This is a genomic window from uncultured Sulfitobacter sp., assembly GCF_947499945.1.
In the GTDB taxonomy this organism is placed as follows: Bacteria; Pseudomonadota; Alphaproteobacteria; order Rhodobacterales; family Rhodobacteraceae; genus Sulfitobacter.
Genome location: NZ_CANMQD010000001.1, coordinates 1,704,649 through 1,930,467 on the forward strand (window position 1 = coordinate 1,704,649; position 225,819 = coordinate 1,930,467).

The following is a 225,819-nucleotide window of genomic DNA, read 5'->3' on the forward strand; positions in this document are numbered from 1 at the left end:
CGACTATGCCGCTGCTTTTGAAAATCCCGAGTTGATCGGTATGCTTGTCCAAGCTGGAGCGAAACAGTGAAAGCGGCTGCTAATCTCAGCCATCTGTGGCCGGAATTACCCTACCTTGACCGCTTTGATGCGGCATCGGAGGCTGGCTTTACCGGTGTCGAAGTATTGTTCCCCTATGATGTTCCCGCGAAAGAGACGCAACGTGCTCTGATGCGCGGTGGGTTGCAGTTGGTTTTGATAAATGCACCGCCGCCCAACTATACGGGCGGTGAACGCGGATTCGCTGCGGTGGTCGGGCGCGAAGATCGCTTTGCCCACGACATGCGGCGTGCAGGGCGCTATGCCCAAGCGTTGAGTGTGCCAATGCTCCATGTGATGTCTGGCGAGGGCTCTGGACTTGCGGCAAAGGCCACGATGATTTCCAACCTCAAAGCAGCGACACGATCTGCACACAACGGCTTAATGCTCACGTTAGAGCCGCTTTGCCCGCAGGCCCAGCCCGATTATTATCTTAATGATTATGCTTTGGCCGCCGAGATTATCGCGGCAGTGGACGCCCCGAACCTACGACTGCAATTTGACAGCTACCACGCGCAGATGATCCATGGCGACGCGGTAGAGGTGTTCCGGAAGTACCGTGATCTGATTGCCCATGTGCAGATTGGGGATACGCCGACACGTGGTGCGCCGGGAAGTGGTGATGTCGATTTTCCCGCCCTATTCGCAGAAATGCGAGATTTTGGATACGATGGCTGGGTAAGCGGCGAGTATACGCCCGGCCCTTCGACAAAGGACACATTTGGCTGGATGAAGATGCTCTAAGTCTAGTTCAGTCGCCGTCTTGGGGAAAGAGGAAGGGCGCGTCACCCACATGCCACTGTGGAAATTTCTGCATGGACATAGCGAATTCCGGTGCAGTCAAACACTGGTCCAACCATCGGTGTAGGTCTGGCCATGGCTGGGTATCAAACCATGCTTTGTCGATGAATGCGAACTGGCGCACAAAGGGTGCGATTGCGAAATCTGCCAGTGTGGGGTGGTCAAACATCCATAGCCCGAGTTGCGCATCAAGATCGGCGAGAAAGGCACATGCGTCCAAGCAGTGCGCGCTTGCATCCTCATCGGGATAGCGGCTGGCGTATTTTGTGCGGTCCAGCGCATGTTTAAAGGGGCCATCGTTACGGACGATCCACTCAAATCCGTGCTTAGGCATGTTGAGCCATCCAAGTGGGTCATTCTGCGCCAGCGCCCATTGCATAATGTCGAGGCTCTCGTCGATCACTCCGCTTGCGTGGACGAGGCAGGGTACAGTTGCCGAAGGTGACACATCCAGAAACGCTTGAGGCTTGTCGCGCAAGACTACCTCGCGCAGCTCGACGCAAATTTGTGCCGATTGAATCGCAAGGCGTGCGCGCATCGCATAAGGACAGCGGCGGAAGGAATACAAGATTGGTGTCATGCGTCCAGCCGATGCCATCGTAACGGTTGTGGCAGGGGTGCATTGACATAATCCACACGCAACACCCGCCGCGACGTCGCCTGTGTCGCATCCGAGGACCGGTGCAACGTGAGCATTTTGAGGACAAGGATATCGCCGCGTTTGCCGATACATGTCTCGACCTCATGAGCGCTGGCGCGGGTTTGTGCATCCTCGGACCGAACCAAGCCGCAGCGATGCGACCCTAGAGCGATCTGCATCGGGCCACTTTCCATACTGTCATCGTCCAAATGCAAACGCACGAAAAGCATATGATCAAGGATCATCTGCGGGGGCTCACAATGGTGCAATCCAGCCTTGTTCGACCAATTAGTGTAGCCTTCCATATCGACCTTTTCCTCCACGGCTATTGTGCGGTCCTGATGCCAAGGCACGCCCCAATTTGCCGTAGGGGATTTGTCAAAGGCCACAACGCGCGTCGGAAAACAATCGACAAGCATAGGAGAGAGCGCCGAAGCAATAGCCCCACTTTGACCAAGAAGCGATGCAAGGCCAGCGGTATTACCCAGGCGAACACCTGCGCCTCCTGCGCTGCGCATGTGGTCCAACTGGTCCAGCGTGGCGCCGTCAATCACACCGCGCAGCCAGACCCTGACTGTCGTCTCAAAATCGCTCAATGTGCTTCGGCCCAGTTCGCCCCCGTGCCAGCATCAACGCTGAGTTTCACATCCAGCTTCACCACAGGATCGGAGGCGTTCTCCATAATATCACGGGCTACCTTGATCAGATCATCTTCCGCACCTTTTTCGACTTCGAACAAGAGTTCGTCGTGCACTTGGAGCAGCATCTTTGCGGGCATGCCTTCGATCGCGGCAGGCATGCGGATCATCGCGCGGCGGATCACATCGGCGGCGGTGCCTTGGATCGGCGCGTTGATCGCGGCGCGTGCGGCAAATCCTGCGCGTGGCCCCTTGGAGGTAATCTCGGGCGTGTTGATCTTGCGCCCAAACAAAGTCTGGACATAACCGTGCTCTTTCGCAAACGCCTTGGTGTCGTCCATATACTTGCGAATACCGGGGAAGCGCTCAAAGTAGCGATCGATGAACCCCTGTGCTTCGGCGCGAGGAATGCGCAAGTTACGCGCAAGACCGAAGCCGGAGATGCCATAGATGACACCAAAATTGATCGCTTTGGCCTGACGGCGAATGTCGGGGGTCATCTCTTCCATCGGCACATTGAACATCTCTGAGGCGGTCATGGCGTGAATATCCAACCCGTCAGAAAATGCTTGTTTCAGCGCGGGCAGGTCGGCGATATGTGCCAGCAGGCGCAATTCAATCTGGGAGTAGTCCAGAGCGACCAGCGCCTTACCCTCTCCAGCCACAAAAGCCTCGCGGATGCGCCGACCTTCCTCGGTCCGGATAGGGATGTTTTGAAGGTTGGGATCGGTTGAGGACAGACGCCCTGTTGAGGCACCGGTGATTGAATAGGAGGTGTGCACACGCCCTGTGTCGGGATTGATGTGGGTTTGTAATGCATCTGTATAGGTTGACTTGAGCTTGCTGATTTGACGCCAGTCAAGCACGCGGGCAGGCAGTTCATGCTCTGTCGCGAGGTCCTCGAGCACGTCTACGCCAGTGGCATAGGCGCCCGTCTTACCCTTCTTGCCGCCTTCTAACGCCATTTCATCGAACAGGATTTCACCAAGCTGTTTGGGAGAGCCCACATTGAACTTACGCCCGGCAAGCGCATAGATTTCATCTTCCAGTCCTGCCATTTTTTGAGAGAAGGCATTTGACATGCGGCTCAGTGTATCGCGATCCACTTTGACTCCATGCCGCTCCATCTGGGCCAGCACAGGCACCAATGGGCGCTCAAGTGTCTCGTAGACGCGTGTGGTTTGAGCGCGGTGCAACATGGGCTTGAACATTTGCCACAAGCGCAGAGTGATGTCGGCATCTTCGGCAGCATACGGCACAGCATCTTCCAACGGCACTTTGTCGAATGTGACGGCGGACTTTCCTGATCCTAGCAAGGGTTTGATGGGCAGGGGTGTGTGGCCCAGATAGCGTTCTGACAGTGTGTCCATGCCGTGGCCGTGTAGGCCTGCATTCATCGCGTAAGACATCAGCATCGTGTCGTCAAAAGGCGCGACGGTAATGCCAAGTTGAGCAAAAATCTTGGCGTCATATTTCATGTTTTGCCCGATCTTGAGGATTGCAGGATCCTCCAGCATGGGTGTCAGCATTTGTAGCACTTCTTCGGTCTTCATCTGACCCTCGGCCAGATCATCAGAACCAAACAGATCATCAGCGCGGTTGGCTTTATGGATAAGCGGAACGTAACATGCCTCACCCGCGTCCACACAAAGCGATATCCCAACCAGATCGGCAACCATTTCATCAAGACCCGTCGTCTCGGTATCCACAGCAACATAGCCGCGGGCATAGATACGGTCGATCCACTTTTGCAGGGTTTCGGCATCGCCTACCTGCGTATAGGTGGCTTTTTCAAAGGGGATAACTTCGATTTCGGGCGCGTCCGCGCTGGGCGGTGGTGTCGGGATCGCAGGCGCTTCAACCTTGAGCGCATCTGCGATCCGCTTAGTCAATGTGCGGAATTCCATTTCTGTCAGGAACTTGAGCAGCTTGTCAGGGTCCGGGTCACGGACTTCGAGATCATCGAGGGTGAAATCCAACTCCATCTTTTCGTCCAGCTGTACCAGCCGTCGCGACAGTCGGATTTGATCTGCGTTGTCGATGAGCGTCTGGCGGCGCTTGGGCTGTTTGATCTCGGAGGCACGCTCGAGCAGGGCGTCCAGATCGCCGTATTCGTTGATCAGGAGGGCGGCTGTTTTGATGCCGATTCCCGGCGCACCGGGGACATTGTCGACGCTGTCGCCTGCTAATGCCTGAACATCTACTACCCGTTCGGGATAGACACCGAACTTGGCATGCACACCCTCGCGATCGATGGTGTTGTTCTTCATAGCGTCAAACATCTCGACGCCGCCGCCGACCAGCTGCATCATGTCTTTGTCAGAGCTGATGATGGTACAGCGCCCGCCCGCCTCACGGGCCTGAACGGCGAGAGTCGCGATAATGTCGTCGGCCTCATAGCCTTCTTTCTCTTCACAGGCGATGTTGAAGGCAATTGTTGCTTCGCGGGTAAGAGGGATCTGCGGGCGAAGCTCTTCTGGCATGGCCTCGCGGTTGGCCTTGTATTGGTCGTACATGTCGTTGCGGAACGTATGGCTGCCTTTGTCAAAGATCACAGCAACGTGGGTCACGTCCCCGCCCGCGTTCCCCTCGACATAGCGTTGCAGCATGTTGCAAAAGCCTGACACCGCCCCGATGGGCAGCCCGTCAGATTTTCGCGTGAGTGGGGGCAGCGCGTGATAGGCGCGAAAGATAAACGCGGAACCGTCGATCAGATGAAGGTGGTGACCTTTGCCAAATGCCATGTGCCGTGCTCCCTAAATATGGTGAGCATCCTTTTGCCACGGCAACGGCGTGCTCACCAGAGGGGAAGCACGGATTGCGACAAGTGGTTCAGACTTTGTCCTCGAAACCCTTGAGAATATATTTGCAATCGCAGTAGCCGCACTCGACAAAGCCCTTATCGGCAGGGATTTGCAGCCAGACGCGGGGGTGCCCACCTGCACCGCCATCGCATGCGATGCGGTTTGTCGTAACGATGCGGGTCTCTGGTGCGTTTGCTGTCATGTCATGGCCTTCGAGCATGTGGGAATTTGTTTGACCTGTTATGGCTAATGCAAGCGGTGCGGGCAAGGGGGCGGGACGCACAGAGCACCTGTCGGCATAACCTGACCGATATCAGAGAGCCAAGTGATAAAGTGGTTCACGTACCGACTTGGGATGGCTACAAGGCGGCAATACTTCCTTTTGTCCCGACCGGAGCACGTAGTCCACATGTCAGTACCCAAACCTGTCGTCTTATGCATTCTTGATGGCTGGGGCATTGGCACGGGTCCGGAAGGTAACGCACCGTATTTGGCGAAAACGCCCAACATGGACCGCATATTGGATAGCTGCCCTTCGGCCACGCTCACAACATTCGGGCCTGACGTGGGGTTGCCGAAAGGGCAAATGGGTAATTCCGAAGTGGGCCATACTAACATTGGTGCAGGCCGTGTGGTTGCGATGGATTTGGGTCAGATTGATTTGGCGATTGAGCAGGGCAGCTTTGCCACACATGGACCGATGCGTGACTTCATTGCCGCGATCAAGGCAACGGGTGGCGTTGCGCACCTCATGGGGTTGGTCTCTGACGGGGGAGTGCATGGACACGTCTCGCATATGATTGCGGCAGTTCGGGCGATCACCGATGCGGGTGTTCCGGTTGTGATCCATGCCCTCACTGATGGGCGCGATGTCGCACCGCAGTCGGCGCTGGCTGATCTTGCGCATCTGGAAGCATCACTGCCCGAAACTGCGAAAATTGCGACCTTGACAGGTCGGTATTTTGCTATGGACCGCGACAATCGTTGGAACCGCGTGGCGCTGGCGCATGGTGCGATTGCAAAGGGTGAGGGCGTGAAAGTCACAAGTGCGAAAGAAGCCGTAGAAGGCGCATATGCGGATGGCATAACAGACGAGTTTATCAAGCCTTGTGTGATTGGCGAATATTCGGGCGCACAGGATGGTGACGGACTGTTTTGTCTGAACTTTCGCGCTGACCGCGCACGCGAAATCATGTCTGCACTTAGTGCGCCAGAATTTGACAGCTTTGACCGCGGGCCGCGAACCGACTGGGCCGCCGTTATGGGCATGGCTGAGTACTCCAGTGCGCACAGCATCTATATGACAACGATGTATCCGAAGCCTGAGATCATCAACACGTTGGGCGCATGGGTCGCGGCCAAAGGGCTGCGCCAGTTCCGGCTGGCCGAGACAGAGAAATATCCTCATGTGACCTTCTTCCTCAATGGTGGAGCGGAGGAGCCCGAGAAAGGGGAGGACAGGTTCATGCCGCTGTCGCCCAACGTCGCAACTTATGATTTGCAGCCTGAAATGTCCTCTGCCCAAGTGACGGAGCAGTTCGTGAAAGCCATCGAAGCGCAGTACGATCTGATCGTCGTGAATTATGCCAATCCCGATATGGTTGGGCACACAGGTGATCTCGACGCTGCAATTGCTGCCTGCGAGGCGGTTGATGCGGGCCTTGGCCGCGCCCTCGATGCGCTTGAAAAAGTAGGCGGTGCGATGATCGTGACTGCGGATCACGGGAATTGCGAAATGATGATCGATCCCGAAACGGGTGGTCCGCATACTGCTCATACGCTCAATCCTGTGCCTGTCGTAGTTGTTGGTGCCCCTGAGGGCGCTGGCTTGCGTACTGGCCGTCTGGCCGATTTGGCGCCGACAGTTCTGGCGCTCATGGGGCTGGACCAACCGGCTGAGATGACAGGGGAGAGTTTGCTCACATGATACTTCGCGCAGCGCTTTTTGTTCTGGCCTTAGTTGGCCCTGCTGCGGCTCAGGGGGATGCCGCAGCACAGGCGCGCGCTGCTGTTACCATGCTTGAGGAGGCCGCTGTCCAACTTGAGGAGGCAGGTGGCGCGCGTGATCGTGTGCAGGCTCTCACGCAGACTATCCAGGCCTTTGAGACAGGCCTTGCCGCTATGCGCACAGGCCTCAGACAGGCCGCGATCCGTGAGGCTCAGCTTTCTGCGCGGCTGGATGCGCGAGATGGTGAGGTGGGGCAGCTACTTGCAGTATTGCAAAGCATCGGTACCGACAGCCCCACCGCATTCTTACATCCTGATGGGCCAACGGGCACAGCGCGAGCGGGCCTTTTACTGGCCGAGTTGACGCCCGCCCTCAACCAGCGGGCGGAGCAGTTGCGCCGCGATCTGGAAGATGTGCAAACGCTGCGGAGCCTTCAAACAAACGCTGAAGCGCGTCTGCGTTCCAGCCTCACAGCAGTCCAGAATGCCCGTACTACACTCAATCAGGCGATGGCAGAGCGGACCGATTTGCCAAAACGGTTCACCGAGGATCCTGTTTCAACTGCGATTCTCATCGCTTCGACCGAGACGCTGGGCGGGTTCGCTTCTGGTCTGTCGCAGATCGTGACGGGGGAAGACCTGAGCGTTGAGGTGCCTGTAAGTATTGAAGGGCAGATCGGTGCGCTACCCCTTCCAGTTCAAAGTATTGTGCTGCGCAGTATGAATGAGGCGGACGCCGCAGGAGTGCGACGCCCTGGTGTCTTACTTGCCACGCGACCGCGTGCCATTGTCACATCGCCAACAGCCGCTACCATACGGTACCAAGGGCCCCTCATGGATTTCGGGAATGTGATGATCCTTGAGCCACGTGCAGACACTTTGTTTGTGCTTGCGGGGTTGGAAACGGTATATGGTGAAATAGGACAGGTTATTGCCGCTGGTACGCCAATCGGGCTTATGGGTGGAGCCGAAGCAGGCGGTGAATTATCAACTGATGGTGATGAGACTGGTGCTGCGCGCTCAGAAACGCTCTATGTAGAAGTAAGACAGGATAATGTTCCCCAAGATCCCGCATCTTGGTTCAGGACTGACAAGGATGGATAGTAGATGAAAAAGTTTTTGATGGCCGCCGCAGGTGGTACGGTCCTTGGTGTTATTGCCACGACCCAGATCGCAGCACCTCTGCTGGCGCAAGAAGCAGCCAAGACAGAGAATGTCTATGAGCAGCTTGATCTCTTTGGTGATATCTTTGAGCGGATCAGAGCACAATATGTCGAGGAAGTTGATTCGGGTGAACTGATCGAAGCAGCGATTGACGGGATGCTCACGTCCCTTGATCCGCACTCCAGCTATTTATCGCCAAAAGATGCCATAAAAATGCGTGAGCAGACGCGCGGAGAGTTTGGCGGTCTTGGTATCGAAGTCACACAAGAAGACGGCTTTGTAAAAGTTGTCTCGCCCATCGACGGCACTCCTGCGGATGAGGCGGGCATTGAGGCTGGCGATTTTATTACCCATGTGGATGGTGAAAGCCTGTTGGGTCTGGTGCTGGACGAAGCTGTTGATTTGATGCGCGGACCAGTTGGGTCCGACATTGTGATCACGGTTGTACGTGAAGGTGAAGGTGAGCCATTTGACGTTACTATCACCCGCGACACGATCGAGCTGACTGTTGTTCGCTCCCGCACCGAAGGCGACAGCGTTGTGCTGCGCCTAAGCACATTTAACGATCAGACCTACCCCAAAATGGCAGAGCAACTCGCTGAGAAAGTCGAGGCCGCTGGCGGCATCGACAACATCAACGGCTTTGTGATCGATCTGCGCAACAACCCTGGTGGTCTGCTGACCCAAGCGATCAAAGTTTCCGATGCTTTCCTCAACGAAGGTGAAATCGTGAGCACGCGTGGGCGCGAAGCCTCTGACGGTGATCGTTTTAACGCCAAGATGGGCGATTTGGCCGAGGGTAAACCGATTGTTGTTCTTATTAACGGCGGCTCTGCTTCCGCTTCCGAAATTGTTGCGGGTGCATTGCAGGATCACCGCCGTGCGATTGTTATCGGGACCAAGAGCTTTGGCAAAGGATCGGTTCAGACGGTTATGCCGCTGCGCTCCGAGGGCGCGATGCGCCTGACAACGGCGCGGTATTATACGCCATCGGGCCGTTCGATCCAGTCACTGGGCGTGTCGCCTGACATCATCGTGGCACAGCCACCCCGCGCAACAGAGAGCGAAGAGGAAGAGACAACAGTCCGCCGCTCGCGCTCCGAAGCTGACTTGCGCGGCAGCCTGAACAACGACAGCCTGAGCGAAGACGAGATTAAGCAGATCGAGGCCGACCGCGAAAAGGCCGAGAAAGCAGCAGACTTGCGCATCGAGGATTACCAGCTGGCCTATGCCATCGACATCCTCAAAGGGTTGTCTGCACTGGGTCCAAAGGACTGACCCAAGTTATATGAGAAAGATTGGGGACGCCCTTATCAGGGCGTCCCTTTTTTGTCGTTTCCAATTATAACCGGAAGGGACTGAGGTCTGCGCGGTGTAGGCCTCTTAGGTCGTCTCAAGGCAGTGTCTGCGGAATGCACGCTTGAGCATATCCAGTTCAGCACGCAGCAGGTCTACTTCAACCCGCATGTCGTCACCCAAGGCTTCGCCTGCCATCAACGTGATTGTCGCAAGCTGTTCATCCGATTTCGTGTCAGATACGACAATCGTCTGCATACCGTCTGCAATGGCATCTTGAGGGATGGGCACGCGTACGGCAAATCCGCTTTTGTCTTCCAGGGCTGTCACGGTGACGTCTGGCACTTGGTTGCCTTGATGCACAACATCAAGCTCGGGTGATGTGTCTTGTACCGAACCGGTAAGCAATCCTTCCCAAACGCCCTGTCGCAATTTGGTTTTGGTGAGAATGAGGCTGGTCATAGCGTCCCTCCATCGCCCTTAGGGGCGGGAAAAGTTTGGGTTAAATTTGGGCGCGGGGGCGGCGTGAGAATGTGAGATCACGCAAAACAACCTGATTCATCTCAGGCCCCTCAAAGATCAGGTCAAGCCATGCACCTTCTACCCGCCGCTCGTTCAGGTTTGAGTAGGCCAGATCGAATTCAACCACGGTTTGGTCCTGCGTCAGATCTAACTCACGCACGATCTGTTCGGTGTTGGGGCCGTTTTTAATATTGAGGCGGGCAAAAATCTCGATCGGCTTTTCCAGTTCGACGATGACGTCCATACGGATCAAGTGGGTTCGCTTGAGGCCTTCTACGCCCCCTTCCGGCAGATCGAGAACCAGCGACAGGAACGACCCGTCAAAACGAAACACATCCATGCGCAGACCGTAGGGGGCGAGGTCTTCTTCGCGTAAGTTGCGCAGCTGGCGCAGGGTGAGTTCTGAATACTCGCAATCGTGGAAAAGCGTAATTTCATTGCCCAGCATGGAGCGGGTTTGCACAGCGGACATACCCGGTTTTGGCAAGGGGCCGCGCCAAAGTTCAGGGCGCCATGCCCAGTCAGCATTATGTGGCTTGGGAAAGCTGGTGGACCCTTCGAGGGGAAGGGCCAGACGTTCGTCTGCGACATGGATCAGCTGGTCCAAATGCGCCTTGAGCTGTCGTGCGCGCATTCGTTGACGGCGCAAAGAGATCAGGTCTGCGGCCCGCGCCATACGCGCATTGCGCGCCCACTTTGCGAGTGTTCGGCTAAAGACTGCCTTATCAATGAGGTGTTCGCCAAGTTTGGCCATATCGTCTGCCTTGCTGCTCTCGGTGTCTTTTTATGTCGCAGAACTGTCGAGATGTCCGCAGCCTGCATATTATCACCAGTTTGCCATGCAAGCCTAGTGCCACGCAAGCATCGTGATTTTTTAACCTGCGTTCGTTTTATTTGTGGTGCGTTTGATCATCTCTTCGAGAACGGCGGCCCCTTCGGATGAAACGGCCCGACGGCCCGCAGGGCCAAACAATGCGGCCCCCATCGTATATTTGCCAACCTTGGCGATAGACCGCCAATGTGTGGGCGAAAGATCGGGTGACGGAGCGATCCCTTTAGTGCGGAAAACGATGCTGTCGTCGTTGCTCCGCGCGTCCTCGGGTGCACCCACGCCCGCGGCCGTTGCCACTTCTTGTGCAGTTGGCAGAATCGGGTTCAGGACATTGCGCGTAAGGCTGACGGTGAGGACACCCGTTGGCGCACCCTCCCCACCAGTCGCTGCTCCCAAGTTGTCACAGCGTGCCATAAGCGCAAAACTCTGGCTCAGGCTTTCGGGGTCTATGCAATACCCTGATGGTGGCACCAAGGTGACATTGCCACGCATCATTAACGCTTGTGTCAATGGTACTGCGGGAAGGGCGGCATCTTCTGGCGGCGCGAGACCCGCCAGAAGTGTATTGCCCTTATCCATCGCTTCACACGCGCCCAGCGTTGAGATAAAGCCGAGCGCGATAAGGGGTTTAGAGATCCATATAGTCATGACGCTCTTTCTTGGCGCCAGGATGCGTTACCGCTCCTAGATAGGTTGGGCCGACCAGTTGAGCGTATTTCCAAAGCGCGCCTGACTCGTAGAGTGTCTCGCGTGGACCTGTCCACGCCGCTTTGCGCTCAGCAAACTCTTCATCTGTTAGATCAACAGAGATGGAGCCTGTGATCGCGTTTAGCGTGATCATGTCGCCATTTTTCAAAAGGCCGATAGGACCGCCAAGTGCTGCTTCTGGCCCAACGTGGCCAACACAGAAACCACGTGTGGCACCAGAGAAACGCCCATCCGTGATGAGAGCCACTTTCTTGCCCATACCCTGACCCGATAGCGCTGCCGTGGTGGCCAGCATTTCGCGCATGCCCGGGCCGCCACGCGGACCTTCGTTGCGGATAACAAACACATCGCCCTCGGAATAGGTGCGGTTTTGGACGGCTTCAAACGCGTCCTGTTCACATTCAAACACCAATGCGGGACCCGTAAACACGATGTCCTCGTCGCTCATGCCTGCGATCTTGACGATTGCTCCTTCGGGGGCAAGGTTGCCTTTTAGGCCCACAACACCGCCCGTTTTGCTGATGGGATCGCTGATGGCATGGATGACTTTGCCGTCTGCCTCGCGCTCAACTTTGTCCAGCTCTTCGCCCATGGAATAGCCCGTCACCGTCATACAATCTTCGTGGATCAGGCCCGCTTTGCGCAGCTCGCGCATGACAACAGGCACACCGCCCGCTTCATAGAGGTCTTTGGCCACGTACGCGCCGCCCGGCTTCATATCGACAAAGTGTGGCGTGTCGCGGAAGATTTCACAGACGTCTTCGAGGAAGAAATCGATGCCAGCCTCATGCGCCATCGCAGGCAAGTGCAGACCCGCGTTGGTAGAGCCGCCTGTGCAGGCCACAATACGTGCTGCGTTCTCAAACGCTTGGCGTGTGCAGATGTCGCGGGCGCGGATGTTCTTCTCAATGAGGTTCATCACTGCTTTGCCGGAAGCAATCGCGTATTCATCGCGGCTTTTGTACGGGGCAGGTGCACCGGACGAGTTTGGCAGTGCAAGGCCGATCGCTTCGGACACACATGCCATGGTGTTGGCCGTGAACTGGCCGCCACATGCACCCGCAGAGGGGCATGCTACGCGCTCAAGCACATCAAGCGCTTCTTCGGAGAGCGTACCGCCTTGCCAGTTGCCTACAGCCTCGAACATGTCCTGAACGGTCAGGTCGCGGTTTGCGAACTGCTCTGGCACGTTCGCGCCTTCGGCGGTACGGCCCGGCAGAATAGAGCCACCGTACATGAATACGGATGGCACATTGAGGCGGATCATCGCCATCATCATACCGGGCAGGGATTTGTCACAACCGGCCAGACCCACGAGCGCGTCATAGCAGTGACCGCGCATCGTCAATTCAACGGTGTCGGCAATCGCCTCACGTGAAGCGAGAGATGAGCGCATGCCTTCATGGCCCATCGCGATGCCGTCGGTAACGGTGATGGTCGTAAATTCGCGCGGCGTCCCTTGTTCAGCCTTGACGCCGACTTTAACCGACTGCGCCTGACGGTTGAGCGCGATGTTACATGGTGCCGCCTCGTTCCAGCATGTCGCAACACCAACCAGCGGCTGGTGAATCTCCTCCTCCGTCATGCCCATTGCGTAGTAGTAGGACCGATGCGGTGCGCGTGCCGGCCCCTCGGTTACATGGCGGCTGGGCAGTTTGGATTTATCGAAACGTGGGTTGCTGGACATGTAAGGGCACTCCTGAGAAGAATTCTTTGACAACGGCATAATGGCGCTGACCGCTTGCTGCAAGCGTTTGCAGTGTGCGGTGGCTGGCATTGTAGGGTGTAACCTCCTAAGTATGACACTCAAATTCCCGCAGAAAGCCATAGTATGGACCGCAGCCTGTTCGCCTTTATCTGGAAGCACTCCAAGCGTGAGCAGATTGTTCTGTTAGCGGTTACGCTGATGACCTTCCCACTGCTGTACACGACTTTGGTCCTGCCAAAGCAGATCATTAACGACGCGATCGGTGCTGAAGATCCGATGGTCAGCGTTGTTGGCGTTGAGCTTAGCCAAATCCAGTTTTTGACCGCGCTTTGTTTCGCTTATTTAGCTGCCGTGTTGGTGCACGGTCTGCTCAAAATGCGCCTGAATACCATGAAGGGTGTCACGGCCGAGCGTTTGCTGCGCCGTTTCCGGTACACGCTGATTTCGCGCACGATGCGCTTCCCAACACGGTATTTTCAGGACACATCACAGGGGGAACTGGTCAGTATGATCACCTCCGAGGCAGAGCCGATGGGTGGCCTGATGGGCGATTTTATTGCGCAGCCTGTGTTTCAAGCGGGGCAGATGATCACCATTGTTTTCTTCTTGTTCCTACAATCCTTCTGGTTCGGCCTCGCTGGTATCGCGCTTATCCCATTGCAGGCCTATGTCATTCCCATCCTGCAACGCCAGATCAACCTGTTGAACAAGGAGCGGATTACCGAAGTGCGCCTCCTCTCTGCCGAGATCGGTGAAACAGCTGCTGGCATTGCCGATCTGCGCAACAACGGCGGTTGGCGCTTCCGGCTGGCGCAATTTACCGACCGTTTGGGCCGGTTGTTCGAGATCCGCTTCAAAATCTACCAAAAGAAATTCTTCATGAAGTTTCTCAACAACTTTATCACACAGCTGACGCCGTTTTTCTTTTACCTCGTGGGCGGTATTCTCGCCATTCAGGGCGAGATCACAGTGGGTGCACTGGTCGCGGCCCTCGCAGCTTACAAAGACCTGAGTAACCCGTGGAAAGAGTTGCTGGCCTATTACAACCAAACCCAAGATATGGCGCTGCGATGGGAGATCGTGACCGAACGGTTTGCGCCTGCTGGCATGATTGATGAAGCCCTGTTCGAGGGCACACCAGAAAGCGTACCTCACCTAAAAGGTACCATCGCACTGCAGAATGTGTTTGTGCGCGGCACTGACGGCAGTGCAGTTTTGGAAGATATCACGTTGGATATTCCCAAAGGCTCACAAGTCGCGATCAAGACATCCTCGACGTCCGAGAGGCGTGCGATTGCTGAACTGCTGACCCGTGAGATCATACCAACGCGCGGCAGTGTTGTCATGGGCGACATCGATATTTCGACGCTGCATCAGGCGGTGATTGCGGCGCGGATCGGTTATGTGCGTGCGCAACCGTATTTATTTCACGGTACCATCGGCGACAACCTTTTGATGTCATTGCGGACATCGCCCAAGACGGTGTTGTGGGACCCCAATCACAAAGATAGTCTCGGGATCGAGGCACGCCGCGCAGGCAATAGCCTTGATAGCTTGCGTGCCGAGTGGATTGATCCTGCATTAGCTGGCTTGGATACCATGGACGACGTCTATGATTGGTGGTTTGAGTTGAGCCGCGTGCTCAATACTGACGAGGCCATCATCCGAGGCATGTTGGGGGCTAAAATTGACGTGACCGAACATGCGGCGCTGGCCCGTTCGATCATTGGCCTTCGAGAGCAGGTCTATGAGACGCTTAAAGAGCGCAACCTTGATGGGGCGATTCACCGCTTTGATCCGGAAAAGTTCAATCCTGCGATCCCGCTTGGCGGTAACCTGATGTTTGCTGCGCCGCGTCGTGATATCAGCCAGCGTGGCCTTGCCGCAGAAAAAGTGTTTATCGGAATGATCGCTGAAAAAGGTCTGGCAGAGCAGGGTATCGGGATTTCCCAAACGCTGGTTGAGACATTGCACCAAACCTTTGGCATGGACGGCACAAACCATCCGCTGTTCACCTCTTTGAACATCGACGAAGACCTCTATGAGCAGCTTGTTGATATTGCCACCCGCCGCCGCACCAAAGGCGATGGCGCATTGAGCCAAGATGAATTCGCACTGCTTCTGACCGTTCCCTTCGCCCTGACAGCAGAGCAGATCGGCCCCGCTTTTCCCGAAGCTTTCAAGGACGAAATCTTAAAAATCCGGCGCAGTCGGGGCGCGAAACTGCGGGAGTTGGCCAAGGATCTTTTTGTGCCCGTTGCACCTGATAACTTCCTGCCACGGATGACCCTGCTTGAGAACCTCATTTACGGGCGTATTTCAGCGATGGCAGGGGTGCAGGCCGATCTGGTTGTGGATGCTGTATCCGACGTGCTGCGAGAGCATGATTTGCGCGCCCAAGTGGCCCGTATTGCCTTTGACATACCTACCGCAATTGGCGGCACCAATCTGCCTCAAACGATACATGAGCGTGCTGCATTCACCCGCGCTGCGATCAAACGACCTGATGTGATCATATTTGATCAAGCTCTTGCCGGAAGTGACCTGACCCGAACGCGTGAGCGGTTGCGTGACTTGTTGCCTGATACGACGCAGATATTCCTCGATGATGCATTTGATGCGCCTGACAGCTATGATATGTTCGTGGAAATTAACCATGGCCGGATTGACGGGGTCGACAGCACCGAGCGGTTCGACAGCTCTGACAACATTTCCGACGACTTGCGGCGCAAGCTGAAACTGATTCAACGCAGCAGCTTGTTCGGTGCGCTCGTGCCGCGGGCCCAGAGGCTTTTGGCCTTTGCGGCGCAATGGTATGATGCGCCCTCTGGGACGACCATATTCAGTATGGGGCAAAAGGCTGACGCGGTTTATCTGTGCCTCTCTGGCAAAGCCGAGGTGAGGTTGCTTGATAAGGACGGCATAGAGCATCACATCTCAACTGTTGAGCCGGGTCGTGTCATTGGCGATCTGGCTGTTATCATCCATGAGCCGCGCAAAGCGAGTCTGAAAGCGCTTGAAGATACACGTTTCCTCAGGATTGGTGCCGAAGAATTCCGATCAGTCATTGAGAGTGATACAACCGTTTTGATGAGCTTGCTAAAAACCGTAGCAGGGCATTTGAGCGGTGCAGCGGAAGTGATACGCGATGCGCAAATCGAAATTCCCCGTGATACGTTCAAGGATGAACCGTGATGCGCCTGATACCAGACTACTCCGCCCACGTGCTGCACACGACAGCGGCAGTAAAACGCACAGAGCTGTGGCGGACATTGCTTGGTATCGTTGCGATGGTCGCGGTGTATATTCCGTTGGCGTTACTCTTTAATCAGGCTGTGTCAGGACTGACCCGTTGTCGCCCTACCTTTCAGGATGAGCTTATGGCGAGTGATACGCCGCTGGCCATGTATGTCCTGTTGGCAAGTTTTGCGCTCATTAGTATCAGCGTTTTTGCCGTAGTGAAGTTTGTGCACAAGCGGGACGCATTGACGGTCTTTGGCCCTATTACCCTTGCGGTTCCGCAGTTTCTCCGCGTGACAGGCATTTTGATCCTGCTTGGAGCGGTACTAATGATCCTGCCTCCTTATGGAATCGGAGGCGACTTGGTGCCGAATATGGCCTTCGGTCTTTGGGCGCTGCTCCTCCCGCTTTCGATGTTCGCTGTGTTTGTACAAATCAGCGCTGAGGAAATTTTCTTTCGCGGGTATCTGCAACAGCAACTCGGGGCGCGCTTTTCCTCACCGTTGGTTTGGATGGTGCTGCCGTCCATTTTGTTCGGGATACTCCACTATCAACCTGCAGAGGCAGGTGAGAATGCTGTGATGATTGTCGTTTGGGCATGCCTGTTTGGGGTGCTGATGGCTGATTTGACAGCGAGAGCAGGCAGTATCGGGCCCGCGCTAGCTGTGCATTTTGTGAACAATGTCACGGCTCTTCTGATCACCTCGTTGCCCGATGCTCTTGGAGGTTTGTCGCTTTGGCATACGCCCTTCGGGATGGAGGATGAGGCACAGCTACGCGCATGGATGCCCGTCGATTTCGCCATGATGATTGTAAGCTGGCTGGCAGCACGACTGGCCTTGCGCCGCTGATTGCAATTCCCGCGCGACCCCCTTATTTGAGGGGCATGCGTAATGGTACGAGGCCCGCGATATGAACTGGATCAACAACTATGTCCGCCCGCGGATCAACTCGATCTTTTCGCGCCGCGAGACACCCGAAAACCTTTGGACGAAATGCGATGAATGCGGCACGATGCTGTTTCACCGTGAGGTCAGCGACAATCTGAACGTCTGCACCAACTGTGGCCACCACATGCACATCACTGCGCGTGAGCGTTTTGCAGCCCTGTTTGACGGCGGTGTGTTCAATGAGGTCAAGGTGCCTGCGCCCACCGTGGACCCACTCCAGTTCCGCGATCAAAAGAAATATCCTGACCGCCTGCGCGCCGCGCAAAAACAGACCGAAGAGAACGAGGCGATGCTCGTCGCCGCAGGCGAGATTGGCCGCACGCCGATTGTGGCTTGTGCGCAGGACTTCAGCTTTATGGCTGGCTCCATGGGCATGTATGTGGGCAACGCGATTATTGCCGCAGCCGAAGAAGCAGTAAAGCTCAAGCGTCCGCTGATCCTCTTCTCCGCCGCAGGTGGTGCGCGCATGCAAGAGGGCATTCTGAGCCTGATGCAGATGCCGCGTACCACGGTTGCTGTTCAGATGCTCAAAGAGGCTGATCTGCCCTATATCGTCGTGCTGACCCACCCGACCACGGGCGGCGTCACCGCCAGCTATGCAATGTTAGGTGATGTGCATATCGCGGAGCCAAACGCGCTTATTTGTTTTGCTGGCCCCCGTGTGATCGAACAGACGATCCGCGAAAAACTGCCCGAAGGGTTTCAACGTGCAGAATATCTGCTGGAGCATGGGATGCTGGACCGTGTCACCTCGCGTACGGAAATGCGCGATGAGTTGATCACGATTACACGCATGTTAATGGGTTTGCCGCCTGCTGTGCGTGGTGACTTACCAGCCCCTTCTGACGTTTCTGATGAAGTGCCGCAAAAAGCGGATGTCGCGCCACAGTCTGATCCGAAAAAGTGACCCTGAAGGCGTTGCCGCGATTGGTTTCGAGCGACGCCAATGCTGCATATTGTGGATTTGTACTCGCGCATTTTAGAAGAGATTTTTCTATATGACGGCCGAAACATCCGACCTCATCCTTGAGCGCATGATGGCGCTGCATCCCAAGATTATCGACCTGACGCTGGACAGAATGCTCAAGCTGCTTGATGCGCTGGGCAATCCCCAAAACGCGCTTCCTCCCGTGATCCACATCGCAGGCACCAACGGTAAAGGTTCTACCCAAGCGATGATCCGCGCGGGTTTAGAGACTGCTGGCAAGAAGGTTCACGCCTATACCTCTCCCCATCTTGCACGGTTTCACGAGCGTATCCGGCTTGCTGGAGAGCTGATTACCGAAGAGCACCTGACACAAGTTCTGGACGAGTGTTATGCCGCCAATAATGGCGAGAACATTACTTACTTCGAGATCACAACCTGTGCGGCCCTGCTCGCCTTCTCGCGCACACCAGCGGATTACACGCTGCTTGAAGTCGGCCTTGGCGGGCGTTTGGATGCGACCAATGTCATCGACACGCCAGCGGCCACAGTCATCACACCAGTGGACCTCGACCATCAGCAGTTCCTAGGTGAGACATTGCCCGAGATTGCAGGCGAGAAGGCCGGCATTATCAAGCGTCGCGTGCCCTGTATTGTGGGCCCGCAGCAGGAGTCAGGCCTAGAGGTGATCGAAGCGGTTGCCGCCCGAAATATTGCCCCGCTGAGTATTTACGGCCAGCATTGGCATGCATACCGCGAAGCAGGACGGATGGTGTATCAAGACGAGCAAGGATTGCTTGATCTACCGCTCCCCAAATTGCCGGGGTTACATCAGGTGCAAAACGCAGGAGGGGCCATCGCAACGCTTCGTGCGCTGGGTTTTGATAACGCAGCCTGCGAAGGGGCGGTCACAAACGCTCAGTGGCCTGCACGGATGCAGCGGCTCAAATATGGTCCGTTGATTGATGCCGCAGGTGCGGCCGAGCTTTGGCTGGACGGGGGGCACAATCCAGCGGCAGGCGTGGCACTCGCCACTGTGCTGGATGAGTTGCCAATTGTGCCGACCTATATGATTTGCGGGATGCTCAGCACCAAAGACATCTCGGGCTATTTGCGCCCCCTTGCGCCTCATGTGACAGCGCTGCATGCCGTCTCAATTCCTGGTGAAGCGGCAACGCTGCCAGCGGCTACGACAGCGCAAGCGGCCCAGAGTGTTGGCATGGTCGCAACAGAGGCGGAAGATGTCGAAACCGCAGTGGGTAAAATCGTCGATGTCGACCCTCATGCACGCATTTTGATCTGTGGTTCGCTGTATCTTGCAGGCAACATATTGCGGTCAAACGGTTAAACAGCCACCAAATGCAGCTTGGAGCGATTGACCTAAGGTAATAGCGCGCATTAGGAAACTCGCAATAACAGACCATGTAGAGCATTGCATGAGTACTGATAATTCCGAGGATCGCGCATGCCTGTAGAGCCAACAAAAACCGACACCACAATTGACTCTAAAACGGCCATTCTGCGTCAGGTAATCGCGTGTAGTGTTGCTTTGGGTATCATGGGGCTCGGCGCGTGGAGCCTTTTGGGGCAAAAGGCACCCTACCATCCCGAGGCATTTAACGATGCGGTGACGCGGGGGCCGTCAGACCTTACGGGAATAGCAGAGAGTAATTAAGCTGCGGCCCAATCCTCGCTTTGCATTTCGCGCAGGCGCGAAGCGGTGCGTTCAAATTCAAACGTGCCTTCCCCTTCAAGATAGAGCATTTCTGGCTGCGCCGCCGCAGAACAGATCAGCCGGACGCGTGCCTCATAGAGCGCATCAATCAACGTCACAAAGCGCTTTGCCTCATTGAAATTGGTACGCCCTAATGTGGGGATATCATCTAGCATCAGCACTTTGACAGCTTCTGCAATAGCGAGGTAATCGGCAGCGCCTAAGGGCTGTCCGCACAATGCATGAAAACGTGCACGGCCTACCCCGTTGCGAAACGCGGGCAGGACAACATCGCGCCCCTTTACGCGCAGAGTCAGTGGGCCTGCCTCTCCGCCAGTTAGATCGTGCCAGACCGCCTCCATTGCTGCGCGGCTCTCTGCGTTTACGGGGGTAAAATAGACGGGGCTGCCCGACAGGCGGTCCTGACGATAATCGGTCGGGCTAGCCAATTCATGCACAACCATTTTTTCCTTGATCAGTTCGATAAATGGCACAAATAAATTACGGTTAAGTCCATGTTTATAGAGGTCATCGGGGATACGGTTCGACGTAGTAATGACGACGACACCATCTGCAAACAGAGCCTCGAACAAGCGGCCAACAATCATTGCATCGGTAATGTCGGTGATCTGCATCTCGTCAAAGGCCAGCAACCGAACAGAGCTGCTAACTGCTTCTGCAACAGGGGCAATGGCATCGTCCACGCCCGTTTTGCGGGCCTCGTGCATGGCGCTGTGAATTTCCTGCATAAAGGCGTGAAAATGAACCCGTCGCGCAGGAATGCCCTCCAGATTGCTCACGAACATATCCATCAACATGGACTTTCCGCGACCTACACCGCCCCAAAGATACAGCCCCTTGGGTGGTTCGGGCGATTTGCGAAAAAACCCCGTTTTCACAGGATTCAACAGCGCATCGCGGATGCGGTCAAACTCTGGCATCAAGGCTTCTTGCGCCGGGTCAGGGTGCAAAGTGCCATCAGCGATCATTCGGTCATATTGAGTGCGCAGGTTCGTCATGAGCATTTCCCTAACGCCAAGTAGTGTCGTTGGAAAGTGTGTGCATACAATCATCTGATTGACGATGCGTGAGAGCAAGCGCAGTTTGGTGCAGCATTTGCTGGAGCTGTCCCATGGAAAAATCACCTCTCTTCTCGCCTGTCCTGATTGTGGGCTGCGTGATTATTATGGTTAGCTTTGCCATCCGCGCCTCTTTTGGCGTTTTCCAGATTCCCATTGCAGAAGAGTTCGGCTGGCTTCGGGCCGAATTTTCGCTGGCGATTGCGATCCAGAACCTCGCATGGGGGATCGGGCAGCCGCTGTTCGGGGCGATGGCGGAAAAGATCGGGGACCGCAAAGCGATTGTGCTGGGTGCGGTGATTTATGCGCTGGGCCTTATCCTGTCGGCGGGGGCTGACACGCCGATTGCCCATCAAACCTATGCTTGGCTGGTGGGCTTTGGCATTGCAGGCACAGGCTTTGGTGTGATCCTTGCTGTTGTGGGGCGTGCTGCATCTGACGACAACCGCTCTATGGCGCTGGCGGTTGTCACGGCAGCGGGCAGTGCGGGCCAGATATTTGGCGCACCATTGGCCGAATGGCTGCTGGGTATAATGAGCTGGCAAATGGTGTTTGTCGTCTTTGCCGCTGCAATTCTGTCGATGATCCTCACGCTGCCCTTCATGCGGGCACCTGTTCAGGTCAACCGTGCGGAGCTGGAAGAGGCGATGGGAACGATCCTGCTGCGCGCTTTCAAGGATCCCAGCTATACGCTCATCTTCCTCGGTTTCTTCTCTTGCGGATATCAATTGGCATTCATCACGGCGCATTTCCCTGCATTTGTGACTGAGATGTGCGGCCCCATCCTCGCAGGAAGTGCGCTGCACAACATGGGCATCACTACCACATCGGCCCTCGGTGCTGTCGCTATTTCGCTGATCGGCGCTGCGAATGTGGGGGGTACACTGCTCGCTGGTTGGGCGGGCAAGCGGTACTCGAAGAAGTACCTGCTCGCTGGCATATACACGGGCCGCACAATCATCGCTGCGATTTTTATTTTAATGCCAATCACGCCGCTGAGTGTGATCCTTTTCTCTGTTGCGATGGGGTCGCTCTGGCTTGCCACTGTGCCGCTCACGTCGGGATTGATCGCCCATATCTATGGCTTGCGGTATATGGGCACGCTCTACGGGATCATCTTTTTCAGCCATCAATTGGGCAGCTTTGTTGGCGTTTGGCTGGGCGGACGCATGTATGATGCCTATGGCACCTATACCACCGTCTGGTGGATCGGCGTGGCCGTGGGGGCGTTCAGCGCAATTGTCCATCTGCCCGTTCGGGAAAAGCCTGTGCGCCTTGCAACTGCTTGACAGTTTCACAGTGAAACGTGATTGATAGTGGTATGAGATACATAGTAATTTTTCTAATGATGCTAGGTTTAGCCGCTTGTAACAGTGCGCAGCCTGACGACTCAGGAAGCAACGGCGCGCAGCAGAAAAAGGCTGTTGCGATGATCAGCTTTGTCCGGTCAGATCCGTTGTTAAGTACCTATCCACAGTCATGCCCTGCAAATGTCTATAAAACGGGGGCAGCTGTCGCAGGAGAAGTTGCGGATTGCGCTAAAAATCCGCGTCAGTGTATCAGCCAATGCAAAAGCGGTAACGGAAAAGCATGCTTCGACTCCGCTCAAATTGTTGAGGCGGGAAACTCGCCAGACGACAATCTGGCGACCTACCCTTTGTACATGCGGGCATGTGCGTTGGGCGATGGAAATGCCTGTGTGAATGCAGGTGCCGCGATCAAAAATACTGTTTGGAGCGGGGGCAAGCCCGCCGAAGCGTCTACTCCCAAATGCCAGTTTCAAACCTTTTCTAAGATGTGCAAAGCAGGGCATGCATGGGGGTGTTACATGACAGCACAAGAGTACAAGCGCGGTGGTTTTGACGGACGAAGCGAGGCGAAATACGAAAAATATATGCGCAGTGCCTGCAAGATCAGCAAAACGTCAGGTGCCTGTTACCCCGCCTTTCGCTAAGTGTCGTGACCCCAATCATCACCTTCGGGCGCGGGTAGGAAAGCGGCGATATGGGCAAGGACTTCGTCAGTGTGCGTATAAGGCATGCCATGTCCCGCATCCTCGATCACCTCTTGCGTGACATCACGGTTCCACGCGGCAAGCCGGCCCATTGCGCTGGCAGGAATTACGTCATCCTCCGCACCCCAAAGTGCGAGGACAGGTAAACCAGCACGGCGCAACGCCATGTGCTCCCCCTCCATCGGTCTAGATAGAATACCCCGCAGGCTGGCCAATACCGCAGGAACAAACCCTTGGAAGGAAAGCTGCGCCTCTTGGCCTTCGGAAATGTCTGAGCTGACAATTCCCAGTTCCCGTTCAGCTCGGATACCACGGCGGAGCAGGTTTGGATAAGCGGCCAGCATTAGCCAATGACCAGCAATGCCACGGTCACGAATAAACCTGCGCAGGGGGGCATCTCCCAGTGTCATTCCGGCTGATGCAAGAAGGATGAGCCGCCGCACGCGTTGGGGGTGGGTCGCTGTGAACCCAGTCGCAATTGCGCCGCCCATCGAGTAGCCGATCAGGTAAAAAGGATCATCAATATCGAGGTACGCCAACAGATCATCAAGCTGTTGGTTAAAGAATACCTTATCCTGGGGGTCGCTTGGACGGTCCGAAAATCCACGACCATAGAGATCATAGACCAGAACTCGAAAACCCATCGATACAAGGCCTTTTGTAAGTGGCCGCCAAACAAAACTCGGGGTTGTTAATCCATGGATGCAGACGATCAGGGGACCTTCCGTTGGGCCAATTATGTGAAAATGCGTCACCCCTTGGGATAGCTCCACAAACCGCCCCGGTGCAGAGCCGCGGCGCCCATCGCTCATCACTGGGCGATAATGCTCAATAACGAAAGGGGTCGCGACAAGCGCGGCAAGAAGGAGGATGAGCCAAATCACGAGGCAGCGTTATGCCATTGGTCGAGGATATACCGGCTGGTCATCAGGTCCAGATGTGCACCGCCGCCATTCTTGCAAATAGTAATTTCACTGTCGGAAGTCCGCTTGAAAGCGTCCAGATCATAGTAGTCTGCAATAATATGCTCGCGTGTGATGGCACCACTCTCCAACGGTATTTTAATCTCACCGATATGATCCAAAGTGGTGTCAAAACTGTCAACGAACAGCCGCGCACGTCGCAGTGCCTCGTCATCTACTTCGCGCATGTCGGGTCGGTATGCGCCGATGAGGTCAATATGTTGACCCTCCTGAAGCCATGCCCCTTTTATAACAGGCTCGGTCGTCATTGTGGCACTGCCGATGATCTCGGCCCCGCCCACTGCCGTTTCCAAATCAGCGGCAACTGCAACATTGGGCATTTTTTCAGCGAAAACATCCGCACTGGCCTGTGTGCGGCTCCAGACGGTGAAGGAAGCATTTGGAAAAGCTGCGGAATAGGCAGCATGAAGAGACTGTGCAACTGTGCCTGCTCCAACCAGCAGAATGCGCGTGGCATCGGGCCGAGCAAGCCGTCGCGCTGATAATAGGCTGTCTCCTGCAGTTTTCCACTTTGTTACAAGATGGAAATCAATAATGGCTTCCAATGTGCCGTCGGTGTCGGAGTAAAGGTTCACCCCGCCGTTGATATTTGGCCTGCCGCTATCGACATTCCGGGGAAAAATCGTTGCGGATTTTACGGCTATTCCCATCCCGTCAATCCATGCTGCACGGCTCAGCAACGTATCGGGATCGCGGTAGAGGAAGGTATCGCCGATTTGGGCCTTTGGTCGGGTGTGCCCCTGCGCCAAAGCGTCAGTGAGATTGATCCAGTCGAGCAATTTTTCGCCAGCATCGAAAGAGATGAAAGGTATAGACGTCATCGTGCTTCGTTCTCCATGAGCAGCCCTGCGGTTACCAAACAGTCGGCCCAGCCTTGGGGTTCTTCAAACAGGTGTGTTTGCCACCCTCGTAGGGAGGCGGCTTTGATATTTTCTACGCGGTCGTCCGTAAACAAGAGGTCTTTCCCCGATAGGCCAGATCCGAACTCCAGCATTTGATAAATTTGCGGGTCGGGTTTGATCACGCCCATATGACCTGAGATGAAATCGCGGTCAAAGCCGCGCAAGAAGAAGTATTTGGTCGCAGCCAGCGCGTATGTCTCAATCCCAAAGTTGGTGAGCGAAAACACGGGCACACCCTTTTCCTGCAAGGCTTCCATTAGGCGGACAGAATGGTCAATCGCAGGAGAGGCCAGATCGAGCCAGTTCTCGTGCCAATGCCAGATTTCGGCGTGCCATTGTGGAAACGCATCGGATGTCTCGGTAATGACGCGGGTAAAGCTCTCACCTTTGTCGACACGATCATTCATGGCGTGCAGGTCGACTTCGGCAAACATTTTGCGTCGCCGCTCCTCACCGAGCCAGCCGTCGAAATAACGCTCGGGCTGCCATTCAATGAGCACGTTCCCGATGTCAAAGATCACAGCCTTAGGGGTCATATTCTGCCTTTCACTCGGATTGAAACTTCTCCAAAACGATTACACCAGTCTGCTCGCGGCCCTGATTTCACGCTCAAGAGCCTCTAGAAACCGCGAGCGGTCCGCCTTGGTGAAGCCTTTGCCACCGCCTTGTCGAAACGGATCGGCAGCGCGCAGGTCTGTCATCAGATCGCGTGTTGCCAGCACATTGCCGATGTTGGCTTCGGTGAGCGCTTCACCGTTATGTTTGATCACCCGCGCCCCCGCCTCAACGCATTTAGCTGCCAGCGGAATATCGCCCGTGACCACCACATCTCCACGTCCCGCGCGATCTGCGATCCACATGTCGGCCACGTCCGGCCCGTCTGGCACGATGATATTCTCGACATAAGGATTGCGCGAGGGACGAAGACCGCCATTACAGACCATGTACATCTTGATCTTGTGCCGCGTAATCACGCGCTCTGCCTCATCCTTTACGGGGCAGGCATCTGCATCAATATAGACAGCAGTCATGCAGACCACAGCGCGTCAGCATGGAAAGTCACATGATCTTCCATAAAGGTCGCGATGAAGAAATAGCTGTGATCATATCCTGGCTGCATGCGGAAAATGCCGTTCTGGCGGCGTTTTGCCATAGCAGCGCTCAGCGCTTCGGGTTGGAGTAAATCAAGAAATTGGTCATCGGTCCCCTGATCAATCAACACGGGCCCGTCAAACCCTTTTTCCTGCATGAGCAAGGTCGCATCATGCGCAGACCATGTGCTTTCATCAGCGCCCAGATAGGCGGTAAGCTGTTTGCGGCCCCAGTCGCTTGCCGTAGGATGTGCGATGGGCGCAAAGGCGGAGACTGAGGCAAAGCGATCGGGATAAGACATCGCGAGTGTGAGTGCGCCATGCCCGCCCATAGAGTGTCCTGTTATGGATTGGCGTTCCATATCCAATGGAAAATGCTCGGCCAGAAGGGTAGGCAACTCGTCAGCGATATAGGTCCACATCTGGAAGTGCGGTTTCCACGGGTCTTGGCTCGCGTTCACATAGAAACCTGCGCCTTGGCCCAAATCATATGCTTCGTCATTGGCTACTCCTTCACCGCGCGGTGAGGTGTCGGGGAACACAAGCGCGATCCCTTGCTCTGCGGCCCATGACTGAGCACCCGCTTTGACCATCGCATTCTCGTGGGTGCAGGTCAGGCCCGACAAAAACCACAAAACTGGAACAGGGCCGTCTTGTGCCTCTGCTGGAAGGAAGAGTGCGAAGGTCATATCGCAAGCGCAACTGCTGGAGGCGTGCTTGATGACATGTTGCATGCCGCCAAAGCAGGCGTTTGACGAGAGAGTTTCCATGGTGGCTCCTATTGCGAGATCACCCATGGCTACCGAGCGTGGCGCGGCGGGGCAAGTGTTAGCTGCCTGTGAGCCATGCAATCCATAGGCTGACGGTCACGATGCTCAGCGCTGTGGAGACTAAAATCGTAGCAGAGACCCGCTGGGGTGCTACGCCGTAATGCTGTGCAAGGATATAAACGTTTCCCGCCACAGGCAGTGCAGCGGCTGAAATGACCACGGTTGCCTGATAAGGGTCCACCTTGAACAAGACAAAGCAGGCGAAGGCCACCAAGAGCGGGTGCAGCACCAATTTGCAGAAACTTAGCCAACCCGCGACCGAGATACGTTCAGCTGATTTCGAGGCCAGCGACGCACCGATTGCAAATAACGCGCCGGGCGTTGCTGCGGCACCGAGCAGGGTGAGAAACTCGTTCATTGGCGCAGGAATCGGGATTTCTAATGCGGACCATAAAAGTCCGAGCGTGATCGCAACGATCATCGGGTTGCGAAGCAGGCCAAGGCCTACTGTGCGCAAAATTGCTAGACTCATCCTGCCATCGCGTGATCCAGTGATCAGGATGGTGATGAGCGAAGAAAACACGATCAAATCAACCGCTAATGCCAACATCACAGGACCGATCGCATCTGGCCCCAACAAGAGGACAAGCATCGGTACACCAAGGAAACCCACGTTTCCAATCGCCGCGCATTGGGCCTCTATCGCTGTGGTTTCGACATCCAGACCCCGCAAATAACTCACCAGCATTGCGATGCCGTATACAAATGCGGTGCCCCAAAGATAGGCGGCAACCAGTCGGCCATTCCAGACCTCGGCCAGTGAAAGGTTTGCGGAAAAGCGAAACAGCATCGCCGACAGGGCAAAGTAGAATACAAATTTAGTCAGATAGGCAGTCGCCTCAGCGGTAAAGAACCGCGTTCGACCGGCCCAGTACCCCAGACCGATGAGTGCAAAAAAGGGTAGAGTTTTGAGGAAGATCGCCAGCATGTTCGACAGATAGCTTGGCGATGGTTCTTCCGCTAGTGGAAATTAGCATGTTATGTCACCTGCGCAGATAGGATGTTTGCGGATCGTTTCAAGCAGCACTGGCGAACATGGCCCAGTTAGGCGATAACGTTGCACAGAGAATTTTATTAGGGCTTAGCAGATGAAATATGCACTTTTGGCAGGGTTATTCGTGGCAGGTTGTGGCGCACTTCCTGTTACAACACCGCGCACAGGCGCCGCTCCGGCAGGTGGGCCAGACAACTGCAACGCAGCAGCCCATCAGGGTTTGATCGGAATGGACGCGGCCTCATCTTTGGCTTTGCCAGAGCCAAAGCGCCTTGTTGGTCCAAACGATGCAGTGACCACTGACTTCAATGCGGGTCGCCTGAATATTCAGCTGAATGAGACTGACAATATCATTGCCATCACCTGCGGCTAGGATTTTGGACGATTGTCCACGATGCGAACGGCTTTTCCTTCTGAGCGTGGGACAGAGCCGCTTGTACCGACTTCGACTTTGACGCTGATGCCGACCGCCTGTTTTACCGCCGCCGAGAGCATGGCTGTCGCTTTGGCGCGGGTGGCATCATTGGCCCTTGGGTCCGAGATTTCAGTGAGAATACGCATCTGATCCATGCGGTCAGGCCGCGCTAGCTCAATCTGGAAGTGCGGTGCAAGAGCGGGCTGCTGCATGATCAGCTCTTCGATTTGGGTGGGGAATACGTTGACACCGCGCAGGATGATCATGTCGTCGCTGCGCCCTGTGACCTTCTCCATCCGCCGCATGCTGCGCGCCGTCCCCGCCAAGAGCCGCGTTAGATCGCGGGTGCGGTAGCGGATGATGGGAAATGCTTCTTTAGTGAGGGAGGTGAACACCAATTCCCCCTGCTCCCCCTCGGCCATGACTTCGCCCGTTTCTGGATTGATGATCTCGGGATAGAAGTGGTCCTCCCAGATGTGCAGGCCATCCTTGCTCTCGACACATTCCATCGAGACACCTGGCCCCATCACTTCGGACAAACCATAGATATCAACCGCATGCATGTCGAACGCCTGCTCAATCTCGAGGCGCATAGCGTTTGTCCACGGCTCCGCGCCAAAGATGCCCACCTGGAGTGAGCAATCGCGCGGATCCAGCCCTTGGGCGTTAAACTCATCCAGAATGGAAAGGGCATAAGAGGGGGTGACAGTTATACCTTTAGGTTTGAAATCTTCAATCAGGCGGACCTGACGCGGTGTCATCCCGCCCGAAATCGGAATCGTCGACAGGCCCAGTGCGTCGGCTCCCAGATGGATGCCCATCCCGCCTGTGAACAGGCCGTAGCCATATGCATTGTGCAGCATATCACCCGGACACATCCCGGCCGCCCGCAATGATCGCGCAACGACGTTGCCCCAATTTTTGAGATCATTCTCTGTATAACCCACAACAGTCGGCTGCCCGGTAGTGCCAGAGGAGGCGTGGATGCGCTTTACCTGATCCTGCGGTACGGCAAACATGCCAAAGGGATAGTTATCACGCAAATCAGTTTTGACGGTGAAGGGGAACTTTGCTAAATCGCTTAAGTCTTTGATATCGTCTGGATGTACCCCTGCTTTGTCAAAGCTGTTCTTGTAGAAGGGCACATTGTCATAGGCGTGGCGCACGGACCATTGTAACCGCTCCAGCTGGAGCGCGCTGATCTCGTCGCGGCTGGCAATCTCGATCGGATCAAGGGTGCTGTGATTTGGTGTAAGGTCTTTCATGCGTTTTCTCCATCTTCGGGAAATAGGTGTCCCTTTATTGTACGCGACAGGCCGCGCATGGTGGCAACGGTGCGCCCGTCTTCCCCCGTGACCAAAACGTCGTACACACCTGACCGCCCGCTCAATGCAGTCTCGGATGCCGTGGCGGTGAGCAATTCGCCCGCCTTTCCCGGCACAATGTAAGTGATCTGGTTTTGTTGAGCGACTGTGAGTTTGTTGTAACTGTTACACGCAAAGGCAAAAGCGCTGTCTGCGAGAGTGAAGATGTAACCACCGTGGCAAATGCTGTGGCCGTTCAGCATCTCGTCGCGCACCCGCATGGTGAGTGTCGCCGCCCCCGGTGCAATGGCTGTGATTTCCATACCCAAGCTCTTGGTCGCATTATCGGTCGAAAGCATAGCGTTTGCTGCTTTTTCGGCGCGCATTTGTGGGGTCATGGCTTAGCCTCAATACGTTTCACAATTTTCGAACCATATCTCTATTTGTAACACAATCAAGCATTTTGATGCTAAAGGGCTTGATTTGCGCGGCATGCGGGGCAACTCTGATGGTATGAATGTACCCAGACTTCCAGTTGGCTCGATTGCCCCTCAGAAACCTGTAGAGCAGGTCGCATTTCATCGAACCGAGCTTTCGGTGATCTTGTCGCTATACGGCAGAATGGTCGCGGCGGGTGAATGGCGTGACTATGGTATTTCGTGCTTGCGAGAAGTGGCAGTGTTTTCGGTCTTTCGTCGTACCGCCGAGATGCCACTCTACCGGATAGAGAAACGGCCTAAACTACGCCTGAAACAAGGTGAATACGCTGTGATTGGCTTAAACGGTCAGGTTCTGAAAAGGGGCCATGATCTCAAGGGTGTTTTACGCGTGCTGGAGCGGAAGTTGATCCGGGCGATTGATTGATGGAGAAGCAATTTGGATGATTTTGCTGCCGCTGGACAAGTAGAGCAAAGCGCCATTCCCGTCATTGACGTGGGGCCAGCACTGAACGGCTCTGATGTTGAGGGGGTTGCAGACCAAATACACCGTGCAGCCACTGAGATTGGGTTTTTTTACATCAACGGTCACGGGATTTTGCCTGATATGATGGACGCCGCCTTTGCCGTGGCGCAGGATTTTTTTGCCCAACGAGCGAGCATCAAAGAAACCGTCGCCGTCAACACGAACCAGCGTGGGTGGATGGCCACGGGGATGTCGACCCTCCAAGGGGCCAAGACCCACGATTTGAAGGAAGTGTTCTTCTGGGGGCCGCAAACAGCAGCGAACGATGTAGATATTCTTGCGGGCAAACCGTTGGTGGCGATCAATCAATGGCCCGATAAAGCTTATCCCCGTTTGCGCAAAGATCTGACGCCATATTACAACGCGGTCTGCGCCGTGGCGCGGCATGTGATGTCTGCACTTGCGCTCAGCCTTGATCGCCCGGCTGATTTCTTCGCCAAAGCCTATGAAAAACCATTGGCGCGAGGGCAGTTGGTTTATTACCCGCCTTCAACAGCGACGGATGACGCGGAAGAGCGGTTTGGTGTGGCGGCGCACACGGATTTTGGCGTTTTGACATTCTTATTGCAAGACATGAACGGTGGTTTGCAGGTCAAACTCAAGTCAGGCGAATGGATCGAGGCCCCGCCTATTGCGGGTACATTGGTCTGCAATATCGGTGATCTTCTGGCGCGGTGGAGCAATGACCGCTTCGCCTCAACCCTACACCGCGTGATCAATAGATCCGGCCGCGCCCGCTATTCCATTCCTGTGTTCTTTGACCCTCACACGGATACTATTGTGGACCCCCGTGATCTGGGCATACCAGATTCCGCGTGCCTCTACCCGCCCGTTAAAGCTGGGGAGCATATCGCTGGACGCAACAAAAAGAGCTTTGCGCAGTTCAAGAAGGAATAACCAGCCTGCGATGTGCAGTGATGGCTCCGTCGGTTTGCGCGATACGGTCAATGGCGTCTTGGATCGGCTCGAAGACCACCGCCATTGCATGTGCATTGGCGTGAATGAGTGTCTCTTCATCCCATACGAGAGCCACATGCCCTTTCCAGAAAAGCAGGTCATTCCGCTCTGGTACGGCCGTATCGTCAAGCAGGGTACCCAGCTCGGCTTCTTGCATATCGCTGTCACCGGGGCAGGATATGTTACAGGCAGCACAGGCTGCTTGCACCAGACCAGAGCAATCAATGCCCCAGCGGCTATTACCGCCCCACAGGTAGGGCGTGCCTGCATAAAGGGAGGCGATATCGGCAGGATCATCTGCAAAATCATCAATTGCAGTGATGTGCTGTACCGGCACGAAGCCGTGCGAAGTCTGGATGAAACCGTCTTGCTCGCCCGAGGAAGCGAGTAAGCTGCCGTGGCTCATGGCACTCCGGTCAATCGATTTGAATGCCGCGTTTTGATATCCGTGGCTGCCAGGTGCGCTGACTTTATGGGTCAAAACCTGTGGCTTGGTCAGCGAGGCAACGCCTACAAACCCGCAATAGTCATCTGCATTTGCTTGGACATAGGCCCAGCCCTCATGCCGCCATAGAACTTTGACCTCCGCACCCAGCAAAAGCTGGCGATCTCGCGCACCGTTGGGTTTGCGCAGAAGGTTCACCACCCCGCGCCCGATTTGCGCGTCTTCATTCAGGCCGGAAAATTCGGGATCGGGGGTCAGTCGGGCGTGGGTCATTTGGTCAATATCCTGTCGAGAGCGTCTAGCAATGCGCGGGTGCCTTGCCCCACGCCCCCCTTGGCGCGCGCGGGTGCGGCGACGGGTTGCCAGCCGTATATGTCGAAGTGCGCATAGTTGCTAGCAGTCACGAACCGCCTCAGAAAAAGGGCTGCGGTGATGCACCCTGCAAACCCGCCAGAGGGTGCATTATCGAGGTCGGCAACCACAGGCTCTATCATATTTTCATAGGGATCATGGAAGGGCAGGCGCCAGACAGGGTCCGCAACAGATGCAGCAGATGCCTCAAGAGCGGCAACAAACTTGGTATCATCGCTGAAATAGGGTGCGAGGTCGGGGCCAACTGCGACGCGTGCAGCGCCCGTCAGGGTTGCCATCGAGATGATTTGATCGGGTTTCTCTTCATCTGCCAAAGCTAATGCATCGGCCAGCACCAAACGACCCTCGGCATCGGTATTGTTGATCTCAACGGTTAGACCCTTGCGAGAAATCAGGATGTCCTGCGGGCGAAATGCGTTGCTAGAAACCGAGTTTTCAACGGCGGGGATTAGCACGCGAAGTTGCACCTGCACGCCTGTGGCCATGATCATATGCGCAAGGCCCAATACTGCGGCAGCACCGCCCATATCTTTTTTCATCAATCCCATTGAGGCACTGGGTTTCAGGTTCAAACCACCCGTGTCAAAACAAACACCCTTACCGACCAATGTGAGCTTGGGACCTGCATCGCCCCAACGCATGTCAATCAAGCGTGGCGCACGATCAGCGGCCCTGCCCACTGTGTGGATCATTGGCAGATTCGCCTTCAGTAGGTCCTCCCCCACAGTGACTTCAATCTTTGCGCCGTGCATATCGGCAAGATCGCGAGAGGCTTGCTCCAGATCGGGCGGCCCCATGTCGGAGGCAGGTGTATTGATCAGTGTGCGGGTGAGCGCTTCGCCATTTGCAATCGCTTCGACACGGGTGACGTCAACACCTGCGGGTGCGACCAGATAAGCAGTCATCGGAGGAATGGTTTTATAACGATCAAAGCGATAACTGCTCAGCAGCCAGCCAAGTGCTTCGATCTCTAACTGGTCCTTTGGCACGCCACTTGCGATACGGTACGTACCCGCAGGCAGTTTCACCGCCGCGGCCGCAAGATGGAACCTCCCCCGTTTCCGTGTTGTGTCGCTGCCGTACCCTACCACGGCAAGGGCGGGGTATTTGTCAGTGGCAGGCAGCGTGAGTGCCTGACCAATTGCACCGGTAAATCCGCTGGCCCGTGCCCATTCAGCAGTCGCCGCAGGCAACGTCGCTAGCCACGCATTCGCCTCATCCTGAGGTACGACATAAAGATTAATCACATCAGATGTGGTGGTGGCGAAACTTAATGTCATGGGCGTGCAGACCTTTCAGATGAAATACGTTCGCCAGCCTAGACAATCCTGCCCCCGCTGCAAGCGGCCTCAGATGCTCAGGTCTTCCATAGACCATATCGCTGATAGCGACCGCTCTCCAATCCGCAGCATCCTTGATAATGTGGCGGCAACAGCGACGTCATCGTCGGCATCAAGGCAAACGGTCACATCAGCGGCGACCTGCGCAAGGCGGTGCATTCCGATCTGGTCTGCAATCGCAATCAGTGACCGCGCATGTTTGCGTAGCTGCACAGGATTTTTGGAACGCCACAGCGCATCACACTGTGCTAAACGCACGGCCAACTCCTCCATCGCGCGGGAAATGACATTCCCCGCACCTGCTTCTCCCAACTGCGCATAGAGTGTTCCCAGCCTGACCTGATCCAGCTGGATTTGTTCGGCAACACGGATATTTACAATGTGGTTCATCTCTCACCCCTAAATTATGCCCCCACGGCTGACGTCCTTATGAGGGGCAGGAGTTTTTAAATGGTTGCCGCCAAGCGGTGTTTTCGCTCGAATTCGGTGATAATTCAGTCTAACTGTGTGCGAACAATTATCAGGAGGCCCGCTTTCCATGAACGAGGCAAAGCCCTTACCAAGCTACTTATTGCAGCGCTATCACGGTTGGAAAGCCACCACTTACGCGGAGAATAGCGCGTGGTACCGCAAGCTCGCGACAGGGGGGCAGCATCCCCGCGCGATGGTTATTTCGTGCTGTGACAGCCGAGTGCATGTGACATCGATTTTTGGCGCGGATCAGGGAGAGTTCTTTATCCACCGTAATATCGCCAACCTTGTACCGGCTTATAAACCGGATGGGGCGCAGCACGGAACCTCGGCCGCAGTGGAATACGCAGTGCGTGTGCTGAAAGTTGCGCATCTTATTGTGTTGGGTCACTCGAATTGTGGTGGCGTGCAGGGGTGTCTGGACATGTGCACAGGCCATGCGCCTGACCTCGACGAAAAAGAGAGTTTTGTCGGGCGATGGATGGACATCTTGCGACCCAAGTACGAGTTGGTCAAGGATATCGCTGATCCCGCAGAGCAGGTTCGCCAGCTCGAAAAGCACTCGATTATGATCTCGCTCGAAAACTTAATGACGTTTCCATGGCTTGCGGAGAAGGTCACATCAGGTGATTTGACGATACATGGAATGTGGACCGATATCGCCGAAGGCGGTCTGGAGTACTATAGCCCCGAGACGCAGTTGTTCGAGCCAGTCTAAGCCCAGGTGTGTTTGGTGTTTCTAAACAAGGTATTTGAATGTCTGAGTTTCTGAGTCTTGCTGGGCAGAACTTGCTCTCACCGATCATCCTCAGCTTTGTGCTTGGTCTTTTGGCAGCGCTTGCCCAGTCTGATTTGAACATTCCCGAGGCTGTTGCAAAGGGCATGTCGATCTATTTGCTGTTCGCCATCGGCTTCAAGGGCGGGGCCAGTGTTGCTTCCTACGGACTTGATGCGCGGCTGGGCTTTTCCTTGCTTGCGGGAATAGTTTTGTCTGCTCTGCTGCCTATCATTGCTTTTGGATTGCTGAAGGTGATGACGGGGATGAGTCGTCTGGACGCTGCGGCAGTTGCTGCGCATTATGGCTCGATCTCGATCGTGACCTTTGTTGCGGCGACTTCGGTGTTGGAAGGGCGAGGCATCCCGTCCGAAGGATACATGGTAGCAGTCGCCGCAGCCATGGAGGCGCCTGCGATCCTGTCCGCGCTTTGGCTCATTTCACGTGGCGGTGGTGCTGACTCCAAAGGGATGGACAGTGCGTTGCTGCGGGAGATCATGCTCAACGGCTCCATCGTTTTGCTGGTTGGCGCTTTTGCAATAGGCTGGGTTACTGGAGAGCAGGGCCTCAAGGAAATCGAGAGCTTTATCGTTAACCCGTTCAAAGGGGTGCTGTGCCTCTTCCTGCTGGATATGGGGTTAGTCGCCGGACGCGGTTTGCGCGGTGGTGGCGGTGTGTTGACTCGCGGTGTGCTGGCGTTTGGCGTCGTAATGCCCTTGGTAGGGGCTATGTTCGGCCTAGGGGCTGGCATGTTGCTGGGGCTGAGCTCTGGTGGTGTGGCGCTGATGATGGTGCTGTCTGCTTCGGCCTCCTACATCGCCGTCCCAGCCGCGATGCGCGTCGCCTTGCCCGAGGCGAACCCGTCGCTCTATCTCACTCTGTCGCTGGGTGTGACTTTTCCTTTTAACCTGACCATCGGTATCCCGCTCTATGTCGGAATTGCCATGGCCGTTAGCGGAGGCTGAATTATGGAAACTCACAAAGCGAAGCGGGTCGAAATCACCATCGAAAACGTGATGGAATCGCGCCTGACCGATGCGCTGCGCAAGGCGGGGGTGACGGGATATTCCATTCTGCCCGTTCTGGGCGGATCAGGCCGTTCGGGTCCATGGACACGTGCAGGTCAGGTAAGCCGTGCGCAGGGCATGGTGCAGGTGGTCTGCATTATTAAACCCGAGCGCCTTGATGCGCTACTTGATGCCGCCTTTGCCGTGGTAGAGCGGCACATCGGTGTGGTGAGCATCGTCGATTGTGACGTCCTGCGGGCCGAACGGTTTTAACGCACCGTTAACCGTACCTGACGCAGGCTTGGGTATGGAATTGGAATCAGTCACTCTCAAACTCCCCCGCGAACTTCTGTCTGGCGCACAACGTGTCGCGACAGCACGCGATGTCAGCATCGGCCATATGGTGCGCCAACTGCTCAAGCGGGAGGTGGACCGTCAACTTGGTACATCACGTGAAGGTGGTCCCGACAAGCGGCTTCTGACTGCGCTCAAAGCGCTGCTTGCGCGTGATATGGAAGAGGCGAGTGACTGGAGCGATCTGGCTGATCGGTTGCGCCTGCACGGCTATGAATTGCGTGAAGTGCGTGGCGGAATTATCCTGCGCAAATCCAGTTGCGGTACTCATGTTTGCAAGGCGGCCGAGATAGGCTTCTCCGAAGCAATACTGGCCAAACGTTTTGGCGCTCCGATGCCCCGTCCTGCACACATCAATACGCATCTGGGTGTAATGCCCGCAGGGGATATTGATGCAACGCGCCACGCGATGCTGTCAGAAAATTTTGCACAGGCCAAAGGCTGGCCTGACCTGATAAACCGACTTGCTTGTGTAGGGATGGAGCTGCGGCCTGTCGGCGCTGACCTTGGCGTGTACGTCGCAGCGACAAGCAGGCATCTATGCAACGCAGGTTCGATTGGTGCGCCGCTCGGCACGCTTGTCCATCGCTTTGGTGGTCCTTTACCGGGTCACTCTTAACCTGCGGTGATGGGCAAAGCCTAGACAAACTGCCGCGGTAAAATCAAAATGCGGAAATGAACTCGCAGCGTTAGGTCAGTGCAGCACCTTTCCATCGGGCCAGCGCACAACCTGCTCGATTGTAATTTGCTGGTTGGCTTCAGCGGCCAGTGAAAAGCTCCACTGCACAAGGCCGCGCCGCTCGTCCACGTCGGTCACGCTCGCCTTGGGCTGGGCATTCCATTCAATTATCAGATCATCCTGTTCGCTATAGGGACGCGCCTCAAGCAGCTCTACATCCCAGGCTTCACGACCAAGGTTTTCGATGTTCATGCGCACTTCCTGCGTTTGGGCATTGCTCCGGCTGATAAGACCGCGATCGCCTTCGCTTTGGTCGATGATCTTGTGACTTAGGCGAAGATCTTCGATTGGACCAAATGCTTGGGTGAGTGTCCCGCCTGCTGGCACTGCGGCAAAACTGCTGCGCCCCACCAGCGATCCATCAATAAACACCTGTGCGCTATCTGCGGCGAGCAAAGGTTCGAGGCCTTCGTTTTTTGCCTCTGCCATCAAGAAGGCAGTGCTGTCACGAGAAGGAACTGCCCGCGCAAATACGCGGGCGTTGAATTCGAGCGCGTCCAGTTCAACCCGCGCCCCTTCGGCACTTTGCGCGATGGTGAGCGGGGAGGGCAGTGTGTATGTCACACCAGGTCCGTCAAAGTTGGGCTGCGGCACCGGCGCTGCTTCCATCGCAACCATTGGTGCGCCGGCCACATCAGCACTCAAGCTGGACCGTTGGAGTTCTTTGCGCCGCTCAGGATCTTCAAAGCGGAGCAATGGGGGATACAGCTCGGAGGGTACAACCTGACCGCTTGGCGCAAGCGTAGAGAGCGTGAGAGCCACGTCTTCCCAATTCTCCCCGCTGTTTTGGTAGATCAGCGCGGCGCGGCGCAATGATATGCGACTATCATCACCTCGCGAAAGCACCACATCATATGTCGGCTGCCAAGAAGCGCGGGCGGGATAGCTTACTGAGGCAATAACGGTGCCAGTTTCCTGTGCCGCAATGGAAAGAGCCAGAAGCGCTTTTGGCTCTGCTGGTGGTGTGAGTGCGGCGAGGGCTGCACGGGCATCTGCAAGATTACGCTCAAGTGCTTCGCGCCCTTCTGCGATGTCCCTAACATCCCGAACGGCCTGTGCCTGCGCAAGTAGGGCATTCAAAATCTCGGCATCAATCATCTGCCCAAGCTCGGCCAATGCCTGTGGAGCGGAGGGCAAGGTATCGCTGGATGCGAGGCTCTCTAGAAATTTGACCCGTGCATCTGCTGCATTCGCACCAAATCCGGCATCTTGTGCGGCATCGTTTAACTCAAGCAGCGCGCGTTCTGCTGTCTTAATCTGTTCCTTCGCAGCAACCACCGCTTCGCTGTCATTGTTTGGCTGCGGCGGAAGTGCATCAGTGCGCAACCGCGTGCCGCTGAGGTTCGCACCGCTGACCGAGACACGCAAACTGCCCGCATCGATCCATTGCGGCAGATCGGGAAGCACAACTTCATGCACGCCAGCGTTCACATCAACGCTAATCTCGCGGGTAACCATAGCAAAACCGCTATAGACGGTCGCCGCCGTCGGAGCCGAGGTGACTGTATAAGTGTCGGCCAAAGCAGGAAGCGGGAGAGCGGCAAGGGCGAGAGGGAGCAAGCGCATATTTATGTGGTCCTTATGTTCAGCACCAACATGCATCGCGGCAGGCCAAAGAAAAAGGGGCGCCCGCGCAGGCACCCCTCAACCATATCCATATGGGCGGAAATCAGCCTTTCTTGAGGCACTCACGGCCGAGCAGTTCAGCGATCTGGACAGCGTTCAATGCAGCCCCTTTGCGCAGGTTATCGGAAACGCACCAAAGGTTAATGCCATTGTCGATTGTGCTGTCCTGACGGATGCGGCTGATGAAAGTTGCATAGTCGCCCACACATTCAATAGGGGAGACATAGCCGCCATCTTCACGCTTATCGATCACCATGATCCCAGGTGCTTCGCGCAGGATGTCACGCGCTTCGTTCTCGTCGAGGTGGTCTTCAAACTCGATGTTGATCGATTCGGAGTGACCTACAAACACAGGAACGCGCACACATGTCGCGGTGACTTTGATTTTGGGGTCGACGATCTTTTTCGTCTCGACCATCATCTTCCACTCTTCCTTTGTATCGCCGGAATCCATGAACACGTCGATTTGCGGGATTACGTTGAAGGCGATCTGTTTTTGGAACTTCTTTGGCGGCACATCGGTGACAGGATTATAGATGCTCTTGGTTTGATCCCAAAGCTCGTCTGCCCCTTCCTTACCAGAACCGGAGACGGACTGGTACGTGCTCACCACAACGCGCTTGATCGTGGCACGATCATGCAGCGGCTTGAGCGCCACAACCATCTGCGCAGTAGAACAGTTCGGGTTAGCGATGATGTTCTTGTTTTTATAGTCGTGGATCGCTTGCGGGTTCACTTCTGGCACGATCAGCGGGATCGCCGGATCATAGCGGTAGAGCGAGGAATTATCGATCACAACGCAGCCTTGCTTGGCCGCGATGGGCGCGTATTTCGCAGTGGCCTCGGAACCGACAGCAAACAGCGCCATATCCCAGCCCGTGAAGTCAAACGTATCAAGGTCTTTCGTCTTAAGCGTTCTGTCGCCAAAGCTGACGTCCGTGCCCAAGGAACGGCGGCTGGCCAATACGGCCATTTCGTCCACAGGGAACTGGCGCTCGGCCAGAATGTTCAGCATTTCGCGGCCCACATTTCCAGTGGCCCCCACGACGACTACGCGATAACCCATCTCGTTTTCTCCAATATTGATGGTTGATGGTCAGCGCCTGTTATACCGCTTTAGGCCTTATTGAAAGAGGTTGGGCGATCAGCGTTCGGTATCGCGGGAAAACAGATAGATGATGAGGCCAATGCTCAACAGTATGGCGAAAAAACCAAGGATTAGGCTGTAGGGAAGGGACGCCGACAAACTGCCTGAGTACTCCGCGTGAATCCGCCCAGTGGCGAACTGTGCGATGCCCACGCCGCCGATGCTGCAGAGGTTGAGCATCGTCACTCCGCGCCCCACAAGATGCGGCGGCAAGAAGCTGCGGCCATGCGCCATGATCGCTGGATAGGTTGAGCCAAATAAACCGATGGCGCACATCAGGATGATGATCCAGATGACACTGTGATCGACGAGCATAATCATCCCGAAAGTGGACAAGAGCATGCCAGCACTGCCGATAAAAATAACCCATTTTAACGTGCGAAATATATTGTCGAGCTTGCTATAGATGAACGGCCCAACCACCATCGCGATCCCCATGGCAAGGGTTGCTTGCCCGATCACGCGAGGGGGGGAATTGAATACTTCGGTAAGGTAGGGTCCGATCCACAAGCCGCGCAGTGCGCCAACTTCGGCGTAGCTTACCAGCATGAGCGGGAAGATGAACCATAGCGCACGGATGCGCAGGACTTCGGCAAAGCTGCCCTTTTGCTCGGATGCCTCTTTGATCGGATCACGTACAGCGAGCCAGATGCCTGCCGCCGTCGCGCTGCTCAGGGCGCATAATGTCCATAGGGCGGCGCGCCACCCCATAGTTTCTGCCGCGAGAGTGGTGGGATAGGACGCAACGATATTGCCGAGCATGCCAACCCCGACCATCATCGATGCAAGAAAAGCAAAGCGTACAGGCGGATGATCCAATGCAAAGATATAGTAGGACGCCATCAAAACAGGTGCGCACCCAACTCCAATCAGCGCCATAGCAATCGAGACATGAAGCGGGGAGGTCGCAAGGGCGAAAACCGCAGCACCGCCACCGCCTCCTAGAAGCAGGAGCGTGGCTGCCGTGCGCCGTGGCCCAATGGTATCAAGTGCCCAACCGATCGGCGGTTGCATCGCAGCAAAAGTGATGAACCACAAGCCGGAGGCAAAAGCGAGGTCCTCAGGCGTGGCCGCGATGTCTGTCGCCAGAAACGGGCTGAGCACTGCGAGGAAGGCGCGAAAAAACTGGCTCAGCACATAGGCAAAGGCGAGCAGCGCAATACCAGCATTCATCCTTTGGTCGCCTGCCATTTTTTAGCCAAGGCGCGTGCCGCCTGACCTAGCAGCAGTACATCAGCACCTACTGCCACAAACTGTGCTCCCGCAGCGATGGCATCATTCGTCATCTCGTCACGCGTGGACAGGATGCCGGGCGCTTTGCCTGCCGCTCTTATCCGCTTGAGGGCATCCATGATCGTCGCCTGTACATCCGGATGGGCGGCGTTGCCCATGTGGCCCATATCAGCAGCCAGATCGGCAGGGCCGATAAACACACCGTCCACACCCTCAAGGGCAAGGATATCATCCAACGCCGTAAGTCCGCGCAAGTTTTCCACCTGTAGAAGCAAGCAAATTTGCGCATCAGCAGTGGTTCCATAATCTGCTATTGTACTAAAACGTGACGCCCGTGCCAGTGCATAGCCGACCCCACGGTCACCATGCGGAGGATAGTTTACATCGCGTACCAGTTGGCGTGCCTGCTCAACCGTCTCGACCATCGGGATAAGAAGGGTTTGCGCCCCTGCATCGAGCGTCTGCTTGACCATATACGTCTCGCCCACGGGAAGGCGGACAACGGCATGGGTGTTTGTACCTGCCAAAACCTGCAGCTGCGCGAGGATGGAGCGCAGGTCATTTGGCCCATGTTCTCCATCGACCACCAGCCAGTCAAAGCCAGCTTGTCCCATCATCTCGGCTGAAAAGGTATCGGCCAGACCCAACCAGCAGCCGAATTGCATTTCACCCTGTTTGAGGGCTCTCTTGAACGGATTGATCGGTGCGGGCATCGGGGCAGTCCTTTTCTTGGGTGTCATCGCACCCTACCGCTGGACTCTCCTGATTGACCAGAGATTGATCATCACCTCGAATATGGTCCCATATGGCCTTGATCTCACGCGGGATCGTTTTCGGCAGGCGCATGGTTTGACTTGCGGTTGGTATCGGATGTGCTGCCCGTGCAATCCCCGCAGCAGAGGATGCGCGCAGCACGCCATCCCTGACCAATGTTTGAAACAGCGTTTGCGCCACATCAGGCGCTAATTTGAGATGCCGCGCCAACATCGCGGGATCCGCTTTTGCCTGTGCCCGCACAATAACCTTTGCCCATGCATATGTCGCCGAAGACACGGGAGGCAGCGCAGAGGCTGTTGAGGTGAGAGTCGACGCAGGCAGGGCAGCGGCACCGGAGAGAGCACCAAGTGAAGCGGTAAATTGTCTTCTGTTCATACGCCCAAGATAGTAACGACAGCCTCGGATTGCGAGTTATTCGAAAATTGAGCGAGTCAAAGGACCTTGATCACGTCTTTATCAATCGCCAGCATATAGCCGCGGCGTGCGATGTTTTTTACCAGTAACTCGCTTACCATCTGGTTGCCCAATGTATCGCGCAACCGCTTGATCCGCGTGGCGCCAGCCGCCTCGTCACAGTCGGCTGACGCGCGACCAGAAATCACACCCTCAATTTCGGAGCCGGTGAGGATGTCGTCGTCCATCCGCGCCTCGGCCAGCACGGCCAATGTCTCCATCGCCGCATCGGTAAGTTTGAATCCGAGATTATTGAGATAGACTTTGTTTTCCTCGCGACTGATTAGAAGGGAGGAAACTTGAATTCCCGTTCTCTCAATCTGGGCCATACGGCGGTTGAATGTGATAAGTAGTGTGAGAAATACGACTGCTGCCACCAACATCGCAGCAGCAAAGATGAGCAGGACACCAATCAGCACACGGTAGTTGCGTAAAGTGTCTGAAAAGGCAGTGCCAGATTGTGCCAGAATCTCCAGAAGCTTGATCTCGGAGGCGGACGTCAGATTGTCATTCTCGATAAAGATACGCTCAACCCGTGAGTTAAACGCATTGGCATCGGGCAGCGCCCAAAACATCACAACCGCCCCGATCACGAGCAATCCAGCCACGGCACAAATGCCAATGACAACAAACCGGCCACCGTCGCGGCGCATGTCAGAAGCGGAGGAAGTTTGATCCGGCACTGTTTTTCCTTTGCGCAAGTCCTTCAGGCCCGAAGACTGATACGACATTAAGCAGTTTCCAGTTCTGCGCACGCAACCGTTGGTCAAGTTGCGCACGTGCCGATGCTTTGGTGCACGGGCCTGTCACCTTCGCAACACCGTAATGCAGCCGAAGGGGGTTGTCCTGCTTGGCCTTGTAGTCGGCATAGCAATCCGCTGCGAAGGCAGGGGTACTGAGGATGAGCAACAAGGTGGCAAGAAAGGGGAGGTAAATATGTTTCATGAGGCCAAAGATGCGTTTTCTCGACCTGATATACAATAACAGGCTGCCTTCGCACTGGATGTTATCCAATAGCAGGGCGCTGTTATTGCCTGTCTGAAGCGGGTAACGCCAAATTGATCCCATACCGCAGCACGTCGTCGGCGTGCAGCCTCTTCACTCTAAAAGGATCACTCTCATGAACCTCACTTTCCCCACCCGCCTCATTGGAACTTTCACTGCTGTCGCGATTGCAGTGACGACATTTACCGCAGCACCAGCCTATGCTGACAATGACCGCGCGGCGCGTACCATCGCTACGCTCCTTGGCCTCGCTGTCGTGGGCAAGATAATTCATGACAATAACAAGGATCGCTCGGATGGGCATGTTACCGTCAATCGCCGAAGCCACGAGGTAGGCCGCGGCACAGTCAAGCCACGCCCCCTGCCACGGCGTGTAGGCCGCGCTGCGTTGCCGTCGCAATGTTTTCGCAGTTTTCAGACCCGGCGCGGACAGGTGAATATGTTTGTCAGACGCTGTCTTGAGAGAAATTACCGTGCTGTGCACCGGTTGCCGCAAAACTGCGCCCAGCGTGTCCGTACAGACCGTGGGATACGAGCGGGCTTTGACGCACGATGCTTGCGCCGCAACGGATACCGCGTTGCGCGTCGTTAACATGGAATTCAACGCGGATGTCGTTTGAGGCAGTGCGTTGAGATCACGCTGCAGTTAAGATAGCGTGATGTGGGGAGGGGAGGATGTTCGGGCATCTCTCCCCTTTTTCTCTTGCACCTTTTCTCGTCATGAGATTTTCGTGACGATATGGAACCTGACTATTCATTCGAGATTGCCGCCCAAGCTCACGGCTATGTTCGCATTGCTGGTGTTGATGAAGTTGGCCGTGGTCCATTAGCCGGGCCTGTCACAGCAGCAGCAGTTGTGCTGGACCCGACCTGCATCCCCGAAGGACTGAACGATAGTAAAAAGCTAACCCATAAGAAACGTGAAGCGCTGTATGCGCAGATTATGGAGGTGGCGGATGTTTCAATCGCTCATGCGAGTGTTGAAGAAATCGACGAACACAACATTCTCCGCGCAAGCCACATTGCCATGGTTCGCGCATTGGAGGGTCTCTCGACACCGCCAGACTATTGCCTGATTGACGGGAACATGGTGCCGCGCGGATTGTTGTTGCCCTCCGAGACAATCATCAAGGGTGATGCCCGTTCTGTTTCGATTTCAGCGGCCTCAATTATGGCCAAAATATGTCGAGATTATGTCATGTTGTCCTTGGCGCAACAGCACCCCGGATATGGCTGGGAGACGAACATGGGATATGGATCAAAAAGACACATGTCTGCACTTCAAGAATTGGGCGTAACCCCACACCATAGACGTTCGTTCAAGCCGGTACACAACATCTTGTGGCAAGAATAATTCCTAATACTTTGATTCAATAAACAAATTGACCACGAATCATGCAGCAGTCATGTTAGGTCTCAAGCAACGAGTGCAAAAAATGCACCGGGCAATGAGGCAGAGCAATGACAGTAAAAAAGAAGGAAGCGCATGCGCTTCCGCTGAACACGATCCTTGATGGCGACTGTATCGAGGTGATGAATTCACTCCCCGAAGCAAGTATCGATCTCATTTTTGCAGACCCCCCGTATAACCTCCAGTTGCGTGGCGATCTGCACCGTCCTGACAACTCCAAAGTGGATGCTGTCGATAATGACTGGGATCAGTTTGACAGCTTTGCCGTCTATGACAAGTTTACTAAAGCATGGTTAAAAGCGGCGCGGCGCCTGCTCAAGCCGAATGGCGCGATTTGGGTCATCGGCAGCTATCACAACATCTTCCGTGTTGGCGCTGCGTTGCAGGATCAGGGCTACTGGATCCTAAATGATGTGGTTTGGCGGAAGTCGAACCCGATGCCGAACTTCCGCGGTAAACGTTTTACCAATGCCCATGAAACGATGATCTGGGCGGGTAAGGACGAGGCAAGCAAATACACCTTTAACTACGAGGCGCTCAAGGCGTTGAACGAAGGCATCCAGATGCGCAGCGATTGGGTTCTTCCGATTTGTAATGGCCACGAGCGTCTGAAAAATGAGGACGGTGACAAAGCGCACCCCACTCAAAAGCCCGAAAGCCTGCTGCACCGTGTGCTGGTCGGTTCCACCAACCCTGGCGACGTGATCCTGGACCCGTTCTTTGGCACAGGCACCACCGGCGCAGTGGCTAAGATGCTGGGCCGTGATTTCATCGGAATCGAGCGTGAGGAAGAATACCGCAAGGTGGCCACCAAACGCATCGCAAGTGTGCGTAAATTCGACAATGAAGCACTCCAGACCACCACTTCCAAGCGCGCTGAACCACGTGTCCCCTTTGGCCAGCTGGTCGAGCGGGGCATGCTGCGCCCGGGCGAGAACCTCTATTCCATGAACAACCGTCACAAAGCCAAAGTGCGTGCAGATGGCACGTTGATTGGCGCTGATGTCAAAGGCTCCATCCATCAAGTAGGTGCTGCCCTCGAAGGAGCCCCCAGCTGTAACGGATGGACATACTGGTGCTATAAAAAAGAAGGAAAAACCGTCTCAATCGACGTTTTGCGCCAGCAAATCAGGGCAGAAATGCAAGCCTGATTCACCACCTTATTTCGAACACCGCCAGTGTCACCGCACCCTCCATATGAGGCATGCGCCGATGACACTCACCTTGGCCCCGCCGTTATGGCGGGGCTTTTTTTGTTGAACACTATACCGACAAGAGACGAATTAAACTGCGCGGGTAGGTATAACAATTTGTAACGCCTCTCAGATCGCGGCCCACATGTTCCCTTGCTTAATTCACACGCGCACGCTTGCGCACGCCGCTGCGCATTGCCTGCTCGACATAGCGTACGCCAAACTCCGACTTGTTCACGACGTAGAGAACGCCAGCAGAGGCCGCTTTTTCCCACATAAAAGGAGTGGGCCAATCACTGACCATAATTACAGGAATTGTGGAGAGTTTCGGGTTAGAGGCCAGCTCGATTGCAAATTCTGCCCCCAAACCGTCCGGCATGTTGTTGTCCAACAAAATGAGCGAGATCTTACCAGATACCAGTGCCTCACGCGCAGATTGAAGCGTCGCTGCGACTTGAACCTGCATCTTGCCTTGCGATCGTCCCACCACGCGGGTCATCATCTGTTGGTCGAACTGGCTGTCTTCGACAATCAAACATGTCGCATTTTTTTGCGGAATTGCGGTGGCGTGCTGCTGCATAAGAATCCCCTGACAACTGTGTTACGTCGAAGGTATCGCAGCGGGGGATTAAGATGACCTTAGCGCGGCTGCGGGGTTTCAGCCTTGTTGTAAGCCTGCCAATCTAGGATTTCGGGATAGTACTGCTCGCGCCAGCGACGCACGCGCGGATTCATAAAGCGCCGCCAGAGCGGTGGCATCATCGCCATCACAGTCATCACTGGATAGCCGTAGGGCAGTTGAGGCGCTTCTTCAGGGCCATAGTTTTGCAACACGGCAAAGCGGCGGTCGGGCTTATAGTGGTGGTCTGAATGGCGTTGTAGATTGATGAGCAACCAGTTGGATGCCTTATGTGCCGCATTCCAGCTGTGGTGCGGTTGGACGTGCTCATATTTGCCGTCCCCCAGATGTTTGCGGGTCAGGCCGTAGTGCTCGATGTAATTGACCAGTTCCAGCTGCCAGATCGCAACGCCAGCCTGCACCACAAACAGCCCCACACCCGACCAGCCACCAAGGGCAAAGGCCATGACAAACAACCCCAGCTGCAAACCCCAATAGCGCCAGAATGGATTGCTCAGGTCGGTCCATGGCAGGTCCTTACGTGCCAGCATCGCCTTTTCCGCACCAAATGCGCTGTGCCAACATTCACGCAGCACGCGCGGGTAATAGCGGTGGAAACCCTCGTTATAGCGCGCTGTCACGGGATCGCGCGGGGTCGCCACATAGCGATGATGCACCAGAAGATGCTCAGAGCGGAAATGGGAGTAGAGAACCATCGCCAAAAGGGCATCCGCCATCCAGCGCTCCATCTTGCTCTTTTGATGCATCAGTTCGTGGGAATAGTTAATCCCCACAGTCCCCGTAATCACGCCAAGACCAAAGAATACGCCAACGCGTTCAAGTGCGCTCAGATGCTCTGCCTGAGGGACATACCAGAGCAGGCTGATCAACAAAATAAACTGCACAGGGGCCCAAACGATCGTGATCATCTTGTACCAGAAAAGGTCGTCTTCGGTTGCACTAAGGTCTGCGTTTTCCCTATTCAGCCCGAGGGCCGCATCAAGAAGAGAAAACATATACCAAGTGACCAGCGGTACGATCAGTAGTGTCCAACCCCCAAACAGCGCCCCAACCCACACCAACGGGATCAGCCCGAAGGATATCCAGAATGGCAAGGCGCGGCTGAGTTTTGACATCTCGGAAGGCGGAATCGTTACATCTGTCATGGGTTTGGCCTCAAACTGTTGGACAGACTATATCAAAGGTCCGTGTGTTGTCATATGTGGCGTTACGTCATCGCGGAGCAGGTTAAACGCCTTGCGCATCACGGTTGGCAGGTCCGAGGGCCGAAAATCTGTGTGTGGCTTGAACGTGCCCACATGCGGCGCCTCATTCTGCGACAGCTCTGCCGTCATTACGCGCAGGATGAGATGAAAATGCGTAAAGGTGTGGCGCACCTCTCCTTCGACTTCTTCCCAATCTCCTTGTGCGGGTGGGGCGCTCTCTGGATGGGGTAGACTGATCTCGACCCATTCCGACCCGGGCCAGCCGAGCATACCGCCAAGCAACCCTTTTTCGGGGCGTGTTTCCAACAGCCACGCACCATCGCTCCGGCGACCGAGATAGACGGTGCCATGACGGACCGGTTTTGCTTTTTTCGGAAGCTTTTTGGGCAATGCTGCCATCGTTCCCGCACGACGTGCTGCGCAGGGCTCATGAACTGGACAAATACCACAAGCAGGTGATTTTGGCGTACAGATGGTGGCACCCAAATCCATAACGGCCTGAGCATAATCGCCAGCCCGCACATCAGGGGTGTGGGTTTGCGCATGCATCATCAGCTGCGGTTTCGCGTCGGGAAGGGGGGTATGCTCATCGTATAGCCGTGCCATAACCCGTTCTACGTTACCATCCAGAACGGCGTGGGGCAGATCAAACGCGATCGAGGAGACGGCTGCGGCTGTATACGGCCCGACACCGGGCAATTTCAGAAGTTCCGCATGATCAGCGGGGAAAGTCCCGTCATACTCCTCAACAACAGCACGTGCGCATTTCAGCAGATTGCGTGCGCGGGCATAATACCCAAGGCCCGCCCATTCTGCCATGACATCAGCATCCTCAGCAGCCGCCAGATCGCGCACTGTGGGCCACCGGGCGATAAATTTTCTGAAATAGTCCTTCACCGTGGCAACAGTTGTCTGTTGTAACATGATCTCGCTCATCCAGATGGCGTAGGGATCGGGAATTTGCCCTGCGGCACGGTCCTGCGGCGACACGCGCCAAGGCATCTCACGGGCATGGACATCATACCAATCCAACAACATTACAGAGATGTTATTCTTATCACGCACTGTTTATGAACCAATCCTGAATTGCTATAGTGGCACGGCCTGCGCGTTGCGCTATGATACCAGTCGAGAACATAGCGCGGCACCCCATTGGGTGCCAGCATCCACAGCAGAAAGCATGCAATGCCACCCCGCCGCACCACCACCAAAGGATTCGCTCGCACGGCAAGCTTGCTGACGAGCAAAATTCGCAAGGCCTCGGAAAGTCGCGGGTTTGCGCAGTCGCGACTGCTCACCAACTGGGCTGAAGTTGCGGGCGAAGATGCTGCCGCCATCTCAAGACCTGTTGAAGTTTCATATGGTCGCGGCGGTATGGGCGCCACGCTGACATTGCTCACCACAGGGGCTAATGCCCCCATCCTTGAAATGCAAAAAGAGCAACTGCGCGCACGAGTAAACGCGGTTTACGGCTATAACGCCATTGCGCGTGTCCGTGTTACCCAAACCGCCGCGACAGGGTTTTCTGAAGGGCAGGTCATGTTTGAGCATGCGCCGCAGAAAAAGATCGCAGTGCCTGACCCTGCGATCAAAGCAAAAGCCACACAAACCGCTGCCCCCATTGGTGACGAAAGCCTGCGCGATGCCCTTGCGCGGCTGGGCGAGAACATATTGAACAAACAAAACCGCTGAGCGCACGCCAGCCTGACATGACACCGAATAAAGGATGCACCATATGAACCGCAGAAACCTTCTCCTTGGCTCCGTTGCCGTACTTGGCCTTGGTGGCTGGTATATGACCAGCAACCGCAGCACGACGACTGTTGCCTTTCCTGACGCGCCACTGCCCGGTGCTGCGAATGCCCAAACAACCACTGGTGATGTCGATACTTCGTCTATTCCCGACATGATTTCGGGCAATCCTGATGCGACAGTTGAAGTGATTGAATATGCATCCTTTACGTGTCCGCATTGTGCGACCTTCCACACGGGCGCATTCAAAAAGCTGAAGTCCGAATACATCGACACAGGTAAGATCAAGTTCATTTACCGCGAAGTGTACTTTGATCGCTTCGGTCTTTGGGCATCCTTGATCGCGCGATGTGGTGGCGAAGAGAAATTCTTTGGTATCGCTGATCTGATCTATGCAGACCAGGACGGCTGGAGCCGTGCAGGTGATCCTGCCGCAATTGTCGAAGAGCTGCGTAAGATTGGCCGTTTGGCTGGTTTGGATAATGAGACGCTTGAGGCATGTTTGCAGGATGGCGACCGCGCCCAAAACCTTGTGGCATGGTATCAGGAGAACGCAAAAGCTGACGGTATCGACAGTACGCCGAGCTTTGTGATTAACGGTAAAAAGCACGCCAACATGTCCTATGAGGATATGAAGGCGATCATTGACGAAGCATTGGCAAACTGATGGCGGCGCCGCTCACAGGACTCAAGGTGATTGAGCTGGCGCGTGTGCTGGCGGGCCCATGGGCTGGTCAGACCTTTGCTGATCTGGGTGCGGAAGTGATAAAAGTGGAAAGCCCTACTGGCGACGACACACGCCAGTGGGGACCACCGTTTATCGACCGCGAAAATGATCACTCAGCCTCGTATTTCCACTCGACCAACCGTGGCAAGGCGTCTGTGGTTGTGGATCTGCGTACATCAGAGGGGCAAACAAAGATGCATGCGTTGCTCGAAGATGCTGACATTCTGATCGAGAATTTCAAGACAGACGGCCTTGCCAAATACGGCATGGATTATGACACGTTGAAAGAACGGTTTCCGAAGCTCATTTATTGCTCCATCACCGGCTTTGGCCACACAGGACCTTATGCCCACCGCGCGGGATATGACTTTATTATTCAAGGGATATCGGGCCTTATGTCGATTACAGGAGAGCCGGATCGACAGCCGCAAAAGCATGGCACGGCAATTACAGATGTATTTACAGGGATTTATTCAGTCGCGGCGATCCTCGCAGCCCTGCATCAGCGAAACACTACAGGCGTAGGTCAGCACATCGATATGTCGTTGCTGGATACAGCGGTCGCAATCACTGGCAACCAAGGGATGAACTATCTCACTACGGGCATCTCGCCAAACCGTATGGGGAATGCCCATCCAAATCTAACACCCTATGAGGTGTTTGAAACATCTGACGGGCACCTCATCATTGCGACTGGCAATGACGGCCAATACCAGCGCTTGTGTGATCTCCTTGGACTTGAAGGAATGGGAACTGATCCCGATTACGCCAAAAACGCAGACCGCGTTGCAAACCGTTCGGCAATGAATGCGCGCATTGAAGGCGCTACACGGTTGCGCACCCGTGATGATTTGTTGGCAAGCTGTGAGGCGCATAACGTCCCCGCAGGGCCAATCAACAAAATGGAAGATATGTTTAACGATCCTCAGGTGAAAGCGCGCGGTATGCAGATTGAGCTGGACGGTGTGCCGGGCATAAGATCGCCCTTCAAGTTTTCAGGTGCCGAACTGAATCTGTCGCGCCCTTCGCCCAAATTGGGCGAAGATGACTGAGGCGGGGAGCAATTTTTTCTGAAAAAATTGGTTGAAAATTTTTCTGAAAATTCTGCTCTACTTGGGGGAAGGCATCACTTTTTTTAGAACTTCCCATAGGGGGCTTGGCTCTACAACTTTTAACCGGACTGGCAGCGTTATCACCTTGGAGCGAAACGCAGGGGGCAGACGTACCGCGTCTTTCTCGGTGGTGACCAGCTGAGCTCCTTTTGCGCGAGCATCTGCCTCTAGCCGTCCCAGTAATGCTGCTGTCAACGGCTGGTGATCTTCCAGCGGTTCAGCATGTATCAAGGTAGCGCCCAAGCCCCGCAAAGTGGCAAAGAATTTCTCAGGATGGGCAATGCCCGCAAAAGCGAGCAGGGGCGTGTCGGTCCAATCCATACCAGTTTGCAAGGGGGCCAGTGAGGCGCGCGCCAGTGGTAGTGTTGTCGGTAGAGTTGAAGTGTCAAAGCTGTCCTGAGATGCCATATCACCGATAGACAGGAGCACATCAGCGCGGGCAAGCCCAACCGCGACCGGTTCGCGCAAGGGTCCAGCAGGCAGGCATAATCCGTTTCCGAACCCCTTTTTCGCATCAACAACCACGATGCTCAGATCATAAGCAAGTGCGGGGTTCTGGAACCCATCATCAAGCACAATCACTTGTGCGCCCGCATCTTGTGCTGCTACGGCACCCGCCGCACGGTCGCGCGCAATCCATACTTCAGCAAAGGCGGCCAGCAACAATGGCTCGTCCCCGACTTGTTCAGCGGTATGCTTGGCGGGATCAACGCGTACTGGACCCTCGAGCGTACCGCCATAGCCGCGCGAAACGATATGCGGCTCAAGATACTGATCGCGCAAATACTCGACAACGGCGATCACAGTAGGGGTTTTACCTGTGCCGCCTGCATTGATATTTCCGACGCAAATCACCGGCACCTTCATCTTGAGCCTTGGCCCCTGTGCCAACCTGTGGGCGGTCGCCCGCGCATAAAGCGCACCAAGTGGTTGGAGCAAACGTGCGCGCAGTCCTGCGCGGGGACGATGCCAGAAATCGGGTGCACGCATCAATTCACCCCCTGCTGTGTGTCCAGAGTGTCCTGCACCAGATCGGTAATCCGGTCCGTCAAGGCAGCTCCCTCTGTCACGACATCCCATCCAGCATGCGCCATGATCGCGGCCTGATCTGGTGCCACAAGCCGAGAGACGGCCATACCGAGTGCCGAGCTGTCATTAATGATGCGTGCGGCACCTGCCGTAGCGAGCCGCGAATAACTCTGCAGGTGTTTGCCAACACGCGGGCCATAGAGCACCGCAGACCCCAATGCCGCCGCTTCTAGTGGATCAACCCCGTGCCGCCCCGCGACGAGTGAGCCACCAAGGAACGAGACAGGCGCCACGCGGTAAAACAGACCCGCATCGCGCACATCATCACTTATGAGGACCTGTGTGGTCTCATCGGGATAGTTTCCGTCATCCCAACTCAGCACTCTGAATTCCTGCTTTCGCGCTTCTTCAACGGCGTCTTGAGCGGTGAGGTTTCCGGCAGGACGCAGCACCAGCAACAGGCGGTGCGACAGGCGCAAAGCCTGCCTATGCGCGGCCAGCACGGTCTGCAGCTCTTCTTGCTGCACACCATTGGCAAACCAGATGGCCCGTCCGATACAGGTGGCGGCGAGATCGGCGAGATCCGCCTCGTTACATCCCAAAGCCTGACTGCCTGCTTGTAGGGCAGTAGTTATTTCGATGTCATCCTTGTTCAGGCCCAGCTGCATCAACCGCCGCGCAGTCGCAGGGGTGCGGACCATAACGGCAGCGAACAAGGGCAGCAGGCTACGTGCTACATCGGGCAGCCACCTGTCGCGTCGCCCGTCAAACCCTGATGTGTCGGCATTGACCAGATACAGGGGGCAGTTCCGTTCTGCGGTGGAGAGGATAAGATTGGGACGTAATCCGCCCCAAATCCAGACACAGCAATCAGGTGCCCAATGGTCTAGAAATGCATTCACGCTGCTTGGATGATCATCACAGATCTGGGTCACATGGATGCCGGTGGGGATGCTTGTCGGATCTTCCACAAGGTTGCGGGGAATCTCGATCATTGTGATGAGTACATTCAGCCCAGGCCTGCCGATCATCTGGCGTACTGCAAGGTCTTGGACCGCCAGAAACGCGTCCCCTTCAGCGCAATGTATCCAGAGCAACTCCCCCTCTGGGCGCAGCGTGTCCAAGGCTGGCATCCGTGCCTCACCACGCCGAGCGAGTGCACGGTACGCTGTGAGGCCAAGTGAGCCAGCCATAATGTCTTAGCCCAGCTCTTCGGTGGAGGAGGCGGGCGTTTCTTCGTCCCGCAGGCGGTGTAAATGTGCGATGAAATAGCGCATGTGAGCATTGTCCACGGTACGCTGCGCCTCATTTTTCCATGCATCATACGCGGCGGCATAGTTCGGAAAAATGCCGACGATATGCAGGTCGTCCACATTTTTGAACGTATTCTCGCTGGGGGTTACCAGCTCACCGCCGAAAACAAGGTGCAGGCGTTGGGTCATGGGAATGTATCCTTTGAATTTGCTTGTGATGTGTTTGCACGTGGCAGGGGCATGGCGTCAAGCAGTCGCAGGCTTAAGTTAAGGCATCCATAAGCGCTGCATGAATAGCACCACCGCCAGCAACAACACCGTCCAGCCGCGGATCGGCGCTGTTGAACCGCAACGGTGCGCCGCGCTGGTTGGTGATTGTGCCGCCTGCTTCGGCGATGATCAATGCGCCTGCCGCAATATCCCACTCCCAGCTGGGGCGCAGGGTCAGCATGCCGTCAAACCGTGCCTGAGCGACAAGTCCCAAGCGATATGCCAGCGATGGACGATAAGCACATTTGAACGGAGGACAGGCACCGCTGCGCCACACCGGGCCAGCGAGGGCAGGTTTTGCGGCAAGGATCGTTGACTGGTCAAACTGTGAGATGCCAGAGGCGCGGATTGGAGCGCCATTGAGATAGGCGCCTTGCCCAAGAGCGGCTGTATAAAGAAGGCCGCGCAAGGGCAAGAAGACAACAGCCGATGTAACCTGTCCGTGCTCAGCCACGGCAATCGCATGGGCCCAAGTGTTGGCGCCTTCGGTGAAGCTGCGTGTGCCGTCAATGGGATCAACGATAAACACGCGATCATGAGATAGCCGCTGTGTCCCGTCCTCGGTTTCCTCCGACAGCCAGCCATAGTCTGGACGCGCCAACAGCAATTGCTGTTTGAGCATGTCATTTACGGCCAGATCAGCCTCGGTCACAGGTCCCGCACCATCGCCTTTGTCCCACCGCTTTGCTGTTTTCCCAACAAAGCTGGTGGCCACACGGCCCGCCATCCGCACGGTATCAATGAGAAGGGGGAGGTCAGATGCCGGCAATGGTCATGCCTGGAATAAGGAGAGAGGGGACAACGCGGCTCAGATGTGTTCGCGCATCATTGGCAGGGACTATTGAAAGAAGCATGTCGCGCAGGTTTCCAGCGATAGTACATTCATTAACCGCATAGGTGACTTCGCCATTCTCGATCCAGAGGCCTGCTGCACCGCGTGAATAATCCCCTGTATTCGGATTGATGGTTGAGCCAATCATGGAGGTGACGAGCAGCCCTGTCCCCATATCACGGATCAGATCGTCGCGGCTGGCCTCCCCTCGGGTCAATGCCATGTTCCACGGGCTGGGCGTGGGGCCAGAACTGGTTCCGCGTGCAGCATTACCGGTTGAGGGCAGGCCAAGCTGGCGGCCTGTACCCAGATCGAGCGTCCAGCTTTTCAGCACACCGTCTTCAACCACCTCACGTTTTGAAGTAGCGAGGAATTCACCATCGAAAGGGCGGCTTCCAGTGACGCGCGGACGGTGTGGATCTTCGGTGAGCGATATGCCTTTTGGCAAAACCTGCACCCCCATAGCATCGCGCAAAAAGGATGCACCGCGCGTGATTGCACTACCGTTGATCGCGCTTAACAAATGCCCGATGAGAGAGCTTGAAATGCGCTCGTCAAACAAAACAGGGTAAGTACCTGTTGGCGGCTTGCGCGGGTTGATCCGCGCCAACGTCCGTTCGGCAGCGATACGACCGATTTCGGTGGGACTGCGCATGTCACTTTGGAAAATGCGGCCGTCCCCGTCATAGTCACGCTCCATCCCGCTGCCAGTGCCAGCAATTGCGACACAGCTAAGCCCGCGATCAGAACGGCGGTAGCCGCCCGAAAATCCGTTTGAGCCCGCCAGATTAACTTCCCGGGCACCATATCCTGCACTAGCGGATTGCACTTGGCTGATACCCTGTACGGCGAGAGCGGCAGCCTCGGCCTCGGCCGCATCTTTCTGAAGGGCTGCTGGATCAGGCTCTGGTGTCGGGTCAAATAGCTCAAGCGCCTCGGCATCCCAACTGCTTGTAATCTGGTCAGTGTCGGCAAGACCCGCATAGGGGTTCTCAGGCGCTTCACGGGCCATTGCCACAGCACGCTCCGCCATCTCTGACAGAGTGCGCGAGGAGGTATCGGAGGCAGAGACAATGGCACTGCGCTGGCCCACAAAAACTCTCAGGCCGATGTCGGTGCCTTCTTCGCGTTGGGCTTCTTCCAGCACACCCGCACGCACATCCACAGAGAGGGATGTGCCGCGTACGGCCATTGCATCGGCACTATCCGCGCCCGCTGACTTTGCGACTTCCAACATTTGCGCTGTGAGCGCATCGAGGGCTTGGGTCATCATACTCTCCTGATTAGAGGCTAGAGGTAGCTGTGCGGACCTGCTCCCGCAAGGGCACGTGCCAAAAGAAAAGCGGCCCGCGTTGGGCCGCCTTTGTCGTTCGTACATGAAAAGAGCGTTATTTAATCCGCTGCCCATTGGCGAGGATTTGACCTGCATCGTTGAATTCGATCTTGGAGGTGAGCGTGTCGGGCGCAGCACCGGGGACAGCAAACAAACCCATCATCATGCGCGCACCCATAGCCTGTTCGGCAGGCAACATGCCAATCGCGGTCAATTTATCCATCAGCTCGTTTGCACCTGCGATGTTGATATTGATATCGCCCACAGGCTTGGGAATACCTGCCATCGTGGTTGTGTCGATGTTGTCGAATGTAATGTCACCTGTCGCCTCAACTTTGGCCCCCAATGCGTCGACCAGCAGGCGGTCAATCTTGAGCGCGTTCAGTTCTGCGGGAGCGGCGCCTGTCATAGCGAGCTGTTGTGCGTTTTGCGGGGATAATCCGTCTACCAGAACCTTTGCCTTGCCGCTTAGATCGATTGCCACGGTCGCAGGATCACGGGGAAGTTGAGCAGAGGCATCAAACAGCGCCCAGATTATATCGGACATGGTGAAATCAGTCATGTTGAAGGCAAGTTTAAAGTCTTGCGGATCGTCGGACTTGGCCACAGGGGCACGAAGTTCAAATCCGTATTTGGCCATCTCGACAAACAGTGGGAACGGCAAGCCAGCAAGCTGTCCGCCCATCTGTACCTGATCGGCGCTTACGTCATACCGCACACCTTGGGTATCCATAGCTATACCAAAAGTGGACCGCGCCGTACCTGTCTTGATCTTGGTTGTGCCTTCGTCAGAAGTAACTTCGATTTGGGTTTCCGTACCATTTGCGTTAAACGTCCCGTCTACTGCAAAACCCTGCGCCAGCAGTGCGGCGACATCCTGCGTTTGACTGACATCTCCCATCGGCATATTGCTTATTCCGCGAAAGGAAAGATCGGAAAGCGCGCTGTTTATGCTTATATTCTCGCTTTCGCCTTCTTCTTGCATGAATAAATCATAGGCAATGCTGCCGATCTGCATGGTTTGTGTATAGCTACGCGTATCGCTGACTGTCACATTGGTTTTTGAAGCCAGCGCTGTGCCAGTCAAAGAAAAGCGTACGCTGGAATCATCAAGCGGAGCACCACCTTCGGTTAGCGATGTGAGCGCCAAGCCAAAGGTATCTGCTGTGTAGTCATAGACCAATGCAGAAGCATCACCTCGTACGGTCATAACCTGCCCTGTTTGTGTTAATAGAGCCCCAATCTGTTCAAGTGGCTGCGGGGCAGGGTTTGTCACGTCGATGGTGATGGGCATCTCGCTGGGCATCACTATGGCAACACTGCCATCATTGTTCTCGACAAACTGGAGGTCACCGATGCGTACGGTAATTGCATCAGTGGCCGCACCACCATTACTCGCCACAGAGATTCCAGAAACCAAAAGCGCGCCAGCTTCCGCAGCTTCGGTAGCTGTGACTGTATATCCCATTCCTTCAAGGTATCCGCGCCAGTCCCCCCAGACATCTCCAGCGGTAAGATCCGCACTAGCCGTGGTCGCAAAGAGTGTAAGACCAAGTGCAGTGGTCGCTATATAGGAGCGGGTAAGTGACATGTCTGGAAATCCTCGTGGTTCAATATGTTGTCTAAAAGTCTGGCAAAGAGGTGGCTTGGTCAAGGGGTGGTTCCTTTTGGCGCCGCACGCTAGGTTCCGATCCAACGGATACACTTTAACCTGCTCTAACAGGGAGAATACCAATGGATATGACAGGAAAAACGGTAATGATCACAGGCGCAAGCCGTGGCATCGGTGCCGAAGCTGCGCGGGTTTTCGCCAATGCGGGGGCGAATGTGGCTCTGCTGGCCCGCTCCCAAGACGACATTGCCGCCCTTGCGGGGGAGATTGGCGAACGTGCGATTGCGATTCCGTGTAATGTTGCCCGCTACGGCGAAATATCAGCGGCTGTCGCGACAACGGTGCAAGTCTTTGGTGGGCTTGATGTTTTGATAAATAATGCTGGCGTGGTCGATCCCATCAGCCATTTGGAAGACGCCGATCCCGATGCGTGGGGCCAGCTGATCGACATCAATGTTAAAGGCGTCTTCAATGGCATGCACGCGGCACTACCCGCGATCAAAGCAGGCGGAGGTGGCTCTATCCTCACGATCAGTTCAGGTGCCGCGCATAACGCGATTGAGGCATGGAGCGCCTATTGCGCCTCCAAGGCTGCCGTCAACATGATGGGCCGTTCCTTGCACCTCGAAGAAGCGGCGAATGGCATTCGTGCCATCGGTTTGTCGCCAGGAACGGTAGCAACCGAAATGCAGCGTAAGATCAAGGCATCGGGAATAAATCCAGTGAGCCAGCTGGATTGGGACGTGCACATTCCAGCGGATTGGCCTGCGAGATGCCTCCTGTGGATGTGTAGCGCTGAGGCGGATCAATATTGCGGTGAGGAAATCTCACTGCGCGAAGATACCATTCGCCGTGCGGTAGGCCTCATATGATCGAGCTGTCGCAAGAAGGCGGTATCTGGACTGTAACACTCAACCGTCCAGATAAGGCGAACGCGCTGACCGAAGATATGCTGCGCGAGTTGTGCGAGATTATGGAGCGCGCTGGCGATGCGCGTGCCGTGATCCTGACGGGGCGCGGCAGGATATTCAGCGCAGGTGCCGATCTTGAAGCTGCACGCGCGGGTCTTGCCGTATCGGATCTCTGGGAACGGTTGTCGACTGCGATTGCCGTGCTTCCCGGCCTTACGATTGCGGCACTCAACGGCACACTTGCGGGCGGTGCGATGGGCATGGCGTTGGCCTGCGACATGCGCATCGCGGTGCCAGGGGCCAAGTTCTTTTACCCGGTAATGAAGCTTGGGTTTCTACCGCAACCAAGTGATCCAGCACGCATGACAGCCCTCATTGGACCCTCACGGACCAAGTTGATTCTGATGGGTGGACAGAAGATACTGACAGATGAGGCGCTTGCCTACGGCCTAATTGACCGTGTTGTAGCGCCTGAAGCGCTCCTCGAGTCCGCGCAAATGCTCTGCGTTGATACCATCGCCGCGCCCCAGCATATTGCGCAAGGGATCAAGGCGATGTGCCAGTAACTTAGATCAACGGCACAAACGGCACATCACAGGCGGTCAAAAGCAAAAGGGATGTGAGAATAAGAGCGATACGCATGATGTGTTTCCTGTAACTGCTTGGCCCATTCGGACGTTTTGCGATATGTAGCACAATCTAGCGCCCTGCACATCGGTTTATCATGCTCGGGCGATGTGAGTGGCTGCATTTTGCGCACTGCGAGCGGTTGATCATATCGCTCCACTTGATCCTGCGGTGTCACTGGGTCATGAGGGTAGAACGATCAACCAGATAAGCAAAGGCGCTGGTATGGATTTCGACCTGACGCAATATCCTCCAATCGTGCAGCAAATTGCGGGCTATGCGGTGCAAGGCTACGAGCTGGCAATGGGGTGGCTGCTGAGCCCTGCTGCGTGGTCGCAGTTCGGGATCCTTGTGGGTGCCTATCTTTTGGCGGTGCTCATCACACGCAGATTGCGTCCTGCCTTGCATAAGCTGATAGATCCGGGTGAAACGCAAAACCTGTTCACTTCTGCGCGGCTGTTTATTTTGCAGTTCCTGCCACTGATTCTGCCACTGCTGGCATTTGCGCTGACTGGCATCGGGGAGCAGGTCGTCCGCTCTATCTTCGACAGTGGTGCGGTAATTGCCTTCGGAAAACGCCTGTTCCTCTTCTTGGCGGTGCGCATTTTTGTGCGTGAAATTCTAAAAGACCAGTTCCTCAAGCTGCTGGGCCGGTTCATGCTGTTGCCTATCGCAGCACTCTATACCTTTGGTCTGCTCGATATTGTTAGCCTGCAACTCACGGAGACTGTTGTTGGCGTAGGTAATATTCGCTTCTCGCTTATGTCGATTGTGCGCGGACTCATCGCAGGCTCACTGCTGTTCTGGCTGGGTCAATGGTCCAATAGCCAGACATCTGCGCTTATCGAAAAACAGGAAATGCGCCCGTCCATTCGACAGCTGTTGATCAAAACCGTCGAGTTCATGATCTTTGGCGTTGCCTTCTTGGTGCTGATGAATGTGATGGGGATCAACCTAGGCGCCTTGGCGGTCCTTGGTGGTGCGATCGGTGTTGGTCTTGGTTTTGGCCTTCAGAAAATTGCATCGAACTTTATCTCGGGTGTAATCCTGCTGGTTGAGGGTCAGGCAACGGTCGGGGATTATGTCGAACTGGATGGCGGCGAAAGAGGCAAGATTGTCAAAATGACTGCCCGTGCTGCAATCTTAGAGACCTTTGATGGCCGTTGGATTGTGGTTCCGAACGAAGACTTTATCACAACGCGGGTGGTGAACTATTCCGATTCTGGATCTGCCAACCGGTATGAAGCAGAATTCTCGGTGAGCTATGATACCGATATCAATTTGGTGCCCGACATAATCGAAACTGCCGTATCAAAGCATCCCGAAGTGCTTGATCTGCCCTATCCGCCCGATTGCGAATTGCGAGGATTCGGTGATAGCGGTATCAATTTTGCGGTAGAGTTTTGGGTAAACGGTATCGACGACGGGCCAAACAAATACACATCCGATGTGCTGTTCCTGATCTGGAATGCACTCAAAGATAACGGCATTGAGATCCCCTATCCCCAGCGCGTTGTCGAAATCAAAGGTGGCCTTCCGGCCGCCGTCTCAGGAGTTCCGGAATGAAACATGCCGTTGTAATTGGCAGTGGGCCTGCGGGCCTGATGGCTGCCGAAGTAATGGCACAGGCGGGGATCAAAGTTACGGTTTGTGAGGCAAAGCCATCCGTCGGGCGCAAATTCCTGATGGCGGGAAAGTCTGGTTTGAACCTCACGAAAGAGGAAGCCGCCCCTGCGTTTCACGCATCTTATACCGAGGCTGAGCCATGGCTGATCCCGATACTGGATGCGTTTGGTCCAGAGGCAGTGCGAACATGGGCAGAAGGTCTTGAGCAAGATCTGTTTACAGGCACCACAGGCCGCGTTTTTCCCAAGGCCATGAAAGCGTCGCCGCTGTTGCGCGCGTGGTTGATGCGTCTGAGCGATCTGGGCGTCACGGTAAATACCCGCTGGCGTTGGACGGGATGGCAAAACGGGGCGTTGGCATTCGATACACCCGACGGCGCACAAAGCATCGCGGCAGACGCGACGATTCTCGCGCTGGGCGGCGCCAGCTGGCAGCGGCTTGGCTCAGACGGCGCATGGTATTCGGTGCTGTTGGAAAAGGGTCTGCGGCTCAGCCCGTTTGCGCCTGCAAACGCGGGCCTGTCGGTGACATGGTCGACCTTTATGGAGAAACACCTCGGCACGGCGCTCAAGAGTATAGCGCTGAGGTCGGGATCTTATGCGTCACGTGGTGAGGCGATACTATCGCGCAATGGCATTGAAGGTGGTGGCATCTATTCGGTGTCACGCGGGGTTCGTGAAGGGCAGCCTCTGGTGCTCGATCTTGCGCCTGATCTGACTGTCGCAGCGATCACACAAAAACTTTCGAAGCCACGGGGCAAGGCTACGCTGACGAACCATATCCGCAAATCGCTCAAGCTGGATGCGGTGAAGATCGCGCTCTTGCAGGAAATGGCGATGCCTTTGCCAAATGAACCTGCATCGCTTGCAGCACTCATCAAGGCGCTGCCCATTCGCCATAACGGGTTGCGGCCCATGGATGAGGCGATTTCAACAGCGGGGGGGATCACTCGCGAAGCATTGGATGACGCGCTTATGATAAAAGCGCTACCAAACACCTACGCAGTGGGTGAAATGCTTGATTGGGAAGCGCCCACAGGCGGCTATTTGATCACCGCCTGCCTGGCGACAGGGGCTTGGGCGGGCCACAATGCAGCGGCCCGACTGAACGCTTAAGCTGTATCGCGGGCGCGGGTTGCTTTGAACGCCTCGCGCTTGCGTATGCCACTGGCCCAGTCTGCCAGACGTGGATTCACAGGCTCAAACCCCGCACCGATGGACCAGTTGAGGCAATGCACTGCCAATAGGTCAGGCACGGTGATTTCGTCTCCCATCAGGAACGGTCCCTCCAAACGCTCTGCCAGCGTTTCGGCTGCGCGCGCAAACTCAGCTTTTAGGCTGCCCTTAATTTCCGGGACGCGCATGTCTTTGGGCCAGACAAAGCTGTGTTTGGCGGCGGCCCAAAGGATCGCATCAAACTCGTCAATCAGCCAGAACAGCATTGCATCTTGTCGCGCTCGTGCAATGGTGCCAGCGGGGGCAGTGAGCATCCCGTGCTTGTCCGCCAAATACTGCATTATGGCTACAGAGTCGGTGAGCAGGTCGTCACCGTCCATCAGCGCGGGCACTTTGCCCGTCGGATTAAACGCCTTTGCCTCGTCCGAGCGGGGGGCCGCAGCGATCAACTCATAAGGCTGACCCAATTCCTCCAGCATCCAGATTACGCGGAAGGCACGGGTTTTTACGCTGCCAATAACTTTATACATGGGGTGTCCTTTCTGGGTCACCTGCTGGCACCAAACATAGCCAGGCGGATAAACGTGCGTTCAATAATGGCCATCGCAGGTGCTGTTTGGCCGGCCGAGCGGAGCTGGAGGTCTGTGTCTGTAAGGATGCCGAGGGCCGTTTCCAGCTTGTGTATGCCCCAGTCACGCGATTGGCGCTGCACGCGGTCACGGTCCCGCACGCCGTAAATTGGTGCACCCGGGTTGCAGGCTGTACGGTGCAACGTGCGGAAATGGCGCATCGCCATGATGCTCAAGGTCACCGCATTCACCCCTTGGCTTTGCAGCCTGCGCATCAACGGGCCGATCAGCGCCGATTTTTTCTCAGCCACGATATTGAGGATATCATCCACTGCGGCTTCAACAGATGCGGGCGCACAGGCGGCAATGTCCTCTAGGCTTGCGGATGTGTCAGGCTCGCTCAGTTTATAGAGCGACAGCTTTTCCAACGTTTGGCGAAAGTCACCAGGGTCAAGGCTGCGTGCCAACTCCTCAAGGGCTCCCATCGCAGGGCCGTCTGCGCGCAGCTTTGCCTCGTTTAACAGGCGCTCAATCTCTGCGCGGTCAGGGGGATCGTCGAATATCCCCCAGGCATAGGCATCGCGGTGTCCTTCGAAGGTTTTAAGCAGTTTTGAGGTTTTTTTGAGATCACCCGCTGTTACGATAATTTGCGCGTCTCCCGCCTGCCAATCTTTTAGGGTATCGATGATAATTCCTGCCACCAGCTCGTTTGCACCTTCGACAAACGCAGCACGAGGACCGGGGAAGAATCCGACAGCTTTGATTGCATCCATAAGGAGTGCAGGCTCGCGGCGCAGATCAGCTGCGGGAATACGGGTCAGGCGCATTTCCTCGTCAGCAGCGGATCCGAGCAGCGCTCTGAGGTATTCTTGACGCTTGAGGGCGACGCGCATTGAATCGCTACCATAGAGCAGCAGCCCAAGCTTGTCAGTTGGCGGTTTGGCAACGATGCCCGCCCCGTCACGGCGGCCCAATTTCATTTAGGGAGGTCCGTTGCATAAAGGCGGGTGGTTATCTGATCGCCCAGAATAACCATTAATCGCTCAACTGCGTCCCGCTCCGCCGCGAGGGACGCGACAGTAGTGCCGATGGCAGAATAGGCAGTAAAGTTTTGCACCTTGCCAGAGGTGACGACGGTGCCAGCAGTTGTGTCGCGCAGGGCATAATCAACACGCCCGATCAGGTTAAACCGTGTGATGTCACCTGCCGCGTTAATGGCAAGGCCTTCTTCACTGGTATCAATTGCCAGATCAAGAGCATAGCGAGCCGATGATCCACTGCGCCCCAGCCGCGTTTCGAGATGCCGCGTGAGCAAATAGCCTGCTTGGGTAGATGGTTCTTGCACCAGCACCTGACCGCGCAGTTGCGCTCCCGCACCGTCCGTCCCGTAGACAGGGGTAAAGCCGCAGGCCGCTAGGGCGAGAGGCAAAGCAAGCAGGCTTCGGCGGTTATACAACGACATTCACAATCCGTCCCGGAACGACGATCACCTTCTTTGGTGTCCCACCCTCAAGGATACGCACCACAGCCTCGTGAGCAAGAGCCAGCTTTTCAACTTCGTCCTTTGGCATGTCGGCTGGCACGTCAATCTCACCGCGCCGTTTGCCGTTGACTTGGATCGGCAGGGTGACGGTATCGTCAATAAGCATCGCCTCGTCCGCGACAGGCCAAGACGCAGTCGCGATTAAACTTTCACCGCCCAGTTTTGCCCAGATGTCTTCGGCCAAGTGCGGTGTCATCGGGGACATCAATTGCGCAAGCGTCAGGATGGCTTCACGTTGCACAGCTTGGGAGGCGTCGGATTTGTGGATCGCGGCGGTAAAGCCGTAGAGCTTTGCAATGGCCGCATTGAAGCCGAAACTCTCGATTGCCATGGTCACGTCGTGGATCGCTTTGTGCATCTGTTTGAGCAGATCGTCGTTGCCATCACCTGTCCGCCCCTGATCCATGACGGAAATCCGCTCACAGAGGTTCCACACGCGGTTGAGGTGCTTGTAGGCGGCTTCTGCACCGGAGGCTGTCCATTCCACATCCCGCTCTGGGGGCGAATCGCTCAGAACAAACCAACGCGCTGTGTCTGCCCCGAAATCCGAAATGATGCTGAGTGGGTCGACCACGTTGTTCTTGGATTTCGACATTTTTGCGGACGGGATAACTTCAACCTCTGCACCGCTTTCTTTGAGAAAGGCTTTATCTCCTTTGAGGTCCACTTCTTCGGGATAGTGAAAGATGGGGCGATCATCGGCACCAACTGATTTATAGATCGCGTGGGTCACCATCCCTTGGGTGAACAGCGCATCAAACGGCTCAATCGCTTTTTGTGGCAAATGCCCCGTGATCTGCATCGCGCGGGCAAAGAAGCGGGCATAGAGCAGGTGAAGGATCGCATGCTCCACCCCGCCGATATATTGATCGACGTTCATCCAGTATTCGGCGTCTTCCATGACGGTGGGCGTATCGGCGTGCGGCGCGGTAAAGCGGGCATAATACCACGATGAATCGACAAACGTGTCCATTGTATCCGTCTCGCGGAGCGCGTCCTTGCCGCAGGACGGACACGGCGTGGTCCGCCATTCGGTATGACGGTCAAGCGGATTGCCTGGAATGTCGAAAGTCACATCTTCGGGCAGTTTAACGGGCAGGTTCTCTTTCTTCTCGGGCACCACACCGCAATCGTCGCAATGCACAACCGGGATCGGGCAGCCCCAATAGCGTTGGCGCGACAGGCCCCAATCGCGTAGGCGGAACTTGGTCACACCTTGGCCGACCCCTTGGGATTCGCAGAATGCGATTGCGGCGTCGATGGCCTCAAGGCCCGTCTGCCACTGCTCGCCTGCGAAACCACGGTTGTAGAAGACCTTTTCAGTCTTTTGTGGGACATATGCCTCACTCAACTCATCCGCAGCATCTTCGGAGGGCAGATAGGTCGAGATGATGGGCAGACCGTATTTGGTCGCAAATTCAAAATCGCGCTGGTCATGGGCAGGACAGCCAAAAATTGCGCCAGTGCCGTAGTCCATCAGAATGAAGTTCGCAATATAGACAGGTAACTCTTGGGCTGTATCAAACGGATGACGCACGCGGATGCCCGTATCCATGCCCAACTTCTCGCCAGTTTCGATAGCTTCTTCTGTCGTACCACCCTTGCGACACTCGGCGACAAACGCAGCAACCTCCGCATTGTCCCTCTCCAACAGCTTGGCAATAGGGTGATCCGGCGAGATGCCTACAAAACTGGCCCCGAGTAGCGTATCGGGACGAGTCGTGTAGACCTCGATGCGGTCATGCCCATCCGGTGCATTCACAGTAGAGAAAGCAAACTGAAGCCCGCGCGACTTCCCGATCCAGTTCTCCTGCATCAGGCGCACTTTGGCGGGCCAGTTCTCAAGAGTGTCCAACGCACTCAGCAATTCATCGGAATAGTCAGAGATTTTAAAGAACCACTGCGTCAGTTCGCGACGTTCAACCAGCGCTCCAGAGCGCCAGCCGCGCCCTTGCTCTACCTGCTCATTCGCGAGAACTGTCATATCGACAGGATCCCAGTTCACGATCGCATTTTTGCGATAAATCAGGCCCGCTTCGATCATATCGATGAACATGGCCTGCTGGTGCTGGTAATAGTCAGGGTGACAGGTTGCGATCTCACGCGACCAATCGAGTGAGAAGCCCAGCGGCTTCATCTGCGCCTTCATGTCCGCGATATTCTGATAGGTCCATTCACCCGGATGGATACCCTTTTGCATGGCGGCGTTTTCAGCGGCCAGACCAAACGAATCCCACCCCATCGGGTGAAGAACATTGAAACCCTTTGCCAGCTTGTAACGTGCGATCACATCCCCAAGGGTATAGTTGCGCACATGGCCCATATGGATTCGCCCCGACGGATAGGGGAACATTTCAAGCACATAGTACTTTGGCTTGTCAGCCGAACGGACCGCTTTGAAGATCTCGTGCTTTTCCCAGACAGACTGCCAACGGGCTTCAATCTCGGATGGGGTATAGCGGGACGTGGGAGTCATGGAGTTAGGCCTTTTTACGCAGGAACGCCGGACGTGTGGTGATCACAAGGCCCGGCGTTGCACTATAAAATAACGGATGGAAGGGCAGTCAGAGTTTGTTATCTGCAATGCGGAGTTCGCGTGCGCGCGACAGGATTGCGTCTTCGACCGCGCGGCTTGTTGAGGCAGTTACGGCACCGCCACGCGATTGCAGTGCTACATTGAGCGAACGTGCGTCGAGGGCTGGATCGTCTATCAGGACAGTCGCACGGTACGCGCGGCCCCCACCCGGAGGAGTGCCGTAGCCGGTGACGATCACACCTGTGAAAGGATCAACCGACTGAATTGGCAAAAAGTTAAGCACTTCAAGCGATGCGCTCCACAGGTACTTGTTCACGAGCACGACGCTTTCGGTGTTCTTCTTACCGAAGATCGACCAAATGGTGTTTTCTGGGTTGGTCTCGATAACATTCGGGTTGTTTGCGTTGGTATATTGGTCCGCGAGGGGCTGTGCGGGGGAGCCGATGCTGCCACATGCCGCCAATCCACCAAGCGCAAGCGCCAGTACTGCAAAATTCTGAGCCTTCATGCGCCCCATGTCCGCCACCTTTATACTGTTTTGCTATGCAATACCCAAGCTGACGCATCTGGGCAAGGTCTATGTACTATAGAGGGTTGTATCGGCAGTGCCGTCTGGCGAGACTATATACTCCTGTTGTTATCGGGTCCGTTGCCGAAACTGTGGCAAAGCTGCACCATGACAGGTCACATTGCTTTTGCGGTTATCGGTTTGCTTGCCAAAAGGGGAGGAGCGGCGCAAAAGAGGCTCATACCTAGATCGGAATTCCCCGGTCGGGTCCCATACATTTCCAACCGAGGGAAAACTCATGAAAAAAGTTCTCTTCGCAACAACAGCTCTGGTCGCCACAGCTTCAGTTGCAGCAGCAGACGTTACATTCTCCGGCTACGGCCGTTTTGGTGTAGAATACCGTGACAACGGCGTTACAGACTCCACAGACGTAACAAGCCGTCTTCGCCTGCAGATCGACGTATCCGCAGAGTCCGATGCTGGCGTTACATTCGGTGCACGCACTCGCTTTCAGACTTCTGAAGGTTCCGCACAGACCGGCATGAACGGCGTACGCTTCTTCGCACGTTCCGGTGGTCTTGAAGTCGGTGTTGGTAACATCTTCGGCGCTCTGGAATTCATGCCTGGCATGTACCCAATCGACCTTGGTCTGACCGGTCTCGGCTATGACTACACAGCCTACAACTTCCGTGCAGATGCTTACTCTTCCGCAGGTAACGGCTCGTCCGGTTCCAACGGTGTTGAAGTAATGTACTCCGCAGGCGACTTCTCCGCACACGTATCTGCTTCCGAGACAAACGACCGTATCGCAGCACACGTAGCGTATAAGTGGAATGGCTGGACATTCGCATTGGGTGCACAGGACTCCGACTCCGCAACTGACACAGAATTCGCAGCATCTGTTGGTGGTTCCTTCGGTATCGCAGACGTTACTCTGGCATATGCCGACAACGGCACAGATGGCGATCACATCGTTCTGGCCGGTCGCTTTGACGTAGGCGCAGCAACAAACGTAGAAGTATACGTTGCTGATGCGGATTACTTCGCAGAAACATCCTACGGTATCGACTTCAACCACGACATGGGTGGCGGCACGTCCCTCCGTGGTGGTATCGCGTCCTTGGGCGACGACACCACACGTGTTGACATGGGTGTTCGCTTCAACTTCTAAGTTGAACGAAATTACCTAAATGATTTCGGGCAGACTTCGGTCTGCCCCTTTTCTTTTGCGCATTGCTGTTATCTTTAGTCTTCAAACAGGAGGCCACCATGACACTGCGCGACATCACCGATAGAATTGCCAAAGCCGAGAATAACGCAGGCCGCGCCGCTGGCGCTGTCTCTCTCATCGCGGTGAGTAAAGTGCAGCCCGACGCACGGGTGCAGGCCGTCCTTGATGAAGGCCATCGTATATTCGGCGAAAATAAAGTGCAGGAAGCCGCTGGTAAGTGGCCGGACTTCCGCAGTCAATATGACGGTATTGAATTGCACCTGATCGGTCCGTTGCAAACAAACAAGGCACGCCAAGCGATGGAGCTTGCTGATTACATCCACACGCTGGACCGGCCAAAGCTGGCCAATATCATTGCACGGTTGGCGCAGGAGATTGGCCGCTGCCCCGAATTGTTCATTCAAGTTAATACAGGCGAGGAAGACCAAAAAGCGGGTGTTATGCCCGCCGATGCGGACGGGTTTATTGCTGAATGTCGCGCCCTTGATCTGCCCGTGCGCGGCCTGATGTGCATTCCCCCTGTGGATGAAGAGGCTTCGCTGCACTTTGCGCTGTTAGCAAAAATTGCAGCACGTAACGGGCTGGAGGGGTTGTCGATGGGGATGAGTAGTGATTTCGAGAAGGCAATTGCGCTCGGGGCGACCCATGTTCGCGTAGGGTCTGCAATTTTCGGGGAACGTGTCCCGACTTAAGACACGATAAGCCGTGTTCGGTAGCGGATACGCCGCGCAATCTCGTGCAAGTGAGAGCGCGAAAACGCAACGCACCCCTCTGTTGGATAACCCGCTCTGCGGTATTGGTGGATGAAGATCGCCGATCCGCGCCCCTTCACCGCATAGGGCCAATTCCAATCGGTTAGTATCACCAGATCATAGAGGGGATCTGGGCGTCGCAACCGCTCATGACTGTGCGGATAGGGTGCGCGCACCATCATGTTATAGTCTTCATCGTTGGGGTCATCTGACCACAGGTCTTGCGGTCCGATCGGTTTCGCCCAGTTTGTTGGCTGCGCTATGCGGTCAGGACGGTAAAGCATTCCCACAATACTGTGCACGCCCCTTGGCGTGGCTCCGTCGCCCTCGCGTTTTCGCCCTGATATGCCGCCTCTGCCGATGGTGCAGGGCCAAAGTCGCCCTTGAAATCGCACACCTTGAGGCGTTAGCACCATATCATCAGACGTCACAGCAGATGGCCAGATTTTGCAGCTTTGGTCGCTAGATATGCTGCATTATGGCGGTTCTCACCCACGGCCAGCGGCACGCGCTCGGTTACTGTAACCCCGCAAGTGTTCATCATCTCGACTTTGCGCGGATTGTTGGTCAGCAACCGCACCGCAGAAAAACCCATGGTTTTGAGAATATCCGCCCCAAGGCGAAAATCCCGCTCGTCATCCTCAAATCCAAGGCGATGATTCGCCTCAACCGTATCAAAGCCCTGATCCTGCAAGGAATAGGCCCGCATCTTATTCGCGAGCCCGATCCCGCGCCCTTCCTGATTGAGATATAGAAGAACTCCATGCCCCTCCGAACCCATCTGAGCCAAAGCAGCGCGCAACTGCGGTCCGCAATCGCATTTGAGGCTGCCCAACAAATCACCTGTGAAGCAAGCAGAGTGGAGGCGGCAGAGCACAGGTGCGCTTCGGTCGGGGCGCCCAATCTCGACGGCGTAATGCTCCTCACCGCCGTCCTCAGGCCGGAAGATATGAAGTCGCCCTGCCTCCGACACCTCCATCGGAAGGCGAGCATGGATCACCGAATGAAGCGGGCTGCGCGTCTCCAGATGCAGGGCGGCCGCCACTCCGTCAATAGCAGTAAGGCCGTGCGTTCGGGTGAATGCTGCCGCATCGAACAGCTCAATGATGACAGCAGCGGGCAAAAGTCGCGCCGATTTTACAAGGTTGAGCGCAGTTGAATGAAGGGTCGCGTTCCCGTCACGTACAGCGGCGAGTGGCCCTTTCATGGGCGCACGCAGATCGTCTGCTGGGTCTGCAATGCTTTGCACCCATTTCAACGTCACATCTTTTGGCAGAACAATCCGTGCCAGATCACCGTCATAGGCCCGCGCTTTCAAAGTCTGCGCACGCCTAGCCGTAATTGCCAGCACAGCATCGCCTTGTAGCGTTTGCACATCCGCCAAGCGCTGCGCGGTCAATGTCTCTGCCGCCAGTACCAGCACATCGCCCAGCACTACGGGCACGCCCATGCGCAAATCCGCCCGCGCACGGGCCAGTGTTTCAGTCACGTCAGGGGCAAAGGACATAGGGATTGTTACAACTCATGGGGTCAACTGAGTAATATCTAGGCTATGATCGGGTGAATTGAAACATTTGACCGCAATGCGACACGTCGCTGTGACAAACGGCGCTGCCCCCTTGTTGATTGTCGCCGGGTCCATATCTTTGAATCAACATATTGGAGGTCAAATAATGGCACAGCTGAAAAAAATCTTGCTGGTTGATGACGATGACGATCTGCGTGAAGCGCTGAGCGAGCAGTTGCTCATGACCGAGGATTTTGACGTATTTGAGGCCGCCAACGGTGCCGAAGCGTTGAGCCGCGCCAACGAGATGATTTATGACCTGCTCATTCTCGATGTTGGCTTGCCTGATACGGATGGCCGTGAGCTGTGCCGCCTGCTGCGCAAGCAGGGGATCAAAAGCCCGATCATGATGCTTACCGGGCACGATGGCGACGCTGACACGATCCTCGGTCTCGACGCAGGTGCCAATGATTATGTCTCTAAACCTTTCAAATTTCCTGTATTGCTCGCCCGTATCCGCAGCCAGTTGCGCACGCACCAACAATCCGAAGACGCGATTTTCCAGCTTGGGCCATATACGTTCAAGCCGTCGATGAAGATGCTCATCACCGAGGACGACAAGAAAATTCGATTGACGGAAAAGGAAACGAATATTCTCAAGTTTCTGCACCGCTCTGCCGAAGGTGTCGTCCCGCGTGATGTGCTGCTGCACGAAGTTTGGGGCTATAACGCGGGTGTGACGACTCACACGCTTGAGACGCACATCTATCGCTTGCGTCAAAAAATTGAGCCTGATCCCTCAAATGCGCGGCTCTTGGTGACTGAATCCGGCGGCTATCGGCTTATGATCTAAACTGTAGGAACTTTTTAATTCCTGCGAAGTTACACTATCAGCAGACGGGCTTTTTTCATGAGTTTCCTGTCGGTTGGAACCCTACGATGAGTGGCGGGATCATTGCCACTCTACCTCCCTGTTGGACTTCGCCGGGCCTTTGTGCCCGGCATTTTTTTGCGTTATTTGTGGTGGTTGCTGTCCGTGCCTCGCGTTAGAGTGAGCAAAACCGAAGCAGGAGCGCACCCATGTCCTTTACCCTTGCCACTTGGAACATAAACTCTGTCCGCCTGCGCGAACCGATTGTTTGCAAGCTCTTGGCCGAAGAAGGGCCGGATGTTTTGTGCCTGCAAGAGTGCAAAAGCCCCGTTGATAAAATCCCGATGGAGCAGTTTGCAGCCCTTGGATACCGTTACATGGTTGCCGAAGGGCAGAAGGGCTATAACGGCGTTGCGATCCTGTCAAAACTACCACTGGAGGCTGCTGGTGCACATGATTTTGCCCAGCTCGGTCATGCGAGGCATGTTGCGGCAAAGTTGCCTAATGGCGTGACGGTGCATAATTTTTACGTTCCCGCAGGTGGTGATGTGGCCGATCGGGAAGTGAATGAAAAATTTGGACAAAAGATGGACTATCTCGCGCAGATGCGGGACTTCTTTCATGCCGAGGGGCCAAAGAAATCTATCCTTGTGGGTGATCTGAACATTGCCCCGCGCGAAGATGATGTCTGGGATCACAAGAAAATGCTCAAAGTGGTCAGCCACACGCCCGTCGAAGTCGAAGCGCTGGCCCAGACTCAAGACGCAGGCAACTGGATCGACGTGACGCGGCAGGATATTCCTGAGGGTCTGCTCTATAGCTGGTGGAGCTACCGCGCCAAGGATTGGGGTGTGGCCGACAAAGGTCGCAGACTTGACCACGTTTGGGCCACATCTGATATTTCGTCAGCAGCGCATGGCAGTCGCGTTTTACGGGCCGCGCGTGGATGGGAAAAACCGTCCGACCACGCACCTGTTTTTGCAACTTTCGATCTTTGAGCGTAAGCCCCTTACAAACTGCACGCAGGGGCCACATATGAATCCCAACCGTTAAGCACAGCACATTAGGACCGATATTATGATGGATCTGAACCTTTCCGCCGCCGCCCCCGATGCCGACCTGATCAAGGATACATCCGAGGCCAACTTTATGGCCGATGTCATTGAAGCATCGCAAACTACCCCGATCATTGTTGATTTCTGGGCGCCGTGGTGTGGCCCGTGCAAAACCCTCGGTCCGCAGCTTGAAGCAGCTGTTGTCGCGGCGAAAGGCGCCGTGAAGATGGTAAAGCTCAACGTGGATGAGGCCCAAGGCATTTCCGGCCAGCTGCAAATTCAGTCGCTGCCAACGGTTTATGCTTTCTGGAAAGGTCAACCTGTTGATGGTTTCCAAGGAGCGGTGCCACAGTCCGAGATTGCTGATTTTATTGGCCGTGTCATTAAAGCGGCAGGGGGCGAGGCACCTGCAGACACGCTCAACGATGCTGTTGAAGCCGCCGAAGAAATGTTGGGCATGGGTGAGGCCGAGGATGCGGCACAGACCTTCGCCGCAATCCTGGGTGAAGACCCCCTGCATGCGGGTGCTTATGGCGGCATGGTCCGTGCGCACATTGCGTTGGGCGATCTGGATCAGGCCGAGGGCCTGCTCAACGGCGCGCCCATTGAGATTTCAAAAGCTGCTGAATTAGAAGCCGCTCATGCGCAGTTAGAACTGGCACGTCAAGCGGCAGATGCCGGTCCAGTAGCAGATTTGACCGCTGCGGTAGAGGCGGATGAGAACGATCATCAGGCACGGTTTGATTTGGCCCAAGCACTTTATGCCAATGGTGATGCCGAGGGCGCAGTGGAGCAGTTGTTAGAATTGTTCAAACGGGACCGCGAATGGAATGAAGCAGCTGCAAAAACCCAGCTTTTCACCATATTCGATGCGCTAAAAGCGAATGATCCCGTCGTATTGAATGGCCGTAGAAAATTGAGCTCGATGATATTTGCCTGAGGCAACATACGCGCTACTTAAGGTTCATGATAAAAAAAGCAGACTTGCCCGACACGATCCCGATCTTCCCGCTGGGTGGAGCGCTGCTGCTGCCGCGCTCACGATTGCCGCTGCATATATTTGAGCCGCGGTATCTCCAGATGATCGAGGATGCGCTGAAAACATCCACCCGAATGATCGGGATGGTGCAACCGAATGTCGTGCCTGGCCGTGAAGGTACGGGCTTACACACGATTGGCTGCGGCGGGCGGATTAGCCAGTTTTCCGAGACTGAGGACGGGCGTTACATGGTAACTCTCGCAGGCATATCGCGTTTTCGCGTTGTCAAAGAGGTAGAGGGTTTCACTCCTTATCGTCGCTGCGATGTATCATGGGAGGGGTTCGACCTCGACCTTGAGCCAGAGGAGACAGATACCGCCTTTAAGCGGAAACCTTTTTTGGATGCTTTGGGTCGATATTTCGACGTGCGCGGCTTATCGGCTGATTGGGAAACGCTCAAAGATGCTGATGACGAGTTGCTGATCAATTCCTTGTCGATGATGCTTGATTTCGACGCTGATGAAAAACAGGCGCTGCTTGAAGCGCCTTCGCTTAGCACACGGCGCGAGACGTTGGTGACATTGATTGAATATGCTCTGCGTGGTGGCAGCGAAGGCGATATGATGCAATGAGCGACACAGTCGTCGAATTCGACCGTCGTATGTTGGAGGCACTGATTTGTCCGCGCAGCCAGCAGACATTGCGTTATGACGCAGAGCGGCAAGAGCTGATATCAAAGTCAGCAGGCCTCGCTTATCCCATCCGCAATGGTATTCCAGTGATGCTTATTGATGAGGCTAGGGTGCTGGACTAAAGCGGTAGGCCCCGCATCAGGCGGGGCAGATCACCATTTAGTCCAGCCGCTTCGCGAATGAAGCCTCGTCGTAATGTCGGTAAGGCGCTGACGATCCCCATACCAATATCACGGGCAATGCGGATCAAAGTGTTATCGTTCGAGAACAGTCGGTTAAAGCTGTCTGTCGCGAGCGCCAGTGCCGCGTTGTCGAACCGCCGCCATTCCTGATACCGCGCCAATGCGGCACCTGCACCAAAATCTTCGCCACGCCTTTGGGCATCTACGATCACTTCACACAAGGCTGCGATGTCGCGGAAACCTGCGTTTAGACCCTGACCTGCGATTGGATGCACACCATGCGCACTATCGCCCACCAACGCCACTCGCTGAGCGATCATTTCATGCGCCAGCGAGAGGCTCAGCGGATAGGTATAGCGGGCACCAGCCAGAGCAATTTCACCCAGAAAATCGCCGAAGCGCGGGCGCAGCACGTCAAGATACTCGGCATCTGACAAGGCGTGAACACGCGCGGCATTCTCGGCAGTCTCCGACCAGACGATCGAGCTTCGGTTGCCTGTCAACGGCAGGATTGCTAGCGGTCCTGGTGGCATGAAAAACTGGTGGGCGATGCCGTCATGTGGCAACTCATGTGCCACGGCACAGACAAGCGCGGTTTGGCCGTAGGCCCACCCTGTGCGTTTGATGCCAGCACGCTGCGCTGTCTCCGAACTGCGACCGTCCGCACCGACGCACAGCCGCGCCCGCAGCGTTTTGCCCGAAGCTAGGGTAAGTGTGATCCCTGTGGCATCCACATCCTGCGCAATCACGCGTTCATCATACATCATCTGTACGGCTTCCGAGGCTGCAACCGCCTCTACCAAAGCACGCCGTAAGTGACGGTCTTGCACCATGTGGCCCATCGGACCTTCCTCAATCTCGGCATGGTCAAAATGCATGAAGAAAGGGGACGGCCCTTCGCCTGCACGCCCGTCTGTCACTTTGATCTCCAGCATGGGCTGCGCATCGTCTGCAATCGCCTCCCATAGGCCGATCCCCTCCAACATCCGCACAGAAGTGAGCGCAAGCGCGTAGGAGCGGCCATCGAACCCGTCCTGTGTACTGGCCCCCGTTGGCAACGCATCGATGACAGTTACCTTCAGCCCGCTGGCTGCGAGGGCGAGGGCAAGGGCAGGGCCGTTTAAGCCGCCGCCGACAATGGCGATATCTGTGTCAAAATTCATGCCCCTAGATATGGCGGCTGGCAGGGGATTGTCCATGCGCCCATGCGCCGCTACCGTCATATCAATCAGATAGGGGAGAGTGACATGCAAGACTGGCTTACGATGACAGCAGCAGACCTTGGCCGTGGAATTGGGGCAGGGGAGATCGATCCAGTAGCTCTTTGCGATGCGTATCTCCATGCCATTGAAGCGCACCCGTTGCGGGACCGCATTTATGCCCGTGTCACAGCGGACCGTGCGCGCAGTGAGGCATCTGCCGCTTCGGCACGTGCGACGTCAGGCCAGCGCTTGTCGCTTCTGGACGGTGTCCCGATCAGCTGGAAAGACCTCTTTGACACCGCTGGTACCGTGACCGAAGCAGGAACAAAACTGCTTGAAGGGCGGGTGCCGGACCGTGATGCAGTGGTACTTGAAAACGCAACTGCCGCTGGACTTGTCTGCCTAGGCAAAGTGCACATGAGCGAATTGGCTTTCTCTGGACTGGGCCACAATCCGTCAACCGCAACACCGCCTTGTGTGAATGATGTCGACGCCGTTCCGGGAGGGTCGTCGTCAGGCTCTGCCGCGTCCGTTGCATATGGTTTGGCGGCGGCCAGCATCGGGTCTGATACAGGCGGTTCTGTCCGCATACCTGCGGCATGGAATGATCTGGTAGGGCTGAAGACCACCCATGGTCGATTGACGCTGGAAGGAGTGGTGCCACTCGCGCTCAAATTCGACACCATTGGTCCGCTCTGTCGTTCTGTCGAGGATGCTGCTTTGCTTACGGCTGCATTGGAGGGCAGCAAAGCACCTGACCTACGCGGCGCATCGCTAAAGGGGCGGCGTTTTGCGATTTTAGAGACTGTTATGATGGACGGCGTGCGGGATGCACCCGAAGCGGCATTTGCTCTGGCAGTGAAGCGGTTGGAAGCTGCGGGCGCAATAATCGAGACAATCGAAGTGCCCGCCGTACAACACGCGCTGGACATATCGGGTCCCTTGATCACATCCGAGGCTTATGGCCTATGGCGTGATGTTATCGAAGCTGCGCCAGAGAAAATGTATGCGGAAATCTTGCGGCGCTTCCGCCTAGGGGCGGAGCATTCAGGCCCTGACTATGTCTCGGCTTGGGCCAAACTTGATGCCGCGCGGGCGGAGTATGACCAAGCCGCTGCTGGCTATGATGCAATCCTCGCGCCCACTGCACCTGTTCTGCCGCCGAACCTTGCACGCCTGATTGCAGAGCCAGAGTATTATGTGACCGAGAACCTGCTGGCGCTGCGCAACACCCGCATCGGCAACCTTTTGGGCCTCTGCGCACTTACTCTGCCGACAGGCACGCCGAGCTGCGGTTTGATGCTTATGGGGCCGCCCGATTTTGACAATGCCATCCTGCGCTTGGGTGCAGCAGCAGAGGCTGCACTCGCCTAAGAGGCCAAAAAGCCACAAGCTGTGCATATACATTGGAATTTTCCTAGACGACGGACGACGATTTAAGCTACCTTAGGCCAAACGGGGCGACAACGATCCCGATCCGAGGCAGTTTTGATGAATTTTCCTGAGCGGTTTTCGAACCTTCCAGCTCATGCGTGGCCCCGTCTGCGTGCACTTCTTGATGTGCACGAGGGAGGCGGTCCGCTGATCCAGATGACCATAGGCGAGCCGAAACATGCGTTTCCGGCTTGGGTCACTGACGTTATTGTTCAGAATGCTGCTGGTTTTAATAGCTATCCGCCCAATGATGGCTCTCCCGCGCTACGTGCCTCTATCGCTGCTTGGGTCAATCGTCGTTACGGTGTGCAAGTGGATGCCGATACCCAAGTTATGGCGCTCAACGGCACGCGCGAAGGGCTGTACAATGCAGTCATCGCCTTGTGCCCTGAAATGAAAAACGGCAAGAAGCCTGCGATCCTGATGCCGAACCCGTTTTATCAGGTCTATATGATTGGCGCGATTTCGGGCGCTTGTGATCCCGTTATGGTGAACGCGACTGAGGCCACAGGTCATTTGCCTGATTTCCACGCTGTTGATGCCGAAACGCTTGACCGTACCGTTGCCGTCTACATCTGCTCGCCTGCGAACCCACAGGGTGCTGTGGCGAGCCGTGACTATTGGGAAGCGCTGATCCGTTTGGCGGAAAAGCATGACTTCTTTATCTTTGCGGACGAATGTTATTCCGAGATTTACCGTGACACACCGCCTGTCGGTGCATTGCAGGTTGCCCACGAGATGGAGAGCGACCTCAACCGTGTTGTGATTTTCCATAGCTTGAGCAAACGCTCGAACCTTCCCGGCCTGCGCTCAGGCTTTTGCGCTTCTGGCCCTGAGACGATGCGCGAGATCAAGCAGCTGCGAAACTATGCAGGCGCACCTTTGCCTTTGCCGTTGCAGCAGGCAGCAGCGGCTGTTTGGGACGACGAGGCCCACGTGATAAAAAGCCGCGCGATGTACGCCGAGAAGTTCGAGATTGCGGATCGTATCTTTGGCAATGTCGCAGGCTACATAAGCCCCGAAGCAGGGTTCTTCCTGTGGCTCCCCGTTGAGGATGACGAAGAAGCCGCAGTGAAGCTGTGGTGCGAAACAGGCGTAAAGGTGCTGCCCGGCGGCTACCTTGCCCAAGATGTTCCGGGCGTCGAGAACCCCGGCAAAAAATATATAAGAGCAGCCCTAGTGGCGCCAAAAGAAGAGACAGAGCGCGGCCTACAGGCCATTCGTGACTGTCTTTATGCGGTTTAAGAGGGACGAGTTAATGGCATATCAAACACGACAGCGCGAGCCTTTGCTCGACAGCAACACAGCAGAAGCGATTGAGAAGCGGGGCAAGGAATTGCTTGGCATCGCTTTGGTCGTGCTTGGTGTAATGGCAGCCATGATGATCGGTAGCTATACCCCCGATGATCCGAACTGGATGCTTGCTACAGATGCGCCTGCGCAAAACTGGCTTGGTCGTATGGGCGCGTCATTGGCCGCACCGCTGTTTATGATTGTGGGCTGGGGCGCGTGGGGCTTGGCTGTTGTGCTCTTGGTCTGGGGGGTGCGTTTTGCACTGCACCGCGGTCAAGACCGCGCCATGGGCCGCCTGATTTTCGCGCCTATTGCTGTGGCCCTTGGCGCAATTTATGCCGCGACTCTGACCCCTGGCACTGAATGGCTACAAACCCACAGCTTTGGCTTGGGTGGGTTGTTCGGTGATACGATCATGGGAGTCATTCTGACAGTTCTGCCGATTGGCTCTACCTTTACAGTCAAACTAATGTCGTTCCTTATGGGAATTGGTATCCTTGCTCTGGGTGCTTTTGTTCTTGGCTTTACCAAGGTTGAACTGACCCGCTTTGCCCGTTTCCTTTTGGTTGGTACGATCATGGTATATGCGACCTTGATGAACATCCTTGGCCGCAGTGCAGGTGGTGCAATTAACGCGGCGCAGGGGTTGCAAGCCAAACAAGCAGAGCGCCGCGAGCAGCGCCGCGCCGAGCAGGCTCAGGCAAATGCCTATGCCGCCGAATATGCACAAGCTGAGGCGCAAGTGGTCCCGGCGACCTCCCGTATGCCGCGCCTGATTGCGAGCCGCGCAGCGCCGAGCCATGCGCCTGAGTATACGACAGAGCCGGAGTATGAAGCAGCGCCAGAGCCTGAAGCAAAGCAAAGCCTTCTGGCACGCATGCCCGGCCTCATCAAACGCCCAGATGCTATGCCCGAACCTGAATTGGTCGAGACGCAGCACCAGCCTGTGCTGGAGCAAGCACCCAGCGAAGAGCGGATCAAAACCAAGATTTCCGACATTATCAAGAATCGTGTGCGCACAACAAACGCCGTCCATACGCCAACAACGGCACCCTTGACGCGTGGGCGGGGCCGTGGGCCTGATCCGCTCCTACTCAACACAACACGGCCAGAGCCGCCGTTGACTGCGCGTGTCACAAATGCAGCTGCACCAGCGGGTGTTGCGCCCGTCGAACCGCCTGTAACAGCGCGTGCAATCCCGACTGCACCTCCCGCACCCGTCTTTGCTGATGCAGCTCCGATGGAGAGCTATGACGCGTTTATGGAACCTCACGCCGATGATGAAGTGAATATTTTTGTCGAGCCGCAGGTCGTTGAAGAGGCCATACCAGAAGAGCCAATGTACACCCCAACACCCGTCGCAGCCGCAGCCCCTAAAATTCCAGTCGCCGAGCCTAAGCGCGTTGTCATGCCGATGACACGCAAGGTGGTGCCGCAAAGCAAGCAAGCTAAAGCCGAAGCGCAACCTGCGCTGTCGTTTGAGGACAGTCATCCTGGTTTTGAGTTGCCACCGCTGAGCCTGTTGGAATCAGCTGAAGATACGCCCCGCCTGCAACTGAGTGACGAAGCGTTGGAAGAAAACGCCCGCATGTTGGAGTCGGTGCTGGATGACTATGGCGTCAAAGGTGAAATTGTAGCGGTTCGACCCGGTCCTGTTGTCACTATGTACGAGCTTGAGCCCGCTCCCGGCCTCAAAGCGTCCCGTGTGATTGGCCTTGCTGATGATATCGCCCGTTCCATGGCGGCCCTGTCGGCACGTGTTTCCACTGTGCCAGGCCGCTCCGTGATCGGAATCGAATTGCCAAATGAGAACCGCGAAAAGGTCGTGTTGCGCGAGATAATCAGCAGTCGCGACTTTGGCGATGGTAACCAGAACCTGCCGCTTGCTCTTGGCAAGGATATCGGTGGTGAACCTGTGGTGGCGAACCTTGCCAAGATGCCTCACCTGCTCATCGCGGGTACGACGGGTTCGGGTAAATCTGTGGCGATTAACACCATGATCCTTTCGCTGCTGTATAAACTCAGCCCCGAAGAATGCCGCATGATCATGATCGACCCCAAGATGCTGGAACTCAGCGTCTATGACGGTATCCCGCATCTGCTTTCGCCCGTTGTGACGGATCCCAAGAAGGCGCTTGTAGCGCTCAAGTGGACTGTGGGCGAGATGGAAGACCGGTATCGTAAGATGTCCAAAATGGGCGTGCGCAACATCGAAGGGTATAACGGCCGAGTGAAAGAAGCGCTGGCTAAAGGTGAGATGTTCTCGCGCACTGTGCAAACCGGCTTTGACGATGATACTGGCGAGCCGATCTTTGAGACAGAAGAAAACACACCCGAAAAGCTGCCCTACATCGTCGTGATCGTAGACGAGATGGCCGACTTGATGATGGTTGCCGGCAAAGAGATCGAAGCCTGCATTCAGCGTCTGGCGCAGATGGCACGCGCCTCTGGTATCCACCTCATCATGGCGACACAGCGTCCTTCCGTGGATGTAATCACCGGCACGATCAAGGCGAACTTCCCCACACGGATTTCATTCCAAGTGACCAGTAAAATCGACAGCCGCACCATTCTGGGTGAGATGGGCGCCGAGCAGTTGTTGGGCATGGGTGACATGCTTTATATGGCGGGAGGATCGAAAGTAGTTCGCTGTCATGGTCCGTTTGTGAGCGACGAGGAGGTTGAAGAGATCGTCAACCATCTCAAGCAATTTGGCGAGCCCGAGTACGTATCTGGCGTAGTCGAAGGGCCGCCTGAGGACAAAGAGAACGATATTGATACAGTGTTAGGCCTCAACACTGGTGGCAATACCGATGGTGAAGATGCGCTCTATGATACTGCCGTGGCGATTGTGACCAAAGACCGTAAATGCTCGACATCATATATCCAACGCAAACTTGCGATTGGTTATAACAAGGCCGCCCGTTTGGTTGAGCAGATGGAGGATCAAGGACTGGTCTCCCCTGCAAACCATGTCGGTAAGCGTGAGATACTCGTACCAGAACAGGGCTAACCTCCCCTAATGGTGCCTTCGTAAAATGGCCCCCTTTCTCAGAAGGGGGCCATTTTTATTGTTTATCGCGCCTTATACAGGAGCGTTTGACCCGATAAACCAAGCATCTTTATCAAGTTGGCGGCTCACTTCGGTGAATAAATCCTCACAATCCGCATCGCCCGCATCGGATGCGTCCTCGATGGCGTTGCGTACCCGCTTGCCTGTGACGAGGAAACGCTCTTTGAGCGCTGCGATATGCTCTTCGATTTTTATCATCTCCACAGGATAAGGATCCAGCATCGTTTTGCCTGCGGCCTCTTCCACCGTCCCTTTCGCGTGGCCACCCAAGATCACGGTACGCTCTGCCATCATATCCGCGCTGTCGCGCAACCGGTCAGCTACATCGTCGAGCAGTTCATGCACGCCGATATAGCCGGGTCCTTTGAGGTTCCAGTGCGCCTGCTTCACCGCAAGGGTTAGCGATACAAGGTCGGCAAGCCGCGCGTTGAGCAGATCAATCATCTTGTGACGGGTTTGATCATCAAGGCCTGATGTGAATGCTTCTGGCATGAAATATCTCCTTTTCGTCTTTGGTTCAGTTAGTATTACAAGTCTCCAAAGTTGCAGATCGTTCCAATATGCGCGATGTCATGCCCAAAAAACGCGCTTGATATCGCATATCAAGGTGCGGTGGCTTATGTGATAGGCATCGCCAATGAAATTATACAGGAACTGACCCATGCGATTTTTAAAAACCATCACGCTTTCCGCTGCTTTGGCAATTGCCGCAACGGGGGCCATGGCGGACAAACTGCCGTTGGGCAGTATCAGCAGCTATTTGAATGCGATGACCACAGCCCAAGGGGACTTCACCCAGATCAATGGGGATGGGACAATCTCAACCGGAACGATTTACATCAAACGGCCCGGTCGTGTGCGGTTTGAATATAATGCGCCCGATACAGGGCTGGTGATCGCAGGGTCCAACACAGTTGTGATTTACGATAAGAAATCAAATCAGGCGCCAGAGACCTATCCTCTGTCACGCACGCCCTTGTCGATTATTCTGGCGCGTAATGTGAACTTGTCGCAGGCCAAGATGGTCACGGGTCATTCCTATGATGGCACTGCGACGACGGTCACAGCGCAAGACCCCGACAACCCGCAATACGGTAACATCCAGATGAAGTTTACAGGCCCTAATCCCGAGTTGCGGCAGTGGATCATCAACGATGGCAACGGCAGCCAGACAACAGTGATTTTGGGAGAGCTGAAGAAGGGTGGAAACCTTGCTAACAAACTGTTCGATGTAGGCAGTCCCGGAACGGTTAACCGCTAAATACAAAGGGGCGCTCCCAAAAAAAAGGAGCGACCCTTTTCCTCTAACGCAGGCGGCACGCCGCAATCTGCTGTTGGTACATATCCGACCGTGTCGCTACTTTTCCTGCGACCTGTACCAGCCATGGCTTGCTGTTGTAGGAGCCACGGCGGTATCCGGTATGCCCTTCGTGATACGCCAGATATTGGTTGCGCGCGTCATCGAGAGCAACGCCGTTACGCTCGCGGGTAATATTCTTATACCACCCCATAAAGTCGGTGGCGTCATTGATATCGTCGCGGCGGGCAAAGCGGCGGTTCTCTGCTTTGACGTATTCGTCCCATGTCGCATCAAGCGCTTGGCCATAGCCAAACGCACTCGATTGGCGACCCATCGGGATCACGCCAAGGACATAACGGAACGGTGTCCGCGCATCGCCGACGAACTTGCTTTCCTGATGGATGGTTGCCATCTGCACGTGAACGGGGACGCCCCATTTACGTTCGGCCGCTTTGAAGGCTTTGTGATAATCGGGGCGCTGTTTGAGAATCGTACAGGCATTGTCCAGATCCCGCGGAGGGGTCGTGGAGGAGCCGCCACAGCTTGCCAGCAGTAGCACGACAATCATGGCGCGGAGAGGTGTTTTCATGTGATCTGCTCAATTTTAGTTTATTTTATTTTCACTGATTATAGCCGAAGACGTTGGGTTTTTACAGTAAAAACCTACAGTAGCGCCGCCAAAAGAAGCGGTAATGCGCCGACAGATATCAGGGTCGACACCACGACCAGACCTGCGACCGACTCAGCATCTGCGCCATATTTTTCGGCTAGCATATAGGAGGTTACGGCGACGGGAGTTGCCACTTGGAGCACCAGCACGCCAAAGGCGACGCGGTCCAAGGCGAAGGCCAAGCCGGCCAGCCATGCGATGCCGACACAAAAGGCCAGTTTGAGCGCCGAGAGCACCACCGCCCGACCGATTCCTTTTGGTGTAAGACGCGCTACTGCAACACCAAGTGTGATGAGCATGAGCGGAATCGCCATTTGCCCGATCAGCTCCAGTGTGTTGGTAAGAAAAAGTGGTGTTTGCCAATCTTGCCACAAAAACAGCCCACCTAAAAGCGTGGCCCAGACCAGCGGTTCGCGGAGCACTTTGCCAAAGCTACCCGCTCCTGCGACCAGCCAGACACCGAAAGTAAACGCCCAAATCGCCATAATCGAAAAGACGATGACAGCATGGCTAAGCCCTTCACCTCCAAAGGCAAATAGCGCCAAAGGTAGGCCCAGATTGCCGGTGTTGCCGAAAATCATCGGCGCGACATAGGTTCGGCGATCATAGCCGGCCACGCGGATCAGACCCCATGCGATCACTGTTACGCCCCCATAGGCGGCGACTGAAGCCAGCGAGAGGGCAGTAAGGGCTGCGGGATCAATGTCTGTCTGCATCAATGCCGTGAAGATCAGGCAGGGCACCGCAAGAGTTGTGGCAAGCTGCGTGACAAAGTTAATTCGGTATTCATATCCGAGTTTCACCCATGTAAATCCTACCGCAGCGAGCAGGAAAACAGGGGCGACGATCTCTAGAACCGTGAGTGTCAAGTTCACAGACTGTTTCCTTTAAGTAAGCGGCAAGTGTTGGACAAAATGTACTTGTTTCAAGTAAGAACCAAGAGTAGGGAGCGCATTGCAATGATTAGAACGCGCGCGAAATATCACCTGGGACAAGTGGTCCGTCATAAAAAACACCCCTTTCGCGGGGTGATTTTTGACGTGGACCCAGAGTTTGCAAATACCGAAGAATGGTATGAGTCGATTCCCGAGGAGAGCCGCCCGATCAAGGGACAGCCGTTTTATCACCTGCTCGCCGAGAACGATCAAAGCTACTATGTGGCCTATGTGTCGGAGCAAAACCTCGTTGCGGATTACAGCGGGGAGCCGGTCGATCATCCTGATATTCCTGACCTGTTCGGCCCGTTCGAGAACGGCACATATCCGCTGCATTTCCAATTGAACTAAGCGGGGGGTGCAATGCGTGCACCCCCCGTGCACCGTGTTGGCGCCCTTAGTATCCTAGCGCGCAGCCATCTTTGCGTGGATCAGACGCGCCTTCCAGAACGCCGCTTTCGTGGATCTTGATCGCCTGTGCACCGCCAATTGCTGTTCTGGGGATCGCGACAGTGTGACCCATCTCTGACAGCTCGGCGCGGATCGCATCCGAATACCCACGCTCGACATTGAGGGTGCCGTTGTCGGTGAAGGCGCGGGGCGCATCGATTGCGGCCTGTGGGTCCATCCCGAAATCGGTTAGGTTGGAGGCGAAGCGCGCGTGGCCGCAACATTGGTACGCACCGCCCATTACACCGAAGGGCATAATCACACGGCCCCCCTGACGGATCATGCCGGGGATGATGGTGTGCATCGGACGCTTGCCGCCTTTAAGCTCGTTCGGGTGGCCTTCTTCCAGCGTGAAACCTGCGCCGCGGTTTTGCATCAGCAGCCCGAATTTATCGGACGCAATGCCAGAGCCGAAGCCGTGGAAGATCGAATAGATCAACGAGACGGACATGCCGTTGCCGTCGACGACGGTGATATAGATCGTGTCTTTGTGGACGGCCTCTGAAATTGCCGCCGTACTTTGCATTGCTTTGCTCGGGTCGATGAGCGCGGCGAGGCTCTTGGCCGTGTCCATCTCAAGCATGTAATCGGCGCGGGTCGCATAATCGATATCGGCGAGGAAACGGTTGCGGGCGTCATAGGCCAGTTTGGTCGCCTCCGCCTCAATGTGGACGCGCTGTGCGCCGAGCGGGTCCATGCCTGCCATGTCGAACTGTGACAGGATGTTGAGCATCAACAGGGCTGTTGCCCCTTGCCCGTTGGGCGGATGCTCAACCACTTCGAGGTCTTTGTAGGTGCCGGAGATGGGTGTGGTGGGGGTGCAAGCAACTGCGGCAAAATCTTCAGCGGTGTGCATGCCGCCCATGGCATTGAGCGCGGCCAACATGTCTTCGGCCACTTCGCCAGTGTAGAAGGCATCGCGGCCATCTTTTGCAACGCGGCGGAGTACTTCGGCCTGTCCGGGCGCACGGAAGATATCGCCCGCTTTGGGAGCTTTGCCGCCCATGAGGTATTTGTCGCGGGCGGACCCTTGGAGGGTATCTGCGTCATTGCCCCAATCGAAAGATACGCGCGGGGCGACGACGACGCCCTCATCCGCATAGCGGATCGCGGGGGCGAGGATCGCATCAAGGCCGAGTTTGCCAACTTTGTCGGAGAGATAGCAAAAGGCATCCATCGCGGCGGGGATGGTGACGGCATGGGCAGAGTGGAGCGGGACAGTTTTTTCGCCCGCATCGCGCAGCAGTGCCGCATCTAGTGCGGCAGGGGCGCGGCCCGAGCCGTTGAGGGCGTGAACTTCGTCGCTGCCGCCCTCGGACCAGAGCACAAAGCAATCGCCGCCGATCCCTGTCATCTGTGGCTCACAAATGCCTAACAGTACAGCACCCGCGATTGCGGCATCCATGGCGTTGCCGCCGCGCTCCAGCACGTCAATGGCGGCTTTTGCGCCCAGAGGGTGTGAGGTGGCGCACATGCCACCCGTTGCCAGAACAGGGGAACGACCAGGAAATTGGAAATCACGCATCAGGGGAGCCTCACTCAATCAAAGAACTGTCGTGAACCTAATGCGGATTGGCGGGGCTGCCAATGCGAATGCCAAAGCGAATTAGGATTGCTGATGAGGGGGAGGTTAGTGCTCCGGCGCCGCGTACTGGGTGGGGGCAATAAAACGCGACGCCGGAGGAAGCTATATGCAGCTACAAGGAATGGTATGACGGTGAAGCGTGGCGGAAATGTGATCAGTGTGGGGCATGTTTGAGGAAATGCGTATTTGATTGCATTTTAGTTTAGACACCAACAGGGAGTTGCAAGCTAAGATGATTGGCGGCACCAACACGGGAGTATTTCACGTCGGTTGCAAGCGTGTGGATCAAGTACCATCCGAATCCGCCCTCGGGCATATCGTGCGTTTCGACATCAAGGTTGGGTGTTTTTGCAAGGGGTGCTGTCCCGTCTGGCATTGGCGCACCACAGTCTATTACCGTGATGTGTAAGCCATCCGCGCCGTGGCTGCCCCGAATCTCAATTGCGGTGAGTTCAGGTGTGCTCGCAAGGGCATGCTCCACCACGTTGTTGAGCGCCTCTGCCAGGACAAGTTCGACAGTGCCAGCGTCGTCCGTGTTGAGATGCAATGGCGCAAGACATGCCATCGCTTGGGCAAGCCCGTCCCGCACGGCATTCTCGGTCCCCTTCAGGGACACGGCAAAGGGGAGAAGTTCAGGCAAAGTGGTGGCTCCTGTCCCGTGTAATCATGCACGCAGCTTTGTCAGGGCGGCCTCAACCGTGGGAAAAACGCCAAATACCGAATCCATCCGTGTGAGGCGAAATACTTTATCCACTGTTGGCGTCAATCCAGCAAGAATCAGTTTGCGATCAGGGGCGAGGTTTTTCATAGCTGCTACAATCGCGCCAAGGCCGCTCGAATCGATGAACTGAACGTGGTTGAGATCAAGAACAACGGTATCAATGCCCCCTTCGGTTGTGTCACGCATGCGGTCCTTGAAGGCCAAAGCCACGGCGGCATCAATGCGCGGTTCCTGTACGGTCACAATCTGGAGGCCGTGTTCTGTTGAGCTGGTAAGTTCCATGATATATTCCTGTAAGGATTACGTGCTCTCCTCTCCTAAAGCCAAATGGCTAAGAAGTTGTAAGCACATCAAATTGGGAGAGCGGAAATGCACAAAGTGGTTATTGTAGGCGCTGCGCGCACGCCGATGGGCGGATTTCAGGGTGCGTTTTCGGAGATGACAGCGGCGGAATTGGGCGGAGCAGCTATCCGTGCAGCACTGAGCGGTGCAGGCCCAGCTGTTGTGGAAGAGGTGCTGATGGGTTGTGTTCTGCCCGCAGGTCAGGGGCAAGCGCCCGCGCGTCAGGCGGGGTTTGCCGCTGGATTGGGTGAGGAAGTACCGGCGACCACGCTCAATAAGATGTGCGGCTCTGGCATGAAAGCGGCGATGATCGGATTTGACCAGATCGCCCTTGGGCATACGGCAGTGATGGTTGCAGGCGGGATGGAAAGCATGACGAACGCGCCCTATGTGCTGCCCAAGATGCGCGGCGGGGCGCGGTTGGGCCATGCGGCTGTGGTCGATCATATGTTCCTCGACGGGTTGGAGGATGCCTATGACAAGGGGCGCTTGATGGGGACATTTGCAGAGGATTGTGCGGAAACGTTTCAGTTCACGCGTCAGGTACAGGACGACTATGCGCTGGCCTCGCTGAGCCGTGCGTTGGAGGCACAGGAGAGCGGTGCTTTTGCCGACGAAATTGCAGCGGTTGACGTGAAATCCCGCAAGGGGAGTGTGATAGTGGATGCCGACGAGCAGCCCAAGAGCGCGCGGCCTGACAAAATCCCACAACTCAAGCCTGCGTTCCGTGAAGGAGGCACTGTGACAGCGGCGAATTCTTCTTCGATCTCCGATGGCGCGGCGGCGCTTATCCTCGCCTCTGAGGAGGCTGCTAGGGCCCAAGGCCTCACCATTCGCGCTCACATAGTGGGCCATGCCAGCCATGCCCAAGCGCCAGGGCTATTCACCACTGCCCCCGTGCCTGCCGCGCAAAAACTGCTCAAGCAGATCGGCTGGAGCAAGGATGACGTGGACCTTTGGGAAGTGAACGAGGCTTTTGCTGTGGTGCCGCTCGCCTTTATGCATGAGATGGGAATCGACCACGAAAAGGTGAACGTAAACGGTGGTGCCTGTGCGTTGGGCCATCCGATTGGCGCATCGGGTGCGCGAATCATGGTGACACTCCTCAACGCATTGGAGAAACGTGGCCTGAAACGCGGTATTGCGGCCATCTGTATCGGTGGCGGCGAAGGCACTGCTATCGCGATTGAGCGCGCCTGATCCTTGTCATTTTGCCATAAACTCAACTCAAACAGAAGCACCCAAGCCCATGCCTATCGACTATGACCACCTCGCCAAAACCATCGCTGCTCTGACTGAGGGTGAAACCGATGCCGTAGCGCTCATGGCGACTGTGGCCTGCGAAGTGTACCACAGCGATGATCGTTTTGACTGGACGGGGTTTTACCGCGTGACGGGGCCACAAATGCTCAAGATCGGGCCGTATCAGGGCGGGCATGGGTGTTTGGTGATCCCGTTCAACCGCGGTGTTTGCGGTGCTGCGGCACGGACGGGTGAAGCTCAGTTGGTGCCGGATGTGGAGGCCTTTGAAGGGCATATCGCTTGTGCCAGCTCTACGCGGTCGGAATTGGTGTTGCCTGTGTTTGGGGGGCAAGGGCAGCTGTTGGGAGTGTTTGATCTGGATAGCGACCAGTTAAACGCCTTTACCCAAGCGGATGCAGACGCGCTGGCAGGTATCCTAAAAACGACATTTGCCGCCGTGAAATAATACTAGATTTTTTCACGGACCTCTGACAGGGTTTTGTCAGGACCCGCGTTTGGGAGTGGAGCGCGGGGTCTGAACAGTCCTTTTTGCTAGAGGTTCCATGCGCCACGATCTGCCTGACACCCATTTGACGCTTGGCGCTGATTTGCGTGCGCTGCGCCGTGCGCGTGGCATTACGCTTGCGCAGATGGCGCAGGCGTTGGGGCGTTCGGTGGGTTGGCTCAGTCAGGTGGAACGGGACAAATCAGAACCGTCAATCACAGACTTGCGGTTGATTGCGGCGCAATTCGATGTGCCTGTGTCGATCCTCTTTCGCCATGCGGCGGCCCCTGCGGATGAGGCGGGATATGTGGTGCGCAGTGGCACGCGGCGGCCGATCGGGTCGAGCGTGGCGGGACTGGTTGAAGAGCTACTCTCCCCCGACCTCACTGATGATTTCGAGATGGTGCATTCCACATTCGCCCCCCACAGCCGCATCAAGCACGCTGTGCAGCGGCCGACGCAAGAGGTCGGCTATGTCATTTCCGGCACGCTCGAGATGGAGATTGCTGGGAAGGTTCATACCCTGAATGCAGGCGATAGTTTTCGTGTGCGGGGGGAGCCGTTTCGCTGGGCCAATCGCACCCCTGATCCCGTGGTGGCGATCTGGGTCATCGCCCCGCCTGTGTATTGAGAGGGTTCGCTGTGTTGAATGGTTCATGTTTATGCGGGGCAGTTACTTTTACGGCCAAGGGTGCTGCGCGTGATCCTGCGGCCTGTCACTGCACGCAATGCCGCAAGCAATCAGGGCATCACTGGGCATCCGTGCAAGTGATGGATGCAGATTTAACGATTACGGGCAACCCGACATGGTTTGCATCCAGTGAAAGTGCGAAGCGCGGGTTTTGCCCGACTTGCGGGTCCTTCCTGTTTTGGAAGGGTGAAGATGATCCTGACACTGGCGTCAGCCTTGGCGCGGTGGACGGGCCAACGGGTCTGCGGCTGGAGCGCCACATTTTTACCGCCGATAAAGGCGATTATTACGACATTGCGGACACCATCCCCCAAGAGGAGCAAGAGACATGAACGATTTTCCAACCACGGCCCGTGTGGTCATCATCGGCGGCGGCGTTGTCGGCACATCTACGCTGTACCATCTGGCCAAGGCGGGTTGGAGTGATTGTGTTCTGGTAGAGAAGAACGAATTGACCGCAGGGTCGACGTGGCATGCGGCGGGGAACTGTCCGAACTTCTCTAGCTCGTGGGCTGTGATGAACATGCAGCGATATGGATTGGAGATGTACCGCACTTTGGGTGAGGATGTTGATTATCCGATGAACTACCACGTTACGGGTTCCTTACGTCTGGCGCATAGCAAAGAGCGGATGATGGAGTTTGAACGGGTAGCCTCTATGGGTGCGTATCAGGGTCTTGAAATGGGGATGCTGACGCCTGCCGAGTTGAAAGAGTACAATCCGTTCATGGAGGTGCACGACCTTGAGGGGGGTATGTGGGACCCGTTGGACGGTGACATTGATCCCGCACAGCTGACGCAAGCTTTGGCCAAGGGTGCGCGGGAGGCAGGCGGACGGATTGAGCGGTTTGCGCCTGTTGTGGGGATTGAGCGTGACGGCGATGAGTGGATCGTAAAGACCGAGAAAGGCGATATCCGCTGTGAGAAAGTCGTCAACTGCGCGGGTTATTACGCGCAGCGAGTGGGTGAGATGTTCAAGCCGTTTGGCGGACGCACGGTGCCGATGGTGACCATGTCACACCAGTATTTCCTGACCGAGCCGATTGCAGAGCTGGAGGCGTGGACGAAGGAGAAGGGGCATAAGATGCCGATGATCCGCGACGTCGATATCTCCTACTATCTGCGGCAGGATAAGAACGGCCTGAACCTTGGACCGTATGAGCGGAATTGTCAGGCGGCGTGGGTCACGCCCGAGGACCCGATGCCGGAGGATTTCTCCTTTCAGCTTTATCCCGACGATCTGGACCGTTTGGAGTTTTATATCGAGGATGCCATGGCGCGTGTGCCGATCCTTGGGACGGCTGGCGTGGGGCGCAATATCAACGGGCCTATTCCATACGCGCCTGATGGGCTGCCGATGATTGGCCCGATGCCGGGGGTTCCGAACGCCTATGAGGGGCACTCGTTCACCTTTGGCATCGCGCAAGGGGGCGGTGCGGGTAAGGTGCTGTCGGAATGGATCATGCACGGCGAGACGGAGCTGGACATGTGGGCCACTGATCCGCGCCGCTATACCGATTATACCGATCACGATCATTGTCTGGCCAAGGCGCTTGAGACTTATGGCCATGAATACGCGATGCATTTCCCGCATCATGAGTGGCCAGCAGGGCGCGATAAGAAGCTGTCGCCTGTGCATGATGAAGTGTTGGCGGCAGGCGGCCAGATGGGCGCTTACAACGGTTGGGAGCGCGCCAACTGGTTTGCGCAGCCAAGCGATGATGTGTCCGAGGAGAGCACCCAGACGTGGGACCGTGCGGGGCCTTGGGCCGTGCGTATTAAAGAAGAAGTCGAGGCGGTGCGTGACAATGTGGGCGTCTTGGACCTGCCCGGTTTCTCGCGGTTTAACCTGTCGGGCGCAGGTGCGGCGGAGTATTTGCGCGGGCGGATCACGGGCGGGTTGCCCAAGGTTGGCCGCATGAACCTTGCTTATTTCGCGGACAGTCGCGGACGGATTTTGACAGAGATGTCTATCATGCGGCACGCTGAGGATCAGTTCACGTTGATCACGGCGGCAACGGCACAATGGCATGACTTTGACGTGCTGAACAACGGGCTGCCTGAGGGGCTGAGCCTGACCGACCATACCACCGAATATTCGACGCTGATTGTGAGTGGTCCGAAATCACGGGAGCTGTTTGAGGCGATTGGGACGGAGGCTGATCTTGCGGCGTCGTGGCTGTCGATTCAGCCCGCAAAAGTCGCTGGCATCGACTGCGCTTTGGCACGTGTTTCCTTTGCTGGAGAGTTGGGTTGGGAAATCCATGCGGCGATGGCGGATATGCCTGTACTATACGCTGCCGTATTGTCTGCTGGTGCTAAGCCATTTGGTATGTATGCGCTGAACTCGATGCGGATCGAGAAGGGGTACCGCGCGTGGAAGGGTGATTTGTCGACTGATTACACTTTGTTGGAAGCGGGACTGGAGCGTTGGGTCAAGCTCGATAAATCGCAAGATTACACGGGTAAGGCGGCGCTGATTGCGCAGAAAGCCGAGGGCGTAAAGAAGCGGTTTGTGACCATGATTGTCGAGGCGGGGGATCAGGACGCGCCCTATATGTCGACGGTCTATCATGATGGAAAAGTTGTGGGTGAGACGACCAGCGGCGACTGGGGCTACCGCGTAGACGCAAGCATCGCGCTGGGCACGATCCGCGCTGATCTTGCGGTGGAAGGAACCGAGTTGGAAGTCAACATTTTCGGGCGTATGTGCAAGGCAATTGTACAAGCGGACCGCCCACTCTGGGATCCCGAAAATGAAAGATTACGCGCATGACAAACATCACCCTTCTGGACGGCTCTATCGGGCAAGAACTGGTGAAACGGGACAATGGCCCGCCGACCAACCTGTGGTCGACCAGTGTGATGATGGAAAAGCCTGAATTGGTGCGCGGCGTGCATGACGATTATTTTGCCGCGGGGGCGTCGGTGGCGACCTCCAATACCTATGCTGTTCACCTGAACCGTTTGGAGCGGGCGGGGATTGCGAACAAGCAGGGCGAACTGATGGATATTGGCGTGACACAGGCCGTGGCTGCGCGTGATGCGCATGGCGCTGGGCGTGTGGCGGGGGCGATGGGGCCGCTGCTCGCGACGTATCGCCCTGATCTGCAACCTGATGTGGGGGTGGCGAAGGATCAGTTTGCCCAGCACATCCTCCTGTTGGGGGACCGCATTGATTTTCTGCTGGCGGAAACTGTCTGCTCGCTTCAGGAGGCGGAGGGGATTTTTCAGGGGTATGAGGCGTCTGGCACGGATAAGCCACTCTGGATGGCGTTTTCTGTCGATGATCAGGACGGCACGAAACTGCGCTCAGGCGAGCCGTTGTTTGTAGTGACGGAGATGCTCAACCACTACAAACCCGCTGCCGTATTGCTGAACTGTTCTATGCCAGAGGCGATCACGCAGGGCCTGCCGATGCTGACCGATTGCGGGCTGCCGTTTGGCGGCTATGCCAACGGGTTCACGATGATTACCGACGACTTCAAGAAAGACGCGCCAACGGTCGATGCGCTGAGTGCGCGAACCGATCTGACGCCTGACACATATGCGGACCATGTCATGAATTGGGTCGGTGCGGGGGCCACGATTGTGGGTGGCTGCTGTGAAGTTGGTCCAGATCATATTGCTGAAATTGCCCGTCGCTTGCGCGATGCGGGCCACACCATCGTTTAAGAAGGGTCTTCCATGGCTGACGTTCCTGCACATGCACGCGTTGTTATTATCGGGGGCGGTGTTATTGGCTGCTCGGTCGCATATCACCTTACGAAATTGGGGTGGAAAGACGTGGTGCTGTTGGAGCGTAAGCAGCTCACCTCGGGGACAACTTGGCATGCAGCAGGCCTGATTGCGCAGCTACGCGCGACGGCGAATATGACGAAGCTGGCGAAGTATTCCCAAGAGCTTTACGGCAACCTTGAGGCCGAGACGGGTGTTGCGACAGGCTTCAAACGCTGTGGGTCGATCACTGTGGCGCTGACCGAGGAACGCCGCGAGGAGATTTTCCGTCAGGCGGCCATGGCGCGGGCGTTCGGTGTGGATGTGGAAGAGATTTCGCCTGCCGAGGTCAAGGAGCGCTATTCGCATCTGAACATCGAGGGTGTGACGGGCGGCGTGTATCTGGACAAGGACGGACAGGGTGATCCTGCGAACATCGCACTGGCGCTGGCGAAAGGTGCGCGGCAGCGCGGTGCACGCGTGATCGAGCGGACGGCGGTGACGGGTGTTAAGCGCGAGGGGCGTCGAATTACTGGCGTTGACTGGCAGCAGGGCGAAGAGACGGGGCATATCGCGGCGGATATGGTCGTGAACTGTGCGGGCATGTGGGGCCATGCGGTGGGCAAGATGACCGGGACAAACGTGCCGCTACATGCGTGCGAGCATTTCTATATCGTGTCCGAGCCGATTGCGGGGCTGACCCAAATGCCCGTGCTGCGGGTGCCAGATGAGTGTGCGTATTACAAAGAAGATGCGGGCAAAATGCTGCTGGGCGCGTTCGAGCCGAATGCAAAGCCTTGGGCGATGGATGGCATCCCAGCGGATTTCGAGTTTGATCAGTTGCCAGAGGATTTCGACCACTTTGAGCCGATTTTGGAACATGCGGTGAACCGTATGCCGATGCTGGCGGAGGCGGGTATCCATACGTTCTTTAACGGGCCTGAAAGCTTTACGCCTGACGATGCTTACCATCTTGGGCTTGCGCCCGAGATGGACAATGTCTGGGTCGCGGCGGGCTTCAACTCTATTGGTATCCAGTCTGCGGGCGGTGCGGGTATGGCGCTGGCGCAATGGATGGACGAGGGGCAAAAGCCGTTCGACCTTGGCGATGTGGATATTAGCCGCATGCAGCCGTTTCAGGGCAACAAGACCTATCTGTTTGAGCGGTCTAAGGAGACGCTGGGACTGCTTTACGCGGATCACTTCCCCTTCCGCCAAAAGGCCACGGCACGCGGTGTGCGGCGCACGCCATTCCACCAGCATCTGCTGGGACGCGGTGCGGTCATGGGCGAGATCGCAGGCTGGGAGCGCGCCAACTGGTTCGCGAACGAAGGACAGGAACGGGAATATAGATACTCGTGGCAGCGGCAGAATTTTTTCGAAAACGTCGCCGCCGAGCATAAGGCCGTGCGCGAGAATGTCGGCATGTATGACATGTCGTCCTTCGGCAAAATCCGTGTCGAGGGGCGCGATGCCGAGGCATTTATGAACTATGTTGGTGGTGGTGATTATTCCGTCCCGAACGGCAAGATTGTCTATACCCAATTCCTCAACCAGCGTGGTGGGATTGAGGCGGATGTGACTGTTACGCGGATGTCTGAGACGGCGTATCTGGTGGTGACACCTGCGGCGACGCGTCTGGCGGATGAGACGTGGCTGCGGCGCAATCAAGGTGATTTCAACGTGGTTATTACCGATGTGACCGCAGGCGAAGGGGTGCTAGCCGTGATGGGGCCGCAAGCGCGTGCGTTGTTGCAAGCCGTAAGCCCCAATGATTTCAGCAATGATGTGAACCCTTTTGGCACGGCGCAGGAGATCGAGATCGGGATGGGTTTGGCCCGTGTGCACCGCGTGACATACGTGGGCGAGCTGGGTTGGGAGGTTTATGTGAGTGCGGATCAGTCCGCCCATGTATTCGAGACGCTGGCGCAAGCGGGGCAGGATTTTGACCTTAAGTTGTGCGGGATGCATATGATGGACAGTTGCCGGATCGAGAAGGGCTTCCGCCACTTTGGCCATGACATCACAAGCGAGGATCACGTGCTTGAGGCGGGGCTTGGCTTTGCGGTGAAGACCACCAAACCTGATTTTATTGGGCGTGAGGCTGTGCTGGAGAAGAAGGAAGCGGGGCTGGACATGCGGATGGTGCAGTTCAAGCTGACGGACCCCGAGCCGCTCTTGTATCACAATGAGCCTGTGCTGCGGGACGGCGAGATTGTGGGATACCTCAGCTCTGGCTCTTACGGGCATCATCTGGGCGGCGCGATGGGCCTTGGCTATGTGCCGTGTAAGGGCGAAAAGCCGGCCGATGTGCTGGCCTCGACTTATGAGATTGACGTGATGGGGACGCGGGTGCGCGCCGAGGCTTCGCTCAAGCCGATGTATGATCCCACCTCTGCGCGTGTGAAAGTGTAGCGGTACAATTGAGGGCTTTCCCTTGCCCCCTTCCTTGCCCTAACGCTGTGGGGCAAGGAGACTGATATGGCCACGCCCAACACGGATCAAGACACGCCTCAAGGCCTGCTGTTTGCGGGCGGTGCCTATGTACTGTGGGGGTTTTTGCCGCTTTATATGAAGCTGCTGAGCCATATTCCTGTGGCCGAAGTGATTGCGCATCGCATCATATGGTCGGTGCCGATTGCGGCGGTGGTGTTGATCCTGCTGGGACGCACGGCGACCCTGCGTGAGGCGTTTCGCAATCCGCGCATGTTGGCCATGGGTTGTGTCACGGCGGCGCTGATCTCGCTCAACTGGGGGATCTATGTCTATGCGATTGTGACGGACCGCGCGTTGGACGCGGCGATTGGATATTATATCAACCCGCTGTTCAGCGTGTTTTTGGCGGCGGTCCTGTTGGGGGAGCGATTGGCGCGGATGCAGTGGATCGCGGTGGCGATTGTAAGTGTGGCGGTATTGGTGTTGATCGTGGACGCCGAGGAGACGCCATGGCTGGCATTTGGCATGATGCTCACATGGGGGTTCTATGCGCTGGCGAAAAAGAGCCTGCCGATCGGGCCGAACCAAGGGTTTCTGATGGAAGTGCTACTGCTGCTGCCGCCTGCGTTGGCTTATGCGGTTTATATGGGCAGTACGGGCGGGGCGAAGTTTCTGGGCGATGCCAGCGATACATGGCTGCTGCTGGGTTGCGGGGTTGTAACCGCCGTGCCGCTGCTGTGCTATGCCAACGGTGCCAAGTTGCTGCGGCTGTCGACTATTGGCATCCTGCAATATATCGCGCCCACGATGATCATGCTCAATGCAGTGTTCATCTTTGGGGAGCCGTTTGGCCGTGCCCGCGCGATTGCACTGCCGCTGATCTGGATTGCGCTGATCATCTATACTGTTTCGATGGTGCAGCAAATGCAGGCAAAGCGCAGCTTAAGTTAAGGCCGACTTATGCTTCATGAACGAGGGGTCTTTTGCGACGCGCTCGTTCATGGCGGCCCTGAGTGCGCCGATGGTTTTATACGGGCGCATGACGACTTCAAAAGTCTGCATTAAGCCGTCATCGTTAAGGGTGATCAGGTCAACACCGACACAGTCCAGCCCCTCGACCTTACATTGGAACTCAAGCGCCCAATCATTGCCCGCCCCCATGACGCGACGGTATTCAAAATCGGTGAAGACTTCGTTCACATGCCCAAGTACGGCTGCCACTGCATCGCGACCGTTCCATGTTGCCCAATAGGTTGGTGGCTGGAACTTTACGTCATCGGCCATGAGCGCGGGCACGCCGCTGTGGTCATGCGCAAGGACGAGGTCATGAAACTTCTGGATGGTTGGATGCATGCTTGTTCTCCTGTTTCCAAACAGCGTGCCACGGGACGGGTTGAAAACAAAGCCTGCACATGGGACTGAGGCGGCATGGACGCAACGTACACCCCTCCGATGGATCCGCTTGAGGTCCTGCACCTCGATCACGAAGTTATTCTGGTCGACAAGCCTGCTGGCTTGCTCTCGGTGCCTGGTAAGGGGCCTGAACTCGCTGATTGCCTGCTGACGCGTTTGCAAGTGGCATTTCCTGATGCGTTGCTGGTTCACCGTTTGGACCGTGATACATCGGGTGTGATGATCTTTGCCCTGACACGTCATGCGCAGCGGCATCTAAATCTGCAGTTTGAAAAACGGATGACAAAGAAAACCTACATTGCGCGTATCTGGGGCGTTCCTGCGGAAAAGAAAGGGACTATTGACCTGCCGCTAATTGTAGATTGGCCCAACCGTCCGCGCCAAATGGTTTGCCTTGAAACGGGTAAACCGGCGCAAACCGACTGGCGCATGGTGAAAGACGAAGGCGATACAGCTCGTGTGCGATTGTCACCCCATACAGGACGTAGTCACCAACTCCGCGTGCATATGCTCAGCCTCGGGCACCCGATACTGGGTGATCCTTTTTATGCGGAGGGGGCGGCAAAAGACTTCCCGCGTATGATGCTACATTCGGAAGAACTGCGGTTCAAACACCCCGATGGTGGGCAATCGACCCGCGTGCGCAGCAAGGCGCCCTTTTAAACTCACTTCCGACATTCCACCTAGCGTATTGTTTAAAAATAAGAGAGAGCTACCCGAAAGTAGCCCTCTCCTAGTCGGTGCCGTTTAGTGGAGGTTACTCTGCAGCCCAACCAGAGACGGCTTTGACTTCGAGGAATTCCTCAAGGCCAAATACGCCGCCTTCGCGGCCGTTACCGGACTGCTTGTATCCGCCAAAGGGCGAGCCCTGAGCGAAGCCTTGGCCGTTGGTTTCAACCATGCCCGAGCGCAAGCGGCGGGCAACGCGGCGGCGCTTTTCCGTGTCTGCAGTCTGGACGTAGTTGGTCAGGCCGTAGGGTGTGTCGTTGGCGATCGCGATGGCTTCTTCTTCGGTCTCAAAGGGGATGATCGACAAGACGGGACCAAAAACTTCTTCGCGGGCGATGGTCATATCATTGGTGACATCTGCGAAAACCGTGGGCCTGACGTAGTAGCCGCGGTTCAGGCCATCGGGGCGGCCTAGGCCACCTGCGGTGAGGCGCGCCTCGGACATGCCTTTTTCGATGAGGCCTTGGATTTTGTTAAATTGGGCTTCGGAGACGACGGGGCCGATATGTTTGCCTTCTTCGGACGCGGGGCCAACGTGAGTGTTGGTTGCGACTTCGGAGGCAGATGCCACAGCTTCGTCATAGCGGGATTTGTGGACCAGCATGCGGGTTGGTGCGTTGCAGGACTGGCCCGAGTTGCGGAAGCAACGGATAGCACCCTGTTTGGCGGCTGACGGATCTGCGTCTTCAAAGATAATATTGGCACCTTTGCCGCCCAGTTCCAAGCTGACGCGCTTGAGCGTGTCTGCCGCAGCTTTGGAAATCGCGATGCCTGCGCGGGTGGAGCCTGTAAAGCTGACCATGTCGACTTCGGGGTGGGATGACAGCTGGCTGCCAACACCGGGGCCGTCGCCGTTGACGAGGTTGAACACGCCTGCGGGGAAACCTGCTTCGTGTACGAATTCGGCGAATAGCAGCCCCGACAGGGGTGCGATCTCGGAGGGTTTCAAGACGACCGTGTTGCCTGTGGCGAGCGCTGGGATCACCTTAAGGATGATCTGGTTCATGGGCCAGTTCCATGGGGTGATCAGCGCACAGACGCCAATCGGCTCGAGCAGGGTTTTCTCAGTGGCGGTGAAATCACGCTCGAAGGAGAAATCCTTGAATGCTTTGAGGAAGCCGCCGATGTGCCAGCTGCCCGCGCCCACTTGTTGTTGGCGGGCCAGCAGAATCGGTGCGCCCATTTCCATGGACATGGCTTGGGCCATTTCTTCCTGACGAGTGTCATAGATTTCGGCCAGTTTTTCGATCAGAGCGGTGCGCTCTTCCTTCGAAGTCTGGGACCAGCTGTCGAAGGCGGCACGCGCTGCGTTTACGGCAGCATCTGTGTCGGACTGGTCGCCGAGCGAAATGATGGCGCATTGTTCTTCGGTGGAAGGGTCAATTACGGCGAAGTCGTTTGCGGCGGCGGGGGCAACCCACGCGCCGTTGATGTAAAAATCGCGTTTCTCCAGCATGGTGATGCTCCTTGTTTGAGATTTGAAGGCACTGTGGCACTGCGGTTAAGCCACTGCAAGGCAGGGCTGCGAACTTGGGGGATGAAACTCCATCGGGCAATGACTACGTAAGAGTAATAACAATTTTAGAGGAGGACGCAGCGATGAGTTTGCGCATTAACGACACGATCCCTGATCTAACGGTTGAAACGGATCAAGGGACGATCAGCTTGCATGATTTTGTGGGCGATAGCTGGGCGATCTTATTCTCTCACCCCAAGGATTTCACACCTGTCTGCACGACCGAGTTTGGTGCAGTGGCGCAGTTGGCGGATGAGTGGGAGAAGCGCGGGACCAAAGTCTTGGGTGTGTCTGTGGACGGTGTCGAGGACCACAAAAAGTGGAAAGCGGATATCGAAACTGTTGGCGGGGCCAAGGCAGGTTTCCCGATTGTTGCGGACACGGATCTTACGCTGTCTAAGGCGTTTGATATGCTGCCTGCGGAAGCCTACCTACCTGACGGGCGCACGCCTGCGGACAGTGCAACGGTGCGGTCAGTGTTCATCATCGGGCCTGACAAACAGCTGAAGCTGTCGATGACCTATCCGATGACTGTTGGTCGCAACTTTGCCGAAGTGTTGCGTGCACTTGACGGGTTGCAGACCTCTGCGGGTCAAGGTGTTGCCACTCCTGCAAATTGGAATGTGGGCGATGATGTGATTATTCCGACTTCTGTGTCGGATGCCGATGCAACTGCCAAATTCGGAACATTCAATAAGGTGTTACCCTATTTGCGTATGGCGAAGCTGCCGGAGTGATTAAGAAGCATTAAAACGAAAAAGCCCCGCTATCTAGCGGGGCTTTCTGCATCTTAGGGACAGATTTCTTAGTGGAGAACCACGCGAGTGCCGTTTGGCACACGGTTATAGAGGTCAATCACATGGGCGTTGATCATCCGCACACAACCATTTGAGACGCGCGCAGCCACTGTCTGTGGCTTTGGTGTTCCGTGGATGCGCAGATATGTGTCGCGGTCGCCGCTGTAGAGATAGAGCGCGCGCGCACCGAGTGGGTTCATCCCACCCCCTTTCATGCCTGCCGCGTGTTTTGCATAGATATGCGGCTCACGACGGATCATGGCCTGAGTTGGGGTCCACCGGGGCCATTCCGCCTTGCGACGGATGCGGAACGTACCGGAGCGGTAGCGGCCTGCCGTACCGATGCCTACGGAATAGCGGATCGCCTTGCCGTTGGGCATGGTCCAATACAACGCAAATTGGCCGGGATCGACATGGATCTCGTTAGGACGAAAGCGGTCTTTGATATCCACCATGCGCGGGCGCAGGTGGTTGGGCACATTATATGCAAAGGCTGGGCCAGCAAGAAGGGCTGCGGCGCCAGACAACATAAGGGTGCGGCGATCAAATAAGGACATGGCAGTGTCTCCAGACTTTGTAATGATTCTTGGTTTAATGGTTAACCTATACCGTAAAACAGGCAGAAACGTGAGTCTGGTTTACCCGACCCTCACGCTCATTCGATCTATTGAGAAAAAGTAGGATTTTTAAGGTCTTGAAATGAATGTTAAAAAACAGGCTCTTCATTTTTTCGTGCGTCGCCACATCCGCTGTTATGTCCCAAAGCTACTGTTTCACGATGGTATTCAACTCCTTGGCTATGTGCCTATTGTCCGCAGTGCGCCCTTTAGAAATGCCATACTCTTTGCCCTCTTGCGGGCAGATTACAGGTTTAGAGGCGAGATCATCTGCAGAATGGCATCGCTGATCATTTTTGTCTTAGATATGGAGTAGTGGTATTGCCTTCGGCATGGGTAAAGACGGCTTCATGGACATGGCCCAGGTGGCCGTATTATGCCTTTAAGCGCATGCTCAGGTCGTCGTCCTCGTGATAGAGGAATATCGCCTCGTCAAAGCCGCCGATCCCTTCGAAGTGTGCACGAGACACAAAGATCACAGGGCCATTAAGCAAAGGGACGTCGGCGTCTGCATTGGGTGCTGTACCAGACCAATGGGCCGATTTGTGCAGAAGGCGGGAACGGCGTCGAAAGGACGGGCGATGGCGACCATCTATCGCACGAGGCGATGCTGCGGCGACTTCGGGGTGGTCATGGAGATGCGCATGAAGCTTTTCAAGGCATCCTTGGGATGCTCGGGTACTGGTTTGGGTGACTGAAGGCATAACCGCCCTGACAAAACAAGAAGGCCCCCACGTTTCCACAGGGGCCTCTTTTGATTTTAAAGAAGGAAGGCTTAGTCTTCTTTCTTCTCTTCTTCTTTGATCTCTTCGCCAGTTTCCTGATCGACCACTTTCATGGACAAACGAACCTTGCCGCGATCGTCAAAGCCCAAGAGCTTCACTTTGACTTCCTGACCTTCTTTCAGAACGTCTGAAGGATGGTTCAGGCGGCGGTTTTCGATCTGGGATACGTGCACCAGACCGTCGCGCTTGCCAAAGAAGTTCACAAAGGCGCCGAAATCGACGATCTTCACAACGGTACCGGTATAGACGGCACCTTCTTCAGGCTCGGCCACGATCGACCAGATCATGTCGTAGGCTTTCTTGATCGAGTCGGCGTTTGGTGACGCGATCTTGATGATGCCTTCGTCGTTGATGTCGACCTTTGCGCCGGACACTTCAACGATCTCGCGGATAACTTTACCGCCAGAACCGATGACTTCACGGATTTTATCCGTTGGGACCTGCATGGTCTCGATGCGTGGGGCGTGCTCGGAGAACTCGCCTGCGCCGGAGATGGATTTGTTCATCTCGCCAAGGATGTGCAAACGACCCGCTTTGGCCTGAGCCAATGCTTTTTCCATGATCTCGGGCGTGATGCCTGCGATCTTGATGTCCATCTGCAATGACGTGATACCTGCTTCGGTACCCGCTACCTTGAAGTCCATATCGCCGAGGTGATCTTCGTCACCCAAGATATCCGACAGGATCGCGTAGGAGCCGTCCTCTTCGAGGATCAGACCCATGGCAACACCGGCAACGGCGGATTTGAGCGGAACGCCCGCATCCATCATCGACAGGGAACCACCACAAACGGACGCCATGGAGGAGGAGCCGTTGGATTCGGTGATCTCGGAGACCAGACGAATGGTGTAAGGGAAGTCTGTCGCAGCGGGCAGAACGGCCTGAAGGGCGCGCCATGCGAGTTTACCGTGACCGATTTCGCGGCGACCTGGAGGGCCCACACGACCAACTTCACCCACAGAGTAGGGGGGGAAGTTATAGTGCAGCAAAAAGTTGGATTTGAAGTTGCCGTGCAGCGCGTCAATGAATTGCTCGTCGTCTCCGGTACCCAGAGTGGTCACAACCAAGCCTTGCGTCTCACCACGTGTAAACAGGGCAGAGCCGTGCGTACGGGGCAGGATGCCAGTCTCGGAAACGATATCGCGGATCTCGTCAGTCTTGCGACCGTCGATGCGCACACCGGTTTTCACAACGTCACCGCGCAGGATGGAGGCCTCGAGGCCTTTCATCGCGGAACCGAGGTTTGCATTGGCTTGCTGCTCTTCGGACAATGCGGCCATGATCGTGTCGCGGGCAGCGGAGACTGCTGCTGTACGCTCTTGCTTGTCACCGATTGCGAATGCAGCGCGCATTTCCTTCTCGCCTGCGGCCTTAACAGCAGCGGAGAGATCGGAGTAGTCAACGGGCTGGAAGTCAAACGGCTCTTTTGCCGCTGTCTCTGCCAGCTCAACAATCAGGTCGATGACGGGCTGGATATGCTCATGGGCGAACTTAACCGCGCCGAGCATTTCTTCTTCGCTCAACTCGTATGCTTCGGATTCAACCATCATCACGGCGTCTTTGGTGCCGGCAACTACCAGATCAAGGCGCTGATCGGGGTTGTTCTTGAGGTCCTGCATGTCGTCGATTTCAGGGTTCAGAACGTACTGACCACCTTCATAACCAACGCGGCACGCGGCAATCGGGCCCATGAACGGCGCGCCGGAAATGGTCAACGCTGCGGAGGCCGCAATCATCGCAACCATGTCGGGATCGTTAACCAGATCGTGAGATAGAACGGTACACATCACCAGTACTTCGTTCTTGAACCCGGGGACGAACAGCGGGCGGATCGGACGGTCGATCAGACGGCTTGTCAGTGTTTCTTTTTCTGTTGGACGCGCTTCGCGTTTAAAGAAACCACCCGGGATTTTACCTGCGGCGTAATATTTCTCGTTATAGTGCACGGTCAGTGGGAAAAAGTCCTGACCCGGCTTTTGCTTGCGTGCGAATGTCACGTTCGCCATCACGGATGTCTCGCCATATGTGGCGATGACGGAACCGTCGGCTTGGCGCGCAACTTTCCCTGTTTCCAGTGTGAGCGTCTCTTCGCCCCACTGCATGCTTTTCTTAACTTCGTTAAACATCATCGTTTCCTTGTTGGCCCATTAGCCATTGCATAGAGGGCGTATTCCCTCTGACCCCTTTATTTCCTCGCCTGCATCGGGGACTGAATGCGAACGGGTAGATGCGTGGGCTGTACATGAGATTGGGGAGGATGGGAAGGGAGGGGTGGATTGGGCGGGTAATCTCCATGTCAGCTATGCGGACAAAGCCGACTTTTGCAGCTGCAGCGATTGCTGACGCAGAAAACCTTCGCATATGCAGCGTAGTACATTCGGCAAAGCAGCGAATGCCATCTGACCGATCATTCCATAGGGTCAGAACCCACGCAATCCAAACCACCTATTCGCTGAACGCGGTCTCAACAATCGACATGTGGAGAAAACGTAAATGCGCTATGATTGCTTAATTGATTGGTTTGCGCTGCCCTGACAGCAGCATTTTTGTTTTCGTTCGGAAGATTCGTTAAAGTCGACTTCCCAGTACCACTAAGTGGGCCACTCTCCGGCGTTTGTTCTGCTCAGGGCCCAGCATCCTTGCTTCCCTGAATTGGGTCAAGTGCCACCCTTCAACTTGGCACGCGTCTGTTGGAGATAGAGCAATTCAGCCTCGTGCAACTTAACTGCTACCGGTCGCGACGACACCCGTTCAAAGTTCTTCATCAAGTAAGGATATCGATTTTCATCTGGTAGGCACTTTGAATGTCTTAGGTTGGCCATCTGAGAATAGACAGACAGATCAGCTATCGAGAGTTCATTCCCGCAAAACCAGCTTTTGCCAGATATCTGGGACTCCAAATAGGTCAGCAACGGAGGAAGATGTTCGGCAACTGACGCCTGAACGGTTTTGGAATCAATAGGCAACCCGCGCATCTCATTAATGAAAATGGGTCTAAAAACTCCGGTACTGATTTCATGAAAAAGTGCGGTGTCTGCATATTCTTCAATCCACAGCGCACGACCGAGATGTTTGGGTTCTTTTGGAACGAGCGTTGCCTTCTCGGGGTGAGCCGCGTTGAAGTAGGCACAGATGGCTGAACTATCACTTAGTGTAAAATCACCTGATTGAAGCACCGGAACGCGTTTGAGCGGGCTGACCATCGCAAAGTCGTCAGGTGGGAAATATGGATTTACCTCTTTCAAGTGGATGTCCAAGCTCATCTCATAAGCGAACAAAACCACTTTTCGGGTAAACGGTGAGAGCGGGTTTCCAAGAACAGTATGTGCCATAGCAATGATCAATCCTTTGAAGTTGACACTGTCTATATTGACATTTTAATTGACGCTGTCAATATAGACTGATGAAAATGAAACAACCCTTCCATCATGGCAGCTTGAAACTGGCATTGCTTGACGCTTCAGTAGTGCTGTTGGACATGCACGGGCCTGACGGCGTAACGATCAGAGCTGTCGCACGCGAAGCGGGCGTCTCCCATGCGGCGCCGGTTAATCACTACAAAGATAGAGAAACGCTTCTTACTGCACTTGCGACAGTTCTGTTCAAGGACCTCTTGGCTTGTGTAATTAAGAAACTTCGCAGCGAGGACTTGCTTGCCAACGAGCGTATTTCAGTTTTTGCCACTGTGCTATTTGAATATGCAATGACCCATCCCAACCGCTATCGATTGCTTTGGCATACCGGATTGGTCGATCACAGCGATCCTGAATTGCTTGATGTAATGAATCAATTTTATGGTGCTTGCTGCGCTGAAATTTCAGGTGCAAAAATGTGCACTAATCGCGATGTTGAGACTTATGCAATTGCTCTATGGTCTATGGTGCATGGTTATATCGACCTTCGGCTGACTGGCATGTTCGAAGCGAGAAACGACACGGTGAGCGGACATCCAAGGTTAGAAGCCATGCTAGAATTATTCCAAAATTCAGGCCGGACGAAATCTTGATGATTGTTTCAGCCCATAGGACGGTGGCGCCCCGAACACCCGCTGTTTGCAAAATATCATAGGGTTCCGATAAAAGCCGAGGCAGCCAGAACAGCGCCGGTCAGGATGTTAGCTAAGAAAAGGCGAAAATTGACTTCGGGGCGGACTATGTCGAAGCGCCACGCCTGCCAGCCAAAGTGGGCAGCAATTACCAACATCCCGAAAGCGTAGGGCGACGACATGCCCAGCACCCACCCCCCCAGGGACCATGCTGTCACTGTTAGTGCATAGAACACGGAGATCAGCGATTTTCCATGCGCACCGAACAGAACAGCTGTGGATTTGAGACCTAGACGCTTGTCGTCCCTTATGTCGACATATCCATAGGTCGTATCATATCCGATCTGCCATGTAATCGCACCGGCCCACATCAACACCGCGCCAACCGGTACATGACCGGCGATCTGCGCCCAAGCCACCAGCATCCCCCAATTGAAAGCAATCCCCAAAACCGCCTGAGGCCAGTGGGTGAAGCGTTTGCAAAAGGGATAGAGCACGACCAACGGCAGCACACCGATCGCCAGAAGGCGCGCGAACGAAGATAGAAAAATCAGCAAAGATGCGGTCAGCGCCAATTGAACCGCCAGAAACACTATTGCCCCGAACAGACTAATTTCGCCGTTTGCCAATGGTCGCAAACGGGTGCGCTGGACTTGGCCGTCGAAATTGCGGTCGGCAATATCGTTGATTGTACAACCCGCGCTGCGCATCACAAAAGCACCAAGGGTGAACACCAAAAGAGTGCGCAAATCTGGAAAGCCATGCGCGGCCTGCAACAACGCAGCCCAGCAAGGAAAAAGCGTAAGCCAGATACCAACTGGACGGTCCAGCCGCGCTAAACGGATGTAGGGACGAACGGGCAGCGGAAGGAACCGCTCGACCCAATCACCCCTCTGGATATCACTCAGGTCGCGGTCGGTTATTCCAGACATTGTAAAAACCCGCTTCTGTCAAAAATATTGCAACGACCACATGAAAATAGCCTCAATCCGAACCTAAATTACGTTCCGCATACCGGATGCAACAATGAGCTTGTGAAATGGCATTATAAGCATGATGTAGACCTTTCCCAAGATATTATGCCGCTGAACGAGCGTCGTCACACGTATCTGGAAGTCACCCCCAATAGCGAAACGTTCAATAAGAATACGGAAATTCAGATGGATATCATCCATGCCCAGTACAATACTGTCCTCACTTTCCTGCAAGATAGGAAATATGGATATTCTTGACTCAGATCTGGGCGCGTCAATTTTCCCGTCTGGTTTTAATCCAAAAGGGGCAACAATAAAGTTTCGTATCTTGAAGAGTCGCTTGGCCCAAGTCGGCGACGTCCCAACCGTCGCGTCGGCAATTTCCCGCATGGTGGCGAAGTTGCGGTGCGTCGAAACTTCAAAAGCGTCCGCCCAGTTTGCATCCGGGAGTGCTTCGTTGGGCAAAACAGGTTTTATAGAGGTAGGCCAATCTAGTGTCATCGCATCGCTCCAGTGTTGTGAGGAAAGCTGCAATCAGGGCAAGGCTCTTTGTGATCCGGTTGATTGCTCGATTAGGAGCCAGCGATGATCCTGCTACATTTAGTGAAATCACGTGCATCGAAATCGCCTGCATTGCGTCATGACATCCTATGAAATTCAGCCCATTATCTTTTGTTCGCTTTCCTTCCAATGAAGTACGGCTTCGGGCAACTCATTGTCTTTGCGCTCGAAATCAAGGGATTCAAATGACTGAACCATGGAAACAAGTCCTGTTTTTGAAACCATTGCCCCCTTTGAATAGCCTTTCGCGCAGATTACTCCATCAAGTGTCAGGAATTCGACGAAGAAGTAATTCCAGTGGTCATCGCACCCCGTCCAACGGTAACGCAGCCGATACTTTTGACCCAATTTGAGCTGGCGGCGAAATGTCATGATCGTTCCACCTGCAAAAGGTTTCCACTTTTTCTTCAACAAAATCCTGAGGAAACCAGTGCGCACAAAAAACTCGACAGTCATGAGATCAGCCACTGTTAAGTAACGACCATTGTTCATATGAAGATTTACGTCAATATCGTTTGGCAGCACTCTAAATTCTCGTTCGAAAACCTCATCCATCACCAATTTGGGAAGCCGCCATGCTCGTAAAAGTGTCCAGATTAGCCTAAAGTAGAGGTTCATTATTACACCATATTAGTTCATATTTGAACCATATTGTTCAATCTTGAACTATGCAAGTTCTTTCACACTGGGGCGTCCTATGAAAAATTCTAAATCAGAAACCTATGATGACGTGGCTATACCCCCGACAGCTACGTGGATCGCAGTTGTGCGCACGTACAACGAGTGTACGGCAACACTTACCCACCTTCTCGCGCCGATGGGGGTTTCGCTGCTTCAGCATGAAATCCTGATAAATTTGTTCAGATCTCCGGGTCTTACCCAACAGCAGCTTGCGAAAAGGTGTTTTTCCGCCAAAAGCGGGATCAGCATGCTTGTTGCGCGCTTTGTAGCAGATGACCTTATTAAACGGACCCCCGCCCCGAAAGATCAACGCGCCTGGAGCCTTTCATTGACTGAAAAAGGGCAGACGTTGGCCAGACAGGTGGTCGGCGTACAAAATGATGTTGTCGCAGAGATGGACAAGGCCTACTCATCTGATGATCTCCTGCTGGTTAAAGACATAATGGATCGATCATCTGTATTGCTGGAGAATTTACGAGACAGAAACAAGAAGTAGGCGGCTTTCGAGAAATCCGTAGTCGGCCCCGTCAGCATTTAAGCACTTTCATGGGGTGTAGCTAAAAATAAAGCGTTTTGGGTGTTCGACACATCCTTGGAGCATATCAGTATCGTAGAAATTGCTGGTCGTGGCTGGCGTTGTTGAAATCGGAGACTTTAGCAAAGAAGCGGTTGGGGAATTCATCACCGAGAAACAACTATAGACAACTCTTGTGTCAGAGACCGTTCGTGGTTTTACATTTGATCGCTTTTTTCTGTGCAGTTGATACCGTCTAGCCGGTTAACCAATACCCTCTGCCAGAAGGTCAAAAACCACCCGAATGCGTAGATTTGTCTTAAGCTCGCGGTGGGCCACCAGCCATGTCTCGATACTGATCGGCTCGAACGCCGAAGTCGGGTTTTCGAGTTCTGGATAAGCCGCCCCGATGTCGATAGGTAGAATGCCGATCCCAAAACCTTGTCGGACAAGTTCGAGGGCTAGTGTGGCGCTCGACGTCGAAAAATTGAAATTTGCTGTCGTCAGATTTACGCCACGTGACGTCATCAAACCAAGCCGCTGTTCGGGTTGGTCAAACCCGACAAACTTTAACTTTTCAAGATCAGCGAGCGTCTTTGGGCGACCAACTTCGTCGAGGTACTCTTTTGAAGCAAATAGATGTGCCTTTGTGTCGCGCAGCCGTTTTGCAAAGAGGGTCTCATCTTTGGGGCGACTATGACGGATTGCGATGTCAGCTTCACGCCGCCGCAGATCGCTTAATTGATTTGATGCGATAATCTCGATCTGAAGGTCTGGCGCGGTTGTGCGCAGCTTTTTAAGGACTGGCGGTAGAAAATGCGTTGCCATCAGGTTTGTGGCCGAAATCAACACATGTCCGGTCACGGCATCGGAGTGGCCCGTTGCAGCAAGGGATATGCTGTTTGCTGCATCGCCCATCATCCGAAAATGCGCCAGCAATTCTACACCTGATTGTGTCAATAAGAGTGCGCGCGATGTCCTCTCGAAGAGGACCAAGCCTAGCGCCTCTTCGAGGCCCGCGACCTGTCGGCTTAGTGTTGGTTGCGTCAGCCCAAGCGCGCGCGCAGCGGCAGACAGCGACCCTTCTTCAGCGGTGACGAGAAATGCCCGCGCTTGGTTCCAGTCGAAAGCTGATCGTTTCCACTCCATTATTTACGTATACCAATCCAAGAAAGATACGCAATTCCGTATTGATAGGCTGCATTCTATATTTTGCCAACGAACAACTTAAAGCAGGTAAGAGATATGACGCAGCTAGACACCAAAGGCCTCGGTTCATCGCACGCTGCCACGATGGAACAGGCAATCCCCATGACCACTCGTCGATTTGGCTCTTGGGAAGTTCTCATCAGTAGGCGAACGCTCTCCTCTGCTGACCTTGCCAACCGTTACGACGCCGTCTCAGACAAATGGGCGCGGACGGCGCGCCGTTTTCGATTGAATGCCGCATATTGCGAACCGCTTCTGGCCTCTCAGGTTGTCATAGATCTTATGCGGGTTGAGCCAAAGGCGCGGATCCTTGATTGCGGCGTCGGCAATGGGAGCCTTTCGATTGCGCTAAATAGCCTCACGAAGGGTCCGGCCGACTTCCATGCAATTGATACCTCTGCTGAAATGCTTGTGCAGGCCAAGTCCGTGATGCAGCACGCTGGGCTGAACCCGCACCTTCAACAGGCCGATGTAATGTTATTGCCCTATGAGGATCAGTCTTTTGACGTTGTTATGGCCGCGCATGTCCTTGAACATCTGCCGGATCCGCAACGTGCTCTTGCGGAGATGGTTCGCGTTCTAAGGCCGGGTGGGATGGTGTTCATTTGCGTGACGCGCCCCTCACTTTTCGGCGCATTGGTCCAACTTTTGTGGCGAACATGGGCGATCACAGAACAAGAGGGCATCGCGTGGCTGCACGCATCCCAGCTTGTCGATGTCGGATACCAAGCGGTTCGGCTCGGCTCCGCTGGCTTTACGAGCACTGCCTTTTGGGCGCGGCGGCCCCAATGATCTCTCCAAGTCGAAAAGTTCCAAAATTACGCTTTGAAAAATCCGAATGGGTCGTTCTGGGCCTGATTTTAGTCTATTCGTTCATTCCTGTCATCGGCGGGATGATACGGGTCCTTGAGCTTGCAGGCGGACCACAAATCGCACCAGCGAACTCTCGGGCACTGCTTGCGCCGCTACCTATTACCCTGCACATCCTAAGCAGCATTCTGTTCTGCATCGTCGGCGCTCTTCAATTCATACCAAGTCTGCGACGCCAACGCCCGGCGGCGCATCGCCCCATCGGACGGGTGATTGCGGTTGCGGGATGTGTTTCCGCGCTCAGTGGTCTGTGGATGACGCACTTCTATGTCTTTCCGGAGGATCTTCAGGGCCCATTACTTTATTGGGTGCGGATGGTTTTAGGCACTGCAATGATCGGACTCATTATCTGGGCGGTGATCGCAATCAGATCCCGCAACGTTTTCCAACACAGCGCGTCGATGGTGCGGGCCTATGCCATCGGTCAGGGCGCGTCGACGCAGGCCGTTGTGGGCATTGCTTGGATCATCGCTGTTGGCGCCGAAGCGATGGGCCCCCTCCGCGACGGTTTGATGATTTTCGCGTGGGTGGTCAATCTGCTCGCCGCAGAAATCTTCATCTGCGCAATGCTGAGGCCGCTACAGCGTCGGCAAAACCATTCGTCACTGCCTCCTATTCGGCCTTCAACACCAAGAAACGAGATTTGAAATGACGTACCAAAATGGCAATCCCCGTCCTCTTTTGTCGATCCTTTGGGTCTTTATCATCCTGAATTTCTTTGCACGCGATATTCATGAATTGGGCCGCCCCGGCATGCTGGAACAGATGATCTCCGGCACAATTGACGGGGTCGTCGTCACAGAAATGTTGATGCTATTCGGAGGGATCATGATAGAGATCCCGATCTTGATGACAGTTCTCGCATTGCTGTTGCCACATGCGGCCAATCGATGGGCGAACATTGGGGTTGGCCTTTTAACGATGGTCACGATCGTCGCGATGAACCTCAAACCCGACCTAGACAACGTCTTTTTCATGGGTATTCAGTTGATCGCCTTGGTCGGCATTATTGGGGTGGCATGGCGTTGGCGTGGCCCAGAGTCGATATAAGTCCTAACTCCAAAACTGGCAAAAGTGTGGCTGCATAGTCCAATAGGACGTCTAAACCCCGATAGCTGTAATTCGTAAATCGTGCAGCATCGATCGATCGGGGCTCAGCGCTGCCGTAGGAAGTATCATACGATCAAGAGCGCTTCGAAATGACGAATGGCTCCAACCGTTCGTCAGAATTCTCAGATATCAATCCGCTCGGAAATGCTCAGCGCGTCTTCGAGCTCAACCCCCAGATATCTGACGGTGCTATCAATTTTTGTGTGGCCTCGCGACATCTGAACAGCACGCATGTTGCCTGTCTTGCGATAGATTTCCGCCACCTTTGTTCAGCGCATGCAATGGGTGCCATAGCCGCTAGGTTCTAAACCAATCGAGACAATCCAATCCCGAACCAAGCGCCCATACTGGCGTGTTGATATGTGCGGTCGATCATGGAATCGACTCGGATACAAAAAATGGCACCTGATCATTTCCGGAGACTTGATCCAGTTGGTCACAGTTTCTCATGTGTGTTCAGCCAGTTCAAACTGGACAGGCTTGTTCGTTTTGCTTTGAACGACGGACACTCTTTCACGAATTCTGTCGTCCCTGAGTAGGTCAATGACCTTCAGTGACACCAAATCGCAACCGCGTAACTTGCTATCTATTGCGACGTTGAACAATGCGAGATCGCGGAGATTACACGCTAGTTCGAGGCGAGCGCGGATGGCCCAGACCTGTTTTGGTGGAAGCGGGCGCCTTTGCCCGACGAGGTGCCCCTATTCCAGGCTCTTCGTTTTGGGGTGGCCGCGGGAAGTTGAACTCTTGGCATGATTTGGCCTTCATCCAACCCTCCTGCCCAAAAATCAACACAGCGCTGACTACGTATTATAGCCTAAATCAAATGACGGCTTCGCCGCTGGCGCGTCATCAAGTGTTTCTGCGAAAGCAAAAGACAGCTTGGAGCCTAACGTTACAGAATTTCTGCGTTGCTGTGAATGTCAGGTTTGGCCGATGTGATACGACCAAACCCCAGACGTTGTTCTAGTCGCCATGAGCGGAGGTCCGCATCCGCGCAAGGTGATCATCCCACCCCTTGTCCAGCGCTAGTGTAAGTCCATAGGCTTCTGCCCCTTGTGGCAGACCTTCATGTCGCAGGGATAGATTTGTGCCGCCCGGAACTTCGGTTAGAAGCCATCTGACCGTGCTGGACTGATCCCCCATTGGCGCAATGGCAAAGGTGTACTCAAGCTGCGTGAACGGCTTTGCGACAAGGACCTTGCCCCACATAAGCTTATCGCCGCTCTCAGTGCCAAACATTTCATAATCGCCTTCGACCAGCGCTGTCTTCGGCTTGTGGAACCAGATCGCCAGCTTGTCGGGGTCGGTCAGATATGCCCAGACTTGTGCCGGTGTTGCTTTGAGATATATTGATTTCTGGAGTATGGTGTCGGTCATTGCATGTCCTTTTCTATTTCATCTTTAAGAGTGTTGAGGCGCTCGTCCCAGAAGGCATCGAAGTAATCGAACCAGCTCATTACTTTCTTCAGCCCATCCGTGTTCAGCGAATTCAGCCGTGACCTGCCCTCTGCTTGAACCGAGATGAGATTGCCTTCGCGAAGGATCGTCAGGTGTTTTTTCACCGCCGCCCGGGTCATCTGAAAGTTGTCAGCGACTTCGGCAATCGTCATGTCGTTGTTCGCAAGCAATTGAAGAATATTGCGTCGGGTAGGGTCGGCCAACGCCCGAAATCCCATCTGTTCAGCGCCTGTCATTGTGCTACGGGCTGGAAATCAAATGCCCCATCTTGATAGAGGTAAGCAATGCATGGCTCATCGGATACGCATGCAGAGATATGCGCCAAACCGCTTGAAATTCGGTAGTAAGAACCGGGTCCGATTACTCTGGCTGCGTCAGGATCATCGCCGTTGGCATAGTGGGTCATTTCACCTTGCAACATGACCCCAAACATATTTGCAGATTTCACATGTGGCGGGCTTATCGTGCCAGCGGGCAATCTGACAAGGGCCTGATAAGGCTCTGCAAACCGATCCCCCTGTAGAGCAGAAAATGCGACGCCTTCGGGCGTTACCTCCCAAACATAATCGTCCGCGTCCAATAATGTGATCTGCTCGGCGTGTGCAGATAGTGGCGCAATGAGTGATGCGATAATTGATGCCAAGAATGCTTGTTTCACTTTGATCCCTTTATGATACTATTTGGTATCATTTACATACGAAACTAAATGGTATCATGTCAAGTCACATCGTGATTAGGGAGAAGCGTAAAGCAGACGCTAAACTTTAGAGGTCCAACGGTCGTTATGTCCCGCAGTCTGTGAATTCGACCTCTGATCCCTACTGCACTCTGCACGAATGGCTGGTTTTCCCGCCGCGCGGCAGCACCGAATTTTACGCTGACGCAGCATTTTCCACGCTGCGAGCGCATGCAGAAGGAGAAGCGAATTCACACCAAGGGCTCTAAGCTGCCGTTAGCTGCGATTGCGATCGTCGCTTGTCTGAGTTTCGCATGCCGATGGTGGCTATGCAGACCTAGCTGCGACTGGCTGGTAATTCACGAACGTCCGATTTTATTGCGATTTCAAAAATGAACTGATGTCGTTCAAAGTGCCACCTCCATTTTCCTGAACCCAAAGACAAAGCGCGAAAACGCCGTTTTTATTGCCAGCTACTATTGGCGATGCACGTCAGAAGTCTTGAGACCGCTTGATGCACCAGTTATATCTCAAACACATCCAGATCTTCCAAAATCCCTGAAGCACTTCCAAATTGATCATTGAGATCGGCAATCGCCTTTTGATGCCCTTCGGGGCTGTCCATATGCACGCGAAAATGGCTCAGATACAGCCGTTTGACGCCAACACTTTGAGCCATATCAGCCACCTGCGCAGGATCAGGGCAAAAGGCTTGCGTCGCTGGGTGCAATTGTTCACCCGACCCGCGATAGCACCAATGGACGGCAAAATCGGCATCACGGCACAGGTTCGCGATGTCATCGCACAATCCTGTATCCCCCGAGTAGACGAACTTTTTCCCGTCTGCCTGCACCGCGAACCCAAGGCAATCGAGGATCGGTTCGGCATGGGTCGCTTTGGCAGCAGTGAGCGTCCATCCGTCCCCTTCATATGTAAAACCTGCCGTAATCTCGGTCACTTCGGGCGCAGGCCAAGGGCGCGGCAGGGTGCCGCCACGGGCGACCCATACCTGTTGGCTTTGCGGCAACTCCGTGCGGGCGCGCAAATCGTTGTTCAGCACGCCATTGCGCCCGAAATAGCCGTCGGTAATTGCCGCCAAAGGTTTCGGTCCAAACACTTTCAGCGGGGGCGCCCCTTCGTCCCATGCGGCATGCACCAAGCGGGCATAGTCCATCATGTGATCGCTGTGATAGTGGGTGAAAAACAGATGTGTGATGTCGCGGGGCAAACGGCCCGAGCGGATCAGATTATCAAAGACGCCCCCACCACAATCCAGCAGAATACGGTCACTGCCGATTTCCAACAAAAACCCTGACGATGCGCGGCGCGCATAGGCTTCGGGAGATCCTGAACCGAGGACCGTGAGCCTCATGTTGCTGGCGGGGGTGTCGCCCCCGTTGCGCCGAGTTTCAAGGCCGCTTCCCTGCCGCCATGATGCGCGATCAAAGCGTCCTGATCTGCAAAGGCCTGCGCGTTGACGGTTTCGGGGTCGATCATCTTTTGCAGCTCTGCCGTGAGGTCCGCTATTACATCTGCAAAGGCAGGATCACCCGCAAGATTTGTTGCCTCTTCAGGGTCTGCCATAAGGTCAAACAGCTCTGTTTCAAATCCGATGTAGGTGTTGAGCTTATAGCGCCCCTTGCGCAGCATATACGCTGCAGAGACTGCACCAACAGCGTGGTACTCGCTAAATATTACGCGGTCGGGGTCCTCTGCCTGCGCCGCGATCTCCGTCAGCGGCTTGCCCGCGCAGTCAAATGTGAGGCCGAAATGGGCGGGTATCGTTGCGGATATGTCCAACAGGTCAACTGGCGTAGCGCAAGTGCCAACCGCAATATCGGGCCCTGCCATGATCAACGGAACCGAGACGGATTCCTGATAGAGGTTCGACTTTCCCCAAAGCCCACGCGCCCCGAGATTATCACCGTGGTCGGAGGAATAGATCACGGTGGTATCCTTTGATAGCCCAGCCTGCTCAAGTGCAGTCATAATACGCCCCACATTGTGGTCCATCCACGTCACGAGGCCGTAATAGGCCGCCACAGCGTCTCGACGTTCGGCTTCGGATTTGAACCGTGCCTCGCTGTCCATCTGCGCATTTTGTAGCTCCACCCATGGATGCCGCTTATAGCCCTCGTTGGGGTTCATCTTGGGCGAAGGCAGGCTGTCGGGCGGATAAAGGTCAAAGAACTCTTGAGGAACGACCAGTGGGAAATGCGGTGCGACAAGCCCGACGTAAAGACACCAAGGCGCATCATCCTGCGCATGATCGGCCAGCCATTCCACCGTGCGGTCCGTCACAGCCTGATCATAGTCGGTGTATTTACTGGTCCCTGCGCCGATGTGCTCACCCAACATGCGCGGCGCAGGTGTGATCCGTTCCCCCGTTTCTCGAATTGATCCCCATACCATCCCGACGCCGCCTGCGACATGCATGGGGATATGCTCATGGTCAAAACCTGCGGGATCGCCCGCTTGGCGGTAGTGAAGTTTGCCGATGCTTTCCACCGGAATGCCTGCATTTTGCAAACAATGCCCCCACCCCGGGATTTGCCCGTGATAGGGCATTGCATTGTCCCACAGACGGTTCTGGTGGGCATATTGCCCTGTCGCAAAACTTGCCCGTGCAGGCACGCAGATCGGCGACGGCGTATAGGCATCGGTAAAGCGCATGCCGCGTGCCGCCAATGCATCAAGGTTCGGCGTCTGAACAAAGGGATGGCCCGCACAGCCCATAGCGCGGGCTTGATGCTCATCCGACAGAATGACCAATAGGTTTGATGTCATCAGGTCTCTACCTTTTCCGCTGCTCGCTCAAGAATGGCCAGCATGCGGCGCAGGTTCGCAACATCTTCGGCGCTCAGATCGGTTTGCAAATTCTCTTGCCGCCGCCGCATCTTGGGTAAGGCTGTATCAAACACCTCTTTGCCCTCGGACGTCAGGCTAAGGACATGAACCCTATTGTCCTTGGCATGCTCGGACGAGGCAACAAGCCCCTCTGCGATCAACGATTTCACATTGCGACTGACAAGGCCCTTATCCATAGCGGTGTATCTGACCAATTCCGATGCCGTTACCGTCTCGGCCCCGCCGATGAAGGCCACCATGCGCCACTGGTTCAGCGTCACACCAACACTGTCGCTGAGGATTTTGGTCGCTTGCGTATTCAACTTCTGATGTAGGCGCGAAATCCGGTAGGTCAGAAAATGGTTCAACTGTGCAAGTTGCGGATTAAAATCTTTTTGCTTTAGGTCGTTCATCGGTCACCTCTTACACCGAGCATCACCCGTCCTACTGGTATCGTCAACTAATTAGTTGACGGGGCAACCTTCTTGTGACTTTCTGGATTTCAAATCTGGGAGGATTCTATGAAAAACCTATTTGTAGCCGCAGCCGCGGCCATTTCTATCGCAGCATCCGCTGTTGCTGTTCAGGCGCAGGACTGGACCCCGCCAGGTCCGATCAAACTGATGATCGCCTTTGCCGCAGGGGGTGGTGCAGATACCCAAGCACGCCTGATCGCGACCGAGCTTGAGAACCGCTTGGGATGGGAGTTCATTCCAGAGCAGGTCACGGGCAAAGGGGGTGTTAACCTTCTCAACGAGATGAAAGACCAACCCAATGACGGAACAGTCATCGGGATGATCGTCGCGGAATCACTGGGCTACAACCTCTACACCGCAGACATTGGCCTCACGCCAGAAAACTTCACTGCGATCACAACAACTGCGGGTACCCAGATGGGTATCGTTGCGGGTGCTGCAACAGGCTGGACCTCGTTTGAAGATATGGTCGCTGCGGCGAAAGGCGGCCAGGAGATCCGCTTTGGCGTGATGAGCCAACGCCTGGGCGAACTCGCATACCTTGTGGGCAAGGCGCAGGGCATTGACCTCAACATCATCTCCGTAAAAGGGGGGCGCGCCGTGCTCAATGGCGTGACTGCCGGTGATATGGACGTGGGCTTTATGGCGGGTATTCAGGCACCGGGTGTAAAAGCAGGGGACCTTGTCAATCTAGCCTCCGGCATGGCTAAGCCACTGGATCAAACACCCGATGCACCAACGCTGCCTGATCTCGGCGTAGATTTTGACGGAGCGGCAATTTTCATGTTCGCAGGCCCCGCTGGCATGCCTGATGATGCGCGCAACGCGATCGCCTCTGCGATTGCCGAAGTAACATCTGACCCAGAAACCGAAGTTGGTGCACTGATCGCGCGTGCTTTCGGCGGCCCGCTCACAATTCAAGGTGCGGAACTTGATGCGATGGTGGCACGCGACTTCGCTGAATCCGAGGCTCTGATCAAAGCGGCTTCTGAATAAGACTTCACTTCTACGGGCGTCCTGAAAGGGACGCCCGTATTGCATTTGCAGGAGCATTCCATGACAGGGCAATCGCGATCCAACCTCTATCTCGGGCTGTTCTGCATCGCTTTCGCTTGTGTGCTGATGTTCATCTGGATTCCGCTGGACACAAAGACAGGGATCGTCGTCAAAGCACGCGGCAAATACAATATCGGGGACGGGTTGGCCCCCACAGTCGCAGCTGTTTTTGTCTTGTTGGGCGGCCTCCTAATGCTGCTGGAACGAAACGCTACCGAACAATCCGTGATACGAAAAAACCAACTTAAATTTGTGGCAAGCCTGACTTTGGTGATCATCGCAGGCTTCACGATCATGCGGTTTGCGGGGCCTGTCGCGGTCGAGTTAACCAAACTCTTCCGCGCCGAGCCTCTGGAGTACCGCCTGCTGCGCGCCACGGCGGGATGGAAACACATCGGGTTCATTTTGGGCGGAACGTTTATGATCAGCGGTCTGATCGCCGTTGTTGAGCGGAAACTCACCCGCCGTGCCATCCTGACTGGCATCATAGCTGTACTTGTCCTTATTGCAGCGTTTGATTTGCCGTTCGACGATCTGCTTTTGCCTCCCAACGGCGATGTCTGATGGATGTTCTTGCCTATATCTGGCTGGGTATCCAAGCTGTCTTTCTAGGGCCTGAGGCATTCAGCATCTTGGGTATTCCGGTATCCATCACAGTCATGATGGTCTTGTGCGGCTTTCTATTTGGCATAGTTGTCGGGGCTACACCGGGGTTGGCGGGTCCCTTTGCTATGGCAATCTCCCTACCGATCCTGATTTCGATTTTTGGCTACTCACCCGATGCCTTACTCCCCGTCATGGGCTTTTTGATTGGCATTATGAAGGGGGCCACGATAGGGGGCGCTGTGCCCGCAATCCTGTTCAACACCCCTGGCACACCGGACGCGTTTATGACCACGTTGGACGGCTTTCCAATGGCTCAAAAAGGTCAGGCGAAAAAGGCACTGCGGGTGGCGCATTTCTCCTCCGCTTCTGGTGATACGTTTTCGGACATTGTGCTGTTTGTCTGCGCCCCCTTCCTTGCCATCATTGTTGAGGCCTACCTCGACCTGCCTGAAAAGACGGGTCTCTTGATCCTCTCCCTCAGCTTCATCGCCGCTGTCATCGGCGGGTCGGCCGGCAAAGGGCTCATCTCGATCGGACTGGGATTGTTGGCCGTCTATGTCGGCACGGGCGAGGATTTTTATCCGCGACTGTCGCTGGGGGCGGACGGCCTTTCGCGCGGATTTCCCATCACCACGGCGGTCCTCGGTGTGTTGATCATCGGGGCGGTGTTCAAAGAACTCGAAGAGGCGTGGCGTAACACCCAAAGGACAACACCCGTCCAAGCCCCCGTTGAGAGCGGTGATCAAAATCTACATTGGGCAGACATAAAGCGGCTGTTTCCGTTCATCGCGCGCTCGGCGTTTATTGGAACCGCCATCGGTGCGCTGCCGGGGGTTGGGTCCACACTCGCCGCGACACTGGGTTATACGGTTGGACGTGCGCGCCATCAAAAGATCAGAGCCGCCGATGCCCCCCGATTTGGTGAAGGCGCGCCCGAAGGGATTGCTGCAACCGAGGCCGCAAATAGCGCCGTGTCAGGCGCCAACCTGATCCCCGTGCTGTCTTTGGGTATTCCGGGTAACGCGGCGGCAGTGTTTCTGATCCTCGCGGCGGAATCCATCGGCGGGTTCAACCCAGGCCCTGCGGTGTTCCGCTTTTCGCCAGACGTGGTGAATCCCGAACTGGTCATCGCCTTTGGCCTCTTCACCTGTATGACAATTGCCAACCTGTTCAACTGGACCATCGGCGGGGTTTTCATGCGGTCGATGGGGTTCATGATCAACATCCCCAAGACGCTGCTCCTGCCTGCGGTGCTTTTGCTGACCCTTACCGCAATTTATGTGCAGGAGACACGGATCGAGGCGATCTGGTTCGCCCTCGGATTTGGCGTTTTGGGCTATTTCATGCGGGTGCTCGGTATATCGCCGCTCCCTTTTGTGATCGCCTTTATCCTTGGCCGCAGCCTTGAGGAAACCGCACGGCAGGCCTATTCAGCTACCGGCAATGATCCGTTCTTCTTGCTGAATAATCCCATCGCCTTAATCTTTGTTCTAATGTCCGTTGCCGTGATACTTTTTGCGGGACGCAAACCCAAAGGAACCGCGCCATGAGCAGACCCAACATCATCCTGATCTCAGCCGATCAGCACCGCGCTGATTGCATGGGCTTCAAGGGGCGTAACATCAAAACGCCCCATCTGGATCAACTGGCCGCTGAGGGCACGGTTTTTGACGCCTGCATCACGCCGTCGGTTGTGTGCCAACCTGCGCGGGCGTCCATTCTGACAGGGCAGCTGTGTCGCACCCACGGCGTGCATGACAACGGCATCGACCTGCCGCCCGAGGTAGGGGAAAAGGGTTTCGCAGGCGCGATGGCAGCTGCGGGCTATCAGACCAGCTACTTCGGCAAGGCGCACTTCTCAACCTACCACACGTATGAACCCACCGGCACACCGGAATGCCTGCGCTCATCTGCAAGCTATCCCGACACATGGAATGGCCCCTACATGGGATTTGAACATGTCGAGCTGATGTTGGTCGGTCACAACTGGTGGGCGCCTGAAAAACCGCCCGCAGGTCAGCATTACGAGCGTTTCTACCATATGGACGGCAAAGGGGACGCGCGCACCAAGCTGATGTGGGAAAACGCAGGCGACACAAAAGGAGCTGCGCAGGTATGGCACTCGAAACTGCCTGTGGCCTACCACAACACACCTTGGACTGCCGACCGCGCGATTGAATGGTTGCGCCATGGCCGCGAGGATGAAAAACCGTTTTGCACATGGATCAGCTTCCCCGACCCGCACCACCCGTTTGACTGCCCCGAGCCGTGGTCGCGTCTGCATGATCCAGCCGAGGTTGATCTGCCAGAAAACCGCACACGATCCTACGAGGGCAAGCCGTGGTGGCACGAGGCGGCAATGGAGGGCGAACCGGCGGACCCCAAATTCGCGGACATCCGAAAAGCCTACAGCCGCATCCCGCCCCAAACCGATGAGCAGCTGCGCGAGATTATCGCCAACACCTACGGCCAGATCGCCTTTATCGACCATCAGGTGGGGCGAATTATGAACGCACTGATGGAAGAAGGTTTGGATGAAAACACCATCGTCATCTTCATCTCGGATCACGGCGACTGGATGGGCGACCACGGTTTGATCCTGAAGGGGCCGATGCATTACGAGGGGTTGTTGAAAGTGCCGATGATCGTCAAAGGCCCTGGTGTGCCCGCTGGCAAAGTTGTGAACGAGCCGGTATCGACCCTCGATCTGGGGCCGACGTTTTGCGATTACGGTGCAGCTGTTCCGCACCTCACCCAGCATGGCGAAACCCTGCGCCCTCTGATCGAAGGGGATGCCACCCGCGACTTTGCCCGTAACGAATGGGGTCTCTTGCCGGGCCGTGTCGGTGTAGCACTTGAGTTGCGGACTGTGCGCACGCGCACCCATAAGCTCACCATGGACCTGATTTCTGGCGCGGGCGAGATGTACGATCTCGCGACAGACCCAGACGAGATGGTGAACCTGTTTGACGCGCCCGAAGCTGCCGATGTTCAAGCCTTATTGCAAACCTATATCGACAGCCGCCCCAGTGACGTTCTGCCCGATCAAATTCCGGTTGGAACCGCGTGATCAAAGGGTGCTGCACCCCAAGTAGGTCTGAGACAGTAAAACAGACCATCGCGCCAAAACCTGCCCCGCGCAGTGCCAGTGACTTTCTGCATGAAAGCGTCGAGATCACGGGCGGCACTGCGCTGGTAGGGACAAACAATCCGCTTGTCGCGGACGATGGCGAAGGCCCGTTGCGCAAAACGCAGATCAAGCCTTTCAGACTCGGAAGGACCTGCGTCACCAACCGTTCCTTCGCAGATTTTGTGCAGGCGACCAGCTATGTCACAGAAGCCGAGCGTTTCGGCTGGAGCTTTGTGTTCTGGTCGCAGGTTCCCGCCCATATCCAAACAGACGGCATCCCGGGCCTCGAATGGTGGCGCAAAGTGGAAGGGGCCTATTGGCGTGATCCCGATGGCAGCACCACGGACATCATTGAGGCAGCGCCAGAGGATCCCGTTGTCCACGTGTCGTGGAATGACGCTGTAGCCTATGCTGCATGGGCTGGAGGACGCCTGCCCACCGAGGCCGAATGGGAGCATGCAGCCCGCGGCGGTTTGGGCGATGTGCCGTTTCCGTGGGGCGCACGGGAACCAGACGACTCTGGTCATTTTCCCTGCAACATCTGGCAGGGCGTATTCCCCAAATCCAACACCGGCGGCGACGGATATGTCGGTTTGGCGCCGGCAAAGTCATTCCAGCCAAATGGCTTCGGTCTTTACAATATCGTTGGAAACAACTGGGAATGGACAGCCGAGCCGTTCAAGATCAAGTCCCTCAAGAAAAGCGTAAAGACCAAGCTCTCGCAGATGCAGGGTTTCAAATTGCTCAAAGGCGGGTCGGCCCTGTGCCACAAAAGTTATTGCTACCGTTATAGAATAGCTGCGCGAACAGGGAATTCACCAGACAGCACCACAAGCTATCAGGGCTTCCGCGTCGTATGGGACATCGCTTGATTTTCCCCACGCACCGTCTTTAAGTGCCCCACTTACTCTATGTGGGACGAGCGTAAAACGAAACATGCGCAAATTTCGAAAGCCAAGATGCGATCACTGCTTAGCTCACAAAAATGTAAGTTTCCCGATACCAGACATTAGCGGCGGCGCATAAAATCGGCAAAATGGACTCAAAGCCGCCATCCGCTGCGGTGAGGCAATACGGTACTTTGCTTTAATTCCCTGCGCTCTCCATTTTGCGGTTGGCAATTGTCTCTTCGAGCCAGCCTAGGCGCATCTCTGGGACAGAGCTGAGCAGGAGGTCGGTGTAGTCGTCGAAGGGCGGTGCGAGCACTTGGGATTTCGGGCCGTAGCGGACGACTTCGCCTTGGAACATCACTGCGATGCTGTCTGCGATGGCTTTTACCGTCGCCAGATCATGGGTGATAAAGAGATATGAAACGTCTTCGACTTTCTGGAGCTTGAGCAGCAGTTTGAGGATGCCGTCCGCCACCAATGGGTCCAGCGCGGAGGTGACCTCGTCGCAGATGATCAGCTTGGGCTTGGCCGCCAATGCACGTGCGATGCAGACGCGTTGTTTCTGGCCACCCGACAGCTCGGCGGGGTAGCGGTCTTGGAAACCATCGCCGAGCTCGATCTCGTCAAGGAGCTCTTGGATGCGTTTTTGTTTCGCTTTGCCCTTTAGGCCGAAGTAGAACTCTAGCGGGCGCCCAATGATCGTGCCGACGGTCTGGCGCGGGTTCATGGCAGTGTCGGCCATCTGGTAAATCATCTGGAGCTCGCGCAGATCGTCCAAGGGACGTGTCGCAAGGTCCGGCGTCAGGGTGCGTCCGTCGAAGGTGATCTCGCCTGCGGAAGGAGGGAGTAGTCCCGTGATGACACGGGCGAGCGTTGATTTGCCCGAGCCGCTTTCACCTACAACGGCCAAGGTCTGACCGGGGTGGATGTCGACGTTGATGTTTTTGAGGACATCGAAGTCGGTTCCCTTGTAGCGTGCGGTAATCCCCTCGACGCGCAGGAGCGGGGTGTCAGTCGGTGCTTTTTCGATGTGTTTGATGGAGCGGACGGAGACAAGCGCTTGGGTGTATTCTTCGCGTGGGTTGTTGATGATCTGGTCAGTAGTGCCATATTCGACCATCGCGCCTTGTTGCAGCACCATGATATGATCGCTGACCTGCGCCACCACGGCGAGGTCATGGGTGATGTAGAGGGCGGCCACGCCTGTGTCGCGGATGGCGTTTTTGATGGCGACCAGCACGTCGATCTGGGTGGTGACATCCAGCGCAGTTGTCGGCTCATCGAACACCACCAGATCGGGCTGGGGGCAGAGTGCGAGGGCAGTCATGCAGCGTTGGAGCTGGCCACCAGAGACTTGGTGTGGATAGCGCGAGCCGATGTTTTCGGGGTCGGGCAGGCCGAGTTTGTCAAAGAGGGCTATGGCGCGGGCTTCGGCGTCAGATTTGGAAAACTTGCCTTGGCCGATTGCGGCCTCGGTGACTTGTTCCATGATCCGTTTTGCGGGGTTGAACGAGGCTGCGGCGGATTGGGAGACGTAGGTGACTTCGGCTCCGCGCAGGCGGCGTTTGTCGGGCATGTTTGATTGCAGCACATCGCGGCCGTTGACCCAGACCTCACCGCCCGTCAGTTCAACGCCGCCGCGCCCGTAGGCCATGGCGGCAAGGCCGATGGTGGATTTGCCTGCGCCGGATTCACCGATGAGGCCGAGGACTTTTCCCGCTTCAAGATCGAAATCGACGCCGTGCACGATGTCGATGTGGCGGGATTTTTCGCCGGGGGGATAGATGGTTGCACCAATTTTGAGGCCGCGTACTTTCAGCAGTGGCTCGCTCATCCGCGGCCCCCTTTCAGTGAGGTGGTCCGCGAGAGCACCCAGTCGGCGATCAGGTTGATCGAGATGCACAGGGTCGCAATGGCATAGGCGGGATAGAGCGCCGCTTGGATGCCGTAGTTGATGCCTTCCTTGTTTTCTTTCACGATGCCGCCCCAGTCAGCTTGGGGTGGCTGTACGCCAAGGCCGAGGAACGACAGGGTTGAGACAAAGAGCACCATGAAGATGAAGCGTAATCCCATCTCGGCCACGAGAGGCGAGAGCGCGTTGGGCAGTGTTTCACGGAAGATGATCCATGCGATTTTCTCGCCGCGCAGACGTGCCGCTTCGACGTAATCCATAACGGTGATGTCCACGGCCACGGCGCGGGCAAGGCGGAAGACGCGCGTTGAATCGAGCAGGCCCATCAGGATGATCAGTGTCCAGATTGTCGTTGGCAGAACGGAGAGCACGACCAGCGCGAAGATCAGCGAGGGGATCGACATGATGAGGTCGATGAATCGGCTAAGGGCTTGGTCGACCCAACCACCAGAAACAGCAGCGAAGAAGCCAAGAGTTGCACCTGTCACAAAGCTTAGGATCGTTGCGGCAGTGGCGATGAAGATCGTCGTGCGTCCGCCGTAGATCATGCGGCTGAGCAGGTCGCGGCCGATGCTGTCGGTGCCAAGCAGAAATTCAGAGGAGGAGGGCTCCCAAACGTCGCCGACGACTTCGGCCATACCATAGGGGGCAATCCACGGCGCGAAGATGGCGCAGAAGAAAAAGACAGAAGTGAAGAGGAGGCCGAGCAGAGCTGCGGGGGGGATGCGCATCATTTTGGGTGCCGTAATCTGGGATTGGTAACAATTGAGACAATGTCAGCAATCAGGTTCAGGCCGATGTAGACAGCCGCGAAGATCAGGCCGCAAGCTTGGACCACGGGGACATCGCGTTTTGCGACGTGATCGACCAGATATTGGCCCATGCCGGGATAGGCGAAGACGACTTCGACAACCACAACGCCCACCACGAGGTAAGCCATGTTGATCATCACCACATTGACGATAGGGGCGACTGCGTTGGGGAAGGCGTGTTTGCGGATGACGGTCAGCATGCGCAGACCCTTTAGTTCTGCCGTTTCGATATAGGCCGATTGCATCACATTGAGGATCGCGGCGCGGGTCATGCGCATCATGTGGGCGAGGACGACGAGCGTCAGCACCATGACGGGAATTGCAATCGCGTTGAGTTTCTCACCGAGGCTCATGCTATCGTTCATGATCGCGACAGAGGGGAACAAGCGCCACTTGATCGCGAGCCAGTACACAAGGATATAGCCGATCATGAATTCGGGGATCGAGATGGTTGTAAGGGTCACGCCGGAGATGAGTTTATCGGGCCAGCGGTCTTTGTAGCGGACCGCCAGCAGACCAAGGAATATTGCGAGCGGGACCGAGATCGCGGCCGCCCAGAAGGCGAGGAACATTGTATTTTTGAGACGCCCGCCGATGCTGTCGGCAATGTCGCGGCCATTGGTGAGTGCTGTGCCGAGGTCACCCTGCAAGACACCGCCCAACCAGTTGAAATATCGTGTGACAGGGGGCGTGTTCAGCCCCAGTTCCTCACGCAGGTTTGCGAGAGATACGGGCGTGGCACCCTGTCCGAGAATTTGTTGCGCCACATCGCCGGGCAACATGGTGGTGCCAGCAAAAATGAGGATGGACGCGGCGAAGAGGAGCAGGATGCCCAGCGTTAAACGCTGGGCAACCAATTTAATAATAGGATGCACGGATTATGCCGTCTTCCATGTGTACTTGAAGGTCTTCCAGTACATTTGTGGACCGCTTGGGTTGCCCACATAGCCTTGGACGTCATTGGAGATCGCATCCACGAAGTCGTTGAACATTGGCAGGATAACGCCGCCTTCTTCGTTCAACATTTTGCTCATCGCGGCATAGATTTCTGTACGCTTGGCCTCATCCAGTTCGGCGCGGGCCTCAAGGAGCATTGCGTCAAAATCGTCACGCTTCCAGCGTGTGTCGTTCCAGTCCGCAGTGGAAAGGTAGGCTGTCGCGAACATCTGGTCTTGGACCGGACGGCCACCCCAGTAGGAAGCACAGAAGGGCTGTACGTTCCAGACTTCGGACCAGTAACCATCGTTTGGCTCACGCTTGATCTCCAACGGGATGCCTGCCGCTTGGGCGGACTGCTGGAAGAGCGCTGCTGCATCGACCGCACCGGGGAAGGCACCGTCTGCAACGCGCAGAACGATAGGCGAGCCGTCGTGACCGGACTTTTTGTAGTGCTCTGCGGCTTTTTCGAGCGAGAACTCACGCTGTGGCAAGCTGTCGTCGAACAGCGGGTAGGCTGCGTTTATGGGCGTGTCGTTGCCAATGCCGCCGTAACCCTGCAGGATTTTGTCGACCATTTCCTGACGGTTAATCGCATACTTGAGCGCCAGACGCAGATCGTTGTTGTCCAGCGGTGCAGTGTCGACGTGCGCGATAAAGACGTAGTGACCACGGCCAGATACGTTTTTCACCGTGAGGTTTGGTGCGCGGTCCAGCAGTTTTGCGATCTTTGGCTCGACGCGGTTGATTGCATCAACTTGGCCGGATTGCAGGGCTGCAGTACGGGCTGTGGCATCGTTCAGAACGATCAGCTCGACTTTGTCATAGTGGGCGACTTCTTCTTGTGTGCCACCCCAATAATCAGCGCGACGTACGGCTGTGGCGCGAACGCCCGGCTCGTAGTCTTCCATGGTGTAGGCGCCTGTGCCGATAGCGGCAGTTGGATCGTCAAAGCCACCGTTGGGCTGGATGATCAGGTGGTAATCGGCCATCAGGAAGGGAAGGTCGGCGTTGCCAGTCTCCAGCTCACAGATGAAGTTGTTACCGTCTACGGACATGGACTTGATGCCAGTCATAATGCCGAGGGCACCTGATTTGGATTCTTCGTTGGAGTGACGCTCCATCGTTTTCATTACGTCTTCGGCGGTCACTTGTGCGCCTGTGGAGAAGGTACAGCCCTGACGCACGGTGAAGGTCCAGACGCTTGCATCTTCGGAACCAGACCAGCTTTCGGCGACCAGACCGCGCAATTTGCCATCTTCGCCGAGCTCGACCAAAGGTTCGCCCCAGAAAAAGCCCGTGGCGAGTGGCACGTCGGACGCCCAGCCTGCGGGGTCTTGTGTGTTTGTGCTCTCGCCGCCTGAGACGCCCATGCGGAATGTGCCGCCTGCGACGGGTTTGGCGTGTGCATCAGCTTGGGCCGTGCTGGCCAGCATTGAGTTGGCAACGGCGGCAGTGACACCCAGTGCTGCGGCGCGGGCAACGAATTCACGGCGGGTCATCAGACCGCTCGTGACGGCTGCGCTCAGCTTTTTGAGTTGATTGTTCATAGTGTAGTCTCCCAGTTGGAATCGCACGTCTTTTGCGTGCGCTTTTTTTGATTGGTGCATCAAGTTTGCGCATTTGGGCGCAGGTCGCAAGGGGTATTACCCCGCGCCCCGCCCCTTGACACTATAGATGGTCGCGCGGGATCGCGTCGGATTGTTCGCGGGTGTAGATCAGTTTGTCGTTCTCCCACGCTTCGATTTTCGCGGTCAGGTAGAAGGTTGTGACATCTGAGTGCATGGTGCATTGGGCGCGGGTCCGCAAACGGATATCATCACGCTCGATCTCATCCTCCCAATCGCAAAACCCACGCGCGGACAGCGGATCATCGGGATGGATGTCCCACCGCTCCCGCGCAATGGACCCCGATATAAGGCCGTGTTCCGCATCGCGCAGCTTGCCAAAGTCATCTTCGATGACAAGGCTGTGGATGCCTGTCGTCATGTCGACTTCCTGACGGCGGATATGGTTTTCGGGTCGTATCTCAATCGTTTGCCAAGGTGCCGCAGCTTCGGGCGGTAAGAAGGAGACTTCGTCACCTCCGGCAGTTGGGCGCTGCGGCAGGGTCAGGCTGCCTTGGGTCAATGTGATCTGCGTGGCCTCGGGGGAGGGCCAGATAAGTGGCCAATAGGCAGTGGAGATTGAAACTCTGATCCGGTGCCCTTTTGGCACGCGGTAGGCGATATGATCGAGGTCGAGGGTGATTTCCTCGGCCTTGTTCGGGGGCATCGGTTGGGGATCCGCGGCGCTGTTGCGGTGCGACAGGTTCAAGACGCCATAAGTGATGCGTGTCGCCGCCCCGTCTGGATGGATGTGGTTGAGGCGCACGGCGATCTGGCCTTGGGGTTTGTTACATTTCAGGGTGAGGGTCAGACGAGGTGCGCCGACCAAATCCATATCAGCGTCGAGGGACGCCGAGGTGAAGACGGTCGAGAGCGCATCATCGCCGCGCTGGTCGCCTGCCATTTCAGGACCAAGCCAGATTGCGCAGTATTCGCCCGCCGCCGCACCGCAATGGGCGGGGGAGGCGATCTTTGCCTCCAGCATCTGCGGCGCCTCATCAAGGCCGCCCGTTTCGGTGAGGTGAAATGTCTGGACAGGCAGGTGTTGAGTGGCGCCGTGATTTTCCGCGATCCAGCGACCCGGCCTTTCTGTGAACCATGTCGCGGGGCGCAAACCGTCCATCAAATAGGCGCGATAGTCGGGGTCTGCCTCTACGCCCGTATCGATCCCTTTAAGCCAGCGATCCCACCAGCGCAGGGCTTCTTGCAGAAATCCTATGCGTGGCTCTGGCGCAGCGAAGTGGGGGTATTTGTGCACCCACGGACCCACAATACCTTTTGCGCCATCCAGTGCCTCGACCAGTTTTGGCACGGCATTTTTATAGGCGTCGCCCCAGCCACCGATGGCCAGCACTTTTGCTTTGATCTTTGAATAATCCTCACAGACGGAGCCATGTTGCCAATAGGCATCGCGGCGTTGGTGCTGCAGCCATACGGCGGGGAGGAACGGCTCGTTCTCCAACCGCTCCAGCCACATCTCGCGCCAGTTCTCGCGCAGGGCGGGATCGGGCGCGCGGGAGGAATAGCTCCACATGGTGGCACCCCAGCCAAGATTTTCGTTGAGCAAACAGCCGCCTTTGTAATGTATGTCGTCCGCAAAGCGGTCGACGGTGGAACAAAGTGTAATGATCGCCTTGAGCGCGTCAGGGGCGAGCGCGGCGACCTGTAGGGAGTTGAAGCCACCCCAGCTGATCCCCATCATGCCGACATGCCCGTTACACCATGGCTGCGCAGCGGCCCATTGGATCACTTCGACGGCATCGGCAAGCTCTTGGGCGGTGTATTCGTCCTCCATCAGACCTTCGCTGTCGCCATTGCCGCGCATGTCCACCCGTGCACAGGCGTATCCGCGTGCGGCGAAATAAGGATGGGTAAGCGCGTCACGTGCGCAGGTTCCATCTCGTTTGCGGTAAGGGAGGAATTCGAGGATCAGCGGTACAGGATCGTCCACCGCATCCTCGGGTTGCCAAATTCGCGCCGAAAGGCGGGTGCCGTCTGCCAGGATGATTGCGTGATCGGGGTCTTCTGCGACAGTGCGCAGGTCATTGTCATTTTTTACCATACTCCGAACGTCTGTTTCAGCACAACAGATGTCAACGACAGAGTGTTTGTGGCGAAACTAAGGCACTCAATTGAAATGTGACCTTACGTGACTGAGAAGGAGGTCAATCGATGTCCATATGTCGGGCATTTGTGGCTCCAGACCCACACATATGGCGTAAGGGGGGAAATATAGGTGATAAAGTTCTGGATTTCCCCGCGAACTTCTGTGTAATGTGACGTAATAAAGGTGAAATCACGGCGCGCACGAACGGGCTGGGTAGCAGCAATATAAAAATCATAATCAAGTGACCTGCAACAAAGTGGGCGCTTTCGAGGTAGAGTGAGTAATACAATGAAGACGATTGATTTCGTCGTCCGTGGAAGTGCGGGCGGTTTGCAGCGTGGCACAGTGTCAGCGGATGCATCTAACCAAACTATCGTGGCCGGAGCAGGCCAAGAGATTTCCATTAACGCGCGGCAGTCCGACTTTGCCAGCCAAGTACGCACAGGTGACCAGTTGGTCATCACGTTGAGCGACGGGCGCGTTATCACAATCGATAACTTCTTTAATGACAGCGGCGCAGCAAACCGCCTGTTCGTGTCATCCGACGGTTACCTTAACGAGGTAAGCTTTGTAGATGCGGGGCAGGGTAACTTGTATGCGCAATACGGTCCAACCGCAGAATGGGGCAAGTGGAGCCCGTCTGACGAGTTGATCTTCCTTGGCAACTCCGAAGTTGCTGGTGTGCCGCTCGCAGATGGCGACGGCGATGTATCTATGCTTGGCGCGGCCCTTCTGGGTGGTAGCGGCCTTTTAGGTACTGCCGGTATTGCTGCCGCGGGCGTTGGTGGTGCGGCGATCCTTGGTGGTCTTGCAGGTGGCGGAAGTGATGAACCAGCTGGTCCCGCTGCTCCTTTTGTAGACGATGGCGATGCGAATGTGGTCATCGGTGGCGATGGTGACGATAAGACAATTACGATCACAGGCGGCGGTGAGCCGGGTGACACCGTCGTTGTTCATGTGGGTGAAGAGTACGTTGAGACGGTCATTGACGAAGATGGCAAGTTCGAAGCTGTTTTTGAGGGTGATAACTTCCCCGAAGATGGCGTGTACGATTCAGAAGTCGTTGTGACAAACCCTGACGGTGTTGAAACGCCACTTGATGGTCCTTCTTTCGAAATTGATACGATTGCACCTGAAATCACATTCACCTCCGGCACCGAAGGTACTGGCGACTTCTTTAACGAAGCTGACTTTGCCGATGGCGTAACGCTGAATGGTACAGGCGAGGCGGGTGCTACACTTGAAGTCACCATCGCAGGTGTGACGCAGACAACTGTTGTATCCGAAGCAGGAACATGGACTGTTTCATGGGCCGCAGGGTCGCTTGAAGCTGGTGAATACACAGCAGAAATCACCGCGGTCACGACCGACAGCTTTGGCAACTCACGCAGCTATAGCGAGAACCTGATTGTGGATACCGTCACATCCGTGACTGTCGATACAGCGACTGTCGGTGGCGACGGTACAATCAACGGCGCGGAATATGACGGTGGCGTAAGCTTTACCGGTACAGCGCAGGCTGGTTCGTCTGTTGAAGTGACAATCGGCAGCGTCACCCAGACCGTGACAGCAACATCCGCTGGTACATGGAGCGCGGTATTCACTTCTGCACAGATGGCAGACGGCGAATACACTGGCACCGTGAGCGTTGTAGCGACTGACCCCTACGGCAATACAGCCAGCACATCGGGTACATTCGAAGTTGATACCTATGTGCGCGACTTCTCGATCACATCCACCACTGGCGGCGCCGATGGTGTAATCAACGCAGAAGAAGCAGGCCAGCCCCTCACAGTGACAGGCATGACCGAGGCAGGCTCGAGCGTGACTGTTGAACTGGGTGGCGCAACCACCACTGCGGTTGTCTCTTCCGATGGCAGTTGGACAGCAACATTTGCTGCCGGCAGCGTTGCAGCAGGCACATATACTGCAACAATGACAGCCACCGCCACTGATGCGGCAGGTAACGTAGATACAGCATCCACATCGGTTGTTGTTGATACAGATGCAGGCGTTCTGACCATCGACAGCACACCGGTTGAAGGTGATGATGTTGTGAACGAAGCCGAAGCCAGCGATGGCGTTATTCTCACAGGGACCGCCGATCCGGGCGCTGTGGTTACAGTCACCATGGAGGGTGTCAGCCACAACGTCGTTGCAAACGCCAGCGGCAACTGGGAAGCACTTTTCTCTGCCAATGATGTAGCAGCAGGCGTCTACACAGCTGAAATCACAGCAACAACAACCGATGCCGCAGGCAACAGCCGCTCTGCCACAGACAGTGTCGAAGTAGACACCCGTGTGGACAATTTGAGCGTAAATGCAAACGACATCGCGGTGGACAACATCATCAGCGCCGCCGAAGCAAACGGCAACGTCACCGTAACCGGGACCACCGAAGTCGGTTCCACCTCTGTTGTGGTCACGCTGGGCGGTCAAACAGCCTCCGCAGTGGTTGATGCAGCTGGAAACTGGTCTGCTGTCTTTAACGGCAGCGCATTGGCGACAGGTACGTACACTGCCGATGTAGACGTCACAGCGACAGACGCGGCAGGCAACTCACGCGCCATCGCTGCAACCGTTGATGTAGATACCGAAGTTGTTCCATTGGACATGACCAGCAACTCTGCTGGCTCCGATCAGGTTGTGAATGCTGCCGAAGCGGCTGCTGGCATCGATCTCGGTGGCACAGTCGAAGCAGGCTCCACCGTTCGTGTCACATTTGATGGCACAACCTATGACGCAAGCGTTGACGCAGCGGGTAACTGGTCTTTGACCGTACCAGCGGCTGACGTACGCGGCGGTGCTTATGCGGCCAACATCTCGGTCGAAGCGACAGACCATGTCGGCAATGTTGCCACTATCGAGGACACACTGTCCATCGACACAGATGCACCTGACGGTCCTGTTATTGCATCTTTCACCCGCGACGGTGACGGCATCCGGGGCATCTCCATCGAGACCGAGATGGTCGACGGCGCACCTACCACAGATGCTCAGACCCTTGTCCAAGTCCAATCAGACGGTACGATTGTGGACGTTGCAGGCCAGCAGGGCTTCAACTCTTTGCGCGTTGAAACAGACTTTGTTTTTGATAACGATGTGCCGAACGGTTCTCAGTTGATCGTGAATTCGACAGACGCGGCAGGCAACACGTCGGGTACCTTTCTGGTTCTTGATGATGAAGCAGCGACCAACTCTGTTGATCTTACAAACATGGCGCTGGGTGATTACCAGATCGAAAACCTCGATCTCGATTTTGCCGAAGCGGCCAGTGTTGTGATCGACGAAGCAAGCCTGCTTGCATTGTCCACCAATTCCAACACTCTGACGATCCACGGTTCGGGCGAGGACGAAGTGATCATTCAGGGCGGTGTTGCGCAGGGTACAACGGTTGGCGACGACGGTCAGACATACAATGTCTACTCGGTCGGTGCCGAGGGTACGCTGCTGGTTGATCAGGATATTCCTGTCACCATCTAAGCGGCTTACTACGATACAGAAAACGGGATGCGGCGGGGCCAAACCACCGCCGCACCCGACACCAAATAAAAATAAAAATAATAATATATATAAATATCGGCACGTTAAGGGCAGGATATGGGGCAGTGTAGGCTAAAGACAGCAGCGGTGTGCGTGAGTGCATTGTTGGTGACAGGATGTTTGTCGGATGTAGGTGGCAACGCGGGCGCAACAGATGTTGTCGCGATGCAAAGTACGGCGGGCAACACAGCCACGTCCAAACCCACACATTCCGAGAAAATCAATGCGCAAAGCGAGATTATTCAGGGTCTGATCGCCCGTCGTTCGGTGCTTCCATCGGGCAGTGCTTATGACCGCGTGGCCTCTGCCGTGTTGGCGGCGAACGCGCGCAGTGCCGAAAGCGAATTGCGCGCGGCACAGATGCGCTCGCGTGCTGCTTCCAAGAATTGGCTCCCACAGATTGGTCCGAACATCAGCTTGTCCTCGCTTGGCTCGCTTGTTGCGACTTTGGTGGTTGAGCAGGTGATCTATGACAATGGCCGCAAGAAGGGCGAGCGCGAATTTGCTGTGGCAGATGTCGAAGTTGCCGCTGTTGCATTGGCCACCGACACAAATAATCGCGTCCGCACTGGCCTTGATCTCTATATCAATGCTGTTGAAGCGCGTGAGAAACTTGAGCTTTCCAGCAAGAGCGCAAAAGACATCGGTCACTTTGAATGGGTGATGCAGCAGCGCGTTCAGGGCGGTGTCTCTGACAGCTCCGATCTGCACATTCTGCGCCAGAAGCTTCTCGAAATTCGTGCCAGCCAATCAGCCGCCGCCGAGACAGCCAGCACTGCGATTGCAGAACTGAACGCGATGTCCGTTGGTGATTTGGGATCGGTGCGGGGTACGTCGTCCATTCCAGTTCGCGCAGGGCTGGCCCAGCCGCTCAGCGTCACGCAATCCGAAGCCGAAAAAATCCGCGCCGTTGCCGCGGCAAAAGTGAACCGCGCCAACCAGCTTCCGGGCCTTAGTGCTGCGGGAACTGTGGGGCAGGGTGGCTCTGGTGGGCTGGTCATTAAGTCCGACGGCCTCTTGGGGTTGGGTACAGGCGATCGCCTGCGTGCCATTGAAGCGACCAAAGAGGCAGCAAGCCGCCGTGTGGCACAAGCTACCGAGGATGCAAACCGCCAGCTGCGCAAATTTGAAGGCCAGATTGCTTCCAAAGAACGTCAAGCGGCGGAAGCCGCAGCCCTTACCACACAGGCCAAGAAGAACCTCGATCTGTTTCAGGCCCAGTATGACGCAGGGCAGCGTCAGGTCATGGATGTGGTCGGCGTCTACGAGACATTCGCACGGCAGCAAGAAGCCGAAGTTACGTTGAAATATGAGGCGATCCGCTTGCGGGTGGCCATGGCCGAGCTTTTGGGCGTGTTGGCTGATGGATCTGAAATATGAGTAAACCCTTTACCCTTACAATCGTTAATGGCAATTCGGGCCGTCTGAAGCCTGCCGAAGTTGTCGAGATCCCGAAGGCAGACAACACCTCCACCTTTGAAGATCGCTTACGTGCGCGCGGTGCGTTGATCTCGACATACGCTAGCGTACTGGGCAGTGAGATTTCCCAAGGCGATCTGGCCGATGCTCTTGCCCGACGGCTCACCCCTGATGCGTCCGAGCAAGATGAGGCGCAGGTCATTACAACGCTGTTGCGCCGCAATGGCCTCACTGCCGAGATGGTGCGCAGCAAAAGCCTTGATGACCAGAAATTCCCCGCGCTCGTCTATATGACCTCAGGCCAGTTGTTGTTGGTGATGGGGCGTGAGCGCGAAGATTTGGTGGTCTATGACAAAACCTGCCCTGACAATCGTGCACAGGTGCCTGCCGCTGACTTTGTACCTTTCTTCTCTGGCCTTACGCTGCGTGCGACAATGCCGATTGAGAAGGTGGAGGAAGTTCATAAAACTGCCGAGAAACCAAAGCATTGGTTTTGGGGGCAGTTTTCTAAGTTCAAACGCCAGCTCGGCGAAGTGGCCCTCGGCTCTTTCGTGGCGAACCTTCTGGCTGTTGCTGTCGCGCTCTTCTCCTTGCAGGTCTACGACCGGGTGATCCCGCACCAATCGGAGGCGACCCTTTGGGTGCTGGCGGCGGGGGCTGTGTTGGCGCTCTTGATGGAAGCCTTCATCAAAATTGCCCGCGCACAGCTGATGGATGGCGCTGGTCGCCAGATTGAACTATCGGTTCAGGCCACTTTGATGCAGCGCATCCTTGGCATGCGCAGCGACAAGCGCCCACAAGCGCCGTCCGATCTGTTTTCCTCCATGCGCGAGTTCGGCTCTGTGCGGGAGTTCTTTACCGCCTCTACCATTGGTACGATTGCGGATATTCCGTTTATCTTCGTCTTCCTGTTCCTCGTCGCCTCGATTGCGGGCAATGTGGTTTGGGTGCTGGTGATTGGTGGCATCCTTATGGTTGTGCCGGGCTTCTTTATGCAAAAACGGATGATCCGCCTGACGCAAGAGACCCAAGGGGCCACGGCAAAATCATCGCGTCTGTTGCACGAGGCTATTTTTGAACTCGACACTGTGAAAACTCAGCGCGGCGAAGACCGTGTGCAGCGGTTGTGGTCCGAGTTGACCACGCTCTCTGCGGTGAAATCGAGCGAGCAGCGCAAGCTGGCCTCCGTTCTGACATTCTGGAGCCAAGGGGTTCAGCAGGGTACTTATGTGGCGGCTGTTATCATGGGCACCTATCTGGTGTTCGCGGGTCAGTTTACTGTCGGCTCCATCATTGCGGTCGGTATTCTGACCTCGCGCACGTTGGCACCGCTGACACAGCTTGCCGGTACCATGGCGCGTTGGGGCAATGTGAAATCTGCGCTGGATGGGTTGGAGTTGATTGCAGGGTCCGATCAGGACGCCGCAGAGGGCCGCACCTATATGCGCCGCGACCATCTTGCGGGGAACTTCGAGCTGCGCGATGTGACCTTCCGTTATATGGAAGAGGGCGCACCGACGCTTGATTTGCCGGGCATTAACATTCTGCCGGGTCAGCGCGTTGCGATCCTTGGGGCTAATGGCTCCGGCAAGTCGTCATTGCTGAAAGTGCTCAGCGGACTCTACGCGCCGACAACGGGGCGTGTGTTGATTGACGGGACGGAGATGACCCAGATCGAGCCGCGCGACCTGCGCCGCCTGATTGGATACCTTGGCCAAGACGTGCGCCTGTTTTCTGGCACCCTGCGCGATAACCTGAACCTGACGATGCTGGAGCGGGATGATGCGCGGCTGATGGCTTCTCTTGATTTTGCGGGCTTGGGCGAATTTGTGCGCAACCACCCCAAGGGGCTGGATTTGGAGATTATGGATGCAGGCGCGGGCCTGTCGATTGGTCAGCGCCAGTCCATCGGTTGGGCGCGGCTGTGGCTGCAAGACCCAAAAATTTGTTTGCTGGACGAGCCTACGGCGGCGCTGGATCAAAAGCTGGAGAGTGCGTTGGTTGCACGGTTGCAGACATGGATGGCCGGACGCACTGCGATCATCGCCACGCACCGTGCACCGATCCTCGCGCTGACCGGCCGAACGATCATTTTGCACAATGGTCGGATGAGCATTGATGGACCCAAGGACGAAGTCATGGCGCATCTCACCGCCATCAAAGGAGGCGCCGCATGAGCCCTGATTTGGACAGCCACATCGACAAACAAATGCGCGGCCCCTCTATGGTCGTCTGGCTAAGTGCGGCGACAGTAGTGGTGTTTATCGCCTGGGCCTTCTTTGCGTGGGTGGACGAGATTGTACGCGCCGAAGGGTCGATGATTAGCAGTTCTCGTCCGCAGATCATCCAGAACCTTGAGGGTGGTATTTTGGCCGATCTCAGAGTGGGGGAAGGAGATATCGTAGAAAAGGGCGACGTGTTGGCACGGTTGCATAACACGCAATTCCAATCTGCGGTGGATGATCTCCAAGACCAGATCAGCGGGTTCGAGATCCGCCGCCTGCGCCTTGAGGCGGAGATGGACGGGGCCTATGCCTTTGATGTACCGGCCGAGTGGGGCGCACGCACCCCGAACATTGTAGCGTCAGAAGCGGCTCTTTTGCAGGCCCGTCAGTCTGACTACGTTTCCTCGGTGGATGGGGCCAAGCAGGTTTTGGTCGAAGCGCAGCGCGAGCGTGATTTGATGAACGCGCTTTTGAAGAACAAGATTGTATCGCTCATTGAAGCGACCCGCGCGCGCAAGTCATTTGCCGATGCGAAGATCAAGTTTGACGAGATCGTGACAGGCACCGAGCTGGACCGTGCGCAGGAATATTCTGATGTGCTGAAAGAGCTATCGACCCTGCGCCAGAACCTCAAGGCGAGCACAGACCAGCTGGACCGCACTTTGCTGCGCAGCCCCATGCGCGGGATTGTAAACAATTTGCAAGTCACCACCATTGGTGGCGTTGTGCGCCCTGGTGAGGAGATATTACAGATCATACCACTCGATGAGGAACTGTTTGTTGAAGCGCGGGTGAAGCCAGAGGACATCGCGGGTGTGCGGCGCGGTCAAGCGGCAACAGTGAAGCTATCGGCCTATGACTATACGATTTATGGCACGTTAAAAGGTGAGGTAAAGCTGATCTCGGCGGATACGTTCAAGGACGACCGTGCCCGTGATCCTGACGGCGATCCCCACTATAAAGTGACGCTTGCGGTAGACACCGAGAACCTGACCGAGCGTCAGGTAGCGCTGGAAATCCGTCCGGGTATGCAGGCGAGTGTGGAGTTGCACACAGGTTCTAAAACCGTTTTGCAGTATCTGCTCAAGCCTTTGTACAAGTCAAAAGAAGCCTTCCGCGAACCGTGACCTGATGGAGCGCTGACGCGCAAGACATGTTTTAAGTTGTATAGGATGCGGACCGATGTGGTCCGCATTTTGCGGGTTTAGCTGTCTGTATCGAGCCAGAGGGTGACGGGGCCGTCATTGGTGAGGGCCACAGCCATATCCGCGCCAAAGCGACCGGATTGCACGGGGATGTTCAGATCATGCAGGGCGGTTTTGAATTGCAGGTACAGGGTTTCGGCCATGTCTGGCTTGGCCGCATAGGAGAAGCCGGGCCTTGTGCCGCGCGAGGTATCGGCGGCCAGCGTGAACTGGCTGACGACGAGGACGGCGCCGCCGGTTTGCGCAAGGCTCAGGTTCATTTTGCCGGCATTATCCTTGAAGAGCCTCAGTTTCGAGATTTTAAGGGCGAGCGCCTTGGCGGTGTCGAATGTGTCTTCGGGCATCGCGCAGACGAAGATCAGCAAGCCTGCGCCGATCTTTCCGATCACGTCGCCTTCGACCGTGACGCTGGCGTCAGTGACGCGTTGCAGGAGCGCCTTCATGTGTCGTGCCAGCGGATGATGTCTGTTGGGGTGGCCCGTTCGGTGCGGAAGCTGTTGGCGGGGGCGTCTTTGTCCGCGTAGCCGAGCGATATTGCGCAGAGGATCAGGCGGTCGTCGCTTATCCCCAAGTGCTCTTTGAGCAGGGGCGCATAGGCGGCGATCGCGGCTTGGGGGATCGTGGCCACCCCAAGCGCTGTTGCGGCCAGTGCGAAGGCGGTGACAAAGCCGCCTGTGTCCATTGCGCCGTAGGGACCAAGCTCGGCCGGGGAGTGGATGATTGCCACGTGCGGCGCGTCAAAGAAGGCGTAGTTGCGCATCATCTGTTGGGCGCGGCCTGCGCGATTTGATTTCTCGATGCCTACGGCGTCGTAGAGCTGGAAGCCGCAGGTCCGCCGCCGCTCGGCGTAGTCGCCAGTGTATTTGGAGGGCCATGCGAGGTCAGGGGTGGGCGGTGTGCCTGCGAGTACGGTCTGTTGGAGCTTGTTGCGCAAACGGTCAGTGGCGGCACCGCGTGTGATCTCTACCTGCCACGGTTGGGCGTTACACCATGAGGGCACGTGACGGGCAGTGTCTACGATGCGGGTCAGGTCGGCATCCGGGACAGAATTGGGCAAGAAGGCGCGGCAGGAGTAGCGGTCCTCAAGGATTTGGCTCAGTGTTTCGATGGCGGTCATGTCTTATCCGTTCTGCATTCAGGAATTTTGAGCATCGTTTTGCATTCAGGAATTTTGAGCATAGAGGTAGCCGATGATTGCGGCGAGGATCAGCCCTAAAATCACGGCGAAAGTGATCTTGATCGCGGAGTATGGGCGCTCCCCTTGTACCCGTCCCGTGCGGCCATTCACGACAAAGCGGTAGGTTTTTCCGCGGTATTTATAGGCGGCGAGCCAGACGGGCAGCAGGATATGCTTGAAGGTCATATCGCTCAGATTGGTATCGACTGAATGGATGCGCTGGCGGTCCCCGCCGATGTCGAATTTGATGTCGCGGCGGATCATGGCGTCCATTTTGGCGCGGGCCTCGTCAAAGCCTTCGTCGAGGGCTACGGTGTAGCCTTCGGCGCGAAAGCCTGCGAGATATTCGGGGGCGTAGGGCTCTAGGGCGGCCAGGTCCCACGGCTCTAGTGCGTCGGTGAAGCGTTTGGGCAGGGAGCGGGAGCCAAGGACCAGCACATCGTCGAAGAAGCGTGCGACGCGGCCAGAGGTGCCACGCCAGCGAACTTTTGCGACGCGGACCTGTTGGCGTTTGCCGTCGCGCATAACGGTGCGTGTCTCGTAATAGACGGTGCCGCGCTCACCTGTATAGCGGGTGTCGGATTGTGCGTCATAGGTCCAGTACGGGACATAGATGCCGTCCATCTGGCGACCTTTACGTGCGTAAGCTTGCAGACCATTAGGGGCGAACCACAAGCCGCCGAGCCAGTCTTTCATCGCATCGCGGGCAGTTTCTTCGGCAAGGGCGAAGGGCAGAACGGCGCGGGGTTTGATGTGGCGGTGGGTGCCGGTGTCCACCACGATGGGCGTAGCGCAAAAGGGGCATTCCGCTGCTTGTGTGGTGCTGTCGAACTCGACCTGCGCTGCGCAATTGGGGCATTGGCTAACGCGGGTTATTTCCATCTCGGCGGTGTCAAGAGTTTGGGCGAGGCCGCGTTGCAGGTCTAGTTCTGCGATAGCGCGAGATTTGGTCCAGACACTGCCGATCGGCTCTACATGGCCGCAGTGGTCGCATTTCAGATCCGCGCTGCTTGGGTCATAGCGCATATCGCTGCCGCAGGTGTCACAGGGGAATCTGTGCTCTTGCTCAACGGTGGTGGATTGGAAATCGGACAAGGGCGGGCCTTTAGCGCTGGAGGGGTCGGGCGTAACATTCAGCTTAGCGGCGGGAGGGTCAAGGGGCGGTTACAAAAAGCGGTGTAAGGCCTTGGGCGCCATGATGCGCAGAGCGTTGTCGCGGAGTTTGAAATGCCGCCAAATATGAAAGGCCGCATGGCCGACAATCACCACCCCGAGCAAGTAGAACTGATAGATGTGTAGGGTGCCGATAATCTCGTTTGCTTCGCGCCATCCCATGGGGGGTGCAAAAGGCAGCCAAAGCCCCGCCTTGAGTTGTACCATCGAAGTCAGGCCCAGCAGAAAACCACCAAGTGCCACGAGAAACAGCCCCCAGATGATCACCAAATGCAGGGGGCGGTGAATGGCCCGCGCCCAGCCTTGCAGCTTTGGACCGGGTCGCGATGCAAGGCCGCGGCGCATGACATCGGCGGTCCAAAGCAGACAGATCGAGACGAATACCAGTGCGAGATTGGAGTGGATTGCGAACCACGGCGCACCCATGGGAACCACCATATCAGGCGTCACCAGCATGAACCAGATGAACAGAGGGATCATCAGGCCATGGGTCCACTTCAGGACGGTGCGGCGGTGCGGTTTGTATCGTGCGAAACGTCTCATATAAGCCAAGAAGTGGCGCAGCGAGGCGTGGTTTCAAGCTGTCGCTGGAACGTGAGCAACGAGGCGCAACTCGATCAGCGCACCGGGCCTGCGCAACCCTGCGACTTCAACAGCCGTCCATGCAGGCAGCGGCACGCCCAATATCTCGCGCAGGATGGTATCGACCTGATCGAAATGGGTTTGTAGTCCGATATGGAAGCTTGTGGCTTCTACGACACTTTGCGCTGTGGCGTCTGCTGCTTCCAAAATGGTGATCGCCTTGGTCAAAGCGTTCCGAGTCTGCGCCTCAATCCCCTCGGGCATTACGCCTTTGGCATCGCTGCCCGTGGCCCCCGTAAGAAACAGCAGATCACCGGCACGCACAGCGGGGGAAAACCCGCTGGCGGCGACAGCCTGTGCCAGAGCCTCAGGAAAGACGACGTTGCGGGTCATGCCGCAGTTAGGCTTCGGGGGGTGGGGGTGGTAAAACAGTAAAGAGCTGTGCCAACTCCATCACATCCTCAGCCAGCTTCCAGCCGTCCTGACCCGCCGTCCAGACGTAGGTCTCCCGCGTGAGGGCTCCATCGGTTGCCATACGGCCCATCGCAGCTTTGGAGAAGGGGCCGGTCGTCTTGCCGCTTTCGGCAATGTGCCAGACGTGCTCAACTGGCGGCGGCGGGGGAGCGACACGTGCAGCGGGCTGGGCTACACCCCACGGTCCACCTGCTGCTGCTTGTGCGCCGATCTGCATACCAATTCCTGCGCCAAGACCTGCTTGGATCGTCGCAGCACCAGCACCATCTTTGCCAAGCGCCTCGGCGGCCTGAAATTGCATGTATTCATTGAGGTTGCCGATTACGCCCATAGACGAGCGCTTGTCGAGCACATCTTCAACCGCAGGCGGGAGCGATATATTTTCAACGTAAAGCTCTGGCAGGGCGAGACCATATTCGGCAAGTTGTGCGGCAATCTCTCCACCGATGAGTTTGCCCAACTCACGACTGTTGGCGGCCATGTCGAGCACAGGAATTTGTGCACGTGCGATGGTGCGGCTGAACTCTTGCACAATGATGTTGCGGATCTGATAGCTGATCTCGTCCATCGTGAACTCACCATCGGTGCCGACGATTTCGCGCAAGAAAAGGGCGGGGTCGATGACGCGGACGGAGTAGGTGCCGAAGGCGCGCAGACGCACGGGGCCAAACTCGGGGTCGCGCACGATGACGGGGTTCTTGGTGCCCCACTTGAGATCGTTGAAGCGCGTGGTGTTGACGAAATAAACCTCAGACTTGAACGGAGATTTAAAGCCGTGGTCCCAATGTTGCAGGGTCGTCATCACGGGCATGTTGTTGGTCTCAAGCATATAGAGACCGGGGGTGAAGACATCGGCCAACTGGCCTTCATGGATGAAGACTGCCGCCTGTCCCTCACGTACCGTGAGCTTGGCACCATATTTGATCTCGTGTCCCTCACGCTCAAAACGCCAGACCATCGTGTCGCGGGTGTCGTCGGTCCAATGGATAACGTCGATGAATTGGCCGGAGAGGAAATCGAAAATGCCCATGGAATGTCCTTTAGGGTTGTTTGGGAGTAATCTAATCGCAGCAAAGCTGGTTATCAAGAAACAGCTGGCTTGGCGTTAGATCTGCCAGTGCTACAATCGCGTCACGCCGCGCATGTCGGAGGAACGAGTGAAGAGTCGGCGGTTCGGTTAAAGGTAATGACTACAGACACAGTCGCGTCCGCGCCATCGAACAATGCAACAACAGAAAAGCCGCCATCACCACCTGTGAAAAATCCGGGGAATTCGACCCCATCAGGCAGATGGAAGATCGTGAGATCGTTGCGGCCGTCCTCGCTTTGATCGGACAAAAGCCCGTCATAGAGGCTCCATCCTTCGGGGAGTGTGGCAAGATAGGCTTTGATGCTTTGCTGAACCTTGGCCGTTGTAAACGCTCCCATTCCACCATCGACACCCAACAACCCTACCGACCTACTACAGACCGGGGTGTTGTCCGAGAAGGTGACAAAGGCGGCCATCGGCTCATGGTAGGGCGGACCTGTCAGGAGCATCTGAGCCTGTGCCGCTTTGTCGGGGATCGTTATCCAGCTGCTGTTGTAACTTTCAGGAAAGACAACGGGGTCCACAACCTGAAGTTCAGAGCCTGCGGGTGTCCAGTCAAATACGTTGGACAGTGTGCTGCCTTCGGGGGCGCGTGCGAGGATGTATTCGGGTGTGGTGACGCCTGCGGTTGCAGCGGCTGGCAACAGGGCGGCGATAGCGCCGACCAATTTGGATATCAGCCTCATACAGGTCCACCACCTGCCAGCTCTGCTGCGATTTTTTGCACCGTGGGCCGCGCCTGATCTGCTGTCATGCCTACCTTGAGCCGTGGGTCGTAGAGCATCTGTAACAACAACTCGTCGTGGCGGGTGAGCAGCGCAAACTCGTCGTCATCGTTAAATATCGAAGGACGTGCAGCTGGACTGTCATTTGCAAGGCCCAAGCCTTGGGCCAGTTCTTCATGGATGCACGATAGGCGTAGCAAGCTGGGGTTCTCGGCGCGGATCACGGCAAGAGCGGCCGTATACGTATTAGCACCCGACCCAGCGGCATAGGCAGCCACCACGCAATAAGTGTCGCTGCGCAAGTTGTTCAAAGGTGCAAGGCTTGAGGCTGAAATACCGGAAATACGGGCGGCTGCTTGTGACAGTGCTTCTCCGCGATCATCCTCGCCCGCGATCACAACAATGAAATTGGCCTGCTTATTCATGTTTACAGGATGGTTTGTTACGCGGCCCAGACGGGCGGCATAACTGCGCACACTGGCCGTATCGCTTTTGCGTTGCGAGGGGGGGACTGCGTCGCCAAAAATAACGTCCATCCGCACTGGAGCCGCCCAGCGGCGCAGCGGACTTGGCCCTCCGCGGCCCGAAAACGTGCTGTTATACTCGTTGAAAAAGGCAATCTGCTCAAAATTGCGGGCAAGCATGGTATTGGTGAATGGGGTGTCAGAGCCACCGCCATCGCGCCGTAACAATCCTTGGCTCAATTGTGCGCCCTGCACTTGATTGAGGTAGCTGCGCAACTGCGCACTGGCCTCCGAAGTCGGCTTGGCCACTTTTGGCGGCTTGGCAGTAGGTTTGGGCGGAATGTTAGGACGCGCCAACGGCTTTAGGACGGGCTGCACAGGCGTTTGCAGCTCTGCGCAAGCGGCAAGGCTTAGGGCCAGCAGCCCCAGACCTGCCCACTTTGTAGTCCCATTTATGACGCGTCCAATTTTCATGCTTAGCTTGGGACCGCGCCGCCAGCTGTATCGCCCAGACCTGTCTTTTTGGATTTTGCAGCAGCAAGCGTATCGCGCAGCTTGGCTTCCATTTCCTTGAGTTCCACCTCGGCGGCGGCGCGTTTGGCTTTGCCTGCATCTGCGATTTGCAGGCTTTCTTCGATGGTCCCGATGAGGTCAGCATTGGCCGCTTTGACCGCTTCGATGTCGAAGACGCCGCGCTCCATTTCCTCGCGGATGATCTTGTTGCTCGACCGCAGGTTTTTGGCGTTGGAAGTCAGCAGCTCGTTGGTCAGATCGTTGGCTTCGCGTACGGCGGCAGCTGCCTCGGCAGAGCGCTGAATTGTGACCGCTTGGGCCAGTTGTGTCTCCCAGAGGGGGACAGTGTTGACGAGGGTCGAGTTGATCTTGGTCACAAGGCTCTTGTCGTTTTCCTGCACCAGACGGATAGAAGGCAGGGATTGCATCGTTACCTGACGGGTGAGTTTGAGGTCGTGCACACGGCGTTCCAGATCATCGCGGGCAGAGCGCATATCGCGCAGCTCTTGGGCGACCATGACCTGATCGTTCTCGGCGGCGGCCTGCACCTCGGCTTCTTTAGCAGGGATCACCGTCGCGTCCAGCTCGGCAACCTTCGCTTCACCAGCGGCGATATAAAGCGCCAACTCGTCGTAGAATTGCAAGGTCTTCTCATAGAGCATGTCGAGGGATTTAATGTCTTTGAGCAGCGTATGCTCATGGCTCAACAAATTGTCGGTGATCTTGTCAATCTGGCCTTGGACTTTCTCGAACTTGGCTGTGAATTTGGCGAAGGGGGCCGCACGGCCGATGAGTTTCTCCCACCAGCTGCGGTCGCGGCGCACGTCCAGTTCGGAGACGGAAAAGCCTCGAATGGTGGTGACGATCCCGCGCAAACTGTCGCCTGCGGGGCCAACGTCTTTGTTACGCACGTCTTGCAGCATCGCTTGGGAGATTTCCTGTAACTCGGCCTGCGCGGCTGAGCCGAAGCTGATGATCGACTGCGTATCGCTCATGTCCAGCTCATCCATACGTGCGCGAATTTCGGCACCGACAGGCGCATCCGCTTGCTCAAGCGTGACAACGGCATTTGCATCCGCAGGCTCGGGCAGGACCACGGCGGTCACTTCCTCGACCATGGCAAGGGCTTGAGTGGCTTTTTCGCGGGTGGCTTCAGACATGTATCATTCCTTCGTTAATAGGGTGTAGCGCGGGATCAGGGATCACTTCAAACGCACACCTTCACGCGACAGCCGCTCACGCAGCACGTCAATTTCAATGGTGAGATCGCTGCGGTCTTCGAGCAGCGATTTGCGGTTACGGGCGGCGAAATTTTGCTCAAGATCATCAAGTAGCGCAAGATAATCGGTGCGGGCCTTTGCGTCGCGGGTGCGCGAATAGATGTCGGCGAATTTCGCAGTCGCATCCCGCGCTCCCTGTAGATAGACGCCCAGATACTTTCGCGCTGCAGTCAAATCGCGGGGGTCTTCCTCAACGGTGCGAATAAGGTCGCGCGCGGTTTCGCTGAAGTCTTCCAAACGCGCGGTGGCCTGACGATCACCTGCGCGGTTAATTGTTTCGCGCATGGTCACAAGGTGCTTTTCCGCCTCATCCACGACGCGGGCAACGCGGTCCTGCTGGAAGGTGTCGATGCCATCCATACCTTTGTTTTTAAGCGGGTCGATGCCGAAGGCAGCGATATAAAGCCCCGTTGCAATGATGCCGTACAGCACAGGCGAGACGATATCAAAGCTGTCGAGATGTGCCATGACCGCAAGCGCGGTGCCGACACCGCCAAATGCAGCAGCAATCATTTTACGCGGCAGAGCAGGGCGCCGCGCCACTTTGCGTGCGTTATAGGCTGCCTCGGCACGCAATCCGCCGCGCACCAACCATGCGGCCATCGTTAGCGACAAAGCTCCGAGCAACGCAAAAAGAAGGCTGGCCGCCCCGTCATTAAAACTGGTCGCAACAAGAGGGATCGCAGGGATGAACAGAATATTTGCCCGTCCCCCAACGGGATCGACCTCAATGCGCCGTGGCGTTTTGCCAGTGGCCTCATCCGTTGTCCCATCAGGGCTGTATTTCCCGCCAAACCGCTTTGCCATGCTCAAAGCCCTCCGAGCCAGCCGGAGCTGACGCCGAACAGCAGCACGATCAATGCGATATACGCAGCCTTTTGAAGCGGTTTCGGTCCCATCGGTCCCCCAGTTGTGACGTGTCACACGCCACTCTTTACCTATCATAAGCAGTGGCGTGCTAGGTTTCTAGTGGCCTATGCCACCACTTTGGCCTGTGCGGCGGGCCGCGTTGAGTTTGCGGGTATAGCCCGATTGGATCACCTCGACGGCGACCAGCACCAAGACGCTGAAATAGAATGTGGTTTTGGACATAGGGATGACTTCGTAGCCAAAGAAGCGCAGCGCCATTTCGGGATCATGCATCGCGTGGGCCGCAGCCTGACCTGCTTCGCCCAGCAGGACAACCCCGACGATGAGCAGGATAAACAGGCCTAGAACCTCATACATGCGGTTGGCTTCGAGAAACTGTGTGACCCGCTCGGCCAGCAGCAGCATGGCAAGGCCGGACAACAAAATTGCAAAGGCGAGGATCGGGAAGACATCGGTGATTGCCAGCGCGGAGAGCACGGAATCAAACGAAAAGATCAGGTTCATCAGCACGATCAGGCCCACAACTTTGGCTGCCGACTTGCCCGACTTACCCTCTACATCGGTGCCCAGATTTTCAACGGAGAGCATGTGGCCGATCTCCTTCACTGCCGTGTACATGATGAAAATACCACCGATGATGAACACAAGTGTGGCAAAGTTCACGGCGCCTGTCAGCACACCTTCCCAATTCAGGATAAAGAACGGCTCGGCCATGGCATCAATTGCTTTGATCATCACAAAGAGCAGAACGACCCGCAGCGCCACGGCGAGGATGATGCCCCATTTGCGCACCGCTGCTTGTTGGGCCACGGGAGCGCGCTGGCTCTCGATGGAGATATAAAGCAGGTTGTCGAAGCCCAGTACCGCCTGCAAGAAGCAGAGCATAATGAGGTTTCCTAGATTTTCGATTGTCAGCAGATCGGCCATGGTCGTTCCTTAATGTGTTTTCGCCGTCAGTCTTAGCGCAGCGCGGGTCTATTGTGAATTGAGCGGCAGGGGGAAAGCGGGAGATAAATGTCCCTGCAAGGCAGTTGAAATAAATTGTTTTAGCTTGTCAGAGATTTTGAGTTCATGGACCAACCAAAAATGCAGCAAAGACATTTGATACACATCCCCAAACCCAAGCGCGTCGCCAGTGCGCGGTTCCGCCAGCGCAGGCGTTTTCGCATTACATTGGCCGCAGTTGGTGCTGTCTTGACGGCAAACGCCCTGATGCGCGGCTAGAATTCTTAACGGCCGCGCTGCCCTTTAGGTGCGCTTTTCGTGCCTCCTGCGGGCTTTGGCTTTCCAGAGCTGAAGACCTTGCCGCCTGTGCCAAATTTACTTGAACCGGGTGCTTTGCCTCCACCGCCTGCGCGTTTTGCCGCATCACGCGCTGCTTTGTCTGGGCGGAATGTCTTGATCGGTTTGCCGCGTGGGACGTAATTATCTTCGTCGTCATTGCGGGCGCGGGGCAGGCCGGGTTGACCGGGACCGCCAAATTCACCCTTATGCGGCACGCGCCGCTTGAACCCGCGTTTGACTTGGGTTGGTGCTTCGGGGGCTGCGCCCAACAGATCGTCGGCATCAGGGCCAAGCTGGTCGCGCAACACTTTGCGGCGCACTTCTTCTACGGCGCCTTGCGCCAATTCACCGATCTGAAACGGGCCGTAGCTCACACGGATCAGGCGGTTTACCGTCATTCCGATCACTTCCATGGCGCGGCGGATTTCGCGGTTCTTCCCCTCGCGCAGACCTACAGTGAGCCACGCGTTAGCCCCTTTTTGGCGGTCGAGCACCACTTCCATTGGTTGGAAAGGTTGGCCTTCAGCGATGATTCCCTTGCGTAGCGGCTCCAACTCTTCGTCGGTGGGGCGTCCGTTGACGCGCACGCGGTAGCGCCGCAGCCAGCCTGTGGAGGGCAGCTCCAGCCGACGCTTTACACCACCGTCATTGGTGAGCAGCAACAAGCCTTCTGAATTGAGGTCGAGGCGTCCGATGCTCATCACCCGCGGCATATCTGCGGGCAGGGCATCATAGATCGTCTCGCGACCTTTTTCGTCACTGTCGGTTGTCACAAGGCCGCGCGGCTTGTGGTAAAGCCATAGGCGCGCTGGTTCCGCCGCACCCACAGGCTTGCCGTCTACCACGATGCGGTCTTCGGCTGTCACATTGAGCGCGGGTGAGTCTATTACTTTGCCGTTCACACTGACGCGGCCTGCCTCGATCATCCGTTCGGCTTCACGCCTGCTGGCGATGCCTGCACGGGAGAGGGTCTTTGCGATGCGGTCGCCGCTTGGCGTATCTGATGTGCTGTCATTCATGGCATTGCCATAGCGCAACCGCCCCCCTTGCGAAAGGACGTGTTTTGCCGCCATCAAGGGAAATGGATTTCAAATCTCATATGGAAGCGGCCCTTTCGGAGGCCCGCGCTGCCGCGAAACGCGGTGAAGTGCCTGTTGGCGCAGTTGTGGTCTCGCCGGCCGGAGACGTTATCGGAAGCGCGGGAAACCGCACCCGCGCTGAAAATGATCCCACTGCCCACGCTGAAATGCTCGCGATTCGCGCTGCATGTGCGCATTTGGGATCAGAGCGGCTCATTGGTTGTGCGCTTTATGTAACGCTAGAGCCGTGCCCGATGTGCGCAGGTGCCATTTCGGCAGCGCGGATCGACCGACTTTATTATGGGGCATCAGATCCGAAGTCTGGCGGGGTCGCACAAGGCGCACGGGTGTTTGCGCATCCGCAGTGCCACCACGTGCCCGACGTGTTTGACGGTATTGCGGAGCAGGCTGCCGCCGCGTTGCTGCGTGATTTCTTCGCAGCAAAACGCGGCGGCTGATTAGCTAAAGCGTGATTGCCGTCATGACCTGCGGCTCCAGAACGGAGGTGCCAGGCAGGACGCCGTTGATCAGCGCTTCGGCAGATTGCTCAAGGATAGGCATCGTCCGGTAGTGGCATGGAATAACGACATTGAAATTGAAATAGGTCCGTGCCGCATAGGCCGCCATTTCCATGTCCATGGTATAGTGACCGCCCGCCGACAGGATGCCGATATCGGGTTTATAATAATCGCCGATCCACGCCATATCCGCCATCAGCCCCGTGTCGCCAGAGATATAGATGCAACGGTTCTCGCCACGCACAATAAAGCCTGACTCAGTTCCCATGTATTGTCGCACGCCGTCCACGTCAGCCGCAGAGGAATGCGAGGCGGGCACCATGCTGGCGCTGACCTTATCGCCCAGTGGAATCGTGCCGCCCATATTGAATGGTGACCCTTCAACCGCGCCCTGAGTGTGCAGATGCATCGCCAGTTCGTACATGCCAGACAGGGGCGCACCAGTTTCTTTGGAGATCTGCACAACATCGGCTATGTGATCAAAATGCGCATGGGTGACGAGGATTTGTGTGGCCCCTTCAACTGCTGCGGCGTGTTGGTCTTCGGGCAGCATCGGATTGCCGGTCAGCCACGGGTCCACCAGAATAACCTGATCCTCTATCTCGATGCGGAACGATCCATGCCCAAGCCAGATGATGTTCATTTGTGCGTCTCCTGCTGATTGTTTGGGCATACATTAGCGTCCCCCGCGGCGATAGCGAGAGGGTGCGCAAAATTTCGGCAATGCACGACCGATCGATCCTGCCAGTCACTTGCTTGCGCTGCGCGGGAGCGGTAGAGGACGGGTAAGCAGATGGGGATTGAATATGTCGATTGATGAAAGCACCGCCGCGCGTGTCGCAAAACTGGCCCGCATCAAGGTAGAGCCCGAGGCTCTTCCTGCACTGGCGCAGGAGTTTAACACCATCCTCGGCTTCATCGAGCAGTTGAGCGAAGTGGATGTCGAGGGCGTTGAGCCGATGACATCTGTGACGCCGCAGAGCATCAAGCGTCGCGCGGATGTGGTTGCCGATGGCGACATGCAGGAGGCGATTCTGAAAAATGCGCCCGATGCGCGTGAAGGGTTCTTTGCTGTGCCTAAGGTGGTTGAGTGAGCGGCGTCTTGGAAATGCCCCGGGGGAGCGTTTCAGCCGTAAACGGGCGGAGCCCGACTGATTTGAAGGGAAATTCGCGATGAGCGACCTAAATAGACTGGGCTTGGCCCAAGCGCGTGATCTGCTCCGTAAGGGTGAGACAACATCGAAAGAGCTGACCGAGGCCTGCCTCAAGGCTATTGAGGGGGCAGGGGCGCTGAATGCCTTTGTGCACCAGACGCCCGAGATCGCACTGGAGCGTGCCGCCGCTGCCGACAACCGTATCAAAGCAGGCGATGCGCATGCGATGTGTGGCCTGCCTATCGGCATCAAGGATTTGTTCTGCACCAAGGGTGTGCCGTCCCAAGCGGCGTCGCGCATCCTTGAGGGGTTCAAGCCAGAATACGAATCAACGGTGAGCCAGAACCTTCAGGACGCTGGTGCGGTAATGTTGGGTAAGCTCAACATGGACGAATTCGCTATGGGCTCTTCGAACGAGACATCTGTTTACGGCAACGCGGTGAACCCGTGGCGCCGTGAAGGGTCTGATGCACCGCTTACGCCTGGTGGGTCTTCTGGTGGCTCGGCTGCTGCGGTGGCTGCTGATCTGTGCCTTGCCGCAACGGGGACGGATACGGGCGGCTCCATCCGCCAGCCTGCGGCACTGACGGGGACTGTGGGCATCAAGCCGACCTATGGCCGTTGTTCGCGCTGGGGTGTGGTGGCTTTCGCTTCCTCACTGGACCAAGCAGGCCCGATGACCAAGAACGTACGCGACGCGGCGATCATGCTGGAAGCCATGTGTAGCTATGACCCCAAGGACAGCACCTCTGCCGAATTGGTTGTGCCGAATTTCGAGGCGGCGCTGACAGGCGACGTGCGTGGCAAGAAGATCGGTATACCGAAGGAGTACCGAATGGACGGTATGCCAGCCGAGATTGATGCGCTGTGGCAGGACGGCATTGCGATGATGAAGGATGCGGGCGCAGAGATTGTTGATATTTCCCTGCCGCATACGAAATATGCGCTGCCCGCCTACTATGTGATTGCGCCTGCGGAGGCATCGTCAAACCTCGCGCGCTATGACGGTGTGCGCTACGGCCACCGCGCCAAGCTGGATGCAGGCGATGGCATCACCGAGATGTACGAGAAGACCCGCGCCGAAGGCTTTGGGCCAGAGGTTCAGCGCCGTGTGATGGTCGGGACATATGTCCTGTCAGCGGGATTCTATGACGCCTACTACAACCGTGCGCGCCGTGTGCGGACGTTGATCAAGAAAGACTTTGATGATGCATTTGCCGCCGGAATTGATTGCATCCTGACACCTGCCACGCCTTCCGCAGCTTTTGGTCTTGGCGAGATGACGGATGCGGACCCGATCAAGATGTATCTGAATGACATCTTTACCGTGACGGTGAATCTCGCGGGATTGCCCGGAATTACGGTTCCGACGGGTGTGGACGCACAGGGATTGCCCTTGGGTTTGCAACTGATCGGGCGTCCATGGGAAGAGGCCGATCTGCTGTCTTCCGCCTACGCGCTTGAGCAGGCGGCAGGCTTTGTAGCCAAACCGCATAAATGGTGGTAAACGGCGCTCTAATGCGTAACAAATGCAGGCTATTGAGATGATGAGTGTTAGAATTGTATTGGGTGCATGTGCAGTGGCAGGCCTTGTGGCCTGTCAGCCAGCCGTGCCGGAAGACAGCCGTTTCGGCGTAGGCTTTGACCAGACATTTGATGCCCAGCGTGCCAATCGTGATGCTGCACTGGCCGCCGGAAACATTGTGCCGGCAGCCCCTTCCGTAAGCGCACAGCCATTGCCCGCTTCGGGATCAGCTGCTGACACAGCCGCACAGACAACTGCACTGTTGGCGCAAACAAATCAGAGTGCGGATGCAGAAACCCTTGCTGCAACGGCCAACAACTCTGGTGTGCCGCCGCTGGTAGCAAGCCCGTCCAATCCGCCCCCTGCCGTTATTGACAACACAACTGGTATCAGTCGCGAAAATAACTTTGACGCCGTATCTGGTGAGCGCAGCATTGAAAGCGATGCAGCGCGCCTTGCTGCCAACCGTGCCCAATATCAGGTCATTCAGCCCCAAGCGCTGCCGCAGCGGACCGAGACTGGCCCAAATATTGTGGCCTATGCGCTGTCGACCACACATCCGGTTGGCACAAAAGTTTACCGTCGTAGCGGGTTCAACGCACAAAGAAAGTATGAGCGCAGCTGTAGCCAGTACCAATTCAAGGATCAGGCACAAGCCGCGTTCCTCGCGGCTGGCGGTCCGAAGAGAGATCGCAATGGCATGGACCCTGACGGGGACGGGTATGCCTGTCGCTGGGACCCCTCGGTTTACCGCACAGCAAACAGCGGATAACGTGGGCGCCGAGGTGCAGCTGCATCATTCGCCCAATTGCGGGCCGCGGCGCAACGGACTGACACCTGCATTTATCGTTATCCACTATACCGCGATGGAGACCGCCGAAGCGGCCCTTGAGCGTTTGTGCGACCCCACTGCCGAAGTCTCTGCCCACTACCTGATCGGTACGCGGGGCGACGTTATCCAAATGGTAGAGGAGGCGGCCCGCGCATGGCATGCAGGGGCAGGGGCGTGGTGTGGCGTCGATGACATCAACTCACGCTCTATCGGGATCGAGCTGGACAACCGTGGTCATCATCCGTTTTCTGAGCCACAAATGGCAGTTCTTGAGGAATTGCTACGCGGCATTATGCAGCGCTGGAATATACCTGCGTCGGGTGTGATCGGACATTCTGACATGGCGCCGGGCCGCAAAACCGACCCCGGCCCACATTTCGATTGGGCACGGCTTGAACGGCGGGGCCTCGCCGCTGGTGCGCAGGATCGTGCAACCGGTGTCCTCGACGAGGTAGCGTTTAGAGACGCGGCAAGTGCGGTTGGCTATACTGCTGAGGCCGACTTTGATACGCTGCTGCACACGACCCGGCTACGCCGCGCACCTTGGCGCAGAGGTCCGCTGCAAAAGGCTGATTTCGTTCTTTAGAACCAAGAGGGCAAAAATATCGCCATTGACCAAAGGCCCGCGTTGGGCGTACTGCCCTTCTTGCGCGGAAGGCTGGATGGCTGCTTTGTTATCTTCGGGTAATGGGGAGGAAAGTCCGGACTCCAATAAGAAACGGTGCCGGGTAACGCCCGGGCGGGGCAACCCGACGGAAAGCGCCACAGAAAATAAACCGCCTGTCGTGCCAGAGTTCGCTTTGGTGTGTCGGCAGGTAAGGGTGAAACGGTGGGGTAAGAGCCCACCGCGCGGCTGGCAACAGCGGCGGCATGGCAAGCCCCACTTGGAGCAACGCCAAATAGGGACCGCGTGCTGCATCTGTCTTCGGGCAGATCAGCGGAGCCTCTTATGCTCCAGCAGGTCCGGGTTGGCGGCTGTAGCTTTGTCGGTAACGGCAGGGTCAGAGGAATGGTCATCTATGATGTGTTGCCTAGCGACTCATCGGGACAAAATCCGGCTTACAGGCCTTCCGCGCATACTTATTCGAAGTGGGGCATAGTTTTCCTAAACTCTGTGCCGGAAAATTGGAGTTTTCCGCCTCTTGAGGCCAGTGTTGCGCGATACGGGGTTGACTCAGGGCGTGGCAGGGGTAGAACCCGAAACTTAGAGATTACGCGCACATATCAAGGGGTATGCAGCGCCGCACAGGAGAATACAAAATGGCTAAGCCAACCACGATCAAGATCCGTCTGAACTCGTCCGCGGGCACAGGCCATTTCTACGTCACCAAAAAGAACGCGCGCACCATGACCGAAAAGATGGTTATGAAGAAATATGACCCCGTAGCGCGCAAGCACGTTGAATACAAAGAAGGCAAGATCAAGTAGGATCAGTTTCTTTTTCCAAACGTTATGGCCGTGCAGCAATGCGCGGCCTTTCGTCTTTAAGAGGCCACTATGCGCCGCATCATGATTATTGGCGGGCCCGGCTCCGGTAAATCAACGCTGGCGGTGCAGTTGGGTGCGCGCCTGAACCTACCTGTCTACCACATGGACCAGATCCACTGGCAAGACGGCTGGGTGGCGCGCGACCGTGCCGAAAAAATTCGACGCGCACGCGCTATCGAGGCACAAGACGCCTGGATATTCGAGGGCGGTGTTTCAACAACCTGTGCTCAACGGGCTGTCCGTGCTGATATGCTGGTCTGGCTGGATTTGCCCGTTGCCTCACGGTTGTGGCGGGTCATCATGCGGACCTTTCGCTATGCGGGGCGTAACCGCCTTGGCCTGCCCAACGGATGCATAGAGCGGCCCAACCGTCACACACTCCGCTTTTTCCGCTATATCTGGCGTACCCGCCAAAGCCAGCGCGACAAGGTCGCCAAGCTGTTGATCGGTCCCCGGCAGTGCGCGAAAACGGTGCACTTGCGGAGCGCTGCGCAGGTTCGCGACTGGCTTGCCACGATCTGACGGCTGGCGGGGGGAGAGCAATGGGGTCAAGGCAGCGTTGACGTGTCATTCCTGCACAGGCGCGTCCCGCGGCGCAGGTGACGCAGCGACCACAAAAAAGGCCGACCCGGCAAGGGGTCGGCCCGATGATCATGCACCATCAGGCGGGTTATTCGCGGTTGCCGAAAAGCTGCAGCAACATCATGAACATGTTGATGAAGTTCAGGTACAGGCTCAGCGCGCCCATGATCGCGGATTTACCAAGCCACTCTGTGTCGCCGTGCTGTGCGTGGGCGATGTAGTCGGTCTTGATGCGCTGGGTGTCATATGCGGTCAGGCCAGCAAAGATCAGAACACCGATTGCGGAGATCGCAAATGTCATCGCATCGCTCTGCATGAAGAGGTTGATGATCGACGCAGCGATCAGGCCAATCACACCCATGATCAGGAATGTACCCCAACCGGAAATGTCCTTTTTCGTGGTATAGCCATAGATGGACAAACCCGCGAAGGCGATGGAGGTGATCAAGAAGACTTGAATGATCGACGCGCCAGTGAACACAAGGAAGATGGAGCTGATCGACAAGCCCATGACAAACGCAAAGGCGTAGAACATCAGCTGCGCTGTGGCAGCGGACATTTTGTTGATCATCGCGCTAAAGCCGAAGACGAACGCAAGCGGAGCGAACATCACAACCCATTTGAGCGGAGAAGCATAAAGCGCCTGACCCAGACCTGTGAGGTACTGACCTTCACGCAGTGCCATCGTGGCGCCAGCGGGATCGGATGTGACCGCAAGGCCTGAAATCGCCCAAGCGGCGGCGAAAGTAATCAGCATGCCTACGGACATTGTGCCGTAAACTTTGCTCATGTGTGCGCGCAGGCCTTCATCAATCGCGGCGGTGCGGCTTCCGGCACTGGTCCGGATTGTATTCACGTCTGCCATGTAAAACTCCCTAAAGCTGGCCCGCACAAAGATTTTCCGGCGGGGATAGCGCTAATATCGTGACAGATGCCATGTATTTCAAGGTTTTTCGGTCAGGTTTTTCGCTTTGGTTAACACTTCCATGACGCAGGGGCGTCCCAGACGGGTTTTTGTGCTTCGGCTTGTGCCTCTTCGGATGTTAGCCCCACATCTTGTAGCTGTTCGGGGGCCAGTGCTGCAAGGGCGCGTCGGCTGCGCAGTAACGCGAGGGCGCTGCGCAGAGAAAGCCGTGCGGGGCGCTGGCTGGAGGCGGATTGGGTAAGGGCGATACGCATGAGGATGCTCCATTATATGTGATGCTAATTTGAATTTACATTCCGGTCCTTGATGAATGACATGGACTGGGTCATAATGATAACCAATGTTATTGATGTGACTCATTTGAATTGGTGATGTATGAGAAATCTCGATCTTGCGACCCTACGCGCCTTGGTCGCTGTTGCTGATGCTGGCGGTGTTACGCGTGCAGCGGGTTTTTTGCACCTCACACAGTCGGCTGTGTCGATGCAGCTAAAGCGGTTGGAGGAATTGCTGGACGTCCAACTGCTTGATCGCAGCGGCCGCTCTATTGCCTTTACTGCAAGCGGTGACCAACTCCTGAGCTATGCCCGCCGTATGGTCGCCATGAATGACGAGGCTGTGGCACGCCTGACGGCGCAGGAGTTTGCGGGAAGTCTGCGGCTCGGGGTGCCACATGACATCGTGAATCCTGCGATTCCCCAAGTTCTCAAGCAGTTCAATGCGATGTTCCCCGCCATTCGGATCATGCTGGAATCGTGTCACACCCGCACCCTGAAAGAGATGTTTGCAAAGGGTGAATGCGACATCATCCTGACCACAGAAACCGACGTGGCGGCAGGCGGTGTCACATTGGCGAAGCGGCCGCTCCACTGGATCGGTGCGCGGGGCGGGGCAGCATGGCGACAAAGGCCGCTGAGCATTGCCTATGGTCGCCTGTGTACGTTTCGCCCCTTGGTTGTGGGAGCGTTGGACCGCGCGGGGATTGACTGGCAGATGCTGCTCGAGACTGACAACGATAGCGCGATCCATGCTACTGTTAGTGCCGATTTGGCCGTACACACCGCGATTGAGGGTACAGAGCCGCAGCAATTTGCGCGAATCGATCACGCTGGTGCATTGCCGGATCTGCCTGATCAACTAATAAATATGTATATCGCCCAAGGTGACGTTTCGGAACCCATGCAGCAGCTTGCGACCTTGCTGCGGGCGCGTTTGGGCGAAAAATAGGGCTGCACCGTGCCTGCCTCGTTGCCTTCTGTGGTCTGTGGCCAAGGGCGGGGCCAGCAAAACGGGCAGGGGGGCAAGGTTAGGTGGCGGGATTCAAGTGTCTCATATTGTTTTCATTTCTGCCAGAAATCATCAGTTCACTGTTGCGGCAAATGCAGCAGAGTATTCGTTAAACATATGGTGCAGTCGGAAAACACCTTCGCGTCGGCCATATGATTTGTAGTCAAAGAAGGTAGAATTTCTGTCGCAACTTCGTGAGAAATACTGCGGTTCATAGCCCTTTGCGGGGCTGCATACATCGCCTAAGGTCCCGCCCCAGTAGCCAGACCAGTTGCAGCCTCAATTTCACGGCCCCCGCAGCAAAACTCTGGTAGTGTTTTAGTGCGTCCGTATCAGGGAAGTTTGGTTACCATGACCCATATCGTAGACACCCATGTGGGTCAGAAAATCCGCCAGCGCCGTTGGCTTATCGGCATGACCCAACAAGAGCTTGCCGCGACGGTCGGTATCAAATTCCAGCAAATCCAGAAGTACGAGACGGGAGCCAACCGTGTGAGTGCATCGCGTTTGTGGGACATCTCCGAAGCGCTTGGTGTGCCGATCGCCTATTTCTTTGCAGGGCTGCACCGCGAAGAACGCGCCCCTCAAAAGAACATTCCCGCCGATCTGTTGGCAGATAAAAAGGCGATGGATTTGGTGCGTTCCTATTATGCCATTCCATGCGACCAGCGCCGCCGCTTGTTTGATCTGGCACGCGTGCTGAGTGATGTTGCATAAGCAAACTGCATGATTTTGGCACAGTTTACTTGCATGGTGGCCACGGGAGTGAGACGACCTTGTCATGAATATTGATCGAACATTGACTGACGAACTGACTCGTGTGGCGCATTTGATGGCAGATGCAGCGCGTGAGGTGATCCTGCCCTATTTTCGCAGTGAGGGGTTGGGGCAGGATAATAAGCTGCTTGATGGCTATGATCCTGTGACCGAGGCGGACCGTGGAGCGGAGGCTGCGATGCGTGAAGTGCTCGCGCAACATCGCCCCCATGACGCCATTTTAGGCGAAGAAATGGGCACAAAGACGGGAACAACGGGGCTGACGTGGGTTCTTGACCCTATTGACGGCACGCGGGGGTTTGTTTCGGGCACGCCGACATGGGGTGTCTTGATCGCGGTTGGCGATGAAGCAGGTCCGTTTATCGGCATCGTTGATCAGCCTTACATCGGAGAGCGTTTTATCGGGACACCTGAGGGCGCAAGCCTGATCCGTGGAACCGAGACGCGCGCCATTCATACCCGCGCGGCACGACCCCTGTCCGAAGCTGTGGTTTTCACCACGTTTCCGGAAGTCGGCAGTGCGCAAGAAGGTGCTGCTTTTCATGCCGTTGCGTCACGTGCCCAGCTGACGCGCTACGGAATGGATTGCTATGCCTATGCGCTGGTTGCTTGTGGTCAGGTTGATCTGGTGATCGAGGCTGCGTTGAACGCCTATGATATCCAAGGGCCACTAGCGCTGATCAAGGCGGCGGGCGGGATTGTCACGAATTGGGAGGGGGGCCCTGCGCATAACGGTGGGCGTGCGATTGCGGCTGCAAACGCGGAAATCCACGCTGAAGCTTTGGCGATTCTTCGCGCGCAGGTCGGCCCATGAGTGTAACCCTCCTGCGCGGTGCCGATATCATCCTTACAATGGACGAGTCGCGGCGCGAATTGGGGGGGCATGATATCCTTATGCGTGACGGGGTGATTGCCGAGATTGGCATAGGCTTGGTCGCGCCTGAGGGGGCTGACGTGCTGAACGTTGCGGGGTGTCTGGTCACGCCGGGATTGGTCAACACCCACCACCACTTGTATCAGAGTCTCACCCGCGCCGTGCCGGGCGGGCAGGACGCGCTGCTGTTCGGCTGGTTGCGCACGCTCTATCCGATTTGGCAGCGGTTTACCCCCGACCATATGCATGTCTCGGCCCAAGTGGGGCTGGCCGAACTGGCGCTTTCGGGATGCACGCTCAGCTCCGATCATCTTTATCTCTATCCTAACGGTGCGCGGCTTGAGGATACAATCCACGCTGCTGCCGAGATTGGCCTGCGCTTTCACCCCACGCGCGGTGCGATGAGCATCGGGGAGAGTGATGGTGGCCTGCCGCCTGATGCGCTGGTCGAGGCCGAGGGTACGATTCTGGAGGATTGCATCCGCGTCATCGACGCATTCCATGACCCTGCCGAAGGATCTATGTGCCGCGTAGGTATCGCGCCCTGTTCGCCGTTTTCCGTCAGCACGGATCTGATGCGCAACGCGGCTATTCTCGCGCGGGACAAGGGCGTCATGCTGCACACCCATCTGGCCGAGAACGACGAGGATATCGCCTATTCATTGGAAACCTTCGGCTGTCGTCCGGGTGAATATGCCGAAAGCCTTGGCTGGGTTGGCCCAGACGTGTGGCATGCGCATTGTGTCAAACTTGATCCCTCCGAGATCGCACTGTTTGCGCAAACAAAGACGGGTGTAGCGCATTGTCCCTGTTCAAACTGCCGCCTTGGCAGTGGCATCGCGCCCCTGCGCGCAATGCGTGATGCGGGTGTGCCTGTGGGCCTTGGGGTTGATGGCTCGGCCAGTAACGATGCAGGCAATCTGGTGGCGGAGGCGCGTCAGGCGATGCTGCTCCAGCGGGTCAGCCGTGGGGCTGATGCGATGAGTGCGCGTGAGGCGCTGGAAATTGCCACGCGGGGCGGGGCAGATATTTTGGGCAGGCCCGACTGTGGGCGGCTTGAGACAGGCAAACGTGCGGATATCGCAGTCTGGGACATCTCGGGCATCGAAGCGGCGGGGTCTTGGGATCCTGCTGCGCTGCTTTTGGCCGGTCCCACAACCGTAAGGGATCTTTTTGTTAATGGTTGCGTTGTAGTCAAAGAGGGGGAAGTGGTGACAGTAGACATGACTGCCCTTTTGTCACGACAACGCCAGTTGGCCTATCAGTTAAAGGAGATGCAGTAATGCGGATCGCACTCACACTTGTTACGGGCCTTGCCCTCGCCGCCTGCGCCACAACCAGTCCCGCACCAGTAGCCCAGCAATTTACGCAGACAAGCGGCTCACCCGCCGCCCTGGTCAATGCAATCCGCAAGCAGGCAGGTGTCTCAGGCGTAAAACGTAGCCGTGTGCTTGATGCAGCTGCGAAAGCCCATGCAAATGATATGGCGAGCAATAATTTCTTCGGTCACACGGGCAGCAATGGCTCCTCCGTTGCGAAACGTGTGAAGGCTGCGGGTTACACGTGGTGTACGGTCTCAGAGAATGTCGGCAAAGGTTACCGATCCTCGCCCCGTGCAATTGAGGCGTGGCGCGTTTCGCGGGGACACTACCGGAATATGGTCAACCGCAAAGCGCGTGAATTCGGTTTTGCACGGTCTGGAGACTATTCTGTGATGGTGCTCGCCGCCAGAAAGTGTTGACCGAGCTGTGAGTGAGATCGGGAAGATGCTATTAACCTGTCGTGCAGATCCCGCCGATCCACGTGGCACGTATCGCGCGGTCATCGCCCAACATGATGGTCGCAAATACATCTTCCCAGACAGATCCTGAGCGATTGGCCCTTTGGTTGATCGCCTGCGTTGAGCGCAGGTTAAGAACTGCAATATCCGCAAAGTGACCTGCCGAAAGCGTACCGATCTCTGATGCAAGGTGCAGAGCATGCGCTGATCCAGCAGTCGCGAGCCACATCAGTTGTGCCGCGTGCAAGGGGTAGCCGTGATGCTGTGCGGCCTCGTAGGCCGCAGCCATGGTGCGCAGCATGGAGAAAGATGAACCACCTCCTGTATCTGTCGCGAGGCCGAGTGGAATACCCCGCGCCGCCAGCGCAGGCAAGTCAAGCGCACCGGAACCGATAAAAGCATTAGAGGTGGGGCAATGGATCACACGGCCCTGCACCTCGGCCAGCCTATCCACCTCACGCTGGGTCAGGTGGATGGAATGACCATATAGTCCCCGTGATCCCAACAGGCCATGCGCCTCATAAGTGTCCAGATAATCACGGGCCTGCGGGAACAACTCCCGCACCCATGCAATCTCGTCCGTCTGCTCGCTCAGATGCGTTTGCATCAGGCACTCGGGATGCTCTGCCCATAGGGCACCCAACGCGCTTAATTGCTCTGGCGTGGAGGTGGGCGAAAACCGCGGCGTGATCGCGTATTGTGCGCGGCCTCGTCCATGCCATTTCTCCAACAGAGCTTTGCTGTCATCATAAGCCGATTGCGCCGTGTCGCGCAGGTCATCGGGGGCGTTACGGTCCATGCAGGTCTTACCTGTGACCACGGCTTGCCCCCGCTTGGCCGCCTCAGAAAACAGTGCATCGACGCTGGCGGGGTGGATCGTCGCAAATGAAGCGACTGTCGTCGTGCCATTTGCCGCTGTCAGGTCCAAATAGCGTGCGGCAATCGCAGCCGCATATTCAGGGTCGCAAAAGCGTGCTTCCTCGCGGAAAGTATAGGAGTTAAGCCAGTCAATCAGCCGTTTGCCCCAACTCGCAATCATCGCTGTTTGCGGATAATGTGCATGGGCATCGACAAATCCCGGACAGATCAGATCATTGCTATAAGAGATCACCTCGGCCTGAGGGTGGGCGGCTTTGACCGTATCCGCGTCACCCACCGCCTTGATACGTGAGCCATCCAACAGGACCGCACCTGCGCTGTTGATCCGAACGCACTCCTCCCATGGCACCTCAAAAGGATTGCCGGTGAAGGTGAGTGTCTGGCCGGTGAGGAGAGTCTGTTTCTGCATGGCAATGGTTGTACCTGTTTGTGGTGTTCAAGCAATGGCAGAGCGCTCAAATACCCCTGACGCGGACCCGTGAACCCATTGTGGTTCACGCCGTGCCTGCCTATGTTGCGCCAAACGCTTATGGGGGTAGCACGCATGTCGGATCAGGTGTTTGAGACGGACCATGAAAGCGGTGAACCCGAAGCATATGTGCTGAGCAAGCGCGACGTTTCCGCGATTCTTTATGCTGTCGAGATAGACGACCGTGAAAAGCTGATCGAGCTGATGGAGCCGCTGCACGCAGCCGACATCGCCGACCTATTGGAACAGATCAGTTCGTTTGATCGTGCACGTCTGATCCGTCTTTATGACCGTGAGTTTGACGGTGAAATCCTGTCCGAGCTTGATGAGGCCATCCGCGACGAAGTGGTCGCCTTGCTCACACCTCAAGTCCTGCAAGAAGCGATGCGCGAGTTGGACAGTGATGACGTCGTTGACATTCTCGAAGACCTTGAGGACGCGCAGCAGGCAACCATTATGGGCGCACTCGACGAAGGTGACCGCGCCGCCGTCGAGCAGGCGATGTCCTATCCGGAGTATTCCGCGGGTCGTCTGATGCAGCGCGAAGTTGTCATGGCGCCAGAGCATTGGACCGTAGGCCAAGCCATTGATTATCTGCGCGAGACACCTGAGGCAGAGCTGCCCGATCAGTTTTACCACATCATTATCGTCGACCCGCGTCTGCATCCTGTCGGCAATGTAACACTGGGCAAGCTGATGCGCTCGAAGCGGGAGACACGGCTGAGAGCGCTTTATGAAGAGACCTTCAAGGTCTTTTCGGCGATGCAGGTCGAGGGGGACGTGGCCTATGCGTTTAACCAGTATCACCTGATTTCAGCACCTGTTGTGGACGAAGATGGTCGCCTGATCGGTGTGATCACGATTGATGACGCGATGGCCGTGCTGGATGAAGAGCACGAGGAGGACATCTTGCGCCTTGCGGGTGTGGGCGAGGGCTCACTCAGCGACCGTGTTATCATGACGACCAAACAGCGTTTGCCGTGGTTGGCCGTGAATCTCGTTACCGCGATTGCTGCCTCGATGGTGATCGCGCAGTTCGAAGTGGCGCTTGCGCAGATCGTAGCCCTTGCTGTCCTGATGCCAATCGTAGCTTCAATGGGCGGCAATGCTGGAACCCAAAGCTTGACCGTCGCCGTGCGTGCCTTGGCGACCAAAGACCTCACCGGCTCCAACGTTTGGCGGGTTATCCGCCGTGAATGTCTGGTGGGGCTGATCAACGGAACGATCTTTGCGGTGGTCATGGGGATTGTCGGCGTCATCTGGTTCGGCTCGCCCGCGCTGGGCGGTGTTATCGCGGTGGCTATGGTGGTGAATATGGTTGTGGCAGGGCTGGCGGGAACAGGCATCCCGATTGTGCTGGAACGGATCGGCGTCGACCCCGCACTTGCCTCCGGTGCCTTTGTGACGACAGTGACCGATGTGGTTGGCTTCTTTGCCTTCCTCGGGCTGGCGGCTGCCGTTCTTCTATGAGCATGGCCGAGGCCAAAGCAGCCGCGCGAAAGGCTGCCTTTGCCCGTCGCAAGCCGCTGTTCGAGCAGGCCAATGCAGCGCAATCGGAATATCTGAGCGAAGTCCTTGCAGGCTACCGCGGTGTGCCGACGTCAGGCTTTATGCCCATCCGTACCGAGATTGACCCGCGTCCCGCAATGGGCGAGGCGGCAGCGCACGGGATGGTGGGCGTGCCGGTGATCGAAGCCGAAGCACAGCCGTTGAAGTTCGCGCGTTGGACGCCTGAGGCCGAGATGGTTGCGGGACATTTTGGTGCGAAAGTACCCGTTGTCCTTGAGTTCTTCGAGCCTGAAATAGTGATTGTGCCGCTGCTGGCCTTTGACCGCAAAGGTGGGCGCTTGGGCTATGGCGGTGGGTTCTATGATCGCACGCTCGAGATCCTGCGCGGGCGCCGCGCTATATTGGCCATTGGCTTTGCCTTCGCGGGGCAGGAGGTGGATGTAGCACCGTTGGAGGAGACCGACCAACCGCTTGATTTGATCGTCACCGAAGTTGGTGTGATCGAAGTCGGGTAACGTATCCTACAAATTTTTTGCTGGGAGCTGCGATGGTCCGCTTTGCGGACAAAACCGACATCGGATAACCTTCCGCCAATGTCTGCATCGGGCTTATTGAGAATTTACCGCTGTGAGTAAACCTAACAATCAGTAAACGAACTGCGTTGATACGGTAATGTAGAATGATATACATCTGCCAACAGCAGATTTTTGGATGGGCAGAGAACGACATGGTGAAATACTTGGACACAGCAATCGCATGTTTAGCTGTATGCTGTGCCACTTCAGTCTTCGCTGACGAAATCGAACTTGATTGGAACTCAGTCGAACTCGGGTTTTTCGAAAAGACTAATGATAGTGGGGATTTGTTGCATGGTCTCACAGTCTATGTCCCAAGTAATCGCGTAGCCGTTGAAGATGATTTTTACGCGGTTTTTCCCGAATTTTGCGACAGAAGACTTGATGACATATTAGAGATTTCGACGCGTATGGAAGAAGCACCGGAAGTTTCATTGTTGAAACTCCAACTCGATTTTTACGGACCAAAAGTTGGCGAGAACGAGACATACGTCGGTGTCTCAGCGACCATAGAATTAGAAGATGGTGAATGCTCTTTATAAGTAGAATTTCATGAAATGCGACATTGGTTCAAATGCCAGTAACTTACGGTTTGGGCTCAAAACCGACATTCGCTGCATGGCAGCTATTTTGCAGCTAAGACTCGCTTAGTTTCGCTTAAAACCTCAACCAACCCGCCCAAAAATTCATCCGCTGTCACATCAATCAGCGCCTTGCCCTCTTCGTCTTGCAACGTGAAGGGTGCAGGTTCGATCTTTTCCAGCTCGCGCAGGCTTTTGCCGCCGCCGTGTTTCAGCACGTTGGCGGCGAGGTAGTAGGTGTAGACGGTTTGGGAGAGGTCGGTGTGGCCCTCGGCGGCCAGTTTGTTGCGCAGTTTCACAAAGAACGGGCCGCGGGCGAAGTGGTGCTGGAGGCGCGCCTCGAAGGCGGAGACGGTCTCGACCACCATCGCCTCGATCTGGTCGGTGGTCGCTTCTGGAGTGTCGGCGAGAGCCTGAGCATTGGCGAGCAGTTGGGCAACGTCTGGGGTGTCAGTCATGGCATGGTCCTTTGGGATAAGTGTTCACGCCATAACTGCGCTTTTGGTCTACTTACTTGCTTAGCGAGGGGAAGTAATCCTCGCATTTGCCTTCGCGGTAGACGTCTGCGGTGCAGCAGTGCAATCCGCCGCCGAAGGCGTAGGCATCGCGCAGCTCGACTTCGACGACTTCCATGCCGAGTTTGTCCATCTGCTCGGCCTGATAGACTTCGGATTTCTCGACGCAGACGGTTTTGGGGTCCAGCACCAACACGTTCATGCTCAGCCATGTGGAGGAATAGCACAGCGGCGGCGGGGTGTTGTGCGCGGGCGTGGCGGCGTCGACGATTTCCCAGCCGTTGTCGTTGTACATCTTGCGCTGCTCTTCGGGCAGGCGGCGGTGCGGATTGTTCAGGATTAGACCGGGGCGCAGGGGCGTGAAGGTAGCGTCGATGTGAATGGGATAAGGGTCACCCGGAAAGTTGACGGTGTGCACGCGGTGATCGGGGAAGTGGCGGCGCAGCCATTCGATGCCTTTGAGGTTGGTGGTGAACCCGTGTTGCACTACGAGGTCGCGGCCAAAACGCAGCACGTCGGCGGCGTCGAACAGCGGTTCCTCCTCCGTGGTGACAAAGAACTTCTTGGCCGCCCATTCGAGGCGCTTGGTGTCGCCGATCTTTTCGGACAGATAATCGGGGTGGTAATCGGCATCGGTGAGGCGCGGTTTGGGCGCGCTTTCGTGGCGGAAATTCGGGTCCTCATTAAAATACTGCTGCATCAGCGGGCGGTAGTTAAGGTATTCAAACCAGCGGCAGCGGTAGGACATCGTCGCTTCGAGCATCTCACTGCCGACGGTGAGCAACACATCGCGCGGTGGCATACAGCCAAATTGGCTCTCGGTGTGGAAATCAGGTGTGGTGACGGGAACGGAGTGGTCGATGCAGGTGGGACGGTCCACGCGCACGCCGCGCTTTTCCAGCATGCCAGCAAAGTTATCCAAAAGTTCATTCGCGCGGTCGATGGTTTCTTGTGGACGGCGGCCCCATTGGCCGCGCATGTCGCTGTCCTCGGGGACTTTTGCGTCTAGCGCGGGTTCTTCGGGCGGTATATGGCAATCATCAGCGCGGCCAACGATTACATGTTTGAGCGGGTCCCACTCGTTCCAGCTGTTTACGATTGTCTTGGACATGGATCCGCCTCCGAAGATGTATTTCGCGCCAAGTCGTAGGCGCAAAATGCAGGGGGCGCAAAGAAAAAGAGCGGACTCGAAGGCCCGCTCGGATGGTTCATACTGGAAGGAGCTTAATCCTTGGCCAGCATCTGTGCTTGTGTCTGCCACTTGTCGCGGGTGGCGCGGAATTTGAAGCCTTCGAGATTGTTGTCGACCCATACCATTTCCTCGGCTGTCCAGTCGCCGATCCGGTCACAGTGGTAATAGCCAAGACCATGCAGAATTTTCTCCGTCTTTGGTCCCACACCGTGGATTAGCTGCAGGTCGTCAGGTTTGCCGTTGCGCGGATCTTTGAGGCCTTCTGGCTTTTTCGCGGTCTCTACTTTTGGGGCGGCTGCTACGGGTGCAGGTGTTGCTGGTTTTGACGCTGTCAGTTTTTGTATGGCTGCGACAGCGGCGGGCGCTGCTGCGGCAACAGGTGCTGCACGGGGTGCTTCGGCCTGTGCTTCGAGAATATCTGATTTGGTGGTGCATGTTTCGAGACCAGTGCGCAGGCGCTTGTTCTAGGAGCGCATTGTGTCGATCTCGCTGCTGGACGGTTGTTCGTAGCGCCAGATCAGCCATCCCAGCAAGAAGGCGATGAGCAGGTAAAGAAACATTTGAACGAAAAGATAAGTCATATTGGTTTTCCTGATCGTCTATATTTCTATGTAAGTAGGGATGGTTAGGTGCCTCAGCGCACCTGCCACTCAAAGAAGACAAGGCGGTTCTGCTGTCGTCCCCTACTTGTTTCGTTGTCAGCGATGGGTTGGGCCTCGCCATAGCCTACAGGCTTGAGCGTGTCGGCAGGTACACCGCGATCAATCATGAATTGCGCAATCGCTTTCGCGCGGTATCTGCAGGCAGATCTGTGTTAATCGAGGTCGCTTTTGGCTCTGCCTCCTTCAGCTCTTTGATTATCCCGTCGCGTGCTGCAACGACGGCCGTCAGTCTAGCTACCTGAACCGTCAGGTCCCCGTTTTGCGCGTCCAAAGTTGCTACGTGTCGGGTCAACGCCGCAACTTGTGCTGTCGCGGTAGAGCCTGTGTCGGCTTGATTTGCCAACTGGTCTGTCAGATCCGTACCTTGTGCGGCGCGGTCCTGAACCGTTTGGATCAGGGACTCAACCTGTCCTGCACCGCATAGCGTTCCGCAGTTTCATCGGCAAGATCATTTTCCGGCATCGCGGTTTTGGCGCTCGCATCGGCCAGATCAGCTTCAAGTGCGGTGATTTTTGATGTCAATTCAGCACCTGATTGCTGGTCGCTAGATACGGAAGCTTTCTGTGCCTTTATCTCTTCGGTTAGCGCAGCCACATCTGCAATTAACGTGCTGATTTGACCTGTCAGGTCTTTAATAACAGCGTCCTTTTCGACCAGTTGCGCGGTGGTGAGTGCCAGCGCTGTTTTTGATCTGTCGAGTTCGCCTGCCAGATTGGCGGTGTTGGTCTGGGTATCATTGAGACTGTCCCGCTCGGTGGTGAGCGTGCCTATAATGGCGTTCAAGTTCTCAACTTGGGCATTCAGGCTTGTCTCAACGGTCGGTGCAGAAACGATTGCAGACCAACCTTCGCGGTTAGCAATAGCCGTGCGCAAGGTAGTTGCATCACCCGAAGTTGTACCGGACAATGTACAGCTGTCAGGTGTTACCGAGAGTGCACCTGATGAAAGGGCGGCCATTTGGGAGAGGTCACCCTGCCTCGTCTGTGCATTCCCCTGTTGCAGCACCAAGAGTCATTGCATCGACAACCGAGCCATATGGTCCCTTGGCAGAAGCGGATGGTACAGCGCCCGTCAGTGTTACCCCTGCATCTGATTTGACCGCCTTTAGAACGCCGCCACCGTTTTGCAGCGTTAGCCCGTCAATGGGCCAAAAGTGCCATAGGTCTGGTTTGCTGTATCGAGATACGCGCGCTATGTGGCGGTGTCATAGACGATACCACTCAAAGTGACGTAGCGGCCATCGACATCGATTCCGATATCTTTGGTGGACGCTGCATCCAGATCATTGGTGACGCGTGTTGTAATGTCAGTTTCTATGTCTTCTGATTTATATCAGAGCGCAGAATAGAAAGTGAGCAACGTGAAAAACAACATGCCTAAAATTAGTATCGGGCTCATGGGTTCCCTCCTGCTAGTTCGCACTTGCTCGGCACTTGGTGGAAATAAGGGAAGGAGAAAAAAGTAGCGAATACGTCAGTTTTGTGAGGAAAACGGGCAGCTTGAGCGTGAAGACGAACGGTAAAATGAAAAAACCGCACCTTTTTGTAAAGGCGCGGTTTTTAAATCAATGGTAGGTATCACAAGGTCCCAAGAGGATATTCCTCTTTTCGACAAACGCTTAGCGGCGCAGGCCGAGACGTTTGATCAGGTCTTGGTACCGTGCATCGTCCTTGGACTTGACATAGTCTAGGAGTTTGCGGCGCGTTGCGACCATCTTCAACAGACCACGGCGACCGTGGTTGTCTTTTTTATGCGTTTTAAAGTGCTCTGTAAGTGTCGCGATGCGCGAGCTGAGAACAGCAACTTGCACTTCTGGGGAACCGGTATCGCCTTCTTTGGCGCCGAATTCGCTCATGATGCGTGCTTTTTCTTCTTTTGTAATCGACATCGGGGTCTCCTTGTCAAAAGGTTAATATGGATGGCGCAGCCCGGGATGTCGTCCAGTGCAGGCCCGTGGAGGAATCGCAGATCGGAACCTGTGATGGGGTCGTTTAGGCGTGTTTTATGGGTTTGGCAAAGGCTTATTTCACCTCAGGTCTGGCTGCGGTGATATTCAGGACGCCGTGAGGCCGAGGAGTGTAGCGGAGCTTAGAGGAACCAAAGCAATATCGCTCGGCAACAGATCACTGCCATTAACCGACGCAACCACAGTCCCGTCCAGAAGAACAAGTGTTTGGTTCGCTACGTCAGGGTTCACGGTCAGGGTGATCTGCGGTTCTATGGTTGCTTCGATGCTGTCGTCCCAGACCAAAAGAATGCTATCGTCTTCGGCAGCGTAGTCGGTGATTTGCGCAGCTTCACCTGATGTCAGCCAATCGCCGAGAACGATCTCGTCCGCGCCCTCACCGCCTGTCACGATGTCACCAGAACCAACAAGGATGCTGTCATTGCCGCCGCCACCGTTGAGGTAATCACTGCTGTCTGCGTCACCACCTACAGCGCCGCGCATCAGACCGCTTAGGACATCATCGCCCCAGCCGCCAAAAAGAACATCTGCACCATCACCGCCAATCAGGGTGTCGTTTTCGAGGCCGCCCTGTAGCGTGTCATCGCCCACACCACCGTCCAGCCAGTCATCGCCAGCGGATCCCTGAAGCGCATCATTACCCGTGTTGCCAAAGAGCATATCGTTGGCGTTATGACCGAAAAGTTCATCATCTTCCGCGCCGCCATCGAGAAGGTCGAGGCCGTCGTGGCCATGCAATGTGTCATTCCCAACATCGCCGGCTAGAACATCATCGCCGTCATCGCCACGCAGTTCGTCATTGCCAGCGGCCCCGTTCAGCGTGTCATCGCCATCTTGCCCGCGTGCGCGATCATTCTCGTCGCTACCTTCAAATAGATCGTCATAATCCGTCCCTTCGGTAAGGGTGACACTATCTTCAGGAGATGTGTCAAGAGGAGAGAGAATGGCGGCATCATCACCGCCGCGTGGATCGTAATCAGGTTCAAAGTTATCTTCCGCGAATTCTTCCTCAACTTCATCTGCAAGACGTACAGAGGAATTGGCAAAGTCCTCCTCGTCATCGTCGTTCAGTTGAGGATCAACAAATGCTACGGTTCCGACCGCCATAAGTCCCATCAATCCTGCTAGCCATAACATAGTGAATTATCCAATGATGTCGGAGCACCTGCCCAGAGTAAATATGCGCAGAATTGCAGTGAGTCGTCAAAACTCTATCGCCAATAAGGTTAACGACGGGTGTCGCACAGCGGAGGTATGCCTTAGAAGGTCCAAAGCCTAGGCTCGGCGCTGTAGGGCAGGTAAAGCGGATGTCGGGGGTGTCCTGATTTTGTCAGACCGAGATGATGCAACGCATGGCCCGCATCACGCAGGCGGGACGCTGTGAGCGGTCCTTGTGTGCGGTGTTCGCCGTGAACACCCCACGCAGCGATTACCATACCGGCCCATGACGCGGCTTCAATGAGAGCGTCTGTATTGTCGGGACCTTCGGGATCAATCGCTGCTTTCATATCGCGGGGATCGGTGGCGCGCAGGGCAAAGATATTGACCGCTCGGAAGCCACCAAAGCCCAACGTGCGCGCACGCTGTTCACAGCGGTGGATGGTAGGGTCGTTCTGCACCTCGGTCGCGGTAGAGGGGTTGAGCATGACAAATACCACACGCCGCCCCTGCGCCTCCCAGACGCGGGTGAGGCTGTAGCGGTAGCGTTCGCAGTCGGAATAAACGGCAGTGGAGGGGGCGTCACCTTTGGTATGACTGCGGGTGATCATAGCGGGTTACTTGCCGTTGATCTCTGAGGCGTTGAAAACGCGGGAGGGGTGTAATTCGCCTGCCTTGTAGACGCCAACTGCCACGGCGCGGCCGTCTTGGGAGGCCCAGCATTCGTCGCCGTATTCAACATCTTTGGCGAAAACCATGCCCGGATTGCCGTTGCGCAGCTTATTTGTACCTTCGCTAGAGGCTGTGACTTGGGGCAGGTCTTGTAGACCCAATTCGAGCGGACCGAGGAAGGCATCAAGTTCGGTCGTTTTGGCCAACTCTTCGACTTGGGCCAGTGTAATGGCATTGGCGACCTCAAACGGTCCCGACCATGTGCGGCGCAGTTCGCGCACGTGGCCTTTGCACCCCAGCACTTCACCTAGATCGCGTGCGATGGAGCGGACGTAGCCACCTTTGCCACAAACCATCTCAAGCGTGACGTGGTCAACATCGGGGCGGTCAAGCATGATGAGGCTGTCGACATAGAGAGGACGGGCGGCGATCTCCATTTCCTCGCCATCGCGGGCGCGTTTATAGGCACGCTCCCCGTCGATTTTCACGGCAGAGAATTGCGGCGGCACCTGTTCGATATCGCCGACAAAGCTGTGCAGCGCCTCTTTGATCGCGGCATCGTCGGGGCGCAGGTCGGAAGTGGCGATGATCTCGCCTTCCAGATCGTCGGTGTTGGTGGCGGCCCCAAGACGGACGGTAAAGACGTATGCCTTGAGCGCATCAGTAATGAAGGGGACAGTTTTCGTGGCCTCGCCCAAGGCAATCGCCAGAACGCCTGTTGCATCGGGATCAAGGGTGCCTGCATGGCCCGCTTTTTTTGCATCAAAGGCCCAGCGCACTTTGTTCACCACGGCGGTTGACGTGGGGCCAGCAGGTTTGTCGATGACGACCCAGCCTGAAATATCGCGCCCTTTGCGTTTGCGTGCCATGTGCTGTCCTTGGGGTAATGGGGATTTGATCTGTTGCGCGCCGTTTTGCAGATTGTGCGCCTGCGTGCAACGGGCGTGTGTGATTTTCAGGCGCTTGGGATGTTGGTCACTCAGCGTAGGGATCTTCTAGCGGCGGTGGCGGCAGGCGCTGTCCCTCGACTACACCGATAATGGGGCCGAGCGCGCCAAAGCCGATGTCGTTGCGCCCCAGTTCAGGCGCACGCAGGCGCGACACATTGCCATCGAAATAAAGCGCGTTGTCTAAATCTAGATAATCGCGGAATAGGCTGCCGAAGGTGTGGAAGGTGACAGGGCCATTGGAAATGACAAAAGTAGCGATGGTGCCATCTCTACTGGTGCCAACCCCGTTGCGGATAAAACGGGAGGTCGAATCGCGCAAGAAACGCGGGTGGAGTTCGCCGTCGATCACCAGCATGGGGCCTGATTGTGTGGCGCTGGTGCAGTCGGGCGCCTCCTCGACAAAGCGCAGCGTCTCGATCACATCGGCGCGGTGGTCGCGCAGGCAGAGCACGCCGTTGGGCAAAAGGCCGAAGTTGCCGGGCCCAGCGTTGGTGATGATTTTTTGTGCTGTTGCGCCATCCTCAATGTAGAGGCCTACGGGCGCGCGGTCATCGTGGTACATGCCAGCGTTTGCGGCAAAGCCGAGGGCGTACCCCTGATCCTCCAGCGCCGCGTTGAGGGTGCTGAAATAGCCGTAGGGGCGTGTGCCGCTGTCATCATAGAGAAAGAGTCGCAAGACCTCTTGGGTGACGTCCACATCGCATATAGCGTATTCGACGCCCTCATATGTTTCCTCACGGCAGGTTGCGGCCAGCGCGGGCTGCGCCAGCATCCAGAGCGCAGCAATGATGGCTGCGCGACGGATCACTCGCTGTCTGCCTCGTCATCGTCCGGGGCTTCCGCATCGCGGCGCACGCGGTCTTGGGCCAGCATGCGGCGGGTCTCGTCCATCTGGTCGAACGTGCGGTCCAGCTGGAAGCGTAACTCTGGCGAGAACTTGAGCGTGAGGCGTTTGGCCACCAGCTTGCGCAGCTCGTACTTATTGCGGTTGAGCAGATCGATGACTTCGTCCTGACCGATGCCGCCCAAGGGGAGCACATAGGCGGTCGCGACTTTGAGGTCATTGGAAGTGCGCACTTCGCCCACGGTAATGGACAAGCGGTTGAGATCGGGGTCATGCACGTCGCCCCGCGCCAGCACATCGCTGAGTGCGCGGCGGATGGTTTCGGCCACGCGAAGCTGTCGCTGGTTAGGGCCGGTGCTTTCTTTGGGTTTGTTATATGCCATGACCCCCATCTAAGGGGTCTGAACTTCTTTGCCAAGGACGTGTGAGCAGGCTACACCGCTGATCGAAAGATAAAAGGATGCGCACCATGACACAGACAACAGGTATCACGATAACAGGCGTCTCTGGCCGCATGGGGCAAATGCTGGTGCAGCAGGTTTCTTTGAATGCAGACACCCATCTGGCCGGCGCGGTAGAGCGCGGCGGGCATGACTGGGTTGGGCAGGATCTTGGCGTTGCCATGGGTGGTGCTGCGTTGGGTGTAATTGTGACTGACGACGCGGCAGTAGCGATGCAAGACGCGCAGGCGGTGATTGATTTTACGGCGCCCATTGCCACGATTGGTTTTGCCAAAGCTGCGGCGGAGGCAGGGATTGTGCATGTGATTGGGACCACGGGTATGACGGCGCAGGAGATTGCGCACCTTGCCGCGCCAGCGGAACGCGCGGTGATTGTGCGGGCGGGGAACATGAGCCTCGGGGTGAATTTGCTGACGCTGCTGACAAAGAAAGTGGCTGCCGCGCTGGATGAGGATTTTGACATCGAGATTATCGAGTCACACCACAATCAGAAAGTGGATGCGCCATCTGGCACAGCTTTGATGCTGGGTGAAGCTGCGGCCGAGGGGCGCGGTGTGGCGCTGGCGGATGTTAGCGATTCGGGGCGGGACGGCATTACGGGCGCACGCAAACGCGGCGACATCGGGTTTTCCGCCATTCGCGGCGGCGATATTGTGGGCGAGCATGATGTGATGTTCGCAGGCGCGGGCGAGCGGATTGTCCTGCGTCATATCGCGTCTGATCGCGCTTTGTTTGCGCGGGGTGCGCTTAAAGCGGCCCTTTGGGGGCAGGGGCGCAAACCGGGTGAATATGACATGCTGGATGTGCTGGGCCTAAATGATTAGGGCACTGCGCCGTTATTTTGTTTTGGGTTAAATGAAACCGAATCCCCGTTTGATACGTAGTATTCACGATGGACCTCGAAGGAGAGAACCAAGTGAAACAAATGATATCAGTCATTGCGGCGCTGACATTTTTCGCCGCTACACCTGCCGCAGCAGAGTTTTCGAAGGTAAACAGCGCGGAAGAATTCAAAACTATTGTCGTAGGGAAGACGCTTACGCGACCTCTGGTAAGAATTAAGGTAAGCCCGAATGGCTCGATTTCTGGTCGCGGTGCGACATGGGACCTGAGTGGAAATTGGACATGGAAGAACGGTTATTTCTGCCGAAGCCTTGAATGGGGGGGTGATGATCTGGGGTACAACTGTCAGGAAGTAAAAGCTTCGGCAGGGAAAATCCGGTTCACCTCGGATCAGGGCAGCGGCGACAGTGCGGACTTTTCGCTTCGCTGAGTGACTACAAAATTTTGAAAATTTGGGCCCAGAGTTTCATTGAAACTCTGGGTTCTTCGCATCGGCCCGATCAGAAATCGATGGCGATTCCCTTTTTCTCCCAATCGCCGTAGCGCACAGGCTCTGGACCGTCTCGGCCCCCCAGCTCTGGTGGGAGGTCCAACTTCTTCTCGGCGTCACGGCGTGCTTGAGCTTCGGCGAGGGCCCTTTGGGCCGGGGGCGGCAGATCAGGCTCGGGCACGGGTGTAGGCGGGATTGGCGCGTCTGGAATAGGAGGTTCTTTGGGTGTGGGGGCTTTTGCCATGGGGCGTTCCTTTCTCAACTCCCTCTTGATATACGTCGCGCCTTGCCCCAGACAACCTCCGAACCACTCGCCAGACCGCATAGAGAAAGCCTACATCATGTCAGACACCGGCGTATCGGCCCGTAAATCCGCTGTTTTCCTGCTCGACCAGATATTGGGCGAGGGGAAATTGATGTCCGAACTGCTGGGCGCAGGGGTGCTTGACAGGCTTGCGCCAGAGGATCGCGCGCGCGCGCAACGTTTGGCGCAGGACACGTTGCGCGGGATGGAGCGGGCGGACCGGATTTTACAAAAGCACCTGAACAAGTATCCACCGCTGACTGTACGCAATGCGTTGCGGGTCGGCACGTTGGAGCTGTGTACCGGTGGTGCGGCGCATGGTGTTGTGAATGCGATGGTTTCGGTCGTCGCTGCGGACAAGCATTTGAGCCATCTTAAGGGGCTGACCAATGCTGTGTTGCGCAAAGTCGCGGCCGAGGGTGAGGAAGCATGGACAGAGCGCCGTGCGCCACGGATGCCCAAATGGCTGCGCGGGCCGCTGGTTGAGGCATGGGGTTCTGACGCGATCGTCGCGATTGAGGCAGCGCATTTTAAGGGCGCACCATTGGATTTGACGGCGAAGGGTGATGCGGCGGCATTGGCGGAGCGGTTGAACGGGACATTGCTACCGACGGGGTCAGTGCGTTTGCATGAGGGCGGCCAAGTTTCGGCCATGGAAGGATTCGCAGAGGGCGATTGGTGGGTGCAGGATGCTGCTGCTGCTTTGCCAGCGCTGATTTTGAACGCCCAAGAGGGCGAAGTTGTGCTGGACCTTTGCGCCGCCCCTGGAGGCAAGACGATGCAGCTTGCGACGACGGGTGCGGAGGTGCGTGCGGTAGACGACAATCATTCGCGGATGCAGCGGGTGAAAGAGAATCTTGCGCGGACGGGCCTCACGGCGCGGACGTTCATTAAGGATGCGCGGCAGTTTCAGGGGCAGTTTGATGCGATCCTTCTCGACGCGCCGTGCTCGGCCACAGGCACGATCCGCCGCCATCCTGATTTGCCACACGCCAAGGACGGCTCTGACTTTGGCGCGTTGATTGAGTTGCAAGAAGAGTTGCTGGACCATGCATGGTCCCTGCTCAAACCCGGTGGGCGGATGGTGTTTTGCACCTGTAGCTTGTTGCCCGACGAGGGTGAGGTCCAGATTGATGAGGCGATGGAACGGCATGGCGATATGACCGTGGACCGCGATGCGCTGAACATTGCGGGCGTTCAGCCTGAGTGGATTTCTTCCGAGGGAGGTTTGCGCCTGCGTCCTGACTATTGGGAAGAGCTGGGCGGAATGGACGGATTTTACATCGTGTGCTTGCGCAAAGCTGACTAGAGCGCGGCAGAAGCAGGCGGGTTCGGGACCGCGAGATATTTGGCGGGGCCAATCTGCACAAGCCCGTGCAGATCCAGTGCTGTTGCGTCTGGGGCTGGCAGCATTGAAATCGCCTCACTCACCGCATCATAGATTACGTTAGGATCGTGTTGGAGCCCTGTGATGTAGGGCAAGCCCGGTGTTGGTGTTGTGTATTCGAGAACGCGCAACTGCGCTGCAATTGGCTCATACCTGCTGATCAACCGCCATGTTTGGGCATCAATGCTTGCGATATCGGCCTGTCTTTGCGCGACCATTTTCGCAGAAGCCAAGTGTCCGCCGCTTACCACTCGGTCTGAAAACAAAATGTCCAAGGGCTTTGTGTGGTTATATAGCGCGGCGAAGCCTGATTGTGAATGGGACGCGTTATAGGTCAGCCGTGCACTTGCAAACTCGGACAGAGAAGCACGCGCGTCATCTGCACGCACGATAATTGCAGAATTATAATATCCTGCGGGACAGCCTTCCAGCCCATAATCGGGTGTTCCGATGATCTGGACATGGCCGTGCAGGCAGGTGCGGTAGGGCATGCCGCAGGTTTGGCTCAGCACCAATGTGGGGTCTTCCCAAACCTCGAAACCCCAGACGTTTTGCGTCAATTTTAGCGGTGCTTCTACACCGCGCTGGGCGAGAGAGTCGTGGATACTGGCCCAAAATTGAACATGTGCCGTTTCCAATTCGGGCCGTGCATACATAGTTAAATTTGCAATCATCGGCCGAACCTGCACCGCGACGCCTTCCTATACAAGGGGGAGCCACACGGGCGATCCGCCGCCTATATGACATGATGCGCGAAAAGGTGCCGGAAATGCGGTGACACGTAGTGGTACGCACGTTAGACTAACCAAAACGCCACCAGAGCGTATAGGCAGAGCACATGATCGAATTTCCACAGCTAAGCGCGCATCGAACGCGCTTGTTAAACCAGTTGCATGCGCGCATGGCAGCACGGGCGCGTGGACAGGTGCGCGGTTTTGTCTCCTCGCCCGAGCCACGGACCATCGGCTCTTTTGCGCGGGGGCGGCAGTTGGCGGCGGGCAATTTCCTTTTTGCAGGCAGTTTGATTACTGCGCCCGAGAGCACACCGTGGGAAGTGGAAGCCCCAGACAAGGCATTCTCTCAAAGCTTGCACGGGTTTGCATGGCTTGATGATTTAGCGGCAGTGGGAGACAGCGCTTCACGCCGTGCGGCACAGAAATGGTTGTGGCAGTGGATTGACCTTTATGGGAGCGGGAAAGGGATCGGTTGGTCGCCTGATCTAACGGGCCGTCGCCTTATCCGCTGGATCAACCATGCGCTATTCATGCTGCATGGCGCGGGTGAAAATGCGCCTGACAGCGAGGCATTCTATCGCTCGCTTGGGCAGCAGACGCGATTCTTGTCCAAGCGCTGGCATGCAGCGGCACCAGGCCTTGCGCGGTTTGAGGCGCTGACGGGGCTGATCTATGCAGGCTTGTCACTGGAGGGGCTAGAAGCGCTCGCCGATCCCGCGATCAAGGCGCTTGCACGTGAATGCGAGACACAGATTGATGCGCAGGGAGGTTTGCCCACGCGCAATCCTGAAGAATTGCTTGATGTCTTTACGCTGCTGACTTGGGCAGCTGCTGCACTATCAGATGCAGGGCGTGGCACACCGCAGCCGCACTTGGCCGCGATTGAGCGGATTGCCCCCACATTGCGCACACTGCGCCATTCCGATGGCGGATTGGCGCGGTTTCATGGTGGCGGTCGCGGGTTGGAAGGCTGGCTTGATCATGCGCTGGCCTCGTCTGGTGTGCGTAAGATGCAGCCTGAGGGGTTGTCGATGGGATATGCCCGTTTGTCGGCGGGGCGCACGAGCGTGATTATTGATGCCAGCCCCCCGCCGAGTGGTGCGGCCTCGGCTAACGCCCATGCTTCGACATTAGCATTCGAACTGACCTCGGGACGGCGCCCTTTGATTGTGAACTGCGGTTCTGGTGCTTCTTTCGGGCTGGACTGGCGGCGTGCGGGGCGGGCGACACCGTCACATTCGACGCTCAGCCTTGGGGGGTATTCCAGCGCGCGGTTGGAGATCGCTGACAAGCGCAGTGGCATAGAAGCATTGATTGACGGTCCGACCCATGTGCCCGTCGAGATCACGCCAGTGAGTGACGGGATGAAGTTTCAAGGCGGGCATGACGGTTATGTCCTTACCCATGGCTTGACCCATGCGCGTACGCTTGAGCTGACCCATGACGGACGTGCCGTTGCGGGTGAAGACATGCTGCTGGCGATGGAAGATGCCGAAAAGCGGCGGTTTGATCGTGCGTTGGATAAAACCCAGCTCAAAGGGCTGCGATACGAGATCCGCTTTCATTTGCATCCCGAAGTGGACGCTACTGTTGATTTAGGCGGGGCGGCGGTGTCGATGGCGCTAAAGTCAGGTGAGATATGGGTTTTCCGCCATGACGGGACCTGCGAATTGACGCTGGAAGCGGGAGCATATCTTGAGACGACGCGCCTGAAACCGCGTGCATCCCAGCAGATTGTGTTGACGGGCCGTGCGATAAATCCCGCCACACGGGTACGCTGGTCCTTGTCCAAAGCGCAGGAAACTGCGATTGGCGTGCGTGATTTGGAACGGGATGACCCTTATCTCGATTCTGGCCTCAATGACGACTGACCAAAGGAGCCCCTGCCATGGCTGATCTCTACCCTGTAAAACGTGCCCTTCTTTCTGTTTCCGACAAAACCGGTTTGGTTGCGTTTGGCCAAGCACTTGCGAAAGCTGGTGTTGAGTTGCTCTCGACTGGTGGGACGGCAAAGGCGCTGCGCGAGGCGGGGCTGGACGTGAAGGACGTGGCGGACGTCACAGGCTTTCCCGAGATGATGGATGGGCGGGTCAAGACGCTGCACCCTGTCGTGCACGGCGGCCTACTGGCACTGCGCGATGACGCTGGGCATGTCGCCTCGATGGAGGAGCACGGGATCGGTGGGATCGACCTTGTTGTAGTGAACCTTTATCCGTTTGAAGAGACTGTGGCCAAGGGCGCGGAATACGCCGAAGTCATCGAGAATATCGACATTGGTGGCCCCGCAATGATCCGCTCGGCGGCGAAAAACCACGGCTTTGTCAGTGTGATCGTCGATGTGGAAGATTATTCGCCGTATATTGCTGAGCTTGAGGCGAATGATGGCCAGACAACCTATGCCCTTCGCCAGCGTCTGGCCCAGACGGCCTATGCGCGCACCGCGGCGTATGACACAGCGGTTTCGACTTGGATGGCCGATGCTGTGGGCGGTACACCGCGCCGCCGCACCTTTGGCGGGACGCTGACGCAGACTCTGCGATATGGCGAGAACCCGCACCAGTCTGCGGCGTTTTACTCTGATGGTTCCAGCCGCGCAGGTGTGGCCACGGCCCAGCAGCATCAGGGCAAAGAGCTGTCTTATAACAACATCAACGATACCGATGCGGCGTTTGAATTGGTGTCTGAATTTGATCCTGAAAACGGCCCGGCAGTGGCGATTATCAAGCACGCGAACCCTTGTGGTGTGGCGACAGGTGCAACGATGGCCGAGGCTTATGCGCGCGCATTTGATTGTGACCGCACAAGCGCCTTTGGTGGGATTATTGCGCTGAACCAAACGTTGGATGCGGAAACTGCCGAAGCAATCACGGGCATCTTTACCGAAGTGGTGATTGCCCCTGATGCTGACGCGGATGCCGTCAAGATTTTCGCTGCCAAGAAAAACCTGCGCTTGCTCACCACCGGCGCACTTGCTGATACCACGGCTGCACGCCTTGCCCCTCGCCAAGTGTCCGGTGGCTGGCTGGTGCAGGACCGTGATATCGGTCGCGTGAGCATGGATGATCTGAAAGTGGTGACAAAGCGACAGCCGACCGAGCAAGAGATGAAAGATATGATGTTTGCGTGGACCGTTGCCAAGCACGTTAAGTCCAACGCAATTATTTATGTCAAAGATGGCGCGACCGTAGGCGTTGGCGCGGGCCAGATGAGCCGCGTTGACAGCACGCGCATCGCGGCACGCAAGGCTGTTGATATGGCCGAGGCGATGGGCTTGACCGCGCCACTGACCCAAGGGTCTGTTGTAGCGTCTGACGCGTTCTTTCCCTTCGCTGATGGCTTGGTAACTGCGGCAGAAGCAGGGGCAACTGCGCTGATCCAGCCGGGCGGCTCAATGCGTGACGACGAAGTGATTGCTGCTGCTGACGAAGCGGGTCTGGCGATGGTGTTTACCGGAATGCGTCATTTCCGGCATTAATGAGGGCAGCGTTTTATGCGGATGATTTTTGGGGCAGGCTTTGCGGCTTTTGCGATCGATCAGATCAGCAAATATGTAGTGATCCACATGATGGAGCTTGCCCGCATCCGCAGCATTGACGTGTTGCCGCCGCTGATAAACTTTCGCTATGGCGAGAACCGTGGCATCAACTTTGGTCTGTTTGGTGGGGGATCAGAAGCGAGCCGCTGGATTTTGATCGCTCTGGCGGCTGTGATTTGTATCGCTGTTCTTGTTTGGGCGCGGAAAAATGCGCATACGCTGCTTGCGCAGATTAGCGCAGGTCTGTTGATTGGCGGTGCGCTGGCCAATGTTCTGGATCGTATGATTTATGGGTATGTCCTTGATTTCCTTAATATGTCTTGCTGTGGGATCAATAACCCGTTTGTATTCAACATCGCTGACGTGTTTATTTTTGCAGGTGCACTTGGCCTCATATTTTTTACCGACGATGCGGATGCCAAGACTGCAAAAGGCGGCAAGAAGAAGCTGCGCAACAAACCTGTGAAAAAAGGCGGGTGACATTGCACCTGTGCCTGCGATATTGAGGGGCAACGGCGATCTGGAGGCCTTTGATGCGTAAACTTGCTTTGTTGTTTGTATTGCCTGTGCTTGTTGCAGGATGTGCGAACGTTGGCCTGCGGGAATTGCGGAGCAATTCCAAAGGTCCTGACGAGTTCGGCATTCAGCCGGTCGCAACCTTGCAGGCGCCTGCCAGCTATACCGAACTTCCTACGCCGACACCCGGCGGTACGAACCGTACGGACCGCTCTGCGGTTTCTGAGGGAACCAAGGCATTCGGCGGCAATCTGGGTGATCCGAATGGGCCAATCCCTGCGCGCGATGGCGCGTTGGTACAACACGCAAGCCGCTTGGGCGTGAACCCTGATATCCGTGGGACACTGGCACAAACCGATGCAGATTTCCGTCGCCGCAAGGCACGGTTCACGCAGTACCGCATCATTCCGGTGGATCGTTATAATCAGGCCTATCGCCGTCAGGCGCTTGACGCCGCCGCCGAGCAGAACCGCTGGCGCCGTGCGGGCGCACGCACGCCTTCTGCGCCGCCTGCAAACTGATCCAATATTACATCTTTGTGATTTTACGCTGGTCCGCTTGAACCTGCGTCTCTCGCACGTACCTATAGGTGCATGCGCCCTTACCGTTTGACCAAAAAGGACCTCTTTCATGTTCCGATATGCCCGAACTGCCTTGATGGCTGTTTTCCTCATCCCTGTGGCCGCAATGGCCGAGACAAGTGGTAAGGTCACCGACTTTATGCTTGAAAACGGGATGCAGGTTGTTGTGGTCGAAGATCACCGCGCCCCAGTTGTCCAGCACATGCTGTGGTATCGTGCAGGATCGGCGGATGAGCCTAAGGGATCTTCTGGTGTCGCGCATTTTCTTGAGCATTTGTTGTTCAAAGCAACGGATAAGATGGAATCGGGTGAGTTTTCTCAGGTTGTTGCAGCCAACGGGGGGCGCGATAATGCCTTTACCAGCTATGACTACACTGCCTATTTCCAGCGCGTTGCAGCAGACCGCCTTGAGCTGATGATGACGATGGAAGCGGACCGGATGAAGAACATCCGCCTGACGCCAGAAAACATAGCAACCGAGCGGGATGTGATCATCGAAGAGCGCAACCAGCGCACCGAGAACAATCCCCAAGCGCTGTTTGGTGAGCAACTTTCGGCCGCACAATACCTAAACCACCGCTATGGCACGCCGATCATCGGCTGGATGCACGAGATGGAAGAGTTGGACCTTGAGGATGCGCTGAACTTTTATGAGCTCTATTATTCGCCCAATAACACCATCCTTGTGGTTTCGGGCGATGTGACGCCTGACGAAGTGCGCGCCTTGGCCGAGAAGCATTACGGACCGATCCCGCGTAACCCCGATCTGCCAGAGCGGTTGCGCACTGAAGAGCCGCGCCAGAACGCCGAGAGGCGGATAATTTTCCGTGATGACCGTGTCGCACAGCCTTATATCTCGCGCAGTTATCTGGTGCCAGAGCGCGACAGTGGTGCGCAGGAAACTGCGGCAGCTCTGACTATCTTGTCCGAGATATTGGGGGGCGGGACGACCTCTTTTTTCACCGAAAAGCTCCAGTTTGACACTCAGGTTAGTACGTATACAGCGGCGTGGTATTCGGGCGTATCACTGGATGACACGACATTCCGCATGATTATTGTACCTGCCGAGGGGATCAGCCTTGAAAAAGGCGAGGCCGCCCTTGATCGGGCCATTGCTGAATTTCTGGAGACGGGTGTGGACGAAAAGCAGCTTGAGCGAATCAAGCTGCAAATCCGTGCCTCCGAGATATATGCGCAGGATAACGTGGACGGTATCGCCAACCGCTATGGCCGTGCGCTGACCTCTGGTTTGACGATTGAGGATGTCCAGGCGTGGCCTGCGATCCTTGATGCTGTGACCGCCGAAGACATCATGCAAGCCGCCAGCCTGCTGCGCCGCGAGGCGTCTGTTACGGGCTGGTTGATGCGTCCTGAAGGAGAAGCCGAATGATCCGTTTTGCAACAGCCCTGTTTCTGGGAACAGCTGCCGCCCTTCCCGCACGCGCCGAAGTTGACATCCAAACCATAACCTCTCCGGGAGGAATAAATGCGTGGCTGGTTGAGGAACATTCGCTGCCGTTTATCGCACTCGAAATCGCCTTTGTCGGCGGCAATTCGTTGGATGTAGAAGGCAAGCGTGGCGCGATCAATTTGATGACGGGTTTGCTTGAGGAAGGTTCTGGCGATCTGGACGCGCGCGGATTCGCGCGGGCCAAGGAGGCGTTGGCGACCAGTTTCAGCTTCAGCTCTGATTCCGAGCAGTTATCGATTTCGGCGCGGTTTCTGACCGAGAATTTTGATGCATCTGTGGCTTTGCTGCGCGATGCAATGCAGAATCCGCGGTTTGACGAGGCAGATATCGAGCGGGTGCGGGCACAGGTTATTTCAGGTCTCGCATTTGATGCGAAAGACCCCAATGATATAGCCGGCAAGACATTTGCCACAATGGCCTATGGTGAGCATCCTTACGGCACGGTGGCCTCTGGCACACCCGAGAGTGTCGCGGCATTGACCCGTGACGATCTGGTGGAAGCGCACCGCAACGTGCTGGTCCGTGATCGCGTTCTGGTCGGCGCAGTTGGTGATATCACGCCCGAGCAACTGAGTAGCCTGCTTGACCTGCTGTTGGGTGATTTGCCGAAATCGGGTCCGATGCTGCCGCCAAAAGTTGAGCCGCTGATCGAGGGCGGGATCACCGTAGTCGAATTTGACACGCCCCAGTCCGTTGCCCTGTTCGGCCAGCCCGGTATCGCGATTGATGACGAAGACTACTTCGCTGCTGTGCTATTGAACCAGATTTTGGGTGGCGGTTCTTTTGAAAGCCGCCTGATGCAAGAAGTGCGCGAGAAGCGGGGATTGACCTATGGAGTCTATTCATACCTGCACTCACGCGATCTGGCGAATGCCCTCATGGGGTCTGTCAGCTCCTCCAATGATCGCATCGCCGAAGCGATCACCGTGATTAAGGATCAGTGGAAGCTGGCCTCGGAGAATGGTGTCACCGAGGAAGAGTTGCGCAATGCCAAGACGTTTTTGACAGGAGCCTATCCGCTGCGGTTTGACGGAAACGGCACGATTGCAGGCATCCTTGTTGGCATGCAGTTGATCGGGCTGGAGTCCGACTACATCAAAACCCGCAACGAGCGGGTAGAGCGTGTGACGCTGGACGATGTGAAACGTGTGGCTGGTGAGCTGATGGACCCCGAGGGGCTGCATTTTGTGGTCGTGGGCAAGCCTGAGGGGCTGGCAGCCGAGTGATCTGTTGCGGATCTATGCCCCTGCGGGGGCATAGATGATGGGTTTAAATCGCCAAATGAAGCGGGGGTTACTCCCCGTAGGGGATCCAGATATTCTTGACCTCGGTTGATTGGGTCAGGAATGTTTTGGTGTCCGGCTTTGCCCAATCAATCGCTGTGCCATTCTGGACCCAAGTGCGTTTGAGGTTGCTGGCAGAGCCATGTTCGATGGTGGCGTCATGTGCAGGGTCGGTAAAACTCCACACCGCATCAATATCCATGTGGCGGGCCATAGTGTCTGCTACGTCGACATGCGGACCTGTCAGGATATTGACCACGCCTTCGGGAACATCTGATGTTTCCAACACTTGCGTAAAATCGGTTGCGGCGAGGGGGAAGGCCTCTGACGCGCTGAGGATCACGCGGTTGCCCATAGCAATTGCGGGGGCCATCGTGGCGATGAGGCCTAGCAATGGATTGTCAGCAGGGCAGAGGGCGGCGATGACCCCAACGGGTTCTTTCATCGCAAGCGCCACGCCACGGATCGGAACGCCGTGGATTTGACCGTCGAATTTGTCGGCCCATGCGGCATAGGTGAAGAGGCTTTGCACGGCAGCATCGACTTCTCGGGCACCTGATTTGCCACCTTGCATCTGATCAAGGGTGTGGGAAAATTCAGCGTCCCGTGCCGCAAGGTTTTCAGCAATGAAATACAGAATTTGGGCACGGGTATGGCCTGTAGTTTTGCCCCAGCCTTTTGCCGCCTGCGCAGCTTCGACAGCGTTGCGAATGTCCTTGCGGGAGGCATTTGGCACATGGCCCAATAGCGTGCCCTTTTTTGACCAGACGGGAGTGGAATAGCCGCTGTCAGGACGGGTTTGTTTGCCGCCGATATAGAGCTTTGCGGTGCGATCGATGCTATCTTCTGGTGCACCTTTGCCCGTCAGGGGGGCGATTTTTTTGACCGCTTTGCCCTTTTTGGCGGGTTTTGTGTAGGCAGCTAGCCCTTCCCAACCGCCCTCACGGCCAAAGCCGCTCTCGCGTACGCCGCCAAAGCCTGCGGCGGCGTCCATCATGTTTGTACCGTTGATCCAGACGATGCCAGCGGCGAGTTTTGGGGCTATGTCGAGGGCGAGATTCACATTCTCGCTCCACACAGTCGCGGCAAGGCCGTAGCGCGTGTTGTTGGCGATGCTCACGGCCTCTGCCGGGGTGCGGAAGGTGGTGGAGACAAGGACGGGGCCAAAGATTTCCTCCTGCATCAGCGTATCAGCAGGGTGCAGATCCGTGATGAGGGTGGGGGGGTAGAAACTACCTTCCACGGGCATCTCGACGGCGGCGACATGGGTCGTACCTGCGGTATTGGCGTTAATCATGCTTGTGATTGCGTCGAGTTGTCTGGGGTCGACGATTGCACCCACGTCGATGCTTTTGTCCAAGGGCGAGCCTATGCGCAGTTTGTCCATGCGGGTGCGCAGTTTGGCGTGGAAGATGTCAGCGATAGGTTCGTGCACCAGAAGGCGGGAGCCTGCGCAGCATACCTGACCCTGATTGAACCAGATGGCGTCGACCAGTCCTTCAACAGCGGAGTCGATGTCGGCATCGTCGAACACGATGTAGGGAGATTTCCCACCTAGCTCTAGCGACAGGGCTTTGCCGCTGCCTGCGGTGGTCTCACGGATGCGGCGGCCTACGGTAGTTGAGCCTGTGAAGGCGACTTTGTCGACGTCGGCGTTCACGATCATCTCGCCCACGGTGCCATCGCCTGTAACGATATTTATGACACCTTTTGGCACACCTGCTTGGGCGCACATATCAGCGAACAGCAGCGCGGTGAGAGAGGTGTACTCGGCGGGTTTCAGAACGACTGTATTGCCCATGGCCAGCGCAGGCGCAACTTTCCAAGCCAGCATGAGCAGGGGGAAGTTCCACGGGATGACTTGGCCGCAAACGCCGAGGGCGACGACGTCAGGCAGTTCGCTATCCTTCAGTTGGGCCATGCCTGCGTGGTAGTAGAAGTGGCGCTGGGCCAGCGGGATATCTATGTCGCGCGCTTCGCGGATCGGTTTGCCGTTGTCGAGGGATTCCAGCACGGCAAACAAGCGGCTGTGCTTTTGAAGTAGACGCGCAATAGCATAAAGGACCTTGGCGTGGGCATGACCGCCTGCGGCTTCCCACTTGGGCTGGGCGCGGCGTGCTGCTTTTACGGCGGCGTCCACGTCCGCTTGGCTCGCTTGAGTCAAGTGCGCCAGGATTTCACCATTGGCAGGATTGCGGCTTTGAAACACTTCGCCGGGGGTGGTCATGTCCCCGTCAATGAAATGTCCAAAGCGTGCGCCCTGATCCACGATCCATGCCAGCGCTTCGGATGCGTTTTCGGGGGCGGTGCCATAGTCCATGGTCTCGAATATGTCGGATACGGTCATCTGTGAATGTCGCTCTCGGTTCAGGATGTGGGGTGGCGGTAGCCAGCGGAGTAGTTGCCGGTGACGTAATGCTCAAGCTGGCGTTCGATATCATTCAGCAGAGAGGATGCGCCAAAGCGGAAGAGGTCAGGCTGGAGCCAGCGGTCGCCCAGTTCCTCTTTGATCAGTGCAAGGTAGGTGATCGCATCCTTGGCCTTTGAGATGCCGCCAGCAGGTTTGTAGCCGATGCGGTAGCCTGTGTGATCGAAATAGTCGCGGATTGCGCGGATCATCACGAGGGTGACGGGAAGGGTCGCGTTGACACTTTCCTTACCTGTCGAGGTTTTGATGAAATCGGCCCCCGCCATCATGCAGACCAGCGATGCACGTGCGACGTTGCGCAGGCTGCCCAACTCACCCGTGGCAAGGATCGCTTTTACATGCGCATCACCACAGGCGGCACGAAAGGCGCGCATTTCGTCATAGAGCGCTTGCCAATTTCCCTCCAGAACGTGACGGCGGGAAATCACAATGTCGATCTCAGCAGCACCAGCGGCGACCGACTGCTCGATCTCGGCGATGCGCAAAGGGAGAGGTGAGAGGCCTGCGGGAAATCCTGTGGAAACGGCAGCGACGGGAATGCCGCTGCCGCGCAGGGCGATCACGGCGGGCGCAATCATCTCGTGATAGACGCAAACTGCACCCACTGTGATGGGAGGCATGTCCATTGCCTCAAGCGTTTTGGCCGCGATGGGCTGGCGTGCTTTTGCACAAAGCCTGCCCACGCGCCGTGCGGTATCGTCGCCTGATAAGGTGGTGAGGTCGATACACGTCACGGCCTTAAGCAGCCACGCGGCCTGATACGCTTTTTTCACCGAACGACGGGCTGGCAGGGAGGCGGCGCGACGTTCAATCGCGGAAGTGTTTGCTTGGGCGCCGAGCACCCAATTGAGGTCAAGCGGGATGCCCGCGTTGCGCGGTTCAGTCACTTGGGGCAGATGCGCAGTGTGATGGGTGGTCGCAGAATAAGTGTCGACGGACATAAGGCGGTGCCTTTCGTGCAGGTTTATCCCCAAACTCGCATGTCCGGCCGATGGATGGCAAGGCAAGCTCGCGCAAGGTAACGCGCCGGGTTGAGACTCTTCTTAAATACAGAAACTGACGCAGCGTAGCGCTTGGTCAAAGAGGCTTTGTTTGGATGAGTGTTTCTTTGTCTGTCTTGCGCGTCATTACCCGCTAAATAATTAACTTTTTACTTTGAAACACGCGGTTTGGGGTCGAAATTCAGCCATGACGCTGTGAATTCACGCTATGGTAGAAGGGTTAGGCATCTTTTCCCCTTTTTAGTCCGTTTTTGCTTTGACGACTGATTCGCTCTCAGACTATATCTGGTCGCAACATGTTCGGATTACCATTTTTGTGGCAGCAAAAACTATATATGGTGTCCAAGGTCTGGGGGACGACATGATTAAACGAGCAGCATTTTTCGCTGCCGCACTTTTTGTGCAGGCAGCAACCGTTGAAGCGCAGGATTATTCCACCACCGCACAGGTGGCGTTCAACTTTGGCGGCACACGTATAGAGATTGGCCCGAATGCCTCCGATGCTGCAACCTATGCAGGTCGGTTTGCTGCGTTGCCTGCATCCTGTGATCCTTATTGCATCGCACCTGCAACGGCAGCGGTTGGAATCGATACGCTTATCGAGGGGGAGGTTCTGGATTTCCTTGTGACTGCCGTCGGTGAAAATACCGGATTGCTGGTGGACGCGCGTATGCCTGATGGCCGTGCTTTGGGATACATTCCAGGCTCGGTGAGCTTGCCGCATGAGACAATGGCTGCAGAGAATGAATTTCGTGACGAGATCCTCAAAGCGCTTGGTGCGCGTGCCTTTGAGGATGTGTTTAATTTCGTTGACGCGCAGAACCTTGTCGTATTTGACAATGGACCCACACAGAATGACGCAGGAGTTTTGATCTCGCATCTTCTGGAAGTAGGCTATCCACCGGAGAAGATCCGCTATTATCGCGGTGGTATGCAGGTGTGGTCCGCTGTGGGTCTGACAGTTCAGGAATAATGATTTTGAAAACCCATAAGCCGAAAATCTCGTTTAATATGTCGCCTGACCTTGGTCCGAAACATACGCCGCAGCAACGTGATGAGGTCCAACCATCGCATGGGGAAGCGGTGTCGCAGGATGACCAGTATGATGCCGTACCGGAGCTCCAAGAGGATGTGACAGCCTATGAAGCTGTAGAAGCGCCGGAGCCGGAATTCGAGACAATACGGGACCGCGAATTTGACCGGATGGAATGGGAGCGCCGTCTGACGGAGCCTGCACCTGCTGCCGACCTTAGCCAAGAACCTGTGCCTGAGCCTGTCGCCGAGCCAGTTGCGGCGATGGCACCACCAAGTCACAAGCACGCCCGTCTGGCTGCGCTTGGCCAAATGGCACCGCGCGAGCTTTCGTTCTTGGAGCGCAATGGGTCGATGTTAGCTGTTGCAGGCGTCATTGGTGTGACCTTCGTCCTTGGGCTGGGCACCGCGATGTGGTTGTTTAGTGGAAATGATGCTGCCACAGAACAGCAGGCGACGTTCTCTGCTCCGATGACGGAGCCGTCGTTTCAGGACACGCCAACACGTGCGTTGACACCCGATATGACGGACGTGAGCGACGCCGTGGCACAAACAGTAGCACCTACAGAGAAGGTGGCCCCTTCGGGATTAACGGCGGCTGTCTTGGCTGGGCTTCAACCGCAAGCGGCAGCCCCCCAAGCACAACAGGCAAGCAACGCCCAACTTGCGAGGAAAGCGCTGGAAATCCTCGGTCGCAACAAAATTCGTATGCTGCGTGAAGGTGTGATGGCCGATGTTTACGACATTGAAACCTATGTCAAAGACGGCGTGACCCGTGTGCGGTTGCGCACGATCAATGCACCGCTGGTTGACGCATATACCTCTGATGTTCTGCTCAAAGCGATGGTGAAAGGGCAGATCGAAATGTCCAAGTCCCTCATCACGCCTGAGGGCAATGTTGATGTGGAAACGATGATGTTTAACCTCGTACAAACTGCGCTGCGCAGCGATCACAGCAACGCGGGTATTACTGCAGCAAACGGGATGTCGCGCAAGATTTTTGCAGCCTCTGTTGCGCGGACTCAAAACGTAGATGGCAGACGTGTTTATGACGTCCAGACCGGCGATAGCCTCGCCTATATCGCACTTCAATTCTTTGGAAATCCTATGGCGTACGAGCGTATTCTAGAGGCCAATCCAAACACACTACAATCTCCCGAACGGATCCAGATAGGCCAGCGGTTAATTATACCTAGCTGAAATAAGAACAAAAAGATGTCTCAGTGACAATCGGGCGAGCAGCGGGCTGGACAGAAATGTCCGGCCCGACTGTTTTGAAAACCATGTACGTTACGCTGAGATCAGCGTTTGCAAATTGCGCGGGGCGTCGGTTTTGTGCAAGGTGACGGCACAGTGTGCCAAAGGAATATCAATGATCCGCTATCCCAGAGATTTCACCGGTTATGGCGCATCACCCGTCGATCCCAAGTGGCCGAACAGCGCACGGATCGCGGTTCAATTTGTCCTCAACTATGAAGAGGGCGGAGAAAATAATATCCTGCACGGGGATGGCGGTTCTGAGGCATTCCTGTCCGAGATTATAGGCGCGACCTCTTGGCCTGCCCAGCGCCATTGGAACATGGAGAGCATCTATGACTATGGTGCGCGAGCAGGGTTCTGGCGGCTGCACCGTTTGTTCACAGGCGCGGGGGTGCCTGTCACAGTTTATGGCGTGGCCAGCGCACTGGCGCGTGCGCCCGAGCAGGTGGAAGCGATGCAAACTGCGGAGTGGGAAATCGCCAGCCATGGTTTGAAGTGGATTGATTACCGTGACCACAGCGAGGGTGCAGAGTTCGCCGATATGGCAGAAGCGATACGCCTGCATACCGAAGTTACGGGGGAAGCTCCGCGCGGCTGGTACTGTGGCCGCACCAGCGTCAATACCGTGCGTCTTGCTGCGCAGACGAGTGCTTTTGATTATATCTCGGACACCTATGACGATGACCTGCCCTATTGGTCTGACATTGCGGGCACAGATCAGTTGATCATTCCCTATACACTCGATTGCAACGACATGCGGTTTGCCACGCCGCAGGGGTTCAATTCGGGTGACCAGTTCTACACCTACCTATGCGATACCTTCGATGCGCTTTATGCCGAAGGGGTGAATGGAGCCGCCAAGATGATGTCGGTTGGCCTGCACTGCAGGTTGATCGGACGTCCCGGTCGGATACAGGCTCTGGCGCGGTTCCTTGAATACATCAAAGGGTTCGAGGGGGTCTGGACCCCGCGGCGCATCGAGATTGCCGATCATTGGCGCGCGTATCATCCACCTGTTGTCCGCCTGCGACCAAGTCGGATGGAACGGGCCGAGTTTGTGAAGCGGTTTGGCGGCGTGTTCGAGCATTCTGCATGGCTCGCCGAGCAGGCGTTCGATCTGGAACTTGGCCCTGCGCATGACAGTGCTGCGGGCCTGCACAATGCGCTGGCGCGGATGTTCCGCTCTGCCTCACAGGCGGGGCGCCTCGGCGTGCTGAATGCACACCCCGATCTAGCGGGAAAGCTTGCGGCAGCTCATCGCCTCACGGCGGAAAGCACAGCAGAGCAGGCCAGCGCGGATCTGGATGCGCTCACCGATGCGGAGCGGACGCGGTTCACCAGTTTGAACACGGCCTATGTCGCCAAACACGGATTTCCCTTTATCATTGCGGTAAAAGATCACAGTAAAGATAGCATCATGCGTGCTTTTGAGGCGCGGATCGCCAATGAGACTGACACCGAATTTACCACCGCCTGCAAACAGGTAGAGCGCATTGCGCGCATTAGATTGGATCAACTTCTATGACCTATGCATTTCCCCCCGGCGGTTTGCCAGATCAAACAGTCTCGCCCGAAGGCACCGCCGTTTTTACACCTGCCTATGCTGTTTTGCCTGCCGTCACCCAGCGCGATATTGTCACCAGCTTCCTGCCCGGCTGGACAGGGATGCGCATGTGGGTGCTCGCGCGTCCCATGTCTGGCTTTGCAGAGACTTTTAGCCAATACGCGGTAGAGCTTGCTCCGACAGGCGGCACTGACGCGCCCGAAGTCGATGAAGAAGCGCAATCGGTTGTCTTTGTCGCCTCTGGCCAGATTACGCTTAACATCGACGGTTCGCGCCATGTGCTGGAGGCGGGCGGCTATGCTTATATTCCACCGGAGGCGATGTGGACGATCTGGAACGACAGCGATGCAACGGCGCAATTTCACTGGATCCGCAAACGGTATGTTGGTGCCGAAGGGGTGGACCTGCCAGAGGCATTTATTACTTCTGACCAAGCAGTTGCCCCCACTGTTATGCCTGATTGTGATGGCGTCTGGGCCACCACGCGCTTTGTCGAACCTGACGATCTGCGCCACGACATGCATGTCAATATCGTAACCTTCCAACCCGGTGGCGTGATCCCCTTTGCCGAGATCCACGTAATGGAACACGGTCTTTATGTCCTGCAAGGGAGCGCCGATTACCTGCTCAACAAAGACTGGGTGCCTGTAGTTGCTGGCGATTTCATGTGGCTGCGTGCCTTTTGTCCGCAGGCCTGCACGGCGACGGGCGATCAGCCTTTCCGCTACCTTCTTTATAAAGACGTGAACCGTCACATGCCGCTATGAGTGTTAAGCTCTACACCTCTCCTCTAACGGCGGAGGCATTTGCGCCTTTCGGTGATGTGCTGGAAATCAACGGCGCACCTGATAAAATCATCAACGCGGGTCTATGTGGCCGCTACCATGACCGCGCTGCACTTGATTTCGGTAACGAAGGGCGTGCTGGGCTGAGCCTGTTTAGCGCAGAGCCTCGCAGTCTGCCCTATAGTTTTGACCTTTTGGAGCGGCACCCTGACGGAAGTCAGGCATTTATCCCCATGACGGAAAACCCGTTTCTGGTGATCGTCGCGAAAGATATGAGCGGCAAACCAGGCACACCGCAAGCGTTCCTCACAGCACCGCATCAGGGAGTGAATTTCCACCGTGGTACATGGCACGGCGTTCTAACTCCGCTTGCCGCACCTGGCCTATTTGCAGTCGTGGACCGGATCGGAGCGACACATAATCTGGAAGAAGTCACATTTGATAGGCCATATACGGTTGTCGCCTGAAGTCATCCTTCATTTGTCCAATTGAACTCAATTCCAAGGGGGCCACGAGCACCTCAAATTAACGGTGGATAACACCTGTGCACTGCTTTCAGAATCGCGGATCGTTGTGCTAGGTATTGGGGCATGACCCAATCAAACCCCAACATAAGCGCATCGCAACCGATAATTCGGCAGCTTGACGAGACTGCCATCAACCGTATCGCGGCGGGCGAAGTCGTAGAGCGTCCTGCCTCTGCTGTGAAAGAACTGGTCGAAAATGCCATCGATGCTGGGGCCACGCGGATCACAGTCGAATACGCAGACGGCGGCAAGACCCTCATCCGTGTGACAGACGATGGGTGCGGCATTGCGGGTGCGGACTTACCCCTCGCCCTGTCGCGCCATGCCACGTCCAAGATTGACGGCAGTGATCTGCTGAATATCCATTCCTTCGGCTTCCGTGGGGAGGCGTTGCCCTCGCTCGGCGCTGTGGGCCGCCTGACAATTACCAGCCGCGCTATTGGGTGTGACGGGGCCGAGATCAGCGTGACGGGGGGCAAACATGCCGCCGTGAAACCTGCGGGATTGAGTGCTGGCACAGTCGTAACCCTGCGTGATCTGTTTTACGCCACGCCTGCACGGTTGAAATTCCTGCGCACGGACCGCGCCGAGGCGCAGGCGATTGGCGATGTGATCAAGCGGCTCGCCATGGCGGAACCTTTTGTGCGCTTTGTCTTGCGCGATGTGTCCGGCGATGGTGCAGGCCGCGATGTCTTCCGCGCCGAAGCTGAGCAGGGCGATCTGTTCGAGGCGCTGCATGGCCGGTTGCGTCAGGTTTTGGGGCGGGAGTTTGCGGAGAACTCCCTTGCTATCGATGCGGAGCGAGACGGTTTTCACCTTACGGGATTTGCAGCGTTGCCCACTTATTCTCGCGGCTCTGCCGTGGCGCAGTATTTGTTCGTGAATGGCCGTCCTGTGAAGGACAAGATGCTTATCGGTGCGCTGCGAGGCGCCTATTTTGATTTTCTGAGCCGTGATCGCCATCCTGCGGCAGCACTTTTTGTGGACTGCGACCCCAATCTGGTGGACGTAAACGTGCATCCCGCCAAATCCGAAGTCCGCTTTCGCGATCCAGCAATTGTGCGCGGCTTGATCGTATCGGGCTTGCGTCATGCACTGGCCAATGCGGGGCACCGAGCCTCCTCCACCGTGGCCGATGCCACCCTCGGTGCGATGCGCCCCGAGGGGCAGGGCGAGGCGCGGGTGTATCAGATGGATCGCCCCTCAACAGGCGCGCGCTTCACAGCCCATCAGGCCCAAGCGCCCCAGGGTTTTGCCGAGACGCAAGGCGTGTGGGGACGGGTTGAGACGCCACGTGAGGAAGTTCAAGAAGAGCGTACCAATTACCCCCTCGGCACGGCACGCGGTCAGGTGCATGAAAATTACATTATAGCGCAAACTGCGACAGGCATGGTCATCGTGGATCAACACGCCGCACATGAGCGCCTGGTCTATGAGAAGCTCAAAAAACAGATGGCGGAGAATGGTGTTCCGTCCCAAGCGCTACTCATCCCCGAGATTATCGAGCTGTCCTCCTCTGAGCGTGCCGCGATATTGGAGGTGGCTGAAGAGTTGTCGAAATTCGGCCTCGGGATCGAGCCCTTCGGCGGGAATGCCATCGCCGTGCGCGAGACGCCCGCGATTTTGGGCGAAGTCAACGCGGAAGCGATGATCCGCGATATTTTGGATGAGTTGGAGGGCGAGGGTGAGAGCCTGCTCGTGCAAGCGCGGATTGAAGCAATCCTGAGTCGCGTTGCCTGTCATGGCTCCATCCGTTCAGGCCGATGGATGCGCGGTGAAGAGATGAATGCCCTGCTGCGCGAAATGGAGGCGACGCCTCATTCGGGTCAGTGTAACCATGGCCGCCCTACCTATGTCGAATTGAAGCTGAGCGATATTGAGCGGCTGTTCGGGCGCACATGATCCGGCTGGGTGGTGTACAGTTTGATCTCACCGATCCTGCTATTCTGGCGGTTGTCATCGGGTTGAGCGTCCTCACGCTCATACTCCTTTTACTCGTCGTGCTGCTTTTGCGTTCCGCACGTATTCCTGCACCGCTGACGCATCAGCTTTATAGTCTGAGCAACGGACAGGAGCAGTTACGCGGTAATCTGCAAACCGTGTCCGACACACAGGCCCATGCGCAAACGCAACTGATCCAAAGCCTTGAGACCCGCCTCGCTACTGTGCAGCTTCAGATGCAGCAGCAGTTGGCGCAAATGCAAGAGCGTACTAACCAGACGCTGCACGGGTCTGCCCAACGCACAACAACGAGCCTGACGCAGTTGCAAGAGCGGCTGGCCTCTATCGACAAGGCGCAGGACAATATTACGAAGCTGTCAGGGGATGTTCTGTCGTTGCAAGATATCCTGAGCAACAAGCAGACACGCGGTGCGTTTGGCGAAATACAGCTGAACGACATCGTCTACAAGGCGCTGCCCTCTGACAGCTACACCATGCAAAAGACCCTCTCGAACGGACGACGGGCGGATTGTCTGATCCACTTGCCCAATCCGCCCGGACCGATTGTGATTGATGCGAAATTCCCGTTGGAGGCTTATGAGGCGCTGCACCGTGCCAAGACGGATTGGGAGCTTAAATCAGCCGTGGCAAACATGCGGACAAGCGTGCGTAAGCACATTCGCGACATTTCCGAGAAGTATATTTTGGATGGCGAGACAGCAGACGGTGCGCTGATGTTTCTACCTTCTGAGGCTGTTTATGCCGAGCTGCACGCGAATTTTCCCGAGCTGGTGCGGGAGGGGTTTGACGCGCGGGTCTGGATTGTTTCGCCGACGACCTGCATGGCGACGCTGAATACTATGCGGGCAATTTTGAAAGATGCGCGGATGCGCGAGCAGGCGGGCGAGATCCGCAAGACTTTGCGCTTGCTCCACCGTGATGTGGAGCTTGTGGTTAGCCGCGTGGCAAAGCTTGATACCCATTTCCGCCAAGCAAGGGAGGACCTCGAGGGTATCGGCACTGCAGCAGAGCGGGCGGGGAAACGCGCTGCGCGGTTGGATAACTTTGACTTTGAAGAAGTTGAAGGCGACGATACGCCACTGCCATTGGTGAAAGGACCGCCTGTTGTGTGACCGATCAAGCCCCTGATATCAGCGCCCTGTCGCTGGACGCGATCCGTGCAAATTCGGCTGTTCTGGCGGGGGAAGTGATACGCAACCTTGTCTGACACGTGATACGGGCCTCATGGCAGACGTGTTGGGCAGGGGTGCGGCGGTGCTCAAGCTAGAGTGTTTTCAGCATACAGGCACATTCAAAGCACGCGGTGCGTTGTCGGTGGCGCGCAGCCTTCATACAGAGCAGCTTGCGCGAGGGGTTACAGCGGCCAGTGCGGCAAACCATGCGATTGCAGCGGCTTGGGCAGCGCGGCAGGTTGGCGCCTCGGCAAAAGTGGTGATCCGGGCCAACGCCAACCCCTTCCGCATTGCCATGGCAAAGGCGCAGGGCGCCGAAGTCATCATGAAAGCACCGGGGGCGCAGACATACCTCAGGCTCATGGTGCGGGGCATGCCTGCTTTTGAAGCGCTCGTTAAATCCTAGCGAACTTTTGCCAGATGCGCGGCAGCCAGCCATCAAAGCGCAAGGGCGCGTCAGTCACGGCAAGGCAGATGCAGTCTTCGTGAATGTCGGCCACAGGGATGTGTTGCACGTCCTTGTCAGCAACTTCGATATCCCCACGCGCGAAATAGCCGTCATCGTCCTGAAACGCGCCTTTGAGAACAAGCGTCAGCTCTTTTCCGTTGTGGCCATGGTCTGGCATCGCAGTCCCCGCAGGGATGCACAGCAAACGAGCAGTGGCCCCTCTGGATGTTGGCAGGATCGCCTGCTTGACCCCCATGCCGACAGGGCGCCATTTGATACTATCGAGATCACCGCCGACATAGTTGAGAAGAGGCGCAGGCAGATCGCCTGTAGCTGTGGCAACAGGTGCAGCGTCAAAACCGTCATCAAGCGTTGCCAAGGTTTGGGCAAGACTGTCTGCGGACATTTCACTGCCCGCATCGTCCAGCAACGCGCCACCAACAGCGTCATAGGCGAGTGCCTGTGCGCGACAGGTGTCACAGAGCGACAGATGCGTTGCGACGATCAGGTTGAACGCTTCGGGCAGGGTGCCAGAGGCATAGCCCATCAGCGTGGCGTCATCGAGATGATGTTTGATGTGTGTTTGTGTCATGTTGGCTACTTCATGGCGTGGCGCAGGCGGTCCAGCGCGAGGCGAATACGGGATTTGATCGTGCCAAGAGGCAGACCGGTGATTTGAGAAATTTCCGCTTGTGTCAGCTCGCCGAAATAGGCTTGTTCGATGAGCTTGCGCTGGTTCTCGGGGAGGGCGGCGATTGCTTCGACCAATCGCGCACTTTCTTGCTGCATTTCTAGTACGGCCGATTGTTCCGGCTCTGGCTCTGGTCCCCACGTTAGCTCTTCGGGTTCGGGTCGGCGATCGCGGCGCAACATATCAATGCGGCGGTTGCGGGCGATGGTAAATATCCAGGTGGAGACGGAGGCGCGGGTAGGATCAAATTGGTCCGCCTTGCGCCAAAGTGTTGTCATAACATCTTGGGCGCATTCCTCGGCAGTGGTCGCATCGGTGCCCGATTTCATCAGAAACCCTTTAATTCGCGGGGCAAAATGGGCAAACAGCGCGGCAAATGCCGTACGATCACGGCCATCGCGGACGCGGATCATTTCGTCAACCCAAAGCGATGTTTTGTCTGTCTTGTCGTTCACGCACCGGCGCCCTGCAAACTTCACTGGCCCCGCCAAAACTGGATGCGCCTGCGGACTAATACCGTCAGGCGTTCTGCGCGATGAGGTCTGTGTATTTGCTAACATGTCTCTAATACGTGGCAAAGCGGTTCTTGGATCAAAAAAGAAATTCCAACTCATTTACATCCGCCGCGCTATCTGGCCCGTATAGCCACTGATTAAAACGTAAGACAGGTAACAGCACCACATGCCATTAGAAGCGACATTGAATTCGTCTAACCCTTCCCGCCGCATTGCAGTGATCGGGGCAGGTATCACTGGTATGGGGGCCGCACATAAGCTCGCGCTCGACAATCACGTGACCTTGTTTGAAAGTGCATCCCGCCTTGGCGGTCATGCACGCACAAAAATGGCGGGCAAAAACGGCGACCAGCCTGTCGATACTGGATTTATCGTTTTCAACTACGCCAACTATCCGCACCTTGCCGCGCTGTTCGCTGAGTTGGATGTGCCCGTGAAGAAATCCAACATGAGCTTTGGCGCGTCCTTTGATGGCGGGCGTTTGGAATATGCGCTGACCAGTCTAGGCGCGATTTTCGCGCAGCGGCGCAATGTGGCGAACCCGAAGTTCCTTGGCATGTTGCGCGATGTGGTGAAATTCAACAAGCACGCGCTGACGCTCGCACAGGACAAATCGCTCAACCTACGTGATTTTTTGGCAAAGCTAGGAACAGGTGATTACTTTCGCGACCATTATCTGTTGCCGTTTTCTGGTGCGATCTGGTCGACACCTACTGACAAGATCATGGACTTTCCCGCTCACGCGCTCATCCAGTTTTTCCAGAACCATGCGCTGTTGGGATATTCTGGCCAGCACCAGTGGTACACGGTCGAGGGTGGCTCGATCTCCTATGTGAACCGCATTGAGGCGTCTATGCGACAGCGCGGTGTCGATATCCGTCTGAATGCTGCAATCGAAGGTGTGCGGCGCGATGCGCAGGGCGTTGAGGTAAAGACACGCGGCGGCGAATGGGAGCGGTTTGACGAGGTGGTGATGGCCACCCATTCCGACGACTCCCTCGCCATGCTCACTGATGCTAGTCCTGAGGAGCAGGCAGCTTTGGGCGCGATCAAATACCAACCTAACGATGTGGTGTTGCATGCTGATACAAGCGTCATGCCGCAGCGAAAACTTGCGTGGGCTTCATGGGTCTATACCGAAGATGCGAAGGTAAAGTCAGACCGCATTGATCTGACCTATTGGATGAACTCGCTTCAATCCATTCCAGATGATGATCCGCATTTTGTGACGTTGAACACCAAACGCACGATCCGCGAAGAGCTGATTTATGACCGCGTCACACTGCGCCATCCGGTGTATGATCTGGCCGCATGGAATGCGCAGGGAAAAGTGCACGCGATGAATGGCACGCGGAACACTTGGTTCTGTGGTGCATGGCTGCGCAACGGTTTTCACGAAGATGGACTGGCCACTGCGATGGAGGTGGTTGATGCGATGCAAGTATCCCGCATGCAGGCAATGGCCGCAGAGTGAGCGAGCAGGTCGATCATATCGTTGGCCAAACCTATCATGGGCGTAAGGGCAATATCGAGAACGCGTTTCGCTACTCTGTCGACTACGTGTTGATCGATGCCGAAGCAGAGGTCGAAACGCCAAGCCTGTTCGCACGCAACGGACGCGGCGTTACTTCGCTGCATGATACTGATCATGGCGGACCGCCCAAGCAGGGGCGTGGAGCTGCTTGGGTCCGTGATGTGCTGGCACAATATCAAATCCAAGGGGTGGAAAAGGTTGAACTGCTCGCCCAGCCGCGTGTGTTCGGGCATGTCTTTAATCCGGTTAGTTTCTGGCTCTGCCGCCGCGAGGATGGCGCCATGATTGCTGTGATCTCGGAGGTGACTAACACCTATGGGGACCGCCACAGCTATTTGTGCCACCACCCTGATCTGGCAGAGATCACGCGCAGTGATCAGTTGCACGCAGCCAAGCTCATGCATGTCTCGCCGTTTCAGCCTGTTGAGGGTGACTATACGTTTCGCTTTGATATCACCGACGACCGCATTGGCGTCTGGATCGACTACGGGCGCGCGGCGGGTGGGCTGATTGCGACCCTGACGGGCAAGCGGGAGCCGCTGAGCAATGCAGGCATTCTGCGGAGCTTGTTTCGTCGCCCTATGGGCGCGCGCCGCGTGCTGGCGCTCATTCACTGGCAAGCGCTCAAGCTTTGGATCAAAGGGGCGCTGTTTCGCAGCCGCCCGACACCGCCACGCGATGAAGTCTCCAAATGACGGCTGCGCAAGCCACCAGACGTCTGCCCGCTTACGCGTTGTTTGCGGCGTTGCTGGCTTGTGCGGGTCTGCCAATCTATATCCACGCGCCGAAGTTCTATGTCGACGAGTATGGTGTATCGCTGACTGCGCTGGGCGCTGTTTTGTTCGGGTTGCGGTTGCTTGACGTGGTGCAGGACCCCCTGCTTGGGCGGTTATCGGAGAAGCTGCGCAACCAGCGCGGTTTAGCGGTTGGTATCGGGTGCGCAGTCATTGCGTCTGCAATGATCGGGCTTTTTGCCGTGGCACCGATGACAACCCCTGTGCTGTGGTTCGGGATCATGCTGACGTTGGTATTTTCGGCCTTCAGCTTCCTCACGATCTGCTTTTACGCCCAAGGGGTCGCCAAGGCGGACAAGATGGCGGGGCAGGGGCATTTGCGGTTGGCACGCTGGCGCGAAACAGGCGGCCTGTTGGGTGTATGTGTTGCGTCCGTGGCTCCTGTTGGGCTGGGTATCGTGATGAACGCACCGTTTGCTGGATTTGCGGTGGGATTTGCCGTGCTTTCAGTGGCAGCTGCTCTGGCGATGCGCGGGGAATGGGTGTCGGTTGATGTGCCCGAAAGTACAGGATTTGGCACCGTGCTGCGCGACCCACTGGCGCGGCGCTTGTTGTTTATCGCCCTGCTCAACGCGGCTCCTGTGGCGGTAAGCTCAACTTTGTTCTTGTTTTATGTAGAATCTGCGCTGGGTGCTCCCGGATACGAGGGGCCGCTTTTGCTGCTGTTCTTCCTCTCGGCGGCAGGGGCGGCCCCTGTCTGGGGTGCTTTGGCAGAACGCTATGGTGCGCAACAGGTTTTGCTGAGCGCGATGTTACTTGCGATTTTTGCTTTCGGCGGCGCGCTTTTCCTAGGTGTGGGCGATGTTTGGCTCTTTGCGCTTGTCTGCGTGGCCTCCGGTGCGGCCATGGGAGCCGACCTCACATTGTTGCCTGCACTTTTTGCTACGCGTATGGCCCAAATCTCTCCCTCGGCGGCTGAAGGTTTCGGATTATGGTCATTTGTGTCCAAATTCACCTTGGCCTTGGCCGCAGTCATTCTACTTCCAGCCTTGGAAACGGCGGGGTATGTGAGTGGTGCAGCAGCATCTCCTCCTGAGAAAGCTGTGGATTTGTTACGTTTGCTTTACGCTGGCGTGCCATGCGTATTGAAACTCGCTGCGATCTTTTTGTTGTGGCGGACAAAGTTAGAAAGGCCTGCGTGATGAGCGATCCTGCATTTTACTTTTTACTCGGCGTGGTGCTTGTGCTTTTTGTCCTTGGTCTGCGCCGCAGGTTTGCGGACTTTATGGGGCAATCAGCAGATGATTATGCGGACGAGTATCCGCAGTTTGACATGCGAGAGCACCTCAACGGCGAGATGTCTTGTGACGGTGTGATTTTTGGTCCGCTTGGGCGTGTGACCAGTACATTTAACGCTGATTTTCACATCACATGGGACGGCAACACCTGCACGATAAAGGAAGAGTTCCGGTACCATGATGGCTCCACTCAGGACCGCGAGTGGCGGATAGAGCTGGATGGCGGTGGGAATTTTGAGGCATGGGCCGACGATGTGCCGGGCAAAGGGCGGGGTGAAGTGGCGGGACCGGCAGTTCTGTTCAATTACCCGATCAAGCTGCCTGCGGACGCGGGAGGATATACGCTTAAGGCATTTGATTGCATGTATTTGACGAAAAATGGAACAGTCGTGAACCGAAGCCAGTTTCGGAAGTTTGGTTTTAGGGTCGCCGAGTTGGTGGCAACGATACGCAAAAAGGAAACAACATGACGCAGTGGCAGGGTAAACGGTATTGGCTGGTAGGGGCGAGCGATGGTCTGGGTGCAGCGCTTGCGCTGCGGCTTAGCCGTGCGGGAGCTGAAGTCATCCTGTCCGCGCGGTCCGAGGACAAGCTCAACGATCTGGCTGACAGCCTGCCTGGCAAGGCGGAGGTTGTGACGGTGGATGTCTCTGACAACGAGAGCGTCGTGACAGCGGCAAAATCGGTAGGCGCTGTGGACGGGATCGTCTACCTTGCAGGAGTATACTGGCCGTTTGGTGCCAAGGAATGGGACGCGGAACAAGCCACAGCGATGGCTGATATCAACTTTACTGGCTTGATGCGTGTCATGGGGCAAGTCGTACCTGAAATGGTCGCGCGGGACGCGGGCCATATTGTCATAACATCCAGCCTGACAGGGTTTCGCGGCTTGCCCGGATCCATCGGTTATACCGCTTCCAAGGCGGCGACAATGTCTTTGGCCGAATGTATGTATGCTGATCTTCGCAAGACGGGGGTGAAGGTTCAGGTGGTCAACCCCGGCTTTATCAAAACCCAACTGACTGACAAAAACGATTTCAAAATGCCGTTCCTAATGACGCCCGAGCAGGCGTCACAGGAAGTATTCGAGCACATGAATACCGACAAATTTAAGAAAAGCTTTCCATTCGCTTTTTCACTGCTGTTTCGAGGCAGTCAATTTTTGCCGGATTGGCTCTATTTTCGCATTTTTGGTGCATAGCGCCTCTCCGGCTTTGAAAGCGATGTGCCGCCCCAAAGGGGCGGCATTTTACGTTTTCGGACTGCGTGATTGTTACGTTTTGTAGTTTGCAATCAGGGTCAGAGCATACCTTTTGCGCGGACTGCCTTAACGCTGTCGCGGCGCTCCATCCGTGCCATAAAGGCTGTGATTTTCGGGAAGTCGGATACAATGACCCCGTCCCCCGCAAGCCAGTTGCAAACGACAAAGAGATAAGCGTCAACAATGGCGAAATCCGCTCCGCAAACATAGTCACCGCGCAGGCACTCCGCTTCGACATAGCCAGCACAAGCCGTCATGGTTTCAGGCACTTTTGCGGCCATGTCAGCATGGCTCTCAGGCTTGTCGGACCACCGACTGCCACGCATTTTGTGGGCATGGGCCACATGCATGGTGGAGGCGAGATAGTACATCACACTGCGCATATGCGCAGCATCTTCTGCCTTGCCTGGTACGAGCTTCGCGTTGGGAGCAAGTGTGGCAATATAATCAAGCAAGGCCCCCGTTTCGGTCAGAACACTTCCGTCCTCAAGAACCAGCGCAGGCACACGGCCCTTCGGGTTAATGGCAAGGTATTCGGGCTTTGTTTGTGTCGCTTGAGCGAAGTCAATGCGGGCGAGATCATGATCGAGCCCCGATTCAATGAGCGCGATGGCAGGCGCGATCGAGATGGTGCCGTCAGCGTAAAACAGTTTCATGGAAGACCCTTTTCAGATGTTGGTTTTGGACAGACGCCGCGCAACCGAATCGAGGTGTGGCGTGGCGTTGAACAGGACGGGTGACAAGTAGCCGCCAATTGGATGTAGCTGATGCAGTGATGTATGAAATATTGCGACGGCGGTGCGGGCTGTGGCCTCCACGCTCAGATCCATTTGCTGGCCGATAACATTAGCGATCAGGCCGCCCGAGGTCACGACCAATGCAGGGCCGTCACCCGCCGCAATCTCGGTCAATGCATCGCTGATGCGGCTTTGGAACTGGGCATAGGTTTCGGGCGCGCCTTCTAGCTTGTTATCCTTCCAGTGTTGAAACACCGTGGGAAGGTGGGCGATGAACCCTGCCTGCTCGGTCGGGAAAGGGACGCCGTGCTGCTCCGCAAGCAAGCCGCCCAGCGTAAAGTATTCCAACTCGTTCAGGCGTGCATCGCGGATCGGGGTCAGGTTGGTTGCCATGCCATCGGCCGTCTCGATGTGGCGCCGCAAAGTGCCAGTATAAAGCCGTGTATTGTGGGCCTCTGTCTCGCGCAGATGTTCGCCCAACCAGCGTGCTTGTTGATGTCCCAGATCGCTGAGGCGGTCATAGCTGATCTCGTCTTTAGCGGTTGAATTGGCTTGACCGTGGCGGATGAGTGTAATGGTGGACATGGATGCTCCTGCTGCTTGTCCCTTTGATACGGGAGGTGGCAGGGCGTTGAAAGAGGCCTATCGGAAACATGCAGAGCGGAGCATGGCGGAAAAGCGTGGCGTGGTGTCGGGAACAGCCTTCCCGCATTGGACCTGCCCCGATACAAGTTTTCCAAGCGCTTTGGAGGATTTCGCCATGACGGATAAGGTCACATTCACTCTCGACGGAAAAACGGTTGAGGCGGACGCGGGTCTGACGATCTGGGAAGTGGCCAATGGTCGTGGCCTGAAAATCCCTCATCTGTGTCATAAACCCGCCCCCGGCTACCGCCCTGATGGCAACTGCCGTGCCTGTATGGTCGAGATCGAAGGCGAGCGTACCTTGGCTGCATCGTGCATTCGTGAACCTGCTGAGGGCATGGTCGTCGTCACCAATAACGCACGCGCCGAAAATGCCCGCAAGATGGTAGTCGAGTTGTTGATGGCCGATCTGCCCACGCATGAAGTGTCGCACGATAAATCCAGTCATATGTGGGATATGGCCGAGATGAACGGCGTGAGCGAGAGCCGCTTTCCCAAGCTGGAGCAAGGGCGGATTCCGCTGCTGGATGATAGCCACGTCGCGATGAGCGTAAACCTCGATGCCTGCATTTCTTGCGGCCTCTGTGTGCGGGCCTGTCGTGAAGTGCAAGTGAACGACGTGATCGGAATGTCCGGCCGTGGCATGGATAGCTATCCCACTTTCGACATGGCCGATCCAATGGGCGACAGCTCTTGTGTAGCGTGTGGGGAGTGTGTGCAGGCCTGCCCGACAGGTGCGCTGATGCCTTCTACAGTGGTGAACGAAAATCAGGTCGGTGACAGCGCGGACTTTGACCGAGAGGTCGAAAGCATTTGCCCGTTTTGTGGCGTGGGCTGCCAAATCTCGCTCAAGATCAAAGACGACAAGATCAAATATGTGGACGGCATAAACGGTCCCGCTAACGAAGGACGTTTGTGCGTTAAAGGTCGCTTTGGCTTTGACTACATCCACCACGACCACCGCCTGACCAAGCCGCTAATCCGCCGCGATGATGCTCCCGCCAAGGGGCTGAACGTCGATCCGGGGAACTACCTCGAGTTCTTCCGCGAGGCGACGTGGGATGAGGCGCTTGATGCCGCTGCTAATGGTCTGCGCAAGATTGACGGCAAAGGTGTTGCGGGCTTTGGTTCTGCCAAATGCACCAATGAAGAGGCCTATCTTTTCCAGAAGATCATTCGCCAAGGATTCGGGCATAACAACGTCGATCACTGCACGCGGTTGTGCCATGCGTCGTCCGTGTCGGCGCTGTTGGAGAACGTAGGCTCGGGTGCTGTTTCTGCCACCTTCAACGAAATCGAAAACGCTGATGTGGCAATCGTGATCGGTGCCAACCCGACCGAGAACCACCCTGTTGCCGCAACTTATTTTAAGCAGTTCACCAAGCGCGGTGGCAAGCTCATCGTGATGGACCCGCGCGGACAAGCGCTCAAGCGTCACTCTTCGCACATGCTGCAATTTCGGCCCGGCACGGATGTTTCCATGCTCAACGCGATCATGCATGTGATCGTTGAGGAGAAGCTCTACGACGAGCAGTATATCCAAGCCTATACCGAGAATTGGGAGGCCGAAAAGGCGCACCTCAAGGACTTCACCCCCGAAAAAATGGCGGAGATCTGTGGCATTGATGCGGAAATGCTGCGCGACGTCGCGCGGACCTTTGCAGGTGCAAACGCAGCGATGATTTTCTGGGGCATGGGGGTGAGCCAGCACATCCACGGCACAGACAACGCCCGCTGCCTGATCAGTCTTGCGCTTATGACAGGTCAAGTGGGTCGTCCCGGTGCAGGTTTGCACCCGCTGCGCGGTCAGAACAACGTACAAGGGGCATCTGATGCGGGCATGATCCCGATGTTCCTGCCGGACTACCAGTCTGTTACGGATGATGGTGTGCGCTCTGCCTTTACGGATGTTTGGGAGAGCGGAGATTTTAGCGCCGAGAAGGGTTTGACGGTCACCGAGATTCTGGATGCTGTGCATGATGGCGATATTCGCGGGATGTATATCCTTGGCGAAAACCCCGCCATGTCCGACCCCGATGTAGAGCATGCCCGCGACGCACTGGCCAAGCTGGAGCATCTGGTGGTGCAGGATATTTTCATCACCGAGACAGCGAACTTTGCCGATGTGATCCTGCCTGCGAGTGCCTTTGCGGAGAAGTCGGGTACCGTGACTAACACCAACCGTCAGGTCCAGATGGGCCGTATCGCCGTGCCGCCCCCCGGGGAGGCGCGCGAGGATTGGTGGATCGAAGTGGAACTTGCCAAGCGTCTGGGTCTGGATTGGAACTACGCATCTCCTGCGGATGTCTTTGCTGAAATGAAGCTGAATATGAAGTCGCTGGACAACATCACGTGGGACCGTTTGGAGCAGCAGAACGCAGTGACCTATCCCTCGCTTAGCCCAGAAGATCCTGGTCAGGCGATTGTGTTTACCGATGGCTTCCCCCGTGCCGGTGGTCGTGCGCGGTTTACCCCGGCGAGCATTATTGCACCCGATGATACGCCCGATGCGGAGTATCCGATGATCCTTACAACAGGACGTCAGCTGGAGCACTGGCATACAGGCTCCATGACCCGCCGCGCCAGTGTATTGGACGGGTTGGAGCCTGAGGCAAACTGCTCGCTGCATCCCTCTACCCTCCGCAAATTGGGCATTGAGGCGGGTGATTTGGTGCGGCTCACGACCAAGCGGGGCAGCATAGAGATTATGGCGCGGATGGACCGTGCGGTATCGCCGGATATGGTGTTCCTGCCCTTTGCCTATGTCGAAGCAGCGGCGAATATCCTGACCAACCCCGCGGTTGACCCATATGGCAAGATTCCCGAATTTAAGTTTTCGGCAGTGAAAGTCGAAGCTGTCGCCTCTGCTGTGGCGGCCGAATGATCTGGGGAGTGTGAGGGGCCACGCTCCCACTCCCTGAAGTTTAAAGGGCCAATTGAAGATGAAGGGTGCTGTTGTGCAGGTTGATCAAAATCGGTTTCTGGCAGACCTTCATATGTTGCGGTCTTTTGGGGCGTCGGGTGTGGGCAAAGGTGTCGTGCGCCCTGCGTATTCTAATGCCGATAGCGCTGCGCGCGTTTGGCTGGCGGAGCGTTTTTTTGAGGCTGGACTAAGTGTTGAAACGGATGCCATGGGCAATCTGTTTGGATTGGCGGATGGGCCTTCGCTGTTGCTTGGGTCGCATAGTGACAGCCAGCCCGAGGGGGGATGGCTGGATGGTGCGCTGGGCGTAATTGCGGCGCTGGAGGTGGCCCGTGCGAGCCGTGAGGCTGGTGGTCCTGCGATATCAGTTGTGTCGTTTCAGGATGAGGAGGGGCGCTTTGGCGTGACGACTGGGAGCGCGATTTGGTCGGGGCACATGGGCCTTGCCGAGGCTGATTTGTTGTTTGATCACCATGGAGTATCTCTTGCCGAGGCGCGGCGGAATGTGCCTGTAACGGGCGACGTTGATCCTGCTCAGTTCACGGGGTTTATCGAGATGCATATCGAGCAGGGTCCTGTTCTGGATACGGCGGGCGAGCAGATCGGGGTCGTGTCGGACATCGTCGGAATCCGCGACATGAAGATCACCTTTGAAGGTCAGCAGAACCATGCGGGGACCACGCCGATGCATTTGCGGCGGGATGCGTTTCAGGCGGTTTCAAGCTTTAATTTCGAACTAAATGAACGGCTTAGAAATGTGGTGACGCCTGCAACTGTCTGGACCATCGGGCATATGAGGCTGCATCCCAATGCATCGTCTATTGTGCCGGGAAAGGCCGTGTTTTCAATGCAGTGGCGGGACGGGGATGCGGGACGTCTGGGGCGCATGGAGGGGATCATTCGGGTGCTGGCGCAGGAGATTGCGGACGCGCGGGGGATGGTGGTTTCCTTCGGTCCGCTGCTGGGGTTGGAGCCTGTAGGGATGGATGCGAAGCTGCGTAAAGCGTTGGAAAATAGTGCGACATCAATCGCTCCAGGACGGTGGCGAGTGATGCCGTCAGGGGCTTTGCATGATGCAACAAATGTGTCGCGACTGATGCCTGTTGCGATGCTTTTTGTGCCGTCGATCGGGGGGATCAGTCACGCTTTCGAAGAGGACACAGACGAGGTTGATCTGATCGCGGGACTGCGGGTTTTGGCAGGGGCGGTTGAGGCGTTGGAGAGTTGAAAACAGCGGAACGCCATGCGTACACTCCCTGTCATCAAGCGGTGTACAACCCTAAATCCACGCCACATCGCCAAGGAAAATGTAGCCTGCGCCATAGATGGTTTTGATCAGCTGCGGGTTTTTGGGATCTTCGCGCAATTTTGTGCGTAGGCGTGAGATGCGGACGTCCATAGCGCGGTCAAAACTCTCGGAAGCCGCGCCGCCCAGGTGCTCTTGCATCTGGGCGCGGCTTATGAGGCGTTTGGGGGCATCGAGGAAAAGGCGGAGCACTTCCCCTTCGGCATGGCTGAAGGGCGTCTCGGCGCCAGTATCATCTTCGAGCATGTAGCGGTCGAAATGAGCAGTCCAGTTTTTGAACTGTGCGGTATTGGAGGCGCGGGGCGTTGTTTTGGCACCACGTAGGCGGGCGCGGATGCGGGCGACCACTTCGGCAGGGTCAAAAGGCTTGCTGATGTAATCGTCAGCGCCGAGTTCCAACCCTGTGACGCGGTCTTGTACTTGGGCGCGGCCCGAGATGATGATGACCACAGCCCCTTGTTCAAGGGCAAGGCGGTGAACAAGCGTAAGGCCGTCGGTGTCGGGCAGGGACAGATCGACAAGGCAAACATCAGGGGTGCGCTTTTTCAAAGCGGCCTCAAATGCGGAGGCGCGGCCAAAGCTGATCGTCTCGAACCCCGCCTCTTGCAGCACATCTGACAGTAGGGTGCGGATTTCGGGTTCGTCGTCGAGGATGCTGACTAGTGGTTTTGTCATGGGGCGACCTTTGGTGTGGTGATGAGGGCCGCGAGATTGTCGGCGGAGAAGGGTTTACGCAGGACGGGGGCGTGTTTTTGTGCCTCCAGAAAGAGCGGCGCATCGGAGGGGAGTGAGGTCATCAGGATCAGCGGCGGGCTACCCTCGCCTAGACGGCGGGCGAGGTCGGTGCCTGTGGCCTCCCCCTCTAACTGAATATCGCTGAGGATGAGGATGATGTCGGGCAGATCGGCAAGCAGGGCGGTCGCTTCGTCCACACTTGCGGCCTCGATCACGGAATGGCCAAGGACCATCAGCATATCGCGCATGAGGGCGCGCAGGTCATCGCGATCCTCCACCAGCAGCGCGAGGCCTGTAGTTGACGACACGGCGGCGCGGTAGGGCAGGCGAATTGTAACTTTTGCGCCTGTACCAGTGTTGGACAGGCGCAAATCACCGCCTGCAAGTGTTGTCATGTCATAAACCATCGGCAGGCCCAGGCCCGACCCCTCGGACCCCTTGGTGGTGAAGAAGGGGTCGAGCGCATGAGTTAGCGCATTGGGGGAGAAGCCCGAGCCGGTATCACTCACTTGGAATTCGATCCATGTGTCGTGGATCTGGCGCACGGTCAGGGTGATTTCGCCGCTGGTGCCCATCGCGTCACGGGCATTCAGGATGAGGTTGAGCAAACCGTCCTGAAGCATACCTTGGTCCAATAAAACAGTCTCTAAAGGCGGGATATTCAGATGAAGGCGCATGCCGTCAGGCAGGGTCGGTTCTGCAAGTGTGGCGAGGTTTTGCATTAGGGCCGTGACATCGGTGGCGGTGGGGCGCAGGCTGCGCGGGTCGGAGATTTTGGCGATGGAGCTGAGAAGGGCACCGCCACGACGGGCGGCGTTGAGTGTGCCCTCAATGAGTGGTGCGGCATCTGCGGGAAGTGCGGGCAGGCGGCCAAGGCGCGATTGCAGGCCGAGGATGATGGTGAGCAAGTTCGAGAAGTCATGAGCGAGGCCTGAAGTGATCTGCGCGGCCAATGTTCGTCTGCGGGTTTGTTGCAGGGCGGCGCGGGTCTGAGTTTCCTCCGTTACATCCATCGACAGAATATAAACCCCACCCGCGCGGTCAGGGGTAAAGGCGGTGCGGATGCGGCGCAGGCTGGTAGCGTCGGTAAACTCCTGAACGGCGGAGGTACCGCCATAGGCTGTGTTCAGGGAGTGCAGGACTTGGTCGTGATTATCAGGCCCAAGTACTTCGCGAATGTGCTGACCCAGAATGTCGGAAGGACGGTGTGGGATGACAGCACTCAGGCGTTGGTTTGAATAGGTATAGTGGCCCGTTGCATCCACGTGGGCGATATGGGCAGGCATCATTTCGGTAGTGAGGCGTGCGCGGGCCTCTGATGCGGTGAGCTGGCGTTTGGTCTCTTCCAGCGCTGTAATCATGGCAGCGCGTTCGCGATTGGTCTGGGAGAGCGCCTCGGTATGGGCGAGGACCTGATCGCTTAGTGCATCGGAGCGGGCGCGGAGCAGCGCCTCTTGGGCTTTTGTCGCGGAAATATCAGTATAGACGGTGACCCAGCCGCCCCCTTCGAGCGGTGAGCCTTCGACGCTAATGGTGCGGCCATTGGCGCGGGTGCGCTCCATGTAGTGGGGCTGGAACGCTTTTGCCTGCCTGATGCGCTCGGTTGCAAAAGCGGCGACATCGGTGACTTCGCCGTATTCGCCGCTTTGGGCGAGGTGGGTTATTGTGTCCCGAAAGCTGGCCCCTGGTGTGACCAATGTGTTGGGAAGGTTGAACATGGTTTGAAACGGGGCATTGCAAACCACCAACCGCAAGTCGCGGTCATAGATCGAAAGGGCCTGTGCGATGAGGTTCAGACCGGCCATTGTCATGGTTTGGGTTTGTTCGGTATTTGGGGCCATGAGGTAGTTTGCATCCGCGCGGCTGGGTGTCAAAGGGTCAGGCGTGCTTGTTACAATTCGTAAGGATTGAGAAAACATCACGAATAAGTTGACGCTGACAGTGATGCTGCCATTCTATGACGATACTGAATCGCGCAAACGCGGTCTGCCTGTCGACAAAGACAGGAACTGGGAGGAAACACTTTGGCTTTGATCGAATGTCCTGCGGGGCAACCCGCATCCGTACCTGCGCTGCTGCACCGTAATGCGAAGATGTTTGCGGATGCGCCTGCGTACCGCGAAAAGGAATATGGCATCTGGCAAAGCTGGACGTGGGCCCAGACGCGCGACGAGGTTGAAGCGCTGGCGCTTGGCTTTATGGAGTTGGGGCTGAACGAGGGTGATTTCGTTTCGATCATCGGGCGCAACCGTCCGTATCTGTATTGGGCGATGATGGCGGCAGAGATGTGTGGAGCAGTCCCTGTGCCGCTTTATCAGGACGCCAACGCCGAAGAGATGGCCTATGTCATGAGCCACTGTGGCGCGCGGTTTGCCGTTGTGGGCGATCAAGAGCAGGTCGACAAGATCACGGATGTGAAAGACCAGCTGCCCGAATTCGAGCGGATGATCTATCTCGATCCGCGCGGTTTGCGAAAGTATGATCATGAGCATCTGGACCAGTATCAAGCCGTGCAAGAGATGGGCCGCAAGACCCGAGACAAGCACATAAAGGAGCTTGAGGCGCGTCAGGCGAAGTTGAATTACGATAGCACGGGTGTCATGCTCTATACATCCGGCACCACGGGTAAGCCCAAGGGTGTTGTGCTGAGCAACCGCAATGTCATTGAGACGGCGAAGTCGTCATCCGAGTTTGATAATTTGCGGCAGACAGACGAAATTCTGGCTTATCTCCCGATGGCTTGGGTCGGGGATTTTATCTTCTCGGTTGGTCAGGCGCTTTGGACGGGGTTTTGTACGAATTGCCCCGAGAGCGCGGATACGATGCATGTCGATTTGCGTGAAATCGGGCCGACATACTACTTTGCCCCGCCGCGTGTTTTCGAGACGCAGTTGACCAATGTGATGATCCGCATGGAAGACGCGAGCAAGTTCAAGAAGAAGCTGTTTGATTATTATATGGCTGTCGCCCGCAAGGTGGGGCCGGATATTCTGGACGGCAAGGACGTGGGCTTCATGGACCGCGTCAAGTACCGCTTGGGTGAGTTGTTCATCTATGGCCCGCTGAAAAATACGCTGGGATTCAGCCGTGTGCGCGTTGGCTATACGGCGGGTGAGGCGATTGGACCTGAGATTTTCGATTTCTACCGCTCGCTCGGGATCAACCTCAAGCAGTTGTATGGTCAGACGGAAGCGACGGTGTTTATTACGGCGCAGCCGGACGGTCAGGTGCGGAGTGACACAGTTGGCGTGACCTGCCCCGGTGTGGAGTTGAAGATCGCGGATAATGGCGAGGTTTTCTATCGCTCGCCCGGTGTGTTTGTGGAGTATTACAAGAACGCCGAGAGCACGGCGGACACCAAGGACGCCGAAGGTTGGGTCGCGACAGGAGATGCTGGATTTATCGAGCCTGATACAGGGCATTTGCGGATTATCGATCGTGCCAAGGACGTAGGCAAGATGGCGAATGGATCGCTGTTTGCGCCGAAATACGTTGAAAACAAGCTCAAGTTTTTCCCCAATGTTCTGGAGGCGGTGGTCTTTGGCAACGGTAAGGCAGAGTGCACGGCGTTTATTAACATTGACCTGACGGCGGTGGGCAATTGGGCGGAGCGTAATAACATCGGCTATGCTTCCTATCAGGAACTCGCGCGGCACCCACAGGTGATGCAGCAAATCCAAGAGCATGTGGAAGCGGTCAACGAAAGCGTGGCCGAGGACGAGATGCTGTCGGGCTGTCAAGTGCACCGTTTCGTTGTGCTACACAAAGAACTGGATGCGGATGACGGGGAGCTGACGCGGACACGTAAGGTACGCCGCCGTATCATCGAAGAGAAATACGCGGATATCATTGCAGCGCTTTATGACGGGTCCGAGCAGGTCAGCACCGAGACGGAAGTGACCTATGAAGACGGGCGCAAGGGCAGCATCAAGGCGACGCTGGAAGTGCGCAGCGCCAAGATATTTGCGGATAATCGCAAGATGGCGGCGGAATGATGGCGATGCGACGCGCGCGTACCGCGACGCCCCGCCCGCCATCCCGTGAAAGATTGAGTTTAATTGGCCAAATGAAGCAGGGGGGCATCGCGTGAAAGATAACGCCGAGAGCTATGTGACCGCGGACGGGCGCACGATTGGCCCTGTGGTCATGGAGATGAAGAATATCACGCTGCGCTTTGGCGGTGTGGAAGCGATCAAGGATATCTCGTTTGATATTCGCGAGGGCGAAATTCGGGCGATTATCGGACCGAACGGTGCGGGTAAATCGTCGATGCTCAACGTGATTTCGGGGTTCTATGTCCCGCAGGAGGGTGAGGTCTGGTACAAGGGATCCCGCCGGCCCCCCGTTAAGCCGTTTGAAGTGGCCCAACAGGGAATTGCGCGGACGTTCCAGAACATCGCCTTGTTCGAGGGGATGTCTGTTCTCGACAACGTGATGACGGGCCGTTTGACCCACATGAAGACGGGGATGTTGTCCCAGATGCTTTGGCGCGGGGCGGCGGAGCGTGAAGAAGTGGCTAACCGCGAAGTGGCCGAGAAGATCATCGACTTTCTGGAAATTCAGGCCATTCGCAAAACACCTGTGGCCCGCCTGCCGTATGGTTTGAAAAAGCGGGTCGAGTTGGCGCGTGCGCTGGCCGCCGAGCCGTCGATCCTGTTGCTGGATGAGCCGATGGCGGGGATGAACGTAGAGGAGAAAGAGGACATGAGCCGCTTTATCCTTGATGTGAATGACGAGTTTGGCACGACGATCGCGCTGATTGAGCATGATATGGGTGTTGTGATGGACCTGAGCGACCGTGTGGTTGTGATGGATTACGGTAAAAAGATTGGTGACGGCACACCGCATGATGTGCGCAACAATCAGGCGGTGATTGATGCCTATCTGGGTGTGGCCCATGACGAGGAGGACGCAACATGAACGAGCAACTTGCTTTTACAATCGAAGTTTTTGCCAACGGGCTGATGGCGGGGGTTTTGTACGCTCTGGTCGCGCTTGGGTTTGTGCTGATCTATAAGGCGTCTGGAATTTTCAACTATGCCCAAGGTGTTATGGCGCTGTTTGCGGCCATGACGCTGGTCGGTATCCAGAACGGTCAGGTGCCGTTTTCGCATTTGATCAACGCGATCTTTGGTACGGATATTCACAAATTCGGGTGGTCGGTGCATTCGTTCCTAGCCATCATTCTGACGGTGTTTGTGATGATTGCGCTGGCTTGGGCCGTGCAGCGGTTTGTGTTCCGTCATCTGGTGGGCCAAGAGCCGATCATTCTGTTTATGGCGACCATCGGTCTGGCCTACTTCCTTGAAGGGGTAGCGGATTTGATGTGGGGGTCCGAGTTGAAGGCGCTCAACGTCTGTGCCGCCGAGGGCGCGTGTTTGCCGCAGGGTATGAACATGTGGCTTGAGGGGACGACCTATGAGGCGCTGGGCTATGGCTTTTTCATCGACAACCTCGATATCGTAGCGAGTATTATTGCGGCGATCCTTGTGATCGGGCTGGTGATGTTTGCGCAGTATACAAAGCAGGGCCGCGCGATGCGGGCGGTTGCGGATGACCATCAGGCAGCGTTGTCTGTGGGCGTGTCGCTTAACTTTATCTGGATCTTGGTGTGGTCGCTGGCGGGATTTGTCGCCTTGGTTGCGGGGATCATGTGGGGTGCGAAATCTGGTGTTCAGTTCTCACTGTCTTTGATTGCGCTTAAAGCGCTTCCCGTGCTGATGTTGGGTGGGTTTACGTCGATCCCGGGGGCCATTGTTGGTGGTTTGATCATTGGTGTGGGTGAGAAGCTGTTTGAGTTCCTTATTGGTGCGCCGTTCCTTGGAGGGGCGACCGAGAACTGGTTTGCCTACATGCTGGCGTTGCTGTTCTTGGTGTTCCGTCCGCAAGGCTTGTTCGGGGAGAAGATCATTGAGCGGGTGTGAGGATCAGGCGCATGTCTTTGACCTTCCTCAGAATAGCGTCGGTTCTTGGAATTCTAGTGATGCTCGCGATAATGTTCTTTGCGACATTGGTCGATGGCTTGCCTGGAACGGAGGCAAAATATGCCTATCCAAATTATCATCCGCTTCGTTGGCTTGCGATGAAGACTGCACTTGGAAGCAGTGTGGCGGTTTTTATCATCGCGAACTTTTTGGCTATAAACAAAAGGAACTAATCAATGTTCTATCGTGAAGCAGGCGACTTTAGCACGACCTACGCCGAGGACCAGCAGACGTTTCCGATCAAGTTTGATCGCTACCGCTATTATCTGGTGTTGTTCATAGCCATCTTTGTGGTGCCGTTTGCGCTCAATGACTATTGGGTGAACTCGCTGCTGCTGCCGTTTTTGATTTATGCGATTGCCGCACTTGGGCTGAATATTCTGGTGGGATATTGCGGTCAGGTGAGCCTTGGAACCGGTGGTTTCATGGCTGTGGGGGCGTATAGCTGTTACAAGTTCATGACGGGTGTGGATATCTGGTGGGGCGGTGAATTGCTGTTCCGTTTGCCCGAGTTCAACATCTTCTTCTCCGTGATTATGGGGGGTGTGATGACGGCCCTTGTGGGGGTTCTGTTTGGCTTGCCCAGCTTGCGGATTAAAGGGTTCTACTTGGCGGTGGCGACACTAGCGGCGCAGTTCTTCCTTGTGTGGCTGTTTAACCGTGTGTCGTGGTTCTATAACTACTCTGCTTCGGGCCAGATAAGCGCACCTGAGCGTGATTTGTTTGGAATCTTGATTACGGGTCCGTCAACGACGCCTTGGGCGACCTATCTGTTCTGTTTGTTCTTTACGATTGTCAGTGCCTATGTGGCACGGAACCTGACGCGAGGCGCGTCTGGACGCAAATGGATGGCGATCCGTGATATGGATATCGCCGCCGAGATCATCGGGGTGAACCCGCTGCGTGCCAAGTTGACGGCCTTCATGGTGTCTTCGTTCTTTATCGGCATCTCTGGCGCACTCTTCTTCTCCGTCTATCTCGGCGCTGTGGAAGTTGGCGAAGCCTTTGGTATCCAGAAATCGTTTCTGGTGTTGTTCATGATCATTATCGGCGGCTTGGGCAGTATCTTTGGCTCGTTTGCGGGGGCGGCCTTCCTTGTGCTTCTGCCTGTGGCGCTCAAGGTGGTTGGCGTTGACTGGTTCGGGTGGCCCACGGATATCGTGGCGCATTTGAATCTGGTTGTTGTCGGATTTTTGATTATCGTATTCCTGATCGCGGAGCCACACGGCATCAATCAGCTGTGGCGCGTGGCCAAGGAGAAACTGAGATTGTGGCCCTTCCCGCACTAGTGGGGCGGCTATGAGAAAATGAGGCGGCAAAACCCGCCCATCAAGACCAATCGGATAAACCTAAGGGAGGAAACACCGATGACACTTAAACTAACCTCAATGGCCGTCGCGGCCGTGATGGCAGCAAGCCCCGTTCTGGCGGATCTTGTATTCCCGTCCATGTCCTATCGCACGGGTCCATACGCTGCTGGCGGTATTCCGTTCGCAGATGGCTATGCGGATTACTTCACCATGCTGAACGCCCGTGATGGCGGTATTGGCGGCGTGATGACGGCGGTGCCAGAGTGTGAGACAGGCTATAATACCGAGAAGGGTGTTGAATGCTACGAGTCTCTCAAAGGCGGCGGCGGATTGGTGTACCAGCCTCTTTCCACAGGTATCACCTATCAGTTGATCCCGAAAACCACGGCGGATGACATTCCGATGCATACGATGGGCTATGGCCGTACGTCTGCAAAGAACGGCGAAGTGTTCACGCACACGTTCAACTATCCTGCCAACTACTGGGATGGTGCGTCGGGTGCGATCAATTATCTGCTGGCCGAGAACGGTGGCGATCTGAACGGCAAGAAAATCGCGCTGGTCTATCACAACTCTGCCTATGGCAAAGAGCCGATCCGCACGCTGACCGAGCTGTCGGCCAAGCACGGTTTCGAGTTCAAAGAAGTGCCAGTTGACCACCCCGGTCAGGAGCAGAAATCACAGTGGCTGCAAATCCGCCGTGACAAGCCTGACTATGTGATCATGTACGGCTGGGGCGTTATGAATCAGGTTGCGATCCAGGAAGCGGCGAACATTCGTTTCCCGATGGAAAACTTCATCGGTGTTTGGTGGTCCGGTTCCGAGAATGACGTGCTGGCGGCAGGCGATGCGGCCAATGGCTATAAGGCGCTGACGTTCCACGGTGTGGGCAGCGACTTCCCTGTATTTGCGGACATCCAGACGCACGTTGTCGATGCAGGCAATGCAGCGGGTGCAGGCGACCAGATCGGTACGGTTCTTTATAACCGTGGTCTGTATGCTGCGATGCTGGCGGCTGAAGCTGCGAAAACAGCACAGGAAATCCACGGCGTAGCGCAGATCAACGCGTCACAAATGCGCGATGGTATGGAAGCTTTGGAAATCACCGAAGAGAAGATGGCCGCACTTGGTTTGCCGAACTTTGGTCCAAGCTTTAAAGTGTCCTGCCAGAACCATGGTGGTGACGGCATGGTTGGTGTGACCCAGTGGGATGCGTCAACCAAGACATGGTCGTTGATCTCTGACTTTGCCGCGACAGACAAAGAGCTGATTGACGGTTTGATCGCAGAAGATTCCGCAGCCTATGCGTCGGAAAACAACATCACGCCCGAGTGTAAGTAAGCTCGCGGGTTCTCTGGCCGCTGCCATGCGCAGCGGCCAGAGTTATTTTAAGAATTCAAGAAGGGACTAGGTGCCATGTTGGACGCAAAACCCGCCGAGGTGCAGGTCGATAATCTGCTCGAAGTGAACAACATCGAAGTGATCTATAATCACGTGATCCTTGTCCTCAAGGGCGTGAGCCTGAACGTGCCCAAGGGTGGTATCACGGCCCTGCTGGGCGGGAATGGTGCAGGCAAAACGACGACGCTCAAGGCGATTTCCGGTTTGCTGGCCTCTGAGCGGGGCGAAGTAACCAAAGGATCGATCAAATATCGCGGTGAGTCGATTGCAGCGCAAGACCCTGCCGAGACGGTGAAAAAGGGTGTAGTGCAAGTGATGGAAGGCCGTCACTGTTTTGAGCATCTGACGATTGAAGAAAACCTTTTGACGGGTGCCTATACGCGCACTGACGGCAAGGGTGCAATCGCGGCAGACTTGGAGATGGTATACAACTATTTCCCGCGTTTGCGGGAGCGTAAGAAAAGCCAAGCGGGCTATACCTCTGGTGGGGAGCAGCAAATGTGTGCTGTTGGCCGCGCATTGATGAGTCGCCCCGAGACGATCCTGCTGGACGAGCCGTCCATGGGTTTGGCGCCGCAGTTGGTTGAGCAAATTTTCAACATCGTAAAAGAGATCAACGAGAAGGAAGGCGTGACCTTCCTGCTGGCCGAGCAGAACACCAACGTCGCACTGAGATTTGCGCACTATGGCTACATCCTTGAGAGCGGCCGTGTGGTGATGGACGGTCCTGCGAAGGACCTGCGCGAGAACCAAGACGTTAAGGAATTTTATCTGGGCATGTCGGATGAAGGGCGCAAGTCATTCCGTGAGGTGCGCAGCTATCGCCGTCGCAAGCGCTGGTTGTCCTAATGGAGCCTTCTGCACACTCTGACGACCCGCATTTGGTGGACCGTGTCGGCTGGCTTAGGGCGGCAGTTATGGGGGCGAATGACGGGATTGTTTCTGTTGCCTCGTTGATCGTGGGGGTTGCTGCGGCGGACCCCGATCCGCGTGCGATACTAATTGCGGGTGGTGCAGGTTTAGCCGCTGGTGCGATGTCGATGGCGGCGGGTGAGTATGTCAGCGTATCTTCGCAGGCTGATCTGGAAAAAGCGGACATTGAGCGGGAGCGCCAGGCGTTGGTCGACGATCCTGCGGGTGAAGAGGCGGAGCTGGCCGCGATATATGTGGCCCGGGGTTTGTCGGAGGATACGGCGCGGCAGGTTGCGCGTGAGCTGACCGAGAAGGATGCCTTGGGTGCGCATGTGCGGGATGAATTGGGGCTGACAGAGGAACAGGCGGCGCAACCGCTCTTGGCGGCTGTTGCCTCGGCCCTGACCTTCAGCGCCTTCGCCGCGATTCCGCTGATTGCAGCGGCGGTTGCTCCTGCGGCGGTCCTGATCCCTGTGGTGGTCATTGTGACATTGATTGCGCTGACGGGCCTTGGGGCCTTGGGTGCGATTGCCGGCGGGGCGTCTATCGGGCCTGCGGCCTTGCGGGTTGTGGTTTGGGGCGGCCTTGCCATGGCGGTAACTGCTGCCGTGGGACGCTTGTTCGGCGTTTCTGTTTAAGACGGACTTTCGATTGGAAATGATGCGGGTTGTGCCCTGTGAGGAAAACGAGTGATTGATATGAGCTTTTTCGACGATCTGGAAATCCGCAGCGCAGACCAGCGTGCCGCCGATCTGGCCCGCGATCTGCCCGAGCAGATTGCCCGCGCCAAAGGGGTTGCGGGATATGCTGGTACGTTGGACGGTATTGATGCCGCGTCTGTTACATCCGTAGAAGCGCTTGCGGATCTGCCTGTTTTGCGCAAATCCGAATTGGGTAAGGCACAAGCAGCGGATGCGCCGTTTGGCGGTTTTACGACCAAGCCTGCCAGCGGGTTTTCCCATATATTCCAGTCTCCCGGCCCGATTTATGAGCCATCGTCCACCGATCCTGACTGGTGGCGGATGGGGCGTTTCCTGCACGCCATTGGCATTGGTGAGGGTGACATCGTTCACAACTGCTTTGGCTATCACCTCACCCCTGCGGGCATGATATTCGAGAGTGGTGCGCGGGCTGTTGGCGCGGCGGTGCTGCCTGCGGGGACAGGGCAGACCGAGCTTCAGGTTATTGCGGCGCGCGATATTGGCACGACGGCTTATGCGGGGACGCCTGATTACCTCAAGGTGATTTTGGAGAAGGCGGACGAGATGGGGGTGACCCTTGGGATTACCCGTGCTGCTGTTGGCGGTGGCGCGTTGTTCCCGAGTTTGCGGGAGTGGTATGCGGGGCGTGGGATCACGTGTTTGCAGAGCTATGCGACGGCTGATCTGGGCAACATTGCTTACGAATCCCCTGCGATGGAGGGGCTAATTGTGGATGAAGGTGTGATCGTCGAGATTGTGACGCCCGGAACAGGTGATCCTGTGCCTGAGGGGGAAGTGGGCGAAGTTGTTGTGACCACGCTCAACCCCGACTATCCGCTGATCCGTTTTGCGACGGGTGATTTGAGTGCTGTGATGGCAGGCGCGTCGCCTTGTGGGCGGACGAATATACGCATCAAGGGCTGGATGGGCCGTGCGGACCAGACGACCAAGATTAAGGGGATGTTTGTACGCCCTGAACAGGTCGCGCAACTGGTTGCGGCACATGCGGAGATCACCCGCGCACGGGTGGTGGCGAGCCGTGAGGCCGAGCAGGATGTGATGACTGTGCGGATCGAGAGTGGGTCGCCCGATGCGGAGGCCTACGAGGCCTCTGTTGCCGCTCTGCTCAAGCTCAAAGGGCGCATCGAAGTGGTCGCCCCCGACAGCCTGCCCAAAGACGGGTTGGTGATCGAGGACCAGCGCACCTACGATTAAAACTGTGGCTTTGAGGCACTTTTCATTCTGACTAAAATAGTCGACATAGAGCTATGAGCGATATGACGACATCTTCCCAAGTGAAAAAACGGGACGGCGCAAGGACCTTGTCCGGTGTTGCGTTACTTGTGGCGGGACTGTGTGCATTGCCGATGCTGGCCGTGTTGATAGCGGCGATGTCTGGCGGGACCGACACGGTACGGCATCTGGCGGATACTGTGTTGGGCGGCTATGCGCGGACCACGCTGGCACTGGTGCTGATGGTGGCGGCGGGGACCTTTGCCATCGGTGTGGGGGCTGCGTGGCTGGTGACGATGACGCGATTCCCCGGCGTGCGGTTTTTTGAAGTTGGGCTGGTTCTGCCGCTCGCCTTTCCTGCTTATGTGCTGGCCTATGCCTATACCCATGTCCTTGATCATCCCGGCATTGTGCAAACGGTGTTGCGCGACGTGACGGGGTGGGGGCCGCGCGATTACTGGTTTCCTGATATCCGCTCCCTTGGCGGGGCGGCGGCGATGTTGATTCTGGTGCTTTATCCTTATGTCTACTTGCTGGCCCGTGCGGCATTTCTACAGCAAAGCGGGACGACGTTTCTGGCAGCGCGTGCGCTGGGATCTTCCCCTTGGGCCGCGTTTTTCAAAGTGAGTTTGCCGCTGGCGCGCCCTGCGATTGCGGGGGGTGTTTTGCTGGCGGTGATGGAAACCATCGCGGACTTTGGCACAGTGGCGTATTTCGGCGTCCAGACGTTTGCCACAGGGATTTATACAAGCTGGTTCTCGCTGTTTGACCGTGTGGGGGCGGCGCAACTGGCTCTGTGTCTGTTGAGTTTTGCGCTGTTGCTGGCGATGCTGGAGCGCCTTCAGCGGGGGGATGCCAAATATCATGACCCTTCGCGTCAGGCCAATGTGGCTCCGCCTTTGCAATTGCGCGGGGGGCAAGCGATTGCCGCGACGGTTCTCTGTGCTATTCCAGTGGTGTTCGGGGCGCTGTTGCCGATTGTTGTGCTGTTTTTCATGGGGATCGGATCCGAGCAAAACCTTTTGAGCGCGCGGTATCTGGGGTTTATCAAGAATTCAGCAACACTTGCTTCGGTCGCGGCAGTTGTCACCGTGATGGCGGCGATAAGTGTCGGGTTCTTCCAGCGGATGCGCGGCGACCGTGTGGCGCAGGGGGCTGCCTATGTGGCGCGCCTTGGGTATGCTGTGCCTGGTGGCGTGATTGCTGTCGGCTTAATGGTGCCGTTTGCTGCATTTGATAATGCGCTGGATGCGTGGATGCGAAGCACTTTTGATATCTCTACGGGGCTGCTCATCACCGGCTCGATCTGGCTGTTGGTGATCGCTTATATGGTGCGGTTTCTTGCTGCGGCCTTGGGGGCCTACGAAGGTGGTCAGGCGATGGTGCATATGAATATGGATTCGGCCTCACGCTCCTTGGGGCAGGGGCCGATTGGGACGCTGCGCCGCGTGCATCTGCCGATCCTTGCGCCGAGTTTGCTGACGGCGTTGCTGATTGTGTTTGTGGATGTGATGAAGGAACTGCCAGCGACGTTGATCATGCGGCCGTTCAATTTTGATACGCTTGCGGTGCAGGCCTACCGATTGGCGAGTGACGAGCGGTTGGAGGGGGCGGCGGTGCCCTCATTGGTTATCGTGGCCATGGGGCTGTTGCCGGTGATATTGATTTGTCGGCAGGTGGGGCGGAACCGGTAGAGTTGCGCCTTTGTCCCCTTGCGGGATTCAGTTTAAGAGCAAAATAAGGAGGCGTTGGACCGCGCGCCATTTCGGATGTGGCGCGCGGTGTTTGTGTTAGTCTTTTGCGACTTTGTCTTGGGTCTTAGTCTCAAAATCAGATGCATCGTGACGCTCGTGCAGTTGCATGGAGAGGTCATCGCCGAATGCACGGTTGACCATGCGGCCACGAGTGACAGCGGGGCGCGCGTCGATGGCTTTGGCCCATTTCATGACGTTTTTATAGCTTTCTACGTCGAGGAATTCCGCGGCTGAGTAGAGGCGTCCGAGAACCAGCTGGCCATACCAAGACCAGATCGCGATGTCGGCGATCGAGTATTCGCCCGCGAACCATTCGTTCTCGGCTAGATGGCGGTCCATTACATCAAGCTGGCGCTTTGCCTCCATTGAGAAGCGGTCGATGGGGTATTGGAATTTTTCGGGTGCGTAAGCGTAGAAGTGGCCGAAACCGCCGCCCAAATAGGGGGCCGAACCCATTTGCCAGAAGAGCCAGCTCATCATCTCGGTGCGATGTGCGGGATCTTTGGGGATGAAGGCACCAAATTTTTCGGCGAGGTACAGCAGGATCGCGCCGCTTTCGAACACGCGCTGGGGCGGGGTGACGGAATGATCCATCAGGGCGGGGATTTTGGAGTTGGGATTTACGTCGACAAAGCCCGAGCCGAATTGTACGCCCTCGCCGATGTTGACCAGCCATGCGTCATATTCCGCGTCCTTGTGGCCTGCAGCTAGCAGCTCTTCGAACATGATCGTGACTTTTACGCCATTGGGGGTCGCCAGCGAGTAGAGTTGGAACGGATGTTTACCGATTTCCAGCTCTTTATCGTGTGTGGGGCCGGCAACGGGGCGGTTGATCGAGGCAAATTTGCCGCCACTCTCGGCCTCCCATGTCCAGACTTTGGGGGGCGTATATTCAGTCATAGCGGTGTCCTTTGATGAAGATTAGCCTTCAACATATAGTGGCGTTTTGACGCGGCAAGTGCCAGTAGCTTCAAACTTACGTGTTACGGCGCGTCGGGTTTGGCGCGAGAAGAAAGATGGGCTAGGCTTGAGGTATATGCAAAGGGTTCGGAAGTCTGAGATGTGGTTGATGCGAAAAATGACTGTGATGCTGAGCGTGGTTTTTCTAATGGGCGCGCAATTGGTACCAGCGCCCGCGACAGCGCAAGGCAGTGCACAGCCAAAGCATGGCTTGATGTGGAACAAGACAGGTTTGCCCGCCGTGTTCCCCCTTCAGGTTAAAACGAACAGTGGGAAAAACTACGTTTTATTATTGTCAGATATAGAGACTGGCGCTGATGTATTGGCGGCTTTCATCACTGGCGGAACGTTTTTTAGAGTGTTGGTGCCGCCTGGCACGTATCGAGTGCGCTTTGCCTCCGGTGTGTCGTGGAGGGATGACGGTACGATGTTTGGTGCATTCGGCAAAACCCGTATCATCGAAATGCCGGAACCGATGACATTCAAAGTCTTGGGGCTGAGCAGAAAAGCTGGTCATTTGATTGATTTGACCGAAACTGACCTCGGTCGATTGACCCAAGTGGATCTTTCTATTTGTCAGACTGTCAGCTGGTTGGAGGAGATGGGACCGATCTATCATTACCCTCGCTCCAGTGAATTTCAGACCGAGCATGCACGATTGGCTTTTAGATTACGCTCGAGATACTGTTTTTTGTGAGGGCCCTAGCAGAGGAACAGCAAAAAGGCCGCCCCTCGCGGGAGCAGCCTTTTTTCAGATCAATGCGAAGAGGCGACTTAACCCTGACGGGCTTTGAAGCGCTTCTGGGTTTTGTTGATCACGTATACGCGGCCTTTGCGACGCACAACACGGCAGTCACGGTGCCGGTTCTTGAGCGAGCGGAGTGAATTGCGAACTTTCATAAGTCCAATCCTTCCAAGTTGTGGCGCGGGCCAGCGCCTAGGTTACGGGCAGCGTGTTCACGAGGTGAACACACCAGAGAATACATGGTGGACGATACTGGGATCGAACCAGTGACCCCTTCGATGTCAACGAAGTGCTCTACCGCTGAGCTAATCATCCACTATATGAGCGCGCTGGTCATGCCCCAAACAAAAATGGGGCGCGAAAACACCGCGCCGTCTGCGTGCTATAAAAGGAGTCGCCACAGTGATCAAGGGGTTTTGGCTTTGTTATATTCTGCGCTATGTATTTTATCAGTTAGGATACAGATATGCCCGTTGCTGCCTTTGACGTCTTATTGCCTACTGCGCAAACTTCTTGCGTTGTATTTGCCTCGCCCCATTCGGGACGGGACTATACGTGGTCGTTCATGCGTAAGACGGTTTTGAACGAACATGCGATCCGCTCGTCCGAGGATGCATTTGTGGATCAGCTTTTTGAATGTGCTCCGCAATTTGGCGCGACTTTTTTAAAAGCGGGCGCGCCACGTGCCTTTGTTGACCTAAACCGCGCACGCGACGAGCTTGATCCTGCCCTCATCGAAGGGGTGCGACGAATCAGACATAACCCGCGTGTCGCGTCGGGCCTTGGCGTGATTCCTCGAGTGGTCGCAAACGGGCGTGCAATTTACCGGGGAAAGATGAGCCTGAATGAGGCGCAAGAACGGATCGCTGACTACTGGGAACCGTATCACGATAAACTACAAACCTTGTTAGATTTGGCGCATAACCGTCATGGGCAGACGGTGCTGATCGACTGTCATTCCATGCCGCACGAAGCGATGGACGGGGTGATGCGGGCAGGGATGCGGCGGCCAGATGTGGTGCTGGGTGACCGATTTGGTGCGGCGGCGAGTGGCGATGTTGTGGACCGTATTGAGGCTGCTTTTGCCAGTGCAGGCTTCATTGTGACGCGCAATGCACCTTTTGCGGGAGCCTATATCACCCAAGCTTATGGGAAGCCCTCAAAGGGGCAGCACGCGGTGCAGGTCGAGATTGACCGCTCGCTTTATATGAATGAAAAACTGATCCGCCCGAATGGCGATTTTGAGGCCGTGCAATCCGCATTGCGCGAGGTCGTGAAGGAAGTCGCGCTGATCGGTCAGGGGCGTATCCCACTGGCTGCCGAATAGCACTGGTCTTCTTAGAGCGTTACCGCAATGTGCGCCCTTTTACGATTGCCTTGCTGCCAAAACGGTCGCGGATGGTATCCGTTGCGCGTTCGGCTTCCGAGCGCCGTGTGGCATCAGGATCAAGTAAATCACCGAGTTTGTCCGCCCCTGACGCATCGCTGAGGTCCGAGATGCCGCAGCCGAGCAGGCGGTAAGGACCTTTT

Annotated in this window: 229 protein-coding genes, 1 tRNA gene, 1 other RNA gene and 1 pseudogene (2 of these 232 cut by a window edge); 118 read left to right on the top strand and 114 right to left on the bottom strand. The window is 56.2% G+C overall.

Translation table 11 applies throughout. The annotated features are described in order from the left end of the window. Together Q0775_RS08475 and Q0775_RS08480 are read left to right on the top strand one after the other, a co-directional pair. A protein-coding gene (locus Q0775_RS08475) for a hypothetical protein (RefSeq protein WP_298859227.1) crosses the window boundary here: on the top strand, positions 1-70 show its final stretch. It extends 488 nt beyond the left edge of the window; only the last 70 of its 558 coding nucleotides appear in the window; the start codon falls outside the window, past its left edge; its stop codon occupies positions 68-70. Then, a complete protein-coding gene (locus tag Q0775_RS08480; protein WP_298859229.1) occupies positions 67-822 on the top strand; it encodes a TIM barrel protein in 756 nt (251 codons plus the stop codon). Before Q0775_RS08475 ends, Q0775_RS08480 begins: the two co-directional genes overlap by 4 nt. A 7-nt stretch (positions 823-829) precedes the next feature. Here Q0775_RS08480 and Q0775_RS08485 read toward each other — a convergent pair whose 3' ends face one another. The 4 genes from Q0775_RS08485 to Q0775_RS08500 all read right to left on the bottom strand — a co-directional run bounded on the left by Q0775_RS08485 (position 830) and on the right by Q0775_RS08500 (position 5,163). Then, complete coding sequence (locus Q0775_RS08485; RefSeq protein WP_298859231.1) at positions 830-1,459, bottom strand: glutathione S-transferase; 630 nt, start codon at positions 1,457-1,459, stop codon at positions 830-832. Beyond that, complete coding sequence (locus Q0775_RS08490) at positions 1,456-2,115, bottom strand: phytanoyl-CoA dioxygenase family protein (protein WP_298859233.1); 660 nt, start codon at positions 2,113-2,115, stop codon at positions 1,456-1,458. The genes Q0775_RS08485 and Q0775_RS08490 overlap by 4 nt, the downstream gene beginning before the upstream one ends. Next, complete coding sequence (polA, locus tag Q0775_RS08495) at positions 2,112-4,901, bottom strand: DNA polymerase I (RefSeq protein ID WP_298859235.1); 2,790 nt, start codon at positions 4,899-4,901, stop codon at positions 2,112-2,114. The genes Q0775_RS08490 and polA overlap by 4 nt, the downstream gene beginning before the upstream one ends. 88 nt (positions 4,902-4,989) lie before the next feature. Continuing rightward, complete coding sequence (locus Q0775_RS08500) at positions 4,990-5,163, bottom strand: zinc-finger domain-containing protein (protein WP_298859237.1); 174 nt, start codon at positions 5,161-5,163, stop codon at positions 4,990-4,992. Positions 5,164-5,370: 207 nt separating this feature from the next. Between Q0775_RS08500 and gpmI the strand changes: the two genes are divergently transcribed. The 3 genes from gpmI to Q0775_RS08515 are packed head-to-tail and all read left to right on the top strand — an operon-like array spanning position 5,371 to position 9,350. Then, entirely contained in the window at positions 5,371-6,888 is a 1,518-nt protein-coding gene (gene gpmI / locus Q0775_RS08505; protein ID WP_298859240.1) for a 2,3-bisphosphoglycerate-independent phosphoglycerate mutase, read from the top strand. After that, positions 6,885-8,012 (top strand): peptidoglycan DD-metalloendopeptidase family protein, encoded by a 1,128-nt coding sequence (locus Q0775_RS08510; RefSeq protein ID WP_298859242.1) that lies wholly within the window; start codon positions 6,885-6,887, stop codon positions 8,010-8,012. Before gpmI ends, Q0775_RS08510 begins: the two co-directional genes overlap by 4 nt. A 3-nt stretch (positions 8,013-8,015) precedes the next feature. Next, the gene (locus tag Q0775_RS08515) at positions 8,016-9,350 is read left to right on the top strand and encodes a S41 family peptidase (protein WP_298859244.1); all 1,335 of its coding nucleotides are present in this window, start codon (positions 8,016-8,018) and stop codon (positions 9,348-9,350) included. 105 nt (positions 9,351-9,455) lie between these two features. Here the strand turns inward: Q0775_RS08515 and Q0775_RS08520 are convergent, their stop codons facing one another. The 4 genes from Q0775_RS08520 to ilvD all read right to left on the bottom strand — a co-directional run bounded on the left by Q0775_RS08520 (position 9,456) and on the right by ilvD (position 13,117). Then, a complete protein-coding gene (locus Q0775_RS08520) occupies positions 9,456-9,830 on the bottom strand; it encodes a hypothetical protein (RefSeq protein ID WP_298859246.1) in 375 nt (124 codons plus the stop codon). Between the two features lie 40 nt (positions 9,831-9,870). Continuing rightward, entirely contained in the window at positions 9,871-10,644 is a 774-nt protein-coding gene (locus tag Q0775_RS08525) for a DUF6478 family protein (protein WP_298859248.1), read from the bottom strand. A gap of 120 nt (positions 10,645-10,764) precedes the next feature. Then, on the bottom strand, positions 10,765-11,370 hold the full coding sequence (locus tag Q0775_RS08530; protein WP_298859250.1) for a hypothetical protein: 606 nt from the start codon (positions 11,368-11,370) through the stop codon (positions 10,765-10,767). After that, positions 11,351-13,117 carry a dihydroxy-acid dehydratase gene (gene ilvD, locus Q0775_RS08535; RefSeq protein ID WP_298859252.1) on the bottom strand — a complete coding sequence of 589 codons (1,767 nt, stop codon included), beginning with the start codon at positions 13,115-13,117 and terminating at the stop codon, positions 11,351-11,353. The genes Q0775_RS08530 and ilvD overlap by 20 nt, the downstream gene beginning before the upstream one ends. A gap of 144 nt (positions 13,118-13,261) precedes the next feature. Here ilvD and Q0775_RS08540 point away from each other — a divergent pair, with 144 nt between their 5' ends. The 5 genes from Q0775_RS08540 to Q0775_RS08560 all read left to right on the top strand — a co-directional run bounded on the left by Q0775_RS08540 (position 13,262) and on the right by Q0775_RS08560 (position 19,928). Beyond that, positions 13,262-16,333, top strand: a complete 3,072-nt coding sequence (locus Q0775_RS08540; RefSeq protein WP_298859253.1) for an ABC transporter transmembrane domain-containing protein — start codon at positions 13,262-13,264, stop codon at positions 16,331-16,333. Next, positions 16,333-17,229: a CPBP family intramembrane glutamic endopeptidase gene (locus tag Q0775_RS08545; RefSeq protein WP_298859254.1), complete on the top strand. Its 897-nt coding sequence runs from the start codon at positions 16,333-16,335 to the stop codon at positions 17,227-17,229. Before Q0775_RS08540 ends, Q0775_RS08545 begins: the two co-directional genes overlap by 1 nt. 61 nt (positions 17,230-17,290) lie before the next feature. Then, complete coding sequence (accD, locus tag Q0775_RS08550) at positions 17,291-18,235, top strand: acetyl-CoA carboxylase, carboxyltransferase subunit beta (RefSeq protein ID WP_298859256.1); 945 nt, start codon at positions 17,291-17,293, stop codon at positions 18,233-18,235. A gap of 91 nt (positions 18,236-18,326) precedes the next feature. Next, positions 18,327-19,601 carry a folylpolyglutamate synthase/dihydrofolate synthase family protein gene (locus Q0775_RS08555; RefSeq protein ID WP_298859258.1) on the top strand — a complete coding sequence of 425 codons (1,275 nt, stop codon included), beginning with the start codon at positions 18,327-18,329 and terminating at the stop codon, positions 19,599-19,601. Positions 19,602-19,718: 117 nt separating this feature from the next. Then, on the top strand, positions 19,719-19,928 hold the full coding sequence (locus Q0775_RS08560) for a hypothetical protein (RefSeq protein WP_298859260.1): 210 nt from the start codon (positions 19,719-19,721) through the stop codon (positions 19,926-19,928). Here the strand turns inward: Q0775_RS08560 and zapE are convergent. Continuing rightward, complete coding sequence (zapE, locus tag Q0775_RS08565) at positions 19,925-20,986, bottom strand: cell division protein ZapE (RefSeq protein ID WP_298859262.1); 1,062 nt, start codon at positions 20,984-20,986, stop codon at positions 19,925-19,927. The two genes, Q0775_RS08560 and zapE, sit on opposite strands and share 4 nt — an antisense overlap. A gap of 113 nt (positions 20,987-21,099) precedes the next feature. Here zapE and Q0775_RS08570 point away from each other — a divergent pair, with 113 nt between their 5' ends. Then, on the top strand, positions 21,100-22,335 hold the full coding sequence (locus Q0775_RS08570; RefSeq protein ID WP_298859265.1) for an MFS transporter: 1,236 nt from the start codon (positions 21,100-21,102) through the stop codon (positions 22,333-22,335). A gap of 140 nt (positions 22,336-22,475) precedes the next feature. Continuing rightward, positions 22,476-23,000, top strand: a complete 525-nt coding sequence (locus tag Q0775_RS08575) for a hypothetical protein (RefSeq protein ID WP_298859267.1) — start codon at positions 22,476-22,478, stop codon at positions 22,998-23,000. Here Q0775_RS08575 and Q0775_RS08580 read toward each other — a convergent pair. The 6 genes from Q0775_RS08580 to Q0775_RS08605 all read right to left on the bottom strand — a co-directional run bounded on the left by Q0775_RS08580 (position 22,997) and on the right by Q0775_RS08605 (position 27,794). Beyond that, entirely contained in the window at positions 22,997-23,872 is an 876-nt protein-coding gene (locus Q0775_RS08580) for an alpha/beta hydrolase (protein WP_298859269.1), read from the bottom strand. The two genes, Q0775_RS08575 and Q0775_RS08580, sit on opposite strands and share 4 nt — an antisense overlap. A gap of 68 nt (positions 23,873-23,940) precedes the next feature. Then, positions 23,941-24,864 (bottom strand): ornithine cyclodeaminase, encoded by a 924-nt coding sequence (locus Q0775_RS08585; RefSeq protein WP_298859271.1) that lies wholly within the window; start codon positions 24,862-24,864, stop codon positions 23,941-23,943. Continuing rightward, positions 24,861-25,481, bottom strand: a complete 621-nt coding sequence (locus Q0775_RS08590; RefSeq protein WP_298859273.1) for an HAD family phosphatase — start codon at positions 25,479-25,481, stop codon at positions 24,861-24,863. Before Q0775_RS08590 ends, Q0775_RS08585 begins: the two co-directional genes overlap by 4 nt. 39 nt (positions 25,482-25,520) lie before the next feature. Continuing rightward, positions 25,521-25,976: a YaiI/YqxD family protein gene (locus tag Q0775_RS08595; RefSeq protein ID WP_298859275.1), complete on the bottom strand. Its 456-nt coding sequence runs from the start codon at positions 25,974-25,976 to the stop codon at positions 25,521-25,523. After that, positions 25,973-26,806: an S-formylglutathione hydrolase gene (gene fghA / locus Q0775_RS08600; protein ID WP_298859277.1), complete on the bottom strand. Its 834-nt coding sequence runs from the start codon at positions 26,804-26,806 to the stop codon at positions 25,973-25,975. Before fghA ends, Q0775_RS08595 begins: the two co-directional genes overlap by 4 nt. A 58-nt stretch (positions 26,807-26,864) precedes the next feature. Continuing rightward, the gene (locus Q0775_RS08605; protein ID WP_298859279.1) at positions 26,865-27,794 is read right to left on the bottom strand and encodes an AEC family transporter; all 930 of its coding nucleotides are present in this window, start codon (positions 27,792-27,794) and stop codon (positions 26,865-26,867) included. A 160-nt stretch (positions 27,795-27,954) separates the two neighbouring features. Between Q0775_RS08605 and Q0775_RS08610 the strand changes: the two genes are divergently transcribed. Next, positions 27,955-28,233, top strand: coding sequence for an I78 family peptidase inhibitor (locus Q0775_RS08610; RefSeq protein WP_298859281.1), 279 nt, complete (start codon positions 27,955-27,957; stop codon positions 28,231-28,233). On the opposite strand, the gene paaK is transcribed toward Q0775_RS08610, so the two are convergent. Further along, entirely contained in the window at positions 28,230-29,540 is a 1,311-nt protein-coding gene (gene paaK, locus Q0775_RS08615; protein WP_298859283.1) for a phenylacetate--CoA ligase PaaK, read from the bottom strand. The genes Q0775_RS08610 and paaK overlap by 4 nt on opposite strands. Continuing rightward, positions 29,537-29,977 carry a hydroxyphenylacetyl-CoA thioesterase PaaI gene (gene paaI, locus Q0775_RS08620; RefSeq protein WP_298859285.1) on the bottom strand — a complete coding sequence of 147 codons (441 nt, stop codon included), beginning with the start codon at positions 29,975-29,977 and terminating at the stop codon, positions 29,537-29,539. Before paaI ends, paaK begins: the two co-directional genes overlap by 4 nt. A 115-nt stretch (positions 29,978-30,092) precedes the next feature. Between paaI and Q0775_RS08625 the strand changes: the two genes are divergently transcribed. Together Q0775_RS08625 and Q0775_RS08630 are read left to right on the top strand one after the other, a co-directional pair. Beyond that, positions 30,093-30,443 (top strand): DUF2794 domain-containing protein, encoded by a 351-nt coding sequence (locus Q0775_RS08625; protein ID WP_298859287.1) that lies wholly within the window; start codon positions 30,093-30,095, stop codon positions 30,441-30,443. Positions 30,444-30,455: 12 nt separating this feature from the next. Then, a complete protein-coding gene (locus Q0775_RS08630; protein WP_298859289.1) occupies positions 30,456-31,439 on the top strand; it encodes a 2-oxoglutarate and iron-dependent oxygenase domain-containing protein in 984 nt (327 codons plus the stop codon). Here Q0775_RS08630 and Q0775_RS08635 read toward each other — a convergent pair. The 3 genes from Q0775_RS08635 to Q0775_RS08645 form a co-directional block, all read right to left on the bottom strand. Continuing rightward, positions 31,426-32,217, bottom strand: a complete 792-nt coding sequence (locus tag Q0775_RS08635) for an NlpC/P60 family protein (protein WP_298859290.1) — start codon at positions 32,215-32,217, stop codon at positions 31,426-31,428. The two genes, Q0775_RS08630 and Q0775_RS08635, sit on opposite strands and share 14 nt — an antisense overlap. After that, positions 32,214-33,596 (bottom strand): M17 family metallopeptidase, encoded by a 1,383-nt coding sequence (locus Q0775_RS08640; protein WP_298859292.1) that lies wholly within the window; start codon positions 33,594-33,596, stop codon positions 32,214-32,216. Before Q0775_RS08640 ends, Q0775_RS08635 begins: the two co-directional genes overlap by 4 nt. Positions 33,597-33,665: 69 nt before the next feature. Next, positions 33,666-34,046 carry a hypothetical protein gene (locus Q0775_RS08645; protein ID WP_298859294.1) on the bottom strand — a complete coding sequence of 127 codons (381 nt, stop codon included), beginning with the start codon at positions 34,044-34,046 and terminating at the stop codon, positions 33,666-33,668. 148 nt (positions 34,047-34,194) lie between these two features. Between Q0775_RS08645 and Q0775_RS08650 the strand changes: the two genes are divergently transcribed. The 4 genes from Q0775_RS08650 to Q0775_RS08665 are packed head-to-tail and all read left to right on the top strand — an operon-like array spanning position 34,195 to position 36,882. Then, the gene (locus Q0775_RS08650) at positions 34,195-34,845 is read left to right on the top strand and encodes a carbonic anhydrase (RefSeq protein WP_298859296.1); all 651 of its coding nucleotides are present in this window, start codon (positions 34,195-34,197) and stop codon (positions 34,843-34,845) included. A gap of 38 nt (positions 34,846-34,883) precedes the next feature. Next, positions 34,884-35,867: a sodium-dependent bicarbonate transport family permease gene (locus tag Q0775_RS08655; protein WP_298859298.1), complete on the top strand. Its 984-nt coding sequence runs from the start codon at positions 34,884-34,886 to the stop codon at positions 35,865-35,867. A gap of 3 nt (positions 35,868-35,870) precedes the next feature. After that, positions 35,871-36,182, top strand: a complete 312-nt coding sequence (locus Q0775_RS08660) for a transcriptional regulator (protein WP_298859300.1) — start codon at positions 35,871-35,873, stop codon at positions 36,180-36,182. Positions 36,183-36,216: 34 nt separating this feature from the next. Continuing rightward, the gene (locus Q0775_RS08665) at positions 36,217-36,882 is read left to right on the top strand and encodes a hypothetical protein (RefSeq protein WP_298859304.1); all 666 of its coding nucleotides are present in this window, start codon (positions 36,217-36,219) and stop codon (positions 36,880-36,882) included. Positions 36,883-36,957: 75 nt separating this feature from the next. Here Q0775_RS08665 and Q0775_RS08670 read toward each other — a convergent pair whose 3' ends face one another. The 7 genes from Q0775_RS08670 to Q0775_RS08700 all read right to left on the bottom strand — a co-directional run bounded on the left by Q0775_RS08670 (position 36,958) and on the right by Q0775_RS08700 (position 43,183). Then, positions 36,958-38,568 carry a DUF4139 domain-containing protein gene (locus Q0775_RS08670; RefSeq protein ID WP_298859306.1) on the bottom strand — a complete coding sequence of 537 codons (1,611 nt, stop codon included), beginning with the start codon at positions 38,566-38,568 and terminating at the stop codon, positions 36,958-36,960. 103 nt (positions 38,569-38,671) lie between these two features. Beyond that, positions 38,672-39,694 (bottom strand): aspartate-semialdehyde dehydrogenase, encoded by a 1,023-nt coding sequence (locus Q0775_RS08675; RefSeq protein WP_298859308.1) that lies wholly within the window; start codon positions 39,692-39,694, stop codon positions 38,672-38,674. 78 nt (positions 39,695-39,772) lie between these two features. Beyond that, a complete protein-coding gene (locus Q0775_RS08680) occupies positions 39,773-40,948 on the bottom strand; it encodes an MFS transporter (RefSeq protein WP_298859311.1) in 1,176 nt (391 codons plus the stop codon). Then, positions 40,945-41,721: an HpcH/HpaI aldolase/citrate lyase family protein gene (locus tag Q0775_RS08685; RefSeq protein ID WP_298859313.1), complete on the bottom strand. Its 777-nt coding sequence runs from the start codon at positions 41,719-41,721 to the stop codon at positions 40,945-40,947. Before Q0775_RS08685 ends, Q0775_RS08680 begins: the two co-directional genes overlap by 4 nt. Beyond that, a complete protein-coding gene (locus tag Q0775_RS08690) occupies positions 41,675-42,160 on the bottom strand; it encodes a hypothetical protein (protein WP_298859315.1) in 486 nt (161 codons plus the stop codon). Before Q0775_RS08690 ends, Q0775_RS08685 begins: the two co-directional genes overlap by 47 nt. Before the next feature lie 56 nt (positions 42,161-42,216). Continuing rightward, positions 42,217-42,921: a hypothetical protein gene (locus tag Q0775_RS08695; protein ID WP_298859317.1), complete on the bottom strand. Its 705-nt coding sequence runs from the start codon at positions 42,919-42,921 to the stop codon at positions 42,217-42,219. Continuing rightward, complete coding sequence (locus tag Q0775_RS08700; protein WP_298860007.1) at positions 42,893-43,183, bottom strand: hypothetical protein; 291 nt, start codon at positions 43,181-43,183, stop codon at positions 42,893-42,895. Before Q0775_RS08700 ends, Q0775_RS08695 begins: the two co-directional genes overlap by 29 nt. 175 nt (positions 43,184-43,358) lie before the next feature. Between Q0775_RS08700 and Q0775_RS08705 the strand changes: the two genes are divergently transcribed. The 3 genes from Q0775_RS08705 to Q0775_RS08715 all read left to right on the top strand — a co-directional run bounded on the left by Q0775_RS08705 (position 43,359) and on the right by Q0775_RS08715 (position 45,805). Then, positions 43,359-43,835, top strand: a complete 477-nt coding sequence (locus Q0775_RS08705; protein WP_298859319.1) for a hypothetical protein — start codon at positions 43,359-43,361, stop codon at positions 43,833-43,835. Positions 43,836-43,982: 147 nt separating this feature from the next. Further along, a complete protein-coding gene (locus tag Q0775_RS08710; RefSeq protein ID WP_298859322.1) occupies positions 43,983-44,597 on the top strand; it encodes a ribonuclease HII in 615 nt (204 codons plus the stop codon). Positions 44,598-44,704: 107 nt separating this feature from the next. Beyond that, a complete protein-coding gene (locus Q0775_RS08715) occupies positions 44,705-45,805 on the top strand; it encodes a site-specific DNA-methyltransferase (protein ID WP_298859324.1) in 1,101 nt (366 codons plus the stop codon). Between the two features lie 199 nt (positions 45,806-46,004). Here the strand turns inward: Q0775_RS08715 and Q0775_RS08720 are convergent, their stop codons facing one another. From Q0775_RS08720 to mutY, 3 genes are read right to left on the bottom strand one after another with little or no spacing between them, the layout of a single operon-like run. Further along, a complete protein-coding gene (locus Q0775_RS08720; RefSeq protein WP_298859326.1) occupies positions 46,005-46,427 on the bottom strand; it encodes a response regulator in 423 nt (140 codons plus the stop codon). A gap of 59 nt (positions 46,428-46,486) precedes the next feature. After that, positions 46,487-47,632, bottom strand: coding sequence for an alkane 1-monooxygenase (locus tag Q0775_RS08725; RefSeq protein WP_298859328.1), 1,146 nt, complete (start codon positions 47,630-47,632; stop codon positions 46,487-46,489). A 27-nt stretch (positions 47,633-47,659) separates the two neighbouring features. Beyond that, positions 47,660-48,757: an A/G-specific adenine glycosylase gene (gene mutY / locus Q0775_RS08730; RefSeq protein ID WP_298859330.1), complete on the bottom strand. Its 1,098-nt coding sequence runs from the start codon at positions 48,755-48,757 to the stop codon at positions 47,660-47,662. 120 nt (positions 48,758-48,877) lie between these two features. Here mutY and Q0775_RS08735 point away from each other — a divergent pair, with 120 nt between their 5' ends. The 3 genes from Q0775_RS08735 to Q0775_RS08745 are packed head-to-tail and all read left to right on the top strand — an operon-like array spanning position 48,878 to position 51,223. Beyond that, positions 48,878-49,384: a DciA family protein gene (locus Q0775_RS08735; RefSeq protein ID WP_298859332.1), complete on the top strand. Its 507-nt coding sequence runs from the start codon at positions 48,878-48,880 to the stop codon at positions 49,382-49,384. A 43-nt stretch (positions 49,385-49,427) separates the two neighbouring features. Further along, entirely contained in the window at positions 49,428-50,111 is a 684-nt protein-coding gene (locus Q0775_RS08740; RefSeq protein ID WP_298859334.1) for a DsbA family protein, read from the top strand. Beyond that, entirely contained in the window at positions 50,111-51,223 is a 1,113-nt protein-coding gene (locus tag Q0775_RS08745) for a CaiB/BaiF CoA-transferase family protein (protein WP_298859336.1), read from the top strand. The genes Q0775_RS08740 and Q0775_RS08745 overlap by 1 nt, the downstream gene beginning before the upstream one ends. A gap of 57 nt (positions 51,224-51,280) precedes the next feature. Here Q0775_RS08745 and lpxK read toward each other — a convergent pair whose 3' ends face one another. The 6 genes from lpxK to Q0775_RS08775 all read right to left on the bottom strand — a co-directional run bounded on the left by lpxK (position 51,281) and on the right by Q0775_RS08775 (position 57,591). Then, positions 51,281-52,273 carry a tetraacyldisaccharide 4'-kinase gene (gene lpxK, locus Q0775_RS08750; RefSeq protein ID WP_298859338.1) on the bottom strand — a complete coding sequence of 331 codons (993 nt, stop codon included), beginning with the start codon at positions 52,271-52,273 and terminating at the stop codon, positions 51,281-51,283. Then, positions 52,273-53,505, bottom strand: a complete 1,233-nt coding sequence (locus Q0775_RS08755; protein WP_298859340.1) for a glycosyltransferase N-terminal domain-containing protein — start codon at positions 53,503-53,505, stop codon at positions 52,273-52,275. The genes lpxK and Q0775_RS08755 overlap by 1 nt, the downstream gene beginning before the upstream one ends. A gap of 6 nt (positions 53,506-53,511) precedes the next feature. After that, complete coding sequence (locus tag Q0775_RS08760; RefSeq protein ID WP_298859341.1) at positions 53,512-53,754, bottom strand: DUF4170 domain-containing protein; 243 nt, start codon at positions 53,752-53,754, stop codon at positions 53,512-53,514. Positions 53,755-53,827: 73 nt separating this feature from the next. Beyond that, complete coding sequence (locus tag Q0775_RS08765; RefSeq protein ID WP_298859344.1) at positions 53,828-54,604, bottom strand: 3'(2'),5'-bisphosphate nucleotidase CysQ; 777 nt, start codon at positions 54,602-54,604, stop codon at positions 53,828-53,830. Next, positions 54,591-55,937, bottom strand: a complete 1,347-nt coding sequence (locus Q0775_RS08770) for a metallopeptidase TldD-related protein (RefSeq protein WP_298859346.1) — start codon at positions 55,935-55,937, stop codon at positions 54,591-54,593. Before Q0775_RS08770 ends, Q0775_RS08765 begins: the two co-directional genes overlap by 14 nt. Before the next feature lie 118 nt (positions 55,938-56,055). Continuing rightward, positions 56,056-57,591, bottom strand: coding sequence for a DUF2125 domain-containing protein (locus Q0775_RS08775; RefSeq protein ID WP_298859347.1), 1,536 nt, complete (start codon positions 57,589-57,591; stop codon positions 56,056-56,058). A gap of 143 nt (positions 57,592-57,734) precedes the next feature. On the opposite strand from Q0775_RS08775, the gene Q0775_RS08780 reads away from it, so the two are divergent. The 4 genes from Q0775_RS08780 (at position 57,735) to Q0775_RS08795 (ending at position 61,891) form a co-directional block, all read left to right on the top strand. Beyond that, positions 57,735-58,484 carry an SDR family oxidoreductase gene (locus Q0775_RS08780; RefSeq protein WP_298859350.1) on the top strand — a complete coding sequence of 250 codons (750 nt, stop codon included), beginning with the start codon at positions 57,735-57,737 and terminating at the stop codon, positions 58,482-58,484. Further along, positions 58,481-59,089, top strand: coding sequence for an enoyl-CoA hydratase/isomerase family protein (locus tag Q0775_RS08785; protein WP_298859352.1), 609 nt, complete (start codon positions 58,481-58,483; stop codon positions 59,087-59,089). The genes Q0775_RS08780 and Q0775_RS08785 overlap by 4 nt, the downstream gene beginning before the upstream one ends. A 286-nt stretch (positions 59,090-59,375) precedes the next feature. Continuing rightward, positions 59,376-60,716, top strand: a complete 1,341-nt coding sequence (locus Q0775_RS08790; RefSeq protein WP_298860009.1) for a mechanosensitive ion channel domain-containing protein — start codon at positions 59,376-59,378, stop codon at positions 60,714-60,716. After that, complete coding sequence (locus tag Q0775_RS08795; protein WP_298859354.1) at positions 60,713-61,891, top strand: TIGR03862 family flavoprotein; 1,179 nt, start codon at positions 60,713-60,715, stop codon at positions 61,889-61,891. Before Q0775_RS08790 ends, Q0775_RS08795 begins: the two co-directional genes overlap by 4 nt. Here the strand turns inward: Q0775_RS08795 and Q0775_RS08800 are convergent. The 5 genes from Q0775_RS08800 to Q0775_RS08820 form a co-directional block, all read right to left on the bottom strand. After that, positions 61,888-62,481 (bottom strand): glutathione S-transferase family protein, encoded by a 594-nt coding sequence (locus Q0775_RS08800; RefSeq protein ID WP_298859356.1) that lies wholly within the window; start codon positions 62,479-62,481, stop codon positions 61,888-61,890. The genes Q0775_RS08795 and Q0775_RS08800 overlap by 4 nt on opposite strands. A 17-nt stretch (positions 62,482-62,498) precedes the next feature. Then, complete coding sequence (locus Q0775_RS08805) at positions 62,499-63,500, bottom strand: DNA polymerase III subunit delta (RefSeq protein WP_298859357.1); 1,002 nt, start codon at positions 63,498-63,500, stop codon at positions 62,499-62,501. Then, on the bottom strand, positions 63,497-63,982 hold the full coding sequence (gene lptE, locus Q0775_RS08810; RefSeq protein WP_298859359.1) for an LPS assembly lipoprotein LptE: 486 nt from the start codon (positions 63,980-63,982) through the stop codon (positions 63,497-63,499). The genes Q0775_RS08805 and lptE overlap by 4 nt, the downstream gene beginning before the upstream one ends. Continuing rightward, the gene (gene leuS / locus Q0775_RS08815) at positions 63,969-66,539 is read right to left on the bottom strand and encodes a leucine--tRNA ligase (RefSeq protein ID WP_298859361.1); all 2,571 of its coding nucleotides are present in this window, start codon (positions 66,537-66,539) and stop codon (positions 63,969-63,971) included. The genes lptE and leuS overlap by 14 nt, the downstream gene beginning before the upstream one ends. Positions 66,540-66,627: 88 nt before the next feature. Then, positions 66,628-67,107, bottom strand: a complete 480-nt coding sequence (locus Q0775_RS08820; protein ID WP_298860011.1) for a DUF3576 domain-containing protein — start codon at positions 67,105-67,107, stop codon at positions 66,628-66,630. A 298-nt stretch (positions 67,108-67,405) separates the two neighbouring features. Between Q0775_RS08820 and Q0775_RS08825 the strand changes: the two genes are divergently transcribed. Both Q0775_RS08825 and Q0775_RS08830 read left to right on the top strand, forming a co-directional pair. Beyond that, complete coding sequence (locus Q0775_RS08825; RefSeq protein ID WP_298859362.1) at positions 67,406-68,278, top strand: porin; 873 nt, start codon at positions 67,406-67,408, stop codon at positions 68,276-68,278. 98 nt (positions 68,279-68,376) lie between these two features. Then, a complete protein-coding gene (locus tag Q0775_RS08830) occupies positions 68,377-69,030 on the top strand; it encodes a YggS family pyridoxal phosphate-dependent enzyme (protein ID WP_298859364.1) in 654 nt (217 codons plus the stop codon). Here the strand turns inward: Q0775_RS08830 and Q0775_RS08835 are convergent. Both Q0775_RS08835 and ribA read right to left on the bottom strand, forming a co-directional pair. Then, positions 69,027-69,521: a L,D-transpeptidase family protein gene (locus Q0775_RS08835; RefSeq protein ID WP_298859366.1), complete on the bottom strand. Its 495-nt coding sequence runs from the start codon at positions 69,519-69,521 to the stop codon at positions 69,027-69,029. The two genes, Q0775_RS08830 and Q0775_RS08835, sit on opposite strands and share 4 nt — an antisense overlap. Then, positions 69,518-70,597 carry a GTP cyclohydrolase II gene (gene ribA, locus Q0775_RS08840; protein ID WP_298859368.1) on the bottom strand — a complete coding sequence of 360 codons (1,080 nt, stop codon included), beginning with the start codon at positions 70,595-70,597 and terminating at the stop codon, positions 69,518-69,520. The genes Q0775_RS08835 and ribA overlap by 4 nt, the downstream gene beginning before the upstream one ends. A gap of 166 nt (positions 70,598-70,763) precedes the next feature. Between ribA and Q0775_RS08845 the strand changes: the two genes are divergently transcribed. The 5 genes from Q0775_RS08845 to Q0775_RS08865 all read left to right on the top strand — a co-directional run bounded on the left by Q0775_RS08845 (position 70,764) and on the right by Q0775_RS08865 (position 74,316). Then, positions 70,764-71,450 carry a response regulator transcription factor gene (locus tag Q0775_RS08845; RefSeq protein WP_298859370.1) on the top strand — a complete coding sequence of 229 codons (687 nt, stop codon included), beginning with the start codon at positions 70,764-70,766 and terminating at the stop codon, positions 71,448-71,450. A 227-nt stretch (positions 71,451-71,677) separates the two neighbouring features. Beyond that, complete coding sequence (locus tag Q0775_RS08850) at positions 71,678-72,466, top strand: exodeoxyribonuclease III (RefSeq protein WP_298859372.1); 789 nt, start codon at positions 71,678-71,680, stop codon at positions 72,464-72,466. 79 nt (positions 72,467-72,545) lie between these two features. Next, entirely contained in the window at positions 72,546-73,463 is a 918-nt protein-coding gene (locus Q0775_RS08855) for a tetratricopeptide repeat protein (RefSeq protein WP_298859374.1), read from the top strand. A 26-nt stretch (positions 73,464-73,489) separates the two neighbouring features. Beyond that, positions 73,490-74,134: an LON peptidase substrate-binding domain-containing protein gene (locus tag Q0775_RS08860; protein WP_298859376.1), complete on the top strand. Its 645-nt coding sequence runs from the start codon at positions 73,490-73,492 to the stop codon at positions 74,132-74,134. Further along, complete coding sequence (locus Q0775_RS08865; protein ID WP_298859378.1) at positions 74,131-74,316, top strand: Trm112 family protein; 186 nt, start codon at positions 74,131-74,133, stop codon at positions 74,314-74,316. The genes Q0775_RS08860 and Q0775_RS08865 overlap by 4 nt, the downstream gene beginning before the upstream one ends. Here Q0775_RS08865 and Q0775_RS08870 read toward each other — a convergent pair. Then, positions 74,313-75,539, bottom strand: a complete 1,227-nt coding sequence (locus Q0775_RS08870) for an FAD-dependent monooxygenase (protein ID WP_298859380.1) — start codon at positions 75,537-75,539, stop codon at positions 74,313-74,315. The genes Q0775_RS08865 and Q0775_RS08870 overlap by 4 nt on opposite strands. A gap of 84 nt (positions 75,540-75,623) precedes the next feature. Between Q0775_RS08870 and Q0775_RS08875 the strand changes: the two genes are divergently transcribed. The 3 genes from Q0775_RS08875 (at position 75,624) to Q0775_RS08885 (ending at position 81,318) form a co-directional block, all read left to right on the top strand. Beyond that, positions 75,624-76,952: an amidase family protein gene (locus tag Q0775_RS08875; protein WP_298859382.1), complete on the top strand. Its 1,329-nt coding sequence runs from the start codon at positions 75,624-75,626 to the stop codon at positions 76,950-76,952. Positions 76,953-77,069: 117 nt separating this feature from the next. Then, entirely contained in the window at positions 77,070-78,257 is a 1,188-nt protein-coding gene (locus Q0775_RS08880; RefSeq protein WP_298859384.1) for an aminotransferase class I/II-fold pyridoxal phosphate-dependent enzyme, read from the top strand. Positions 78,258-78,270: 13 nt separating this feature from the next. Then, the gene (locus tag Q0775_RS08885; RefSeq protein WP_298859386.1) at positions 78,271-81,318 is read left to right on the top strand and encodes a DNA translocase FtsK; all 3,048 of its coding nucleotides are present in this window, start codon (positions 78,271-78,273) and stop codon (positions 81,316-81,318) included. A gap of 72 nt (positions 81,319-81,390) precedes the next feature. Here Q0775_RS08885 and dps read toward each other — a convergent pair whose 3' ends face one another. Further along, positions 81,391-81,870 (bottom strand): DNA starvation/stationary phase protection protein Dps, encoded by a 480-nt coding sequence (dps, locus tag Q0775_RS08890; protein ID WP_298859388.1) that lies wholly within the window; start codon positions 81,868-81,870, stop codon positions 81,391-81,393. Between the two features lie 169 nt (positions 81,871-82,039). Here dps and Q0775_RS08895 point away from each other — a divergent pair, with 169 nt between their 5' ends. Beyond that, entirely contained in the window at positions 82,040-82,639 is a 600-nt protein-coding gene (locus Q0775_RS08895) for an outer membrane lipoprotein carrier protein LolA (RefSeq protein WP_298859390.1), read from the top strand. Between the two features lie 43 nt (positions 82,640-82,682). Here Q0775_RS08895 and Q0775_RS08900 read toward each other — a convergent pair whose 3' ends face one another. Both Q0775_RS08900 and Q0775_RS08905 read right to left on the bottom strand, forming a co-directional pair. Next, positions 82,683-83,267 carry a lytic transglycosylase gene (locus Q0775_RS08900; protein ID WP_298859394.1) on the bottom strand — a complete coding sequence of 195 codons (585 nt, stop codon included), beginning with the start codon at positions 83,265-83,267 and terminating at the stop codon, positions 82,683-82,685. 74 nt (positions 83,268-83,341) lie between these two features. Beyond that, positions 83,342-84,223, bottom strand: a complete 882-nt coding sequence (locus Q0775_RS08905; RefSeq protein ID WP_298859396.1) for an AEC family transporter — start codon at positions 84,221-84,223, stop codon at positions 83,342-83,344. Positions 84,224-84,307: 84 nt separating this feature from the next. Here Q0775_RS08905 and hspQ point away from each other — a divergent pair, with 84 nt between their 5' ends. Beyond that, positions 84,308-84,634, top strand: coding sequence for a heat shock protein HspQ (gene hspQ, locus Q0775_RS08910; RefSeq protein ID WP_025064227.1), 327 nt, complete (start codon positions 84,308-84,310; stop codon positions 84,632-84,634). A gap of 46 nt (positions 84,635-84,680) precedes the next feature. Here hspQ and Q0775_RS08915 read toward each other — a convergent pair whose 3' ends face one another. From Q0775_RS08915 to Q0775_RS08925, 3 genes are all read right to left on the bottom strand, one after another. Further along, positions 84,681-86,258, bottom strand: a complete 1,578-nt coding sequence (locus Q0775_RS08915) for a gamma-glutamyltransferase family protein (RefSeq protein ID WP_298859404.1) — start codon at positions 86,256-86,258, stop codon at positions 84,681-84,683. A gap of 262 nt (positions 86,259-86,520) precedes the next feature. Beyond that, positions 86,521-86,958 (bottom strand): ATP-binding protein, encoded by a 438-nt coding sequence (locus Q0775_RS08920; protein ID WP_298859406.1) that lies wholly within the window; start codon positions 86,956-86,958, stop codon positions 86,521-86,523. Positions 86,959-86,982: 24 nt separating this feature from the next. Continuing rightward, entirely contained in the window at positions 86,983-87,321 is a 339-nt protein-coding gene (locus tag Q0775_RS08925; RefSeq protein WP_298859408.1) for an STAS domain-containing protein, read from the bottom strand. Between the two features lie 87 nt (positions 87,322-87,408). Between Q0775_RS08925 and Q0775_RS08930 the strand changes: the two genes are divergently transcribed. From Q0775_RS08930 to rarD, 8 genes are all read left to right on the top strand, one after another. Next, complete coding sequence (locus Q0775_RS08930) at positions 87,409-88,581, top strand: acetyl-CoA C-acyltransferase (RefSeq protein ID WP_298859410.1); 1,173 nt, start codon at positions 87,409-87,411, stop codon at positions 88,579-88,581. 49 nt (positions 88,582-88,630) lie between these two features. Then, positions 88,631-89,089 carry a GAF domain-containing protein gene (locus tag Q0775_RS08935; protein ID WP_298859412.1) on the top strand — a complete coding sequence of 153 codons (459 nt, stop codon included), beginning with the start codon at positions 88,631-88,633 and terminating at the stop codon, positions 89,087-89,089. 97 nt (positions 89,090-89,186) lie between these two features. Further along, complete coding sequence (locus tag Q0775_RS08940) at positions 89,187-89,759, top strand: XRE family transcriptional regulator (RefSeq protein WP_298859414.1); 573 nt, start codon at positions 89,187-89,189, stop codon at positions 89,757-89,759. An 11-nt stretch (positions 89,760-89,770) separates the two neighbouring features. Continuing rightward, positions 89,771-90,151 (top strand): GFA family protein, encoded by a 381-nt coding sequence (locus Q0775_RS08945; RefSeq protein ID WP_298859416.1) that lies wholly within the window; start codon positions 89,771-89,773, stop codon positions 90,149-90,151. Beyond that, on the top strand, positions 90,148-92,595 hold the full coding sequence (locus Q0775_RS08950; RefSeq protein ID WP_298859419.1) for an FAD-dependent oxidoreductase: 2,448 nt from the start codon (positions 90,148-90,150) through the stop codon (positions 92,593-92,595). The genes Q0775_RS08945 and Q0775_RS08950 overlap by 4 nt, the downstream gene beginning before the upstream one ends. Further along, positions 92,592-93,494, top strand: coding sequence for a homocysteine S-methyltransferase family protein (locus Q0775_RS08955; protein ID WP_298859421.1), 903 nt, complete (start codon positions 92,592-92,594; stop codon positions 93,492-93,494). The genes Q0775_RS08950 and Q0775_RS08955 overlap by 4 nt, the downstream gene beginning before the upstream one ends. Before the next feature lie 12 nt (positions 93,495-93,506). After that, positions 93,507-95,951, top strand: coding sequence for an FAD-dependent oxidoreductase (locus tag Q0775_RS08960; protein ID WP_298859423.1), 2,445 nt, complete (start codon positions 93,507-93,509; stop codon positions 95,949-95,951). Between the two features lie 66 nt (positions 95,952-96,017). Then, positions 96,018-96,923: an EamA family transporter RarD gene (rarD, locus tag Q0775_RS08965; protein ID WP_298859425.1), complete on the top strand. Its 906-nt coding sequence runs from the start codon at positions 96,018-96,020 to the stop codon at positions 96,921-96,923. Here rarD and Q0775_RS08970 read toward each other — a convergent pair. After that, positions 96,915-97,325: a nuclear transport factor 2 family protein gene (locus tag Q0775_RS08970; protein WP_298859427.1), complete on the bottom strand. Its 411-nt coding sequence runs from the start codon at positions 97,323-97,325 to the stop codon at positions 96,915-96,917. The genes rarD and Q0775_RS08970 overlap by 9 nt on opposite strands. 75 nt (positions 97,326-97,400) lie before the next feature. Here Q0775_RS08970 and Q0775_RS08975 point away from each other — a divergent pair, with 75 nt between their 5' ends. Next, positions 97,401-98,048, top strand: coding sequence for a pseudouridine synthase (locus tag Q0775_RS08975; RefSeq protein WP_298859429.1), 648 nt, complete (start codon positions 97,401-97,403; stop codon positions 98,046-98,048). Positions 98,049-98,142: 94 nt separating this feature from the next. Here the strand turns inward: Q0775_RS08975 and Q0775_RS08980 are convergent, their stop codons facing one another. Continuing rightward, the gene (locus tag Q0775_RS08980; RefSeq protein WP_298859431.1) at positions 98,143-99,570 is read right to left on the bottom strand and encodes an aldehyde dehydrogenase family protein; all 1,428 of its coding nucleotides are present in this window, start codon (positions 99,568-99,570) and stop codon (positions 98,143-98,145) included. 143 nt (positions 99,571-99,713) lie between these two features. On the opposite strand from Q0775_RS08980, the gene Q0775_RS08985 reads away from it, so the two are divergent. Next, entirely contained in the window at positions 99,714-100,367 is a 654-nt protein-coding gene (locus Q0775_RS08985; RefSeq protein WP_298859433.1) for a peroxiredoxin, read from the top strand. A 68-nt stretch (positions 100,368-100,435) separates the two neighbouring features. On the opposite strand, the gene Q0775_RS08990 is transcribed toward Q0775_RS08985, so the two are convergent. The 4 genes from Q0775_RS08990 to Q0775_RS09005 all read right to left on the bottom strand — a co-directional run bounded on the left by Q0775_RS08990 (position 100,436) and on the right by Q0775_RS09005 (position 105,161). Next, complete coding sequence (locus Q0775_RS08990; RefSeq protein ID WP_298859436.1) at positions 100,436-100,984, bottom strand: L,D-transpeptidase; 549 nt, start codon at positions 100,982-100,984, stop codon at positions 100,436-100,438. A 434-nt stretch (positions 100,985-101,418) separates the two neighbouring features. Beyond that, positions 101,419-101,748 (bottom strand): hypothetical protein, encoded by a 330-nt coding sequence (locus Q0775_RS08995; RefSeq protein ID WP_298859437.1) that lies wholly within the window; start codon positions 101,746-101,748, stop codon positions 101,419-101,421. A gap of 71 nt (positions 101,749-101,819) precedes the next feature. Then, the gene (gene pnp / locus Q0775_RS09000; RefSeq protein WP_298859439.1) at positions 101,820-103,955 is read right to left on the bottom strand and encodes a polyribonucleotide nucleotidyltransferase; all 2,136 of its coding nucleotides are present in this window, start codon (positions 103,953-103,955) and stop codon (positions 101,820-101,822) included. Between the two features lie 531 nt (positions 103,956-104,486). Beyond that, on the bottom strand, positions 104,487-105,161 hold the full coding sequence (locus Q0775_RS09005; protein WP_298859441.1) for a glutathione S-transferase family protein: 675 nt from the start codon (positions 105,159-105,161) through the stop codon (positions 104,487-104,489). Between the two features lie 77 nt (positions 105,162-105,238). Here Q0775_RS09005 and Q0775_RS09010 point away from each other — a divergent pair, with 77 nt between their 5' ends. Further along, complete coding sequence (locus tag Q0775_RS09010) at positions 105,239-105,835, top strand: TetR/AcrR family transcriptional regulator (protein ID WP_298859443.1); 597 nt, start codon at positions 105,239-105,241, stop codon at positions 105,833-105,835. A gap of 56 nt (positions 105,836-105,891) precedes the next feature. On the opposite strand, the gene ubiA is transcribed toward Q0775_RS09010, so the two are convergent. From ubiA to Q0775_RS09025, 3 genes are all read right to left on the bottom strand, one after another. Continuing rightward, a complete protein-coding gene (gene ubiA / locus Q0775_RS09015) occupies positions 105,892-106,806 on the bottom strand; it encodes a 4-hydroxybenzoate octaprenyltransferase (RefSeq protein ID WP_298859444.1) in 915 nt (304 codons plus the stop codon). Between the two features lie 63 nt (positions 106,807-106,869). Beyond that, a complete protein-coding gene (locus Q0775_RS09020; protein WP_298859446.1) occupies positions 106,870-107,349 on the bottom strand; it encodes a DUF2867 domain-containing protein in 480 nt (159 codons plus the stop codon). Between the two features lie 156 nt (positions 107,350-107,505). After that, on the bottom strand, positions 107,506-108,027 hold the full coding sequence (locus tag Q0775_RS09025; protein WP_298859447.1) for a thioesterase family protein: 522 nt from the start codon (positions 108,025-108,027) through the stop codon (positions 107,506-107,508). Positions 108,028-108,106: 79 nt separating this feature from the next. Between Q0775_RS09025 and Q0775_RS09030 the strand changes: the two genes are divergently transcribed. After that, on the top strand, positions 108,107-108,586 hold the full coding sequence (locus tag Q0775_RS09030) for a MarR family winged helix-turn-helix transcriptional regulator (protein WP_298859448.1): 480 nt from the start codon (positions 108,107-108,109) through the stop codon (positions 108,584-108,586). A 282-nt stretch (positions 108,587-108,868) separates the two neighbouring features. Here Q0775_RS09030 and Q0775_RS09035 read toward each other — a convergent pair whose 3' ends face one another. Further along, on the bottom strand, positions 108,869-109,753 hold the full coding sequence (locus tag Q0775_RS09035; protein WP_298859450.1) for a LysR family transcriptional regulator: 885 nt from the start codon (positions 109,751-109,753) through the stop codon (positions 108,869-108,871). 96 nt (positions 109,754-109,849) lie between these two features. Here Q0775_RS09035 and Q0775_RS09040 point away from each other — a divergent pair, with 96 nt between their 5' ends. From Q0775_RS09040 to Q0775_RS09050, 3 genes are read left to right on the top strand one after another with little or no spacing between them, the layout of a single operon-like run. Further along, positions 109,850-110,605, top strand: coding sequence for a class I SAM-dependent methyltransferase (locus Q0775_RS09040; protein ID WP_298859452.1), 756 nt, complete (start codon positions 109,850-109,852; stop codon positions 110,603-110,605). Continuing rightward, entirely contained in the window at positions 110,584-111,330 is a 747-nt protein-coding gene (locus tag Q0775_RS09045; RefSeq protein WP_298859454.1) for a DUF2306 domain-containing protein, read from the top strand. Before Q0775_RS09040 ends, Q0775_RS09045 begins: the two co-directional genes overlap by 22 nt. Before the next feature lies 1 nt (position 111,331). After that, the gene (locus Q0775_RS09050) at positions 111,332-111,733 is read left to right on the top strand and encodes a DUF6326 family protein (RefSeq protein WP_298859456.1); all 402 of its coding nucleotides are present in this window, start codon (positions 111,332-111,334) and stop codon (positions 111,731-111,733) included. Between the two features lie 182 nt (positions 111,734-111,915). Here Q0775_RS09050 and Q0775_RS09055 read toward each other — a convergent pair. The 7 genes and pseudogenes from Q0775_RS09055 to Q0775_RS09085 form a co-directional block, all read right to left on the bottom strand. Further along, positions 111,916-112,547 (bottom strand): annotated as a pseudogene (locus tag Q0775_RS09055) (tyrosine-type recombinase/integrase). 212 nt (positions 112,548-112,759) lie between these two features. After that, a complete protein-coding gene (locus Q0775_RS09060) occupies positions 112,760-113,173 on the bottom strand; it encodes an SRPBCC domain-containing protein (RefSeq protein ID WP_298859458.1) in 414 nt (137 codons plus the stop codon). After that, entirely contained in the window at positions 113,170-113,472 is a 303-nt protein-coding gene (locus tag Q0775_RS09065) for a metalloregulator ArsR/SmtB family transcription factor (protein ID WP_298859460.1), read from the bottom strand. The genes Q0775_RS09060 and Q0775_RS09065 overlap by 4 nt, the downstream gene beginning before the upstream one ends. A gap of 14 nt (positions 113,473-113,486) precedes the next feature. Continuing rightward, positions 113,487-113,912 carry a DUF4437 domain-containing protein gene (locus Q0775_RS09070; protein WP_298859461.1) on the bottom strand — a complete coding sequence of 142 codons (426 nt, stop codon included), beginning with the start codon at positions 113,910-113,912 and terminating at the stop codon, positions 113,487-113,489. A gap of 541 nt (positions 113,913-114,453) precedes the next feature. Beyond that, positions 114,454-115,302, bottom strand: coding sequence for an MBL fold metallo-hydrolase (locus Q0775_RS09075; RefSeq protein WP_298859463.1), 849 nt, complete (start codon positions 115,300-115,302; stop codon positions 114,454-114,456). Beyond that, positions 115,299-116,717: a sulfatase-like hydrolase/transferase gene (locus Q0775_RS09080; protein ID WP_298859465.1), complete on the bottom strand. Its 1,419-nt coding sequence runs from the start codon at positions 116,715-116,717 to the stop codon at positions 115,299-115,301. Before Q0775_RS09080 ends, Q0775_RS09075 begins: the two co-directional genes overlap by 4 nt. Beyond that, positions 116,717-117,190: a MarR family winged helix-turn-helix transcriptional regulator gene (locus tag Q0775_RS09085; RefSeq protein ID WP_298859467.1), complete on the bottom strand. Its 474-nt coding sequence runs from the start codon at positions 117,188-117,190 to the stop codon at positions 116,717-116,719. The genes Q0775_RS09080 and Q0775_RS09085 overlap by 1 nt, the downstream gene beginning before the upstream one ends. 108 nt (positions 117,191-117,298) lie before the next feature. On the opposite strand from Q0775_RS09085, the gene Q0775_RS09090 reads away from it, so the two are divergent. Genes Q0775_RS09090 through Q0775_RS09110 form a run of 5 tightly spaced genes read left to right on the top strand, consistent with a single transcriptional unit; the run spans position 117,299 to position 122,917 of the window. After that, entirely contained in the window at positions 117,299-118,249 is a 951-nt protein-coding gene (locus tag Q0775_RS09090) for a tripartite tricarboxylate transporter substrate-binding protein (RefSeq protein ID WP_298859469.1), read from the top strand. Positions 118,250-118,309: 60 nt separating this feature from the next. Next, positions 118,310-118,873, top strand: coding sequence for a hypothetical protein (locus Q0775_RS09095; protein WP_298859471.1), 564 nt, complete (start codon positions 118,310-118,312; stop codon positions 118,871-118,873). After that, positions 118,873-120,465: a tripartite tricarboxylate transporter permease gene (locus Q0775_RS09100; protein WP_298859473.1), complete on the top strand. Its 1,593-nt coding sequence runs from the start codon at positions 118,873-118,875 to the stop codon at positions 120,463-120,465. The genes Q0775_RS09095 and Q0775_RS09100 overlap by 1 nt, the downstream gene beginning before the upstream one ends. After that, on the top strand, positions 120,462-121,985 hold the full coding sequence (locus Q0775_RS09105) for a sulfatase-like hydrolase/transferase (protein WP_298859475.1): 1,524 nt from the start codon (positions 120,462-120,464) through the stop codon (positions 121,983-121,985). Before Q0775_RS09100 ends, Q0775_RS09105 begins: the two co-directional genes overlap by 4 nt. Next, on the top strand, positions 121,982-122,917 hold the full coding sequence (locus Q0775_RS09110) for a formylglycine-generating enzyme family protein (RefSeq protein ID WP_298859477.1): 936 nt from the start codon (positions 121,982-121,984) through the stop codon (positions 122,915-122,917). Before Q0775_RS09105 ends, Q0775_RS09110 begins: the two co-directional genes overlap by 4 nt. A gap of 214 nt (positions 122,918-123,131) precedes the next feature. On the opposite strand, the gene Q0775_RS09115 is transcribed toward Q0775_RS09110, so the two are convergent. The 5 genes from Q0775_RS09115 to Q0775_RS09135 form a co-directional block, all read right to left on the bottom strand. Then, positions 123,132-124,769 carry an ABC transporter ATP-binding protein gene (locus Q0775_RS09115; protein WP_298859479.1) on the bottom strand — a complete coding sequence of 546 codons (1,638 nt, stop codon included), beginning with the start codon at positions 124,767-124,769 and terminating at the stop codon, positions 123,132-123,134. Further along, on the bottom strand, positions 124,766-125,581 hold the full coding sequence (locus Q0775_RS09120) for an ABC transporter permease (protein ID WP_298859482.1): 816 nt from the start codon (positions 125,579-125,581) through the stop codon (positions 124,766-124,768). The genes Q0775_RS09115 and Q0775_RS09120 overlap by 4 nt, the downstream gene beginning before the upstream one ends. Beyond that, the gene (locus Q0775_RS09125; RefSeq protein WP_298859484.1) at positions 125,578-126,534 is read right to left on the bottom strand and encodes an ABC transporter permease; all 957 of its coding nucleotides are present in this window, start codon (positions 126,532-126,534) and stop codon (positions 125,578-125,580) included. The genes Q0775_RS09120 and Q0775_RS09125 overlap by 4 nt, the downstream gene beginning before the upstream one ends. A gap of 3 nt (positions 126,535-126,537) precedes the next feature. Continuing rightward, positions 126,538-128,145, bottom strand: coding sequence for an ABC transporter substrate-binding protein (locus tag Q0775_RS09130; RefSeq protein ID WP_298859486.1), 1,608 nt, complete (start codon positions 128,143-128,145; stop codon positions 126,538-126,540). 121 nt (positions 128,146-128,266) lie between these two features. After that, positions 128,267-130,264 (bottom strand): CocE/NonD family hydrolase, encoded by a 1,998-nt coding sequence (locus Q0775_RS09135; RefSeq protein ID WP_298859488.1) that lies wholly within the window; start codon positions 130,262-130,264, stop codon positions 128,267-128,269. Positions 130,265-130,597: 333 nt separating this feature from the next. On the opposite strand from Q0775_RS09135, the gene Q0775_RS09140 reads away from it, so the two are divergent. From Q0775_RS09140 to Q0775_RS09155, 4 genes are all read left to right on the top strand, one after another. Continuing rightward, positions 130,598-133,792 carry an Ig-like domain-containing protein gene (locus Q0775_RS09140; protein WP_298859490.1) on the top strand — a complete coding sequence of 1,065 codons (3,195 nt, stop codon included), beginning with the start codon at positions 130,598-130,600 and terminating at the stop codon, positions 133,790-133,792. A 153-nt stretch (positions 133,793-133,945) separates the two neighbouring features. Continuing rightward, the gene (locus Q0775_RS09145; RefSeq protein WP_298859493.1) at positions 133,946-135,232 is read left to right on the top strand and encodes a TolC family protein; all 1,287 of its coding nucleotides are present in this window, start codon (positions 133,946-133,948) and stop codon (positions 135,230-135,232) included. Then, positions 135,229-137,448, top strand: coding sequence for an ATP-binding cassette domain-containing protein (locus Q0775_RS09150; protein WP_298859495.1), 2,220 nt, complete (start codon positions 135,229-135,231; stop codon positions 137,446-137,448). The genes Q0775_RS09145 and Q0775_RS09150 overlap by 4 nt, the downstream gene beginning before the upstream one ends. Further along, positions 137,445-138,623: an HlyD family efflux transporter periplasmic adaptor subunit gene (locus tag Q0775_RS09155; RefSeq protein ID WP_298859497.1), complete on the top strand. Its 1,179-nt coding sequence runs from the start codon at positions 137,445-137,447 to the stop codon at positions 138,621-138,623. Before Q0775_RS09150 ends, Q0775_RS09155 begins: the two co-directional genes overlap by 4 nt. 77 nt (positions 138,624-138,700) lie before the next feature. On the opposite strand, the gene dtd is transcribed toward Q0775_RS09155, so the two are convergent. From dtd to Q0775_RS09210, 11 genes are all read right to left on the bottom strand, one after another. Continuing rightward, entirely contained in the window at positions 138,701-139,144 is a 444-nt protein-coding gene (gene dtd / locus Q0775_RS09160) for a D-aminoacyl-tRNA deacylase (RefSeq protein ID WP_298859502.1), read from the bottom strand. After that, positions 139,141-139,818 (bottom strand): nitroreductase, encoded by a 678-nt coding sequence (locus Q0775_RS09165; RefSeq protein WP_298859504.1) that lies wholly within the window; start codon positions 139,816-139,818, stop codon positions 139,141-139,143. Before Q0775_RS09165 ends, dtd begins: the two co-directional genes overlap by 4 nt. 45 nt (positions 139,819-139,863) lie before the next feature. Beyond that, on the bottom strand, positions 139,864-140,904 hold the full coding sequence (locus Q0775_RS09170) for a primosomal protein N' (replication factor Y) - superfamily II helicase (RefSeq protein WP_298860013.1): 1,041 nt from the start codon (positions 140,902-140,904) through the stop codon (positions 139,864-139,866). 138 nt (positions 140,905-141,042) lie between these two features. Then, entirely contained in the window at positions 141,043-141,594 is a 552-nt protein-coding gene (locus tag Q0775_RS09175; protein WP_298859506.1) for a cytochrome B, read from the bottom strand. A 33-nt stretch (positions 141,595-141,627) separates the two neighbouring features. Further along, the gene (locus Q0775_RS09180) at positions 141,628-142,026 is read right to left on the bottom strand and encodes a Rid family hydrolase (RefSeq protein ID WP_298859508.1); all 399 of its coding nucleotides are present in this window, start codon (positions 142,024-142,026) and stop codon (positions 141,628-141,630) included. Between the two features lie 7 nt (positions 142,027-142,033). Next, on the bottom strand, positions 142,034-143,137 hold the full coding sequence (locus Q0775_RS09185; protein ID WP_298859510.1) for an SPFH domain-containing protein: 1,104 nt from the start codon (positions 143,135-143,137) through the stop codon (positions 142,034-142,036). 101 nt (positions 143,138-143,238) lie between these two features. Beyond that, on the bottom strand, positions 143,239-143,883 hold the full coding sequence (locus tag Q0775_RS09190) for a hypothetical protein (protein WP_298859512.1): 645 nt from the start codon (positions 143,881-143,883) through the stop codon (positions 143,239-143,241). Then, the gene (locus Q0775_RS09195; RefSeq protein WP_298859514.1) at positions 143,880-144,860 is read right to left on the bottom strand and encodes a DUF2927 domain-containing protein; all 981 of its coding nucleotides are present in this window, start codon (positions 144,858-144,860) and stop codon (positions 143,880-143,882) included. Before Q0775_RS09195 ends, Q0775_RS09190 begins: the two co-directional genes overlap by 4 nt. A 2-nt stretch (positions 144,861-144,862) precedes the next feature. Further along, complete coding sequence (locus Q0775_RS09200; RefSeq protein ID WP_298859516.1) at positions 144,863-146,059, bottom strand: toxic anion resistance protein; 1,197 nt, start codon at positions 146,057-146,059, stop codon at positions 144,863-144,865. 42 nt (positions 146,060-146,101) lie between these two features. Next, complete coding sequence (locus Q0775_RS09205; protein WP_298859518.1) at positions 146,102-146,986, bottom strand: 5-bromo-4-chloroindolyl phosphate hydrolysis family protein; 885 nt, start codon at positions 146,984-146,986, stop codon at positions 146,102-146,104. A 159-nt stretch (positions 146,987-147,145) separates the two neighbouring features. Beyond that, the gene (locus Q0775_RS09210; protein WP_298859520.1) at positions 147,146-147,976 is read right to left on the bottom strand and encodes a tellurium resistance protein TerC; all 831 of its coding nucleotides are present in this window, start codon (positions 147,974-147,976) and stop codon (positions 147,146-147,148) included. Positions 147,977-148,120: 144 nt separating this feature from the next. Here Q0775_RS09210 and Q0775_RS09215 point away from each other — a divergent pair, with 144 nt between their 5' ends. Further along, positions 148,121-148,273 (top strand): hypothetical protein, encoded by a 153-nt coding sequence (locus Q0775_RS09215; RefSeq protein ID WP_298859522.1) that lies wholly within the window; start codon positions 148,121-148,123, stop codon positions 148,271-148,273. Between the two features lie 5 nt (positions 148,274-148,278). On the opposite strand, the gene Q0775_RS09220 is transcribed toward Q0775_RS09215, so the two are convergent. Next, the gene (locus tag Q0775_RS09220; RefSeq protein WP_298859524.1) at positions 148,279-149,352 is read right to left on the bottom strand and encodes a pseudouridine synthase; all 1,074 of its coding nucleotides are present in this window, start codon (positions 149,350-149,352) and stop codon (positions 148,279-148,281) included. Between the two features lie 62 nt (positions 149,353-149,414). Here Q0775_RS09220 and Q0775_RS09225 point away from each other — a divergent pair, with 62 nt between their 5' ends. Continuing rightward, positions 149,415-149,870 (top strand): nucleoside deaminase, encoded by a 456-nt coding sequence (locus tag Q0775_RS09225; RefSeq protein WP_298859526.1) that lies wholly within the window; start codon positions 149,415-149,417, stop codon positions 149,868-149,870. Positions 149,871-149,874: 4 nt separating this feature from the next. Here Q0775_RS09225 and Q0775_RS09230 read toward each other — a convergent pair whose 3' ends face one another. Further along, positions 149,875-150,573, bottom strand: coding sequence for a metal-dependent hydrolase (locus Q0775_RS09230; RefSeq protein ID WP_298859528.1), 699 nt, complete (start codon positions 150,571-150,573; stop codon positions 149,875-149,877). Positions 150,574-150,736: 163 nt separating this feature from the next. On the opposite strand from Q0775_RS09230, the gene gatC reads away from it, so the two are divergent. From gatC to Q0775_RS09265, 7 genes are all read left to right on the top strand, one after another. Then, positions 150,737-151,024, top strand: a complete 288-nt coding sequence (gatC, locus tag Q0775_RS09235) for an Asp-tRNA(Asn)/Glu-tRNA(Gln) amidotransferase subunit GatC (RefSeq protein WP_298859530.1) — start codon at positions 150,737-150,739, stop codon at positions 151,022-151,024. Between the two features lie 79 nt (positions 151,025-151,103). Next, positions 151,104-152,591, top strand: coding sequence for an Asp-tRNA(Asn)/Glu-tRNA(Gln) amidotransferase subunit GatA (gene gatA, locus Q0775_RS09240; protein WP_298859532.1), 1,488 nt, complete (start codon positions 151,104-151,106; stop codon positions 152,589-152,591). 22 nt (positions 152,592-152,613) lie between these two features. Further along, entirely contained in the window at positions 152,614-153,381 is a 768-nt protein-coding gene (locus tag Q0775_RS09245; RefSeq protein WP_298859534.1) for a hypothetical protein, read from the top strand. After that, on the top strand, positions 153,305-154,027 hold the full coding sequence (locus Q0775_RS09250; protein WP_298859536.1) for an N-acetylmuramoyl-L-alanine amidase: 723 nt from the start codon (positions 153,305-153,307) through the stop codon (positions 154,025-154,027). Before Q0775_RS09245 ends, Q0775_RS09250 begins: the two co-directional genes overlap by 77 nt. A gap of 64 nt (positions 154,028-154,091) precedes the next feature. Next, an RNA gene (rnpB, locus tag Q0775_RS09255) (RNase P RNA component class A) lies at positions 154,092-154,519 on the top strand. A gap of 182 nt (positions 154,520-154,701) precedes the next feature. Continuing rightward, complete coding sequence (gene rpmG / locus Q0775_RS09260; RefSeq protein WP_025061397.1) at positions 154,702-154,869, top strand: 50S ribosomal protein L33; 168 nt, start codon at positions 154,702-154,704, stop codon at positions 154,867-154,869. 69 nt (positions 154,870-154,938) lie between these two features. Then, a complete protein-coding gene (locus tag Q0775_RS09265) occupies positions 154,939-155,451 on the top strand; it encodes an AAA family ATPase (protein WP_298859543.1) in 513 nt (170 codons plus the stop codon). A gap of 148 nt (positions 155,452-155,599) precedes the next feature. On the opposite strand, the gene Q0775_RS09270 is transcribed toward Q0775_RS09265, so the two are convergent. Next, positions 155,600-156,376, bottom strand: coding sequence for a Bax inhibitor-1/YccA family protein (locus tag Q0775_RS09270; RefSeq protein WP_298859544.1), 777 nt, complete (start codon positions 156,374-156,376; stop codon positions 155,600-155,602). Between the two features lie 110 nt (positions 156,377-156,486). Continuing rightward, a complete protein-coding gene (locus Q0775_RS09275; RefSeq protein WP_298859545.1) occupies positions 156,487-156,690 on the bottom strand; it encodes a DUF1127 domain-containing protein in 204 nt (67 codons plus the stop codon). A gap of 121 nt (positions 156,691-156,811) precedes the next feature. Here Q0775_RS09275 and Q0775_RS09280 point away from each other — a divergent pair, with 121 nt between their 5' ends. From Q0775_RS09280 to Q0775_RS09300, 5 genes are all read left to right on the top strand, one after another. Then, positions 156,812-157,663, top strand: a complete 852-nt coding sequence (locus tag Q0775_RS09280) for a LysR family transcriptional regulator (RefSeq protein WP_298859546.1) — start codon at positions 156,812-156,814, stop codon at positions 157,661-157,663. A 411-nt stretch (positions 157,664-158,074) separates the two neighbouring features. Beyond that, positions 158,075-158,440: a helix-turn-helix transcriptional regulator gene (locus Q0775_RS09285; protein ID WP_298859548.1), complete on the top strand. Its 366-nt coding sequence runs from the start codon at positions 158,075-158,077 to the stop codon at positions 158,438-158,440. 64 nt (positions 158,441-158,504) lie between these two features. Continuing rightward, on the top strand, positions 158,505-159,314 hold the full coding sequence (hisN, locus tag Q0775_RS09290; protein WP_298859550.1) for a histidinol-phosphatase: 810 nt from the start codon (positions 158,505-158,507) through the stop codon (positions 159,312-159,314). Continuing rightward, entirely contained in the window at positions 159,311-160,657 is a 1,347-nt protein-coding gene (locus Q0775_RS09295; RefSeq protein WP_298859552.1) for an 8-oxoguanine deaminase, read from the top strand. Before hisN ends, Q0775_RS09295 begins: the two co-directional genes overlap by 4 nt. Next, positions 160,657-161,115 carry a CAP domain-containing protein gene (locus Q0775_RS09300; protein WP_298859554.1) on the top strand — a complete coding sequence of 153 codons (459 nt, stop codon included), beginning with the start codon at positions 160,657-160,659 and terminating at the stop codon, positions 161,113-161,115. Before Q0775_RS09295 ends, Q0775_RS09300 begins: the two co-directional genes overlap by 1 nt. Positions 161,116-161,146: 31 nt before the next feature. Here Q0775_RS09300 and guaD read toward each other — a convergent pair whose 3' ends face one another. Then, complete coding sequence (gene guaD / locus Q0775_RS09305) at positions 161,147-162,442, bottom strand: guanine deaminase (RefSeq protein WP_298859556.1); 1,296 nt, start codon at positions 162,440-162,442, stop codon at positions 161,147-161,149. 135 nt (positions 162,443-162,577) lie between these two features. Between guaD and mgtE the strand changes: the two genes are divergently transcribed. The 3 genes from mgtE (at position 162,578) to Q0775_RS09320 (ending at position 165,128) form a co-directional block, all read left to right on the top strand. After that, positions 162,578-163,972 carry a magnesium transporter gene (gene mgtE / locus Q0775_RS09310; protein ID WP_298859557.1) on the top strand — a complete coding sequence of 465 codons (1,395 nt, stop codon included), beginning with the start codon at positions 162,578-162,580 and terminating at the stop codon, positions 163,970-163,972. Continuing rightward, entirely contained in the window at positions 163,969-164,526 is a 558-nt protein-coding gene (locus tag Q0775_RS09315; RefSeq protein WP_298859558.1) for a 5-formyltetrahydrofolate cyclo-ligase, read from the top strand. Before mgtE ends, Q0775_RS09315 begins: the two co-directional genes overlap by 4 nt. A gap of 224 nt (positions 164,527-164,750) precedes the next feature. Beyond that, complete coding sequence (locus Q0775_RS09320; protein WP_298859560.1) at positions 164,751-165,128, top strand: hypothetical protein; 378 nt, start codon at positions 164,751-164,753, stop codon at positions 165,126-165,128. A gap of 83 nt (positions 165,129-165,211) precedes the next feature. Here Q0775_RS09320 and Q0775_RS09325 read toward each other — a convergent pair whose 3' ends face one another. From Q0775_RS09325 to rbfA, 12 genes are all read right to left on the bottom strand, one after another. Next, a complete protein-coding gene (locus Q0775_RS09325; RefSeq protein WP_298859562.1) occupies positions 165,212-165,625 on the bottom strand; it encodes a hypothetical protein in 414 nt (137 codons plus the stop codon). 52 nt (positions 165,626-165,677) lie between these two features. Beyond that, a complete protein-coding gene (locus tag Q0775_RS09330) occupies positions 165,678-166,793 on the bottom strand; it encodes a serine/threonine protein kinase (RefSeq protein WP_298859565.1) in 1,116 nt (371 codons plus the stop codon). 113 nt (positions 166,794-166,906) lie between these two features. Further along, positions 166,907-167,080, bottom strand: a complete 174-nt coding sequence (locus Q0775_RS09335) for a hypothetical protein (protein ID WP_298859566.1) — start codon at positions 167,078-167,080, stop codon at positions 166,907-166,909. A 428-nt stretch (positions 167,081-167,508) separates the two neighbouring features. Next, positions 167,509-167,643, bottom strand: coding sequence for a hypothetical protein (locus Q0775_RS09340; protein ID WP_298859568.1), 135 nt, complete (start codon positions 167,641-167,643; stop codon positions 167,509-167,511). After that, positions 167,640-167,879 carry a hypothetical protein gene (locus Q0775_RS09345; protein ID WP_298859570.1) on the bottom strand — a complete coding sequence of 80 codons (240 nt, stop codon included), beginning with the start codon at positions 167,877-167,879 and terminating at the stop codon, positions 167,640-167,642. Before Q0775_RS09345 ends, Q0775_RS09340 begins: the two co-directional genes overlap by 4 nt. A 50-nt stretch (positions 167,880-167,929) precedes the next feature. Continuing rightward, on the bottom strand, positions 167,930-168,493 hold the full coding sequence (locus Q0775_RS09350) for a hypothetical protein (protein WP_298859571.1): 564 nt from the start codon (positions 168,491-168,493) through the stop codon (positions 167,930-167,932). 661 nt (positions 168,494-169,154) lie between these two features. Then, a complete protein-coding gene (gene rpsO / locus Q0775_RS09355; RefSeq protein WP_259997355.1) occupies positions 169,155-169,424 on the bottom strand; it encodes a 30S ribosomal protein S15 in 270 nt (89 codons plus the stop codon). Between the two features lie 165 nt (positions 169,425-169,589). Further along, positions 169,590-170,618: a calcium-binding protein gene (locus Q0775_RS09360; protein ID WP_298859578.1), complete on the bottom strand. Its 1,029-nt coding sequence runs from the start codon at positions 170,616-170,618 to the stop codon at positions 169,590-169,592. A gap of 143 nt (positions 170,619-170,761) precedes the next feature. After that, positions 170,762-171,271 carry a DUF1643 domain-containing protein gene (locus Q0775_RS09365; RefSeq protein ID WP_298859580.1) on the bottom strand — a complete coding sequence of 170 codons (510 nt, stop codon included), beginning with the start codon at positions 171,269-171,271 and terminating at the stop codon, positions 170,762-170,764. Between the two features lie 6 nt (positions 171,272-171,277). Then, positions 171,278-172,201 carry a tRNA pseudouridine(55) synthase TruB gene (truB, locus tag Q0775_RS09370; RefSeq protein ID WP_298859582.1) on the bottom strand — a complete coding sequence of 308 codons (924 nt, stop codon included), beginning with the start codon at positions 172,199-172,201 and terminating at the stop codon, positions 171,278-171,280. A gap of 106 nt (positions 172,202-172,307) precedes the next feature. Then, positions 172,308-173,054, bottom strand: coding sequence for a phosphodiester glycosidase family protein (locus tag Q0775_RS09375; protein WP_298860014.1), 747 nt, complete (start codon positions 173,052-173,054; stop codon positions 172,308-172,310). A gap of 32 nt (positions 173,055-173,086) precedes the next feature. Further along, positions 173,087-173,509 (bottom strand): 30S ribosome-binding factor RbfA, encoded by a 423-nt coding sequence (gene rbfA / locus Q0775_RS09380; protein WP_298859584.1) that lies wholly within the window; start codon positions 173,507-173,509, stop codon positions 173,087-173,089. 86 nt (positions 173,510-173,595) lie between these two features. Here rbfA and dapB point away from each other — a divergent pair, with 86 nt between their 5' ends. Together dapB and Q0775_RS09390 are read left to right on the top strand one after the other, a co-directional pair. Next, on the top strand, positions 173,596-174,411 hold the full coding sequence (dapB, locus tag Q0775_RS09385; protein ID WP_298859586.1) for a 4-hydroxy-tetrahydrodipicolinate reductase: 816 nt from the start codon (positions 173,596-173,598) through the stop codon (positions 174,409-174,411). A 101-nt stretch (positions 174,412-174,512) separates the two neighbouring features. Beyond that, positions 174,513-174,860, top strand: coding sequence for a dihydrodipicolinate reductase (locus tag Q0775_RS09390; RefSeq protein WP_298860016.1), 348 nt, complete (start codon positions 174,513-174,515; stop codon positions 174,858-174,860). A 70-nt stretch (positions 174,861-174,930) separates the two neighbouring features. Here the strand turns inward: Q0775_RS09390 and Q0775_RS09395 are convergent, their stop codons facing one another. Continuing rightward, positions 174,931-175,164, bottom strand: coding sequence for a DUF1674 domain-containing protein (locus tag Q0775_RS09395; RefSeq protein WP_298859588.1), 234 nt, complete (start codon positions 175,162-175,164; stop codon positions 174,931-174,933). Between the two features lie 97 nt (positions 175,165-175,261). Here Q0775_RS09395 and Q0775_RS09400 point away from each other — a divergent pair, with 97 nt between their 5' ends. Then, on the top strand, positions 175,262-176,533 hold the full coding sequence (locus tag Q0775_RS09400) for a transcription antitermination factor NusB (RefSeq protein WP_298859590.1): 1,272 nt from the start codon (positions 175,262-175,264) through the stop codon (positions 176,531-176,533). On the opposite strand, the gene Q0775_RS09405 is transcribed toward Q0775_RS09400, so the two are convergent. Further along, on the bottom strand, positions 176,530-177,285 hold the full coding sequence (locus Q0775_RS09405; RefSeq protein WP_298859592.1) for a PhnD/SsuA/transferrin family substrate-binding protein: 756 nt from the start codon (positions 177,283-177,285) through the stop codon (positions 176,530-176,532). The genes Q0775_RS09400 and Q0775_RS09405 overlap by 4 nt on opposite strands. A gap of 164 nt (positions 177,286-177,449) precedes the next feature. On the opposite strand from Q0775_RS09405, the gene Q0775_RS09410 reads away from it, so the two are divergent. From Q0775_RS09410 to Q0775_RS09435, 6 genes are all read left to right on the top strand, one after another. Beyond that, positions 177,450-179,216 carry a heparinase II/III family protein gene (locus tag Q0775_RS09410; RefSeq protein ID WP_298859594.1) on the top strand — a complete coding sequence of 589 codons (1,767 nt, stop codon included), beginning with the start codon at positions 177,450-177,452 and terminating at the stop codon, positions 179,214-179,216. Positions 179,217-179,233: 17 nt separating this feature from the next. Further along, positions 179,234-180,820 carry a bifunctional phosphoribosylaminoimidazolecarboxamide formyltransferase/IMP cyclohydrolase gene (gene purH / locus Q0775_RS09415; protein WP_298859597.1) on the top strand — a complete coding sequence of 529 codons (1,587 nt, stop codon included), beginning with the start codon at positions 179,234-179,236 and terminating at the stop codon, positions 180,818-180,820. A 15-nt stretch (positions 180,821-180,835) separates the two neighbouring features. After that, the gene (gene lspA / locus Q0775_RS09420) at positions 180,836-181,360 is read left to right on the top strand and encodes a signal peptidase II (protein WP_298859598.1); all 525 of its coding nucleotides are present in this window, start codon (positions 180,836-180,838) and stop codon (positions 181,358-181,360) included. A gap of 53 nt (positions 181,361-181,413) precedes the next feature. Beyond that, the gene (locus Q0775_RS09425; RefSeq protein WP_298859599.1) at positions 181,414-181,917 is read left to right on the top strand and encodes a DUF3035 domain-containing protein; all 504 of its coding nucleotides are present in this window, start codon (positions 181,414-181,416) and stop codon (positions 181,915-181,917) included. Positions 181,918-182,053: 136 nt separating this feature from the next. Next, the gene (locus Q0775_RS09430) at positions 182,054-183,367 is read left to right on the top strand and encodes a pitrilysin family protein (RefSeq protein ID WP_298860018.1); all 1,314 of its coding nucleotides are present in this window, start codon (positions 182,054-182,056) and stop codon (positions 183,365-183,367) included. Further along, positions 183,364-184,674 (top strand): pitrilysin family protein, encoded by a 1,311-nt coding sequence (locus tag Q0775_RS09435; RefSeq protein ID WP_298859601.1) that lies wholly within the window; start codon positions 183,364-183,366, stop codon positions 184,672-184,674. Before Q0775_RS09430 ends, Q0775_RS09435 begins: the two co-directional genes overlap by 4 nt. A gap of 67 nt (positions 184,675-184,741) precedes the next feature. Here the strand turns inward: Q0775_RS09435 and Q0775_RS09440 are convergent, their stop codons facing one another. Both Q0775_RS09440 and deoC read right to left on the bottom strand, forming a co-directional pair. Beyond that, positions 184,742-187,078, bottom strand: a complete 2,337-nt coding sequence (locus tag Q0775_RS09440; protein WP_298859603.1) for an aldehyde dehydrogenase family protein — start codon at positions 187,076-187,078, stop codon at positions 184,742-184,744. Positions 187,079-187,098: 20 nt separating this feature from the next. After that, positions 187,099-188,100 (bottom strand): deoxyribose-phosphate aldolase, encoded by a 1,002-nt coding sequence (deoC, locus tag Q0775_RS09445; RefSeq protein WP_298859605.1) that lies wholly within the window; start codon positions 188,098-188,100, stop codon positions 187,099-187,101. A 421-nt stretch (positions 188,101-188,521) separates the two neighbouring features. On the opposite strand from deoC, the gene Q0775_RS09450 reads away from it, so the two are divergent. The 8 genes from Q0775_RS09450 (at position 188,522) to Q0775_RS09485 (ending at position 196,868) form a co-directional block, all read left to right on the top strand. Beyond that, complete coding sequence (locus Q0775_RS09450; protein WP_298859607.1) at positions 188,522-189,133, top strand: rhodanese-like domain-containing protein; 612 nt, start codon at positions 188,522-188,524, stop codon at positions 189,131-189,133. A gap of 5 nt (positions 189,134-189,138) precedes the next feature. After that, entirely contained in the window at positions 189,139-190,392 is a 1,254-nt protein-coding gene (locus Q0775_RS09455) for a LysM peptidoglycan-binding domain-containing protein (protein WP_298859610.1), read from the top strand. 172 nt (positions 190,393-190,564) lie between these two features. Further along, the gene (puuE, locus tag Q0775_RS09460; protein ID WP_298859612.1) at positions 190,565-191,977 is read left to right on the top strand and encodes an allantoinase PuuE; all 1,413 of its coding nucleotides are present in this window, start codon (positions 190,565-190,567) and stop codon (positions 191,975-191,977) included. Continuing rightward, entirely contained in the window at positions 191,974-192,783 is an 810-nt protein-coding gene (locus Q0775_RS09465; RefSeq protein ID WP_298859614.1) for a bifunctional allantoicase/(S)-ureidoglycine aminohydrolase, read from the top strand. Before puuE ends, Q0775_RS09465 begins: the two co-directional genes overlap by 4 nt. Continuing rightward, positions 192,780-193,268 (top strand): ureidoglycolate lyase, encoded by a 489-nt coding sequence (locus Q0775_RS09470; RefSeq protein WP_298859616.1) that lies wholly within the window; start codon positions 192,780-192,782, stop codon positions 193,266-193,268. The genes Q0775_RS09465 and Q0775_RS09470 overlap by 4 nt, the downstream gene beginning before the upstream one ends. Positions 193,269-193,391: 123 nt before the next feature. Beyond that, positions 193,392-195,230, top strand: coding sequence for a DNA mismatch repair endonuclease MutL (mutL, locus tag Q0775_RS09475; protein WP_298859618.1), 1,839 nt, complete (start codon positions 193,392-193,394; stop codon positions 195,228-195,230). Beyond that, positions 195,227-196,402, top strand: a complete 1,176-nt coding sequence (rmuC, locus tag Q0775_RS09480) for a DNA recombination protein RmuC (protein ID WP_298859620.1) — start codon at positions 195,227-195,229, stop codon at positions 196,400-196,402. The genes mutL and rmuC overlap by 4 nt, the downstream gene beginning before the upstream one ends. Before the next feature lie 112 nt (positions 196,403-196,514). Further along, positions 196,515-196,868 (top strand): pyridoxal-phosphate dependent enzyme, encoded by a 354-nt coding sequence (locus tag Q0775_RS09485; protein WP_298859623.1) that lies wholly within the window; start codon positions 196,515-196,517, stop codon positions 196,866-196,868. On the opposite strand, the gene Q0775_RS09490 is transcribed toward Q0775_RS09485, so the two are convergent. After that, positions 196,858-197,502: a ChrR family anti-sigma-E factor gene (locus tag Q0775_RS09490; RefSeq protein ID WP_298859624.1), complete on the bottom strand. Its 645-nt coding sequence runs from the start codon at positions 197,500-197,502 to the stop codon at positions 196,858-196,860. The two genes, Q0775_RS09485 and Q0775_RS09490, sit on opposite strands and share 11 nt — an antisense overlap. Before the next feature lie 5 nt (positions 197,503-197,507). Next, on the bottom strand, positions 197,508-198,014 hold the full coding sequence (locus Q0775_RS09495; protein ID WP_298860020.1) for a sigma-70 family RNA polymerase sigma factor: 507 nt from the start codon (positions 198,012-198,014) through the stop codon (positions 197,508-197,510). A 268-nt stretch (positions 198,015-198,282) separates the two neighbouring features. On the opposite strand from Q0775_RS09495, the gene Q0775_RS09500 reads away from it, so the two are divergent. Genes Q0775_RS09500 through Q0775_RS09520 form a run of 5 tightly spaced genes read left to right on the top strand, consistent with a single transcriptional unit; the run spans position 198,283 to position 202,883 of the window. Further along, positions 198,283-199,590 (top strand): FAD-dependent oxidoreductase, encoded by a 1,308-nt coding sequence (locus Q0775_RS09500; protein WP_298859625.1) that lies wholly within the window; start codon positions 198,283-198,285, stop codon positions 199,588-199,590. Further along, positions 199,587-200,345 (top strand): DUF1365 domain-containing protein, encoded by a 759-nt coding sequence (locus Q0775_RS09505; protein WP_298859627.1) that lies wholly within the window; start codon positions 199,587-199,589, stop codon positions 200,343-200,345. Before Q0775_RS09500 ends, Q0775_RS09505 begins: the two co-directional genes overlap by 4 nt. Further along, complete coding sequence (locus tag Q0775_RS09510) at positions 200,342-201,586, top strand: MFS transporter (RefSeq protein WP_298859629.1); 1,245 nt, start codon at positions 200,342-200,344, stop codon at positions 201,584-201,586. Before Q0775_RS09505 ends, Q0775_RS09510 begins: the two co-directional genes overlap by 4 nt. Continuing rightward, entirely contained in the window at positions 201,586-202,152 is a 567-nt protein-coding gene (locus tag Q0775_RS09515) for a DUF3833 family protein (RefSeq protein ID WP_298859633.1), read from the top strand. Before Q0775_RS09510 ends, Q0775_RS09515 begins: the two co-directional genes overlap by 1 nt. Continuing rightward, the gene (locus Q0775_RS09520; RefSeq protein WP_298859635.1) at positions 202,149-202,883 is read left to right on the top strand and encodes an SDR family NAD(P)-dependent oxidoreductase; all 735 of its coding nucleotides are present in this window, start codon (positions 202,149-202,151) and stop codon (positions 202,881-202,883) included. The genes Q0775_RS09515 and Q0775_RS09520 overlap by 4 nt, the downstream gene beginning before the upstream one ends. A gap of 98 nt (positions 202,884-202,981) precedes the next feature. On the opposite strand, the gene Q0775_RS09525 is transcribed toward Q0775_RS09520, so the two are convergent. Both Q0775_RS09525 and Q0775_RS09530 read right to left on the bottom strand, forming a co-directional pair. Next, the gene (locus Q0775_RS09525) at positions 202,982-203,599 is read right to left on the bottom strand and encodes a glutathione S-transferase N-terminal domain-containing protein (RefSeq protein WP_298859637.1); all 618 of its coding nucleotides are present in this window, start codon (positions 203,597-203,599) and stop codon (positions 202,982-202,984) included. Positions 203,600-203,611: 12 nt separating this feature from the next. Beyond that, positions 203,612-204,265 (bottom strand): histidine phosphatase family protein, encoded by a 654-nt coding sequence (locus Q0775_RS09530; protein ID WP_298859639.1) that lies wholly within the window; start codon positions 204,263-204,265, stop codon positions 203,612-203,614. Between the two features lie 175 nt (positions 204,266-204,440). Here Q0775_RS09530 and fdhF point away from each other — a divergent pair, with 175 nt between their 5' ends. Both fdhF and Q0775_RS09540 read left to right on the top strand, forming a co-directional pair. After that, positions 204,441-207,209 carry a formate dehydrogenase subunit alpha gene (gene fdhF / locus Q0775_RS09535; RefSeq protein WP_298860022.1) on the top strand — a complete coding sequence of 923 codons (2,769 nt, stop codon included), beginning with the start codon at positions 204,441-204,443 and terminating at the stop codon, positions 207,207-207,209. A gap of 73 nt (positions 207,210-207,282) precedes the next feature. Then, positions 207,283-208,476, top strand: a complete 1,194-nt coding sequence (locus tag Q0775_RS09540; RefSeq protein WP_298860024.1) for a hydantoinase/carbamoylase family amidase — start codon at positions 207,283-207,285, stop codon at positions 208,474-208,476. Positions 208,477-208,527: 51 nt separating this feature from the next. Here the strand turns inward: Q0775_RS09540 and Q0775_RS09545 are convergent, their stop codons facing one another. Both Q0775_RS09545 and Q0775_RS09550 read right to left on the bottom strand, forming a co-directional pair. Further along, positions 208,528-209,229: a response regulator transcription factor gene (locus tag Q0775_RS09545; RefSeq protein ID WP_298859641.1), complete on the bottom strand. Its 702-nt coding sequence runs from the start codon at positions 209,227-209,229 to the stop codon at positions 208,528-208,530. Continuing rightward, complete coding sequence (locus Q0775_RS09550; protein WP_298859643.1) at positions 209,226-211,130, bottom strand: PAS-domain containing protein; 1,905 nt, start codon at positions 211,128-211,130, stop codon at positions 209,226-209,228. The genes Q0775_RS09545 and Q0775_RS09550 overlap by 4 nt, the downstream gene beginning before the upstream one ends. A gap of 183 nt (positions 211,131-211,313) precedes the next feature. On the opposite strand from Q0775_RS09550, the gene Q0775_RS09555 reads away from it, so the two are divergent. The 10 genes from Q0775_RS09555 to Q0775_RS09600 all read left to right on the top strand — a co-directional run bounded on the left by Q0775_RS09555 (position 211,314) and on the right by Q0775_RS09600 (position 222,524). Continuing rightward, complete coding sequence (locus Q0775_RS09555) at positions 211,314-213,284, top strand: AMP-binding protein (RefSeq protein WP_298859645.1); 1,971 nt, start codon at positions 211,314-211,316, stop codon at positions 213,282-213,284. Between the two features lie 91 nt (positions 213,285-213,375). Next, entirely contained in the window at positions 213,376-214,209 is an 834-nt protein-coding gene (locus Q0775_RS09560) for an ABC transporter ATP-binding protein (protein ID WP_298859647.1), read from the top strand. Beyond that, entirely contained in the window at positions 214,206-215,213 is a 1,008-nt protein-coding gene (locus Q0775_RS09565; protein WP_298859649.1) for a branched-chain amino acid ABC transporter permease, read from the top strand. The genes Q0775_RS09560 and Q0775_RS09565 overlap by 4 nt, the downstream gene beginning before the upstream one ends. A gap of 11 nt (positions 215,214-215,224) precedes the next feature. Beyond that, complete coding sequence (locus Q0775_RS09570) at positions 215,225-215,446, top strand: hypothetical protein (protein ID WP_298859651.1); 222 nt, start codon at positions 215,225-215,227, stop codon at positions 215,444-215,446. A gap of 3 nt (positions 215,447-215,449) precedes the next feature. Continuing rightward, on the top strand, positions 215,450-216,562 hold the full coding sequence (locus Q0775_RS09575; RefSeq protein WP_298859653.1) for a branched-chain amino acid ABC transporter permease: 1,113 nt from the start codon (positions 215,450-215,452) through the stop codon (positions 216,560-216,562). A gap of 78 nt (positions 216,563-216,640) precedes the next feature. Beyond that, a complete protein-coding gene (locus Q0775_RS09580; RefSeq protein ID WP_298859655.1) occupies positions 216,641-217,924 on the top strand; it encodes an ABC transporter substrate-binding protein in 1,284 nt (427 codons plus the stop codon). A gap of 75 nt (positions 217,925-217,999) precedes the next feature. Next, a complete protein-coding gene (locus Q0775_RS09585) occupies positions 218,000-218,833 on the top strand; it encodes an ABC transporter ATP-binding protein (protein ID WP_298859657.1) in 834 nt (277 codons plus the stop codon). Next, positions 218,833-219,534, top strand: a complete 702-nt coding sequence (locus Q0775_RS09590) for a VIT family protein (protein WP_298859659.1) — start codon at positions 218,833-218,835, stop codon at positions 219,532-219,534. The genes Q0775_RS09585 and Q0775_RS09590 overlap by 1 nt, the downstream gene beginning before the upstream one ends. A gap of 60 nt (positions 219,535-219,594) precedes the next feature. Beyond that, positions 219,595-220,812: a phenylacetate--CoA ligase family protein gene (locus Q0775_RS09595; protein ID WP_298859661.1), complete on the top strand. Its 1,218-nt coding sequence runs from the start codon at positions 219,595-219,597 to the stop codon at positions 220,810-220,812. A 62-nt stretch (positions 220,813-220,874) separates the two neighbouring features. Then, on the top strand, positions 220,875-222,524 hold the full coding sequence (locus Q0775_RS09600; protein WP_298860026.1) for an iron ABC transporter permease: 1,650 nt from the start codon (positions 220,875-220,877) through the stop codon (positions 222,522-222,524). A 96-nt stretch (positions 222,525-222,620) separates the two neighbouring features. On the opposite strand, the gene yghU is transcribed toward Q0775_RS09600, so the two are convergent. After that, positions 222,621-223,484, bottom strand: coding sequence for a glutathione-dependent disulfide-bond oxidoreductase (yghU, locus tag Q0775_RS09605; RefSeq protein ID WP_298859664.1), 864 nt, complete (start codon positions 223,482-223,484; stop codon positions 222,621-222,623). 178 nt (positions 223,485-223,662) lie between these two features. On the opposite strand from yghU, the gene Q0775_RS09610 reads away from it, so the two are divergent. Continuing rightward, positions 223,663-224,241, top strand: coding sequence for a hypothetical protein (locus Q0775_RS09610; RefSeq protein ID WP_298859666.1), 579 nt, complete (start codon positions 223,663-223,665; stop codon positions 224,239-224,241). A 77-nt stretch (positions 224,242-224,318) separates the two neighbouring features. Here Q0775_RS09610 and ykgO read toward each other — a convergent pair whose 3' ends face one another. Further along, complete coding sequence (gene ykgO, locus Q0775_RS09615) at positions 224,319-224,444, bottom strand: type B 50S ribosomal protein L36 (protein ID WP_025058716.1); 126 nt, start codon at positions 224,442-224,444, stop codon at positions 224,319-224,321. Between the two features lie 85 nt (positions 224,445-224,529). Next, positions 224,530-224,604, bottom strand: a tRNA-Val gene (locus Q0775_RS09620). A gap of 151 nt (positions 224,605-224,755) precedes the next feature. Between Q0775_RS09620 and Q0775_RS09625 the strand changes: the two genes are divergently transcribed. Beyond that, positions 224,756-225,616: an N-formylglutamate amidohydrolase gene (locus Q0775_RS09625; RefSeq protein ID WP_298859677.1), complete on the top strand. Its 861-nt coding sequence runs from the start codon at positions 224,756-224,758 to the stop codon at positions 225,614-225,616. Between the two features lie 19 nt (positions 225,617-225,635). Here the strand turns inward: Q0775_RS09625 and Q0775_RS09630 are convergent, their stop codons facing one another. Further along, a protein-coding gene (locus Q0775_RS09630; protein WP_298859679.1) for a DNA polymerase IV crosses the window boundary here: on the bottom strand, positions 225,636-225,819 show its 3' portion. 1,070 nt of this gene lie beyond the right edge of the window; the window shows 184 of its 1,254 coding nt (coding positions 1,071-1,254); the start codon falls outside the window, past its right edge; it ends in the stop codon at positions 225,636-225,638.

Excerpts from the sequence above, each read along its gene's own strand:
- Q0775_RS08485 (WP_298859231.1), bottom strand. The coding sequence starts at position 1,459 with ATGACACCAATCTTGTATTCCTTCCGCCGCTGTCCTTATGCGATGCGC.
- polA (WP_298859235.1), bottom strand. The coding sequence starts at position 4,901 with ATGGCATTTGGCAAAGGTCACCACCTTCATCTGATCGACGGTTCCGCG.
- Q0775_RS08500 (WP_298859237.1), bottom strand. The coding sequence starts at position 5,163 with ATGACAGCAAACGCACCAGAGACCCGCATCGTTACGACAAACCGCATC.
- gpmI (WP_298859240.1), top strand. The coding sequence starts at position 5,371 with ATGTCAGTACCCAAACCTGTCGTCTTATGCATTCTTGATGGCTGGGGC.
- Q0775_RS08510 (WP_298859242.1), top strand. The coding sequence starts at position 6,885 with ATGATACTTCGCGCAGCGCTTTTTGTTCTGGCCTTAGTTGGCCCTGCT.
- Q0775_RS08515 (WP_298859244.1), top strand. The coding sequence starts at position 8,016 with ATGAAAAAGTTTTTGATGGCCGCCGCAGGTGGTACGGTCCTTGGTGTT.
- Q0775_RS08520 (WP_298859246.1), bottom strand. The coding sequence starts at position 9,830 with ATGACCAGCCTCATTCTCACCAAAACCAAATTGCGACAGGGCGTTTGG.
- Q0775_RS08525 (WP_298859248.1), bottom strand. The coding sequence starts at position 10,644 with ATGGCCAAACTTGGCGAACACCTCATTGATAAGGCAGTCTTTAGCCGA.
- Q0775_RS08530 (WP_298859250.1), bottom strand. The coding sequence starts at position 11,370 with ATGACTATATGGATCTCTAAACCCCTTATCGCGCTCGGCTTTATCTCA.
- ilvD (WP_298859252.1), bottom strand. The coding sequence starts at position 13,117 with ATGTCCAGCAACCCACGTTTCGATAAATCCAAACTGCCCAGCCGCCAT.
- Q0775_RS08540 (WP_298859253.1), top strand. The coding sequence starts at position 13,262 with ATGGACCGCAGCCTGTTCGCCTTTATCTGGAAGCACTCCAAGCGTGAG.
- Q0775_RS08545 (WP_298859254.1), top strand. The coding sequence starts at position 16,333 with ATGCGCCTGATACCAGACTACTCCGCCCACGTGCTGCACACGACAGCG.
- accD (WP_298859256.1), top strand. The coding sequence starts at position 17,291 with ATGAACTGGATCAACAACTATGTCCGCCCGCGGATCAACTCGATCTTT.
- Q0775_RS08555 (WP_298859258.1), top strand. The coding sequence starts at position 18,327 with ATGACGGCCGAAACATCCGACCTCATCCTTGAGCGCATGATGGCGCTG.
- Q0775_RS08560 (WP_298859260.1), top strand. The coding sequence starts at position 19,719 with ATGCCTGTAGAGCCAACAAAAACCGACACCACAATTGACTCTAAAACG.
- zapE (WP_298859262.1), bottom strand. The coding sequence starts at position 20,986 with ATGACGAACCTGCGCACTCAATATGACCGAATGATCGCTGATGGCACT.
- Q0775_RS08570 (WP_298859265.1), top strand. The coding sequence starts at position 21,100 with ATGGAAAAATCACCTCTCTTCTCGCCTGTCCTGATTGTGGGCTGCGTG.
- Q0775_RS08575 (WP_298859267.1), top strand. The coding sequence starts at position 22,476 with ATGATCAGCTTTGTCCGGTCAGATCCGTTGTTAAGTACCTATCCACAG.
- Q0775_RS08580 (WP_298859269.1), bottom strand. The coding sequence starts at position 23,872 with ATGAGCGATGGGCGCCGCGGCTCTGCACCGGGGCGGTTTGTGGAGCTA.
- Q0775_RS08585 (WP_298859271.1), bottom strand. The coding sequence starts at position 24,864 with ATGACGTCTATACCTTTCATCTCTTTCGATGCTGGCGAAAAATTGCTC.
- Q0775_RS08590 (WP_298859273.1), bottom strand. The coding sequence starts at position 25,481 with ATGACCCCTAAGGCTGTGATCTTTGACATCGGGAACGTGCTCATTGAA.
- Q0775_RS08595 (WP_298859275.1), bottom strand. The coding sequence starts at position 25,976 with ATGACTGCTGTCTATATTGATGCAGATGCCTGCCCCGTAAAGGATGAG.
- fghA (WP_298859277.1), bottom strand. The coding sequence starts at position 26,806 with ATGGAAACTCTCTCGTCAAACGCCTGCTTTGGCGGCATGCAACATGTC.
- Q0775_RS08605 (WP_298859279.1), bottom strand. The coding sequence starts at position 27,794 with ATGCTGGCGATCTTCCTCAAAACTCTACCCTTTTTTGCACTCATCGGT.
- Q0775_RS08610 (WP_298859281.1), top strand. The coding sequence starts at position 27,955 with ATGAAATATGCACTTTTGGCAGGGTTATTCGTGGCAGGTTGTGGCGCA.
- paaK (WP_298859283.1), bottom strand. The coding sequence starts at position 29,540 with ATGAAAGACCTTACACCAAATCACAGCACCCTTGATCCGATCGAGATT.
- paaI (WP_298859285.1), bottom strand. The coding sequence starts at position 29,977 with ATGACCCCACAAATGCGCGCCGAAAAAGCAGCAAACGCTATGCTTTCG.
- Q0775_RS08625 (WP_298859287.1), top strand. The coding sequence starts at position 30,093 with ATGAATGTACCCAGACTTCCAGTTGGCTCGATTGCCCCTCAGAAACCT.
- Q0775_RS08635 (WP_298859290.1), bottom strand. The coding sequence starts at position 32,217 with ATGACCCACGCCCGACTGACCCCCGATCCCGAATTTTCCGGCCTGAAT.
- Q0775_RS08640 (WP_298859292.1), bottom strand. The coding sequence starts at position 33,596 with ATGACATTAAGTTTCGCCACCACCACATCTGATGTGATTAATCTTTAT.
- Q0775_RS08645 (WP_298859294.1), bottom strand. The coding sequence starts at position 34,046 with ATGAACCACATTGTAAATATCCGTGTTGCCGAACAAATCCAGCTGGAT.
- Q0775_RS08650 (WP_298859296.1), top strand. The coding sequence starts at position 34,195 with ATGAACGAGGCAAAGCCCTTACCAAGCTACTTATTGCAGCGCTATCAC.
- Q0775_RS08655 (WP_298859298.1), top strand. The coding sequence starts at position 34,884 with ATGTCTGAGTTTCTGAGTCTTGCTGGGCAGAACTTGCTCTCACCGATC.
- Q0775_RS08660 (WP_298859300.1), top strand. The coding sequence starts at position 35,871 with ATGGAAACTCACAAAGCGAAGCGGGTCGAAATCACCATCGAAAACGTG.
- Q0775_RS08665 (WP_298859304.1), top strand. The coding sequence starts at position 36,217 with ATGGAATTGGAATCAGTCACTCTCAAACTCCCCCGCGAACTTCTGTCT.
- Q0775_RS08670 (WP_298859306.1), bottom strand. The coding sequence starts at position 38,568 with ATGCGCTTGCTCCCTCTCGCCCTTGCCGCTCTCCCGCTTCCTGCTTTG.
- Q0775_RS08675 (WP_298859308.1), bottom strand. The coding sequence starts at position 39,694 with ATGGGTTATCGCGTAGTCGTCGTGGGGGCCACTGGAAATGTGGGCCGC.
- Q0775_RS08680 (WP_298859311.1), bottom strand. The coding sequence starts at position 40,948 with ATGAATGCTGGTATTGCGCTGCTCGCCTTTGCCTATGTGCTGAGCCAG.
- Q0775_RS08685 (WP_298859313.1), bottom strand. The coding sequence starts at position 41,721 with ATGCCCGCACCGATCAATCCGTTCAAGAGAGCCCTCAAACAGGGTGAA.
- Q0775_RS08690 (WP_298859315.1), bottom strand. The coding sequence starts at position 42,160 with ATGAACAGAAGACAATTTACCGCTTCACTTGGTGCTCTCTCCGGTGCC.
- Q0775_RS08700 (WP_298860007.1), bottom strand. The coding sequence starts at position 43,183 with ATGAAACATATTTACCTCCCCTTTCTTGCCACCTTGTTGCTCATCCTC.
- Q0775_RS08705 (WP_298859319.1), top strand. The coding sequence starts at position 43,359 with ATGAACCTCACTTTCCCCACCCGCCTCATTGGAACTTTCACTGCTGTC.
- Q0775_RS08710 (WP_298859322.1), top strand. The coding sequence starts at position 43,983 with ATGGAACCTGACTATTCATTCGAGATTGCCGCCCAAGCTCACGGCTAT.
- Q0775_RS08715 (WP_298859324.1), top strand. The coding sequence starts at position 44,705 with ATGACAGTAAAAAAGAAGGAAGCGCATGCGCTTCCGCTGAACACGATC.
- Q0775_RS08720 (WP_298859326.1), bottom strand. The coding sequence starts at position 46,427 with ATGCAGCAGCACGCCACCGCAATTCCGCAAAAAAATGCGACATGTTTG.
- Q0775_RS08725 (WP_298859328.1), bottom strand. The coding sequence starts at position 47,632 with ATGACAGATGTAACGATTCCGCCTTCCGAGATGTCAAAACTCAGCCGC.
- Q0775_RS08735 (WP_298859332.1), top strand. The coding sequence starts at position 48,878 with ATGCCACCCCGCCGCACCACCACCAAAGGATTCGCTCGCACGGCAAGC.
- Q0775_RS08740 (WP_298859334.1), top strand. The coding sequence starts at position 49,428 with ATGAACCGCAGAAACCTTCTCCTTGGCTCCGTTGCCGTACTTGGCCTT.
- Q0775_RS08745 (WP_298859336.1), top strand. The coding sequence starts at position 50,111 with ATGGCGGCGCCGCTCACAGGACTCAAGGTGATTGAGCTGGCGCGTGTG.
- lpxK (WP_298859338.1), bottom strand. The coding sequence starts at position 52,273 with ATGCGTGCACCCGATTTCTGGCATCGTCCCCGCGCAGGACTGCGCGCA.
- Q0775_RS08755 (WP_298859340.1), bottom strand. The coding sequence starts at position 53,505 with ATGGCTGGCTCACTTGGCCTCACAGCGTACCGTGCACTCGCTCGGCGT.
- Q0775_RS08760 (WP_298859341.1), bottom strand. The coding sequence starts at position 53,754 with ATGACCCAACGCCTGCACCTTGTTTTCGGCGGTGAGCTGGTAACCCCC.
- Q0775_RS08770 (WP_298859346.1), bottom strand. The coding sequence starts at position 55,937 with ATGACCCAAGCCCTCGATGCGCTCACAGCGCAAATGTTGGAAGTCGCA.
- Q0775_RS08775 (WP_298859347.1), bottom strand. The coding sequence starts at position 57,591 with ATGTCACTTACCCGCTCCTATATAGCGACCACTGCACTTGGTCTTACA.
- Q0775_RS08780 (WP_298859350.1), top strand. The coding sequence starts at position 57,735 with ATGGATATGACAGGAAAAACGGTAATGATCACAGGCGCAAGCCGTGGC.
- Q0775_RS08785 (WP_298859352.1), top strand. The coding sequence starts at position 58,481 with ATGATCGAGCTGTCGCAAGAAGGCGGTATCTGGACTGTAACACTCAAC.
- Q0775_RS08790 (WP_298860009.1), top strand. The coding sequence starts at position 59,376 with ATGGATTTCGACCTGACGCAATATCCTCCAATCGTGCAGCAAATTGCG.
- Q0775_RS08795 (WP_298859354.1), top strand. The coding sequence starts at position 60,713 with ATGAAACATGCCGTTGTAATTGGCAGTGGGCCTGCGGGCCTGATGGCT.
- Q0775_RS08800 (WP_298859356.1), bottom strand. The coding sequence starts at position 62,481 with ATGTATAAAGTTATTGGCAGCGTAAAAACCCGTGCCTTCCGCGTAATC.
- Q0775_RS08805 (WP_298859357.1), bottom strand. The coding sequence starts at position 63,500 with ATGAAATTGGGCCGCCGTGACGGGGCGGGCATCGTTGCCAAACCGCCA.
- lptE (WP_298859359.1), bottom strand. The coding sequence starts at position 63,982 with ATGTCGTTGTATAACCGCCGAAGCCTGCTTGCTTTGCCTCTCGCCCTA.
- leuS (WP_298859361.1), bottom strand. The coding sequence starts at position 66,539 with ATGACTCCCACGTCCCGCTATACCCCATCCGAGATTGAAGCCCGTTGG.
- Q0775_RS08820 (WP_298860011.1), bottom strand. The coding sequence starts at position 67,107 with ATGAAGGCTCAGAATTTTGCAGTACTGGCGCTTGCGCTTGGTGGATTG.
- Q0775_RS08825 (WP_298859362.1), top strand. The coding sequence starts at position 67,406 with ATGAAAAAAGTTCTCTTCGCAACAACAGCTCTGGTCGCCACAGCTTCA.
- Q0775_RS08830 (WP_298859364.1), top strand. The coding sequence starts at position 68,377 with ATGACACTGCGCGACATCACCGATAGAATTGCCAAAGCCGAGAATAAC.
- ribA (WP_298859368.1), bottom strand. The coding sequence starts at position 70,597 with ATGTCCTTTGCCCCTGACGTGACTGAAACACTGGCCCGTGCGCGGGCG.
- Q0775_RS08845 (WP_298859370.1), top strand. The coding sequence starts at position 70,764 with ATGGCACAGCTGAAAAAAATCTTGCTGGTTGATGACGATGACGATCTG.
- Q0775_RS08850 (WP_298859372.1), top strand. The coding sequence starts at position 71,678 with ATGTCCTTTACCCTTGCCACTTGGAACATAAACTCTGTCCGCCTGCGC.
- Q0775_RS08855 (WP_298859374.1), top strand. The coding sequence starts at position 72,546 with ATGATGGATCTGAACCTTTCCGCCGCCGCCCCCGATGCCGACCTGATC.
- Q0775_RS08860 (WP_298859376.1), top strand. The coding sequence starts at position 73,490 with ATGATAAAAAAAGCAGACTTGCCCGACACGATCCCGATCTTCCCGCTG.
- Q0775_RS08865 (WP_298859378.1), top strand. The coding sequence starts at position 74,131 with ATGAGCGACACAGTCGTCGAATTCGACCGTCGTATGTTGGAGGCACTG.
- Q0775_RS08870 (WP_298859380.1), bottom strand. The coding sequence starts at position 75,539 with ATGAATTTTGACACAGATATCGCCATTGTCGGCGGCGGCTTAAACGGC.
- Q0775_RS08875 (WP_298859382.1), top strand. The coding sequence starts at position 75,624 with ATGCAAGACTGGCTTACGATGACAGCAGCAGACCTTGGCCGTGGAATT.
- Q0775_RS08880 (WP_298859384.1), top strand. The coding sequence starts at position 77,070 with ATGAATTTTCCTGAGCGGTTTTCGAACCTTCCAGCTCATGCGTGGCCC.
- Q0775_RS08885 (WP_298859386.1), top strand. The coding sequence starts at position 78,271 with ATGGCATATCAAACACGACAGCGCGAGCCTTTGCTCGACAGCAACACA.
- dps (WP_298859388.1), bottom strand. The coding sequence starts at position 81,870 with ATGCCAGAAGCATTCACATCAGGCCTTGATGATCAAACCCGTCACAAG.
- Q0775_RS08895 (WP_298859390.1), top strand. The coding sequence starts at position 82,040 with ATGCGATTTTTAAAAACCATCACGCTTTCCGCTGCTTTGGCAATTGCC.
- Q0775_RS08900 (WP_298859394.1), bottom strand. The coding sequence starts at position 83,267 with ATGAAAACACCTCTCCGCGCCATGATTGTCGTGCTACTGCTGGCAAGC.
- hspQ (WP_025064227.1), top strand. The coding sequence starts at position 84,308 with ATGATTAGAACGCGCGCGAAATATCACCTGGGACAAGTGGTCCGTCAT.
- Q0775_RS08915 (WP_298859404.1), bottom strand. The coding sequence starts at position 86,258 with ATGCGTGATTTCCAATTTCCTGGTCGTTCCCCTGTTCTGGCAACGGGT.
- Q0775_RS08925 (WP_298859408.1), bottom strand. The coding sequence starts at position 87,321 with ATGGAACTTACCAGCTCAACAGAACACGGCCTCCAGATTGTGACCGTA.
- Q0775_RS08930 (WP_298859410.1), top strand. The coding sequence starts at position 87,409 with ATGCACAAAGTGGTTATTGTAGGCGCTGCGCGCACGCCGATGGGCGGA.
- Q0775_RS08935 (WP_298859412.1), top strand. The coding sequence starts at position 88,631 with ATGCCTATCGACTATGACCACCTCGCCAAAACCATCGCTGCTCTGACT.
- Q0775_RS08940 (WP_298859414.1), top strand. The coding sequence starts at position 89,187 with ATGCGCCACGATCTGCCTGACACCCATTTGACGCTTGGCGCTGATTTG.
- Q0775_RS08950 (WP_298859419.1), top strand. The coding sequence starts at position 90,148 with ATGAACGATTTTCCAACCACGGCCCGTGTGGTCATCATCGGCGGCGGC.
- Q0775_RS08955 (WP_298859421.1), top strand. The coding sequence starts at position 92,592 with ATGACAAACATCACCCTTCTGGACGGCTCTATCGGGCAAGAACTGGTG.
- Q0775_RS08960 (WP_298859423.1), top strand. The coding sequence starts at position 93,507 with ATGGCTGACGTTCCTGCACATGCACGCGTTGTTATTATCGGGGGCGGT.
- rarD (WP_298859425.1), top strand. The coding sequence starts at position 96,018 with ATGGCCACGCCCAACACGGATCAAGACACGCCTCAAGGCCTGCTGTTT.
- Q0775_RS08970 (WP_298859427.1), bottom strand. The coding sequence starts at position 97,325 with ATGCATCCAACCATCCAGAAGTTTCATGACCTCGTCCTTGCGCATGAC.
- Q0775_RS08975 (WP_298859429.1), top strand. The coding sequence starts at position 97,401 with ATGGACGCAACGTACACCCCTCCGATGGATCCGCTTGAGGTCCTGCAC.
- Q0775_RS08980 (WP_298859431.1), bottom strand. The coding sequence starts at position 99,570 with ATGCTGGAGAAACGCGATTTTTACATCAACGGCGCGTGGGTTGCCCCC.
- Q0775_RS08985 (WP_298859433.1), top strand. The coding sequence starts at position 99,714 with ATGAGTTTGCGCATTAACGACACGATCCCTGATCTAACGGTTGAAACG.
- Q0775_RS08990 (WP_298859436.1), bottom strand. The coding sequence starts at position 100,984 with ATGTCCTTATTTGATCGCCGCACCCTTATGTTGTCTGGCGCCGCAGCC.
- Q0775_RS08995 (WP_298859437.1), bottom strand. The coding sequence starts at position 101,748 with ATGCCTTCAGTCACCCAAACCAGTACCCGAGCATCCCAAGGATGCCTT.
- pnp (WP_298859439.1), bottom strand. The coding sequence starts at position 103,955 with ATGTTTAACGAAGTTAAGAAAAGCATGCAGTGGGGCGAAGAGACGCTC.
- Q0775_RS09005 (WP_298859441.1), bottom strand. The coding sequence starts at position 105,161 with ATGGCACATACTGTTCTTGGAAACCCGCTCTCACCGTTTACCCGAAAA.
- Q0775_RS09010 (WP_298859443.1), top strand. The coding sequence starts at position 105,239 with ATGAAACAACCCTTCCATCATGGCAGCTTGAAACTGGCATTGCTTGAC.
- ubiA (WP_298859444.1), bottom strand. The coding sequence starts at position 106,806 with ATGTCTGGAATAACCGACCGCGACCTGAGTGATATCCAGAGGGGTGAT.
- Q0775_RS09020 (WP_298859446.1), bottom strand. The coding sequence starts at position 107,349 with ATGACACTAGATTGGCCTACCTCTATAAAACCTGTTTTGCCCAACGAA.
- Q0775_RS09025 (WP_298859447.1), bottom strand. The coding sequence starts at position 108,027 with ATGAACCTCTACTTTAGGCTAATCTGGACACTTTTACGAGCATGGCGG.
- Q0775_RS09030 (WP_298859448.1), top strand. The coding sequence starts at position 108,107 with ATGAAAAATTCTAAATCAGAAACCTATGATGACGTGGCTATACCCCCG.
- Q0775_RS09035 (WP_298859450.1), bottom strand. The coding sequence starts at position 109,753 with ATGGAGTGGAAACGATCAGCTTTCGACTGGAACCAAGCGCGGGCATTT.
- Q0775_RS09040 (WP_298859452.1), top strand. The coding sequence starts at position 109,850 with ATGACGCAGCTAGACACCAAAGGCCTCGGTTCATCGCACGCTGCCACG.
- Q0775_RS09050 (WP_298859456.1), top strand. The coding sequence starts at position 111,332 with ATGACGTACCAAAATGGCAATCCCCGTCCTCTTTTGTCGATCCTTTGG.
- Q0775_RS09060 (WP_298859458.1), bottom strand. The coding sequence starts at position 113,173 with ATGACCGACACCATACTCCAGAAATCAATATATCTCAAAGCAACACCG.
- Q0775_RS09065 (WP_298859460.1), bottom strand. The coding sequence starts at position 113,472 with ATGGGATTTCGGGCGTTGGCCGACCCTACCCGACGCAATATTCTTCAA.
- Q0775_RS09075 (WP_298859463.1), bottom strand. The coding sequence starts at position 115,302 with ATGAGGCTCACGGTCCTCGGTTCAGGATCTCCCGAAGCCTATGCGCGC.
- Q0775_RS09080 (WP_298859465.1), bottom strand. The coding sequence starts at position 116,717 with ATGACATCAAACCTATTGGTCATTCTGTCGGATGAGCATCAAGCCCGC.
- Q0775_RS09085 (WP_298859467.1), bottom strand. The coding sequence starts at position 117,190 with ATGAACGACCTAAAGCAAAAAGATTTTAATCCGCAACTTGCACAGTTG.
- Q0775_RS09090 (WP_298859469.1), top strand. The coding sequence starts at position 117,299 with ATGAAAAACCTATTTGTAGCCGCAGCCGCGGCCATTTCTATCGCAGCA.
- Q0775_RS09095 (WP_298859471.1), top strand. The coding sequence starts at position 118,310 with ATGACAGGGCAATCGCGATCCAACCTCTATCTCGGGCTGTTCTGCATC.
- Q0775_RS09100 (WP_298859473.1), top strand. The coding sequence starts at position 118,873 with ATGGATGTTCTTGCCTATATCTGGCTGGGTATCCAAGCTGTCTTTCTA.
- Q0775_RS09105 (WP_298859475.1), top strand. The coding sequence starts at position 120,462 with ATGAGCAGACCCAACATCATCCTGATCTCAGCCGATCAGCACCGCGCT.
- Q0775_RS09115 (WP_298859479.1), bottom strand. The coding sequence starts at position 124,769 with ATGAGCGAGCCACTGCTGAAAGTACGCGGCCTCAAAATTGGTGCAACC.
- Q0775_RS09120 (WP_298859482.1), bottom strand. The coding sequence starts at position 125,581 with ATGATGCGCATCCCCCCCGCAGCTCTGCTCGGCCTCCTCTTCACTTCT.
- Q0775_RS09130 (WP_298859486.1), bottom strand. The coding sequence starts at position 128,145 with ATGAACAATCAACTCAAAAAGCTGAGCGCAGCCGTCACGAGCGGTCTG.
- Q0775_RS09135 (WP_298859488.1), bottom strand. The coding sequence starts at position 130,264 with ATGGTAAAAAATGACAATGACCTGCGCACTGTCGCAGAAGACCCCGAT.
- Q0775_RS09140 (WP_298859490.1), top strand. The coding sequence starts at position 130,598 with ATGAAGACGATTGATTTCGTCGTCCGTGGAAGTGCGGGCGGTTTGCAG.
- Q0775_RS09150 (WP_298859495.1), top strand. The coding sequence starts at position 135,229 with ATGAGTAAACCCTTTACCCTTACAATCGTTAATGGCAATTCGGGCCGT.
- Q0775_RS09155 (WP_298859497.1), top strand. The coding sequence starts at position 137,445 with ATGAGCCCTGATTTGGACAGCCACATCGACAAACAAATGCGCGGCCCC.
- dtd (WP_298859502.1), bottom strand. The coding sequence starts at position 139,144 with ATGAAGGCGCTCCTGCAACGCGTCACTGACGCCAGCGTCACGGTCGAA.
- Q0775_RS09165 (WP_298859504.1), bottom strand. The coding sequence starts at position 139,818 with ATGACCGCCATCGAAACACTGAGCCAAATCCTTGAGGACCGCTACTCC.
- Q0775_RS09170 (WP_298860013.1), bottom strand. The coding sequence starts at position 140,904 with ATGCGCTATGACCCAAGCAGCGCGGATCTGAAATGCGACCACTGCGGC.
- Q0775_RS09175 (WP_298859506.1), bottom strand. The coding sequence starts at position 141,594 with ATGAGACGTTTCGCACGATACAAACCGCACCGCCGCACCGTCCTGAAG.
- Q0775_RS09180 (WP_298859508.1), bottom strand. The coding sequence starts at position 142,026 with ATGACCCGCAACGTCGTCTTTCCTGAGGCTCTGGCACAGGCTGTCGCC.
- Q0775_RS09185 (WP_298859510.1), bottom strand. The coding sequence starts at position 143,137 with ATGGGCATTTTCGATTTCCTCTCCGGCCAATTCATCGACGTTATCCAT.
- Q0775_RS09190 (WP_298859512.1), bottom strand. The coding sequence starts at position 143,883 with ATGAGGCTGATATCCAAATTGGTCGGCGCTATCGCCGCCCTGTTGCCA.
- Q0775_RS09195 (WP_298859514.1), bottom strand. The coding sequence starts at position 144,860 with ATGAAAATTGGACGCGTCATAAATGGGACTACAAAGTGGGCAGGTCTG.
- Q0775_RS09200 (WP_298859516.1), bottom strand. The coding sequence starts at position 146,059 with ATGTCTGAAGCCACCCGCGAAAAAGCCACTCAAGCCCTTGCCATGGTC.
- Q0775_RS09205 (WP_298859518.1), bottom strand. The coding sequence starts at position 146,986 with ATGGCAAAGCGGTTTGGCGGGAAATACAGCCCTGATGGGACAACGGAT.
- Q0775_RS09210 (WP_298859520.1), bottom strand. The coding sequence starts at position 147,976 with ATGGCCGATCTGCTGACAATCGAAAATCTAGGAAACCTCATTATGCTC.
- Q0775_RS09215 (WP_298859522.1), top strand. The coding sequence starts at position 148,121 with ATGGACCAACCAAAAATGCAGCAAAGACATTTGATACACATCCCCAAA.
- Q0775_RS09220 (WP_298859524.1), bottom strand. The coding sequence starts at position 149,352 with ATGAATGACAGCACATCAGATACGCCAAGCGGCGACCGCATCGCAAAG.
- Q0775_RS09225 (WP_298859526.1), top strand. The coding sequence starts at position 149,415 with ATGGATTTCAAATCTCATATGGAAGCGGCCCTTTCGGAGGCCCGCGCT.
- Q0775_RS09230 (WP_298859528.1), bottom strand. The coding sequence starts at position 150,573 with ATGAACATCATCTGGCTTGGGCATGGATCGTTCCGCATCGAGATAGAG.
- gatC (WP_298859530.1), top strand. The coding sequence starts at position 150,737 with ATGTCGATTGATGAAAGCACCGCCGCGCGTGTCGCAAAACTGGCCCGC.
- gatA (WP_298859532.1), top strand. The coding sequence starts at position 151,104 with ATGAGCGACCTAAATAGACTGGGCTTGGCCCAAGCGCGTGATCTGCTC.
- Q0775_RS09245 (WP_298859534.1), top strand. The coding sequence starts at position 152,614 with ATGCAGGCTATTGAGATGATGAGTGTTAGAATTGTATTGGGTGCATGT.
- Q0775_RS09250 (WP_298859536.1), top strand. The coding sequence starts at position 153,305 with ATGGCATGGACCCTGACGGGGACGGGTATGCCTGTCGCTGGGACCCCT.
- rpmG (WP_025061397.1), top strand. The coding sequence starts at position 154,702 with ATGGCTAAGCCAACCACGATCAAGATCCGTCTGAACTCGTCCGCGGGC.
- Q0775_RS09265 (WP_298859543.1), top strand. The coding sequence starts at position 154,939 with ATGCGCCGCATCATGATTATTGGCGGGCCCGGCTCCGGTAAATCAACG.
- Q0775_RS09270 (WP_298859544.1), bottom strand. The coding sequence starts at position 156,376 with ATGGCAGACGTGAATACAATCCGGACCAGTGCCGGAAGCCGCACCGCC.
- Q0775_RS09275 (WP_298859545.1), bottom strand. The coding sequence starts at position 156,690 with ATGCGTATCGCCCTTACCCAATCCGCCTCCAGCCAGCGCCCCGCACGG.
- Q0775_RS09280 (WP_298859546.1), top strand. The coding sequence starts at position 156,812 with ATGAGAAATCTCGATCTTGCGACCCTACGCGCCTTGGTCGCTGTTGCT.
- Q0775_RS09285 (WP_298859548.1), top strand. The coding sequence starts at position 158,075 with ATGACCCATATCGTAGACACCCATGTGGGTCAGAAAATCCGCCAGCGC.
- hisN (WP_298859550.1), top strand. The coding sequence starts at position 158,505 with ATGAATATTGATCGAACATTGACTGACGAACTGACTCGTGTGGCGCAT.
- Q0775_RS09295 (WP_298859552.1), top strand. The coding sequence starts at position 159,311 with ATGAGTGTAACCCTCCTGCGCGGTGCCGATATCATCCTTACAATGGAC.
- Q0775_RS09300 (WP_298859554.1), top strand. The coding sequence starts at position 160,657 with ATGCGGATCGCACTCACACTTGTTACGGGCCTTGCCCTCGCCGCCTGC.
- guaD (WP_298859556.1), bottom strand. The coding sequence starts at position 162,442 with ATGCAGAAACAGACTCTCCTCACCGGCCAGACACTCACCTTCACCGGC.
- mgtE (WP_298859557.1), top strand. The coding sequence starts at position 162,578 with ATGTCGGATCAGGTGTTTGAGACGGACCATGAAAGCGGTGAACCCGAA.
- Q0775_RS09315 (WP_298859558.1), top strand. The coding sequence starts at position 163,969 with ATGAGCATGGCCGAGGCCAAAGCAGCCGCGCGAAAGGCTGCCTTTGCC.
- Q0775_RS09325 (WP_298859562.1), bottom strand. The coding sequence starts at position 165,625 with ATGACTGACACCCCAGACGTTGCCCAACTGCTCGCCAATGCTCAGGCT.
- Q0775_RS09330 (WP_298859565.1), bottom strand. The coding sequence starts at position 166,793 with ATGTCCAAGACAATCGTAAACAGCTGGAACGAGTGGGACCCGCTCAAA.
- Q0775_RS09340 (WP_298859568.1), bottom strand. The coding sequence starts at position 167,643 with ATGATTGATCGCGGTGTACCTGCCGACACGCTCAAGCCTGTAGGCTAT.
- Q0775_RS09350 (WP_298859571.1), bottom strand. The coding sequence starts at position 168,493 with ATGGCCGCCCTTTCATCAGGTGCACTCTCGGTAACACCTGACAGCTGT.
- rpsO (WP_259997355.1), bottom strand. The coding sequence starts at position 169,424 with ATGTCGATTACAAAAGAAGAAAAAGCACGCATCATGAGCGAATTCGGC.
- Q0775_RS09360 (WP_298859578.1), bottom strand. The coding sequence starts at position 170,618 with ATGGGACTTATGGCGGTCGGAACCGTAGCATTTGTTGATCCTCAACTG.
- Q0775_RS09365 (WP_298859580.1), bottom strand. The coding sequence starts at position 171,271 with ATGATCACCCGCAGTCATACCAAAGGTGACGCCCCCTCCACTGCCGTT.
- truB (WP_298859582.1), bottom strand. The coding sequence starts at position 172,201 with ATGGCACGCAAACGCAAAGGGCGCGATATTTCAGGCTGGGTCGTCATC.
- Q0775_RS09375 (WP_298860014.1), bottom strand. The coding sequence starts at position 173,054 with ATGCTGGCGCAGCCCGCGCTGGCCGCAACCTGCCGTGAGGAAACATAT.
- rbfA (WP_298859584.1), bottom strand. The coding sequence starts at position 173,509 with ATGGCATATAACAAACCCAAAGAAAGCACCGGCCCTAACCAGCGACAG.
- dapB (WP_298859586.1), top strand. The coding sequence starts at position 173,596 with ATGACACAGACAACAGGTATCACGATAACAGGCGTCTCTGGCCGCATG.
- Q0775_RS09390 (WP_298860016.1), top strand. The coding sequence starts at position 174,513 with ATGATATCAGTCATTGCGGCGCTGACATTTTTCGCCGCTACACCTGCC.
- Q0775_RS09395 (WP_298859588.1), bottom strand. The coding sequence starts at position 175,164 with ATGGCAAAAGCCCCCACACCCAAAGAACCTCCTATTCCAGACGCGCCA.
- Q0775_RS09400 (WP_298859590.1), top strand. The coding sequence starts at position 175,262 with ATGTCAGACACCGGCGTATCGGCCCGTAAATCCGCTGTTTTCCTGCTC.
- Q0775_RS09405 (WP_298859592.1), bottom strand. The coding sequence starts at position 177,285 with ATGATTGCAAATTTAACTATGTATGCACGGCCCGAATTGGAAACGGCA.
- Q0775_RS09410 (WP_298859594.1), top strand. The coding sequence starts at position 177,450 with ATGATCGAATTTCCACAGCTAAGCGCGCATCGAACGCGCTTGTTAAAC.
- purH (WP_298859597.1), top strand. The coding sequence starts at position 179,234 with ATGGCTGATCTCTACCCTGTAAAACGTGCCCTTCTTTCTGTTTCCGAC.
- lspA (WP_298859598.1), top strand. The coding sequence starts at position 180,836 with ATGCGGATGATTTTTGGGGCAGGCTTTGCGGCTTTTGCGATCGATCAG.
- Q0775_RS09425 (WP_298859599.1), top strand. The coding sequence starts at position 181,414 with ATGCGTAAACTTGCTTTGTTGTTTGTATTGCCTGTGCTTGTTGCAGGA.
- Q0775_RS09430 (WP_298860018.1), top strand. The coding sequence starts at position 182,054 with ATGGCTGTTTTCCTCATCCCTGTGGCCGCAATGGCCGAGACAAGTGGT.
- Q0775_RS09435 (WP_298859601.1), top strand. The coding sequence starts at position 183,364 with ATGATCCGTTTTGCAACAGCCCTGTTTCTGGGAACAGCTGCCGCCCTT.
- Q0775_RS09440 (WP_298859603.1), bottom strand. The coding sequence starts at position 187,078 with ATGACCGTATCCGACATATTCGAGACCATGGACTATGGCACCGCCCCC.
- deoC (WP_298859605.1), bottom strand. The coding sequence starts at position 188,100 with ATGTCCGTCGACACTTATTCTGCGACCACCCATCACACTGCGCATCTG.
- Q0775_RS09450 (WP_298859607.1), top strand. The coding sequence starts at position 188,522 with ATGATTAAACGAGCAGCATTTTTCGCTGCCGCACTTTTTGTGCAGGCA.
- puuE (WP_298859612.1), top strand. The coding sequence starts at position 190,565 with ATGATCCGCTATCCCAGAGATTTCACCGGTTATGGCGCATCACCCGTC.
- Q0775_RS09465 (WP_298859614.1), top strand. The coding sequence starts at position 191,974 with ATGACCTATGCATTTCCCCCCGGCGGTTTGCCAGATCAAACAGTCTCG.
- Q0775_RS09470 (WP_298859616.1), top strand. The coding sequence starts at position 192,780 with ATGAGTGTTAAGCTCTACACCTCTCCTCTAACGGCGGAGGCATTTGCG.
- mutL (WP_298859618.1), top strand. The coding sequence starts at position 193,392 with ATGACCCAATCAAACCCCAACATAAGCGCATCGCAACCGATAATTCGG.
- rmuC (WP_298859620.1), top strand. The coding sequence starts at position 195,227 with ATGATCCGGCTGGGTGGTGTACAGTTTGATCTCACCGATCCTGCTATT.
- Q0775_RS09485 (WP_298859623.1), top strand. The coding sequence starts at position 196,515 with ATGGCAGACGTGTTGGGCAGGGGTGCGGCGGTGCTCAAGCTAGAGTGT.
- Q0775_RS09490 (WP_298859624.1), bottom strand. The coding sequence starts at position 197,502 with ATGACACAAACACACATCAAACATCATCTCGATGACGCCACGCTGATG.
- Q0775_RS09495 (WP_298860020.1), bottom strand. The coding sequence starts at position 198,014 with ATGATCCGCGTCCGCGATGGCCGTGATCGTACGGCATTTGCCGCGCTG.
- Q0775_RS09500 (WP_298859625.1), top strand. The coding sequence starts at position 198,283 with ATGCCATTAGAAGCGACATTGAATTCGTCTAACCCTTCCCGCCGCATT.
- Q0775_RS09510 (WP_298859629.1), top strand. The coding sequence starts at position 200,342 with ATGACGGCTGCGCAAGCCACCAGACGTCTGCCCGCTTACGCGTTGTTT.
- Q0775_RS09515 (WP_298859633.1), top strand. The coding sequence starts at position 201,586 with ATGAGCGATCCTGCATTTTACTTTTTACTCGGCGTGGTGCTTGTGCTT.
- Q0775_RS09520 (WP_298859635.1), top strand. The coding sequence starts at position 202,149 with ATGACGCAGTGGCAGGGTAAACGGTATTGGCTGGTAGGGGCGAGCGAT.
- Q0775_RS09525 (WP_298859637.1), bottom strand. The coding sequence starts at position 203,599 with ATGAAACTGTTTTACGCTGACGGCACCATCTCGATCGCGCCTGCCATC.
- Q0775_RS09530 (WP_298859639.1), bottom strand. The coding sequence starts at position 204,265 with ATGTCCACCATTACACTCATCCGCCACGGTCAAGCCAATTCAACCGCT.
- fdhF (WP_298860022.1), top strand. The coding sequence starts at position 204,441 with ATGACGGATAAGGTCACATTCACTCTCGACGGAAAAACGGTTGAGGCG.
- Q0775_RS09545 (WP_298859641.1), bottom strand. The coding sequence starts at position 209,229 with ATGACAAAACCACTAGTCAGCATCCTCGACGACGAACCCGAAATCCGC.
- Q0775_RS09550 (WP_298859643.1), bottom strand. The coding sequence starts at position 211,130 with ATGGCCCCAAATACCGAACAAACCCAAACCATGACAATGGCCGGTCTG.
- Q0775_RS09565 (WP_298859649.1), top strand. The coding sequence starts at position 214,206 with ATGAACGAGCAACTTGCTTTTACAATCGAAGTTTTTGCCAACGGGCTG.
- Q0775_RS09570 (WP_298859651.1), top strand. The coding sequence starts at position 215,225 with ATGTCTTTGACCTTCCTCAGAATAGCGTCGGTTCTTGGAATTCTAGTG.
- Q0775_RS09575 (WP_298859653.1), top strand. The coding sequence starts at position 215,450 with ATGTTCTATCGTGAAGCAGGCGACTTTAGCACGACCTACGCCGAGGAC.
- Q0775_RS09580 (WP_298859655.1), top strand. The coding sequence starts at position 216,641 with ATGACACTTAAACTAACCTCAATGGCCGTCGCGGCCGTGATGGCAGCA.
- Q0775_RS09585 (WP_298859657.1), top strand. The coding sequence starts at position 218,000 with ATGTTGGACGCAAAACCCGCCGAGGTGCAGGTCGATAATCTGCTCGAA.
- Q0775_RS09590 (WP_298859659.1), top strand. The coding sequence starts at position 218,833 with ATGGAGCCTTCTGCACACTCTGACGACCCGCATTTGGTGGACCGTGTC.
- Q0775_RS09595 (WP_298859661.1), top strand. The coding sequence starts at position 219,595 with ATGAGCTTTTTCGACGATCTGGAAATCCGCAGCGCAGACCAGCGTGCC.
- Q0775_RS09600 (WP_298860026.1), top strand. The coding sequence starts at position 220,875 with ATGACGACATCTTCCCAAGTGAAAAAACGGGACGGCGCAAGGACCTTG.
- yghU (WP_298859664.1), bottom strand. The coding sequence starts at position 223,484 with ATGACTGAATATACGCCCCCCAAAGTCTGGACATGGGAGGCCGAGAGT.
- Q0775_RS09610 (WP_298859666.1), top strand. The coding sequence starts at position 223,663 with ATGACTGTGATGCTGAGCGTGGTTTTTCTAATGGGCGCGCAATTGGTA.
- ykgO (WP_025058716.1), bottom strand. The coding sequence starts at position 224,444 with ATGAAAGTTCGCAATTCACTCCGCTCGCTCAAGAACCGGCACCGTGAC.
- Q0775_RS09625 (WP_298859677.1), top strand. The coding sequence starts at position 224,756 with ATGCCCGTTGCTGCCTTTGACGTCTTATTGCCTACTGCGCAAACTTCT.